The sequence below is a fragment of the Paraburkholderia sp. 35.1 genome (genome assembly GCF_050436525.1).
GTDB classification, from domain to species: domain Bacteria; phylum Pseudomonadota; class Gammaproteobacteria; order Burkholderiales; family Burkholderiaceae; genus Paraburkholderia; species Paraburkholderia tuberum.
The window spans coordinates 684149-914834 of record NZ_JBNDMJ010000001.1 but is presented as its reverse complement, the minus strand read 5'-3'; the positions used below and the strand labels follow the sequence as shown (position 1 = coordinate 914834).

The window sequence follows — 230686 nt, the reverse complement described above, 5'->3', positions numbered from 1 at the left end:
TGTTGGACTCCCTGTGAAAGCGCTGGCATGAACCGAAGCGGTGCCGTCGCGTGTCCGCGCCGACAGTGTGAAGCGCGCGCCGCCGCGCGGCTTGACGCAGGTCAATGGGTCTTTATCGGCTCGTTCCGTGATTACTTGATCAACTGCATGCCTGCGACTTTCGAAGCCGTCACGTCGAAAGTAGCCGTGTACTCGCACTCGGCTACATACCCCATCGCCAGCCATGCACTAGGAATATTCCTACAACACTACCCGAACTCCTAGCGCCGCTTAAATCCCCGCCGATATATTTCTGAGATGAGGTCGCCAATACTGGTCGGTATGGACACCGCCCCGCCAGCCACCTTATCGAGAGTCTTCCTCGTCGACGATGCGACCGAGGTCCGGCGCCGGCTTGCTTGCCTGATCGCGCTGATTCCCGGCATCGAAATCGCCGGCGAGTCCGCCGGCGTCGAGCACACGTTCGACGACATCGTCGCGAGTCGCGCCGATGTCGCGGTGCTGGACCCGTGCTTCTCGGGCAAGACCAATCTGCTGCTGCTCGCGGCGCTGTCGCGGGTGCGGCCGTCCATCGTCAGCATCGTGTTGACCAATCATTGCACGACGGCGTTTCGCCGAGCGTGCGAAGCGGCGGGCGCCGACTTCTGCTTCGACAAGACCTCGGAGTTCGAACTCGCCTGCCGTGCCATCGAAGCGATTGCCTATGCGCGTCGTGCGCATCCGGTCTGAGCGCCAGGAGCCGAGCATGCAAGTTGCCACAGTCTGTGAACCCCGCCACGACGCGCCCCGCACTTCGCACGTCGTACCGATCCACGTCGTGCCACGCACCGCGGCCACACGCTACGCCGTGACGCGCTGCTCCACCTGCGCGATGCGCGCGATCTGCATGCCGCCCGAGCTGACATCCGACGAACTGAGCCGACTCGACACGTTGATCTGCTCGACGCGCTCGATCAAACGCGGTGACGCGCTGTATCGCGCGGGCGACGCGTTTCAAAGCATCTACGCGATCCGCGCCGGATCGTTCAAGACCGTGGTCATGCATCGCGACGGCCGCGAGCACGTGACTGGCTTCCAGATCGCCGGCGACTCGCTCGGCCTCGACGGCATCGGCGAGGGCAAGCAGAATTGCGATGCGATCGCGCTCGAAGACAGCGTCGTGTGCATCATTCCGTTCGCGCAGCTCGAGGCGATCTGTCGCGAGATGAAGCCGATGCAGCATCACATCTACCAGATGATGAGCAGCGAGATCGTGCGCGAATCGAGCCAGATGATGCTGCTCGGCACGATGAGCGCCGAACAGCGCGTCGCGACGTTTCTGCTGAATCTGTCGAAGCGCTTCAAGGCGCGCGGCTTTTCCGCGGCGGAGTTTCATTTGCGCATGACCCGCGAGGAAATCGGCTGCTTTCTGGGCATGAAGCTCGAAACGGTGAGCCGGATGTTCTCGAAGTTCCAGCGCGAGCGCCTCGTCAAGGCGAACGGCAAAACGATCCGCATCGAAGACGCGGAAGGACTGGCTCGGGTTTGAACGCCGACGCGACGCTCGCCTCACGTTCGTTCGCGGGACATGCCGGGTGGAACAAGCGCTCCCGAACTGATATAACTCGGTGCATTGCGGTGCGCGACCTTGCGTGACCACCCGGAGGAGCGATGGGTCTGTCGAGCGGCGAGTCTTCCTGCTTCACCAGTGCGGCGTCCGTGTCGGATGGGCCCGTCGAGGATCGCTTTTTCATGTTGATCGATGCGGTTCAGGACTATGCGATCTTCATGCTCGACGTGTCCGGCCGCGTGACCAGCTGGAATCCCGGCGCACAGCGCATCAAGGGCTACACGCCCGAAGAAATCATCGGCCAGCATTTCTCGAAGTTCTATACCCCGGAAGACATCGCGGCCGGCAAGCCCGCCCGCGAACTGGAAATCGCCGCAGCCGTAGGCCGCACCGAGGACGAAGGCTGGCGCGTACGTCGCGACGGCTCGCGTTTCTGGGCCAACGTGGTCGTTTCCGCCGTGCACGACGCGTCGGGCGCGCTGCTCGGCTTCGCCAAGATCACGCGCGACCTGACCGAACGTATGCGCCTCGCGGAACTCGAACGCGCGGATCAGGTATCCACCCACGTGCAGATCGCCCGCGAAAACGAGCAGAAACGTATGGCGCGCGAACTGCACGACGATCTCGGCCAACGGCTGACCGCGCTGAAAATGAGCGTCGCGCTGCTCGAAGCGAAGCTGAAAAGCCAGGCCGACACCGAGCCGCTGGCCGCGCAGACGCATGAACTGCAAAAGCAGATCGACTGGATGGCCGCTTCGCTGCGGCGTATCGCCGCCGATCTGCGGCCCCCGCTGCTCGACGACCTCGGGCTCGCCGCCGCGCTCGACTGGCTGGCCGAAGACTTCACGAAACGCTACGACGTGCGCTCGAGCGTGCATCTCGAACCGGCCGAGCCGGTGTGCGGCGAATTCGCGGCGACGGCGCTGTTTCGCATCGTTCAGGAGGCGTTGACGAACGTCGCGCGGCACGCCAAGGCCAGCCGCGTACGCATCGACATGACCTGCGCGGACCCCATCGTATCGCTCGATATCGAGGATGACGGCGTGGGTGTCGCGCTGGATCGGTCGCAGGGAACAGATTCATTCGGTTTGCTCGGCATTCGCGAACGCGTGCGGCAATTGCGCGGCAACGTGTCGTTCACCAGCTCGCCGGGCCATGGCTTCAGGATCTCGATCCAGATACCGGCCGACGCGCTCGCGTAATGCTCACGCGCTGCCGCGCCCCGCTGTCGCGGGTTACTCTGCTGGCGCATCCTCGGTGCTTGGCTCGCGCATGAGCAGCACCGGACAGGTCGAGAAACGCAGCACCCGCTCCGCCACGCTGCCGATCACGAGGCGCCGCACGCCGCGTCGCCCATGCGTGCCCAGCACAAGCAGATCGGCGTGGATCTGCTCGCCGTGGCGCAGCACGATCGCGGCGACGTCGTCGGACAGGCTCTCCGACTCGATCATTTCAGGGCGGCAAGGCACATCGGCGCCGGCGCAGGCCTGTTCGGCCTCCTCCAGCACCAATTGGCCGTCCTGGCGCAAGGCTTCGACGAGCGTGAGCGGGTCGTAATAGCCGGCATAGGAAAAGAGCGGCGTCTTGTCGACCACATAAACCGGATGCACGACGCCCTTCGTCAACGCGGCGAGATTCACCGCTTCTTTCAGCGCGCGTTTCGAGAAAGTACTGCCGTCTAGCGCGACGAGGATATGTTGGTACATGCCGATTCTCCACCGAGGTTGGATTTGTCAACGCGCGTGGCGCGCCCCTGCTACAGATAAAAGGGGCCGCCCGGACTGCCCGGATACGGCTCCCGCCACTCGCCGTGCGGCACGTCGTCCGCCCGCAACGACGACGCGCCGCGCGGACACACGAGCACGGGACACGCCGCGTCGCGCAGCGCGCGCGACGTCACGTGCCCCGGCAACGGGTGCGGCGCGCCGCGCATGCCGTGCGAACCCATCACGATCAGGTCCGCGTGCCAGCGTTGCGCTTCGTCGAGAATCGCGCTCGACGCATCGCCGCAATCATCGTCGAACTCGAGCAACGCGGTTTCGGCCGCGCGCCGGCTTTGTTCGAGCATCGCCGCGCCGCGCCGCAAGACATCGATTCGATGCTGCGACACGACTTCGAACGGCAGCCATTCGCACCACGCGAAGCGGTCGTCGGCCGCGTAGACGACCTTGATGCGCGCGTCGGGCGGCGCTACCGCGAGCGCGGTGCGCAGCGCGTCGAGCGCGGTGTCGCTGCCATCGATCGCGACCAGCACGCGGCTCACCGCCGAGGCATCGCTCGCGTCGGTCGACCTCGCCGGCATGTACAGCACCGGACGCCCGATCGACGCGACCAGTTCCTCGGGATCGATACGGCTGTCCCAGCGATGTTCACGCGGATGCGCGGCCACCGCGACCAGATCCGCGTCCCATTGCGTCGCCGTGTGGGCGAGCGCTTCGGCCGCGCCCTGATGCAGCGCGGTGAGATCGACGATCTCGGCGTCGGTCGCCGCGACGACGCCGTGCAACGCGATCACCGCGTCGCGCAGCGCGGCCTGCGCGCCGTGCAGCATCGCGCGATGCGCCTCGCACCAGTCCGGATAGCTGAGCATCAGCGTCGGATAAAGCGCGGCAGGATTGCAAACGATATCGACGAGACGAAAGCGCGCATCCGCCGCGACCAACTGCCGGGCGACGCGCGTGCCGAGCGGCAGTCCGCTGCCGCCCGCGGACGCGATCATCACGCGGTGGAAGGTGTTGCGCCCGGCAGCAGTGTTCATCGGCTCTCCTCGGATCGTCGCACCGCGAGGCGGCGCGTCAACCGCGTCGCTTCACACCTCGGCCCGTGACGGGAACGCCAACGGTTCGCGCTTACATGATGAACGCCGACGCGCCGCGCGGCTTGATCTGTATCAAGCGCCAACGGCTCGCTAGCGGATCACGGGCGGACCGCGAGCACGGCCGCGCCGGTCAGGTTGCCGTTGCGCAGATCGTCGAGCGCGCGGTTCGCGTCGCGCAACGCGTAAGTCGTGGTCTCGATCGCGAGCTGCGTCTCGGCGGCGCTGCGCATGAACTGAAGCCCATCGTCGCGGGTCAGATTCGCGACCGACACCACGCGCCGCTCGCCCCACAGAAACGCGTACGGGAACGACGGAATGTCGCTCATATGAATGCCGCCGCACACCACCACGCCACCTTTCGCGACCGCCTGCAACGCCAGCGGCACCAGTGCGCCGACCGGCGCGAACAGCAGCGCGGCGTCGAGTTCGCCGGGCGGTGCCTCGTCGCTGCCGCCGGCCCATGCCGCGCCGAGGCGCAGCGCGAGTTGCTGGGCCGCGTGGTCGCCGGGACGCGTGAACGCATAGACGGTGCGCTGCTGGTGACGCGCCACCTGCGCGACGAGATGCGCGGCCGCGCCGAAACCGTAGATGCCGATCCGTTCGGCGTCGCCCGCCATGCTCAACGTGCGATAGCCGATCAGACCCGCGCACAGCAGCGGCGCGGCCTCGACATCGCTGTAGTGCGGCGGCAGATGAAAGCAGTAGCGGCTGTCGGCGACCGTGCGCTCGGCGTAGCCGCCGTCGATCGTGTAGCCGGTGAAGCCAGCGTCGTCGCAGAGATTTTCGCGGGCGGACAGACAGTAGCGGCAGTGGCCGCAGGTGCGCCCGACCCACGGCACGCCGACCCGCTCGCCCACCGTGAAACCGCTGACGCCCGCGCCCAATTCGGCCACCACGCCGACGATTTCGTGGCCGGGAATCACCGGCCGCTTTGGATGCTCGAGCTCGCGGTCGACCAGATGCAGGTCCGTGCGGCACACGCCGCACGCATGAACGTCGATCAGGATCTCCCCGGCACCGGGCCGCGGATCAGGCACTTCCCGCTCGGTCAGCGTCGCCGAGCTGCCGTCGAACACCATCGCTCGCATCGGGTTCTCCTTCAGATGCTTCGGCGGCGACAAGCTGCCGTCATGGCGGACAGCGAAGCGCGCGCCGTTCTCATCAGCGTAGGCGCGCCATTGTGTCGCGCGATCGGCCCGCGCCGTAGACCGTTTGATCGAAGTCAATAAGGGGCGTTTCGCCGCCCGTACACTGATCTTATTCCTGATACGGGAGTACGTGCCGTGATTGCGCGAATCCGAAACTGTCTGCTCGTGTGCTCGGCGTGCGCTTAGCCAATAAGGACTCGATGCGCACGCAGCGGGCCCGCTGCCGACGCGCGATGGCGCCGGCAATGCGAATCAGTTGTATACATTGCGGAGACATGTCATGCGTTTGACTGTTCATCTCGACACGTTCGATCGTGTCAACCCGATGGCCTTCGCCATTCTCTGGCTCGACAAGGACACGCGGCAATGGTCGCGCGAAGGTCATTTCGGGCTCGAGTTGCCCGAATGGGGCGCGTTGCATATGGATTGCGGCAATACGCTCGTGTGCGCGCCGCATAGCTCCGCGCCGGTCTGCGTGCTCGAGGGGCTCGATCTGAATCAGCTCGACGGGCCGTTCGAAGGCGAGGTCGGCCGCGTGCAGTGGTGCGCCGAGCACGGCCGCATCCTCGCGAGCGGCCACTGGCGCGTGCAATGCATCGACGTCGAACGGACGGCACCGGAAAACGGCGTATTCGCAACCGGCGAAGACGCCTGAATCGGCACAGCTCCGGCGTACCGCGTCGCCGATGCCATGACGCGCCGCCGGATATTTTCGTTAGTACGCTCGCAACGATGCGATCGCTGCGCCCCGCCGAATTCGAACACGTCGCGCTCGGCGAGATCGAGTGCCTGAGCAAGCGACTCGCGCAACATGCTGCGCGCGTTCCCGAGCGGCTGAAAGCGCCGTGGCTGCGCACGCAGATTCGCGCCGCGCACACTACATCGCGATCACCTTGCCAGGGTTCAGGAGATTGTGCGGATCGAGCGCGAGCTTGATCGCCTTCATCGCGGCGAGTTCGGCCGGCGAGCGTGACAGGCCGAGCACGCCCAGCTTCTCCTCGCCGATCCCATGCTCGGCCGATACCGAGCCGCCCATATCCCCCGTCAGTTTATAGACGACGCGCTTGACGTCGTCGATGGCCTCGTCGGTCCAGCCAGGTTCTTGCACCACTACGTGCAGATTGCCGTCGCCGAGATGCCCATAGACGAGGATCGTCGCTTGCGGCCAGCGCGCGCGCAACCGCTCGTCGCAGCGCTGCGCCGCGTCGCCCGCCTGCGCGACCGCGAAGCTGATGTCGAACGAGATGCGTCCCGGGATCAGGCGCGGATATTCGGCTGGCGCGTCGCGAATCGCCCAGAACGCCGCGGCGTCCGCGTCCGATTGCGCGATTGCGGCGTCGGCGATCACGCCGGCGTTCAACATGTCGGCGAGGAATTCCTCGAAAGCCGCCGACTGCCGTTCCGGGTCCGCGCCGCAAGTCTCGAGCAATACGTAGTAGGCGTGATCGCTCGCGAGCGGCACGCGCAGTTCGGGCAGGCGTTGCCGCACGAAGTCGCAATAGCTCGGCCACATGACCTCGAACGCGGACACGCCGGCCGGCAGCCGCTCCTGCGCGCGGCCGAGCAGCGTGGTCACCGCCGCGTAGTCCGTCATGCCGCACCATGCGGTCGAGATCGCGCGCGGCTTGGCCCGCAGGCGCAGCACCGCGCGCGTGATGACCGCGAGCGTGCCCTCGCTGCCCGTCAGCAGGTTGCGCAGGTCGTAGCCGGTATTGTTCTTGATCATCTTGCGCTCGCCGCCGATCACGCTGCCGTCGGCGAGCACCGCTTCGACGTCGAGCACCTGGTCGCGCATCATCCCGTAGCGGATCACGCGATTGCCGCCCGCATTGGTCGCGATGTTGCCGCCGATCGTGCAACTGCCGCGCGCGCCGAGGTCGAGCGCGAACATGAAGCCGGCGTGATCGGCCGCTTCCTGCACGACCTGCAGCGGTGTGCCCGCGAACACGGTCATCGTCGCGCTGACCGGATCGATGTCGATGACGCCGTTCATCCGATCGACGCTCAGCGCGACCTCCCCGCCAAGCACGCAGGCACCGCCCGCGTGCCCGGTCATGCCGCCTTGCGTGACGACCGGCTGCCGGAATTGATGGCAGATTCTGAGCGCGGTGGCGACCTCTTCGGTCGTGCGCGGGCGGATCAGCGCGATCGGATCGGTCGATGGCGTGCCGCTCCAGTCCGCGAACCGCCGCCCGCCAAATTCGGCCGGCAGGCTCACGATGTCAGCGCCGAGCGCCGCGCGCAGCGCGGCGACGGCTTCGTTACCGCGGGTCGCGGAGATCGGTTCCTGCTGCATCGGATATCTCCAGTTCGTCAGACGGGCAGAGCCGCTGCGCGCGCTTCACCTCGCGGCCTGAATGAAGGCGGCGTTCCAATTGCATCCTCCAACGCGTGATCCGTTCGGCTATTCGGTCGTGTCGCTGCAATGCACCCGCTCAGGTCACCACGCCGACCTGCCACGGCACGAACTCGCTTTGCCCATAGCCGTGCAGCTCGCTCTTCGTGCGCGTGCCGGACGCGCAGTCGAGCATCATGCGAAAGATCGCTTCGCCGAGTTCGTCGATGCTCGCGCTGCCGTCGACCACACCGCCGCAATTGATATCGATGTCGTCCTGCTGGCGCTCCCACAACGCGGTGTTGGTCGCCAGCTTCAATGACGGCGACGGCGCGCAGCCATAGGCGGAGCCGCGCCCGGTCGTGAAGCAGATCAGGTTCGCGCCCGAGGCGACCTGTCCCGTCGCCGACACCGGATCGTAGCCGGGCGAATCCATGAATACGAAGCCCTTCGCGGCGATCGGCTGCGCGTATTCGTAGACGTCGACCAGATTCGTCGTGCCGCCCTTCGCGACCGCGCCGAGCGATTTTTCGAGGATCGTCGTCAGGCCGCCCACCTTGTTGCCCGCCGATGGGTTGTTGTCCATCGCGCCGCCATTGCGCGCGCAATAGTCCTGCCACCATGCGATGCGCGCGAGCAGCTTGTCGCCGACCGCGGCGCTCACCGCACGCCGCGTCAGCAGATGCTCGGCGCCGTAGATTTCCGGCGTCTCCGACAGGATCGCGGTGCCGCCGTGCCGCACGAGCCGATCGACCGCGGCGCCGAGCGCCGGATTCGCGGAGATGCCAGAGTAGCCGTCCGAGCCGCCGCATTGCAGACCGACGCATAGATGCGAAGCCGGCACCGGCACGCGCTGCACGCGGTTCGCGTCGGCGAGCATCTCGCGCACCATCGCGATACCGAGTTCGATCGTCTTGCGCGTACCGCCGCTGTCCTGGATCGTGAAGCTGCGCAGCTTCGTCGTGCTGGCGTCGAGACCGCCCGCGGCGAGCACGCCGTCGATCTGATTCGTCTCGCAGCCTAGGCCGACGAACAGCGCCGACGCGAAGTTCGGATGCACCGCGTAACCGGCCAGCGTGCGACGCAGGATCGCAATGCCCTCGCCTTGCATGTCGATGCCGCAGCCGAGCCCGTGCGTCAAGGCGATCACGCCGTCGACGTTCGGATAGTCGGCGAGCGCGTCGGGACGCACGTCGCGCCGGAAATGATCGGCAATCGCGCGCGCGACCGTCGCCGAGCAGTTCACACTGGTCAGAATGCCGATGTAATTGCGCGTCGCGATGCGGCCGTCGTCGCGGCGAATGCCCATGAAATGCGCGGGTTCCTCGACGTAGACGGTCGGCTGCGCATCGACGCCGAACGCGTGCTCGCGCGCGAACTCCGACATGCCGAGATTGTGCGTGTGGACATGCTGGCCGCGCGCGATCGCCTCACGCGCGACGCCGATGATCTGGTTGTAGCGCTTGACCGGCTCGCCTTGCGCGATGTTGCGCGTCGCGATCTTGTGCCCCGGTGGAATCAGTCCGGCGACGACCAGTTGTTCCGCCTCGATGCGCGTGCCCGGCAGCAACTGCCGGGTCGCGATGATGACGTCGTCGCCGGGGTGCAGGCGGATGATCGCGGACGCGACGCTAGCTTGAGTCGACATGAAAAGCCTCGAAAACAGGGTTATCCGTATGCGTTGACACAGAATACGTCAGATCGTGGAGCCCGCGCCCTTCGGCAGATCGCGGCTTTCCGATTCCAGCGACAGCGGCTCGATGCGTCCCACGATGAAAAGATAGCTGAACGCGCCGAGAAAGCAGAAGCCGCCCGCGACGACGAGCGGGATCGTGAACGAGCCCTTCGTCATCGCGACCATCACGCCGGTGAACGTCGTGATCACGATCCCCGCCAGATTCGACGCAAAGTTCTGGATGCCGCCGATCGACGCGACATGGCGCGGTGTCGGCGCGACGTCGCAGGGCAGCGACCAGATGCTCGCCGCGGCGAACGCGAGGCTGCCATAGGCGATACCGAAGAACGCGAGCATCAGATAGGTGTTCTCCGTGAACGCCGACAGCGTGATCACTGACGACACCAGCATGCCACCGACCATGCAGGTCTTGCGCGCAGCCGTCAGGCTCCAGCCGCGCCGGAACAGCGCGTCGGACACATAGCCGCCGAGCCAGCCGCCTGGAATCGCGATCAGCGCCGGAATCATGCCGAGCGTGCCGAGCGATTTCAGCGAGAAGCCGCGCGTCTGCACGAGATAGCTCGGAAACCACGTAATGAAGAAGTAGATCACGAAGTTCAGGCAGAAGAAGCCGAGCATCATGCCCCACAGCGTGCGATGGCGAAACAGCGATGCCCACGTCACGTTGTCCTGGCCGCCTCTCGCTTGAGCCGCCGGCGCAGCGTTGCGCGCGGTCTCCATCGCGTCCTGCACGGGATTCCGATAGATCACGAACCAGCCGACGATCCACACCGCGCCGAGCAAGCCGGTGAGGACAAAGGCGGCCTTCCATCCGAGCGTGCCGATGATCAGCGCGACCACGGGAATCGACAGCGCGGAGCCGACCCGCGAGCCGCTATCGAAGATGCTGGTCGCGATCGCGCGCTCCTTGGGCTCGAACCATTGGCTGACGAGCTTCGTGCAGGACGGATACGCGCCCGCCTCGCCGACGCCGAGCAACAGGCGGCAGCCGAACATGCCCGCGACGCTGGTCGTGACCGCGGTGGCCGCGGTAAACACCGACCACCACCCGACCGCGAGCGGCAACGCGATGCGCGCGCCGACACGATCGACGAACCAGCCGAACGGCATCTGCATCAACGCGTAGGTCCAGAAGAATCCGCTCAGGATGAAGCCCATCTCGGCGGGGCCGATGCCGAGCGCCTTTTCGATTTGCGGCGCGGCGACCGCGAGATTCGCACGATCGACGTAGTTCACCGCGATCGCGAGAAAGCACAGAAAAATCACTACCCAACGCATCTTCTTCTTCATGAAACCGTCTCCTCCTGGGCTGGCATCTACTCTATTTGGATGAACCATGCGGCCTCGTGGCCGCCGGTGTGCTGCCGGGGTGTGCTGCCGGGGTGTGCTACGGATCTACTGCGGATTTGCGGCCCGCGTCGTTAGCCGTCGTGCGTGCACGCGGCAAGCGCCGCGCTTAGACGCGGTTGCTCGACACGCACGCCAAGCTCGCGCGCGAGTTCGATCACCGGCTTGAAACGCCGCTCTTTCTTTTGCTCGTGATTGCGCGCGATGTCGGCGAGGCGATGATCGAGGAACCGCCGGCCTCGCGCGTTCGGCGAGCGCGAGTTGGCCGGGTTGTTCGCAAATGACAGTCTTCATCGTCATGGAGAAATTGATCGGGTGTCGGGATGCGGAGCGACCAGCAGGGCTGCACGGCTGGCGTCTCCTCGGCGTCAATCTGGCCTTACCAATTTGCAAAAATAATGGCGAGTGCGATACTGGTCAAGCCAATTCGCACGGAGTTGGGGGAAAACCCCGAACGCTGTCGCCGAACACGCACGATTTGCGCGCCGGGCGCTTCGATCTACAATCGGCGCTCGCCTTATGGGGCTTGCACAAGCTACATCGCCGGGAATCGTTTCGTGACCACCAGACCTGCCGACACTCGCCGCCTCTATCTTCAGATCGCGGAAAAATTGCGCGAGCTGATCGCTCAGCCGGACTTCGCGCCGAACGGCCGCCTGCCGCCCGAGCGCGCGCTGGCGGAGACGCTCGGCGTGTCGCGGCCGTCGGTGCGTGAGGCACTGGTCGCGCTGGAACTGGAAGGGCTCGTCGAGATTCGTATGGGTTCGGGCGTCTACCTGTGCGCGACGCCGTCCGCGCAGAATGATGCGTCGCTGTCGCAGGCCGAACTCGGCGATAGCCTGCTCGACATCCTCGGCGCGCGCTGCCTGATCGAAGGCTCGATCATCGCGAGCGTCGCACCGTTCTGCAAACCGAAAGATCTGAAGATGCTGCGCGCCATCTACAACGAGATGGAGCGCGAAGTAAAAGCCGGCAGAATTCCGGTCGCGGCCGATCGCGCGTTCCATCTCGCGATCGCGCAAATGTCCGGCAATGAGGTGCTCGTGCGCACCGTCAGCTCGCTATTCGATGCGCGGCATAGTCCGCTGTCGGAAAAGCTGCGCGGCCACTTCGAGAACGAGACGACGTGGGGCGCCGTGCCCGACGAACATCTCGTGATTTTCGAAGCGCTGGAGGCGCATGATGCGATTCAGGCGCAAGCGGCGATGCAGCGTCACTTGAAGCTATCGTTGGAGCGGGTGATTGCGGGGGGGCAGAAGACGTCTTAGGTGCCGCTGCGGGAATACCGCTGATTCACCACTACGCGTCACCCTCACACGTCGGTATAAACCTGCATCGCAATCCGCTTGCTCTGCGGCTCACCCGCCGAGATCTGGATCAGCTCGCAAGCACGGCGCTCCGGCTGCGCCATGACTGGCGTCCACACCCAGTAGTGATTGCCCGGCAAGCCATTGACCGCCACCACGCAGTAATTGCCCGCGGCATCGATCGCATGGATCGTCACGCGGCTGATCAAGCCGCCCTTGAGCGCGCGCATATCGTCGACCGCTTCGGTGACCGCGCGCTCGACGCTCATGCCCATTTTCATGTAGAGCACCACCGCGCGCGCCGTACCGGCGCGGATCGTCATCTCGCCCGCGCCCGTGCATGCGCAGGCGCCGTAACGGCTATCGGCGTAGGAGCCCGCGCCGATCACGGGGCTGTCGCCGAGACGGCCCGGATATTTCCAGCCCCATCCCGATGTACTCGTGCCGCTCACGACATTGCGGGCGCTGTCGAGCGCAAGAAAAACAGTCGTGTCCTTGCCGATCTCCGGATCGACCGCGTCGTGGCAATAGCGTTCGAGCGGCACGTTCGGCCACGCGGCCCTGTCGGTCGCGCTGACTTCGCCGTCGAACCAGCGCGCGTAGGCCTTGCGCGAATGTTCGGCGAGCAGCTCGCAGCGCTCCGCACCCGTTTCGGCCGCATAGCGCGCGGCGCCCTCGCCGATCAGCAGCTCGTGCGGCAGCCGTTCCATCACGGCGCGCGCGACGCTGACCGGATGCCTGAACCCCTTCAGACCGCCCACCGCGCCAGTGCGCAGCGTCGAGCCATCCATCACCGACGCATCGAGCTCGACTTCGCCGAGCAGATTCGGCCAGCCGCCACGCCCGACCGTGCGCACCTCTTCGTCATCTTCGACGAGCCGGATGCCTGCCTCGACCGCGTCAAGCCCGGCACCGCCATTGCGCAGCAGTTCCGCGGTCAAGCCGATGCCGGATTTACCTTCGTTGTTGGTCAGAATAATCATGTGTTTGGATCTTGCAGGCAGAAATGTGCGGAGCCTCAGGGTCAAAGTCCAGCGCGGAAATCCTTGTTCCAGAAGTCGAGCATTTCCGTTTTGTGTTTCATCAGCATCGCGAAGTCGACCGGCACGATCCGCTCCAGCTCCTTGCCCGAGAAGCCCACCGCCTGTTGCAACGACGGCGGCAGGTTCGCGTTCGTGATCGTCGGCGCGTAGCCCATCGATTCGGCGAACGCGCGCTGGGAACGCGGATCGAGCATCGCATTCAGATAGGGAAACGCGCAGGCGGACGATTTACTGCCCGCGGTGACGGCGGCCTCGAACGTGGCCGGTAATGCGCCCTCCTTCGGGAACACGTAATCGACCGCGAGGCCCGCCTTTTTCCACTGCAGCGTGCGCGCCTTCCACGTGACGGTCACGACGATCTCGCCGCTCTTGAGCGCCGACGCCAGTGCATCGACCGACGGATACACTCGCGGCGATGCCTCGCGCAGTGCGCGCAAATACTTCTGCCCGAGCGCAAGATCGTTCGCTTGCCCACCCGAGGCAAGCGCGCCCGCGAGCGTCAGATAGTCATACTGATCATCGACCAGGCCGATTTTGCCCTTGAATTGAGGGTCCAGCAGCGCGGCGAGACCGTCCGGGCGCGTGCGCACCCTGTCGGTATCGTAGACGAGCGCGAGCGCGCTGAAGATGTGCGGGACCGCGTAGCTGCGACGAAACTGCGGAATCACGTTGGCAAGGTTCGGCAGCAGCGCGTCATCGAGTTTCGCGGTCGTGCCTTCGGAGTACATCTGGAACATGGCGGCAATCGGTCAGCTCGCTGCCGTCAAGCGCGTATTCACGGCCGCCAGCACTTCTTCGAGCGTCTCCTCCATCACCTTCGACAATTCGTCGAGATGCGGAGCCGGCGCGGCGCCATGCGGCGTGATCTTCAGCGTGTAGAAAGGCATTGCGTGCTCGAAGCGGCGCAAGATCAGATTCGAATCGAGAAAGTCGTACGCCGACACCGGATGCAGCAAACCGATGCCGAGGCCTTCCTTGACCATCGTCGCGATGTTGACCGAATACGGCGCGGTCGCCACCACCTGCGATTGCAGCTGACCGGTCGCGAACACCTGATCCATGCCCCAACGCACGAGGTCCGGCAGATCGTACGACACGATCGGCTGATTCCGCAGATCCGCCACCTTGATGACCTTGCGCTTGCCCAGCGGATGACCGGCCGGCAACGCGCAGATCGCGTCGAGCTGCGCGAAGGCGGTCGAATCGGTGCCGGTCACGTCGACGGTATTCGTGACGAGACCGAGCGCGAGTTGACGCGACACCACCTGATCGCGAATCAGCGACGATGCCCCGGTCGTCAACGCAATCTGCACGGCCGGATGCCGCCGATGAAAGTTCGCCACGACGCGCGCGAAGTAGCCGAGCCCGAACGATACGACCGAGCCCACGCGAATCACCGCGGTCGACGGATTGCGCAAGCTCAGCGCGAACTCGCGGATGTTGTCCAGGCCGGCATAGCGCCGCTCGACTTCCTCGAACAGCGCCAGGGCTTCGACGGTCGGTTCGAGCCGGCCGCGGCTGCGATCGAACAGCGTGAGACTGGTCGAGCGCTCCAGATCGGTAATCAGGCGGCTGATGCCCGACTGCGAAGTGCCGATGACCTGCGCGGCGCGAGTCGTCGTGCGCGTGAGCATCAGCGCCCTGAATGCGTCGATGTGCCGAAAGTCCATCCGTTCTCTCCGGATTGCACGGGCCGCCGGCGCTCCCCGCTGTCAACCTCGCTCGCAAGCGAGCGCTGCGCATGTCACGCCGGCAAATCAAAGGCATGGATTCTACCGCCCTTCATCACGACCGGAATGCGCTCGCCCTGCCCCAGCAGACAGTCGAGCGACGCAAGCGGATTGCCGTCGACGACGAGCATGTCGGCGTGCGCGCCTGCCGTGATCTGCCCGAGCTGCCCGACCTGGCCGAGCACCTGCGCGCCGACCACCGTTGCGCTGCGCAGGATTTCGAGCGGCGTCAGCACTTCGCTGCGCAAGCGGAATTCATCGCTTTGCAGACGCTGCGATTCGCCGAGCAGATCGCTACCGAAGCCCATCGGCACGCCCGCCGCGCGGAAGATTTCGAGCGAACGCAGGCCCGCCTGGCGCACGCTCCCGATCTTCGCGACGCTGTCGGCGGGCAGGCCGAGCGCTTCGCCTTCGTTCGCGAGCGCGTCGTAGGTGACGAGCGTCGGCACCGCGAACGCGCCGTGCTCGGCCATCACCCGCGCAGCCGCTTCGTCGACCAGATTGCCGTGCTCGATCGTGCGAACGCCGCAGCGTACCGCGCGCGCGATCGCCTCGGCCGTGTACGCGTGCGCGAGCACGTAGGTGCCGCGCGCCCGCGCCTCGTGGACGATCGCCCTGATCTCGTCTTCCGAATAACCCCATGCGCCGACCGGATCGGTGGGCGAGGCGACGCCGCCCGAGGCCATGATCTTGATCTGGTCGGCACCCATCTGCAGCTCTTCACGCACCGCGCGACGCACGGCATCGACGCCGTCGGCGACACGCGATATCGCGCCGACCCGCGCGCAACACGCGCATGGGCTATCGGTGCCGATGTAGTCGCTGCGGCCGCGCATGTCGCCGTGTCCGCCGGTCTGGCTGATCGCGCGGCCCGACACGAACAGGCGCGGACCTTCGGCGAGACCCTGTTCCAACGCCTGTTTGAGCGCGAAGCCCGCGCCGCCCGCATCGCGCACTGTCGTGAAGCCACGCCGAAGCATGCCTTGCAACAACGGCAACGACTTCAGCGTGACCAGCACGTTCGGCAAGTTCACCTGTGCCGCGAGATTGAGCTGCGTCGCATGCACGTGCACGTGCAAATCGATCAGGCCAGGCATCAGCGTCTTGCCGCGCAGGTCGATTTCGCGTGCGGACGCGCTGCGGATCGGCCGGTCCGAGACCTCCTGGATGCGTCCGTTTTCCACCAGCACCGCGTGGTCCTCACGCAATTCGCCGGCAGCCGGATCGAGCAGCGCGCAGTGCGAGAACAGAATCGACTCCATCAGGTCTCCTCCCGGTACAAGATCCGGGTCATCTGCAACGTTGAAGGGTGTCGCGCGCTGCGCGACTCAATCGATGGTCGCGTGCGCGAGCGTGCGAGGGGTCTTCGTGAGCAGCTCCGGCGTCGGGCCGGTCACGACCGAATCGTCGAGCCGGAAACCGCCGAGGCCGTACACATAGATGCCGGGCTCCGCCGAGTACACCTCGTTGTCCAGCAGCGCGCGGTGATTGAACGCCATGTCGTCCGGATACTCGTGACCGATGATGCCCATGCCATGCCCCGTGCGATGACGGATGTACTTCGCGCAGCCGGCCTGCTCGATCACCGCCTGCGCGGCCGCGTCGATACCCGAAACCGGCTGACCCGTGACGGCCGCCGCGACGGCCGCCTCGTTGGCCGCGCGCGCGACCTCATGAAAACGCGCCTGCTCGGCGCTCGGTTTGCCGCAGAACCAGGTGCGCTCGTTCTCGATCACGAGACCGTTCAAACGCGGAATCACGATATTGACCAGACCGTCGCCCGCCTTGATCTGCGCGCCGCACGACGCACCGTCGCCGTGCGGCGACGCCGATGCCGGTCCCGACAAGGTCCAGCAACGCATCACTTCGAGGTTCTCGCCAGGAAAGCGGCGCGCGCCTTCGGTCACCATCAGGGTGGCCATCTGATAGTCAAGTTCCTGAACGAGCCGTCCGGGCCGAATGTTCTCGCGATAGCGGTCCTGCACCCAATCGGCGAGGCTTGCGGCGGCCCGCATGATGGCAATCTCCTCCCGGTGCTTGACCCAGCGCAACGAGCGCAGCTCGGCGAGCATCGGCAGGAACTTCGCGTCCGGCAGCAGCGCCGCCGCGCGGCCGAGCGGACCGCCGGCGGCTTCGACGCCGATTCGCGATACGCCAAGCCCGGCGGCACGCAAACGCGCGGCGATCAGCTCCGGGACTTCCGCGAGTAGCGGCTGCCGCTCGACCACGCGCGGATGCTCGGAGTAGAACGAGATATCGTCGAGCCACAGATGTCCGCGCTCGCGCGCCATCATCACGTGATGCGTCGACAGCTCGTTCATGATCGCGAACGGCTCGCCCGACAGCGGCACGCACACGGTGATCGGCCGCTCCCAGGTCTGCACGTCGACGTGGAAATTGGTCGCCCACTGGAAGAAGTCGGCGGACGTGAAGATCAGCGCATCGACTCGCTGACGTTCCATCAGTTTTTGCATCAGGTCGTGACGGTAAGCGCGAGTCTTGTCGGTGAGGATTGGCATCTGTCGTTCCTTCAGGAAGAAGAATTAAGGAGAGGCGCATCCCACACACCAGCCCGCGGCGCGCCCTGTCAGTTCAGGTCATCATCGTCTTCGCGTAGCGCCGCTGGATGATCCAGTGCGACAACAGCGCCAGCGCAAACGTGACGACCATCGATACGATCGACAGCACGGCCCCGAACGGCCAGTTGTTCGCCTTGGCGATCTGGTCGTAGATTGCCGGCGTCATCATCGTGATGCCGGTGCCGCCGAGCAGCACCGGTGTCGCGTACGCGTTCATGCACAGAATGAACACGAGCATCGTGCCGGCCGCGACGCCGGGCGCCGCGATCGGCAGCACGACGCGCGCGAGCGTCTGAGCGAAGCTCGCGCCGAGATTGCGCGCGGCTTCCTCGATCGAGAAATCGAGGCCTTCGAGCACGCTCTGCAAGGTCAGGATCATGTACGGCAGAACCAGGGCGGTGGTGCCGGCCACCACCGCGAACGGCGTATACAGCAGCCGCACCGGTTGATCGACGAGGCCGAGCGCCATCAGCATCGCATTGACGAAACCCGCGTTGCCGAGCATGACCATCCAACCCGCCGCGCGCACGACGTTGCCGACCAGCAGCGGAAACACCAGCAGCATCACCAGTTGGCTCTTGAAGCGGCTCTGCGTTTTAGCAAGCACATAGGCGACCGGAAAACCGAGTACGAGCGACAGCGCCGTGCACAGCGCGGCCACCTTGATCGTGGTCCACAGCACCGCGTGGTAGTACGGATCGGTCAGAAACTGGACGTAGTTCTCGAGCGTGAACGCCGCCTGCATCATCTGGACCGAGTCGAAATGATTGAAGCTGTAGCGCACCAGTTGCACGCCCGGCAGCACGATCACGAATAGCACGACCAGTACGGCGGGCGAAGCGAGCAGGCCCCCGGCGAAGTCGCGGCGCCGCGGCGCGGCGTTCAGTGCGCTCGTCGTCATGGTTCAAAGTCCCGGCTTGAATTCCTTGTTCCAGAAGTCGAGCAGCGCCGGTTTTTCCGCGGTGAAACGCGCGTAGTCGACTTTGACGAGGCGATCGAGCTCGGCATTCGTGAAGCCGACGCTCTGTTGCAGCGTCGGCGGCAAGGCCGCATCGGTGACGGTCGGCGCATAGCCCATCGTCTCGGCAAAGCCGACCTGCGCGCGCGGATCGAGCATCGCGTTCAGATAGTTGAAGCCGCACGCACGCGTCGGCGCGTTCTTCGGCACGGCGGCCTCGAACGTGACCGGCACGCCGCCCTCTTTCGGGAACGCGTAGTCGACCGGCACGCCGCCTTTTTTCCACTGCAGCGCGCGCGCTTTCCACATGCAGGTCATCCAGATTTCGCCGCTTTTCAGCGCCGCCGCGACCGTTTCGTTCGACGGATAGACCTTCGGCTGCTGCTTGCGCACCTCGCGCAGAAACTGGATGCCGGCCGCCGTGTCGCCATTGTGCTGGCCCGCCGCGAGCGAAGACTGCAGCACGTTGAAGTTGTACAGAATGTCGGAAAAACCCACCCGTCCCTTCAGTTTCGGATCGAGCGCGACCGCGAGCGAATCGGGTTTTGCCTGAAACTTCTCCGGGTTGTAGACGATCACCATCGCACTGAAGATGTGCGGAATCGAATACGGGCGGCGCAGCGCTTCGATCGTGCGCGCCGAGTTCGGCACCAGTTTCGTGTCGAGCGGTTCGAGCACCCCGGAACGGTTGACGTCGAACATGTCGATGTCGGCGAGACAGGCGACGTCGAGCGAACCGTGACGCGACATCTTCTCCGCGCGCAGCTTCGTCATGCGGCCGATCTGATCCGCCGAGTCGTACGTGACGCGACCGCCAGCGGCCTCGATGATCGGCTTGCCGATGTTCTGTTCGAGCAGGTTCAGATAATCGCCGCCCCACGTGCCGACGACGACGTTGGGGCAAGCGTCGGCCGCCAGCGCCGTGCGCGGATCGAAACCGAGCGACGGAGCGACGAGCAGACCGGAAGCAGCTTTCAGAAACGTGCGGCGCGTGATGGGATAGCTCATTTTATGGTCCTTCAGGCGGAAAAAAGCAGGCAATCTTCGGTTCTGAAGCACGCGTGCAGCGTGTCGCCCGGCGACCATGCGCCGGCACCGGCATGCGCGGTGTTCGGCACGAGCGCGACGAGGCTCTGGCCGCGCTCGCTCGTGAGGCGCAATTCGACGGTCGCGCCGAGATAGATCCGGTCGGCCAGCCTGACCGGGATCGACACTTCGCTGTGCTCGGGCGCCGCGGCAAGACGCAGGCGCTCGGGTCGGATGCCGAGCGTGTTGGCATTGCGCGCGGCCGCGTTGACTGTGAACTTTTCGCCGTTCGCGGTGATGAACTGGCCGTTGTCGACGTGGCCCGCGAGGAAATTCATGCGGCCCAGGAAGCTCGCGACGAACGGATTGGCGGGCCGCTCGTACAACGCGTCCGCGCTGCCGATCTGCTGCACGCGTCCGTCGTGCATGACGGCCACGCGGTCCGCCATCGCAAGTGCTTCCTCCTGATCGTGCGTGACGAAGATCGTCGTGAGACCGAGACGCTGCTGGAGCGCGCGAATTTCTTCTCGAACCTCGACGCGCAGCTTCGCGTCGAGATTCGACAACGGCTCGTCGAGCAGAAATACGTCGGGCCGGATCGCGAGCGCGCGCGCAATCGCGACGCGCTGCTGCTGGCCGCCGGACAACTGCCGGGGATAGCGTTCGGCGAGCGAGCTCAGCCGCACCATGTCGAGCGCCTCGCGAATGCGCGTGTCGCGCTCCGCCTTCGGTACACGCCGCATTTCCAGACCGAACGCGACGTTCTGCGCGACGGTCATGTGCGGAAACAACGCATAGCGCTGAAACACCATGCCGGTATTGCGCTTGTCGGGTGCGAGCCGCGTGACCTCGGTGTTGCCGATCCAGATTTCGCCGTCGCTCGGCTCGACGAAGCCCGCGACCATGCGCAGCGTCGTCGTCTTGCCGCAGCCGCTCGGGCCGAGGAACGCGACCAGCTCGCCCTCGGCGATATCGAACGACACGTCGGCGACCGCGGTCGTCGCACCGTACTGCTTGCGCAGATTGCGCAGGGATACCTGAGCCATGATCAGATCACCTTGCCGAGCTTCACGAAACGATCGGTGATCAGCATTACGATGCCAAGCAGCACGATCTGCGCGGCCGATACCGCCGCAATGGTTGGGTCGAGATTGAATTCGAGGTACTGCATGATTGCGATCGGCAACGTCGTCTTGCCGGGGCCGACGAGCGGCAAGGTCATCTCGAGGTTCTCGAACGAGACGATGAAGCCGAACAGCGTGGAGGCGACGATCGCCGGCCGCAGCATCGGCAGCGTGACGCGCCACAGCGTGCGCCACGCACCGGCGCCGAGATTGCGCGCCGCCTCCTCGACGGTCGTGTCGAGCTGGCCCAGGCTCGCGGTGACGAGCCGGATCGTCCATGGGATCGTCAGGCAGATATGCGCGAGCAGCAGGCCGCCGAATGTGCCGACGATGTCGGTGTCGAGCGCATTCTCGGCGCGCAGATAGAACAGATAGGTCGCAATGCCGGCGACGATGCCAGGCACGACTAGTGGCAGCAGCAGCGTGTTGCTGACGAGACGCCGCCCAGCAAACCGGTAGCGCGCAAGCGCGAGCGAGGCAGCGACACCGAGCACCACGCCGCCGATCGCGGCGCCGGCCGCGAGCTTCAGCGACAGCACGAAACCATTCGCGAACGCGTCGTTACGCCATGCGTTGACGTACCACGACAGCGTGTAGCCGGACGGCGGGAACGTGATGATCGCGTCCTTGAAGAAGCTCAGCCAGATCACGAAGATCAGCGGGCTCAGCATGAACAGATAGATGAGCGCGACGCCCGCCCTGACGAACCATTTCGCCGGGGACAGACGTGGGTGGGACAAAGCGCGCGCGGAAACGATGTTGCTACCGTCGATCGGAACCTGCGTCACCGCGCTTTCTCCTTGGTCGGGATTACACGTTGGGGTGTGTCCGGCGGAGTGGCGACCTCAGGCCACCCCCGCTTCGCCTCGGCTGGTCGCAATGTAAATTTGCATAGCCTGACGAACTGCGATTCACAGTAGCATGAATAAAAAAAGGAGCAAAGCGGGTTCTGGCTAGACGCGCGCTGGGGTTTACGCGGGCGCTGGTCGCCCAGGGGAAAGGTGTTTGCGCCGGAATGGCAAACGCGTTGACCGTCGAGGAGGCTTGTATCAGCGCGCCACCGCTGCCCGTGCCCTGCCCGACTTCACGCGCCAGTTCGCGAGCGCGCCGAGCGCCATCAGCACGCTGGTGCCGAGAAACACCGCGCGCATGCCGACGTGTCCGCCGACGAAACCGCCCAGCAACGGGCCAGCCACCTGCCCCGCGTATTGCGACGACACCGAGTACCCAAGGATCGCGCCCGTCACGCTCGCCGGCACGCTATGGCGGATCACGCTCGCGATGCACGGCAGCAGGCCGCCCAGTGCCATCCCCATCAGAAAACGCAGCACGATCAGCTGCCAGCTCGCGGTGACGAACGCCTGCGGAACGAGCAACACCGCCGATACGGCGAGGCAGCCGACGATCACATTCCAGTGCCCGGCGCGATCGGCGAACTTGCCGAGACGCGACGACGAGATCACGCTGCCGAGCGCCGCGCCCGACATCACGAAGCCCGCGATCATCGTCACGCTTTGAGGCTTCGTGAGCTGGGCGACGTAGACGGTGATGATCGGCTCGATCGACATATTCGCGACCATCAGCAGCAGACCCGTGGCAAGCATCGCGATGGCCGGCCGCTTGTCGTCCACCGAGGCCCACGCGCCCTGCTTCGGCGCGCTGTCCGCGCGCTTGCGAACCGGCATTTCGCGAATCAGAAACGCCGTCGCGAGAAAGGCGACGAAGATCGCCGCGCCCGAGGCCCAAAAGGTCGCGCGGATGCCGATCAGCGGCGGCAGGAAGCCGCCGATCAGCGGGCCGACCAGATTGCCCGCCATGATCCCCGACGACAGCACGCCGAGCGCCCAGCCCGAACGCGCCTTCGGCGTCTGCGTCGCGACGAGGATCATCGAGCCCGACGCATAGCCGCCGAGCAACCCGGCGAGCAGCCGCAACGCGACCAGCTGCCACGCCGAGTGCGCCATGCCGATCAGCGACATCGCGACCGCCATGCCGAGGCTCGAGCGGATCAGCATCAGCTTGCGGCCGTAGAGGTCCGCGAGCTTGCCCCACAGGGGCGCGACGAGCGCGGCGCTGAAGAAGGTCGCGCCGAACGCGGCGCCGGACCACTGCACGATCGCCGCATGATCCTTTACGCCGAGCTGCTCGACATAGAGCGGCAGGAACGGCAGCAGCAGCGTCATCGCGACGATGGTCGTGAACGAGCCGAACACGCACACGCACAGATTGCGCTGCCAATGCGCGGCGGCTTCATCGCCGGCCGGCGGGGCGGCCTTGGCTGTCGCCGTGGCCTGCGCCTGCGGCGGCACCGGTTCGGCCGATGGTACGTCGAGCTTGCGATTCATCTTCGAGGCTTTCCAGGGTGACGAGGGTCTGTTCGAGCTATCCAAAGCATCGTAACGGGCTGCGCCGCCGCCAGGCAGTCAACCCATCATCCTGGTATCGCTACTACCTCTTCGGAACGCGCGGGCCTGGCTGCGCGCCTCTTTGCAACTAGTGGCCCGCGGGCGACGTGCTGTGCGACGTCTGCGGCGCGGCCGCCGCCGATGCCGCCGCATCCGACACCCCCACCGCACCGCCCGGCAGATCGGCCGGCTTCGTCGAACTCACCGCATCCGGATAGAGCTGCATCAGCACGCGCAGCACGCCATTGGTCCAGCCAAAGCCGTCCTGCAGCGGATACTCGCCGCCCCCCGCCGACTTGCCGCTCGCGTCGACGTCGTACTTCTCGACCAGCTTGCCGGTGCGCTGGTAGTACGCGACGTCGGTGCGGATCCAGCGTGTCGCGATATCGCGCGCGAGCTCCGGCTCGCTATAGCGGCGCAGCCCGATCACCGCGAGGTATTGCAGCGGCGCCCAGCCGTTCGGTTCGTCCCACTGCTGGCCGGTGTTGGTCCGCGTCGTCGCGAGACCGCCCGGACGCAGCAGATCGCGCCGGATCGTCTGCGCCACTTCGCGCGCGTCGTTGCGTGTCGCGACGCCGGCGTAAAGCGGGTACACCGTCGCGGCAGTAAGCCGGTGCGTGAGCGTGCGGTGCACGAAGTCGTAGTCGCCGAATGCGTGCAGTTGCGGATCCCACAGCACCCGGCGGATCGCATCGGCGCGCACCCGGGCACGTAGTTCGAGATTCTCGGCGTGGCCTGCATCGCCGGTCACACGGTAGGCTTTCGCGAGCGTGCGTTCGAGGTCCACCATCAGGCAGTTCAGGTCCACCGGCACCAGCGAGGTCACGTCGATGCTCGCGAGCGTCCTGCCGTCGGCGAACCAGCGCGAGCTGAAGTCCCAGCCGGTTTCGCCGCCCGCGCGCAGGTTGCGCCACAAATCCCGCGCATCGCGTTGCGGTATCCGTTGCGCCGTCATCACATCCTCGCGGTACGACTCGTCGCGCGGCGCCGCGCGCTCGTCCCAGTAGCGATTGAGCAGCGTGCCGTCGGCGAGGCGCACGAGATGGTGCGCCGCGTTGCCCGGCGCGAGATGGTCGCTGCCGGCCATCCAGTACGCGTATTCACGGCGCAGCTCGGGCAGATAGCGGGCGTAGACCTGATCGCCCTCCTTGCGCGCGACGAGCTGCACCATCTGCGCGAAGAACGGCGGCTGCGAACGGCTCAGGTAATACGTGCGATTGCCGTTGGGGATGTGGCCATAGCGGTCGATCAAGGTCGAGAAATTGTTCAGCTCGTCGTCGACGAGCGCGTGCTGGCCGCTCGCGTCGAGCCCCAGCAGGATGAAGTACGAATCCCAGTAGTAGATCTCGTCGAAGCGGTCGCCCGGCACGATGTACGGCGACGGCAGCGGCAACAGCGACGAGTACGGGCTCGCGCTCCCGTCCGGTTCGCGACGCAGCACGTTCCACAGCGTATCGATGTGCGCGGTGACGCTCTCGTCAGGATCGGACGCGTAGCGCTTCGGCGCGCGCGGGGGCAGCGTGAAGCGCTGTTCGACAAATTGTTTCAGGTCGAAGCGCGGCTGAGCACGCTGGCTGTCGTAGTCGGCGATGACCTGGGCCGGCGGCTCGCCTGGCGACATATCGGCAAACGTCTTGCTGTCCGGGTAAAGATGCGCGAGTTCGACGTCGCGATACAGCTCGCCGTACAGCTCGGACGGCGGCGTCGGCACGACCGGCGACGGCTGCGCGTGATCCGTGTTTTCGACGTGCCGGTCCGCGGCGCTGCTGGCGGTATTCGCGGCGGCGGCCGATGCGGGCAGCGTAACGGCCGGCGCGGCCGGCTGGGTCTGGGCGACCGTCGGCGCGGATTGCGCAATGACGCTGGTGCTTGCGGCGAGCGCCAGCGCGGCGGCCAGGTTGGCTACAACGCGGCGGTATGGCCGCTCGCGGGAATACCAAACGGGAAGATCGTAACGAAATGGCATCGGCGGACCCGTTGAGGACGACGCGGTGACGTCGACGTAGGCGGCCCGCCGCGCGCGCCGATGACATGCTGCACGCTACCGCGGGGCTTCGAGGCGGTCTCGCCAGCAAGTGCGGGGCCCACTTCGCAAAACGATGTCGCGCGCAAGCGTTTCTCACCAAACTGCGCTCAAGGCATGAGCCTTCATCAGGCCGTGCATCCCGCCGTGCGCGCTGGCATTCACAGTCCAGCGCGGCCCGGTCCGGCGCCGGCTTGCGGCCCGCTCATTTTAAGCGGAAACCCAGCTTAGCCTCCGGTCCGGAATCCTAGTGACGCCGCCTTCGCGCGCAGATCCGCGAAGCGGTCCGCCGTCGGGTTGATCGCCAGCTTTTGCGACTGATCGATCGCCGCTACGGAGCTTGAGGGCGAAGGTGCCGCCGCCCCTAGACAGATCCCGCCGAACGGCCCTTGGGCGACCGTGAACGCGGGAGCGTCGGTGCGCGGCGCGTCGTCGAGATCGAGCGCGTAGGCGAGATTGAACGTCGCCGGATCGCTGCCGCGCACGCCAAGCGGCTGTACGCCGAAGCGCCATTGCAGCAGCGCGTGAATCGAGCTGGGGTCGAACGGATAGCGGGTGATCGAGTTCGCGCGCACGCGCGGGCCAAGCAGCGCGAGCGGCACGCGAAAGCCGAGCTTGCCGTCGTTGCCGAGTGTGAGCTCGCTGTTGCTGATCGGCCTGGTGGGCGGCACCACGTGCTCGAGAAAGCCGCCCCATTCGTCGTAGACGACGATCATCAGCGTGCGGCTCCACGTCGGGCTCGTGCGCAGCGCCTCGTAGACCTGCGCGAGAAACGCCTCGCCGTCGCGGATGTCGGCATGCGGATGATCGTCGGCGGAAACGCCTTCCAGCTCGCCCGCGAAGGACGGATCGACCATGCAGAACGGCGGCAGCGTCCCGGCCGCGGCATTCACGAGGAAATCAGCAAACGGGCGCGAAATGCCCAGATAACGCGTGCCATAAAGCGCCGTGAACGGCACGTCATGGTAGTAGTAGTGACAGTCGATATTGCCGTCGCTCAGCTTGTCCCAGATCGTGGCGAGCGACGAAGTGTCGGTGCTGTCGTCGAGCCGATCCGTTGCGCCGCTATGCAGATAGACGCGATTGGGAAAGGTGCTGGTCAGAATGCCGCTGAAGTAGAAGTCGCCGATCGTATAACTGCTCGCCACGGCGTTGAAAAATTGAAGATCGGCTGACGTGTAGTAACCGATAGGCAGCAGGTCACCCGGGTTCAGGCTCGTGCCCGGCGTGAGCAGCCAGCCATTCATCGCACCCGATGCCAGTTGCGTGCGCGCCCCCGAGAAGCTGTGATTAGGGTCCTGGTAGGCGCACGCCTGATAGCCGTACGCGGCATTCGCCGCGAGGGAAAACGGCGTTTGCGTCGCGCCGAACGCGTCTTTGAAGTGCTGGTTCGCGGGCATGCCCTCGGCCCCCGGCACCCAGCCGAGGAAATGGTCGAAGGAACGATTTTCCATCGTGACCAGCACGATGAAGTCGATGCCCGAACTGGCCGGCGCGGGCAACGCCGGGCGCGGCAGGCTGTAGCGGTCAGCGGCGTTGGGCGATGGAATGTCGGTAATCGAGGACGCGGGTTCGCCGGCGCTCCCGCCGCCCGGTTGGCCGTCTCCGCCCAATCCACCGCCGCCTCCGCAACCCGATAGCGCAACGCTGCCGGCCACCGCGGCCACGCCCGCAAGAAAGCGGCGGCGGTCGTGTCCGTGATTCTGGTGAGTCTCGTCGCCCATGACACGTCTCCTGGTTGGATGCGGCGCGGGCGTCCGTCCATGCCAGCCTGCCGCGAAGCAAAACGCGCGCGCCGATTCGAGCGGCGGGTTGGTCGTGGGCAGCAAGTTTCGAACCCGAGGTATCCGAGGGCCGTTGCGAAGCGGCGCTCAACGGCAGCGTCGGACAAGGGCGATTCGCCTCCGCCTCGCGTGCTGACTACGCAGGCGCGGCGGTTACGGGGCCGAGGAGTATCGAAGCAGGCCGGCCGCTGCTCCATGCTTGCTGAACGGCGCGCTCTAGATCTCCACGCGCGCGCCGACTTCGATCACGCGATTGGCCGGTAGTTTGAAGAACGCCGCGATATTGCCCACGTTGTGCAGCATCACCGCGAAAAGCCGCTCGCGCCATAGCGCCATGCCATGGCCGCGTTTGGGCACCACGGCCGCGCGGCTCAGGAACCACGATGTGTCGTCCAGGTTGAAGGCCAGTTCCGGCGATTTGTAGGCGGCCAGCGTGCGCGGCAAGTCCACTTCGTCCTTGAATCCGTACTTCACCGTTGCGTGCCAGCAACCCGTGCACAGCGGCCTGATCTGCACGCGCTCGGTTTCGGCCACCCACGGCACGTTCTTCGTTATTACGCTCAGGAAAACCGTGCGCTCATGCAGCACACGGTTGTGCCGCAGGTTGTTGACGAGCGCGTGCGGCACCGCTTCGGCGTCCGGCGTCAGGAAGATCGCCGTGCCGCCCACGCGTGTCGGCGAACTTTCGAGCAGCGCAGCGAGGTACGGCTTGAGCGGCGTCTTTCCCGCCCGCACGCGCGCTTCGGCCAGCATCATTTCCCAGCCGCGTCCCCACGTCGCCATGACCGTGAACACGATCGCGCCGATCACGAGCGGGAACCAGCCGCCATCGACGATCTTGAGCAGATTCGCCGAGAAGAACAACGCGTCGATCACGAAGAAGAACGCGGTGGACAGCAGGCACAGCAGCCAGTTGTAGCGCCACGCGTAACGCACGACGAAGAACGTCAGGAACGTGGTGATGAGCATCGTGCCGGTCACGGCGATGCCATACGCGGACCCGAGCGCCGTGGACGAGCGAAAGCCCAACACCGCCGCAACCACGGCGATCAACAGGATCCAGTTGATGCCGGGCACGTAGATTTGCCCGATCTCGCGCTCCGACGTATGCACGACGTTCATGCGCGGCAGGAAGGAAAGCTGCATGGCCTGCATCGTCATCGAATAGGTACCCGAAATAACGGCCTGCGAGGCGATCACGGTGGCGATCGTCGCCAGCACGATCATCGGCACGATGGCCCACTGCGGGAACAGGCGGTAGAACGGGTTTTGCACCGCGCCGGGGTTCGCCAGCAGCAGCGCGCCCTGGCCCAGATAGTTGAGCGCGAGCGCGGGAAAAACGACGCCGAACCAGGTAAGGCGGATGGGTCGCTTGCCGAAATGGCCCATGTCGGCGTAGAGCGCCTCGGCGCCCGTCAGCGAGAGCACCACCGCGCCGAGCGCGACGAACGCGAGCCAGCGGTGATGCATGACGAAGCCGAGCCCTTCCAGCGGATTGAGCGCATACAGCACGACCGGCGCGGACATGATGTTCGCGACGCCCGCCACGCCGATCACGACGAACCAGAGCACCATCACGGGCCCGAACACGGCGCCGATGCCGCCCGTGCCGTGCTTTTGCGTGACGAACAGGATGATGAGCGCGGCGAGCGTCACTGGAATCACATAGGTCTTGAGCCCGGGCTCGACGACTTCGAGCCCTTCCACGGCGCTCAGCACGGAAATGGCCGGCGTGATCACGCTATCGCCGAAGAACAGCGCCGCGCCCATCACGCCCACCACGAGGAGGCCGCGACGCAAACGCGGCCGCGACGCGATCGACGACGCCGCGAGCGCGAGCAGCGCCATGATGCCGCCTTCGCCATGATTATTCGCCCGCAGGATCAAGACGACGTACTTGAGCGAAACGACGATCATCAGCGACCAGAAGATCAGCGAGACGATGCCGACGATATTGAAAGCATTGAGCGTGAGACCGTTGCTGGGATCGAACACGGTGGCGAGCGTATAGAGCGGGCTCGTGCCGATGTCGCCATAGACCACGCCGAGCGCGGCCAGCGCGAGCGCTGGCAGAGCCGGCGACGCTTCGCCGTGGCCTTCCTTCGCCGGCGCGGCGGATGCGGAATGTGCCATGTCTGCCTCCTCATACGAATCGCCGTGAGCCGTGATGGCCGCGCCGCGGGTTCGCTTCGATTCTTTCGTTTCGTTGATGTGAATTCGTTTGAGTCGTACGGGCTGGATCGTGCCGGGTGTGCGCTAGAGAAAGTATAGAAATTTCCGGCGAAAGTGCGCTTCGCGCGGGATGCCAACTGCCGTCCATTGTCAGCTTAACGTCAGGCGGAACGGCGAAAGCGAAGCTACCCAGGCAGTGACGTCGCGCGTTTCCTGACGCGCATCAACGAGAGAATAAAGGCCGCCCGCCGCCAGGGGTTTCCCCTCCTTCGCCATACCGGAAAATAACCTAGTATCAATGAGTTAAAACTAACTAACTCATCAATTAGTCTGGTGTCCATGCCGCAAGCCGCCCGTTCCCGAATGGGTCGCCGTCCTCATCCGCAGGACTTCGACGCACGCGAACATCTGCTCGATGTCGCGGTGGCGCTGTTCGCCGAGCGCGGTATCGCCAACACGACGGTTGCGCAGATCGCGGCGGCGAGCGGCGTGACGTCCGCGATGGTGCACTACTGGTTCCAGACGCGCGAAAAGCTGCTCGACGCATTGTTCGAGGAAAGGCTCGTCGCCGCGTTCGGCGCGATCTGGGACCCGGTCGATCCCGAACACGACGAACCGCTCGCGCTGACGCAAGGCATCGTCAAGCGCATGTTCGATGTCACCGAAACCATGCCGTGGCTGCCTTCGCTCTGGCTGCGCGAGATCGTCAACGAAGGCGGTTTGCTGCGCGAGCGCGCGTTTGCGCGCATCCCCGTGCAAAAGCTCGCCGCGTTCGGTCAGAACATCGCGCGCGGCTGCGCGTCGGGTCAGTTGAACGCCCAGCTCGAACCGTTGCTGCTGTTCAACTCGGTGCTCGCTCTGGTGATGCTGCCGCAGGCAACCGCGAGGATCTGGCAGCGCCTGAATCCGCGTACCTCGTTCGATCGCGCGACGCTCGAACGCCATGTCGTCGCGCTGCTCGCGCAGGGCATGAGCGCAACCACGGCGGTCGAGACCAACGCCAAGGCCGCAACCGGGGCGACGTCCACCGCACGCCGCGCGAAGGGCAAGCCGTCATGATCGGGTTCGCCAGCTCATCCCGACGTGCCGCGTTGCTCGCGCTGTGCATCGCGTGCGCAAGCTGTTCGCGACCACCGGCGAACACGTGGCAAGGCTATGTGGAAGGCGAGTTCCTGTACCTCGCGTCTTCGCAGGCGGGACAGTTGACCGAGCTCGCGGTCTCGCGCGGGCAGACCGTCGCGCAGAACACGCCGCTCTTCGCGCTCGAAGCGCAGAACGAAACCGACGCCGTCGCGCAGGCGGGCGAGCAACTGCGCTCGGCCCGCGCCCAGCTTGCCGACCTTGGAACCGGCAAGCGTCCGCCGGAAGTCGATGTGACGCGCGCGCAACTCGTGCAGGCCGAAGCCGATGCGGCGCGCGCCGCGACGCAGTTGCGCCGCGACCAACAGCAATTCGGTGCGGGCGGCATCGCGCAAAGCCAGCTCGACGACTCGCGCGCGAGCGCGTTGTCGAGCGCCGCGCACGTGCGTGAGTTGCAAAGCCAGCTGGCCGTCGCGCGTCTGCCTGGGCGGATCGAACAGATCCGCGCGCAGCAGGCGCAGGTCGACGCGGCGCAGGCCCAGCTCGGCCAGGCCCAATGGAAGCTCGATCAGAAAAGCGTGCACGCGCCGCACGCCGGCCTCGTGTTCGACACGATGTATCGCAGCGGCGAATGGGTGCCGGCCGGCAGCCCCGTCGTGCGCATGCTGCCGCCGGAGAACGTCAAGGTGCGCTTTTTCGTGCCCCAGGGAGTGGTCGGTTCGCTCGCGCCGGGCCGTCGCGTATCGATTCATTGCGACGGTTGCGCGGCCGATGTGCCGGCCGTGCTCAGCTTCATTTCGGACCAGGCGGAGTACACGCCGCCGGTGATCTTCAGCAACGAAAGCCGCGCGAAACTCGTGTTCATGGTCGAAGCCCGACCCCAGACCGCCGATGCGCCGAAGCTGCGGCCCGGCCAGCCCGTCACGGTCACGCTGCAATGAGTGCGCTCGCGCCCCCCGGCAATGCCAGCGACCCCGTGTACGCGATCGACGTGCAGGGGCTGAACAAACATTTCGGCACCAAGCACGTGGTCAACGATGTCACGATGCGCGTGCAGCGCGGTGAGATTTTCGGCTTTCTCGGCCCCAACGGCAGCGGCAAGACCACCTGCATCCGCATGATGTGCGGACTGCTGACGCCCGACTCCGGCAGCGGCACGTGTCTCGGCTACGACATCGTGCGGGACAGCGCGCAGATCAAGCGGCGCACCGGTTATATGACGCAGCGCTTCTCCTATTGGGAAGATCTGACGATCCGCGAAAACCTCGACTTCGTCGCGCGCATCTACGAGATGAAGAACCGCCGCGAGGCGGTCGATCGCGCGCTCGAACAGCTTGGCCTTCAAAGCCGTGCGAAGCAGTTGGCCGGCGCACTGTCGGGCGGATGGAAGCAGCGTCTCGCGCTGGCCGCGTGCATGCTCCATGAGCCGGCACTGCTGCTGCTCGACGAACCGACCGCAGGTGTCGACCCGAGCGCGCGCCGCGACTTCTGGGAAGAGTTGCATCGCCTCGCGGCGCGCGGCATCTCGGTGCTCGTCAGCACGCACTATATGGACGAAGCGGAACGCTGCCACAAGCTCGCTTATATCGCCTACGGCAAGCTGCTCGCGCAGGGCACGTCGAAACAGGTCATCGATTCGCAAGGGCTCGTGACGTGGGCCGTGTACGGCCAGAATCTCGTCGCGCTCGGCGACCGGCTGCGCCGCTCGCCCGGCGTCGAGCAGACGGTGGCGTTCGGTTCGTCGCTGCACGTGAGCGGTCCGGACACGCCCGAACTCCACGCCACGATCGACCAGCTGGCTCATTCGGACCCGGCGTTGCGGATCGAACCACAGGAAACCGGCCTCGAGGACGTGTTCATCTTCATGATGAACCGCTCGACCGACAATTACGCCACCCCTTCGGGCAAAGCATCGTGAATTCCGCGCGCCGACTTCCACGCTTTTCGCTGATGCGTTGGTGGAGCGTCGTCCGCAAGGAGTTTTTGCAACTGAAGCGCGACCGCATCACGTTTGCGATGATGATCGTGCTGCCGATCATGCAGATGGCGCTGTTCGGCTTCGCGATCAATACCGACCCCAAGCATCTGCCGACCGCCGTCATCGCCGCCGATCACAGCGAGTTCACGCGCAGTTTCCTGATGGCGATGCGCAACTCCGAATACTTCGACATCGTATCGACGCTGCCCGACGAAGAATCCGGTCGCCGCGCGCTCGCACAGGGCAAGGTGCTGTTCGTGCTGAATATCCCCGTCGGTTTCACGCGCGATCTGGCCAAGGGCGCGCGGCCATCGCTGCTCGTCGAAGCCGACGCGACGGACCCCACCGCGGTGGGCACCGCGCTCGGCGCGCTGCCGTCGATCGCGCAGTCGGTGTTGCAGAAGGACCTCACGGGTCCGCTGTCGACGCTCGCGGTCGGCCCGGCCGCTTTCGACGTTCAATTGCACCGGCTCTACAACCCCGAAAGCCTGACCCAGTACAACGTGGTGCCCGGCCTGATGGGCGTGATCCTGACGATGACGATGGTGATGATGACGGGCCTCGCGATCACCCGTGAACGCGAGCGCGGCACGATGGAAAATCTGCTCGCCACGCCGGTACTGCCGCTCGAAGTGATGACCGGCAAGATCGTGCCTTACGTGGCGATCGGTCTGGTGCAGGTCAGCATCATTCTCGCGGCGGCGCGCTTCGTGTTCAACGTGCCGTTCGAAGGCAGTCTGATCGCGCTGTATCTGTCCGCTCTATTGTTCGTTGCGGCCAATCTGACGATCGGCATTACGCTGTCGTCGCTCGCGCAGAACCAGTTGCAGGCCATGCAACTGACGATGTTCTATTTTCTGCCCAACATCCTGCTGTCGGGTTTCATGTTTCCGTTCGCGGGCATGCCGAAGTGGGCGCAGTACATCGGCAACCTGTTGCCGCTCACCTACTTCAACCGGCTGGTGCGCGGCATTCTGCTCAAGGGCGTCGGTTGGGCCGACATGTGGCCGCACGTATGGCCGCTGCTGATCTTTCTGTTCGTCGTCATGGGTATCGCCGTGAAGTTCTATCGGCGCACGCTCGATTGAGGAAGGCCTGCAATGTGTTCCGCTCCTGGCTTTCGTGACGCGGTTTTTCATCGCGCGGCTGGTTGGTCCCAGCGTTGCGCCATGCGCCGGCTGGCCGGCTTCTGCGCAAGCGCGGCATTGTGCGCGTGCAGCGTCGGCCCGGATTTCCATCGACCCGACGTGACCAGCGTGTCGAGCTATACCGCCGCGCCGCTTGCGGCGAGCACCGTCGCAGCCGATGGTCCCGGCGGCGCCGCGCAACACTTCGTGCCGACCGAGGTGCCCGGCGACGGCTGGTGGCGCGCTTTCGGCTCGCCGGCGCTGGACGCACTCGTGCAACAGGCGCTCGACGATAGCCCGACCCTCGCGCAAGCCCGCGCGAAACTCGACGAAGCGCAGCAGGACTATCGCGCGCAGGCGGGCGGCACGCTATGGCCGCAAGTCGATGCGAACCTGTCGACCACGCGCGAGAAAATCGATCCCGAGGCGCTCGGCTTCGGTCAGCTGACGCAGGGCCGCGCGTTTGCGCCGTTCACGCTGTACAGCGCACAGGTCACGGTGTCGTACACGCTCGATCTGTTCGGCGCGAATCGCCGCGCGCTCGAAGCGGTGGCCGCGCAGGTCGACTATCAGCAATACGAACTCGAAGCCGCGCGTTTGACGGTCGCGGGCAACGTCGTGACGGCCGCGATCCGGCGCGCGTCGCTCGCGCGGCAGATCGCCCTCACCGAAGCGCTGCTCGCCAACCAGATGCAGCAACTCGATATCGCCGAACGCCGCTATGGCGCGGGCGGCATCTCCGAGGTCGATCTGCTGAGCCAGCGCACGCTCGTGCAGCAAACCCGCGCGACGTTACCGCCATTGCGCACGCAGCTTGCGCAGACCGATCATCAACTCGCGATCTATCTGGGACGCGCGCCGGCGGAATTGGCCACCACCCACGATCTCGCCGCGCTCGACCTGGATACGCTCGTGCTACCGGCGGACCTGCCGCTGACCTTGCCGTCGACGCTCGCGCAGCAGCGGCCCGACATTCGCGCGTCCGAGGCGCTATTGCATCAGGCGAGCGCGAACATCGGCGTCGCGACCGCGAACCTGTATCCGCGCATCACGCTGTCGGGCAGCGCGGCGACCGAACGCGTCAACGTGTCCGATCTGCTGACGGGCTTCAACGTGTGGAATTTCGGTGCGGGTCTCACGCAGCCGCTGTTCCACGGCGGTGAACTGCTGGCGCGCAAGCGCTCGTCGGAGGCGGCCTGGCAAGCGGCGCTCGCCGTCTACAAGCAAACCGTGCTGCAGGGACTGCAACAGGTCGCCGACGCGCTGCGAGCGCTCGATCAGGACGCGATTGCATTGCAGGCACTCGACGCCGCGCAGCGCAGCGCACAACACAGCGCAGGGATCGCCAGCCAGCGGTATGCGGCGGGCGGCATCAGTCAATTGACACTGCTCGATACGCAGCGTCAGGAATTGCAGACCGGACTCGATCGCACCAAAGCCGCCGCGCAGCGTTATGCCGATACCGCCGCGCTCTATCAGGCGCTCGGGGCGCGGCCTTGAGTCGATCGGTTGGTCATCGGTTTGCCGCCGTCTCGCGCCGCACCTTGTTCAGCACGAGGTACGCGAACGCGCCGATCACGATGCCCCAGAACGCGGAGCCGAGCCCGAGGAACGTCATACCGGATGCGGTCGCGAGAAACGTGATGACGGAGGCCTCGCGATGGTCTTCGTCCTCGATCGCGCCCATCACGTTCGACGTGATCGCACCGATCAACGCGAGGCCCGCCAGAATCGCGACGAACTCCTTCGGCAGCATCGTGAACAGCGCGACGATCGCGCCGGCGAACGTGCCGCCGATCAGATAGAACACGCCGTTCGCCATGCCCGCGATATAGCGCTTGTCCGGGTCGTCGTGCGCATCCTTGCCCGTGCACAACGCCGCCGTGATCGCGGCGATCACGATCGTGATGCCACCGAAAAACGCCACGCCGATCGACGCGATGCTCGTCGCGGTGATGATCGGCCGGGCCGGCGTGTGATAGCCGGACACGCGCAGAATCGCCATCCCCGGCAGAAACTGCCCGGTCAGACTGACGACCACGAGCGGCAAGGCAAGACTCAGCGTCGAACTCAGCGTCCATTCGGGTTCGATGAAGATCGGCCGCGTGACTTGCAGCGGCAGCGCGCCCAGGTGCGCGGCGCCGAGCGCGATGGCGAGCACCGTGCCCGTCAACAGCACCAGCACGATGCAATAGCGCGGCAGCAGGCGCCTGAACACGATGTACGCGCCGATCATGCCGAACGCCAATGCGGGCATCGACGCCGCCGCCTTGAACGCATGCGTGCCGAACTGCAGCAGAATGCCGGCCATCATCCCGCAGGCGATGCCCTTCGGAATGCTGCGCACCATGCGGTCGAAATAGCCCGAGATACCGATCAGCAGAATGATCACGGCGGCGCTCAGATACGCGCCCACCGCCTGATGCAGCGTCAACGCGGGAAACAGTCCGACCAGCAGCGCGGTGCCGGGCGCCGACCACGCGGTCACGACCGGCACTTTCAGCTTCCAGCTCGCGAAGATGCCGGAGACGGCCGCGCCGATCGAGATGCCCCATACCCACGACGCGACCATCTCGTTGGGCATGTGGGCGGCTTGCGCCGCCTGGAAGAAGATCACGAGCGGGCCCGCGTACGAAATCAGCACGGCCAGAAAGCCGGCCACGACGGCGGACAGGGACCAGTCGGCCGCAACGGCGCGCGTGGTCGGCGCCTGGCTAGGGGTGGGATTCATCGTCGATGTGGGTCAGGGCCGCTCGCTAGCCCTGATCGCCGCCGCCGACCGGCAGCACGGTGCCGGTGATATACGACGCGTCATCGGAAGCGAGGAACAGGATCGCGCCGACCTGTTCGTCGATCGTGCCGTAGCGATGCATCAGGCTCGACGCGATCGTTTGATCGACGATGCCCTGATACCACGTCGCTTCCTGCTCGCTTTGCGGTGCCGTATTGCGCGGCACGCGGCGCGGCGGCGCTTCGGTGCCGCCGGTCGCGACCGCGTTGATGCGGATGCCGTGTTCGGCATGCTCGAACGCGAGGCTCGCGGTCAGCGCGTTGACGCCGCCTTTCGAGGCCGCATACGGCACGCGATAGATACTGCGCGTCGCAATCGACGACACATTGACGATTGCCCCGCTCGCGCGCTTCAGCATCGCGGGCAACACCGCGTGGCAGCACCACAGCGTCGGGAACAGCGAACGCCGCACCTCGGCCTCGATCTGCTCTGCGACATATTCCTCGTACGGCTTCGCCCAGATCGTGCCGCCGACGTTGTTGACGAGCGCGTCGATGCGGCCGAACGCCTCGATCGCGAAGGCCGTCATCGCGGCCGCGCCCGCATAGGTTTCGAGGTCGGCGATGAACGCGCGCGCATCGCCGCCTTCGCGTGCGATCTCTTCGGCCACCTCGTGCACGATCGGCGAACGGTCGACCAGCACCAAAGCCGCGCCCTCGCGCGCCGCGCGCAACGCGACGCCACGGCCGATGCCCTGGCCCGCGCCGGTCACGACGAGCACCTTGCCCTTGAAGCGATTGGTAAAGGTCGAAGTCATGCTACGTTGCTCGCCGAGAATTTTTCGTAGTAGAAGTTCGCGGGCTCGACGCTGCTGTCGCGCAGCCAGCCCTGCACCGCTTCGACCATCGCGACCGGGCCGCACAGGTAGACGTCGACGTCGCCGTCGTTCAGCCATTCGCTATCCACATGCGCGCTCACGTAGCCCTTGCGCTCTTGGCTGCTCGCGGAATCGACGACACAGGTGCGATAGCTGAAATTCGGCAGCGAGCGCTGCGCCTCTTCGATCTGTTCGAGCGCGACCAGATCGATGTCGTTGGTCACGCCGTACACGAGGCGCACCGGCTGCAGGTTGCCGCTCGCCTTCAGCACGTCGAGCATCGACAGAAACGGTGCGATGCCGGTGCCGCCCGCGAGGAACAGCACCGGACGCTGCGGATCGCGCAGATAGAAGCTGCCATACGGACCCGTGAAGCCGATCTGCTGACCAGGCTGCGCATCGTTGCTCAGAAAGCCGCTCATCTTGCCGTCCGGCACGTTGCGCACGACGAACGCCGCGCGCGTCGCGCCCGGCGCCGAGCTGAACGAGTACGACCGGCTCTCGCCGCTCGCGCCCGGAATCTCGACGTTCACGTATTGACCCGCGAGAAAGCTCGGCGCGCTCGCGCCATCGATATCGATCGAGAAATGGATCGTCGAATCCGACAGCCGTTCGACCGCCGCGAGCGTGCCTTCGAAACGCGACACCCCGGTCTTGCACGCCGCCGACGACGCCTGCACGCGAATCACCAGATCCGAGCGCGGCCGCGTCTGGCACGCGAGGATATAGCCCTGGCTCGCTTCCTCGGAGGTCAACGCATCTTCGACGTAGCTCGACTCGGGCATGTCGTAGGCACCCGATTCGCACAGCCCCCGACAGGTGCCGCACGCGCCTTCACGGCAATCGAGCGGAATGTTGATCTTCTGCCGGTAAGCGGCATCCGACAGCGTTTCGTTCTCACGGCAACTGATGAAGCGCGTGACGCCGTCTTCGAACTGAAGTGCAATAGTGTGTTCCATGACCTGTCTCCTGCAACCGCACCGGCTAGATGTGGTAGATGTCGATGACCTGATTGATGTAGTCGTTCTTCAGCACGACGTACTTGCTCAGGATTTGCGGCTGCGCGCCGTTGAAGTCGATTACGTAGCGCGACATGCCGAAGTAGCTGTAGTTCGTCCTGTAGCGATGGCTCAGCGTGTGCCAGTTGAAGCGCACCGTGTACACGCCGTTGTCCGCGCTCTCCACTTCGACGTTGGCCAGGTTGTGGCTCGTGCGCGTGTCGGGCATCGTCGCGCTCGAACGCTCGGTCTTGATGCGGAACACGCGGTCTTCGAGGCCCTGGCGGTTCGGATAGTAGATCAGCGAGATCTCGCGCTGCGGATCGGTGACGAGCTTGTCCTCGTCATCCCACGACGGCATCCAGAACGACGCGTCCGGGTGATAGCAGGCGAGCCACTCGTCCCATTGCTCGTCGTCGAGCAGGCGGCTTTCGCGAAACAGGAAAGCCTGAATATCGGTGATGGCGATGTTGCTCATGCACGGCTCCCCGGCGCATTCAGCGCCTTTTTCATCGTGTCGATCCAGTAGCGGTGCTGCACCGTGTAGAGGCCCTCGTCCTCGGTCTTCACACCGCTCATCACCGGGTTGAGGCCGATCTTTTGCGCGGCTTCGTCCGCGCCGTCGATCCAGTGCTTCGAACCGCGGCACATGTCGTTCCATTCGACCGCGCGGCCCGCATAGCCCAACTGGCAGGCGCGGAATTCCTCGAGGTCGTCGGGGGTGGCCATGCCGCTGACGTTGAAAAAGTCCTCGTATTGACGGATGCGGCGCGAGCGCGCTTCGTCGGACTCGCCCTTCGGCGCGATGCAGTAGATCGTCACCTCGGTCTTGTTGACCGACAGCGGCCGCAGCACGCGAATCTGCGAGCCGAACTGGTCCATCAGATACACGTTCGGGTAGAGGCACAGGTTGCGCGAGTTCTGGATCATCCAGTCCGCGCGCTCGGCGCCGCAGCGCGCGGCGAATTCCTCGCGGCGGCTGAAATTCGGACGGTCTTCGGGATTCGCCCAGCGCGTCCACAGCAGCATGTGACCGTGCTCGAACGCGTAGAAGCCGCCGCCCTGACGGCCCCAGCTGCCGGCATCCATCGCGCGGATCTTGTCTTCGCGCGCGTTCTCTTCCTTGCGATGATTGGTCGTTGCCGCATAGTTCCAGTGCACGGCCGACACGTGATAACCGTCCGCGCCGTTTTCGGCGGTCAGCTTCCAGTTGCCTTCGTACGTATAGGTCGACGAGCCGCGCAGCACTTCGAGACCGTCTTCCGACTGGTCGACGATCATGTCGATGATGCGCGCGGCCTCGCCGAGGAACGTTTCGAGCGGCGGCACGTCATCGCTCAAGCTGCCGAACAGGAAGCCGCGATAGTTGCCGAAGCGCGCGAGCTTCTTCAGGTCGTGCGAGCCTTCCTTGTTGAAGCAGTCGGGATAACCGGCGTCCGCGGGGTCCTTGACCTTCAGCAGCTTGCCGCTGTTGTTGAAGGTCCAGCCGTGAAACGGGCACGTATAGGTCGCCTTGTTGCCGCGCTTGTGGCGGCACAGCATCGCGCCGCGATGCGTGCACGAGTTGATGAACGCGTTCAGTTCGCCCTGACGATTGCGTGCGATCACGACCGGCTGACGGCCCATGTAGGTCGTGAAGTAATCGTTGTTGTTCGGGATCTGGCTTTCGTGGGCCAGGTAAATCCAGTTGCCCTCGAAAATGTGCTGCATTTCGAGTTCGAACAGACGCTCGTCGGTGAACGCGCTGCGATGCAGGCGGTAATCGCCGCGCTCGCGGTCTTCCACGAGAAAGTCGTCGATGTTCTTCAGTTGTGGAGTGTGATCCGGGTAGATCGGAATCATGCCTGTCTCCTGGTTCGGACTGTTGGTATGCGTGCGACGCACGCGTATAGGGAGCGGCCTGCCTGCCGGGAGGCCGGTGGCCGGTTGGTCTTTCACGTGGGGGAGCGGAGGCGGTGCGCCTCCGTATGGCGTCAGGCCGTGGCGCGCAAGCGCTCGACCTTCGGCACGGGAGGCGGGATCTGGTGCCTGAGGGAATCGGTGGACAACCCTTGCATCGGGGTTGCGATATCAGCATGTCTCATTGCTGCTCCTGAACTCTTTCTAGGTCTTGGATCCCATGCGCGAGGATTTGCCTGCGCCGTCTCCAGGGGCCGACCGACGCTTCAGACCGGGCCGAGTTATCGATGCTCGGGAGGTATAATTTTGTGGGGCGTCTACGGTAACTGAAGGATAGTTCCACGCCATTTGCATCGTCCAACACTGATTTGGTATCGCGACGATACTTAAAAGGTATTTCTATGGAACTGCGCCATCTGCGCTACTTCGTGGCCGTCGCCGAGGAATGCAATGTCACCAAGGCCGCCAAACGTCTGCATATTGCGCAGCCGCCGCTGAGCCGGCAGATCCAGCAGCTCGAAGACATCCTTGGCGTGCAGCTGTTCGAGCGCAACTCGCGGCCGCTGAAGCTGACCGAGGCTGGCCGCTTCTTCTATTCGCACGCCGTGCAACTGCTCGCGCAAACGACGGAAATCGAGGCGATGACGCGGCGCGTCGGCAAGATCGAGCGCAGTTTGTCGGTGGGCTTCGTCGGCTCGACGCTGTACGGCATGCTGCCGAAAATCATCCGGCGCTTTCGTACCGAGAACAGCACCGTCGAGCTGAGCCTGCACGAGATGTCGACGATGGATCAGATCAAGGCGCTCAAGGAAGGCCGCATCGACGTCGGCTTCGGCCGCATCCGTCACGAAGACCCGAGCATCCGGCGCGTCGTGCTGCGCGAAGAACGGATGATCGTCGCGCTGCCGCTCGGCCATCCGCTGATCGCCGCGAAGCCGGTGCTGTCGCTGCAGGACCTGACCGGCGAAACGCTGATCATTTTCCCGAAGGCGCCACGGCCCAGTTACGCGGACCAGGTGCTCGCCGCGTTTCACGATCGCGGTCTGAAGCCGCAGCGGCTCTACGAGACGCGCGAATTGCAGATCGCGCTCGGCCTCGTCGGCGCGGGCGAAGGCATCTCGATCGTGCCGGCGAGCGTGTACGGCTTGCAGCGCGGCGACGTCGCCTACAAGGACCTCGACGACCAGAACCTCGTGTCGCCGATCATCATGAGCATGCGCATGCTCGACGAATCCGCCGACATCAAGCGCATGCTCGAACTGATCTATGCGCTGTACGACGAAGAGCACATGACGTATCTGCCGCCTGCGCATTCGTAGAGCGGATTGCGCGGTTCCCGGCCCGACGCCCGGGCGGGCGTCGCCGCAACGAAGTTGTATGGACAAGATATCCGCCACGGTATAGACCGCGGGTATACGCGAAAATTCCGGCCGCGCCCGCAGCCCTTCAATTAGCCTTACAAGCTTGTCCACAAAGGCTTTCACGCCTATTCCCTGTCTCCTTCCCGGGTGCTCGTAAGCACTAACCCTGATTGCCGCTCATCGCTCGTACGGGATAATTTGTCTATACAACATCGCACCTCGCAGCATCCTCCCGGAGACTTTATGAAGAAACTCGCCTTGTCCCTCGCCCTCGCGCTCGCTGCCACCGGCGCCTTCGCCAAAGATTGGTCCACGGTTCGCTTCGGCGTGGATGCGAGCTACGCGCCGTTCGAATCGAAAGCGACCGATGGCAAGCTGGTCGGCTTCGACGTCGACCTCGGCACCGAAATCTGCCGCCGTTTGAACGCGAAGTGCGTGTGGGTCGAGCAGGACTTCGACAGCATGATTCCGGCACTGAAGGCAAAGAAGTTCGACGGCGTGCTGTCGTCGATGTCGATGACGCCGCAACGCGCCGAACAGATCGCCTTCTCGTCGAAGCTGTTCAACACGCCGACACGTCTCGTCGCGAAGCAGGGTTCGGGCATCCTGCCGACCGCCGACTCGCTGAAGGGCAAGACGGTGGGCGTCGAACAGGGCACGATCCAGGAAACCTACGCGAAGACCTATTGGGAGGCCAAGGGCGTGAAGGTCGTGCCGTATCAGAACCAGGACGCGGTCTATACCGACCTGCAGTCGGGCCGTCTGGACGCAGCGCTGCAGGACGCCGTGCAGGCTGACCAGGGTTTCCTGAAGACGCCGCGCGGCGCGGGCTTCGACTTCGTCGGCAAGACCATCGACGATCCGAAGATCCTCGGCAACGGCGCGGGCATCGGCATGCGCAAGGAAGACGCCGATCTGAAGACGAAGGTCGACAAGGCGATCGCCGACATGATCAAGGACGGCACCTACAAGAAGATCGAGCAGAAGTACTTCAACTTCGACGTGTACGGCAGTTGAGTCCGCCCCCCACAAGCCCGCTCCACCCGATCGCCAGGCCCCGCGCGCATGCGCGCGGCTCGCTCCATCAAGGACACTCCCATGCTGTTTCAAGGCTTCGGTCCGCTGCTCCTCGCGGGCACGTGGGTAACCATCAAGCTCGCGGTGCTGTCGCTCGCGGCGTCGTTTGCGCTGGGACTTCTCGGCGCCGCCGCGAAGCTGTCGACCAACCGTGCGATCTCGCGCATCGGCACGATGTACACGACGCTGATCCGCGCCGTGCCCGATCTCGTGCTGATGCTGTTGCTGTTCTACAGCATCCAGATCTGGCTCAATGATCTGACCGACATGTTCAGCATCGAGCAGATCGACATCGATCCGTTTCTCGCCGGTGTGATCACGCTCGGCTTCATTTACGGCGCGTACTTCACCGAAACCTTCCGCGGCGCGTTTCTCTCCGTGCCGCGCGGGCAGATCGAAGCGGGCTTCGCGTACGGCATGAGCGCGCGGCGCGTGTTCACGCGCATCCTGTTCCCGCAGATGATGCGCTTCGCGCTGCCCGGCATCGGCAACAACTGGCAGGTGCTCGTGAAGGCCACCGCGCTCGTGTCGATCATCGGTCTCGCAGACGTGGTCAAGGCATCGCAGGACGCCGGCAAGAGCACGCAGTCGTTCTTCTTCTTCACGCTGGCGACTGGGGCCATCTACCTCGCCATCACCACCATTTCGAATCTGCTATTGAACCGCCTCGAGAAGCGCTACTCGATCGGCGTACGGAGGGCCACGCTGTGATCGAACTGACTCGTCAATACTGGCAGAACTACCTGTTCACGGACGGCTTCAACTACACCGGCCTCGTCATCACGCTGTGGTTGCTGGTTGCGTCGATCGTGCTGGGTTTCGTGTTGGCCGTGCCGCTCGCGATCGCGCGCGCGTCGCGCAACCGCTACATCTCCGGACCCGTCTGGCTTTACACCTACATCTTCCGGGGCACGCCTTTATACGTTCAGTTGCTGTTGATCTACACGGGCCTCTACAGTCTGCATTTCGTCCATTCGCACCAGATGCTCGACAGCTTCTTTCGCAATGCGATGAACTGCACGCTGCTCGCGTTCGCGCTGAACGAATGCGCGTATGCCACCGAGATCTTCGCGGGTTCGATCCGGGAGACCTCGCACGGTGAAATCGAGGCGGCCCAGGCTTACGGCATGTCGAAGTTCAAGCTGTACACGCGCATCATCCTGCCTTCGGCGCTGCGCCGGGCACTGCCCTCGTACAGCAACGAGGTGATCCTGATGCTGCACGCGACGACACTCGCGTTCACGGCGACCGTCCCCGACATTCTGAAAGTGGCGCGCGACGTCAACTCCGCGACCTACGCGACGTTCCAGGCGTACGGCATCGCGGCGATCCTGTATGCGGCGATCGTGTTCGCGCTGATCTGGGGCTTCCGCAAGATGGAAATCCGATTGCTGGCTTATCTGAAACCGCAAGCGCATTAAACCCGGACGCATTCGCGTCATGATGGAGCATACGAGCATGTACAAGCTGACGGTCGACGACCTGCACAAGAAGTTCGGCGACAACGAGGTATTGAAGGGCGTCTCGCTGAAGGCGAAGGCGGGCGACGTGATTAGCCTCATCGGGTCGAGCGGCTCCGGGAAAAGCACCTTCCTGCGGTGCATCAACTTTCTCGAATCGCCGTGCTCCGGGCGCATCACGCTGAACGGAGAGGAAATCAACACGAGCAGGGATCGCAACGGCTCGCTACGCGTGACCCATCCGAAGCAGTTGCAAACGATGCGCACGCGTCTGTCGATGGTGTTCCAGCATTTCAATCTGTGGGCGCATATGACGGCGCTCGAGAACATCATCGAGGCGCCGATCAGCGTGCTGGGATTGAGCCGCGCGCAAGCCGAGGAACGCGCTCGGAAGTATCTGACCAAGGTCGGTTTGCCGGCCAGCACGGAGAAAAAATATCCGTCGCATCTGTCCGGTGGTCAGCAGCAGCGCGTCGCTATTGCTCGCGCGCTTGCGATGGAGCCGGAAGTGATGCTGTTCGACGAACCGACTTCGGCGCTCGATCCCGAACTCGTCGGCGAAGTGCTGCGTGTGATGCAGGCGCTCGCCGAAGAAGGCCGCACGATGATCGTCGTCACGCACGAAATGGGCTTCGCGCGCAACGTGTCGAATCATGTCGTATTCCTGCACAAGGGCAAGATCGAGGAGCAAGGGCATCCGCATCAGGTGCTGACGAATCCGCGCAGCGAGCGGTTGCAGCAGTTTTTGGCGGGGCGGTTGAAGTAGCGGCGGCGGGGTATGGCGCGTCGTTCAGCCTCGCGCCTTGCCCCGAATCATTTCCAGAACGACTGCGCCACTCACCCGATCGCACTGGTCTGCGCGCGGTTCACAGATACACCGTGTGTTCGCTCTCGCCCTCCGGCAGCACGAGGATCACGCCTGACAACAGCGCGCTGTGATGCGCGCACATCAACACCTGCGCGCGATAGCACAGCACATCGCCGGGCTCGAAATCGAGCGGCACCGAAATGTGCGCAACGGTTCGCGTAAGCCCACACCTGCTCGCCACGCCGCACGACCACGACGGGCACGCCGGCGGCCGTGGCATCGACGACCCGCGCGCCGCCGTCGGGCACGTCGGCAAGCGGGCACAGCGGTGTTTCGTTCATCGCTCAGACTCTCCGTTCCGGATTGCCGAGGCTCCAGTCCCACGGACGGATCTCGACGCAATCGAATAGCCCCGCCTGCATATACGGATCGTTGCTGACGAACTCCATCACATCGTCGATACGCTCCGCTTCGACGACCAGCAACGTGCCATTCATCGCATCGCATTGCGGCGCGAGCGTCGGACCGCCGAGGCGCACGAACACGCCACGATGCGGATTGCCGCGCAACCACGTCCGATGCACCGGACGCACCCGTTCGCGCACTTCGCGCATGCCGGGCTTGTCGGTCGCGAATACCGCGAAAAAACGTGCCATCGTCATTAACTCCGATCGAGGATGAAGTCGTAGCGCGCTTCGCGGAACGGTCCATCGAAACCGAAGCGGCGCGCGAGTTCGTGATCCGCGGAGCACTCGCGATAGTCCACCATCAGCGAGGGCTTCACGCCGAACACCGCGTCCGAATCCAGATACGGATCCTCGCGATCGAACACATGCGTGACCAGTGTCCGATGCCCAGGCGCATCTATCATGAAGTGCAGATGCGCGGGTCGCCACGGATGCCGTCCAGTCGCTTCGAGCATGCGGCCGACCGGGCCGTCGGTCGGAATCGGATAGCTGACCGGCACGATCGTCGAAATCGCGTAGCGGCCTTCGGCGTCGGTGCGAAAACGTCCACGCAGATTGCCGTGCGGCTGCTCGGTGTCCTGCCCCGAGTACATGCCGTTATCGGCGGTCTGCCAGACGTCTAGCACCGCGTTGGCAAGCGGCTCTCCGTCCGTCGACAGCACGCGCCCATGCACGAGTGCGGGCGTGCCCGGCGTGAACGCGATGTTCTCGCCATATGCGCGCTCGGGCATGCCGCGAATATAGAACGGACCGAATACGGTGGTGTCGGTCGCGCCCGTCGCGAGACGGTGATTGATCGCGTCGACGAGCATCGATACGCCGAGCGTATCCGACAACAGGATGAATTCCTGACGCACGAGGTCATCGCACATCTTGCCGGTGTCGGTCAGAAAGCGAATGGCCGACATCCATTCGGCCTCGGTCGGCTCGACTTCACGCACGAACGCATGCATGTGCCGCACGAGGCTTTGCATCAACGTGCGCAGCCGTTCGTCGGGCGTGCCCGCGAAGCTTGCTACCACCTGCTCGGTCAGGGCCTGCTCGGCTTCTTTGCTGTCTGTCGACATGTCTTCCTCCATCGATTGTTCTGGCGGCGCTGCGTTGGCCAATGCTCAGGCGGGTTCGGCGCCCTGCCACGCACGTTGCAGCGGCGCGCGGATCGCATCGCGCGCCACGGGACGCGGGTTCGCATACGGATTCTTGCACGCGAGATCGGCCGCTTCGTCGAGTCCCTGCTCGGGCATGCCGATCTGCGCGAGCGCCATCGGAATGCCGAGCGCGCGGTTCAGTTCGAACAGCAGCGGACCCGCGTCGGCCGCGCGCTTGCCGCCGAGCGCGCGTGCGACGCACGCAAGCGCATCGGGCGCGGCGCTGTGGGTGTAGTGTGCCGTATGCGGCAGGTTAAACGTACCGCCCAACGTATGACACAGCTTGTGATGGTAAGTGAATGCTGTTTCGCTGCTAATCGCTGAATCTGTCAATCGGTCACGCTGGATCGTGCAGGTACATGGCTAGCCTGAAAGGCCTGGTTTCGTATCAGCATGGCCCGTGCCGTCCGTGCATACTTTGCCGCGAGCGCCACGGCAGCGATGTTTTTGTGTCGACGTTTGAATGTACGAATGAACGGATTTGGATGTCATAACCGACATGCGAAACGCGCCATACATCAAAGGCCGGTTGCTGATCGTCGCGATGTTCGCGTTGCCCGCGTTCGTGTTCACCAACGGCTGTAAGTCGACGGCGACGGCGACGGCGACGCCGTCCGCGACCGCGCCGGGGGCAATCGCCACTGACGACGCTACGCTCGCCCGCCGGGTGAAGCAGGCGCTTGTCGCGGACCCCGCGCTACGATCGTTACCGATGAGCGTGGCAACGTATCGAGGCGTCGTGCAGTTGTCGGGATACGTGGATTCAGAGGCACAGATTCTGGAAGCACTTGCGGTGACCCACGGCGTGCCGGGGGTGCAATCCGTGAGCAACGATCTGCACCTCAAGCCGCAATGACATGCGTTCGCCGGTAGACGGATGACACGAGAGTAACGCGGCACAGCGCACTCAAGCGAGCGCGGTCTCACAGCCGAAAACTCGGCGCGAGACCCAGGGCCGCTTCTGGAGTTCTCCGGGCTTCGCTTTGGTCCGGTTCACAACGATAGCGGGCCGCGCAAGGTCATCTTCATATCCTGCTCCTCGTACCGATCAGCTTCTGCGTCACATCCAGTTCCACGATCGATCCTCCGTGGCTCGGTCATGCCTCGGTTTTCAATATATCGCATGTGATATTTCACCCAACAGGCCGGCTGCGAAACTGGTGTTCGACAATCGACAGGTATGTTGATTGCTCATGTTATGACGAGGCGGTTTGCGATTGACCGGTTCACCGTCACTTTGCCACCGTCTGATTGTGTCTCGAAAGGAGGTTTCGATCGTGTCGCTCTCTCGCCGTCATTTCATGATACTTGCCGCATCCGTTGCCTCAACGACGGTTCTCTCGACAAAGTCAAACGCGGACGCGCCTGTGCTGTCCGAAAACGATCCGACCGCACTGGCCCTCGGATACAAGATGGACGCATCGAAGGTCGACAAGGCGAAATTCCCTCGGTACCAGACAGGGCAGACCTGCGCCAATTGCCAACTGTATCAAGGCAAACCCGGTTCCACGATTGGGCCGTGTCCGACCTACGGGGGCAAGCTGGTCTACGCAAAAGGGTGGTGTAACGCCTACGTGAAAAAGGCGTAATTTACACGCCGTCGTTGTGCTTCATCGTAGCTCGCGCCGATAGCCGCGTTCCAGTGCGCCGTTATGACAAGGAATAACAAGCTAGCCTCCGTTCAGCACCATCTCACCTGGTCATATCCAACAGGATCGACGGTCTAGTCCGGCCACTTGCGGGTTTTGGGGCGAAGCCCGAGTGTGATGGCAGCATGGCGCCCGACCGTCAGTTGCGCATCCGGCAGGAAGACGTTCGGTCATCTGCGCCAACGTATCGGAGACCGCAGTTCGGCGCGAAGCGGACGAAGTTCGCCGCTCGGATGGCTTTGCACTTGTGTCTCGTCATCCCTTGCCGAGCGGCGGCCGACTCGGGAATCCCGCCATATTGCTTAGCTGGGCCAGTTCATTCGCCGCCTCGCGCAGCAGCATCGAGTACTCGTGAATCTTCTCGGTCGTCAGCCGCACCCGCGGACCGGCCAAACTGATGACGCCGACGCAACGCGAGCCGCTCACCACGGGCACCGCCACCGCTGACATGCGTGGGGCAAACACCTCGTCGATCATCGCGTAGCCACGCACGCGCGCAGCGTGCAGGAAGCCCAGCAGCGCCTTGAGCGTCGTCGGCGCATTGGGTCCAAACTCATTGGGCTGTCCAAAACCCTGCTTCAAAACCAGTGCCGCCGCCTGTTCGTCAGTCATTGTCATCAGCCATGCGTGTCCGGTCGACGTGCATGAAAGTCGTGCTGCCTGGCCCATGTCAGGATCGTAGCGAAAGCCGATGCGCTGTCCGTCCGCCTTCCCCACCCAGATGATTGCTTCGCCGTCCACCAACGACAGCCGCGCCAGTTCACCTGTCTGCGCAGCGACGCGTTCGATGATCGGCTGGGCGATATCCGCGATGCCCGTCAGGCTCAGGAATTCCAGCCCGTTCGACGTCATACGCATCGTCAGAATGTAGCGGCTGTGATCGACCAGTTGCCTGACATAGCCGCCTTCGATGAGCTCGGCGAGCACGCGGTGGCACGTGCTGCGGGGCAGGGACAAAGCGTCGGCAATCGCCAGAAGACCCGCGCCTTCGGCTTGCGTCGCCAGGAAATCAAGAATTCTCAGGCCGTTTTTGAGCGACATTTCGCGTGATTTTCATTATGTGCAATGCAGTTCCGGTGCGGAACGCCTCGCTTTCCGAGCGCAAACAATAGCACTTGTTCGTCGCCAGAAACGAACGGTTCGACATATGAGGAATTCAGGAGACAACATGTCATTTTTTGCTGATTCAGGCCTTGCCGCGGAACAACAGTCCGCGCAGGCTCACTTGATGGCGCGTCGGGCGGTGGCAGGCGCAACCGTCGGAACGGCGCTCGAATGGTTCGACTTCGCGCTGTATGGTGTGGTCGCGGCCACGATCTTTCCAAAGCTGTTTTTTCCATCGCTGGACCCGACCGCCTCGCTGCTCGCGTCGTTGGCTAGTTTCTGGGCAGGGCTGGCCGCACGCCCGCTAGGCGCGGTGATCTGCGGGATGCTCGGGGACCGTTGGGGACGCCGCAAACTGATGCTTATCACCGTGTCGGTAATGGGAGCTTCATCGTTCCTGATGGGGCTGTTGCCCACTTACCACCAGGTTGGCATCTTCGCGCCGACGTTGCTGGTGACACTGCGCATCATCCAGGGATTCGCGCTTGGCGGCGAGTCGACGGGCGCGCAACTGATGGCGGTCGAGCATGCGTCTGCTAACCGACGCGGTTGGTATTCGGGCCTGCTTGGCATCTGCTCGCCACTCAGCCAGATTCTCGCCAACTTCTCGCTCTTTACACTGGCCGCGTTGCTTTCATCGGACGACTTCGACTCCTGGGGATGGCGAGTCCCGTTCCTCGCAAGCTTTGTGCTGGTGCTGCTGGGCATCTACATCCGCAGGAAGGTTAGCGAGACACCGGCCTTCGAGGCGCTCAGGAAAAGTGGCTCGCCCACACGCGCCGCCAATCCGCTAGGCACCGTTTTCAAATATCACTGGCGCACCGCGCTTCGCCTGACGCTGTTCTTCTGTGGCCCGGCCGCACTGTTTTATCTGATCGTGGTTTTCTCGCTCAGCTATCTGACGAAACACCTCGGCGTACCAAAGCAGACCGGTTTCATGCTGCTGATGGTTGCGAATGTCTGTGCCATCGCGGGAGCGCTGGCGGGCGGTTATCTGAGCGATCGGATCGGACGCAAACGTGCGCTGATGATCGGCTCGTTCTGCACGCTGATCTGCTGCCTGATCTACTTTCCGATTCTCAACCAGAACTCGATCGCCATGACGATGGCCGTGATGGGCGCCTTCCTCGGCTTCACACAGTTCCAGAGCGGCATCCAGCCGGTGTGGTTCGCCGAGTCATTTCCGACCGATGCGCGCTACACGGGGTCCGCACTGTCGTACTCGGGAGCCAACCTGCTCACCGGCGGCCCGATGCCAATCGTCGCCGTGGCGCTGCTCAATGCCTTTAACGGTTCCCCTTGGGCCATCGTAGCGGTCTGCGGCTCGCTGAACCTGATCTCCTTCCTGATGATCGCAATATCCCGGGAAACCAAAGACACGGCCCTGGAACGCTCTTCTACACACTGACACCATGACTCGCAAACTCTACATCCTCAATGGCTCCAACCTGAACATGCTGGGCGCGCGGGAGCCTCATCTTTATGGCAGCACTACGCTGAAGGACATCGAACAGAACTGCCTCGCGCTGGCCGACGCCCTCGAGTTCGACTGCGTATTCCGACAAACGAACAGCGAAAGCGAGTTGATCGACTGGATCCAGGAAGCGTTCTTGCAGGACGCCGCGCTGATCATCAATCCAGCCGGCTTTTCATTCGGTCGGATTCCGGTGCTCGACGCAGTCAAGCTCATCCGCCGACCTGTAGTGGAATTGCATATCACCAACATCCACCGACGCTCGGAGGAATATCGTCACTCGACGATTTCGGTGGCGGCTACCGCGGTAATTTGCGGGGCTGGCGCAAACGGATACTTGCTGGCAATCCGCGCGATTGACGATCTGTGGGGCAACCAGACCTGAGCCGGCTCCTCTATTCATGAAGCACGCGGGCTCCTCGATGGAGCCCGCTTCGGCAAGAGAGCAGTCGACGCTTCCAGCACGGCTTCTGGCACATCGAGCCGCTCGTGCTCGTGTTCAACGGCAATTTGCTGTCGGTGCTGTGCTTTTATGCTTTCATCAACGCGGTCAAAGGCCTGCTCGACGGCGGCCACGAGCTCGAGTTCGGCTGGGGCGTCTTCTACGCAGTGGTGGTTGCCACGTTCGCCTTCGTCATGTTCTTGCGCGAGCGGCGCGTGAATCGCGCGATCGACTCCGAACTGATAGGGCTCGACATCAAGAGCTGGCTGATGTCGGCGTGCGTCAGCGCGGCGCTGTTGCTGGCGTTTTCGATTGCATGGCTGCTCGAACGAATCGGGCACGGCCACCTGACACCGTACATCGACCCCGGCGTGCTCGCACTACTGACGCTCGTCCTGATCCCGATGCCGATCGGAACCGTGATCGGCGCGGTCAAGGAAGTGTTGCTGATCACGCCGCCGGATCTGGAGCGCGGACTGCGCGACCTGATGCAACAACTGACCGCCTACTACGGCTTCGTCAAGCACTCGCACTACGCGACGCGCGTCGGCCGCGGCCTGTTCGTCGAGGTGCATATCGTGTTGCCCGAGGCGATGGAGCACGCCGGCGTCCGCCAGCTCGATCAGATCCGCGACAGGATCTCGCGCGCAATCGGCGAATCGGGCCCGGACCGCTGGCTGACGGTGGCGTTCACGCGCGAGCCGCGCTGGTTGTAACTTTCGCGACTAGTCCCCGAACGGGTTGTTGGTGTCCTTCACTTCGGTACTGAGGTTGTATTCTGCACGCATGGCCTTGAGTACGCCCTCGATGTCGCGCTCGAAGCCGATCGCGTTACCGAAGTGGGTCATATTCCAGTTGCAGCCTGTCTTGTCAGCCTCTTGCAATTGCGGCCGCGGCACGCGAATCTTCACGCCATCCTCGACGATTTCCTGCAGTCGATGGATTCGCCGACTGACCTCCTGCTGAAGCTGCGAGGCATTAAGCGTCTTGCGTATCATCCAGGTCTCCTCCCGGTTGCTCGAGCCAGTCTAACGCAAGTGATGCGTTTCGCGACCTGGCGCTGAAATGCGAAGCGCCAGAGAGAAAGCAGGCGTATTGGTTCGTGGGGGTGCGTCAGCCAGCGCCGACGCGCGCGAAAGTCTGGCGGCTTTAGACGACGTTGGTTGTGCGTCGCACCACACATTTGTTCGCTGTCTCTGTCGCCGCCTGATTGTTTCCCCGATAGCCAGACATACGGATTACGAGGAACATAGGCATGCGCTAAAGGTTGCCAACGTGTAAAACCGGTGGGGGTAAGCATGGGACAACTCGACTTCAGTACCTTCGAGCACGAAGGTTGGGAGCGGGTCGCGCAGGCCTATCATGAGTATTTTGGTGATTTGACCGCCCAGTCGAACCAGGCCATGCTCGAAACCCTCTGCATTCGGCGGGGAGCCCGTTTTCTCGACGTCGCCTGCGGCCCGGGCTATCTCGCGGCGGCCGCCGCGCGCAGCGGCGCGGATGTCGCCGGGGTGGATTTCTCGGTCGCGATGGTCGACAAGGCGAGACGCGTCTTTCCGGCACTTGAGTTCCGCGTCGGCGACGCGGAGGATTTGCCATTTCCCGACGCAAGCTTCTCGGCGGTGGGGATCAGCTTCGGAATGTTGCACTTTGCACACCCCGAGCGCGCACTCGCGGAGGCGTTTCGTGTACTGCAACCTAACGGCAGAATCGCCTTCACGGTATGGGCGACACCGAACAAGGCGGTTGGCTTCGGCATGGTGTTGAAGGCGATCGAGGAGCACGGGACGACCGACGTACCCGTCCCGCCGGGACCACCCTTCTTCCGATTCAGCGATTGGGAGGAATCGAAGCGCCTGTTACTCGATGCCGGGTTCGTCCAACCGGAGGTGCGGGAGTTGGACCTCACGCTCGTGCTTCGTGCTCCCACTACACCTTTTCATGCACTCCTGCGTGGTGGCGTGCGGGTTTCCGCGTTGCTACACGCGCAGACGCCGGCCGCGCTAGCGTCTATTGAACGGGCCGTCGCACACGAGGCGCAGGCGTATCGCAGCGATACTGGGGACCTCAGGCTTCCGATGAGCTGCGTTCTGGCTTCCGCACTCAAGCCTTAGGGCGAGCGGGTTGACTCAACTCAACTAGACCGTCGCGGCGAGCTTGAATTCATCGAACCTGGCTACTGGTGGCGATAGTTCCTGGACTTCCAGACGGTCCACCAGAGCTGCATGGGCACCGTCAACCAGCCAATCGCAGATTCGCTCGAGTTCTTCTGCGTGTCCTTGCAACACCGCCTCGACCGAACCGTCCATCCGATTGCGCACCCAACCCGTGATGCCTCGAGCCGTGGCCTCGTTGATGCAAGCCTGCCGGTAACCTACACCCTGCACGTGGCCATATACCCTGACCAGTCTGGTCCGTAAATCGGTATCGAACTGTGGCGTCATGATGCACGTAACTCCAGGCCGGATAAGACGCAGCGCAATTGCCTCTGGTCGCTGTCGCTGTCAGTCCGGAAGCAAAAGCTCTGCTCGACACGAATCGCGGGTTCGACAGTCAACCTCCGCGCACCTCGTCGCTTTCGCCTGCCGAGTCTGTCGCCTCCCAATCCGCCTTCGTCGTTGCTGCTGGCGTCACCGGCTTGATACGTGTCCACCACGCGGTATTTGCCGGTGCATGGAAGCGGAACTGCGTGCTCCATGCCGCCCAGAACTCCCGCTGTGCGGCCTGGGACGTCGGGAGAACAAAACCTAATTTCTCAGCGAGTGCCGGCAGATAAAGGTCAAACGCTGATTTGACAACGTCGCCCCAGCTTCTTGCCTCTAGAATCGCAAGCCGATACGCAATTGCCGCAATGGCGGCCGCAATCGCAGCGTTCTGAAAAAGATCCGCCAACAGGTAATTACCGGCCAGTCCGTCGGCAAGCCAGATGTCAATCGCTCGCACCATGGTAAAGATGGACGTAAAGGTACCCAGAACGACGAGTCCGACCAGAAAGTCGACTGGCGCTCTCGCATCGGCGATGATTGCCTGATAGTCCTTTGGGATGACTGCAAGAAGACGCGGCCATACGAATATGCTGTCAACCTTATAGACTTCGCTCGAGTAACCCTCGAATGCACGCAACGTGTTCCCAAAGGCCGTAGGAAGAACGAGATTTTCATGCCGGGGGAAATCACGGGCGTTCCGCTCCTGGTTGCGGTACAGCCTCGCCCTTACGGTGGCTCGGTTCGATTCAGCCTTTCTGTATTCCAACGATTCCTTTGAGGCTTTAAGCCGCTCGATTGTACTGTTCTCTGTAGCGAGTTCCGTACGGAGGCGTTCTATGAGGTCCAGCTGACGATTGCGGCGATTTCGCTCATCGCGCTTCCAGGCCTCGCGATTGAATGGCCATTTGTATCCTTCGAGGACCTGATAAAACCAGTTGTTCAATACCAACAGGATCAGCGATAGGACCCATACGATGATGAGGAAAGAGAACAGGCTTCCAACCTTGTCGCTGTCCGAGGTCGCTTTGAGTAGCAAATCGCAAAATGCCGGGATATCGGCGTTTGCCGCGAGAAAGCCTGTAAAGCCAAGCAGGGCCGGCAAAAAGAAGCCGAGGATAAATGCTTTGTCCAGCAGTTTCGATAGGCCCGAGAGCATCGGAGATTATCCCTTGGCAAGTTCAGCGACGCACTGGCGGCGGGTTGTCGTCATCTGGGTCCTGCTGCGACTGTCCCGGAAGACCTCCGAATTGAAGAGCCCGGTGAACCGCATTCAAATCGATGCTTGCCAGTTTGCTCGCAGGCGTTGCTGAGCCGGAGTCGTCTACAAGATGTTGATAGAGGAAATCGACAACCGCACTGAGCGCATTGAGGGCGCTCGCGTAATCTCGTGCAATCGCCAGGTCGTGGACTTCTACGGCCCGCCTCATCACCAATTCGCGTAGCGGTTCCGGTGCTGATTCGTATTGGCGAGCAAACGCGGCGTTCCGTTTGATCTCTTCAAGCCGGTCAATCGCTTTTGAGGCACTGCGGCGGCTCTGCCCCCTAGGTACATGCGTGGCGCTGCGCCCGACCACTTTTGTCAGCAGTTCGACGATTTCACGAGATGAGTTTTCTTTCATCCTGGCTCTCCAAGGGGAAAACACACTCGCCTCCCCAGCCCCGCCCGGTCGTCAATGCTCGAACCGTTACTCGATGTTAGTACAGCTGTTCGGTAGGAGGAAACAGTATATCGGTGCGCAGGCCGCAGAAGTGTCACGTGGACTTCGCAACAAGTGAACTATCGCCGGGTTCCTCGCTGCCTCGCACATACGGTTGGTCAAGCGAGCGGCACAGGACAATCCCTGAACGCTTGCCGGGCAATGTTCAGGAACATGCGGGCGCAATTCTCCGCAGCGAAATGTTGGTTTCCGACCGTCGCTGCCCGGTCAAAGTGTAGGGTGAGTCCCACCACCGAGTCCACGTCGCCACTGTCACGCGAGCATTCAACGCCTACGCAGCCCGTTAGCGGCACGCTTGCCTGACAGCCCCTCCGTCGGCACGGTCTTTGCGTCCAGAAAATGCGTCAACCGGAGATAGCCATGATGCGATGTTTTGCGGACTTCGCTCCCAAGCAAGCGCTGCGCGGCAGTGCAGCCGTACTTGCTGCCACCATACTCCTAACAGCATGCGGGACGGGAATGGCGGCATTCGCCGGACTGCTTCCGAAATCCGACGGGGTAGCGACCGCAGTGACCGCTACGCCGTTGGTCGAACTGCAGACCACGATGACGAATCTAATCGAATCCGGTTACGAGGACATTTCCGCAGCTACTGACTAAGCTCGCCCGCAAGCTCGGCGGTGCCGCGCCGCGCCACGTGATATCACTGTCGGAACCGACTTCACCGTTTATCAGGTGTTGAACACGGTTCGTCTTCAACTCTGTTCTCTGCCATTAGCTATGCTTCTCTCTGTGTCTTGCGCCCGCCGCGAAGCACGGCCACCAAACACCGGCACAGTCGCTTGCGCACGACCCAATGATCGGTCCGACAGGTACCGTTACGTCACCAGCGGGTAGGCACGGTCGCATTGATTGCGTTCGAGCAATGCCCAACACCTGGCGGACCACCGCGTACTGCACGAACATAGGAGCGAAACGTGGCAAATATTGACTTCGAGAACCTCCGGCAGTTGTTTCCAGTCACCGACGATATTCCCGATTCCGTCCGCCTCGCGGAGCCGATTCATCAGCGCGTCTCGCTCGTCGATGGAGAACTGAAGGCATGGGATGGCGCCTGCAAGAGCGTGCAGTCGCCAGTTTGCGTGCGACAAGCCTCCGGCGACGCTGAACAGGTCGTAATTGGCAGTTATCCGGTCATGGGCGAGGTCGAGAGCGATGCCGCGCTGAACGCGGCCGTGCGAGCCTACGATCACGGCCGCGGTGAGTGGCCAACGATGACAGTCGCGCAGCGCATCGGCTGCATGCAAGACTTCATTCGTCTCATGGCCGCCAGTCGCCATGAGATTGTGAATCTGATCATGTGGGAAATCGGCAAGAGCCTTGCCGATTCGCAGAAGGAGTTCGACCGCACCATCAGCTATATGCAAGACACTATCTCGGCGCTCAAGGAGCTAGACAATAGCAACTCGCGCTTTGTCATCGCCGAGGGCACCATCGGCCAGATTCGCCGCACCCCGCTGGGCGTCGTACTGTGCATGGGGCCTTACAACTATCCGCTGAACGAAACGTTCGCGACGCTCATTCCCGCATTGCTGATGGGCAACACCGTCGTGTTCAAGCCGCCCCAATATGGCACGCTGCTGTTCTTTCCACTGCTCGAGGCTTTCCGCTCTGCTTTCCCGAAAGGCGTCGTCAACACGATTTATGCACCGGGTGCGGTGGTGGTGCCACACATGCTCGCCTCAGGAAAGATCGACGTGCTTGCCCTCATCGGCTCAAGCAAGGTTGCAGACCACCTGAAAAAACAGCACCCAAAGTCGCATCGGCTACGCGCCGTTCTCGGCCTTGACGCCAAAAACGCCGCGATTGTGTTGGCTGACGCCGACATAGACCTCGCCGTGAAGGAATGTCTGCTCGGTACGTTGTCGTTCAATGGTCAACGGTGCACAGCGCTCAAGATATTGATGGTGCACCGCTCGATCGCCGATACGTTTCTTCAGCGCTTTAACGCAGCGCTCAAAAATCTCAAGGTCGGCATGCCGTGGGAACAGGGTGTGTCCATTACACCGCTGCCGGGCATGCATCGCACGGCCTACATGACTCAGGCAATTGACGATGCGAAAGCGAAAGGCGCGGCGGTCGTGAACGAAGGGGGTGGCGTGTTCTGCAAAACTCTTTTCTATCCGGCCGTGGTGTACCCCGTGAAGGAAGGGATGATGCTCTATCGTGAGGAGCAGTTCGGACCGATCATCCCAGTCGTGCCGTTCGATGACATTGATACACCACTCGAGTATGTCATCACTTCGGACCACGGTCAGCAGGTCAGCATTTTCGGCACCGACGCTGCCCAAATTGGATCGCTGGTCGACCCGCTCGTCAATCAGGTGTGCCGCGTCAATCTCAACAGCCAGTGCCAGCGAGGCCCAGACGTCTTTCCGTTTGCCGGCCGCAAGGATTCTGCGGAAGGTACGCTATCGGTCACCGATGCGTTGCGCGCGTTCTCGATTCGCTCCATGGTCGCGGCCAAGGAGACCGACCTGAACAAGACGCTGTTCGATACGATGGTCACGAATCATCACTCGAAGTTCGTGAATACCGGTTTTATCTTTTAGCGGCTCGATGGGTATCGAGCTCGAGTCCCGGTGCGGAGATTCAGCGCGCGACGCCGTAAAGGTCAGCGCATCGCGCGCATGGTTGAGTGAAAGGGAGCAAGCGGCTGTTATTGAATGTCAGTCCGCAATCTCCGGCTCGACCAGCTTCGCCAGTTGCGCGAGCGACTCCTGCCAGCCGAGGTAACACATCTCGACCGGAATCATCTCGGGGATGCCTTCCTGCACGATGTTCAGTTCGGTCCCGCACGACACCTGCCGCAACGAAACGGTCGTGTGCATCTGACCGGGCAGATTCGGGTCGTCGAAATGGTCCGAATAGCGGATCTTCTCGAACGGCACCAGTTCGATGTACTCGCCACCGAACGAGTGCCCCTTGCCCGAGCCGAAGTTATGAAACGACATCCTGTAGGTGCCGCCGACGCGCGCATCCATCTGATGCACGTCGCAGGTGAAGCCATACGGCGGTAGCCATTTCGCCATCGCGGCGGGTTCGAGGAACGCGCGATAGATACGCTCGGGCGTCGTGCGCAAAACACGGTGGAATTTGACGGTTCCGGTAGCCATGATGAGTGTGCCTTTCACTGGAGGGGTTGAACATACTGTCACGACGCGCCCGCGTTGCGGGAATCGACACGCATGAGACCAGGCAAAACCCGTAAACGGTTGACACTCGTTTAACAGGTATATCGCCCCATACGGACTGCGTTGCGGTCGAAGCGTCCCCGGTCGCCATAGCGTCCCCGTCCTTTTTTAGATGATCGATGATTGCAACGCATCAGGGACCGCCGGCCTACGCCGGCCATTGAAGTCCGGATGCATGGCTGCAATCGTTACCTCAATCCGTTGCAAACGAGAACTTGGCAAGCCGGGGGCGTCCATGCATGGTGTATAGGCAACTTGATGAGCGGGGACTTCAGGCGGCGAGTTTCTGCTGAACCGGTTGATCGTCTTTCACCGGTTCGCCATCCCTGAAGGCAATGCCTTCCAGCAACAGCTTGATCTTTTCGGGCCCTTGACGCGGCGCCAGGCTTTCTCGGCTTCCTCGATCAGCTTGAATGCCAGACCAAGGAAGGTGGGTCGCGACACACAGTTGCGCGTGCGCGTCGTACGGTGTCGCACCGTCGCGAACGTCGACTCGATCGCATTCGTGGTCCGCAAATGCTGCCAGTGCTCAGCCGGGAAGTCGTAAAACGCCAGCAGGCTTTCCCGGTCCTTCTTCAACGTTTCCGTTGCCTTCGATATTTCGACGCGTAGACCGTCACGAAACGATCAAACGCGCCTTCCATTCGCCATTCGAGGTCTTTGCCCCAACACTTGCTTCAGCAGCTCAACCTCAAGGCTCTAAACATTAAACCCGCCGTTGCGCTTCGACCTTGAAACCGCCGTTTACGTACGGCCATAAAACATAATTCGTATTACATATAGGCGATACCCGCTGAATGATGGCCGAAACTGACGGTGTGATGCGCCCCCGAGAGCACCCGTGTCCCACTATCCTCATAGCAGCGTTGTGCAGCACAGCATTCGAAGACCTCCACATCTCGAATCGGGGAAAAAGATGCAAACGTTCGATGTGTTGACTTATGTTGCTCATACCTTGCGTGCGGGAGAGCGCGTAGCTGTTGCCTCTATTCTCTGCGTCGCCGTCGAGATAATGCTGCCGTATGGCAAGGTGTCGTTTGCATCACGCGCACGCGGCATTCTGTTTCACATTTGTTATTTGTTTATAGGTGGGCTTTTCTTCGAACTTTATCATTCTGTGATCGTCGCACTGCATATCCGACCGCTTTTCTCGATATCGCTTGACGGCGTATTGGATTCGCCGCGGCCAGTCTGGCATGCCACCGGCATCGCCCTTGCTATCGCTGGGGCGATACTGATTGGTGATTTGCTGTACTACTGGTTCCATCGCGCGCAGCATACGTTCGGTTTCTTATGGCGGTTCCACCAGGTCCACCATTCGATTCGCGAGATGAATGTGTGGAACTGCAATATGCATGTATCGGAGGAGTTGCTCCGTCCCCTCGTTGTCACGCTTCCAATGGCACTACTGATCGACTTCCATCCTCCTTTCCTATGGTCGTTGATTGGCATGGTGATACTCATTCAGGGCACCTTCGAGCACGCCGATACACGCATCAGCTTTGGCCCGATTTCCTATCTGTTCCCAGACAATCGATTTCATCGAATTCATCATTCAGTCGAGTTGCGCCATTACAACCGAAATTTCGCTGCAGTCGTGACCTTATGGGACGTATTGTTTGGGACCGCACACTTCCCGAAGAAAGGCGAATGGCCCGAGGTCGGTCTTGACTACACTGATGAACCTGACGGTCTGGTTGATTATCTGCTGATGCCATTCACCGTCAGGCTACCCGCCACCGCTGTACAAGACCCATCCCCCCGGAGGACGGAATGATGTCCCCACTCGCAACGACACTCGGATCGCGGCTTGCCGATGCGAAAAACAGGCCATCGGGTTTCGACTACATGCGTCTCGTGCTCGCCGTCCTCGTGGTCGCGAGCCACACCATTAACGTCTGTTATGGTCACAAGTTCACTCAAGCAGTATGGTCCGGGCCTGCACGAGCACCGCTCGCGCTAATTTTGCCAATGTTCTTCGCTCTGAGCGGTTTCCTGGTTGCTGGCAGCTTCGAACGTTGCCGCACGATCGTTTCCTTCTGCGGGCTGCGGGTACTGCGGCTGCTACCCGCATTGGCGGTCGACACGCTGATCGCCGCATTGCTGATCGGGCCGTTCTTTACCACGCTTCCACTTCATCAATATTTCACTGATCCCGAGTTCCGGGCGTACTTCCTGAACATTCTCGGAGACGTCCATTTCGCGCTGCCAGGTATGTTCGCCAACAATCCTTGGCCGGATGCAATCAATCAGCAATTGTGGACGTTACCGTTCGAACTAGCCTGTTACGTCGCATTGACTATTGCGTCGTATGCCGGCATGGCACAACGACCGCATCTTTTACTCGCCGCATCGATTGGTGCGAACGTCTTACTCGTTGCGCTTGCGCACCGTTCCGGTTCGGCTGGTATAACCGTACACGGACCGATGCTCGTTCTCTGTTTCTTCTATGGCGTTTGCGCGTACCAGTTCCGCAACCGGATCGTCTGGAGTTCATGGCTCTGTGTGCTATCTGGCCTCGTCGCAGTGATTTGCCTATCCGTTCGCGGCGCGGATTACTTCGCGGCGCTGCCCGCCACCTATCTGACCGTCTTTCTCGGACTCACGCAACCAAGACGCCACCGCTTTGTCGCAAGCGGTGACTACTCATACGGCATCTTTCTTTACGGTTTCCCGATACAGCAAACTGTGGCCGCGATGCTTGCCCCGGCCGCCCTCACCTGGTACGTTCATTTTCCGATTTCCCTCGCCCTCACACTTCTCTTTGCAATGATGTCGTGGCATGGCGTCGAAAAGCGTGCCCTGAAACTGCGCGGCTTGCTGGACCGTATCGAAACCGGTGCGTTGCATATTGCCGCCGCCGTACCGGGGGGGCGATATCTCGTACCGGCGCCCGCGGTCCGAATCACGAAGTCGCCGACCCTCGAATGATCGTCAGAAGGCGGGGATAGGCAGCCGCAGAGATTCAATCTCGCGCAATTCGTAGCGGCGCTGCGGGGCGTCTTTGCTCATCAAGGTCAGATACGGAGCAGCGAAATACCACTCTTCATCCAATACATCCGTTGGGTAGGGCCTGCGTTTTTTCGAAGTTCATAACACGCATCTAAGATGGGTGGTTCCCGTCAGAGCCACAAAGGAAGGTCATGGGCATCGACTCGACACATCAAACCGCCATCAAAGCTTTCGTGTTCGATGTCTTCGGAACCGTGGTTGACTGGCGAAGCGGCGTCGCGCGCGAAGCGCAACCGTTTCTGCAGCGGCACGCGCCGAATCTCGACGCATCCGACTTCGCGGACGCATGGCGACGCGAGTATTCGCCCGCGATGGAAGAAGTGCGTAGCGGACGCAGACCGTATGTGCGTCTCGACGTGCTGCACCGGGAAAACCTCGTCAAAGTGCTGGCGCGTTTCGGCATCGCCAACGTTCCCGAACCGGAAATCGATGAGTTGAACCTGGCCTGGCATCGGCTGGACCCCTGGCCCGATGCCGTCGACGCATTGCGGCGCCTGAAGGCGCGCTTCATCATCGCACCGCTATCCAACGGCAACATTCGCCTGATGGTGGACATGGCAAAGCGTGCCGGTCTGCCTTGGGATGCCATTCTCGGTGCCGAAGTCGTCCGCGCTTATAAACCCTCGCCGCTGGTCTATAGCGAAACGGCGGAAATTCTCGGCATTGCGCCACGCGAATTATGCCTCGTGGCCGCACACAACAACGATCTCGCCGCTGCCCGGCGCGTCGGCTTGAGCACCGCGTTCGTCGTGCGACCCACCGAGCATGGCCCTCAACAGACGAGCGATCTGAAAGCGGACGAGGCGTGGGACTTCATCGTCGACGATCTGCACGAACTCGCGACGCAACTAGGCTGCGCGCGCTGACGCAAACCCACGCAAGGCGACGTGCTGCAACAGCATGATCGTCTTGCCGTCGACGATTTCCCCTGCGTCGACCGCTCGCAACGCGGCTTGCAACGGCATTTCGATCACCTCGAGATCTTCCCCTTCATCCTCGACGCCGCCGCCGTCGTTGACCCGCATCGACGCGTCGTACTCGCCGACATAGAAGTAGAGCTTTTCGGTTACGGATCCCGGGCTCATGTAGGCCTCGAAAATCTTGTGGACCTGACCCACGCGATACCCCGTTTCCTCCTCGACTTCGAGCCGGATGCGTTCTTCCGGCGAAGCGTTGTCGAGCAACCCGCCCGGCGCTTCGATCATCATGCCGTCGTGACCGTTCACGAACGCGGGCATGCGGAATTGTCGCGTGAGTATCACGTTGCCGGTGCGCGGACTGTGCAGCAGGATCGTCGCGCCGTTGCCGCGATCGTAGGTCTCGCGGTTCTGCCGCTGCCATGTGCCATCGCGACGCAGAAAGTCGAACGTCACCTTCTTCAGCGTGTACCAGTCGTCGGATAGCAAGGTCGTTCCGACGATGCGAACCCGGTCTTTCGTTGCGGTCATGGCGCCTCCTGTCGACCATGGACAATGATTCATGGTATCGTGCAACTTCGTGCACTTTCAAGATATTTCGTGCAATGCAATGTTGACGACCCAACGCAAGAAAGCGATCCTCGACGAACTCGCGCGCAACGGGCAGGTCCTGGCAGGCGAGCTGAGCGCGGCGTTTGGCGTGTCGGAAGACACGATCCGCCGCGATCTACGCGAACTGGCCGCGCAGGGGCGCTTGCAGCGGGTCCACGGCGGCGCGTTGCCCGCGTCGGCGGCGCTCGCGTCATTCGAGCAGCGTCAGGACATCGAGACGCTCGCCAAGCGGCGCATCGCTCGGCGAGCGGTCGAACTGATCGCGCCGGGGCAAACCGTGATCGTCGACGGCGGCACCACGTCGGCGCTATTGGTCCAGGCGCTGCCGTCCGATTTGCACGCGACCATCGTCACGCATAGTCCGAGCGTCGCCACGGCGCTTGCCGCGCATCCTTGTGTCGAGGTGATCCTGATTGGCGGCCGGCTTTACAAACATTCGATCGTGGCCGTCGGCGCCGCGGCGATGGAAGGCATTTCGCGCATCCATGCCGACCTGTACTTCATGGGGGTGACCGGCGTGCATCCCAGCGCTGGGCTGAGCACCGGTGACTTCGAGGAAGCCGCGATCAAGCGCGCGCTCGCCGCACGGGCGGCGGAAACGGTCGTGCTCGCGTCATCGTCGAAACTGAACGCCGCATCGCGGTTCGTGATCGGCGAGATCAAACTCGCGCAGACCATCGTGGTCGAGAAGAAGACCCGCGCGGAATTGACGAAGCCGATCGAAGCGGCTGGGGTGACTGTGGTGAGAGCGTAGGGGTGGCGCGCCCTGGATCACGCGTCCGTCGGGCGTACGCCGCCCGATCACTCCCGCGCCTGACGGATAGACATAGAAGGCGCCGGTCGGACGAGGACAATAGAGTCCATCGATCGCATTCAGTCTATCCACCACGAGATCGCGCCGCTGCGATTTTTCGAAGCCGGAGTTTCATCCGCGCGCGCCCGCTTCCGAACAAAGATAAAACAGGCGACTTCTGGAGTGCTAGGATGACGCGCGCAACCCGGCTTGTTCCACGAAGCGACACTGCCGGGTTGCCGACGCGATGGTGAAATCGTTGCGTTGCGCAGCCTGATACTCAAGTACAGAGGAGACACTCAATGAAACTTTCGAAGCTGCTTATAAACGCGTTGGCGCTCTCGGCTCTCAGCTTTACCGCGGTCGCGGCTCATGCCGAAGATCTGCTCGACTCGGTCAAACAGGCCGGAGTCCTGAAGATCGGTCTCGAAGGCACCTATCCGCCGTTCGACTCGCGCAACAAGGACGGCGAGCTCGAAGGCTTCGACGTCGATGTCGCGAAAGCCGTGGCGGCGAAACTCGGCGTAAAGCCGGTATTCATTCCGACCGAGTGGAGCGGCATTATCGCGGCGCTGCAGAGCGGCAAATTCGACGTGATCATCAATCAGGTCACCATTACCCCGCAACGCAAACAGGTTCTTGATTTCAGCCAGCCGTACACGTACTCGGCCGCGCAGCTGATCCAACGGGCGGACGACAAGCGTGAGTTCAAATCGCTCGACGAATTCAAGGGCGACAAGAAGATCGGCGTGACGCTCGGCACCAACTACGACCAGATGGCCCGCGCGGTACCTGGCATCAACGTGCAAACTTATCCGGGTGCACCCGAGAAACTGCGCGATCTCGCCGCCAGGCGTATCGATGCGACGATCGACGACCGGCTGATGCTGCCGTACATCATCAAGAACTCGCAGTTGCCGTTGCGTACGGGCGCGGTGCTAAAAGGCGCCGAGCAGGAAATGGGCATCCCGTTCCGCAAGGACAATCCGAAGTTCGCGAAAGCACTCGACGACGCGCTGACCCAAATGAAGCAGGACGGCACGCTCAAGAAGATCTCGATGCACTGGTTCGGCACGGACGTGACTCAGCCTATCGCGCAGTAATTTTCTCGTTGTTCTCGCGTACCCGCGCCGAGCTGCCGAATGGTCGACGCGGGTACGCCGCTTGCTCGCTGAGCGGTTTCTGCCGCGCAATCGCTCGCGATCAACGCTTCCATTGCTTCGAATCACGAAGCAAGCGCGGATACGCCATTACGCGCACCTTCTCCCTCGTTCATCACGTTTCATTCTTCGTGCTGAATGCATGCACGCTCTGCTGCGCCGCAGTTGCCTGATGCTTCGAAAGCGTGCGATGCTTTCGGAGCCATTGATCCGGCCACCTCGTGTCGGACTCGCATGTCGCCGGGAGACGACCTCGAATGGCACGCGATGAGACCAGTGAAATGCCCACAACCTTGGAGGCATCATGAGCATTCAATCACTGTCTCGCAGCCGCAACGCATCAACCGCCCATCTCTTCCCCAGCTCAAGTAAGTACTTCGTGCCGCGGCGTTCGCCGATCACGCTCGGCGTCGCCTGCATCGCCTCGCTCGTCTTCGCATCCGCGAGCTGTCTGGCCGATATCCAGGTGGGCGCTACGCTGCCGCCGGCGCCCGACATTCTGTACGGCGATCTGTTCGTCGCCGTGCAAACCGCGCAGATCTTCGCCGACCAGAAGACGTTCGTCGACGCGACGCCGAATGGCAATCCCGCCGCGATCGTCCAGCTATACGAAACGCAGAAGAACCAGCCCGGCTTTTCGCTGCAGAAATTCGTCAGCCAGTACTTCACGCCGCCGCCCGATCAGAGCATCACGCCGCCGCCGAACCAGAGTCTGCGCGAGCACATCGACTGGCTCTGGGACGGCCTCACGCGCACGACGACGAGCGCGCCCGACTACAGCTCGCTGATCCCGCTGCCCAAACCATACGTCGTGCCGGGCGGCCGCTTTCGCGAAGGCTACTACTGGGATACCTATTTCACGATGCTGGGGCTGCAGGAGTCCGGACGTGAAGATCTCGTCGACGATATGCTCGACAACTTCGCGTACATGATCGACACGTTCGGCCACATACCGAACGGCAATCGCACGTACTATCTGAGCCGCTCGCAGCCGCCGTTCTACTCGTATATGGTGGAGCTCGCGGCGCAAAAGGAAGGCAACAAGGTTTATCAGAAGTACCTGCCTGTGCTGCGCAAGGAGTACGCGTACTGGATGCAAGGCTCGTCCAGCACGCCGCCCGGCGGCGCTACGCACAATGTGGTCGTGCTCAACGATGGCACCGTGCTGAACCGCTACTGGGACGATCTGGACACGCCGCGCGACGAGTCGTACCTCGAGGACGTGCAGACCGCGCAGGCGAGCGGCCGGCCGGCCAACCAGGTCTACCGCGATCTGCGCGCGACCGCCGAAAGCGGCTGGGATTTCAGCTCACGCTGGTTCGGCGACAACCAGAGGCTCGCAACGGTGCGCACGACATCGATCATCCCGGTCGATCTGAACAGCCTGTTGTTCCATCTGGAGACGACGATCGCGCGCGGCTGCTCGGAGACACGCGACTTCCGTTGCGTCGCGCAGTTCATCGGCTACGCGGCGCGGCGCGCGCAAGGCATCAACCGCTATCTGTGGAATAGCAACGGCTACTACGGCGACTATGACTGGCAACTCGGCAAGTCGCGCGACAACCAGACACCGGCGATGCTGTATCCGCTGATGGCCGGCGTGGCGTGGCCCGATCGCGCGTGGAAGACCGCCCAGACCGTGCAGAATGTGCTGCTCAAGCAGGGCGGCCTCACGACGTCGACCTATAACACCACGCAGCAATGGGACGCGCCGAACGGCTGGGCGCCGTTGCACTGGATCGCGATTCAGGGCCTCAAGCGCTACGGACGCGCCGACCTCGCGCAGCCGATCGGCACGCGCTTTCTCGCGGACGTCGAGAACGTCTACAACACGCAGCACAAGCTCGTCGAGAAATACGTCGTGGAAGGCGCGGGCGAAGGCGGCGGCGGGGGTGGCGAGTATCCGCTGCAGGACGGCTTCGGGTGGACCAATGGCGTAACCTTGATGCTGCTCGATCTGTATGGCAATGGGCAGTGAGTCCCCGCGGCATCGTCAAGCGAGTGTCGTGCGGCTAGTCCCAATGGAAGCAGAATGATCTGGCTCGCCAATATTGTTCTCGTGCTGCACGCGCTGATCGTGGTGTTTATCGTCGGCGGACTATTCGCCATCTGGATCGCCCACGGTTTGGGACTCCCGTGGGCGCGCAATCGCACATTCCGGACGGTACATGTTCTCGCCATCGGTATCGTGGCGACCCTTGCGGTGCTCAATGTGCCGTGCCCGTTAACCGTTCTGGAGGATCGTCTGCGCACGGGAACGGTCGGTCCGCAAGGCTTCATACAGCGCTGGGTCAGCGCCTGGCTGTATTACGACTTTCCGGGCTGGGTGTTCGTAGTCGCCTATGTCGCGTTCTTGCTGGCAGTGATTGTTACGTGGTTCCGAATTCGGCCACGAGCGTGACGGGCGTACCGCCGCCCCGCTCGCCGAAGCGATCGACGCCGCCCGGACGGAAATTCCCCAGCCTGCTATTTTTTTTAATTCTATTGAGGACGCGTTTTCACCGGTTAAATTTACCATTCAGTTATATTTATCAAATGCAATTAATTCCGACGACATAGCCACGAAAATTCGCAGTTCGTCGTCGCCATTCAATGCAATTCGGATAAATCCGCCAGCGTTTTTCTGCCCCCATGCGGCGGCGACCGCGCCAACGCTCGATCTCAAAGCGCTACTCCTCCACAAAATCCGACTTTATTCTGAATCGCATAATTGCCGCTTGATCCTTGACAAGACCGCATTTCGCATCCTATTTTCACTCTTGCTGTAAGCAACGGAAAGATTCAATTTTAAATTTCTCTTGAAATGTCGAGATAAATCGACAGGGAATCCATTTATCCATTCAATTAGTAATTTCAGAAAGCGAATGGAAATATTGATGCAAGTATTTTGAATTAATGCATTGCGAAAAGCGGCCTTTGTGTAGCGGTATCACTCACCAGGGAACGAGATGAATCCAGACAGAGGAGTACCGACGATGGTCGCGTCCGTCGTCATGGCCGGCTCGCCGCGCTAAGCGCGCTGACACTCGGAATCGTTATGCTCGCCGGATGCGGCGGCAGCGACGGAGGTTCGTCGGCGTCGGCGGTACCGAGCGGCATGGCGCAGGTCGCCAATCAGGCGCAAGCGGCGTCGGCGCCGCAGACGCCATCCGCCAATCAGCCCTACACCGATCTCACCACCTATTCGACGAGTGCGACGTCCGGGATAGCCGCGTCGCTAGTCGCGGAGAAAGCGGCGATCATGCATTACCAATGGACGTCCGGCAGCACCACCGTCAATTACACGACGACCACCGGCCACCTGAGCGCGATGGATCTGACGAGCGGCGCACCCGAAGCGACGATGTCCTACGTGGCCTACACGGCGCCGAGCACGAATGGCAAACCGCGCCCCGTTACGTTCGTCTATAACGGCGGGCCGGGTTCTTCGTCGATCTGGCTGCGTCTCGGATCGTTCGCGCCGACGCGCGTCGCGACCACCGATCCGCTGCTGAACGGCACCAGCTGGCCGAACTATCCGCTTGTGAACAACACCGAGAGCCTGATCGACACGACCGATCTCGTGTTCATCGATCCGCCGGGCACGGGCCTCTCCGAAGCGATCCTGCCGAACACGAACCAGACCTACTGGAGCACCGATGCCGACGCGAACATCATGCGCGACTTCATCATCCGCTACCTGACGGTCAATTCACGCAGCAGCTCGCCGATCTATCTGTACGGCGAATCGTACGGCACGCCTCGCACCGACATCCTCGCGCTCGCGCTCGAATCGGCCGGCGTGCAACTGACGGGGATCACGCTGCAGTCTTCGATCCTGAACTACTTCGCGGATGCGATCGAGGCGGTGGCAATCACGGGTTCGCCCGACCAGCTCGCGCTCGAAACCGATACATTGAGCGGCTACATGCCTGGCTACGCCGAGGTCGCGGCGTACTACAACCAGGTATCGCCAGCGCCAGTGAGTCAGGCGACCTACGCGCTTCGCAGCGAGGCGTTCGTGACCGCCAACTACAACCTGTTCAAGAATTATTCGCTGTACTGGACCTTGAGCCAGCTCGGCGCGCCCACCTACGCGGGACCGCCGAACTTCCCGCCCACGTGGCTGGAGAAGTTCTGGGACGCCGAATCCGGTCTCACGTTGCAGGCGATGCAGGGCTACTTCAACGTCAATCCGTTCAACCTCACGCTGGTGCCAGGCTCGACGATAGGCCGCTACGATGGTCGGGTGTCGTTGCCCAACTCGGACTCGCGTCTGCAGAGCGACGGCGACCCGTCGGACATCCTGATCTCGCTGCCATTCACCAATGCGTTGGCGACACAGATGCCGGATTACCTCGGCTACACGGCGCCGAACGCGGCGTACATGCCGCTGAACGACGCGATCATCGAGGTGTGGGATTTCTCGCACGGCGGCCAGCCGCTGCCCGACACGATCCCCGATCTGCTCGGCGCGCTAAAGCTGAATCCGCAACTGAAGGTGCTGGCGGAAAACGGCTTCCACGATCTCGCCACGCCGTTCTTCAATACCGAGAAGCAGCTCGCGCGGCTCAAGACGGTCCAGGGTCTCAACCCGAATCTGCAGGTCAACTTCTTCCAGGGCGGACATATGATTTATCTGGATGACGAGGCGCGCCCGCAGATGAAGGCGGATCTCGCGGCCTTCTATGGCGGCACGCCGATAGCGGGCGCGCTGACGCTCGCGACGCTGCCTCAGCCGTGGGCCGACGAAGCGTCAGCCGCTACGCCGACGAGCGAGGCACTCGCCGCGGCCGCGCCCTGATCGGTGGTGGTTTCGCTTCGCGCGAAACCCTCTGACTACTTTTTATGGCGAAAGATCATGTCTTCACTCGATATCTTGCGACGTACTCTGGCATTGATTGTCCTCGGTGTGATCGTCGGCAGTGCGCATGCGTTGCCGCCCCAGCCGGTGGCGCCCGTGACGCTACCCAACGGCGAACACGGCGTGGACGGTCCGTTCTTTCCTCATAACCGTGCCAACGCGGTCGCGCCGACCACCGGCTCGACGCTGCAGCAGCAGGCTCAGCAGCGCGTGGAGAGCAGACTGGGCGCGAAATCGGTGCTCAGCAACGGCTCGTCGATCACCAAGGCCCAGGCGCAAAGCAATGGGCTTGGCTATATCGCCAGGCATTTTGACGAGATCGATACCGCGCATTCGGGCCGCGTGACGTTGAACGACGTTCGGCAGTATCTGCAGCAGCATCAGCAGTGAGAGTCCGATAGTCCAGTGATCCGGGATGACGGCGGGCGGTGCGTCGCGATCGTGCGACGCACCGCCCGCCGTATGCGGCTGCGCGCCGCGCCCGCGCGCGGCGGATCGCTCACGCTCACTTGCCTGTTGCCGCCTGGATCATCTTCCATCCATTGCCCGCCGGATCGCGAAAGCCCGCATCGACGCTGCCGAAACGATCCACCGGCTCCTGCGTGAATTCCACGCCGCGCGCCTTCAACTGCTCGTAGCTCGCGCGACAGTCGGCAACGGACAGCACCAATGGCGGCATCGCCCCCTTCGCGACCATCGCGCGCAGCGTTTGCGCGGTCGCTTCATCGTGGACCGGCGGCCCCGGCGCGAACAGTCCCAACTGGAAAGACGGCTGTTCCGGGTGCTGGACCGTGAGCCAGCGGTAAGCACCGTTGCTCACGTCGGTGTGGACGCGAAAGCCGAGTTTGTCGACGTAGAACGAAAGCGCCGCATCCTGATCGTCGACGTACAAACCGACCACATTGATACCCTGATTCATGACTCCTCCCTCGCTGGTTGAGGGTTCGACTGTATCGCTGGCCACGCGGCGGCGCTTCTCCAAAACTGCGATCGGCTGGTTCGGGCGTTTGCCCGGCCTTCGGCACGCCGGCGCGCCGGCTTCGGCGACGACTGCGCGAATCTCGTCCTCCGAGTAACCGAGCGCGCCGATCGGATCGGTCGGCAACGCGACGCCGCCGGAGGCCATGATCTTGATCTGGTCGGCGCCCATCTGCAGTTCTTCGCGCACGGCGCGGCGCAACGCGTCGACGCCATCGACGACCCGGCTCAATGCACCGATACCCTCATTCACGACGTCTCGCTGATAGGAGGCTCGGCAGTGTCGCCGACCACGCGGCGGCGCTTTTCCAGAACTGCGGTCGTCAGATCGGGGCGTTGCGCGGCCTTCAGCACGCAGGCGGGCACGCGATCGAGTTCAGCGGGATTGGCGCGTGCCTGCACGCGCATCTCGCTCGGGCTCAGGCCGGTAATGTCGCGAAAGACGCGGCCGAACGTGCCGAGGCTTTCCCAGCCGGTCGCGAACGCGATGTCGGTGATGCCGAGGTCGGTATCGCGCAGCAGTGTGGTGGCCTGCTCGATACGCCGCGTCAGCAGATAGCGGTGTGGCGGCACGCCGAAGGCCCGCTTGAACGAACGCGCGAAGTGCGCCTCCGACACGCCGCTGACTTCGGCCAGCCGCCGCACCGGCCAGGCTTCGTGCGAGGCGGCATCGATGCGGTCTTTCGCACGCAGCAGGCGACGCAGCAGAGCCGGGTCTTCGAGTGCGTCGGCGCCGCCCGAGACGGGGGTCGGCTGGACTGCAGGGTCGTGTGAGCCGGGCATATGTTCGCGTTAGAACCGATAGCCGATGCCCGGCCGCCGCCGCGCCGAGAACGATCGCGGCCATGAGGAGCGTCGAGGCAGGCTTTGTCATCGAGCGGCGGGCCTCGTGTTGATGGAAAGACGCACAAGCCGCGGCCCCTGGCCGCAACCCGAGGCCATTGTTGCACGGCTTTGCGTGAACCTCGCGTCAAAGGCCACTCGAAAATTTTTCGATTTATTTAAAGAGATGGCAATGGTGCTGTGGACGATACCGCGAAGAACACCGACGCGTTGACCCGGGTTCGGCGTCGAAGGCGGTCACGCAGGCGCTGGCGACCGGCAGCACCACGACTTCGTCGGCCGGCAAGATCGCGTTCGACGGCTACCTGAAGAACGTCGTGTTCGCCTACAACTACATCAGCACCGGCGACGACCGGCCAGACGTGGTCGGGTTCTTCACAGTAAGCAGCAAGCGTTAAACGCTGATGGCAACAGCGTGTGGCGGCGGTAAGCCGCACGCGTCGAGATAGACGTGTTTCATTCGACGGCCCGCGCGGACTATTCCGCCCGGGCCGTTTTCATTTCATGCGCCGGGTCGATCATATGTCCGCCATGGTGGGCGCTTCACGCGGTCTGTTCGGTCTTGCCGTAAGTGAGCCGGCCGTTTTTCGACAGCAGCACCGCAACCGGCCGCGTCATTTCGAACTCGGAGAAAATGATCGTCATGCTGGCGGTGATCGGCACCGCGAGAAAGGCGCCCGGCACGCCCCACAAAGCCGACCACACGGCCATGCTCGCGAGAATCGCGAACGGGCTCAGGTTCAGGGAGTTGCCCGTCAGATACGGATCGAGAATATTGCCGATCACGAAGTGAATCGCGGTCAGCGACACCAGCACGACCAGGATCGAATTCAGGTCGCCGAACTGCAGCACCGACATCAGCACCGGGAACACGATCGCGAGCACGGAGCCGATATAGGGCACGTAGTTCAGCAGCGCGGTCAGTATCGCCCACAGCCCGGCGAACTCGAGGCCGACGCTGCGCATCGCGAGCCAGCAGATCCCGCCTAGCAGCACGCCGAGGAACGTCTTCAGCGCGAGATAGGCGCCGATGCGCCGGTTGATGTCGGTGACCACGCCCCGGATACGCGCCGCGTTGGTCGAATTGGCGGTCATGTTCGTCAGCTTGTCGCCGAACGTCCGGCGCTCGACCAGCAGAAAACTCGCATACAGCACGATCACGAACAGGTCGATGATCACCGACGACAGCGACGCCAGCATGCCGGTCACCATCGCCTGAATATTCAACTGTGTGAGCATGTTCCGCCGCAGCGATTCCCACGTCGGCTCGCTTTCGAGGTGCAGCAGCGTCGAAATCTTGTGGATCATCAGCAGGACCGAGTCCTGGTAGCGCGGCGCGAGCGCGACGAGCGCGTCGTAGTTCTCGACGAGCATGTCGACCGCGAAGAAGATCGCGGCACCGATCAGGAACATCGAGAGTCCGTAGCGCAACTGGACCGGCAGCCGCGGGCCGAGCACCGGAATGCGTTGCAGCAGCCGCGTGAAGTCGACCACCACGTATACCGCGATCGCGCCGAACACGATCGGCACGAAAACCGCGCGCCCGATATACAGCACCCAGCCCACAATCAGCAGCAGCACCACTACATATACGGACGCTTGCAATCTGTCGGTCATTGGTCAGTGCTCCATGAATCCGCAAACAGGTGCGCCAGAGAGTCGCCCCAAGGTCACCCGAGGACGAAGGCGATGGCCGGGCACGCGCCCGCCGTGCGATCCCCTTACCAGCCGGTCGCGCGATGGACAGCACTGATCTTCGCACAGAACGATGACAGCTCACATAAAAAGCGCGCCAGATCGCTCCGCCGGCAAACTCCGGGCCGACACCTCGAAATGCGCCCGCAGAATGTCGCGAAACGTTGTGATGCGCCGGATTCGCTCGTGAAACCCATCTGCTACGCTGCCCTAATCGGTTTCAATCACCTGACGTGATCCGAAGCGAGCACCTGCGTCACGCGGTGGCAGCGCACGGCCGAATCCATGCAGTAAAGCCGCGCCGCGCGTGGGCGATTCGCGCCGCTATATGGGCGACTTGCGCAGTATCGAGCTGACGTCGTTGCGCGACATCACGCTGCAAATCGGTACGCCGCCGGTAAGCACGTTGGCGACGGATTCGTGGTACGAACCGCAGTGACGTCGGCCGGAGGCCGCGTCACTTCGCCATGGCGCGGCTTCAACGCGACGTACCCGAATGCCCGATACCGCCCGGCCCACGCGGCACGATGCCCGCGACGGAGCGCGGCGCCGCGTTCGCGACCAGAATCATCGCCGCGCCGGCGAGACCGCTCGCCACGTGCTTCAACGCATGGCCGGCGATCACGTGATGCGTCAGCTCCCAGATCTGCCAATCGAGGCTTTCGAAAATCTTCGCGACCCCGTAGAAGACGATCACGAGCGTCCACGCGATCACGCCGTCCACCTTGCGCGTGAGCGTCAGGCCGACGATCAGCATGAGCCCGCCGAACTGAAGAATCGCGTAAGGCCACAGGCTGTTGAACACGAGCCAGTAGCCGACGGTGGCGGGCGACACGACCACCATGATCAGCATCTGCGCCCAGCCGACGCGCTGTCCGCTCCACGACGTCCATAGCATGGCGAGGATGCCGGCGAACACGATGGTCATCGGCAGGCGGTCCCAGACGAGCGTCGCATCGTTCGGCGCCATGTGGTAGTAAGCCGAGCCGAACGCGGTGAAGAGCAGCCCGAGCGCGACGACGACCATGCCGGGAAATTGCGCCGGCTGGTCGGACGCATGGCGCCGGACCCAACGCAGACAGAGCACACCGGCGATCAGAATGACGACGTTCGACAGCACGTCCGCCGCATGGTGCAGCGGCCCCAGCGAGCGTTGATCGGCGAAGTGGTGATACGAGGCCGGCTGCGCGAGCGGCCATATCATCTGCAGCGCGGTGCCCACCACGAAAAGCAGCACGCTAGCAAGCAGCAAGCGGGAGATCTTCACGTTGCTCGACTCCATAGTGGGCGAAACGCTCGAAGGCGCCGTGAACCGGACCTTTTATGACCCTTTACGCTGACACGGAGCGGATCACGCTCGATAGCATGGAAACCATGCGGTCGATGCGCAGCCGGGTTGGCCCCCATTCGAATTCGCGCAGCCTGCTCGTATCATCGGACAAAGCGCTTTGCGCAACAAGAGCGTCGGGCGGCGCACCGATGGGCATGCGCTCACAGTATTCTTCTCAACCAATGCAAGTTGCGTGCAAGCATGCGCGCGAGACCGTCAGGACAGGCGGTCGAGCGAAGCTTTGTCGAGCAACGCCACGCGATGTTCCGATTCTGGAACCGGCCGGCTCGCGCGACCCAAACGAAGACCTGGACTCCATGCAAGCGCAGATACACCACCCGTCGTTCCCGCATCGCCGATGGAGAGGCGCGCTGTGCGCGCTGCTGTGCGCAAGCCTGCTGGCCGGCTGCGCGCCGTTACCGTCGCTCGAGGGTCGCCAGGCGTCGCATGCGTTGTCGCCCGCGGTGGCGGCCACCACGGATCTCGGTCGCGCGGTCGCGCCCGAGCTGGCCGCGCACGCGGGGCTGGCGGGCATTTATCCGCTGGCGGATGCGCATGTCGCGTTTGCCGCGCGCATGGACCTGATCCGTTCCGCGCAACGCACGCTCGACATCCAGTACTACATCTGGCGCGACGATCTGACCGGCACGCTGCTGCTCGAACAGATCCACGAAGCGGCGGACCGGGGCGTGCGGGTGCGTTTGCTGCTCGACGATCTCGGCATCGCCTCCGCGCTCGACCCGACACTGGCGGCGCTCGACGCGCATCCGAACATCGAGGTGCGCCTGTTCAACCCGTTCGTCGTGCGCAGCCCGAAAATCCTCGGCTTCGTGACCGACTTTTCGCGCGCCAATCGACGCATGCACAACAAGTCCCTGACCGCCGACGCCACCGCGACGATCCTCGGCGGCCGCAACATCGGCGACGAGTACTTCGATGCCACCGACGGCGTCGTCTTCGCCGACCTCGACGTACTCGCGGTCGGACCGGCCGCGACCGACGTCTCGCGCGATTTCGACCGCTACTGGGCAAGCGCGTCGGCGTATCCGGTCGGGAAGATCCTGCCGCACGAGAGCGTCGATGAGCTGGCCACGCTGGAGCGTAATGCGCAGGCGATCGAGCAGGATCCTGCCGCCGCTGAGTACAAGCAAGCGCTGCGCGGCCCGCGCGTCGTGCAGAACCTGCTCGACGACAAGCTGCCGCTCGACTGGGCCAAAACGAAGATGATCAGCGACGACCCCGCGAAAGGCCTGAACAACGCGCCGCCGGAAGCGCTGATTTCCCACCAGCTCCGCGAAGTGATGGGCCAGCCGACGAAGTCGCTCGACCTCGTCTCCCCGTACTTCGTGCCGGCAGACACGGGCACGCGGTATCTGAGCGGGCTCGCCGCCCAGGGCGTCGACGTGCGGGTGTTGACGAACGCGCTCGAAGCGACCGATGTCGTCGCCGTGCACTCGGGCTATATGAGGCGGCGCGTCGAGTTGCTGCAAAACGGCGTGCATCTGTATGAATTGCGGCGCGTGGCGGGCGCCACCTACAAGAAAGAACAGTCGCCGGGGCCGTTCGGCAGTTCCGGTTCGAGCTTGCATGCGAAGACTTTCGTCGTGGACTCCCAGCGGGTCTTCGTCGGTTCGTTCAACTTCGATCCGCGCTCCGCGCATCTGAATACCGAGCTTGGACTCGTCATCGACAGCACCGAGCTCGCGACGCGGGTCGATCGCAAGTTTCTCGCGCTGCTGCCGAGCGTCGCGTACGCGGTACATCTCGACAAAAACGGCAAGCTGTACTGGATCGAAACCAACGGCGACGTCGAAACCCGCCACGACACCGAACCGAATACGACGTGGTACGCACGGCTCGGTGTATGGATGCTGTCGATTATGCCAATTGAGTCGCTGCTATAGCTCACAGTTCAGAATCGTCGCAAATCGCGATCTCGCAGGGGATCGGGCGTGCGCTGCGTCTCGCGCAACACGCCGTTGGTGTCGAACGCGAAATTGAACAACATGTGGTGGATGTTGCTTTCGATATAACGGTATGACCAGACTTCGCGTTGCGAGAGCCGGAAGAACTGCGTTTGCACGGGGCGGCCGAAATTGACCAGCACATCGTCGCGCGTCCATTTGCCGATTTCCGCGCGATTGAATTCGCTCAACTGCAAGACCTGACGCACGTTCACGATCTTGCCTGAAGCGTCGATATCGGCGGCGACGGTGGTCGAGCCCATCGGCTGGGTCGGCCACATCAGTCGGCGGCCGCCCCCCGGCAGGTCATAGACTTCGCGCGGCGGACCCATGCGGGCGACGATCGCCGCTTGATCCTGACCCGCCTGGAATTGCTGCCACGGTTGCGCGCAAGCCGCGAGCATCAACGCCGTCGCGCACGTGAGCGCGGCGCGGCGCAATGCCAGCGGCGCGCGCGCGGTTCGCGCGGCAGCGTTCCGAACGCGGGCGAGGCGGGTAAGCAAGGGTTCCCCCGTTACGTTCGATCGCACGATCCCTCACCGCGCAAAAGCCGAGGCGACACGGGCTGCGCGCCCGCTCGCCCATGGCTGCAGTCAGGTAACCGACGCTTACTGCACGAGCTTCGCGCGCAGACGCGAGTGCTCTTCCTCGGAAATTGAACCGGACGCTTTCAGCTTGTCGAGCTTCTCGATTTCGTCGGCGACACTGAAGCCCACCACATTGCGCAGATCTTCGCGCACCTGCTTGACCCGCGCCTGATCGCGTTCCGCCATGCCGCGATGCTGCGTGAGCAGATACGCGAAGATGCCGATATACGGCAGGATGATGAGAAAAATCACCCACAGAACCTTGCCCCACCCGGACACGTCATGGCGGCGGAACAGGTCGCTCGACACCGTGATCAACAGCCAGAACCACAGGATAAAGATGAAGATGGAGAAAACGTCGGCCAGAAAATTCGGGAATGTGAAACCATCATTAAAGAAAAGCATTGTTGTTCTCCAGTCATTCCGGTTGCAATTGAAAGGCTTAACGGATTTCGACCTATGGTTGCCCCGCTATGGATGACGCTTACGATCAGCATGGCAGCGCCGACAACCTACCATGACCGCATGTCGATTCGCACGCGCATTCATACTGTATGAAAGACATGCATGAGTTTCAATGGCTCGTTTAAAGCCGCAAACCCCCTGTTCGTCACGTCTTTCATTTGTGCTCCTCACTTCGGGCGCCGCAAATGCATGATGCGGATCTTTTTGTCTTTATAGCTTATCCCGATCGTGTAACGCGAGCAATTTTTAAGGATTCCGTTCGATTGACGATTTCTGGTGGTGTGGCGATCATGCCGCGTGGCATTGAACATGCATATGTGAAAATGATGTCAAAAAACCAGCGCTTTTGCCCGGCAAAAAAATGCCAAAAGAGACGTTTGCGAAGCATCCATGCAGCCCCTGACCGGCCGGCTATGCGCCTCGTCACGCCGCGGCACGATCAACGCGACTCGTCATTCGCGATGCAGGTCACCGAGTGCGAAGCCGACTACACATGGCAGGACGACCGAACCACGAGCGCTTCAACAGGTGCCGCGGCCGGATCGGTCACCTCGATCGTCATATGCGTGAGCGCGCTTTTCGCTGCAAACGCATCGAGCCACTGCCGCGCGAGGCGCGGCAGCACGTGCTGTTCGATGAAGCCGATCAAAAGACGCGCACCGGTCTCCTGCACGAGGCAGCGCCCGACGATGTAGTCGACCACCTCCGCCGCATAACTCAGCGCGATGCGGTTGTTGTCCGCCATCCGCCGAACGACTCGATCGAGATGCAAACGCACGATCCGCGCGAGCGAATCCGAGCCCAGCGGACGATATGGCACCAGCGTCACGCGTCCGAGGAAGGCGGCCGGAAACGCCTTCAGCAATTCCGTCGAAAGCGCGGAACGCAGACCGTCAAAGTCCGGCGCAAGCATTTCGTCCGCGCATAGGCTCGCGCTCAGATCGGAGCCGACATTGCTGGTCATCAGGATGGTCGTATTGCGGAAATCGATATAGCGACCATCGCCGTCTTCCATGTAGCCCTTGTCCAGCACCTGGTAGAACATTTCGTGCACGTCGCCGTGCGCCTTTTCAATCTCGTCGAGCAACACGACCGAGTACGGACGTCGGCGCACCGCTTCGGTCAGCACGCCGCCATCGCCGTACCCGACGTAGCCAGGCGGCGCGCCCTTGAGTCCCGAGACCGTATGCGCCTCCTGGTACTCGCTCATATTGATCGTGATGAGGTTCTGCTCGCCGCCATAGAGCGCCTCCGCCAATGCGAGCGCGGTTTCCGTCTTGCCGACGCCGGACGGCCCCGCGAGCAGGAAGACGCCGAGTGGCTTGCGCGGGTCCGCGAGCCCGGCGCGCGCCGTCTGCACGCGCTCGCCGATCTGCTGCAACGCGTCGGGCTGGCCGATCACGCGCGCCGCCAGCGTGGCGGGCAGCACCTGAACGGCGCTGACCTCATCGGTGATCATGCGTCCGACTGGAATACCGGTCCAGTCAGAGACGATGTCGGCGACGATCGCTTCGCCGACTTCCGGGAACACGAATGGCGTATCCGCCTGCAGGTTCGATAACGTCCGCTCCAGCTCGCGCAACGTCTCCAGCGCGGTCGCCGCGCGATCGCGCACTTCGGCCTCAGGTCCGGCGGCGGCGCGCTCGCTTTCGACCTCGCGCGCGTGCGCCAGCGCCTTCGCCACATCGGACTGGGCCTGCCAGGCGTTTTCGACAACACGTTCCTCGAGCTCGAGCGTCGCGATGGTCGCCTTGACGTCGGCCAGCGCAGCCTCGCTGCCGAGCCCGATGCGCACCTCGTTACCGAGCAGCTCGGCTTCGACGCGCGCGGCTTGCAAGCGCTCGCGTATCCGCTGCAATTCGCGCGGCGGCGCATGCTGCGATAGCGCGACGCGCGCGCAGGCGGTGTCGAGCAGGCTGATCGCCTTGTCCGGCAACTGACGCGACGGGATGTAGCGATGCGACAGTGTCACGGCTGCGCGAATCGCTTCGTCGAGAACCACGACGCCATGATGGCTCGCGAGCGTGCGCGCGAGTCCGCGGACCATATCGATCGCGGACGGCTCCTCGGGCTCGGCGATCTGCAGCACCTGAAAGCGCCGCGTGAGCGCCGGGTCTTTCTCGATGTGCCGCTTGTACTCGGCCCACGTCGTCGCGCCGATCGTGCGCAACGTGCCGCGGGCGAGCGCCGGTTTCAGCAGGTTCGCCGCGTCGCCGGTGCCGGCCTGGCCGCCGGCGCCGACCAGCGTGTGAATCTCATCGACGAACAGCACGACCGGCGCCGACGACTTCGCCGCCTCCTCGAGTACCGACTTCAGCCTGGCCTCGAACTCGCCCTTCATGCTCGCGCCGGCGAGCAGCGCACCGACGTCGAGGCTCAACAGCCGCACGTCGGCAAGTTTCGGCGGGACTTCGCCGGCCGCGATCGCGCGCGCGAGGCCTTCGACCACCGCCGTCTTGCCAACCCCGGCGTCGCCGGTCAGCAACGGATTGTTCTGACGCCGGCGCAACAGCACGTCGATCATCGTGCGAATCTCGACTTCGCGCCCAACCACCGGATCGATTTCACCGGCGCGCGCGCGTGCGGTCAGATCCGCGCAAAACTGCGCGAGTGCCGCGCCCTTCACCGATGCAGCGAGCGCACCGGACGCCTCGCCCGGCACCGCCGACGAAAAATCACTCTGGTCGTACGGGGTGTCCTCCGCTTCGGGGGAGCCGGCAATCCACGCCGGCAACGCATCGTGAAGGCCGTCGACGGCAATCTTGCCGAACTCCGGCGAAATGGCCAGCAGCAAGCGCCGCAACTCAGGTGTCTCGACAAGCGCCGCCATCAGCCATGCGCCGCGGATCCGACCGTCGCCGAATGCCAGCGTCGCGACCACCCACGCGCGCTCGATTGCCGTCTCGACGTGAAGCGAAAAATCCGTGAGCGCGCTTGCGCCTGACGGCAGCGCGGCAAGCGCGGTCTGCAGGTCCCGCTCGAGCAGTTCGCGGCTGATGCCGCAGTGTCTGACGATGCGGTGCAGGTCGCTATCGGACTGCGCGAGCAACTGGTGCAGCCAGTGCGCGAGCTCGATATACGGGTTGCCGCGCAGCTTGGAAAACGCCGTTGCGGATTCGATGCTCCTGAAGAGCGTTGCGCCGAGCTTGCCGAACAACGCGTGGCGTGAAATGGACATGATGACGTTGCAGGTAAAGATGTTTGTAGCGGAAAGGCGTGGCCTCGCGTCGGCATCCCGCGCTCCGCGGGCAGCTATCCGAAAAAGCGCGCCGGCCAGACTGATCGAGCGACAAAGGATAGCCGGTCGATCGCTGCGTGTATTTGGGCCGTCGCCCATATTCCGCTCAAGGAGCGCGAAGTAGCATTCATATCTTCCACGCGCCAACCCGCATTTTCAGTTGGTGATCCTTTTATTTCTGCGGCGAGAGAGTTTTTACAAATGCGCGCTTTCCAGGCAAATCTCATTCGCCGTTGCATACGGGTCAGGCCATGACTGGATATCACGCTCGCTGGGACCATTCGCCCTTCGAAGCAAGCGCGCTCAGGACCTTCGCACGAACGATCCAGTCTTTCCGGTTCGCTCCAACCGTTTCGCGAATCGATCTGTCGGAAATGAGTGAGGCAAGCCAGCGGGCCGTCGTAGGCGAGAACAGTCACGCCGGCGTGGAGGGTTCGCCTCGCGCTAGGCCGAGCGCGCATACCGACCTTCAGCCTATGCCCGATTTATTACGGAACCCGCCTCTCGAAATAGCGAATGCGTCCGGAGACTTTGTCCAGGCACCACCGTCGAGCGTGAATTCTTCGGCGGACCGGATCGAGCCCGTGCTCATGCAGCCGGATGACTTCAGCGACCTGATCGCACTAGCCGACGAGGACGATAACGATCCGCTGCAGTTGCGGCGCGAACCGAATCCAGCGGAACCCGGCGCACACGACGGCATGGCAAAGCTTCTGGCAGCCGACATCGACGCAGCGGACCCGCTCGCCGCGCTCACGCTGGAATATCGTCACGCGCTGTTGAGCCAGGAGAGCGGCAACGCGCACGAGCCCAAGGCGTCGGCCGAAGATCACGGCGGGTCGATCATCGGCTTACCTCACGATCCGTTCGCCGAGCTTGTCGATCCGTCGCGTGCTGAAGCGTCGGTGTTCGACCTGCTGACGAAGGGGAAGAACATCGACACCCTGCTCGATCGCCTTGACTCGTTCAGTGCCGAGCAGATTTTCGAGGCGGACGAAACGCACGAGATCCTCGCGCTGCTCGCGCCGCGCGGAATTCCCGCGCACCGTGCGAGCAAAACCGCGCAGCTTGCGCGCGAAGAACATCACATGATCAGTATGGACAGCCACATCGCCATGCCTGAATCGATCGAATATGAAGAGCCTGAATTTTCAGATGAAAATAACCGCTGACCTGCCCAAGTCGGACACGCCAACACTTCGCAGCCTGCTCGACGGGCAGACTTACTGCGAACTCAAGGAGCAAACCATCGACAACGTGCGCAAGCATCCGTCGAACGTGCGCGAACGCTGGCTGTTGTTCGAGCTGTTATGCCTCGACGGCGAATGGAAACGCGCGTTACAGCAGCTGCGAACCTGGGCCACGCTAGAGCCGGAAGGCACATCGCGCGCCCAGATGTATCGCGGGCTGATTCGCAGCGAGATGTTCCGCGCCGAGGTGTTCGCGGGTCAGCGCGCGCCGGGCGAGATCAATCCGCTGCCCGAGTGGGTGAAATCGCTGCTGCAAGCCAACGTCAAGCTGGGCGAGGGCAACCTCGCCGCCGCCGACGAACTGCGCGGCGCCGCGTTGAACGCCGCGCCGGCCACGCGCGGCGACAGCACGCAGATCGGCGCATTCGAGTGGCTGACCGATAGCGATAGCCGGCTGGGCCCCGTGTGTGAGCTGACCGTAGCGGGCGGGTATCGCTGGGTGCCGTTCGACTCGATGAAATCGCTGACACTCGGTCCGGTCACCGCGCTGACCGACCTCGTCTGGCGCTCGGCCGTCGTGGGCCTACGCGACGCGACTATCCTGCGCGGCTACCTGCCGGTGCGCTATCCAGGCTCGGAAAGTGGTCCCGCCGCCGCCCGGCTCTCGCGCGAAACAACCTGGAAAGACGTAGGGGAAACCGGCGTGATCGCGCTCGGCCAGAAAACCTGGAGCACCGACAAGGGCGACGTCGGCCTGCTCGACATCGGCGAATGCCGGTTCAATCACGACGAGCACGTATGACCACCTCCGACGCGCGACACCGGCAAGCCTACATGCCGTCGCTGATCGACCGCCTGCTCGACGATGCGCCCGCGCGGCGCAGCGAGCGGCCGGAGGCCTATGCGCCCAACAGCGAAGGCATGCGCCGCATCATCCAGCGTGATCTCGGCCTGCTGCTCAACACGACGAACCTGGACGACGAAACGGACATCGCGCGCTACCCCATGCTAGCCGCGTCGGTCGTCAATTACGGCATTCCCGCGTTGTCCGGTAGCTACCTCACCAGTCGCAACTGGGAAACCGTCGAGAAGATGGTCCGCAACGCGATCGTTCGCTTCGAGCCGCGGCTGATTCCGGAGTCGCTGCGCATCCGGCCGCTCAATAGCAAGAACCCGGTACGCTACAACCAGCTCGAGTTCGAGATTCATGGCCTCATGCGCTGGTCGCCCTATCCACTGGAATTTCGCATCCAGAGTGCATTCGACATCGAAATGAATCACGTCACGTTCGAGCTGGGCTCCGGCAAGGGAAGTTGACATGGACCCACGATTTCTCGACTACTACAGCCGCGAACTGACCTACATGCGGGAAATGGCCGGCGAGTTCGCCGCCCAGCACCCGAAAATCGCGCGCCGCCTCGGCATGGAGGGCATCGACGTTGCCGACCCCTACGTGGAGCGGCTCATCGAGGCGTTTTGCTTCATGTCGGCGCGCACGCAGATCAAACTCGACGCCGAATTTCCGCGCTTTACGCAGCGCCTGCTCGAAGTGGTCTATCCGAACTATGTCGCGCCGACGCCGTCGATCGCCGTCGCGCAGTTGCGTCCGAGCCTGCGCGAAGGCGATTTCACGAGAGGGCTGAAGGTGCCCCGGCAAAGCATGCTGCGCTCGGCGATCCCGCCCGGCGAGCAAACCGCGTGCGAATTCCGCAGCAGCCAGGACGTCACGCTATGGCCTATCGAGATCGCTGAAGCCCGGCTCAGCGCCGTGCCGCCGGATATCCCCGACACCGATCGCCATCTGTTGCCGCACCTGCAATTGCGCGGCGCGTTACGGCTGCGCCTGCGCACAACAGGCGAAGTGAAGTTCAACCAGATGACAGACTTCGACCGGCTGCCCATTTACATCGGTGGCGACGAACGTATCGCTTCGCATCTGTTCGAGCTGATCCACGCCGGTAGCGTCGCCTCCGTCGTGCGCGCGTACGGCGCGTCGAGAGACGAAGGGCACGTGGTTGCGAAAACACCGGTCGAATTTGAAGGTCTGCAAGCGCAACAGGGTCTGCTGCCGCTCACGTGGAATACGTTTCACGGCCACAACCTCCTTCAGGAATACTTCGCATGCCGCCAGCGCTTCTATTTCTTTGCGCTGACGCAGCTCGCGGCGGGTCTCGCGCGCGTGGACAGCAAGGAGGCCGAGGTCGTGCTGCTGCTCGACCGCCTGCCGGAAGAGCTGGCCGCGCACGTCGACGCAGCGCGTTTCCTGCTGTTCTGTACGCCGGTCATCAACCTGTTTCGCAAGCGCACCGACCGCGTCGAAATCAATCGCGCGCAAACCGATTTTCATCTGCTCGCCGACCGCACCCGGCCGCTCGACTACGAGATTTTTTCGGTGTCGCGCGTATTCGGTCAGCGAGCGCAAACATCGCTCGAAGTCGAGTTCAATCCGCTTTATCAGACGCTGCATAGCGACGTGGGCAACCACGGCCGCTATTTTTCGGTGCGCCGTGAGCAGCGCGCGCTGTCGGCCAATGCACGCAAGTACGGCACCCGTACGCCGTATATCGGGACCGAGGTCTACGTGTCGCTCGTCGATCAGGCGGAGGCGCCGTACGCTGACGACATCCGCTACCTGTCGGTCGAAGCGTGGGTCACGAACCGTGACCTGCCGCGCCTGATCCCGCGTAACGGCAAAACCGACCTCACGATGTCGGACTCCGTGCCGATCGAGGGCGTGCGCCTCGTGCATGCACCGAGCGCGCCGCGCGCGCCGTACGCGAGCGGTGAAACGGCGTGGCGTCTGATCAGGCAGTTGAGCTTCAACTACATGCCGCTCGCCGAACTCGACCACGGCGACGGCGGCCAGGCGCTGCGCAACATGCTCGGCCTCTTCATCGCCCCAGGCGAGCGCGAACAGGCACGGCAGATCGAGGCACTCGTCGGCGCACGCACTGAACCGGTGGTCCGGCGTCTGCCGGGCGACGGACTACTCGTGTATGGGCGTGGCGTGCGCTGCGAACTGACGGTCGACGAAACCGGCTTCTCAGGCATCAGCCCGTATCTGCTCGGCCTCGTGCTCGAGCATTACCTCGCGCGCCACGTCTCGATCAACGTGTTCACCGAAACCGAACTTCGTTCGATGCAACGTGGCCTGATCACCCAATGGCGGCCACGCATGGGCGGACGCGGAGCGGTATGAGCATGGATGGGGCAATGGCGAGCGCCGTCGCGCCAACGCGATCATCGCTCGATCCGCAATCGCTCGACGCGTGGTTCGATCCGGACACGCCTTGGCAGTCCGGCTTCCTGAGCCTGCTGCGCGCTATCGCCGCGCGCGACCCGCTGATGCCGTTGCCGGGCACCGCGAGTCTGCCGCAAGAAGAGCCGTTCCGGATCGGTCAGCAACCCACTCTGGCGTTTGCGCCACGCGAAATCGCGTCGCTCGGCATGCGAGACGGTCGCCTCGACGTGCGGCTGTTCGGGCTCGGCCTGTGGGGGCCGCAGGGGCCGCTGCCGCTGCATATGACGGAGCTGGCTCACAGTCGTGTGGAAAGCCACCAGGATCATGCGCTCGTCGGGCTGGTCGATCTGTTCCATCACCGCGCGCTGTCGCAGTTTTATCGCGCGTGGGCATCGGGGCAAGCCACCGCGTCGCTCGACCGTGCCGGCGACGAAACGTTTTCGTTCTACGTCGCCAGTCTGATCGGCGTCGACCCGGCCGAGGCGGAGCAGTCCTGTCTGCCCACGCACTCGCGCTACAGCGCGGCCGCGCACCTCGTGCGCGAGGCGCGGACTCCGCACGGCATCGCGGCGACGCTCTCGCATTACTTCGGTGTTCCGATGACGATCGAAGAATTCGTGCCGCACTGGATCCATCTGTGCGCATCGGAACATACGAGGCTCGGGGTGCCGGGGCCCGCGGCGATCATCGGTGAATGCGCCCAACTCGGCGAGGCAATTCCCGACCGGCAACACAAGTTCCGGCTCGTCGTGGGTCCGCTCGACCTCGATCAGTATTTGCGCCTCACGCCGCACGGCGAGGACTTGCCGACGTTCGTCGAATGGGTGCGAGCCTTCGTCGGCCACGAATACGCGTGGGAGGTCAAGCTGCTCGTCAACCCCCGCGCGGCGCCACCCGCCTGCATCGGCACGTCGCAGAGACTCGGCTACTCGACGTGGCTCGGTGATTCCCTCGACGACCTGCCGGTCGTCGGCATGGTTTTCGAACCTGAACAGTACAACGACCGACCCCGGAGTTCCCTCGCATGAACGCCAACGCTCCCGCCGTCGTGCTGCGCTACGCCGATCTGCTCGAACCGGTCTCCGCACACGCGCCTTGCGGTCCCGATCTCGAATACGATCCGGCCTTCGTGATGCTGCAGGCGGCCGCGGCCCCACGCGCCGAAGCGCAGTACGGCGACTTCGTCGACGTGCCGCCAACGGCCAATTGGGCCGACATTGAACGCGACTGCCGCGCGCTGCTGCTGCGGACAAAAGACCTCCGCCTCGCGGTGATCCTGCTGCGTTGCCGAACCCGGCTCGACGGCGCGGCTGGCCTGCGCGACGGACTGGCACTGCTGATGGCGATGCTCGAATGCTATGGCGAAGCGCTCCACCCGCTGCCCGTGTTCGAAGGCGAGCGAGACCCGGCGATGTTCGCCAACGCGATCGGCGGACTCGTCGAACCGGATGGCACGCTGGCCGATGCGCGCGACATCCCGATGCCGAGGGCGGCGGGGCTTCAACTGCATTTGCGCGATATCGAAAAATCATTCGCGACGCCGCGCCAGAAGGACGCGCTCGCCCCTGAATCCGTCGCCCGGTTGCTCAAGGAATTGTGGGGCCGACGCGACGCGGCAATGGCCGCACTGGTCGAAGCGCAGTGTCTGACGCAGCGCATTGCCGCATGGTGCGATGAGATGCTCGACGCCGACGCGCCCGATCTCGGCGCGTTGTCCCGAGCGCTGGAGCCATTCGCGCAGCATCGGGTGGGCGGCGGCGGGTCCGCGCCAGCGCCCGCCCGAGCCGTCAACGAGCAGGACAACAAGCAGGACAACAAGCAGGACAACAAGCAGGACAACGACAGCGTGCGTGGACCGGCGTCAGCGATCGTGGCTGCGGCGACGCTACCGCAGTCCGACGCGCCGACCGATCTGCCAATCACTGCGCCGTCTCCAATGGATCGCTGGAGCGCGCTCGCAGCCATTCAGGAAACACGCATGTGGTTCGAGCAAAACGAACCGAGCAGTCCTGTCATTGTTTTGCTGCGCCAATCGGAACGAATGGTGGGCAAACGGTTTTCAGAACTCGCCCATATCATTCCCGCCGATTTACTCGCTAAATGGGACGTAGCCGACAGTTGAGGCGACGTGCGCGCATGTGCGACTTTCCCCGCTGTCAGCCCATTCAGTCCGCCGGTCAACCAACAACTTCCAATGAAAAGACTCATTCATTTTCTTATCCTGGTTTGCTTCGCGATACCCCATTTCGCGTTCGCCACCTGCATCCAGTTGAAGCCTTCGCAAATTTCCGAACTGCTGTCTCAAGGCTACATCGCGGGACAACCATTAGCGGTCAACATACCGTTCCGGGAAAGCTCGGTATCGATCGATCCGGCGTTACCGGTCGGCTCGGTGATCGCCACGGGCTTGTCGCCGGCGTACGCGACCTATGCGAACTTCGCGGACTGCACCAACGGGGGCACGGTATCAATACAGTATTCCAACGCAACGCCGTCCGTTGTATTGGGGGCTACCGTCTATAACACGAACGTCCCAGGCATCGGCTTTCGTTTGACCTATCTTCGTGCAACCGGCGTGAACTCGCCACTTCCGTTTACGCCTTCCTTTCCCGCCGGCGAACCCGATCAGGTTATGTATGGGCGCTTCGGCATTGGCTCGCAATTCGAGATCGAACTGGTCAAAACGGGCGACATCGCAAGCAACGTCAACGCGATACTCAACACCGTGGGAGCCGGCGTCGCCGAGGGTGACGGCAATCGGGTCGTGACCATCACGGGCGGCAGCATCAACGTCAAGGTTCTTCCAAGTTGCTCGGTCAATACCAGCACACTGAACATCGATTTCGGCACGTTCGGCCCGAGCGATGTGTCGACCACAAGCGGGCCAACCCAGCCAGTCGACTTTACGGTGCTCTGCACCGGGCCCACGCCACCGGCTTCGATTACTGCCGTACTTTCCGGAACCCCCGATACAGAAGATAGCAGCCTGTTGAAGAACACCGGCGCGACGCATCTCGCGATTCGTTTGCGGGATGTTTCAACCAACACAATCTTCAGGCCCAACGATCCGACGAGCACCCTCGTCCACACACCGCAGGGCGCGATGCAATCGCCGTTTGCACTCGAGGCGACGGTGCTGCGCGTCGGAACAGCAACGCCGAGCGCAGGCAGGATCCAGGCAACCGCAACAGTCACGATGACCATTCTTTGAATCGACTATTCAATGACGAAGGTCCACCAGAATCAACGCGCATGACCCAGTTATCCGTCACACCGCCGCACTCGATCTTCGTGCAAATCGCGAGTTATCGCGACCCGCAGTTGATCCCCACTCTGCTGGATTTGATCCAGAAAGCTAGAAAACCTGATCTACTACGGATCATCGTCTGCTGGCAGCATGCGCACGACGAGACGATGATCCAATTCTGGCAGCACGGCTTTGGCAATTGGCGAACCGAGCAGACCGACAGCTGGACCATCCAACATCTCAGTCATCGTGAAGCGAAAATCGAATTGATCGACGTGCCCCACATGATGACGCAGGGCGCATGCTGGGCTCGCAATCTGGTCCAACAGCGATACGGCGGCGAGCGCTACACGCTGCAACTCGATTCGCACCACCGCTTCGTCGACGCATGGGACACGCTCGCAATCGAGATGCAGGAGTCTTTACGCGATGCAAGTCCAAAGCCCGTGCTGACCGCCTACCTTCCGATGTACGACCCCGAGAACGACGACGCTCGATCCAGCAACGAGCCGAGCATATTGGCCTATGCAAGGTTTTCCAGGGAAGGGGTGGTCCTGTTTCGCTCGAAGACACTCTCCGACTGGAGAACGCGCATTCGCCCGGTCCGTTCGCGCTTCTTCAGCGCGCACTTCGCATTTGCCGACGGTCACTTTGCCCAGGCGGTCCAGCACGATCCTGACTATTTCTTTCACGGCGAGGAGATTTCGCTTGCCGTCCGTGCGTTCACGCACGGCTATGACCTGTACAGTCCGCACAGGCTGATCGGTTGGCACGAATATCTGCGCTCATACCGCGTCAAGATGTGGAACGACCACAATCACGAGGCCAAGGAACGGGGTGAAATCGACGAGCCCTGGCACGAGCGCAACGAGCGCTCGTTGCAGCGCAATCGTGCTCTGCTCGGTATCGACGGAGAAACGTTGGCTGACGTTGAGTTCGGCAAGTATGGACTCGGAGCGGAACGCACGCTCGCCGATTACGAGGCCTACGCGGGCATCGGCTTCAAGTGGCGCGGTGTCCAGCAGTCGGTATTGAATGATGTTCCACCAGTCGCGGGCACGCAACGTCCCGACGAAGCGACATGGAAAGCTTCTCTGCTACGCGCAAACGACGTCCGTGTGTGCGTACATCAGAATGGATTCGACAGGCATCTGGTCACGCCCGGCGTCGAGCACGCGCTGCGGGCCGCGACGTCAGCCACCGTCGTGATTTACGGCAACGACGAGACGGTACTGCGCCGCGAGACCGTCGACGGCAGCGGTCTTTCCCGATACCGGAAAAACGGCTGGCTCGACTTCCATGTGATTTTCGAATCAGAACTTGGCCAGCTCCCAGCCTGCTACGTCGTGGAGTTGTTCGACGACGCCGGCAAGGTATTGAGCCGGGTCCGGTGCGCCATCGATGCATGACGCATCCGCGACGACGACGCATGGAAACGCCTCCGGCGTCGCGCGGCCGACAGGACTGCACCACGTCAGCGGATTCGGCGCGTAGCGATACGGACTGGTTCCGCCTTCGCCGTTGCGATCGGGGCTGATGTAGCGGCCCGCGTGAGGATCATAAAAACGCGCACCGTTGTAGTACAGCGTGGTTTCATCGTCCGCGTATTGGCCGGCATAACGAAGCGGCTGCGCGAACGCGTCGCTGCTTGGCCACTCCGGCGTCGCGAGACTGCCCCACGCCCGGTAACGCCCGCGCCATGCCACCTGGCCGGTCTCATCCGTGAGCGCGACGGCCGTACCGGCGGCGTCAGTGTGATAGTGATAGACCTGCGTGTTCTTGATCGCGCCATCATCGGTGAGGGTCTGGTCCACGCAAGCGAGCGGCGCGAAGCCCGTTGAGCGGTCGGGCTCGGGTTGATACAGGTACGTGCGCAGTTCCATCGCGCGCTGCTGCTGGATCAGTCTGTGTCCTTGCCACAGATAGCGCGTGAGCTCGTCCTGTTCCGGCGTCGATGACTGCTGCGCGCGCCGTGACGAAGCGGGTTCGACACGCCTGCCGATACGCCGACCGATTGGGTCGTACTGATAGCGCACGGTATAGCCCTTGCGATGCGCGGCGATGACGTGCCCCTCCGCATCCCAATCGAGCGATAGCGTATGGTTGCGGCCACGCCTACGCACCAATTGCCCCCACACATCATAGTCATAACGATGTCCGCGGCACTCCCGTAACCGGTGGTCGGGATACACGGCCGGGAACCAGCTGCCGCCAGGCGTATCGAGCAGATTGCCAGCGGCGTCCCACGTGAAATACTCGATGTCCCCCTTCTCCGACACCGAGCGCAACAGACAGCCACGCCGGTCGTAGTCGTACCACGTCTGACCGTCGGTCTCGGCGCCCGTCCTGACGATCACGTCAGCGAGACTGTAATCGGCTTCGCGCCACAATCCGGCGACAGGTTCTGTCGCGCAGCCCGGCGTATCCACGTCGCGCCCCGTCACCGAACGCCACCACACCGGCAAGCCGAGCGGCGAATAGCCCGTATGCGTGCGCAAACGGCCTTGCGTGCGCGCAACCGGACGCCTCATCGCGTCATACCAGAAGCGCGCAATCTGTCGATCGTCCAGTTCGACGAACGCGACAGCGCCAGTTTCGAAGCGACGCATACGCAACTCCTGCCCCTGTGGCAGCTGAATCGCGACAAGGCGGCCAACGACGTCGTACGTGTAGCGCAGTGTGCCGTTTGCGCCGTGCTCGGCGATCAGACGGTCACCGGCGTCGTGTTCGAAGCGGATCTCATCCGCTCCGATTCCGAGTAGCTCGCCTTCTCGTGTTGGCTCGCGGCTCACGCAGTCGAGTAATCCGCGCGGCCCGTAGCGATACATATAGCGGTTGTGCGCGGTCTCACGCCGGATGAGACGGCCCGCGCGGTCGTAGTCGAACGTTTCGCGACGCTGTTGCCCGCCCGCCTGCCACGTGAGACAACGGACCTGCCCGGTATTCGCATAGTCGAAGTTGCGTTCCACGCCATCGGCATCCGTGATCGACAGGCAACTGCTCGCATTCCACCGAAGCAACTGCACCGCGCCGTTCGCGCTTTCGATTCGAGCCGGGCGCCCATGCGCATCGTATCGACGCACGATCACGTGCCCCTCTTCGTCGACCGCGCGTACGACATTGCCTTGCCGGTCTCGATACCAGTGCCGGCTTCGGCCACTCGGGCCGACGAACGACGTCCGCTGGCCAGCCGCATTCCACACATGACGCTCGGCCTGTCCGTCCGGACGCGTGATGGTCAACGGTCGGCCGAGGCCATCGCGCTCGATTCGCGTGACCGCGCCGAGCGCGTCGGTCACACTGACCACGTAACCATTGACGTCATACTCGTAGTTCGTCGTGCTTCCGCCAACTCCAGTGCGACGTGTCACCTGCCCCCACGCGTTATGCGCGAAGGTCGTGGCGACCCCCTGCGCATCCGTCGAGCACACGACATCGCCATCGTCACCATATTCGAAACGCGTGAATTCTCCAGACGGGGTTTGATAGTGCAACGGCTGCAAGCGATCGTTGCGTGCCCACATCCACACACGGCCATCGCTCAACGCAACTGACACGGGCTCGCGTGACGCAAACGCATACTGCGTCGAGCGGGTTGCGCCCTCGCGATCCGTCTCACACGCGACGCGTCCGAGCCCGTCGTATTCGACGTGAACCACCCGCTCGCCGGGCAGTTGCATGGTGAGCGGCGCGACGGCGTCGCCGTAGTCGAACCGGTAGTGCCGGTCGTCGAAGTCTGTGTGCGACAGCACGCGGCCCTGCTCGTCGTATTGCCAATGCGCCGTGTTGCCGAAGACGTCGCTGACCTCACTGGTCCGGCTATCGAAGTCGTAGGCGAAGCGCTCACGCGCGCCTTCTGACGTGACTCGTCGAATCACGCGCGCGGCGCCGCCGATCGTCTGCCACACATAGCGTGTCGCCATTCCGAGCGCGTCTGCTTCTTCGACGATCCGCCCATCGCGGTATGCAAAGCGACGCACGATTTCGCCGACCCGGTTGCGTACCTCGGTGAGTTCGCCGCGCTGGCTGTAGCCGTACTGGACCAGCGCGCCGGTGGGACCGCCGTCGACACACTCGACAACGCTCAGACGCGCGCCCATCCGCGCTTCGTAGTGCATGCGCAGCTCGTGGCCGCAGGTTCCACGCATGCGCAGCAAGCGCCCGCCGGGATCCCAGATCAGGCCGATCCGCTGCTGACGAAGATCCTCGACGTATTTGAGCCGTGCGATTCCGTTCGCGTCGAAGTCGCCGAACACGCGGTAATGCGGCGTCAGATCCGCGACGACGAGGCGTCCGTCGCTCAGATGCGCGATGTGCAACTGCGCAGCCGCCGCAATTACCTGCGACCCGCGCCCGGGAAACGGCACGCTGAGCGTGCTGCCGTATTCGTCGGTGTAGAGCAGTTGATCGTCCCGCTTGTGCAGCGTGACTTCCCAACTCGTGCGCCAACCGACGCCGAGCAGCCCGAGCGCGTGCTGCGCGCTCGAATAACAACGCGACCATACGAGCGGAAGACGGCCTCGCAGCCTGAAGTCGGTTTCGTCGGTAGGTAGGCAGACTTTGCTGCCGCTGATTACCTCGACCGAGCCGCACAGAATGCCCGACAGCGCGCGACGCATCCGAAAGCGGTCGACGACGTCGCCGAGCCGCTCACAGCGATCGAGCAACGGTCCGACACTGGCGAGGGGCAATACGACGCCGGGCAAGCCGACCAGCTCGCCGCCGATTCCCGCGACTCCCGTCGTCACATGGCCCCCATCGTCATCATGATCCGATGCGCACGTCTGGCGAGCCAGCGGAACACGGCGCGCCACACGAAACCTTGCCGCCAACCAATGCCGCCGGCACGTTGTTGATCAACACCGTACCCGAACCCGCGACCACAGCTTGCGAGCACGGGTGCAGCGCGCAAACGGCAGAGCTCATACCGACGAGCGCCGCAGGCAATCGATTGATGAAGACCGTCGGGGAACCCGAGACGATCGAACCGCCGTGTCCGATCGCATCGCCTTTGCGAGCCGCTGGAAACATGATCGATTTTCTCCTCATGGAAACTGAACGTCCGTGCAGGGCGATGCGCGAAGGCATTCGCCGTCTGCACGGTATTCCGAAATATGCTGTTACGCGTCTGAGCCGGTTGCGGGCGGTGTTTCGATCGGCGGCGGCGGTTCCTCCGAGGGCGGCGGCTCTTCCGACGGTGGCGGCTCCTCCGACGGTGGCGGCTCTTCCGACGGTGGCGGCTCTTCCGACGGTGGCGGCTCTTCCGATGGCGGCGGTTCCTCCGATGGCGGCGGTTCTTCCGATGGTGCCGGCTCTTCCGATGGTGCCGGCTCTTCCGAGGGCGGCGGCTCCTCCGACGGCGGCGGCTCTTCGGACGGCGGCGGCTCCTCCGACGGTGCCGGCTCTTCCGAGGGCGGCGGCTCCTCCGAGGGCGGCGGTTCCTCCGAGGGCGGCGGTTCTTCCGATGGCGCCGGCTCTTCCGAGGGCGGCGGCTCCTCCGACGGCGGCGGCTCTTCGGACGGCGGCGGCTCTTCGGACGGCGGCGGCTCTTCGGACGGCGGCGGTTCTTCCGACGGTGCCGGCTCTTCCGATGGCAGCGGTTCTTCGGATGGCAGCGGCTCTTCCGATGGCGGCGGCTCTTCCGACGGCAGTGGTTCTTCCGTCGGAAGCGGACATATCGTCGGAAGCGGCTCGTCCGATGGAGGTGGCGGAATAACTGGAACGTCCAGCGCATCGAGCACCACTACAGGAACTGGCACCGTCACTGAGCTGCCGCATTCCTTGTCACCGGGGTTAAGGTCCAGCGGCGTGCCTTGCACCACGACACGGGTGTCACCCTGGATGCGGATCGACTTACCGATGAGCTTGATCTCGCCATCCTTGTTCATGGTCAGCGAGGACTTGCCGCACACGATAGACAGCGCCTTCCCGGCCGACAGCGAATAGGCTCCGCCTACCGCGTGCGTCGACGCGCCACCAACCGTGACCGTACGTGCACCGCCCACCGTCAGAAGGGAGGCACCCCCAACCGCGGTCTCCTCCGCCCCGCCAATCGAGACAAAGTGTGCAAGACCCACGGAATAGAAGGCGACACCCTTCACCCTTACCGAGTACTTGCCGCCGACGATCGTGCTGGACGTCGCGCCGACGGTCATGCTGTGCGCCGCGGCCACGCCGATCTTGTAGTCGGCACCGACGACGTGTGACTCATTCAGCTTCGTCAGGCGGTTCATGTCCCGTTCCGCCTGCAAAGTGAATTCCTCGGCACCCGCCTTGTCCTCGAAGCGGATGCTGTTGTAGTTCTGCAGGCCCCCTTCCATCGACCGGCTCATGAAACCGCTCTGCGTCGCGTTGCCTGGCAAGTCATAAGGCGGACGCGTCGCCGCGTTGTACAGGCTCCCGGTGATCAGCGGACGATCCGGGTCGCCGTTCCAGAAGTCGACGATGACTTCCTGGCCGATGCGCGGAATGTAGATGCCACCGAAACCCTGACCGGCCCACGCCTGGCTCACACGGACCCAGCAGGAGTCGGTTTCGACGTTTTGGCCGTAACGGTCCCAGACGAAGCGGACCTTCACGCGGCCGAATTCGTCGGTCCACAGTTCCTTGCCCTCGGGACCCACGACGACAGCCGACTGCGGCCCGTTGACGACCGGCTTCGAGGTCTCCCGCGGCAGTCTGAACACTTCGCTTGTCGGTTGCACGTCGAACTTGTTGCTGCAGGTGTATTCGTAGCCGCTACCCGATTCGTCCGGCGTACCGGTCAGGTCGAGCTTCGTACCGATGACGAGGTATTCGCAGTTCGCGGCCGTATAGTCGTAGTTGGTCAACACGAACGTCTGCCCGCACGCGAGTCCCCGTACGTTACCTTCGCCTTGCGCCCGCGTACCCGGCGCGCGCAGTGCTTCCATGCGCGTACGCGCCAGCAGTTCACCGTGGCTGCTGTCGGTGTAGTCTCCCGGCCAGTCGTAGCGCTCGAGCAGGTTCCAACTGGTGTCGCGCGGTTGCTGATTGATCGCCCGCATGTCGGCGCGCGAACGCGTGAAGTCGAAGTCGCTCGTCACGTAGTGACCGGTGCACAAGACTTCGGCCGTCGAAAACGCGCTGATGTATTCGGTGTCGGTCTTGCCGCCCTGCGGTTGGAACGCCAGCGTCCGGTATGACGGGTTCGGCGAGTGGCGGTGCGCGCCAATGTGGTCGCACAGCACGAGCCGGTGCTTGCCGTCGGCATGCTCGAAAAACCAGTAGATGCCCCACTCTTCCATCAGGCGATGAATGAAGTCGTAATCGGTCTCGCCGTACTGGACCTGGAACGTGCGCGGTTCGTTGGTCGGACTCTCACCCTCGAGCGCATAGCGGCTCACGTCGAGGCGCTTTTCGACCGGGTACGGATAGTCCTTCAGCACCTCGTCGATGATCTCGATGACCGTCCTGTTCTGGAAAATCTTGTAGTCGGTCGTCAGGGTCGCCAGCCACAGCCACGGCTTCAGCACGACACGATAGACGTTGTAGCGGCCGTCCCGACGCAGGTATTGCGCGGCGACGACGAGTCCGGTGATTTCGCGCTGACATGCCTCGGTGTCGGCGCTCGGCTGGAGGTCGATCGCGACGGTCATTTCCTTGCCTAGCAGCGCCTTCAGGTCGAGGTTGGCACTGACGGCAAGCGGTACCGTGTAATCGTCAGGCGTGCGCAATAGCAGTTCGTACTCAAACAGCTTGCCGAGATGCTCGTCGCCGTTCAGTGACATGAACTCCAGCGCCGGCTGCGTCTGTCCGTCCGCGGTCTGACCCGGCCACCGCGGTATCGCCGCGCTGGATACGGTCACTGCGCGGCTTTGCACACTTATCGCGTTCAAGGGATTACTTGACATGCACTCCTCTAAATTCTCTATATCGAAAAGACGCTACAGCTCGTCGGCGAATGCGGAGCCTGACGACGCGTCCGCTCGCCTTCCCATCGCGTTTCCGCTACCGGGACAACGAAAATCGCGCAGCAACGCCGTGAGTTGCGGTCCTGACTGTCCGCCCGATGTCAGTTCGATGACCGCGTGCCGGTCGTCGAAATTGAAGTCCACCGCCGAGCGGCTCGACGACAACGTCGACGTCACGCGGCCCCGGTCGATCAGACGGAACAGCGCCCACGGACCTTCGGTCATGACGGTCGACGTGTCCGGACGCACGCGCGGATTCGCGGTGAGGCCGGCCATCGAACCGCCGCGCGGCCCCGGCCAGGTGATCGGGGACGTCGTGACCGGACCATGCGCATAGCGCAGGTTTTGCCCGTCGACGTCGATGAGCAGATCGGTAATCTCGGGGTCCAGCGACACGACCTTGAGGCCCGCGTTCCACGACATCCGGGTCGCGCCGGGATCGCGGAAAAATGTCTGACGGATCGCCGCGGCGCGCTCGAACGGTTCGAGGCCCGGTCCCTGCATGGGCGGCATGCCGGGGCTGACCGGCTTATAGCGCCATGGCCGCATGCTCGTATCGACGCGGCTGGCGAGCGTCTTGTGGAAAAAGTCGTCGAGCAGGCCGCCGGCCGCGAACACGCGATTGAAATCGTCGATGTCGACTTCCTGGGCGCTCGCGGCAAACGGATATTTGCCTTCGACAGCACGGCGGCATTGCGCGCCAACGCTCGATTCGACCTGCATCGTGAGCAGGGAGCCGACATTGCGGTCCACCTTGCGCATCGACTGCGACGCGAGGCCCGCGAGCACGGCCCGAAACGGCGGCGGAAGCTTCTGCGCCTCGAGCTGCAGCGTGGAGCCGAGGTCATCCGTGGGCGGCATGCTGTTGGTGGCGAGCACGTCGCCGGCCGTCATCAATCGCGTGTACTGCTCGTTGATCAGCCCGATGACGCCGCCCAGCTGCAGCACGCCGCTGCCGCCAGGCAGCGCGCTCCCGCTATCGGCCTGGCCGGTCACGACTTCGCGCAGCGCGGCAAAGCGTCTGTCGACCAGTTCACGTTCCATCTTCTGTTGCGCGAGCTGACCGATCGTGGCGGTTGCGGCCACGGCGCTCGCCGCGCGCGCCGCCTGCGAGCGACGCATGATCACGTTGATGGCACTACCGGCGGCCGACGGCTCGTCCGCGCCATCAACGATCGACAGCGACGTCTCGCGCGCGGCCGTTCGCGCGAGTCTCGCCAGCGGCGAATCCGGCGCAGCCAGCGTACGCAGCGTCTGCAGATCGGGCGCCAGGGTGCCTTCGCTGCCGGACACCGGTCTCACGTCGTCGAGAAACTGGCTCCAGTAATTGCCATAGTCGGTCAGGTATTGGCGACGGATATCGTCGGCGAGCCTGTCCTTGCGCGATGCGTTGCCGTTTGCCATCCGCCGCCACCGCGCCGATGCATCGGCCTCGCCCATCACCCAGGCGTCCTGTTTTCGCGCCTGCTCGAGAAAATCAGGGAGGCGCTTGTTAAAAACGGCGTGATAGCCGTCGTAGGTATAGAGACCGGGGATACCTCGCGCGAGCGTCGAACCGCCGGCCAGCATGAACACGGTAGTGGCCTGCGGACCTGCGGCGCTCAGCAGCGTGACGTTCTCGGGCGCCTCGGGAGCCATGGCGTTCATCGCACGTTCGTAGAGCCGTCCGGACGCCGGATTGCGGCCAAGGAACTCGCGCGCGCGGCGCACGAGCCGTGCATTCACCGGTCTTGCCGGCACCGCGGGCACCCCTTCCACGATCAGCGCATCGAGGTGACGCGCCATCACGTTGCGCTCGCCGAGCGATGCGACGCTGTTGGCGTGTTCCCAGTCGCCGAGCACCCATGCCTTGACCGCTTTCGCGTCGTAGTGCGAGCCATCGAACAGCATCAGGTAGACCATCAGCGTGCGATAAGCGCCGTCCGCGTCCTGTACGCCGATTTGCGTATCGAGCACCGTTTCGAGCCGGCCGACGACTTGCGGCAACAGCATCTGTTTCAGCAGATTGTTGTAAGTCTCGCCGGCCGCGCCGCGAATGGCGGGCGCCGTGTAGAGCCCGTAGTGCCATGCGACACCGGGACTGTCGAGGTCCATGCCGTCGAACTGAGGCAGGTCACGCGACGCCGACAGAAGCGTCCCCATCGTCCCGGGCTGCGGCGCCTTCCGTTGCGACAAGACCCGCGCGGCGAGCGCATTGGCCTTGCCATCGATCGCGGCGAGATACTCGCGGTTGTTGCCGAAGCTCACGACGAGCGCACCAATCAGCCACACCGCCACGACGATCGCGAGCAGGTGTCCGATAAGACGCAACGCGCGGAAGCGGACTTCCCAGTACAGGTTCGGCCGCACCAGATGCGCTTCGGCCAGGATCACGCGCTGAAACAGATTGCGCAAGAAATAGCCGCGATAGCCGGTAGGCGTAGCGTCGCCGGACGACGGCGAGACCGTATTCGGCGCGGCACCAAATAAACCCGCGAGCCCGCGACGCAGCCGCTGCAAGAGCGTGGAGCTGTCGGCGGACACGGCCTCGTGAGTTTGCGCCGCGCTCGTGAAATAGACGCCGCGCAGCGTGCTGTTCAACTGCGTGTCGTCGTATTTCGAATCGAGAAACACCAGCGCGAGCAATTCATTGAGTTCCGCGCACAGGCTACGAAATTCTGACGGCAGCGCATAAAGTTTCTTGCGCAGATCGACCTCGTACACCTCTTGCAGCCTCGTGTTGACGCCGTCTTCGAGTCCCTGCTCCAGCTCACGCATTTCGGCCGCGCAGTTCAGGCGCAGTGTGTCGCGGCCGTGTTCTTCCGCCGCTTCCTGATAAGGCAGTGTGAAGCCGAAAATCTGCGCGCGGCTTTCCGCCGTCAACGACTGGAAATACTCCCCGAAGCCGGGCAGCAGATCGAGCTTCGTGACGAGCACGTAGACGGGGAATCGAATCCCCAACTGCTGGCGCAACTCGCCGAGCCGAGCGCGCATCGACGCGGCGAGCGCCTTTCGTTCGGGCGCTGGGCGCGTCAACAACTCTTCGATTGAAACGACCAGCAACGCACCGTTGATCGGCGCGCGCGGGCGCCGCTTGCGAAGCAGCCCCAGAAGGCCGCGCCACTCGGCCTCGTTCACGCTCTGCAGGTCTTCCGGATCGACGTCAACCTTCGCGGCGTCTTGCGACGCTGCGTCCTGAACCGTATAGCGGCCAGCGGTGTCGATCAGCACCGCTTCGTTCGCGAACCACCAGTCGCAGTTCGCCGTTTCGACGCGGCTTCTCAGCGACGCCGCGACCATCTGATCCGCCTCCGGAAAATCCAGACCCGAGTTCAGGATCAACGTCGTCTTGCCGGCGCCTGGCGAGCCCACCACCATGTACCACGGGAGTTCGTACAGATAGCGCTGGCTTTCGAGCAGACGACGCAGCCCTGCCGGTCCGCCGCGCATGCGTTTGAGCTTGTCGATGGCCTTCGCGACGACCGCGTGAAGCGCGCGGATTTCGTCTCGTGCAACAGGGGTCGCGGCCGACTTCTTCGTGAACGGGTTCAGAACGCGCTGCAGCAGCACGTCATCGCTGCGCACTGCCCGCCACAGACGATACAGCCCATAGATCGCGTAGCAGGCAAGCAGCACCGAGATCAGCAGCACGCGGGACCATGTGGTGCCGAGTGGATGCGTTTCGCCGAACGCGAGTATCGGTCCGAAATACCAGAGCGCGAGACACAGCAACGCGACGCCGATGACGCCAGGCGACCAGCCGAGCAGCCAGAACAGCAGCAGCAATAACAGCACGACGATCGACAGCGTGCGCGAGAGCACGCTCTCGAGTGGGCGGTAGTCGCCAAATGCAATCAGAGGTCCCACGAACCAGACGGCCACAGCCGTCACGAGGATCGCGGCGAGCACCAGCGTCTGGCGCGTGAGCACAAGTTTCGATAAGCGGTTCAAATAAGACATCAAGGCTTTCCCGTTAATGCGTGACGAAGACTTCCACGCGTCGATTGCGGGAACGACCTTCCGCTGTACTGTTGTCCGCGACAGGTTGTGTATCGCCCTTGCCGACAGCCTCGATGCGATTGCCGGGCATGCCGTGCGCCTTCAATACGTCGGCGACGAACGCGGCGCGCCTTTCCGATAGCACCAGGTTGTCAGGAAACTCCGCCGTATGAATCGGCTGGTTGTCGGTGTGCCCGGTCACCGTGACATTGCCGCCGACCCGGACGACCTCCTGCGCGACCTTGGTCAACACCGGATCCAGTTCCGGTCGAATGCGGCTTTGCCCCGGCAGGAACACGTAGTCGCCACGGAACACGACCCGGCTGCTGCTCGCGGTCTCTTCGACGGAGAGCAGGCCGCGAGCGATCTCGTCTTTCAGCAAAATCGACAGGCGCAAGCGCTCGTGACCGACCGGAGCCGCGACCTTGACCGGCTCTCCGATCGCGAGAATCTTCGCTTCCAGCGCATTGCTTTGCGCCAGAAGCCGATACTTGTACCAGGCGAACAGCGAGAACACACATAGCGCAGCGACGCCCGCCGTCGCCCAGACCGGCACGCTTTTCAGCAGCCACATCCTGCCCGGCTCCTCGCCGCGCCAGTGCGGCGACAGTTCGAGCCGCATCGTGTCCCGCGTGCCGCTGATAAGCGTCAGCATTCGCTGCCGGATCTGCTCCAGATGACGTGGACCGTCCGCGGCAACGCTGTAGCGTCCTTCGAATCCAAGGCTGAGAATGCGATACAACACCTCGAGGACGTCGATGTACTCCTGGGGATCCGTTGCCATGCGGCCGATCAGCAGGAAGAACTTCTCGCCGCCGTCCACTTCTCCTTCGAACTTGAGCAGCAGCCCCCCCGCGGCCCAAATTCCACCGCTCCCCCAACGCGTGCGGTTGGCGGCTTCGTCGAGCGCGGTGCACAGCGCGTAACGGACAGCCGCCACGTGCTTCCACGGCAAACTCGCTTTGTCGCAGACCTTCTGGAATGCGGCGACCTCACGCACCAGCAGCGAGCGCAAGCTCGCGACCGCAGCCAACGAATCGAGCGAAGCCGGCATGTCCGCCAGCATGCGCAACAAAGGCTGCGCGGCTTCGCACAACGGATTGCGCGCAGCCTTCATGCGCTCCAGACGCGTCTGCACTTGTTCCGGCGGATCGAACGCGGCCGCATCGACCACCGGTTCCTGATTGGCGACACCCGCGGTTGTGGGACGCCCAGCGGAAATGGCAGACGGCTGGCTCCGGCCAGAAGCAGAGTTGTCGGGGTTCAACAGAAACTCGAACGCGTCGTCCCCGTATGCACCGGTACTCATTTTTGACGCACGCCCCACAACTCAAGCTTGAGTTCCGGGAAGTGCCCGGCGACATGCATGGCAAGCCCTCCGTGCCGCGCAATCTGTTCCCAGAACGGTCCGGTACGCGACAGTTCGAAATAGATAAAGCCCGAGTTGAACGGAATCTGGCGCGGAGGAACCGGCAGCGCCGCTACTGCCAGCCCCGGCAGGTGCGAACGGATCAATTCCGGCAAGCGCTGCGGATGACTGATCTTCGTTTGGGCAAGAAACTGCTGCTGCAGCAATTCGGAAGGCATCTGCGCGCCCACGGCGAGCACGAGGCTCGAATAGCCGGCCAATTCGTTCGGCAGCATGGCGGCCGTACGGATGCCATGCGCCTGCTCCGTAAGCGGAATGGGCTGCGCACCACGAATCAACACCTGGTTCAACAGATAGTGAACCTCCTCGACGAGGGGCCTGATACTGCGGTAGAGCTGCGCATGGTCATAGCCCGGCGCCGCCCGCGGACGCCGCGTTTGCGGACGCACGAAGGTCGAAAGCTCGCCCGCGAAAAGCGCGAGCTCGCGATACAGGGTCACCGGCGCGGTCTCCTCGAGTTGGCAAATATGCTCCAGCAGCGGCTCATAGCGATTGAGCACCTGGAGCAGCAGATAGTCGGCCACTTCGGCCGCCGCGCCCGTACGGCCATCAGCACCTGACAGACGGGCGGCGAGCGCGTCGGCGCGTAGTCGCGCGAGGCCGTGCAGTTGCATCGCCCATTCGCGCAGCAGTGGATTCGCGCCGTAACCGGTCACGGGCGGAATGTGGTCGGCGCTGTGCAGCGACACGGCGCCGTCGGCGTGCAGCGCCTTCACGCGCGTCAGCGCAAGCCCGATCCACGACTGCGTCAGCTCTTTCTCGGGCAACAGCCGCAAGCGCAGGTTCGAGAGTTGGACGGGCTTCGGACCTTGGCCGATCGCGTTGCTGTCGCGCAGTTCGGCGTCGTACGCATGGTAACGGGCCAGCGATCCGCTCTGCTCGGTGAAGGCGGTTTCCTCGGTGTTAGGCAAGCGAAGCGGGACCGCCAGGTAAATCACCTGCTCCTGATGTTCCGGTCCGATCGTCAGTGGGGGCGGGGGCAGCGTCAGGCCAGGCACCTCGAACGGTGTGCCGTCTGGAAATACCCCGAGCCCGCTCTTGAACACCAGCTTGCCGAACGCGAGCGATTCCTGATCGATTTCATAACGGCTGAAGCCCCAGAAAAACGGGCTCAGCGGCGCGCTCCGGCGATGCGCGAACGACTCGAAATACCGCTCCTGCTGCTGAAACAATTGCGGGCGCAGGAAGAGTCCTTCGCTCCAAACAACTTTGCTATACCAACTCATCGAAATTAGTCTGACTTTGAAATCGAAACAGTGCGCTGATCGAGCTGGATCGTCAGCTTCTGTTCCTTGTCTGGAAGAGCCATCCTGTACCATGCGGCGTCGGGCGCGATTGGCAACCGGTAAACCGCGCGCCAGACCGATTTCCCGAGATCCCGGTAGCCGGCCAGCACGCCAATTGCGGTAGTGGCGGGGTTCGACTTCCGGACGATCTCGCGTGTATCGCCGGGACGCAGAATAAATTCGTCAACGACCAGCACGTCGTCGCCAAGGATTTTTTTGTCGTCGCTTTGCAGCGTGAAAAAGTCGCCGGTTTGAAACGCCGTCGGCGACTTCAGTTCGTAGACCCGCACGAGGATCGGCGCCGCCGTTCCCCACTCGTTCGGATTGACGTTCTCGTTTGCCGCGATCTGAAGCCGGAGGGTCGTTCGCTCCTTGACAACGGGAACCGACGCGGTAGCGCACCCGGACAGCCATGCGCTCGCCCCGCTTAGGGCTAGCCAGCCTCCGATACGCAGCCATATCGCGAAGCGGGAAAAAAAGATCGAAACCATCTGACGGTATCAAGGTGATCTCGCACATCGCCCTGAATGAACCAGGATGCCTGCATCCAGCCGGGCATCCCGGTTAACAACCTCGACACGGCGTCCCGGACAAAAGGGTCGTCGTGCCAAGATTCAGGAAAATGTGCGATTTAGGCTGTGTTCTTCTTGATATCGAAGGTCGCCGTGATCGCACCACCGCTACCGCCTTGCGCGTTCTGCACCACATATTCCTGCTTCAGGCGAGCAAAGGACAGACGCACCGTTTCGCACGGACGCGATTCACTGTCGCTGACGCCGGACGGATGCACCGAGGTAACCAGCACGTCGTTCATCGTGAATTTGATGTATTCGAGCGGATTACCGCCAGCCTTGCGCACGACGAGTTTGGCTTCGTCGATGTGCTTACCGGTCAGGCAGTATTGCGTCAGGTTGGGCGTTGCACGATCGATGAAATGCTCGAACGTGAAGTCGTCGACCGTGGCTCGGCCAGCGCCACCACCGGAACCAACGTGCATATTCGATTGCTGCGTAACGCCCCACGCCCAGCTCAGAACATCGATTTCGTCCTTGTGGTTAGCGTCTGCCGACTCACCATCAATCCCGTTAATCTTGAGAAAGATGTCTTGCGCCATAAAAATACTCCTTGATACCGATTAGTTTTAGAGATGCTCAATGAAAGTCAGGCATATTTAGTGAGCGCCTGTCCGTCGCTCAATCACCGAATGAACGGTAGACGTCAGGTCAGGCTGCATCCTTCACGAGCGGCAGCTTCGCGACGAGACGCAAAGAAACCGTCAGACCTTCCAGTTGGAAATGCGGACGCAGGAAGAACTTCGCCTGGTAATATCCCGGATTTCCCTCGACGTCCTCGACGACCACTTCGGCCGCGGCCAGCGGTCGACGTGCCTTGGTTTCCTGCGACGAATTCGCGGGATCGGCGTCAACGTAGTTCATGACCCATTCGTTGAGCCATTGCTGCATTTCGTCCCGCTCCTTGAATGCGCCGATCTTGTCGCGCACGATGCACTTCAGGTAATGCGCAAAGCGCGAGCACGCGAACAGATACGGAAGACGGGCCGATAGATTCGCGTTCGCAGTTGCGTCGGGATCGTGGTACTCGATCGGCTTCTGCAACGATTGCGCGCCGATGAACGCCGCGTAGTCAGTGTTCTTGCGGTGAATGAGCGGTATGAAACCACTCTTCGACAATTCCGCTTCGCGGCGGTCGGAGATCGCAATTTCCGTCGGGCACTTCATGTCGATGCCACCGTCATCCGTCGGGAACGTGTGACACGGCAGGTTTTCAACTACCCCACCGCTTTCCACGCCGCGAATCAGCGTGCACCAACCGTAGTTCTTGAACGAACGGTTGATGTTCACCGCCATTGCGTAGGCCGCGTTCGACCATACATAGCGTTGATGATCCGCGCCGGCGGTCGCCTCTTCGAAATTGAATTCGTCGACCGGATTCGTCTTGACGCCATACGGCAGACGTGCAAGGAAACGCGGCATTGCAAGGCCGATGTAGCGCGCGTCTTCCGAACTACGCAGCGAGTTCCAAGGTGCGTACTCGAGGTTTTGCGTAAAAATCTTCGTCAGGTCGCGCGGGTTGGCGAGTTCCTGCCACGAGTCCATCTGCAGCACGGACGGTGCCGCGCCCGTAATGAACGGCGCATGCGACGCTGCGGCCACCTTTGCAATCGAGCCCAGTAGGTCGACGTCGGCGGGCGTGTGATCGAAGTAGTAGTCGGCGACGAGACAGCCGTACGGCTCGCCACCCAACTGCCCGTATTCTTCCTCGTAAATTTGCTTGAAGAACGGACTCTGGTCCCACGCAATCCCTTTATAGCGCTTCATCGTGCGACGCAGGTCGTCCTTCGACACATCCATAAAGCGGATCTTCAACTTCTCATCCGTTTCCGTGTTCGCGACGAGGTGATGAAGCCCACGCCATGCGCTTTCAAGACTCTGAAAATCTTCATGGTGGAGAATCAGGTTGATCTGTTCGGATAATTTGCGATCGATCTCCCCAATAATCGACTCTATGTTTTTGTACGCGTCGTCGGACACCGTTGCCGATGTAAGCAGTGCTTGTTGAGCAAGCGTCCGGACAGCCCCCTCGACAGCCTCGCGCGCGCGCTCCGTTTTGGGCTTGAATTCGCGCGATAGGAGTGCGTTGAAATCGGACTGATTGGTCACGCTCGCCGTTGCCTTGGCGCGCGTGTTCGCTTGAAGTTCGGCCATCATTTCCCCATTGTTTCAGGCTGTGCTTTCGTGCGGAAAGCAAAAATCATTCGTTGGTCACCGGTTCGCCGGTGGATGCCGTTTCCGGCTTTGGCGCCTTTGCGAGCGCTTCAAGTAACGCTGGGTCTCTCAACACCTTGCTGACCAGGTTTTCCGCGCCACTTTTGCCATCCATGTACGTTTGCAGATTGGCGAGTTGCGTACGCGCCTCGAGTAGCTGCGCAAGCGCGTCAACCTTCTTCGCGACGGCTGCGGGCGAGAAATCGTCCATGCTTTCGAACGTGATATCGACCATCAGATGACCTTCGTTCGTCAGCGTGTTGGGCACCGCGAACGCGACACGCGGTTTCATGGCCTTCATTCGCTCATCGAAGTTCTCGATGTCGATATCGAAGAACTTACGATCGCCGACGGCGGGCAACGGTTCGAGCGGCTTGCCCGACAAGTCGGCGAGGACGCCCATCACGAACGGGAGTTCGACTCTCTTTTCCGAACCGTAAATTTCGACGTCGTATTCAATCTGGACGCGGGGGGCACGATTACGTGCGATGAATTTTTGAGAACTGGTAAAAGCCGACATAGTGCTCTGAGGTTGTTCGCTCAAGTAAAAGAAGGAGCGGCGACACCGCTCGCTTTCGTATGAAATCCGCAAGCTGAAGATGTTATGTCTCGGAGCAGCGCGGCGATATGGGCGGTTGCCCAAAAGTCTGTCCCGTTCGCAAAAGCGAGGCCGGGTTGGCGTGCGCGAACGCAGGCTCCCAGAGGGCTACCCGCGACGAGTACTTTCAGTGCGTGCCTGAATCGGGAACAACGGTGATTTCGACACGACGATTCATTTCGCGCCCCTGACTAGTTTCGTTGCCGGCGATCGGCCGGGTATCGCCATACCCCTGAATTGCGAAACGTGTGACGGGCAACGTAGCCGTGTTGACGAACCAATCGCGGATGGCCCGCGCGCGTGCCTCGGAGAGCTTATGATTCGCGACGCTGGCACCCACGTTGTCAGTATGACCCGCGATGAGAATTCGCTTGTCGGGATTCGCGCGAATCAGATCGAGAACCGCGTGGAGCCTTGGCTCTGCACCTGACTTGAGCGTCGTCTTGCCGCTGTCGAATAACAAGAGGCTGTCGATCGTCACAGCAAGGGGCGGGGAATGCGCGGCGATCTTCGGGGAATGCGATGTCGCGGTCACGCGTTCAAGCGCGACTTGCAACTGCTTGCCCCGATACAGTCCCCAGCCGAGCCCGGTCGGCACACCGTTGCTCGCATAGCGAGCCAGCTCGGCGGATTGTCTGCGCAACGATTCGAATCGCTTACGCTTCGCATCCGCGCGGGCTGTGGGTATATGCGTGTAAGCCTCGAGATCGTCGGCGACTCGCGTGACCAACCTGCCGTTCGACCATGCGGAGACACCAATCGACACCATCAGGACGACCACCGACGCAGCCAACGCGTGCAAGCTTCCGAAATACGACCGGGCCCACTCGCTCTTCGAAACCCGGAATCTGTCGTTCCGCGCGATGGTGGTAAGTAAAGGCAGAGACAGCGGCTTCGGTTGAGCCTTCGGCCTCGTCAGCAGCGGCCGCAGCGCGGTCTTGCCGGTGAGCCATCGCGTCCATGCGCCTGGACGCATCGGTGGGTGTCCTATGTCGGCCAACAGCAAGCCGCGCAGCGAGAACGGCACGGTGTTCGCGAGCGATGAAAGTATCGATAGCAGCGCCTCATCTTCTAGCCAGTCGAACACTGCATGCCCCAGACCGGCACGCGACGCACGTTCCGGGTGGGCGACAGCGAGCCAAGCCTGATCCAGCTGTTGCCTGAGCGCTTGCACATGTTGCCGCGCGGTTGCGGTCGCGGGTTGCATCGTCGAGATATTCATGGCATCGCCGAACCAGACCGGTTCCACTGCGTGGTCGCTATTCGAGCCGAGGTACGCGTAGATCGCGATATAGCAGGGTAATACGAACGCCCGGGGACCGATGCAAGCGTCGATTTGATGCTTCCAGCGGGAAAATTCGCGGCGAATCACAGCATCGTCGCACTCACCGTCGGGAACAACGGGCATCAACACGGCATCCGGCGGACGTTGATGCGACTCCATCACCGTGGCCAACACGCTGGACAACTGCTGCGGGGACCGGACACGCAACCACAGCGCATCACCGTTACGTCGCAGTGCGGATGTCTGGCCATCGTGTGCAAACAACGCGCCGGCATGCGGCCCGACGACGAGAACGATCGATAACTGACCCACGTTCCCGAGCTGAAAATCCTGATCCTCGTGGGTCGGATGCGATCGCCCGTAAGCTGGCAAAACGGCGGCGCCCGCCCCCGTCAACAGAACAAGACTGAGCACAACGGGCCACGATGGTTGGAGAGCAAGCGGCAAGCATAGCCATATCAGTCCAACTACGGAGACAGCGATCCAGATCAGCGCCGCCCGGTAGCTGTTTCCGGAAATCATTGCGAACGCTCCGTCTGCATAGGACTACTCTGCGGCGGCGACGTTTGAGGTAGACCGCGTACCGCAACGTCCAGACTAAGGTCCATCGCCGTCCATAGTGACGCGATGGCAACCGCACCAGCAATCACCCCGCCGGCGATTCTGCGTGAATGTGAGATGCGTGACACGTCCGACGGCCGAAGCGAATTGGTCGGTGGCATGGCGTTATCCGGTGCGTCGGGTATGGAGAACGCCGCCTTATTACGCAGATGCCCGTTCAACGCCGATTTCGCACGCTCCAGGTATGCGTTGGCGTTTTCGCGTCCGCCGTCGAAGCCCAGCCCCAGCAACATGGTGTAGAACTCAAGTCCGGCGGGGTCCGGATCGCCGCCGTCCACCACCGCCGCGATCCGGTGCCATACCCATGCGGCGCCATCGCGCACGCCATGAAAACGCATCTGCAGCGGCTCACGCAACCATTCCTCGCGCTGGCTGGACGGCAATGCATGCAACGTCAGTTCATCTAGCAGAACGCATTGTGCGAGGCTGACTTCCCGGATGTCCGTTGCCGGAAAAGTTCGATCCAGCATTTGCTGCTGTAGCGTCTCGACCAACGTACTGCAACGCGCGCGCCAAAAAGGAATTGCCGGCAGCTCCGCGCCATCGGACAGCAGTGCTGCATGCAACGCAGTCGCTCGCATGAGCGCGACTGTTGAGTCAAACATAATAAGAAACGTATTCGCGCCGGCACCCTCAGGGCATTTCGACGACATAGGTGACGAATGTATTGACGGTGCCAGCCGTGGCTCGACCGGTTGCGTAGTAGCTGGCAATGAAATCCACCGGCGTCGGATCCGTGGACGTGATCGGAACGACTCTCATCGTAGACCGGTCGCCGACCTTGATCCGCGATCCGTCCGCATTGGCCAGCATGACCTGTACATTCGTTGCCGACGCCGCCCCGCTCGCATTCTGCAGGTCCAGATTCCCGGTGTTGGGATCGGTCGACGAACCGCTCTCGAAATACACGCGCGCCCCCGTTACACCGCTTGGACATTGAATCGTGATGGTAAAGAACTTTGAGCCATCTATAACTCCGGCCGTCGGCAGCGATCGCGTCGAAAGCGTTGGCAACGTGACCGTCATGTCGGGCGAACTCACCAACGCACACGTCTCCGCGTTATAGGTGCCACTAAAATTGAGCGTGACCGAAGGCGAGCCTTGCGCATGTACGCAAACCGACCCCAACAGCGCACCTGCGATCAATCCGGAAACTAGTCCGGCAATCCGAAAGTATCTACAAATATTTTTCATTTTCTGACCTCTACTGTCGGCGGAATCATCTAAGCCGCAGCGCTGGCGCTGACCGGGTATCGACCTTCGCACTTCAGCGAAGCGAACTCACAAGCGCCGCGCCCGCTGAACGTCGCGCTACGGACTTTGCCGGCGGAGACCAGACTAGCGCTGGATCACAGCTCAGCTTGATGCGCGCAACGATCCCCGCGCGCTGACCGCTGTCCGCCTTGTCGTCGTCCGGCACCGTGTAGGGCATCACGCACTGCTCCGCTGCGCGATTGCCCCAGCGCACCAGCAGCTTGCCTTCGTGCTCGAGGCCGCGCAGGTACGCGAGGCCACCCTGACCGACGATGCCCACCGATTTCTCGGACTCGTCGAATAGCTCGGTGCCCATCGGCATGGCTTTGCCTTCCCGATCCAAAACCTCGGCGAAAATCGGCGTGCCCTGCGTGGTCGCAATCTTCACCTTGACGAGCGAACTCGCGCGCGGCACGACTTCCTCACTCGTGTTGCCCAGTTCAACGTCGAGCGACACGTCGCTCGGATCCAGCGCGACCGTGTTGACCCGGTATGGCATCAGCGAAGACACCACCGCATAGCCGTTAGCGTCAATCCTTGCACCCTGGCCATTGATGATCCGGCCGCCTTCCGCGCCTTTCGCTTCGACGAGCGCGAACGCCTGCCCAAGCGGCGGGCTCAGCGTCATGCCGTCACTGTGAACGACGACCGCGCCGTCGGCGTTGAACGCGGCTTGACGGGTCTGATTGCTGATCGATGCATTGACGTTGTAAGTAGCGAACGGCGCGCGATACATTGCGTAACCACCCGCGGAAACGGTCCGATTGTCGCCGGCGACGATCCGTGACGCGTTGACACCGTAGGTGATCGGCGTGGCTCCGCTCGTGTTGCCCGACGCAGTGGCCTGAATTGTGCTATCCCCGTTCGAGCCGCGCGAAACGTTGGTGGTCAGATAGTCGAACATATGATGCTCGTTCGAGTCGACCTTGCCGAGCGGAATCGTCAGGTTCAAACCTACCTGCGTGCTGATCTTCGAGTTTTGCAGGCGCGTGCGTTGCGCATATAGCGAGTAGGACACCCGCTTGTACGCGCTGTTGAAACCAACCTGATATTGCAGATCGTAGCCCTTCGACGCGCCCCAGTAGTTCTGCGAACTGCCGGCGATATAAAAAGAACTCGACTCGCCGATTGGCTGGTTGATATTCAGCTGCAGACGGCTGCGCGTGCGGTAATCATACTGACCCGTGGTGTCTCGGGAGCCATATCGCGCGTACATCGCGTCATGCAGGCTATAGAAGCGTGAGGTCGAGTATCGGTAAGCCGCAACCGAAAAATTCGTGTTGGGCCCTGGAAGGAGCTTGCTGTAGCTGATCCGGGTACTGTAACCGGGACGACCACCAGACACGCCGGGAATATTCGTTCCCGCCGCCGTTACGTCAAACGCGAATGCGCCGAGCGGCGTATTGAGCGCGACACCCATCAGGCCAGCCCAGTAACCTTCCGCAAACTGTGCACCGGTGTAGGCGGTCAACAGGTTTGTCAGGCCGCGCTGATAAACCGCCTGCGCCACCCACGGATGGTTATTCAGCACGGTATCGCGATAGACACCGGTCGTCAGATTGAAACGTGCAACACCAGGCCGCAGCAACTGCGGGACGGACGCGAACGGCACCAGAAAAGTCCGCTGACGGCCGTCGGATTCTGTAATAGTGACCTGAAGGTCGCCGCCATAACCCGTAGCCGGCAGGTCGTTCAGTTCAAACGGCCCCGGCGGCACGCTGGTCTCGGCCACGATGATGTTGTTCTGACGCACGATGATGCGTGCATTGGTATCAGCCACGCCACGCACAACCGGCGCGTAGGAGCGCATGGAATCCGGCAACATGCGGTCGTCGCTCGAAAGCTGGACGCCACGCACGTTGAATGAGTCGAAGACGTCACCGCTCGTCGAGCTGTCGCCGATCGTCAGTTGGCTCTTAAGCGCCGTGACATCGTGTTGCGCAAACAGCGCGACACTTTGCCAATGCGTGCCGGAACCCCGGTTCTGCGAGCTTACCGTGGACCACTGGCGGAAACGCCAGCCGTTCACGTTGAATCCGCTTTGCAGACCGAGGTAGACACTGCTGAAGTCTCCGCTACCATTGTTCTGGTGGGTCGTATAGCCGGCGAGACTGTATTGCACGAAGCCTGCGTTGATCCCGTTGTCCCAACGGGACGGATCAACGTAACCGGCAGCCTCCTTGCGCAATTCGATCTGTGGAATCGACAGATCGAGTTGCAGATCGGCGGTGTTGAACGATGCAACCGATCCCGGTACGGCTTCAACCAGCGGGACGCATTGCACTGACGCATCCGTATCGTCGAAGTCGCCCTTTCCTGCTTCCTTCAACCGCTGGGCCACGCGCTCGGTATCTACGCCAGCGCGGTCGAGGCCAGGCATCGTGAAACAGGGCGTTGCGATATCCGAGCCCGGCACTGCCTGAAACAGGACATCGAAGCGTCCACGCTTCTTACCATTGACGAGCAGTTCGAGCGGATAAACACCGGGAGCAACAGGATTGCCTCGCGTATAGCGTGACAAATCGGCGACGTTGCCCGTAAAGAATGCTGGATTGAACTCGACTTCTTGCGGAACTTCCGCAGCGGGCGCATTTGATGTCGCCGTGGTAGATGACGCATCCGTACGCGCAGCTTCTCCGTCGACACCGGCTTCCTGTTGCGGCAACTCGGACGCCGAGCAGTCGCTGGATGGCGTCGCCGCTGAGTCCGGCGCGCACGCGGCGACCGCGGAATTTGAGCAAAAGACCCAGCCCGACGCTATGATTGCCGCCCAAGCCAGTGGATGAAACCGGAAAGGGACATTACTGAATACTCTTTCAACCGCCGTCTTACTATTCCGCACGCCCGACATCCCGTATTTCAATTATTGATTCTTTTGCGCTTCCGCGCTTTGAGCACCTGTCACTTCCGCCGAGTCCTTGATCGCTGTACCGAAGTCGTTCAGAACCGTATAGGAAACGGTGGCAGGAGCTTTGATATCCAGCTTTCCATCTTGTGGACGGAGATCGACGTGCCCGAACGGCGGTGCCATATCGGGCAAAAGAGCGACTTTCCTGCCTGCCGTTTCTACCTCTGCCGTGCCGAGGGAAATGTAGTAGGGCGATGGGTTGTCCAGACGAACGATGCTCTGACCTTTGTCATTTGCCTCGACATGCCACTTCAGCTGTGCCCGCCCCGCCGTTGGGTCATCGAGCAACGATACCGGCCGGTAGAACATCTTGATACGCGTTCGGAACGCAAGCTGAATCATGTTCCGGTCATCAGCGTCCTTAGGCTTCGGCGGAATTTCGAGAACGTTCAGCCAATAGACAGCCTCACGGTCCTTCGGCATGTCGCCGCCTGTGAACAGGATGCGCAAAGCCTGCCCTCTGTGAGGCTCGACCCGAAATACCGCCGGCAGTAACGTGAACGGCACCTTGATTTCATTCGGGGCAGCGGCCGCATCGCCGTCGTCCAGCCATGCCTGGACCAGGACCGGACGGCTGTCAACATTGTTCAAACGAACATTGACTTCGCGGTTTTGCGCCGGATAAATAACTCGGGTACCGGTAATGGTGATAGCAGCTTGTGCAGCAAACGAGGTCACACTTAAGGCGACAGCTGCGGCGAACAACATTGGAAACTTCATTGAAGACACTCGCTCCTCCACGCGACAGATAAGCGGAATGCCACTTCGGGTTGCCTTCGAACTAGAAGAGCAACCCGATGCCATTCGGCTTAGATTCGCTTACTGGTATGCCAATGTGTAGCGAACAACAGCCGTCACGTTACCGGCCGTGGCTCTGTCTGTTGCATAGTACTGGCCGGCGTAGTACATCGTTGCCGTACCGTCGTTCCCAACAGCAACGAACTCGCCCGTGCTGCCCAGCGGAAGCACCTGCGCCGCGCCATTCGTGAAATTGTGGTCAAGCAATTGCACTTCGACGTTCGCGGCCGGCGAGGTAGTTGCCTGGTTAATGGCATTACGCGTAACCGGGTCCATGTTCGTGGTCTCGAAATGCGCCGCGACATGGGTCAGCGTTGCCGGGCACTGCGACACCGAAATGTTGAACGGCGTGGACCCGCCGACTACGCCAGCCGCAGGCAACGTCTGCGAAGACACCCGAGGCAGCGTGACCGTTTGGTCCTCGTCACCCGAGTTGATCACACAGGTGTCGTCATACAGTTCTCCATTGAACGTTACCTGACCTGTGCCCGGTACAGCTTGAGCGAAAACCATCGGCGCGACGGACAGGCCCATCAGCGCGATCATGAGTTGCGTTACTTGTTTTTTCATGAGATTCCTCTTTGTTGCCATTTCAGAACTACAAACCCTTGTGAAGCCGGGACGTCCAGCGATCGTCAAGGCAGAGGAATGATCTCATTGAAGAAGATCGGTGTTAATGGGCCAATACCCAAAATGAAATACCAAATAGGTCAGTCGAGAAACGGCGTGTCGATTCCTCGAACTGAACAGGTCACAGGACCACCCTACGATAGGGAGAAGGCGCCACGAGAACGACAGAATCCGCCTGAGAATCGCGGCAATTGCTACGAGCAGGACCACTCGCGCACGATTGTGACGAGTTCTACGTCGTTTCTGGCACCGAGCTTCTTCATGCCAGCGTTCTTCTGATTGCTCACGGTCTTCGGACTGCGATTGAGCCGCTCGGCAATTGTTGCGATCGACATCCCGTCGCAGATCATTCGCACGACCGTCGATTCTTTTTCAGATAGCAAATTGAGAGAAGATCCGCCTTGCGCTGCGCGCCCCGTTGCGCGCAACATCTTGTCCGCAATGGAATCAGGCAGAAACACGCTTTTATTTTTGGCAACGCGGACGGCAGCGGTAAGGCTGACAAAGCCCTCGGGACCCTTACCGACGAAGCCGGCCGCCCCCGCGTTGAGCGCAGCTGAAATGATGTGCGTGGAAGAATGCGTACTCAAAAAAACTACTCGTATGGCTGGGGCGACACGCCGGATCCGGTCAAGAAGGTTGAGACCGTCGGCATACGGATCGCCTTCGAATTCGTAGTCGCACACAAGAACATCGACTGGCACTTCGACCAACCGCTGGAGAAGCAGGCCAATACTGTCGCTTTTGAAGCAGACCTGGATGTCAGGACAACGCTGAAGAAGATGCTCGACGCCGAGGAGAATAAATGGATGATCGTCGGCGATACCCACTCTTATTTTGTTCACTCACACTCCATACCACGCAGGTGAATACCTTTTCCTTGCCGAAACACCCTGCATGATTTGTCACCAAAGTACCATGTCATTTCACGCCGTTACATGATGAGAAAGGCGCAGGGCATCTCGTCCCATCCACTCGTCGACTTCCCTGATCCTGTGTGTCGCCACGGGACGCTGCGTTTGCGTGGGCCTAGCCGCACACCTCAGCAGCAAGATCGAGAGCCGCAACCTTCCTGCTTCTAATGAAGCGAACGACGTCGGGAACGCCTATCATCTAAGCGCACCAGGCGGTGCAGTCCAGATAGCCCATATCAAATTGTCTTGATCGTTCCACAAAAGCATTTTGGCACCACGCAAATAGAAGTTTTCGAACCAGTGTTTTTTAAAACGATGCAAAATCGGTGAGAAGTCGGTGTGCTTTGGTAAAGACAAAGCAATTTTTGGGCATGCAACCTGGCATGGATCAATCATGAAGATGGGATAGCGCAACGCACCCCAACTCGTCGGCGAGGAATTAAAACATCTTCGCCTTGCGCAGAGGCGGATTGTACAATGCGCTAACAAGAAAAAAGTCAGCAGAGTCCTATATGCGTCCTAGGTGCAAGAAGTGCTTTCAACATCCAGCCCAGTCGGCCCGTCGCAATGCCCCATCGCCGCCGGCGTCACGGCCGTGTTTCTTCTAGCGGACCGCGCGACAGCAGGTCCGCGGTCGCGGGCCCATTTGCTTCAGCCATTTCTGTGCGTTCATTTCGTTCTCCTGTTGTGTATGGCCGGATGACATCGACGGTGACTCCGGTCACTAATCGGTAATGCGCTCGTCGAATACGGTCAGCGCGGCGAGACTGACGAGACAGCACGCGCTCATGTACCAGGCCGGCGCATAGGCGCTGCCCGTCACGCCAATTAGCCACGTCACGACGAACGGCGCGAAACCGCCGAACAACGTCACGCCGACGCTATAGATGATCCCGAGCGATCGCCCGCGCATTTCGCGCGGGAATCCTTCGAGCAGCAGCAGAAAGCCAGCCGGATTGCCGAGCACCCACAGGCCGATTTCCGATATGGACGTAGTCTGGCCGCCGGCCAGGCAGCACGCCGGGTCGGCGAAACGCGAATTGGCGAAGGTCAGGCTGTAAGGTATTGCTCGACGAGCGTGGCCCAGTAGGCGGAGCCGATCGGCAGTGCCTGATCGTTGAAGATGAAAAAGCTGGGTTTCATTGAAACGTCGCGCACGGCGAGACTGCATCTGATGCAGCGCGAAGGCGCGATTCACACGCGCCCGGCCGACTATTTCATCCGCTGCATTCGCCAGGCCGCGATCATGTGAGCCGCGCGGCGCGCGAGCGGGAGCAGGAGCGGGAGCCTTAAGCCGCAAAATGATTGCGCACGAGATCGACGAACGCGACCAGCCCGGTAAGCAGAACCACGATGAACAGCCAGCGTTCGAGCAGCGCAAACACAGGCCGTTTCCCCTTGCGACGCTCGGCGATGTAAAACCACACGGTCGCCGCCGTATAAAGCACGGTCGACATCAACAGATAATGCAGGCCGCCCGCGTACACGAGAAAGAGCGCGTAGCCGCAGCCCAGCAGCGCGAGCATGAAATCGATGCGCCGTGACCACGGCTGCCCCGCATACGATTCGCCGCTCGCTGCGAGCTTCAACCCATAGCCGGCGACGAGCAGATACGGGATCAGGCTCATCGACGTCGTGAACTCCTTGGCCAGCGTGAACGCTTCTTTCGAAAACAGCGTCACGATCAGAAAGGCCTGAATCACGAGGCTCGTCATCCACAGTGCGGCGACCGGTACGTGGTTGCGGTTTTCTCGCCCGAGAAACGCGGGCATCGTGCGGCTCTTGCCCGCCGCGTGCAGAATTTCGGCGGCGAGCAACGTCCATGCAAGATAAGAACCGAGTACCGATATCAACAGGCCGAGCTTGACCGCGACCGCGCCCCAGGCGCCGACCGCGGCGCTCAGCACGCCAGCCATCGACGGATTTTTCAGCGTGCCCAACTGCTCGAGCGGCAACACGCCATACGACAACAACGTGACCATGACCATCAACGCAAGCACGCAGAGAAAGCCGAGTACGGTCGCGACCCCGACGTCGCGCCGTTCGCGTGCATGCCGTGAATAGACACTCGCGCCTTCGACGCCGAGAAACACGAATACCGTGCCCAACATCGTCTTGCGCACCTCGCCGAACAGACCGGTCGCCGACGGCTCGGGAACGGTCCACAGGTTCCCGAGGAACAACTGCCACTTGACACTCGATAGCACGAGCACCGCGAACAGTCCAAGCGCCAACAACTTGGCGGCCGTCATCGATGCATTCACTACCGACGAGCCCTTCACGCCGCGCAGTATCAGAAAGTGAAACACCCAGATCATCAGCGAGGAACTGACGATCGCGCTAAACGTATTGCCAGCGCCGAATGAAGGCGCGACGATCGCGAGCGCGGACTTGATCAGCACGAGATACGCCACGTTGCCGAGACAGCTGGCGCACCAGTAGCCGAACGCCGACAGAAATCCCGTGTAGCGTCCAAACCCGACGCGCGCATACGTGTAGACGCCAGCGTCGAGTTCCGGCTTGCGCCATGCGAGCCGTTGAAAGATCAGCGCGAGTATCAGCATGCCGGAGCCGGTGATGGTCCAGCTGATCAACGAACCGACTACGCCGGTATATTTGCCGAGCGCCTGCGGCAACGAAAAGACGCCCACCCCGACCATCGAGCCGATCACCATCGCCATCAGGCCCGGCGCTGAAAGTCTGACGCGCTTGTCCATTGCTGCGATCGCTCTCCCGCGAACACGTTCCGATCGAGCCGCGCTCGTGCGACTACGATGATCGACCGCTCAGATGACGATCGTGCCGGTGGCGAGGCCGATCAGCGCGCCAATCGCGCCGCAGGCCGCGACGGCCAAGATGACCCACTCGACTTTCGAAAACACCCGCTGCCCGCGCTCGCGTTTGGCCACCACATACAGCACCGTACCGGGCGCATAAAGCAGCGCCGATAGCATCAGGAACTTCAGGCCGCCCGCGAACAGCAGAAAGGCCGTATACAACGTCGCGAACATCGCGACGAAATACTCGGTGCGCAACGCGCCGCTCAAGGTGCCGCCATTCTGCCCACTATCGTCACGCGCGGCCTTGATGCCGTATGCGGCCACGAGAAAATAAGGAATCAGCACCATCGAGCTCGTGAGATTGAGCATCAGCGCAAACGCATCGGTCGACCAGTACGTGCTGATTACGAAACACTGCACCACGGTACTCGTGAGCCAGATCGCGGCGACCGGCAGCTTGCGCTCGTTTTGTCGCGCGAAGATACGCGGCATCGTCTCGAGACGCGCGGCGGCGAACAGCACCTCGGCACAGATCAGCGACCATGCGAGGTACGCGCCGAGAATCGAAATGATCAGACCGGCGCTGACGAACACGACACCGAATGGGCCGAGCAGCGCGCCGAGTACCGCGGCCATCGACGGCTGGCGCATCACCGCGATATCGGCGCGCGGCAAGGTCGCGTAAGGCAGCAGCGTCACCAGCACCAGCAGACACAGCACGGCGACGAAGCCGGTGATCGTCGCGGCGCCGACGTCCGAGCGCTTTTTCGCATAGCGCGAGTACACGCTCGCACCTTCGATACCGACGAACACGAAGACGGTGACGAGCATCGTCGCGCGAACCTGCGAGAACAAGCCCTTGCCGATCTGATCGCTGCGTTCCCACAGATTCGCGCGAAACATGTCGGCGCGAAACAACGCGATCAGCATCACGATGAACAGCACGATTGGAATCAACTTCGCGACCGTGACGATCGTGTTGATCATCGTGGCCTGCTGGACGCCGCGCAGCATCACCAGATGAAACAGCCAGATGCCCACCGACGACACGAGGATCGCGGTCGCCGTATTGCCGTTGCCGAAGGCCGGCACGAAAGCGCCAAGCGTCGATTTGATCAGCACCCAGTACGACACGTTGCCGAAGCAGCCGGCCATCCAGTAGCCGAATGCGGATAGAAAGCCCGCATAATCGCCGTAGCCCGCTCGCGCGTATGCGAACACGCCCGCATCGAGCTCGGGCCGTCGCTGCGCGAGCGCCTGAAAGACGCGCGCCAGCGCATACATGCCGATGCCCGCCACGCACCATGCAATGACCGCGCCGAACGGTCCGGTCGCGCGCGCGAAATTGCGCGGCAACGAGAAAATCCCTGCGCCCACCATTGAGCCGACGACCATCGCGGTCAATGCGGGCAACGACAGTTTCGTCTCGACCTGGGTTGCCATCGTCCACCCTTCAGAGAAGCTGATTTCCTCCAGAAATGGGCTTACGCGGAGCAGGTACGCGTGCATTGCGCATCTCCTGTCAGTTCTCGCGACTGAAGCCAACGGCCTTGCGAGTACCGGACCGCACTCCTCCTGGTCGTTCACTGTGAGGCCGGCGCCGGTGCCCTCGCGGTGGCGGGCGCGGCTTCCGTCGGCGCTCGTGTATTCGAGGCCACTGGCGGATTGGCCAACCAGCCGCCTCCCATCGCCCTGAACAGCGCGAACTGTGCCTGCAGTTCGCCGACCTCTTCCCTCGCCTGCGACGACTGGCTTTCGAGCAGCGCAACCCGCACCTGATCGATATCGACGCGGCCGGTATCGCCGAGTTCGTAGCGACGTCGCACCTGGCTCAACTGCGTGGTGCGACGCGTGACTTCTTCATTGCGTGCCTTGAACAACTCGTCCTGCCGGTTCAAACGCGCCAGTGCACGGTCGACGTCATAGAACGCGCCGAGCGCGGTCTTTTCGTAGTTCGACATGGCCTGCTGCGCCTGCGCATCCGACGACTCCACCTGCGAGCGCCGCGCGCCAAAGTCGATCAGCGGCAGCGCCATCGCCGCGCCGAATAGCCAGAACGTGCTGGCCCCGAGGCTTTGACCCGCGATCTCCCAACCATTGCGTGCAAGCAAACCGCTCAACGACATGGTCGGCCAGTAGTTGAGCCGCGCGACATCCGACTGCCTGAGCGCCGCATTCACGCGTGCCTGCGCCGCGATCAGATCCGGGCGCCGCATCAGCAGGTCGACCGGCTGGCCGGGCTCGATACGCGGCAGCGCGGTCATCAGCGTGTCGCTTTCATCGAGAATCCCCGCGAATTCCGCGGGCTGCACGCCGCATAGATTCTGCAAATTGAGTCGTGCCTGCGCGATGCCGTTCTCCACGTCCTGCAAACGCGCATCGACCTGCGCGCGGCCGGCGCGCGCTGCTTCGATGTCCGTACTCAGCACGAGACCCGCGTTAAAGCTCTTCTCGGCGATATTGACGAAGTCGTCCGCGATCGCGCGGCTCTGCAGCAAAATCGCGCGCTGACGCAGCAGCCCGCGATAGGTGACGTACAGATCCGCGACACCCGACACCACGCTCAGGCGTACCGCCTCCGCGTCGCCCGCGGCCGCGCGTGCCTGTTCGCGTGCCGCCGAGAGCCTTGCGCGTCCCTGACCGAACAGGTCGATCTCCCATTGCGCCTGCAAGCCGACACGCCAGAACTGCGCATCGGTATTGTTGATGCCGAGCACTTCCTCGAACTCGAGCTGCGTCTCGCCGCCGTGATACTTCGCGGCGCTCACGCCAGCACCGACCGACGGCAGCAGTTGCGAGCGAGCCAGCCGGATCCCGGCCTGCACCTGATCGACGCGTGCGTAAGCGGTCGCGATGTCGAAGTTGTGCGCGAGCGCGAGATCGATCAGTTTATTCAGCGTCGGGTCGTTGTACTGGGTCCACCATGCCGCGAGCTGCTGCCCGGACATCGGTGTCGCCACGCCCGGTTGCGCCTCCGAATACTGCGGCGGAAACGCGGCGGGCTTTTGCAGCTGCAATGAACCCGTACAGCCGGCTTCGAGCAGCAGGGCCGCGACGGCGAGAAGATAAGGGCGCGCGCGGATCATTTTGCTTCCGGGTGTCGACCCGGCTCCCATTCCGCCTGCCTGATCGAGAACAGCATCGCATACAGCGCCGGCACGGCGACCAACGTCAGCACGGTGGCAAAAACGAGGCCCGCCATAATCGTGATCGCCATGTCCTTGAAGAAAGGATCCCACAACAACGGCGCCATGCCGAGCGCCGTCGTACCGCCCCCCAGTATCACCGGCCGCAGACGGTTCATCGCGCCGTGGGTCACCGCCTGCATGCGCGGCACGCCCGCGGCGATCTGCGAATCCATCTCTTCGACGAGCACCACGCCGTTCTTGATCAGCATGCCGATCAGACTCAATAGACCGAGCAACGCCATGAAGCCGAACGCGCCGCGAAATAGCAGCAGACCGAGCGTGACGCCGACGATCGACATCGGCACGACGAGCAGCACGACGAGCGCCGGCTTCAGGCGTCCGAACATCATCAGCACGAGCAGCGCCATGCCGATGAAGCCGAGCGGCAGTTGACGGAACAGGCTCTGCTGCGCGCGCGTCGACGATTCGTGCTCGCCGCCCCATTCGAAGCTATAGCCCGGTGGCAGCTTGATGTTCTCGATGCTGGAGCGTATGCGGTTGAACGCGTCGACACTGTTCTGCCCATAGATCGGGTTGGCCGAAACCGTCAGCGTGCGAATCCGGTTTTCGCGCGCGATCTGGCCTTCCTCGGTACCGACCGCGAAGCCGTTGACCACGTCGCCGAGCGGCACGTAACGGCGCAGCCCCGCGCTGAACACCTGCAGGTCCTGCAGACCCGCGACGCCACGCGTGTAGTCGGGCGAACGCAGCACGATCGGCAGTAGCTGATCGCCTTCGCGATAGATGCCCACCCGCAGGCCTTCGCTTGCATAAGCCATCATGTCGCTAACCTGACGGCGCGTCACACCGAGCGAGCGCGCCCGCGATTCGTCGAATTCCGGCCGCACGATGCTGATCGGGTCCTCCCAGTCGTCGCGAATCGCGATGATGCGGCCGTCCGCCTTCAGCACATTCTGTGCTTCTTGAGACAAGCGGCGCAGCACGGCCGGATCGGGTCCGGAGAAGCGTGCCTGAATGGCCGCGCCACCGCCGGGACCGAACTTCGGCCGCGTGACCGTCCATTGCTGTTCTGGGAAGCGCCTCTTCAGGTCCGCTTCGATGTCCGGAATCATGTCGTCGATCAGGCTCTGGTCCTTCGCGCCGACGATGAACTGCGCGTACGACGGATTGCGCGTTTCCGGATCGTAGACGAGGGAGAAGCGCGTCGCGCCCGAGCCAATATACGTCTGCACGTTGGTGACGTCCGCATGCTTGAGCAGCACCTTCTCCACCGCGCGGCTCTTTTCGACCACCGCGCGAATATCGGCGCCGCGCGGCAAACGCATGTCGACATAGAAGATCGGCGTGGTCGACGCGGGGAAGAAGCTCCGCTCGACGAAACGGAACGCCCACCCGGCCAGCACGGTCAGCGCGACGAGGCCGATGACCACGAGCACGCGCTGTCGGGTGACCCATGACAACAGCTCGCCGTAACGCTTGTACAGCTTCGACTTGAACGGGTCGTCATCGATGATGTCCGCGGGCTTGAAAAGATACGTGCCGAACAGCGGTGTCAGGGCAATGGCGATCACCCAGCTGAATAGCAGCGAAATCGCAGCGACGGCGAACAACGACGCACAGAATTCGCCGACCGAATCCGGCGACAGGCCGATGCCCGAGAAAGCCAGAATCCCCACAATGGTCGACGCGAGCAGAAGCCATTGGCTTTGTTTGAGAATCTCGGTCGCCGCCTGGAGATGCGACATGCCTCGTTGAACCTTCACGAGCATCCCCTCGACCACCACGATGCTGTTGTCGGTCAGCATGCCCATCACGATGATCAGCGCGCCGAGTGAGATACGCTGCAGTTCGATGCCTGCCGCGTACATCACCAGCAGCGTGCCGAGGATCGACAGGAACAGCTCGACGCCCAGCACGACGCCCGCGCGCCAGCCGAGCGCAATGCCCAGCGCGACACCGACGATCGCCACGGACAGGAACACGTCGAAGATAAAGCCGCGCACGCTCTCGTCGACGACCTGCGGCTGATCGTAAAGCGAGTGCAGCTTGATGCCGATCGGGAGGTCACGCTCGAGTTCGGCGAGCCTCGCCTTGAGCTCCTCGCCGACCCTCACCACATTGACGCGCGGCCGCGCGCTGATACCGATCGTAACCGCGGGCTGGCCGTTATAGTGAATGACCTGGTTCGGAATCGTCGCGTAGCCGTGGCTTACCCGCGCGATGTCGCCGAGCAGCAGCGGGGCGGGCGTATTGTTGACAGGCAACGAACGAATGGCCTGCAACGAATCGAGCGAGCCGGACGGCGCAATCCGCAACGACAGGTCGCCGACACGTTCGCGTCCCGCGGGCCGAACCTCGTTCTGCACGAACAGCGTCTGCGCAAGATCGTCGGTGGACAGATCGTTGGCGATCAGTTGCGACTGGTCGACGTCGACCGAGATCTGCTCCTGCTGCTCACCGGCGATCACGATGTCGGACACGTCGCCGAGTGTCAGCAGTTGGCGGCGCAGTTCGCGCGCGTACTCATACAGTTGCGCCTGCGTGTAGCCCTCGCCGGTCAGCGCGTAGAACATCCCGTAGACGTCGCCGAAACGGTCGAGCACGAGTGACGGTCCCGCGCCCGGCGGAAGCCGGGGCTGTGCATCCGATACCGACTTGCGCAGCTCGTCCCACACCTGCGGCAATTGCGCCGACGTGTACTGGTCGCGAATCTCGACGCGGACTTCAGAGTAGCCCGGTGTCGAACGCGAGGTCAGCTTCTCGACCTGCGGCATCTGCTGGATCGCGCTTTCGAGCCGGTCCGTCACTTCCTGCTCGACCTCGTGCGCACTCGCGCCCGGATACAGCGTCACGACGACCGCGGTCTTGATCGTGAACTTCGGGTCTTCGAGCCGCCCGATGTTGTAGTACGCGAAGATGCCGCCCAACAGCGAGATGAGCGTCACAACCCACGCGATCAGCGGCTTTTCGATAAGGGGGCGCGCGAGATTCATTGAGGCGCATCCATTGGACGGACCGCCATTCCCTCTTTCATGAACTGCGAGCCGCCGGCCACCACGCGGTCGCCCGCCGCAACCGCCCCCGCGACGACCACATCGTCATTGCGAATTTCGCGCACGCTGACCGGCACCGCATGCACACGGCCGGACGCGGCGTCGTAGCGCCACAGACTGCGCTGACCGTCCGCGCCAATCGACACCGCGGCGATCGGAATCGCGAAGTACCCTATGTTGCCGTTTTGCGCGACCTGACGCGCCGTTTCGGAAATCTGTACGCGCATCGCCATGCCGGGGAACAGCATCGCGCTTTGCGGTCCTTCGATGGAGAACACGAGCCGGTAGGCCGCCGAAGTCGGCGAGGTCTGCGTGGTCCGTTCGCGGAACACGAGCGGGAAGCGGTTCTGCGGCCGCCCGGGCAGCCACGCCTCGGCTCTCAGCGTCTTGTCGACGAATAGCCGTTCGGCAATGCTCTGAGGCAGATCGACGCCGACATCGGCACGGCCGATGTTTTCCAGATTGAACGCGGGCGCCCCAGCCTGCACGACCTGCTGGATCTCGATGTTGCGGCGAGCGATCCGGCCGTCGAATGGCGCGACGAGCTGGGTATTGCGCAGGTCGCGGCTCGCCAGGTCGCGTGCCGCGCGTGCGGCATCGGTGGAAGCCGACAACTGCTCATAGGCAGCCTGAGACAGAATGCCGTCCTTGCGCAGCACCGCCTGGCGCTTCAGGTTGTCGCTCAGCTGCTGATACTGCGCGTTCGCGCGTTGCAGTTGCAGCTTGTAGGGTTCCTCGTCGATCCGCGCGATCAGTTGCCCGCGTTTCACCGACGCGCCTTCGAGCACCGCGATCTGCACGACGCGGCCCGATACTTCGAAGGCGAGCGGCGAGATGCTGGTCTGCTCGACCCGCCCGGTAAAAATGCGAATGGCGGAAGCGTCGGCCGGTTCGACCCTGGTGAGCTGCACGGCTGGCCTCGTATCGCCACTCTGTGTTTCGGTCTGCCGTTGGCAGCCCGACAGTAAAACGACAAGCGCGCAGGTCAACGCGCACGACAATGCGCCGGTCAGTGCGATTCCGCCTGATCGGCGAGGCCGCGGTGCATCGGAGCGGTTTGCATTCATGACGTTCTCGGCTGACTGCTGGCGCAACCCGTGTCGTAAGCCCAGCGGCAACGTAGCTCACGGGCCGGCGAATACGAGACCCTACAGGTTGCTCAGCAATTCATAGGGGCCCATGACAGTGGACCGATGGGTGCATCCGCTTCGACTTCCACGGCCAGGTCAGACTCGAGGAACAGCGGCATCCCTTCTGTCGGACCGGCAACGTCGTTCAAACCAGTCTATCGGCGACAACGGTGTTGTGGCCGTCAGGACTACAGCCGCGACCCATGTGTCGTCATTCCGGCTCCGTTCATCAGGCATCCTGTCGAACTGCCAAACTGCTTCGCCATGCCGAAGCAAGACTGAGGAAATTGACGAATCCGCCCTGTATGGAATGCACGACGATTCCGCAAAACCTGAAGACGAATGAATATGCGGGCGGATTGCAGCGTTGAATCAGATCCCTTCGATTGAACCTTGCTGCAAAATTATTAAAGTTCCCAAACAATTCGCTGTCAAGAGCCTCACAGGCGCAGCACGATCGTATCGATTGCTTACCTTAAGCGGTATATCAAAGCCGTCATAGGCGTTCATGACTTCGCGCAGTTCACTGGTGGTTTGCCCGTGTCATGCGTGCGTCATTGGCCCCTTTCAGTTCGTCACAGGCATCATGGCCGAACAATGCGCAAGCCGTCAATCGATTCGCGACTTGCTACGGTCATACCGACTCGTTCTATGGTTGCTTCGGCTTCTGTTGATGAAATATACGCATGGCTATTCTGCTGTACTGGTGACGAAATGCCATGGGGAAAAAACGCTATAGGTTTCAAGGAATTTTTGTTTCGCCGATGGGTGACGCAACTCTGCGTGAAAAGAAAGTTGGCAATTGCAACGTCGCGGGCCGCCGCCAGCGTTCATCGCTTGCATCGGCGTAGCGCGGCTGCCCTCTCGCACGAACCGGTTCGACGCATCATGACGCGCTCGCTCGCATCGTGGACATCGCGGTGCGCGGCACTCGCGCTGCTCACTGGCGGTCTTCTGTGCGGTTGCGCGATGGTCACCGTCAGCTCACAAGGCCCGGAGCAGTACATCGCGATGCGCCGCGGCGACATTCTATCGACCGGCCGTCTGAGCGCCGCGACGCGAGACACCCTGCACATCGCGCCACTCGATGGGAACGCCTGCCAACGTGAGCCGCTCGATTGCATCAATACGATCTCGACCGTCGGCGGAATCAATACCGACCGGCGATTGTCGAGCCTCGCCGAACTGTCGTTGCAGATGGCCATCACCAACACGCCCGGCCAACGCCAGCGATTGGAGCGACGCGCAATTCGATCTGTGGCTTAGGGCCGCGCGATTCGCGTATGCATTTCTGTTCCTCGGTGAACGCACTGCTGGCGAACGTGCATTCGAAGATCGTCAGACCCAGGTCCGTGACTACTACAACTACGCGGTGCAGGAACTTGCCCACGCGCTGCTTCTGCGTGGCGCGCTCGCTGCCGATGCCGGCAACGGCGTGCCGGGCACGCAGTACATCGCAGGCTGGTCCATTCATCTCGACCTGAGCCGAACCCGACTACCCGAAGGCGTGCGCGAACCGCGCGAAGTCATCCCGGCGTCGCGGCTGTCGTTCGCGGGGATACGTAGCATTTATCGACGCGATGGTTTGGGGGCGAAAGGCCGGCGTCGCGCTTTTTCCGCGAGATGCCGTCGCCGAACGTGACCGCGTCGATCTGGTTCAGCCAGGGCATGCTCGAACAGGTGCTTGCCTCGCATGAGGTCGTGCTGTCCGTCTCTATGATCCGTATCGCGAAGACAGTGTCGAGCGACACGGCCAGACTGTGCCACTTTCGGCCAACCTCAGCGCGGGCTACGGCATCTGGCTCGCGCGCTCGGGCTTCGCCGGGCAATCGTTGCGCACGCTGTTTGGACGCGCACACGGTATCGATACGCCCCGCATCTACATGATGCAACCGTTCGATCCCAATCGACGGATCATTCTGATGCTGCACGGCCTCGCGAGCAGCCCCGAGACATGGGTCAACGTCGCCGACGATATTCAGGGCGATGAAGTGCTTCGCCAGCATTTCCACGTGTGGCAGGTCTACTACCCGACCAACGTGCCGATTCTGGTCAACCTCGCGCGCATCCGCCGCGCCACGCAACAGACGCTCGCGCACTTCGATCCAGACGGTACGGTGCCGGCGTCGCATGGCATGGCGTTGATTGGTCATAGCATGGGCGGCGTTCTGGCGCGGCTGCTCGTGTCGACTTCCGGCGACGCGCTTTGGGCGACGTTCGAGGACAAGTACGTGCCCGAGGGCACCGATATCGATCGCGAGGACGAGCGGCGCGATCGGCTACTGAACTTCACGCCGATGCCGCAAATCGAGCGCGCCATATTTATCGCGGCCCCCCAATCGAGGCACGCCGTTCGCGAGCAACCGGCTGTCGCGCTGGGCGGCCAACCTCGTGCGTCTGCCGCTTGCCCTGCTGAACGAGATCGAGGAAGTGATGCAGACGGCGACGAACATCGAACCGCAGGGACGGACCTTCCATGTGCCTAACAGCATTGAACAGCTGCGCGAAAACGGGCCGCTCGAAGATTCCGATGATGGCGTGGTCCCTTATCGCAGCGCGCATCTCGTGGGCGCGCTGTCGGAGAAGGTGATTGTTGCTGGACACAGTGTGCAGGAGACGCCGCGGGCGATCCTCGAGATTCGGCGGATCTTGCATGAGGATATTGCGCAGATCGATCAGCGCGGGGAGGTTTGCGGGGAGGCTCGGATAGCGAAGTGATGGCGGCGGGGCCAGCTGTCTTTCGCGGCGGCTCGGACTTGGGCTCGGGGTTGACGAGCTTGCTGTTGCTGGGCTCTGTTCGAATCACTGGTACAGCGTTCCGAATCAAGCCAGCGTGATCGAGGCAGGCGCGGAAGATTGGTTTGAATGAGCGGTCAGGTCAGCGGAACGCTCGAAAGATCGCGACGGCCGCCGGAAATTCTTTCGCTACAAATTACGTATTGAACGTTACGGATTGGCGGGGGCACGTGTGTTCATTCTTGCGCGTTGTCGGCGCTTGGCGGGAGTGATGGGGTATCGTGCACCAATTTGACTGATTGGCGTGAAACAATGGCGTGCATTGGTGAAAAAAGTCTTTTAAAACAACAGGTTGACACGCAGAGAAGACGTTTCGCAATGTTTCACGCCGTGTCGGTTGGCGAGATTGGCCGAAGAATCGAAAATTCTCGCTCGTATTGGCTAAGAGTCACTCATTTTTCGATATTTAGTTCGCGAAAGTTGGCGGTATGTTCAGTCCCCGTATATTGTTAGGTCGCCGATGCGCGACCGCTGCATCTGCTGAAGTTTCAAGTTGGCCACACGCGTGGCGACTGACAGTCGCTCGCATTGCCGATGCGCGATCGTCTTTATCACAGGGCGGGCCGGGAGAGACTCTTTACGTTCGCGAGATTTCCGCGCTTGCCCTCACCTATCCTGCCGTCCATCGTCCGACAGATTTCTTGCGGATGATCTGGGAGCAGCGATGTTGATTTCGCGCTGAACGAGTGGTCTGACGCAGGCCCATCCGGGTGGCGTGACATACGATCGGACGGAGATCATTCGTTGCGGTCGAGTCACTCACTACTCCGATGCTTGCCCAAAAATGATCGGCGCGGTCGCGATGCATATCTTCGAGTACGTCTACCTGGGTGTCTCCCCGGCGGGTGGGTAGATCGGTAGGCGTGACGACCGACATCAACTATCTTTAGAGTGCCCTCTCTTGACGACGGTGGGATGTTGGTTCAACGCGATTACGGCCAATTCATCGCGGCCGGCAGGCGTTCGCGATTGACTTCCAGGTCGTCGATCGAACACCCGTTTGCAGAACGGCGATGCATGGTTTGAGAGAACGCGCGATACATGATTCGGGGTCCCTTGACGCGACGTTCCAGTAATAACTGGCTCCCGCCGGATCTTGACGCATGTCGTCTGTTCGCTGAGGCAAGCCCCATTCACAGCCCTTCCTTTGCGCGTTTGTTCGTGCCGCTTTCATTGCTAATCGTACGGAACAGCTTTTCCGGCAGAACGACTGCCGACTTTGCGGTCGATAAGCGGTGGCCTCAACGCTGCGCGCGTTCATTGCCTGAGGTACACCGGGAGAGTGAAGCATTCTTGCGGGACGTCGACGATCTTCGCCGAGGTTTGCTGCGGCCGACAGCGCCATCATGAACACAGCTGTTCATGGACAACCATGTGCAATGCACGTCGCGCACTAAGGGCCGCGGCCTTTCTCATTGAGAAGATTGGAACCGACGATAGCGGAGTCGAGTCGTCTCGGGGAAACGCGTGATGCGGCGTTGGGTTGAGAATGACCGTGGATGGCCTGCCGGAATAGAGTTTCCGTTTATAGGACAGAGGGCAGGCGCTCCATCCCGTCCGTCATATGTCGCCCGTGCGATTTTGTATGTGCTCCGGGTAATGCGACCGTCAACGAAGCAGCCGAACCCGGCTCAATGGATGCATCAGAAATCCCCAGTCATTGGCTGTCTCGCTCATGGCGAGCGGCTGACCCGCCGCAGGTGCCTGCGAGATCGCTGCGAACGCAATACTGCGTGAATCGCTCCACGGGTCGTGCAAGGCACGAAGGATGTGCGTTCGCGCGGACGCGGCACGCTTTCATCGGCATCGGGGGTGCCTTGTCAAGACTGTCTAGAGTCTAGACACCCGATGGCGCAAAGGTAGGGCTGCGGAGTGAGTGTCTAGACTCTAGACACGCTTCGAGGTGGACCGATTTGATTGACCATCGGGTAGGAGGCGGGGTTGCCCCCGCCGTCCTCCCACAACACCGGACGTACGGATCACGTATCCGGCGTTTCCTGACGACTGGATTGCTCCAGCGAGCTTCGTTTCGTTCGTCGTGTCGCCTGTCGTTCAATGGACACCCCAACCTCTCTCAGGCTTCCGGCCGTCAAGTTTGATCGCAGGCTCCCGGCTGTGCCGAGACTTGTGCCCAAACGCTCAGAGAGCACGCGTGACTATCCACTCTCGTCAGGTTCGGCCCTTCACTGCTCCGGTTCCGAGCCGCTACTATGGCCTCTGCTGACTCCCGCCAGCCCATCCCGGCACCTTGCGATGCCAGTAGCACAAGGCAGACTGACGGGGCTCCCAGGGTAATGCGCGCGACCTTCCTGCTTATGCCTGTCGGATCTACGTCGTGGCGTTCCGTGCAAGTATTGGGCTTTACAGATCTTGGACTGCTCACCCCGCCACACCGCCTGATATCCGCTTCCTGTTCGTCAGGCCAGCATTTTGCCTGCGGCTTCCTTCAGATTCCGCCTTACGACGGACACCCTTGCCGTTCAGCTAGCACTTCCCCTTGCCGGGTGTGCAGAGGACTTTCACCCCCAAGTCATCCGGCTCGCCACCACAGCGGGTCGGACAGCGCCAGTCACGGCGCTACGCGCCATGCCTGGCGCACCAAAAAAAGGCCCGCACTAAGCGGGCCTTTTAACACTACAACCGAACCACCGATTAGCTCGTCTTCGGCTGCGATTGGAACATCTGTCCGATCAACTGTCGTATCTGAACTTCTTGCGCCTCGGTGATCACTCCGGTCTTGATCTTGATCGTGAAGTTACTCACATCCTTGGTGATGCTCCCAGCGTGCTCTCGTCCCGCGAAAAATTTCTCGATGCTGCGTCCGCTGGTACCACCCGACGTCGTCTGCCGGGTCGCCAGGGCGGTGATTCCCGCCGCGACCTTGCCCTGATCCATTTCGCCTCTCACCAACAGAGGCCAAATTTCGCGAGCGGCTTTAACGCCATCCTCGCCATGCTTTTTGATAGCCGCTGCAATTGCTTGCGCCGCAGTCCCGCCCAATAGTCGCGGTTGAATATCGAGATCTTTCTTGATGAAGTCCGGCAGATTGTCGAACGACAAGAACTGATACAGACCTGCCCGCGACAATCCCATCGCTTCCGCCAGTCGCTTGCGATTCGGGAACTCTGTTTCCGATCGACGAATCGCCACGCCGATTTCATAGTCAGCAAGGTCGTCGCGGCTAATGTTTTCGACCATTGCGAGCACGGCCATATCCGAGTCGGAGCAATCCGCAACCACGGCCTTGATCGTGTCCAGCCCCAACATTTTGTGCGCACGCCAGCGTCGTTCGCCGGCGACGATCTGATAGTCGTCCGCGACACGACGGACCACGATCGGCTGCATCAGTCCAACTTCGCGGATCGATTCCGCGAGCTCGGCTAATTTTGCTTCGTTGAACACGCGACGCGGCTGCCAAGGATTCGGCAAGATGCCAGCAACCGCCAGTTGCGATGCGACGCCAGTCGATTCCAGTTCCTGCACGCGAAGTTGCGCAACGGCCAGCGCGCCGGCAAGGCCGGGCGCCGTTTGCGTGCGGTTGCTGCGCTTCACCTCGTCCTCGTTGATCGACGAAGTTTTGCGAATGCCCGACGTCTTGGCCAGCAACTGTTCTCGCATATTGCTCATTGCGCGTTCCTCCATTTTTCCGAATAGATCTCGTCGATCCAGCGACAGTAGTCGACGAGAGGTTGCCGCACGCGTTGCAACGACTTGGCCGCGCTGTGATTGCTGCTGATGTCGAAGACGGTCGAGAACGCCAACGCCCCGGTGCTCATCACCGAGCTCGCCGGTACCTCGATCGAGTGCAGCCAGTTTTCGTACGCGCTTTGCGCCCACGCGCGCACGATCGGCGCCGACGAGTTCCGCCCATAATCGACCCGCGACAACACCAGCGACACGAAGTCGTACTTCTTGTCCGTCTCGAATTTGATAAAGCTTTTGGACACGTCCGAGAAAAGTCGCCAGAACGACAGCGAGCTGATGAAGTCCAGGTTTTCCGGCACCATCGGCATCACCATGGCATCCGCGGCCATCAGCGCGTTCAGATTGAGGTACGACAGCGACGGCGACGTGTCCATGAGAATGTAGTCGTACTTCTTGCGCAGCGGCTCGAGCCCTTGACGAAGCACGGTCCAGAAGCGAAAACCCGGTCGCATCTTTTGCATCGCCGGCAGATGGAACTCTGCTCCAATCAGTTCCGTGTGCGCAGGAATCACGTCGATGCCATCCCAGTACGTCGACTGGACCCGCCCCTCGAGGCCACCTTCGATGTCCTGGTCGTAGACGTACGGCAATACTGTGTCTTCAGGCGTCACGTCTTTTTCCGCGTACAGTCCGCACAGTTCCGAAAGCGACGCCTGCGGGTCGAGATCAACCACCAACACTTTGCGTCCCCGCAGCGACAGCCCCTGGGCGAGGCACATCGTCGTCGTCGTTTTGGCGGAGCCACCTTTGAGCTGCGCGGTGATAATGATCTTCCCGTCTGGCTCCTTCAGGCGCGTGACCAGTGGAGTCTGGTAGATGTCGGAAATCTTTTGTACCCAGATCCGCGCCTCCTCCAGCGTGAAGGTCCGGGTACGGCCCGTGCCTGCCGCCGTGCCCGAAGGCAGTTCTCCGTCGCCTTTTGTCGCGAGATACTGAACCTGCGAGTGTGAGACGTTGCACATCTCGGCAATCTCGCCGGTCTTGAAAACGGGAGCCGTTTTTCGAGGACGCGGAGCCAGAATCGTGTCACGCAGCTCATTAGTGAAAATGGTGACTTTTTCTGCGAACTCACTGATCTGCTCAAAGTGAACGGTTCGGTCTACGGCAGGAAGTTGGCTCGTTCTGACCATTCTGAGGTTTTCCCATAAAATTCCAGAAACCTCAGAATACAGGAAATACTTGAAAATAGCTTTTTAAATTACTGTTTTTATGCGGATTTTCTGCAAATTTCTGTATTTCCAGACCGTTTTCGGTTGCGGAATCGCCGTGGAAACTAAACGAGCCTCGAAACACTGCGTCCTCGAAGGCACAAATGACCTCACCTTTCTTCGCAATCTGGGTAGCGGAGTCGGCACTCCTGCTCGAGACTTAGGCACTTGGTGAGGTCATTTGTGCACTTTCTCATTTCCTGAAAGACCGGTCCGGCGAACTTTTGCACAATCGACCTCACCATTGTTAGATTTTCGCCACCTCCCTGCGAGAGTTCCCCGCACTTAGAACGCAAATGCACAATCAACCTCACCCACAGAAGCGGCGATACACGGGCGCCAGGCCGTCAGCCAGAGGTTCAGCTCATCACTAGGGGTTGCCAATCACAGTCGCAGCACAACCAACCTCACCTTGGCAACAGCTCTTCCGACCCCGCTCAACGTTTCGCACAATCAACCTCACCATGCTGCATCGCGCAATCTTCAGCCGCATTTGTGTGTGCCGGGTTGGTAGGTTTTTTTAAAACCGAGAACAAACCCACAAACTAACGCAACCAAGCACTATTCAATCCGTTCAAGCACTTAGGTTCCAAAAGGTGAGGTGCGTTGTGTCGAAGGTGAGGTTCGCTGTGCTCAGAGGTGCGGTTGGTTGTGCAGCAAGGTGAGACTGATTCCCCACCAAGGTGCGGTTCGATGTGTTTGCCACTGCGTCAAATCGCGAAGGTGAGGTGGGTTGTGCAGCTACTGGGAACGAGGTTGAAAGGGCCGTCGCACAAGGCCTTGCCGCGCGAACGCCCGCCCGCAAGGTGAGGTTCTTTGTGAACATGGTGAGGTTCTGTGTGCCGAAACGCGGAAGGGACACCGAAACGGCCTCCGCCGCGGTCGTTTGATGGTGAGGTTCTGTGTGTTGACAGCTCACCACCGCATGCTTACAGTCCCGGGAGCGAAAAAGTGGATGAAGAACATGGCCGCGGACAATCCGGAAGAGGGCAGGTCGAAAGCGACGTCACGCCAGATGGCGCTCGCGCTGTTCGAAGACATGTTCGATCAGGGATTGCGCATCAACGAGGCCAATCGCGAGATCGGTTATCAGCGCAACGATTTCTTCACCGAAATCGTCAATATGGGGCTGCCGGCGCGGCGCTTTCTCGATGCCGCGTACTTCATCGTCGCGCAGGAGCCCGAGCAGCGCGATCAGTACGACGTCGAACTCAACTACTTCAAGTGGCTGATGCGTTACGACAGCCGCAACCTGAAGCACTTGCGCACGATCGCCGACGAAGCTCAGAACGCGAAAGTTCGCGTGACGAATACGCCCGCGGACCGCGATCCCAACGAAAACGATCTGTGGGTGCAGGTTCAGTTGATCGGTATGGTCGGTTTTCATCGCGGACGTATGCGTTTTGACGTCCATCCGCGGCTGGTGCCGCATATCCGCGATCCGCAGAAATCGCATTGGCTGAGCTTGCGCATTTCCACCGCGTTCACGCGCAGTCTAGCGCGCGCGATCTACGACAAAGTTTTGCCCAACGTGCCCGCGGGACGCACCGACTGGATCCAGCTCGAGGAAATGCGCAACTGGCCCGGCAAAATGGGCGCGAATGCCGCCATCTTCAAATACTTCAAGCGCGATTGGCTCGAGCCGGCGGTGCGCGAGATCAACGAAGTGTCGGACGTCGAGATGTCCTATGAGACGCGGACTGCATCCACGACGTCGAAGAAAATCGACCGCATCCGTTTCCTGCTCAAGCGCAAGGACACAGCCGACGCGGTACTCGCGAGCCTCGCCGACGCGAGCCATCTGTACAAGATTCTCACCGACGAATTCGGGCTCTCGACCAAGCAGTTCAGCGAGATTTCGGAGAACCGCGAACTCTGGACCGACGAACGTATCCAGCAGGCCGTCGAATACACGCGCTTCAGGGTCAAGCGCGGCCAGGTCAAGAAGAGCCCCGCGGGCTACCTGATGCGCGCGCTACGCGACAACTGGAAGATCTCCGACGCCGAGCGCACGATGGTCGACGTACAGGCCAAACTGCTCGCCGACGAAACGCAGGAACAGGCGGTCAAGACCGAAACGAGAAAGACCGTGGCGCACAGCATCGCGACGCGCGAAGAAGAAGTGCGCGCGCGCATGAACGAGGATTCGCGCAAGGGCCGCGACCATTTCAACGCCGCCGATGCGAAGACGCGCAAGGAACTGATGCATGCGTGGACGGCGTCGCGCGAAGGCAAGCTGATGCTGCGTCGGATGAAGCTCGAACCGTCGACGGTCACCGAAGATGCAATTTTCGCGAATACCGAGCTGGTCTGGTATCTGGGGCAGTTCGTATTCGGCCGGATGAATGCGGCGCGCGCGGCGGCGTGAAGTGAGCCGGAAATCGGCTGCAAAGCAGCCCAAACTGAGCCGACCGGCAAATAGAAAGGGGTCTTGCACTGACGGATAGCAACGTCAGTGCAAGACCCTTTGCTACTTCAGACGCTCAGAACGACCCGAACAGCGAGCCCAGCACGATCACCACCACCAGCGCGAGTAACGCGCCGAGAATCCCGACGATCACGATGTCGCGATAGCTTTCGCGGTGGTTCGACCCACACACGGCAAGCAGCGTCACGACCGCGCCGTTATGCGGCAGGCTGTCGAGTGTGCCTGAGGAAATCACGGCGACCCGATGCAGCAGCGCCGGGTCGATGCCGTATTGCGCAGCCAGTTGCAGATAGGTGCTGCCGAGCGCGTCGAGCGCAATGGTGAGACCGCCCGAGGCCGAGCCGGTCAGCGCCGCGAGCAGATTGGTGGCGACCGCGAGCGATACGAGCGGACCACCGCCGATACCCAGCACCCATTCGCGCACGAGCGCGAACGCTGGCAGCGCGGCGATCACCGCGCCATAGCCGACCAGACTGCCGACGCTGAGCACCGGCAGCACCGATGCATTCGCGCCCGCATCGATCGTCTCGCGCAGTGCCGGCAGGCGATGCCGATTGAGCAGCACGAGCACGACGATCGCGACGGTGAGCGCCACGCACACGCCCCACACACCGCCGACCGCCGCAAGCGACGTCTCGCCCCAACGGACCTCGGCCAGATAGTCGGCGTCGATGCGCGGCAGCACGATCACGTTCATCACGAAGTTCGTCAGCACGACGAGCACGAGCGGCGTGAGCGCGACGCCGAACGAGGGCAGACTCTCGCTGACATGCCCGCGCTTCGCTTCCTCCGGATCGAAACTCTGCGATACGCTTGCGCGCTCGCGCACGAGGTTGTCGCTGGCCGGCGCCCCGGTGGATTTCACCGCCGCCTCGAGTCCGTCGAATCCTTCATTGGCCGCCTTCGCGCGCGATTGCTGCAAGGACAACCACCAGAGCCCGAACACCACCATTACGATACTCGCGATGATGCCAAGCCCAGGCGCCGCAAACGGCGTCGTACCAAAGAACGGCATCGGGATCGCGTTCTGGATAGCCGGTGTGCCGGGCAGCGCGGACATCGTGAACGTCGACGTGCCGAGCGCGATCGCGGCCGGCATCAGACGGCGCGGAATATTGGCGGCCTGGAAGAGGGCGGTGGCCATCGGCGCGAGCACGAAGAACGCCACGAAGAGGCTGACGCCGCCATAGGTGACGAGTGCGCCACCGATCACGACCGCGAGAATCGCCCGATGCGCGCCAAGCTTCTCCGTCATGTAACTGGCGATCGCCTTCACGGAGCCGCTGTCTTCCATCAGCTTGCCGAACAGCGCGCCGAGCAGGAACAACGGAAAGAACTGCGCGAGAAAGCGCGCGGCGCTGAGCATGAAGGTCTGGGTCCAATGCGCGAGGATCGGTTCGCCCGAAATCGCGGCGGCCAGCATCGCGGCGAACGGCGCGAGCAGCAGCACGGTCCAGCCGCGGTACGCGAAGCCGATCAGCAGCGCGAGACTCGCGAGCATGCCGAAAAGCCCTAGACCGATCGCGAGCGGTGACAGGGTGATGACTTCCATGGTCAGACTCCGTCGAGCAACGCGTCGAGATCCAGCGAGGAGCGCACGCCGATCGAATCGCCGTGCTCGGCGAGGAACGCTTCGGCGGCACGCCGGCCTTCGTCGCGCAGCATCGTCAGAAAGCTCCACTCGGCGTTCAGCTTCGACGAGTAGCCGAGTTCGGTCATCAGCTCGCTCGCGATCCGATGGATGCGCATCGCCGCCCAATGGCGGCCTTCGTCGCTGCCGGGGTCCGCCGCGCGGCGCAGCAGCGCGATCATGCGCAGCTCTTTTAGCAGCGGCGCGTTGAAGGCAACTTCGTTCAGGCGACTGATGATGTCGCGCGCGGTGCGCGGGGTTTCGTCCCGCACGACGGGATTGACCTGGATCAGCAGCGTGTCGCTCGACGTGCATTCGCGTACCAGCGGCGTCATGGTCGGATTACCGGCATAGCCGCCGTCCCAGTAGTCTTCACCGTCGATCTGCACGGCCTGAAACAGCGTGGGCAGGCAGCCGGAGGCGAGCAGCACGTCAGGCGTCAGGTCGCCATTGCGAAACACACGCGCCTGGCCCGTGCGCACGCGCGTCGCGGTGATGAACAGTTTGATCGGCGCGTCGCGCAGATGCGCGAAATCGATCGAGTCCTGCAGAATCTTCGCCAGCGGATGTACGCCGCGCGGGTTCAGGTCGTATGGAGAAAACACGCGCGCCGCGAGGTCCATCGCGATGAAGAGCGGCGAGTAGTCGAGCGTCCAGCGGCCCATCAACACGTCGAACGGGGTACGGCGAAACGGGCTGTACACCGATGCTTCGAATACTCGCCGCCAGAAGGCTTCGAGCGCGGCGCGCGCGCCGGCCGCGCCGTCTGCCTGATAGCCGCTCACCAGCACCGCGGCGTTCATCGCGCCAGCCGACGTACCCGATATTCCTTCGATCCGCAGCCACGACTCTTCGAGCAAACGGTCGAGGACGCCCCATGTAAAAGCACCGTGCGATCCGCCGCCTTGCAATGCGAGATCGATAAGGGCGGGTTCGCGGTGGGTGGGTTGGTTTTTTGTTGCAGCCAAGACGACTCCGGTAGTGAGGAGTGCTCCATTTCGCGAGCTGACGCCGCATGCACGGCGGACGAATGAACTGCTGGCCAATGCTGTGAACTACCGAACGAGGTGAGGCGTGTTTCAAAGGCGAAACATCGCACTGCACCATTGGTATTGGAAGTGGCCGGTGACTAAAAGTCAAGCGTATTCAACTTGATTCACAGAGCTTGCGAGCAACCGGCTCGTGGCCGTCATCGCCCGCTTGCTGGTCACGCGCGATTGTGCCTGGCAATGCCGGCCATTCAAGCGGAATATAGAAAAGCCGATTGGTCACGCCGAGGTCAAAAACAGCGTGTAAGGAGGCCGGCCGGCGCGCCCCGTCGTGCCGCTTAAATGCTAACTCGCGTGTATATCTTCGCTGTTTCGCCTTGCGCTAATCGCCGCGGCGTATTGCAATGTAATGTATCGTCTCGGCCGCCGGATACATTACGACAGGCATCGTCAAATCACGGAGAGCATCATGAACGCCGGGTTGCTGCAAGGGTCCTGCCACTGCGGGGCCGTCAAGTTCGAAGTTCGCACCGAAATCGTTCCGGCTGGTCGTTGCAACTGCAGCCTGTGCCGCCGCAAGGGCGCGCTGATGACGCCGCTCTTTCCCGCCAGTCAGTTGAAGATTCTGAGTGGCGAGGATTCGCTGACGCTATACCAGTTCAACACGAAGGTCGCGAAACACTACTTCTGCAAGCATTGCGGCATCTATCCTTTTCATCAGACGCGCAAGGATCCGCAGCAATGGCGCGTCAATATTGGCTGCCTCGACGGGGTCGATCCTTACGCGCTCGAAGCCGGCGTGGCCGATGGCGCGAGTCTTTCCGTGCTGGAGGACGCATGAAACGCCTGTTTGCCATCGCTGTGTTCGTCGCGGGCGGCTTCGCGGCCGAACTCGCGCATCCGTTGCAGTGTTCATTGATCCAGTCGAGCGGCGTGCAACTCAAACGCCGCAGCAGATAATCCGTCGATGGAAACCTCCGACCACGTACTGATCGTCGATGACGATCGCGGTATCCGTGAACTGCTCGCGGGATACCTCGAGAAAAACGGCGTGCGTGTCTCGCTCGCGGCCAATGGCCGCCAGATGCGCGCCGCGCTCGAGAACGGCGCGCCCGACCTGATCGTGCTCGACCTGATGCTGCCCGGCGAAGACGGCCTCCTGCTGTGCCGTGAGTTGCGCGCGGGCAAGTTCCGCACTGTGCCGATCCTGATGCTGACGGCGCGCAGCGAGGAAGCGGACCGGATCGTCGGCCTCGAAATGGGCGCCGACGATTACCTGACCAAACCGTTCGCCGCACGCGAGTTGCTCGCGCGAATCCGTTCGGTGCTGCGCCGCGCGCGCATGCTGCCGCCCGGCATGGAGGTGACGGAGTCGGCGCCGATGCTGTGCTTCGGCGACTGGCGGCTCGACACGACCGCGCGCCATCTGCTCGACGCGGACGGAACCGAGGTGGCGTTGAGCGGCGCGGAGTACCGTCTGTTGCGTGTGTTTCTCGATCATCCGCAGCGCGTGCTCACGCGCGATCAGTTGCTGAACCTCACCCAGGGACGCCAGGCCGATCCGTTCGACCGCTCGATCGATCTGATGGTGAGCCGCCTGCGTCAACGCCTGCGGGACGGCGCGCGCGAGCCGCGCTACATCAAGACGCTGCGCAGCGAGGGCTATGTGTTTTCAGCGGCCGTGACCGCGATCGGAGATCCGCAATGAGCGCATCTCCATCACCGTCGTTGCTGCGCTGGCCGCATTGGCCGCGCACGCTGTTCGCGCGGCTCGCGGTGATTTTGTTCGTCGGGCTCGCGCTCGCGCAGGCGCTGTCGTTCTGGCTCACGATGACCGAGCGCGACCAGACGATGACCAACATCATGATGGGCTACATCGAGCGCGAGGTGGCGAGCTCGGTCGCGCTGCTCGATCATCTGCCGCCCGACGAGCGCGCCCAGTGGCTGCCGCGGCTCGCGCGGCGCAGCTATGAGTTCGTGCTCGGCCCGGGCGTGCCAGGCACCCCGGTCGACGCGAGCCTGTCGGCGCGCGTCGCGCAGTCGATCGGCGATGGCATCGGCACGCGTTATCCGTTGACCGTCAACGCAGTGCCGGGCGATCGCGAGCGTCTGCAGGTGCACCTGAAACTGAGCGACGGCACGCCGCTCACCATCGACCTGCGGCCGATGCCCGGCGCCCCGTTGTCGCGCTGGCTGCCGCTCGTGCTGACGCTGCAGCTGCTCGTGCTCGCGGCCTGCTGCTGGCTGGCGGTACGGCTCGCGACGCGTCCGCTCAATCAGCTCGCAGTCGCGGCCGACACGCTCGGCCCCGACCTGAAGGCCGCGCGTCTGCGCGAAGCCGGTCCGTCCGAAGTGGCGCGCGCCGCGCGCGCGTTCAACGCGATGCAGGACCGGATCGCCACGTACATGACCGAGCGCATGCAGATTCTCGCGGCGATTTCGCATGATTTGCAGACGCCGATCACGCGCATGCGTCTGCGTGTCGACACGATGGACAACGACAGCGAGGCCGCAAAGCTGCGCCAGGATCTGCAGGAAATGGAGGCGCTGGTCAAGGAAGGGGTCACCTATGCGCGCACGATGCATGGCACGACCGAGGTGCCGCGCCGCATCGATCCCGATGCACTGTTCGACAGCCTGGTGTGCGATTACGTCGACGCGGGTCAGCAAGTGTCACTGCAGGGCCACTTCGGCCAGTCGCTGACGATGCGTCCGCAGGCGTTGAAGCGAATCGTTGGCAATCTGGTCGATAACGCGCTGAGGTACGGCGGCGCCGCGCAAATCGATATCGGGGCGTTGCACGATGGCGAGGCTACCGTGTCGGTGCTCGATCGCGGTCCCGGCATTCCGGTCGAGTCGCTGGAGACGGTGTTCGAGCCGTTCGTGCGGCTCGAAGGGTCGCGCAATCGTCAAACGGGCGGCACGGGGCTGGGGCTCGCGATCGCGCGGCAACTCGCGCTCGCGATGGATGCGACGCTCACGCTGCACAACCGCGTCGGCGGCGGTCTCGAAGCGCGGCTGACGTTGAGGAAGTTGCGCGAGTCATAGTTGGACCTCTTGCGGCGCGGACACGCGGACGATTCCGTCAGAAAAATTCACAAAGCCCGCCATTATGAAATCGTCATTGGGTTTGGACTCTTAATGACCCCCGCGCGCCATTTCGAGCTGTGGCTCTGGTGCTTCTCAGTAGTTCTGAACGACCACCGGTTCAGCTCGCTTCTGCGATTCCCCATCATTTGAGAAAACCGCGACGGTGATGCGGCAGGTCGCATCATTGTTAAATCATCGATATTCAAAGCGGCTTATCGATGCGAGCGATTCAGATGCGTGGTGAATGGTTAATTCGCAAATTCAACCAGATTCGGCAACGCAGCATCGATGGATTCGCTCGCATAGCGAGCCACAGTCCGTTACCTTGTCTTCGATAAATTGACAAACGCCAATGGACAGACCAGTCTTTTCGTGTGGTGGTTGCAGAGTAGCGCGGCTGATCAACAGCAAGATTGGCCGAGAGACACGTTTCGTTCGAATCTGATTAAAGATCCTTGTTAAAAAGGTAACTAAAAGGAATCCGAATGGCGTCCACTCCACAAAAGATGTCAAAAATGCAACTCACCGGGATGGTGGTGGGCGGCATGGTCGGAGCCGGGATCTTTTCCCTGCCGCGCACTTTTGCCAATGCCACCGGTCCGGTGGGCGCCGTGATTGCCTGGCTGATTGCGGGCACGGGCATGTATATGCTGGCGCGCGTGTTTCAGGCGCTGGCGGAACGCAAGCCCGAACTGGACGCCGGCGTGTTTGCGTATGCGAAAGCGGGCTTTGGCGACTATCCGGGCTTTCTCTCCGCATTTGGCTATTGGATCGGTAGCTGTATCGGCAACGTTTCTTACTGGGTGCTGATCAAGTCGACACTCGGCGCGTTTTTTCCCGTGTTCGGCGACGGCAATACGGTCGTCGCGATCGTCGTTGCATCGATCGGCATCTGGCTATTTCATTTCATGATCCTGCAGGGCGTGCAGCAGGCGGCCTTCATCAACAGTATCGTCACGGTCGCCAAGATCATTCCGATTCTGGTGTTCATCGTGATCCTGATCTTCGGCTTCCGGTTGGACCTGTTCCAGGCCAACCTCTACGGCGGAGGACTCGAAGGCAATATCCTCGAGCAGGTGCGGGCCACGATGCTGGTCACGGTGTTCGTGTTCATCGGTATCGAAGGGGCGAGCGTTTATTCCCGTTATGCGAAGAAGCGCTCCGATGTCGGCCAGTCGACGATTCTCGGCTTCGTCGTCGTGACCTCGCTGATGGTGCTCGTGACGATGCTGCCTTACGCAGTGCTTCAGCGCGCCGACATCGCGGCCATGCGGCAGCCGTCGATGGCGGCGGTGCTCGAAGCGGTGGTCGGTCATTGGGGCGCGGTTTTCGTCAGCATAGGTTTGCTGATTTCGGTACTGGGCGCTTATCTCGCCTGGTCGCTGATCTGCGCCGAAGTGTTGTTCACGGCGGCAAAGACCGAAGACATGCCCGCCGTATTCGCGAGGGAAAACGCCAACAAGGTGCCTGCCAATGCATTGTGGCTGACCAACATCGTGGTGCAGTTGCTCGTCATCAGCACCTACTTCTCGCGCGATGCGTTCGCGCTGATGCTGAATCTGACGAGCGCGATGTCGTTGATTCCGTACCTCTTCGTTGCGGCGTTCGGCTGCATGAACGCGAATCGCGGCGACGGTTACGACGTGCGCGCCGACGAGCGCCGGCGTGACTTCATCATGGCCGCAATCGCCTCGATCTATACGGTCTTCATGATCTGGGCGGGTGGCCTGAAATTCATTCTGCTTTCCGCCGTGCTGTATGCGCCAGGAACGGCGCTTTATATCTGGGCTCGGCGCGAGCAGAACAAGAATGTCTTCATCGTTTCCGACTGGATCATTTTTATCGTTGCGATCATTGGCGCGATCATCGGCATCTATGGCCTCGTAACCGGAAGGATCGCGATTTAGCTTTAATGAAATCCGATTGAACAGAGCGGGCCAACATTGGCATTCAGGAGATCATCATGGCGAACACGGACGCGAAAGCGGGTGAATTGGGTGTCTACTCGGAAGTCGGGCAGCTGCGCAAAGTGATGGTCTGCACACCGGGGCTCGCGCATCAGCGTCTTACCCCGAGCAATTGCGATGAACTGCTGTTCGACGACGTACTGTGGGTCGAGAACGCGAAGCGCGACCACTTCGACTTCGTCACGAAGCTGCGCGACCGCGGCGTCGAAGTGGTGGAGATGCACAATCTGCTCGCCGAAACGGTCGCGGTGCCCGAAGGCAAGAAGTGGATTCTCGACAACCAGGTGGTGCCGAATCAGGTCGGCCTCGGCTTTATCGATGAATTGAGAAGCTATCTGGAAGGGCTCGACAATCGCAAGCTGGCCGAAACGCTGATTGGCGGGCTATCCACTCACGACTTCCCGGAAGCGCATGGCGGCAAGGCGCTGGAGGTCGCGAAAGAAGCGGCGGGCGGCACCGAATATCTGCTGCCGCCGCTGCCGAACACGCTGTACACGCGCGACACGACGTGCTGGATCTATGGCGGCGTCACGCTGAATGCGCTGTACTGGCCGGCCCGCCACGAGGAGACGATCCTGACTACGGCGATCTACAAGTTCCACCCCGATTTCGCGGGCAAGGTCAACGTGTGGTGGGGCGACCCGACTCAGGACCACGGTCTCGCCACGCTGGAAGGCGGCGATGTGATGCCGATCGGCAAGGGCGTCGTGCTGATCGGCATGAGCGAGCGCACCTCGCGGCAGGCCATCAGTCAACTGGCTGCAATGCTGTTCAAGAAGGGCGCGGCCGAGCGCGTGATCGTCGCGGCGATGCCGAAGATTCGCGCGGCAATGCACCTCGATACCGTGTTCACGTTCGCCGATCGCGATTGCGTACTGGTCGCCCCGGACTTCATGGCGAAGACGCGCACCTATTCGTATCGGCCGAGCAGCCATCCGAGCGGCGTCGAGTTGCACGCCGAAAACAAGCCGTTCACCGACGTCGTCGCCGAGGCGCTCGGGCTGAAGCATCTGCGCGTGGTCGAGGCGGGCGGCAGCGACTATCAACGCGAGCGCACGCAGTGGGATAGCGGTGCGAACCTCGTGTGCGCGGCCCCGGGCGTCGTCTATGCATACGACCGCAACACGTACACGAACACGCTGTTGCGCAAGCAGGGCATCGAGGTGATTACGATCGTCGGTGCGGAGCTGGGCCGTGGACGTGGCGGCGGTCACTGCATGACCTGCCCGATCATCCGCGATGCGGTCGACTATTGATCAGTCAAGCGAATCAATCTGGCCGGTGACTGGCAAAGTGTCGCCCGCTCGCTGAAGTGGCGAGCGGGCGACAGCGCCGCGCGCGCGTCCGCCGCCGCCAGGAACGGCGCGATCCGTCCAGACGATCGACGCGACGAATCGAATCGCCCCGCTAATCGCCGGGTTGACGCACGCGGTAGTGGTGGGCAGGTCCGGCTTGAAGTCGAACTTCCTTTTACTATACTTTTTAACGACTTCGCGCCTGAATTATCGAATTTGATATCTCGCGATTTGCAAGGATTACATTCGATAGACCAGCGATCGCTGCAATGAAGTTCGAGTTAATGAATCTGCGAGTAGCTGGACGATCACTTTTCACGTCAATCGCGTGAATGCTCGGAGCTTTCATCCACCGCACGGAGGTTCGAATATGAATAATCGCTTTGTTGCGCAACTCGTCGCCTTGTCGTTTGCCGGTATGTCCGCGCTCGCGATTGCGGCTGGGCCCATGAAGGACCAGGGCGGCGGCCAGATGGCCGGTACGGGCCGTCAGCAGGTGATGCCGACGATTCCGCACCGTGACTGGCATAAAGGTCAACGTGTGCCGGCCGAATACCGTAACTACAACTTCATGATGGACGACTGGCGCGGACATGGCCTCAATGCGCCGCCGCGCGGGCACAAATGGCTGGGTATCAATGGCGACTATGTGCTCGTAACGACGAACAACTGGACCATTTCAGACATTGTCGCCGGAACCCAGTAATGCTTCCTCGTGGGGCCCGGGCTATCCGGCGACCAGTTTTAGCGCCGGAACCTGGGCCATTCATCGACACGACATGATTTCGTCATTTTCGCGTCGATTTAATGCTGCGTGTCGTATAGCCGGTCGGGAACGAACAATGCAGTCACGCCGCTCAAAAAGAACACCGCGCCGACCACGAGAAAGCCAAGTCCGATCGAGAACTGCGTCGCGATAAAACCGATGACGATCGGCGCCGCCCCCGAACAGAAGCGCCCGAGATTATACGAGCCGCCCACCGCGGTGCCGCGCACCGACGTCGCAAAACTCTCCGACATGAATGTGCCGATCGTGCCGAGTGGCACGCCGTACAGAAAGCCGAAGACAAGCATCAGCGTGGAAATGTTGTCGTGGGTGTGCCAGAAAATGATCACGGGCAGAAAGAGTGCCGCACCGATACAGCCGAGCACGTACACGCCGCGCCGGCTCCAGCGGTCACCGAGCCAGCCCGCGAAGATCTTGCCGATGAAGGCGACCACGTATGTGCCGATCATATAGCCGGTCAGCGAGCTGAACTTGATGTGCAATTCCTTCTCGAGATACGTCGGCAGCCAGTTGTTCAGGCCGTAAAAGCCGGACAGCACGAAGGTCGACGCGAAGGTCCACAGGATGAACATCGTGCGCGCCTGGCGGTCGCGGAAAATCTGCGCGTAGCGATTGTCGACGAGCCGCGTTTTGCTCGCATGGTCGGCAGCCCGGCTCGCGAGCCATGCCGCCGGTTCGGGCACCGCGAACTTGATCACGAATGCGAGCAGCACCGGCACGGCAGACACGTAGTACAGCGTGCGCCAGCCGTACTGCGGCAGGATCCAGTTGCTGAGTGCGATCACGACGATATAGCCGGCCGAAATGCCGGTTTGCAGCATGCCGAGTACCAGCGAGCGCCGTTCTGTCGGCACATATTCGGCTACGAGCGTGGTGACCAGCACCATGCAGCCAATGCCGAGCGAACTGATAAAGCGCACCGCCGCGAATTCGACGAAGCTGTGCGTGAACCCGAGCATCCCCGCGCCGAGCGAGAACAGCGCGAGCGCCCATGCGATGACCCGCACGCGGCCGAGACGATCGCTCGCCCAGCCGCCGACAATGCCGCCGATCGCCATGCCGAGCAAGGTCAGACTGCCGAGCGCGCCCGCTTCGACATTGGTCAGCCCGAAGTCGTCCTTGATGCGCGACAGGGTGAGGCCGTACATCATCACGTCGGCGCCATCGGCGATCAGCGCGAGGTAGGCGAGCACGAAGACCAGCACCCAGCGGCCTTGCGAGACGGCGGAATGGGTCACCGCTCGATAGTTTTGCAGGTCGGATGGTGTTTTCATGAACGGGCGGCGCAAGCGGGGGATGCCGTATTCTGCTTGAGCAGAGCGGGGACGAGGAAGGCGCCGATCAGGAGGCCTATGCTTTCATGACGGCTGGTGTACCAGCCTTCCTTGTGGGTCAGGTTCATCGTACCGATGCACACGCCATCATAGGCGATCGGAATGTTGAGGATCGAGCCGAGACCGATACCTGTCATCACCGCATGATCGTCGAAGGCCTCGCGAATGCCTTGCGACGTGGCGGCACGAAACGGCTTCAGATCCTGAAGTATCTGTCGCGACCACGCGGTGCCTTGCTTCTTTTTGCGGCCGCCCAGTGGATAGATGTCCGGCAGGTTCGTGTAGACCCGTTCGACCTCGTGACGCCGCGCATCGTAGGACATGATCGTGAACAGGCTTAGGCCTATCGCCTTTGCCGCCACCGCGTGAACCGCGCGGAACAGCTCGAGCGGTTGGTTCTTCAGGCGCATCGCCAGCGCGAGACGCTCGAGGTCTGCGATATCCAGCATCTGCGTATCGTGCGGTGCGGGTTCGGTCAGGTTGCCTTGCATCATTTGCATCGCGTTTGCATCGGAAAGTGTGAAAAGTCGCAGTGCGTTTAGCCGTGCATGCGGGTGGAGTTCAACTGGGCTCGCGCGTCGCGAGCCGGTTCGAGTTCGCTCGCCTCGATATCTTCGAGCGAGCGGTTGCGCGTTTCGATGCCGAAGAAGAACACCACGCATGCGCCGATCACCAGCACCGTCGTGGTCATCGCGAATACACCGAGGAAACCGGACAGCGGATAAACGAGGCCGACGAGGATCGGCGCGCTGACCGAGCCGATGCGGCCGAACGATGACGACGAGCCCGTGCCAGTCGTACGTACCGCGGTGGGAAACACTTCCGGCGTGTAAGCGTAGACGCCGGCGAATGCGCCGTTCATGAAGAACGACAGCGCGATGCCCGCGGTCATGATCTGTATGCCGGTGTGAGAAAACGCGAGCGTGATCGCGGCGATGCCGCCGAACAGCATGTAGGAAGCGACCACCGCCTTGCGGCCGATCTTTTCGTTGAGCCACGCCGCCGAGAAGTAACCGGGAATCTGCGCGCCATAGATTGCAATCGAATAGCCGAAGCTCTTCGTCATCGTCAGCCCTTCCTTGACGAGCAGGCTCGGGATCCACGCGAAGAACGAGTAGTACGCGAACGCGACCGAGAACCACATCAGCCAGCTGACCGCGGTCGTGCGCGCGAGTCGCGGCGACCACAGCGTGAGCACGTTGCGCCACGCGTTGCCGCGCGCCGGCGTCGAGGCCGGCGTGGGCAGCGCGTGAAGCGCGTGGTTCGCAGTCACGGGCGCAAGCGCAATGCCGCGCTCGACGAACGCCGCTTCGATGCGGCCGACGATGCCGTTCGCTTCGGCCGCGCGGCCCTGGCTTTCGAGCCAGCGCGGCGATTCCGGCAGCGTCCGGCGCCACCACAGCAGCATCACGACGGGCAGCGACGTGATCACGGCCAGATAGCGCCAGCCGTCGACGAAGTTGCGCACCACCGCGAAGCCGAGAATCGACGAGGTCAGATAGCCGAACGACATGAAGCCGACCAGCGCGCCGCAGAAAATTCCGCGATAGCGGCGCGGCACGAATTCGGCGAGAAACGGCGCGATCACGACCGTCTCCGCGCCCGAACCGAAGCCCGCGACGACGCGCAGCGCGAAGAACGTGTGCCAGTCGTGCGCGGTCGCGCTCGCGAGAGACGCGACGCAATAGATGGCGAGCGCGCTCATCATGATGCGGCGCCGGCCGATCACGTCGGCGAGCACACCCGACAGGAACGCGCCGAAAAAGTAGCCGATATAGGTGCTGCTCGCGACGAGCCCGGTCTCAGCGCTCGTCAATTGCCACAGCTTGCTGACGACCGGCAGCAGGAACGCGAGCGACGACGAATCGAGCCCGTCGAACATGTACCCGAGCCCGCCGATCAGCAGCAGTCTGCGGTGAAAGCTCGACAGGGGAAGTCTTTCAAGACGGGCGGCGACGGCGGACACGGCAGCTTCTCCTGAAGGAAATGGCGCGGCGAGGCCGCGCGTTCTGCGCTGATGGATGCTTCGGGCCGCTTATCGGCCGATTGCATAGGCCTGCATCTGACGCGGTGTAGCGGCGCCTCGCATCAAACCGTTGCGGATCGCGACCGCGCAGACCCGGCCGAGCGCCCACGGTTCCGCGACGGTGAGGTCGTGGCCCCGCGCGTGCAGTTCGCCGAGCGTGCTGTCCGGAAAGCGCGACTCGGCCGACATCTTGCCGAGCTGCATCGCGCGCGGATAGAACGAGCCGGGGAAGTGCGCGGTCTGGAACGAGGGCGCATCGGCGGCGGCCTGGAAGTTCATGCCGCCATGCACGTGCTTGAGGAACAGCTGCAGCGACCACTGATCCTGCTGGTCGCCACCTGGCGTGCCGAAGGCCGCGTACGGTTTGCCGTCGCGCGTGACGAGCGTCGGCGACAGCGTGGTGCGCGGCCGGCGGCCCGGGCCGAGTGACGAAGGCAGGCCTTCTTCCATCCAGAACATCTGCGCGCGCGTGGTGACGTTGAAGCCAAGCCCCGGCACCGCCGGCGACGCCTGCAGCCAGCCGCCCGACGGCGTAGCCGACACCATGTTGCCCCAGCGGTCGACCACGTCGAGATGCACGGTATCGCCGCGCAATTCGGGCAGCGGCGCGAACGTCGGCTCACTTTGGCCAAAGCCGCCGGCCTGCTCGCGCCCGGCATTCGCGACGATGCGCGCGGCGCGCTGCTCGCTGTCGCCGAGCAGCCCGGGGCGGAATTCGAACGACGCGCGGCGCGGATCGATGAGGCGGCGCCGGTCGTCGTTGTACGCGTCGCTGAGCAGCACGTCCATCGGCACATGCGAAAACGCCGGGTCGCCGTAGAACACTTCGCGATCGGCGAATGCGAGCTTCGAGCACTCGATCACCGTGTGCACGAAATCGGGCCCGAGGGGGTCCATCGCGCCGAGATCGAAACCCTTCAGCAGCGCGAGCTGTTGCAGGAACATCGGGCCCTGGCCCCACGGGCCGGTTTTGTGCACGCGCATGCCCGCGTAGTCGTAAGACACCGGGTCTTCGTAGGTTGGCTCCCAGCGCGCGAGATCGCCCGCATCGAGCAGACCGCTATTGCGCAGGCCCGAGGTGTCGAGCACGGCGGTCGAACGGAAGTACTGGTCGATCGCGTCGGCGACGAAGCCGCGATAGAAGACATCACGCGCGCGTTCGCACTGCTCGGCGCGATCGCTGCGCGTATTCGCCTCGCGCAGGATGCGCTTGTAGGTTTCGGCGATCGCGGGATTCGCGAACAACTGGTTCGGCATCGGCGCCTCGCCGTTGCGCAGCCATTGCTCGGCCGAGGTCGTCCATTCGGTGCGGAAGAAGTCCTGAATCGCGAGAATCGACGATGCCATGCGTGGCAGCACCGGATAGCCGTTTTCCGCGTAGCCGATCGCATAGCTCAGCACTTCTTCGAGCGGCAACTGGCCATAGTCGCGCAGCAGCGCCATCCACGCGCCGAATGCGCCCGGCACGACCGCGGGCAGCAGGCCCGTGCCCGGCACCACGTCGAGCCCGATCTTGCGCATCCGCTCGATCGTCATGCGCGCGGGCGTCACGCCTTGTCCGCACAGCACGCGCACGCGTTCTTCGCGCGCGCTGTAGAACACCACCGGCAGCTCGCCACCCGGCCCGTTCAGATGCGGCTCGACGATCTGCAGGACGAAGCCGGCCGCGGCGGCGGCGTCGAACGCATTGCCGCCTTTTTCGAGGACCGCCATCGCCGATGCGCTCGCGAGCCAGTGCGTCGAGGCCACCATGCCGAAGGTGCCGATCAGTTCTGGACGGGTTGTAAACGACATGCGCGACTCCTTGGCGACGACGGTCCGAATCGAAGAACCAATATTGAATGGTTCAATTGGAGAAAATGAAAGCGTAAAACTAACGAAGCCGGGTTGCACCCGGTGTTAACCATCAACATGCGACCAGTATAGCGAATCAAAAATCACCGGGTGCTGGTATGTCATGCCGCCGCGATTCTGGTATCGTTTGGACCAATACAAATTGGTTCAGTGGACAACATGGACAAACCGGTACTGGATGCGCTGCTCGACTACATCGCCGATCATCAGTTGAAGGACGGCGACGCGCTGCCGCCCGAACGAAAGCTCGCCGAGGAACTGGACGTGAGCCGCCGCGAGCTGCGCGCGGCGCTCGCTTCGCTCGAGGCGTCGGGGCGCGTGTGGCGCGGCGTCGGCCGCGGCACCTATCTGGGCGCGCGGCCGCTGAAGTTTGCGCCGACGCTGCGCGGCTTGCGCGCCGGCACCAGTCCCGCGGATATCGCCGAAATGCGGCTGCTGTTCGAGCCGGCGCTGGCCGCGCTGGCCGCGACGAAAGCGAGTGGCGACGATCTGCAGGAGCTGGAGAAATGCGCACGCAAAAATGCCGCCGCGAAAAACGACGACGAGTGGCAGCAATGGGATCATCGCTTTCATTTGCTGATCGGACATGCCACGCGTAATCCCGCGTTGATTGCGTTGATGGAGGTGATCAACGGTATGCGGGTGAAGCCGGAGGTGCGCGAGAAAACGTCCGCGCAGGAGACGCGGCAGTTTTTCGCGCAACAGCATCAGGCGATCGTCAATGCGCTGAAAGCGCGCGATGCGGATGCGGCCGCGCAATGCATGCGCGAGCATCTGCTGAGCGTGCAGTGGCGTGCGTCGGCGAAGACCGATGGTGCGGCGGCGCGGCGTGCGTGAGGCTGCCGTGGTGCCGCGCGTCGATCAGGATGGCGGCGCTTTACTGCGCAAGCTTCCGGTTCAGCCGGCGCATACCGTCGAAGACCGCATCGGCCACGTCCAGCGGAAAGTCGGCGGGCAGTTGCGACGAGACTGTGTCGATCACCGTCTCCGTTTGCGCGGTCAACTGATCGATCAGCGTATCGACGTCCGCGGCGGAAAAACCGACGCGCTGTCCTTCGGCCACCCAATGCCGGCGCTGGATCTGATTGAGCAGGTAGTGGACGTTCTTGCCGCGAACCGCCATCGCCAGTTTCACTTTTTGCGCCGCGAGGCGCCCCGCGCCGCTGCCGATGATCGGATGTGCGGACAGCACGTCATAAAGCGGCGTGGATTCGTAGCGATTGCCGGGCAGATGCGCAATGCTGAAGTTCTTCGCGTGGCCATCGGTCGCGGCGAGCAGCCAGAAAACCAGCTGCGTCGCGAAGAAGTTGCGCCGGTCCGTCGTCGCGCGTGTGGACCGCGCGAGTATCTCCATGATCGCCTCGATGCCCGGACCGCCGTCGGACTCGTACTTGTGCAGCGCCGACGTGCCAGTGGCCTGGCACATGTCCTCTTGCGGCAGACGCACGATCCACGTGGCGTCGCTCGACAAGCGGCGATCGAAGCGCTCGACGATCAATACCTTCTGCTCATCGAATCGCGCGATTTCGCAACGCGCGACGGGGAGCCCGTAGGCCGCGACGATCTGCGAGCACAGCCATTCGTTTTCCACCGACGTGCGCATATCGGCGCGCATGTTGCCGACGAGCCCGAGCGGCAGCTTGAAGATGTGCGTGGTCGGCGTGCTGCCTTCGGGCAGCAGCCAGCGATTGCGATGACGGAGCAGCGCGGTTTTTTCCTGCGCGCCGGCGATCGACAGACGCAGGTCTTCGAGCGGATCGTGCTGCCCGAGCGGCGCCGCCGTCGTCGTGCCGCGTAGCAACGCCGCGATGTCGCTGTCGCTGAGTTCGCGACCGTGGATGCTCGTCAGATCGCTCGGCTCTTCGTCCGGCGACAGCAGTTGCAATGCGCCGACGCAGTCGCGGCCGAGCGCGGTGAGCAACGCAAACGGCGCGGCGCTGCCGGTCCGGTAGCGCGCGGCGATGCGGCGCCGGATCGGTTCGCTGTCGGGCAGCAGGTTGTCGAAATAGTCGGCGACGATCTGGCCGCGATACGCCTGATTGCCCGGTGTGAACGGCAGCGACAGCGATAGCGGACGTCCTTGCGGATCGTCGATCCATTCGTCGGCATAGCTCAGACGTTCGCCGCTGCGTGTCGTTTCCCAGGCGCCGACCCGCAGGCCGTTCATCCACAGATTCAGACGGTTCGGTGTGCTGCGCGCCATGCTTACCAGTCCTCCCGTTTCTTGCTGGTGCTGGCCGCTTTGGTTGCCTTGGCGGGTTTGACCGCTTTGGGCTTTTGCGCCCACGGTCCCGGTTTGAGCGGCACGCGCGTGGCGCGTTTAGCGTTGCTTTTTGCGTCGACCGGCGTTCCGGCGACCGGCGCTCCGGCGGCCGGCGTTCCGCTCCCGGCGCGGCGGGAGCGGTTCGGCGCCGGCGCGGCGTCTTCCACGGCCACGCTTTGCGTCGATCCGCTCTGCGCGAGCTTCAGATCGACCTGCAAGACCCGCAACACCCTGAAGAGCCGTTCGACGCTGACGGTCGCCGGATTCGCTTCGAGTTGCGCGTAGGTCTGTTGCGTGACCCCGAGATGCGCGGCCATCGCGGCCTGAGTGAGGCCGGCGGCCTTCCTGAAGCCCTGCAGGATCGGTCTGAGCTGGCTCAGTGTCTTGATGGCGTAGTCCACGGTCGATCTCCGGTTCGGCTGCGGCGGCGTAACAGCCCAAAACCTGTAAATAACAGATACAGTCTATACTCTGTATTTAGCAAATACAAGCTAGAGACTGTTAATGACGAGCACGGACGCATTGGAAACGGCGTCCCGTCACGCTACTCTCACGCAACTAACGGTCAACCGCGCACCGCCACCCCCTTCGCTGCTGCGCAGCCCCTGCGCCGCAGGCAACATGTGATCCACCGAAAATAAAGATGATGGACAAACGCAACCATAAAATCGCATCTGTTTCACTGCTGGTTGGTGCTGCCATCAGAAGAAGCAACGCCTCGACCGGAAATAGAGAAATCCGAATCGTTTTCGATTGACGATCTAATCAGGAGGCCGAACATTCAGGCAAAACAAAAGCTGTTTTCGCATCGCGTGGCTAGAACACTGAATGGCCGTCGATAACGAATCGCTAGCAATATCACGGGCGCTCAAATCGAGCGCAGGATAACTGACGAGTGTTGACGCGCATTGCATCGTATCCTTTCGCTCGCTGAATGAAATTTGACACAAATGTCACGCGCCGCGCATCGAGCCGAAACGGGCTTGGAAATTACAGAAAAGGCTGTAGACTCTATAGCGTGTATTACGCGGCGACGCCAACACGAGTCCAATCGTTGCGCGCCTACAGCATCTGTGCAAATCACTCCAATCCGCCATGAGATTTTCTGCCATCAAGGTGTCTATTCGCTGATACGACCCAACGCCAATAGAAGCCGAACCGGCGAACCACGCCGACCGGTGAACCTGAAAGGAGATTCGACGAGACACACAGACCATTTTTCCAAATAACGCGATCGACGCCGCCGGATGCGGTCGCCGGCGGGCCGCTGGAGAACATAACTTCTTTGGAGTATGTGATGGCAAGCAAACCACAATGGCGAACGCTGTTATCTCTGACTTTTCTATCGCTGGCAATGATGGGCAACGTGGCGCGTGCGGAGAGCATTCCAATTGTCACAGGCCAGCAATGGATGCAGTCGACCGATGAGCAGAAGAAAGCGTATCTGGTCGGCATCTCGAATTTGATCGACGTCGAGCGCGCCTATGCCGGCAACATGGCGAACAGCAATGACATCGCACAGCGCTTCGGCAAGGGCATGCAAGGCCAGACACTGGACAGCGTGCGTCAAGGCCTCGACGGCTACTACGCCGCCAATCCCACGATGATCCAACACCCGGTGATCGAGACCCTCTGGTTTCAGATGGTCATGCCCGGCCTGAAGAAAAATCAGTAAGGAGAACGATCATGAAACGACTTGGGTGGATCGTCAGTATTGGCGCACTGGCTGCGATGATCGGTTGCACGGACATGAGCCCGCAGACGCAGGGAACGGTGAGCGGCGCGGCACTTGGCGCGGGCGCCGGTGCGGGCATCGCGGCGATCTCCGGCGGCGATGCGTGGACCGGCGCGATCATCGGCGGCGCGGCGGGCGGCGTGGCCGGCAATATCCGCGGCCGTCAGTAATTACCGGCGAGCAGGCAAGGCTGGGGCGCGACCTGGGTCACGTCCCGGTTTCGTTACTGAAGCACACGGCCCGATCAGGCCTTGATCAGGCATTCCACGGCCGTCGAGTGAAGCGATTTCCGAGGCGTCGCTGAAGGACCGTTCTTCCATGGGGCACCTCTCCCTTCTCCGCGATGCCGTATGCATTCCGTGCCATTTTCCTCACGTCGAACGTCAAGTAGCGAAGCGAATGGGGCGAATTCATTCGCGCTCGCGACATCGCGCATCCCCAGTTCGTCATGAAAATCATCCGTTCATACTCGAGCCGCTGTCGACGTCGCGTTGCCCTCCCGGCCGACAAAGTTTGAACCGGTGATTAAAAGCCCTTAGGATATCCACATCGGAAGCCGCCGCGATGGCGGCATGCGCACACCACGCAGAGAGCAGTCTGCGCGCGGTGCAACCTTCATCTCATCAAGAGAACACGAATGCTGCGCACGTCACTGAAGGTGATAAAGATAAGTGCATGGGTTTTGGTGCTGCTGGCGGTGCTCGCATTGGGGCTACGCGCGTGGTATTCGCAGCGCGGGCCGGAGCTGTCGGTATGGCACACCTATGTGCCGCGCGAAATGACCGTCGAGGAAATGGACACCGCCGACTGGAACGCATACATCAAAGCGGAAAATCGGATTTTCGACGACGTGCGCGTCAATGTCGTTGAAAAGCTGCGGCCGTCCGAGCGCATTCCGGCGAACCGCTATTACGAGGGCTCGCCGATTTTTCCGTGGCATTTCGCCGAAAACTGGAATCACTCGTACATTCTCGAGCCGTCGGGGCCACCCGTCGGCGCGGTCGTGCTGCTGCACGGCATGACGGATGCGCCGTACAGCATGCGGCATATCGCGCGTCGATATCGTGATCGCGGTTTCGTCGCGATCGGCATCCGCTTACCCGGACATGGCACGGTGCCGGCGGGGCTCGTCGACGTGCACTGGCAGGACTGGACCGCGGCCACTCGGCTCGCGGTGCGTGAAGCGCGCCGTCGCGTGGGGCCGGACAAGCCGATCGAGCTGGTCGGGTTTTCGAACGGCGGCGCGCTCGCACTGCAATATGCGCTCGACGCGATCGAGAATCCCGCGCTCGCGCGTCCGACGCGCGTCGTGCTGATCTCGCCGATGATCGGCGTCACGCGTTACGCACGCTTTGCCGGTCTCGCCGGATTACCCGCGGTGCTGCCGGCCTTCGCGCGCGCCGCTTGGCTCGGCATCGTGCCGGAGTTCAACCCGTTCAAGTACAACTCGTTTCCGGTGAATGGCGCGCGACAGTCCTTTCTCCTCACGAGCGTGATTCAGGATCAGATTGCGCGGCTCGAGCGCGAGAACCGGCTCGATAAGTTGCCGCCTATCCTCACGTTCCAATCGGTGACGGATTTCACGGTCAGCACGCCAGCGGTGATGTCGGCGCTCTACGACAAGCTGCCGGAGAACGGCAGCGAAATCGTGCTGTTCGACGTGAACCGCAGCGTGCGCTTCAGGACCTTCCTGCGCTCCGCGTCGTACACGGCGCTCTCGCGCCTACTGCGCATCGGTCCGCAGAACTATCGCACGACGGTGATCACCAACGTGTCGCCGGATTCAGCGCATACTGTCGAGCGCAGCGTTTATGCGGGCGAAGTGCAAACGCGTGTCAAGCCGCTGGATATCGACTATCCGCAGGATATTTTCTCGTTGTCGCACGTCGCGATTCCATTCCCGATCACCGACGCGCTGTACGGCATCGCGCCGGACGATTCGGAGAACTTCAACGAGCACCTCGGCACGCTCGCGCCGCGCGGCGAACGCGGCACACTGATTTTGACGCTCGATTCGATGTTCCGCATCGCGTCGAATCCGTTCTTCCCGTATCTGCTGCAGCGTATCGACGAAGGCATCGGCAAGATGCCGCCGCCGGTCGTCAAGTCACCGCCGCGCACGCATGAAACCGCCGACGGTCCGCCCGACGATTTCCCCGAAAATCTGAATGCGCTCGAGCAGGTCGGCTCGGACGAGCCTTGAAATCTCGATGCTTTGAATCAAGCTGACGGCAATTGCACTGCCACCCTCGCGAGATGTGACCAGACGGCCCGCACCTACCGCGGGCCGCCTGCTTTTCGGCTCGAAGATCGACGTTACGGCTGATACGACGAATCGACGATCGTCCACAGCGCCGCTTTCGGCTGCAGGTTCGCATCGAACGGCAGCGGCAGGTTGTTGCGCGGCACCGGCGTCGACGTCAGCCACGTGTGCTTGTCCGAATAGCCCCAGAACGTGACCGCCTTGATGCTCGGCTCCTGCTCGAACAGAGCGAACACGGCGCGATAACGCTCGGCCTGCGCGCGCATGATGTCGTTCGGCACTGGATGCCCGAGGTCCGGCAGACATGCATGCGGATCGCTCCAGCATTCACCGGGATCGGCATAGAGACTCACGTCGAGCTCGGTCACCTGGTTTTCGAGGCCGAGCGCGGCGACGTCGTCGAACGCCTGCTTGATGTTCGGCAGAGGTGGCCAATTTACGCTGATATGCATCTGATGCCCGACACCGTCGATCGGCACGCCCTGCGCGCGCAAATCGCGAATCACCGCGAGCAGCTTTGCGCGCTTGCGCGGATCGTCGGTGTTGTACTCGTTGATATAGAGCTTCACGTTCGGGTCCGCCGCGCGCGCCGCGCGGAAGGCGATCGCGATGTAGTCCTTGCCGAGCGTCCGATACCACGGACTGTCTTCGCGATACACCTGATGCGGATCGTCGCTGATCACTTCGTTGACTACGTCCCACGCGTAGACCTTGCCTCGGAAGTGTGTGACGACGTCGGTTACATATCGATCGAGCCGCTTCGCGACGATGTCGTGATAGAGCGGATCTTTCGGATCGCCGGCGAAGAACCAGTCCGGCGCCTCGGTCCAGTCGCCGGCCTTGAAGTGCCACAAGAGCGTGTGCCCGCGCACCGCAATGCCGTGCGCTTGCGCGAACGCGACGATCCTGTCGGCCGGTTCGAAGTTGTACTTGCCTTCCGCGACGCCGATCGTGCCCGGCTTCATCTTGTTCTCGGCGGTCAGGCTCGAGAACTGGGCGGCAACGAGCGCCGCGTCGGCGGGACTGTCGATTGAATCAGGTTCAATCGCCGCGCCGACCTTGAAGTGCGCGGCCATCACACTGCGCAATGGCGGCAGCGCCTCAGCGGGCGCCGCGGCGAGCGGCCGGCCGTCATGAGCGACGGCGGCCTGGTTGTGCGCGCAGCCTGCGGTTGCGAGCGCGCAAACGGCGACGGCTGCGCAGAGCATGCGCATTGAAGTCCTCAAAGGACGCACTCCTGGTCTCCTTGTGACGCAATGCCGGTTCGGATGTCTTCTCTAACTATGTTTACCGTTACCGGTAACAGCGAAGATGTTAAGCAGCCTCTGTCAGCCCCGCTATGAGGGATTTACCTGACATATCGACGAGACATGGATGGTGAATCAGCGTCGAGTCGACCGGCTTGACACGGCGTGGGTTGAAAGCGCTTTCAGATGGGGATTGCACGAAACCGCCGCGCGGCTAACGGCGCGAAACAGGGCGCCAGTCACTGAATCCCAACTGGCGAGACAGAAAAACCGAATCCGTTCAACGCGCGGGTTTGCTTCAATCGTCGTCCGCGCCGCGATTCAGTTTGATTTCAATGCCCGTTCAGCGAGCCAGCGTCGGGCGAGAGCCGGTTGTCCACCGAGGTGACACCCGGTACCGACATCGCACTCTGCTCGGCACGCGCGACATGGTCCCGCTCTGGCACCCATCCGACCAGCGTGATCCGCCCCGAGTGGGCAAAGACGAACACATGTGACATCCCGACTCCGCTGTGCGCCTCCGCGACCCGCACGCTATGGGCGAGTTGTTGGTCGGTGGCTTGCGAATCCTGGGCATGGGCCGCCGGCGCTATTGCGCTTGAAATCAGCAGCGCGAGTGTAGAAACAAAGGCTGTTTTCACGATACCTCCTTAGAGTGCCAAGGTGTGCCGGCAAAATCCGCCGGCGAATCTTCCGGTTCGACTCGATGCGAGGCGTCGGAAGTGCACTGGACAAAATCCTCTTTCCACTGCATGCGTCGCGGTTATCGCGGTTGCGCGCCGAGGTTTTGCCAGTCGGGGCGATGGGCGGTCGTGCCTTCGCCCGCAGAAAAGTTGCAAGGGCAGCGTGTTCGAACGGGACGTCGCATGTGCGGCGCGGCGGGGGAACAGCGAGAGCCGAGGGATGGGAACTGGCTGGAGCGGTCGTGATGGAGCGCGAGAGCCAGACGGATGCGCCGACAATCCTGCACTCAGCCTGCTACGCGGCTGAGCCCGGCTCGTTGCCCGGCATCGTATGCATTGATGATAGTCGCTAATGTCCACCACTGCTGGCGGCTCCTGCGCCAGTTCGTCAAGCCCAAACCGGCAATGCAAGCGAGGCGGCTCGTTGCATCTTCGCAACATCAAGCGCGAAATTTTGCTTGCATTCGAGCGCGTCTTCCTCGTTAAGCAAGCGCTGAGCGACGCGCGAGACGGATTCGCCCATCGTTTCGGTGCATGAGTTCAAACGGATTTCCGACGCTTGTGACCATCACGTAATGGTCACAAAGCAGGGCGCTACTGCGGGATCGTCCGGCGCGCAACTGTTATCGATAACAGCGTTTTCCCTGAGCAGTTAGTTTGATGCGCGGCGCAAGGCCATCCCTATAATCGCCTCGAAATGTGAAGCGAATAAGTAGCGAACATTTCGGCAAGAGGGAAAACGTGTGAGAACGCGTGCGTCCTGTGCGGCTTGGAGACGCCAAAATATATATATAAGGATATCTAAATGAAGAAGAAGCTTATTGCTGTGTCGGTGATGGCAGCCGCGACGACGGTGGCCCATGCGCAGAGCAGTGTCACGTTGTACGGCCGTATCGACAACGGCATCCAGTTTGAAACCGGCCTCCCGGGCGGCCACGCATGGTCAGCCCAAAGCGGCGACTGGGGTTGCTCGTGGTTCGGCCTGCAGGGCGCCGAAGATATCGGCGGCGGCACGAAGACGGTCTTCCAGCTCGAAGGACAGCTCAACACGATGACCGGTGCATCCGCGGGCAATCTGTTCGGCCGTCACGCAACGGTGGGGCTGACGAACGACCACTGGGGTTTGTTCAAGATCGGTAACCTCGGCGCCGGCGAACTTTCGCAGGACAGCTGGGGCACCGACCCGCAGGTGATGCAGCGCTACGCGATCTCGACACTGGTGCGCGGTCGCAACTGGGCGAGCACCAGCAACGGCGCGGAGTACAACTCGCCGGTGCTGTTCGGCGGCCTCGTGCTGAAGGGCCAGTATTCGCTGACCAACAACACGAGCTGGAACTCGGCGCCTGTCAACTCGGCTGGCGTGCCGACCGGCCAGGGTCGTACGAACGCGGTCGAAGGTGTGTACACGTGGGGCAACGGCGACGTCCGCGTGATCTATGACGAAGTGCGCGGCGCCAACGGCTCGTTCAACAACGTCTACTCTGCTTCGCGGATGGCCCTTGTCGGCGGCACGTACGTGCTAGGTCCGGTCAAGCTGTACGCGGGCTACCAGCACCTGAGCGCGCCTGACGCGACCAACGCGAGCGTGGGCGTAACCGATGCGTCGCAGCCTCTCGGCGTGAGCGCGCCGACCAGTGTGAACCACGAATGGGTCGGCGCTGCATGGCAGGTCACGTCGCCCACGCTGTTGACGGCTGCGGTCTACCACGCCAACGCGAACAACGGCAACGGCAATGGAACGCTGTTCACGCTCGCCGCGACGTACGCGCTGTCGAAGCGCACGTTCCTGTACACGGAAGCCGGCTACGTGCACAACAGCTCGACGTCGAACCTGAACCTCGGCAACGGGCCGTACGGCAACAACAACTTCGATGCGGTGACGGGCACGTCGTCGAACAGCAACCCGAACTATGGTCATAGCCAGACCGGCGTGTTCGCCGGGATCATGACCTCGTTCTGAGTTGAGGTTGCCTGATCAGCAATCGCAGTGATCTCTTTGTTTCAAGGACTGTTTATTTCTCTTTCATAGAGAGGCCGGTGCGACGCCTCCTCCACCCTCGTCGCATCGGCTGCTTTTTCTTTCTTTCGAATTCATCACCGGACGTAGTGCGCCTCTTCATATCTGAAAGCGCTTTCATCACGGGATTCAGGCAGAACTCATGACCCACGACGGCTCCAACGATAAACCCGGCGCGCCCAAGGTATCCGACGTACCCGCTGCGCCCAACGTGACGCTCGAAGCGATCGCGCGCGCGGCCGGTGTTTCTCCGAGCACCGTATCGCGGATCCTGAACGGTTCTGCGCGCGTGCTTCCCGCCAAGCAGCAGGCGGTGGAAGCGGCGATCGCGCGTTTCAACTATCGGCCGAACGTGCTCGCGCGCAGTCTCGCGAGCGGGCGGACCGAAACGATCGGCGTATTGACGCAGGCGGTGTCGAGCCCGTTTTACGCCGAGTGGCTGCGCGGCATCGAGGAGTCGTTGTACGAACCGGGCTTTACGCCGATCTTCGTGAGCAGCCGCTGGAACATCGACGACGAAAAGGCGCGCCTCGAGCAGTTCATCGCGCGGCGCGTCGATGGAATCATCTTGCTGCACGCGCAACTCGATGAGTCGACGTTGACCGACTACTCGCGGTACGCGCCAATGCTCGTACTCGGCCGCTCGGTACACAACAGCGCGACGCTCGCTGGCCTGCCGATCGACAACATGCAGGGCGCACGCGACGCGACCCATCATCTGATCGAGCAAGGCCATCGGGAGATCGCCTTCATCGCCGGGCCGGCAAGTCACGAGGATGCGATCGAGCGCCTCGTCGGCTACCGGACCGCGCTCGAGGAAGCGGGCATCGGCTTCGATGCCGATCTCGTCGAGCAGGGCGATTACCTCGAAACGGGCGGCGTCGCCGCGATGGAGCGCCTGATGGCGCGCCATCCATCGTTCAGCGCGGTGTTCTGCGCAAACGATCAAACCGCGTACGGCGCGCGCCTCGCGATGTTCCGCCGCGGCGTGCGGGTGCCGGACGACGTGTCGCTGGTCGGCTTCGACGATTTGCCGACATCGTCGTACATGACGCCGCCTTTGACGACGGTCCGCCAGCCGACTTACGAAATCGGCCGCCTCGCCGCACAGGGCATCGTGCAGATGATCCGCAAGCAGTCGATCGCGCTAAGCCCGATTCCGCTCACGCTCGTGACGCGTGAAACCACGCGGCGAATCACGCCACCGGTAAAACGGGGGGATACGCGTACGTAGCGGTTGTTTTTTCGCCTCAACGTGAAAGCGCTTTCAGGTATCGGCAGTCAAGCAGAAATTCAGCGGCGCATTCAGCGCCAGGCAAAGCAGCACCAAGCAAAGCAGCAACAAAGACAACAGGGGAAGTAGGTCGCAGCAACCGGGTATTCATCGAATGCAATTCAAACAGGGTTCTTCAGGAGACGAGTAATGAAATTCCGCTTTTCAGGCTCTGCCACCGCCGTTCTGCTCAGCCTGGCCGCAGTCGGCGCGCACGCCAACACCACGTTGACGGTCGCGGTCTTTCCGAAGCTGGATCAGGAAATCAAGGACGCGCTTCCGGCGTGGAAGAAGCTGCATCCGGACGTCGACATCAGGGTCTCGTCGCTCGCGATCGCCGATCACCACAACGCAATGACCACCGCACTCGCGACGAGCTCCAATCTGCCCGACGTGATGGCGGTGGAGGTCGGCTTTATCGGCCGCTTCGCCTCGGGCGGCGGTCTCGAAGATCTGTCGAAGGCGCCGTATAACGCGGGCCAGTACAAGAGCCAGTTCATCAACTACACGTTCGCGCAGGCGACCACGCAGGACGGCACGATCGTCGGCATGCCGGCCGATATCGGTCCGGGCACGCTGTTCTATCGCAAGGACCTTCTCGACAAGGCGGGCGTGACCGAAGCCGACCTGACGAAGTCGTGGGACTCGTACCTGGCGGCCGGCGTGAAGATCAAGAAGGCGACGGGTGCGTACCTGATGGCATCGTCGCGCGATATCGAGGATATCTACATTCGCGCCGACCTGAAGGAAGGCGATGGCGTGTACTTCGACAAGGCCGGCAATCCGGTCGTCACGTCGCCGCGTTTCGTGAAGGCGTTCGAGCTCGCGAAGAAAGCACGCGACCTCGGTCTCGACGCGAAGATCACGCCCTGGTCGAACGAATGGGCCGAAAGCTTCAAGCGCGAGACCGTCTCGACGCAGATGATGGGCGCGTGGCTCGGCGGCCACCTGTCGTCGTGGATCGCCCCGGACACGAAGGGTCTGTGGCGCGCGGCCAATCTGCCGAACAACGCGTACGCATCGTTCGGCGGCACGTTCTACTCGATCCCGGCGAAGGCGACGCAAAAGCCGATGTCGTGGGAATTCATCAAGTTCCTGACGACGCGCCAGGACACGCAGCTCGCATCGTTCCGTTCGATCGACGCATTCCCCGCGCTGCTTGCCGCGCAGAACGACACGTTTTTCGCGGAGCCGGTCGCATTCCTCGGCAACGAGAAAGCGCGTCTGATCTGGCGTGACGCAGCCTCGCACATCCCGGCGATCCAGCGTAGCAAGTACGACCAGGTCGCCGAGGAAGCGGTGCATTCGGCGCTCGACAAGGTCGTCGACGACGGTGCAGACGTGCATACGGCGCTCCAGGAAGCGCAGGACCAGATCGCGCATCGGGTCCGCCGTTAAGCGGTATCGATGCAAGGTCGCGGCACGCTGCGTGCCGCGACCGAAGTGTGTCGCAGTGCGCTGCAAGTCTGCTGCAAACAGCGTGACCGGTCATCGATCCCGGCTACGCCCGACTGGACGGAACTATTGATGAACACCCCGCTGCCCACGACCCCAGAGGTCGCCCGCGATGCGCGTGCGAGCGACGTGCCGAGCTCGCCCGCGCCGTTCGCCGCGCCGCGCAGAACTTCGCGGCTCGATCCGGTGAAAGTCGCACCCTACCTGTTTCTCGGTCCATTTTTCCTGCTGTTCGCGCTATTCATGGCGTTCCCGCTGCTGTTTTCGCTGTACCTGTCGTTCCAGAGCTGGGACGCGACGGCGGGGCTCGCGAGCATGAAGTGGGTGGGTCTGTCGAACTTCACGTTCACGCTGACCGACCCGTGGTACTGGAAGTCGCTGTACAACACCGCGTCGATGGCGATCATGTCCGGCGTGCCGCAGCATCTGGTGGCGCTGCCGCTGGCATTCTTTCTGCAAACCGCGTTTCGCCGCTGGCGCAACCTGGTGGTCGGCCTGTACTTCCTGCCGTTCATCACGTCGAGCGTCGCGATCGCGCTGATCTTCTCGTCGCTGTATTCGACCGACTTCGGCATGATCAACCTCGCGATCGCCGAGCTCGGCAGGCTGCCCGGCCTGCACTGGATCGTCCCTGCGCATCCGATCGAGTGGCTGTATAACCCGAAGAACGTCAAGCCGGCGGTGTCGGTGGTGATCTTCTGGCGCTATGTCGGCTGGAACACGGTGCTGTATCTGTCGGCGCTGCAAACCATTCCGAAGGACCTTTACGAGGCCGCGCGCATCGACGGCGCGAACGGCTGGCAACAGTTCACCCGCATCACGATTCCGCTGATCAAGCCGATGATTTTCTTCGCGGTCGCGCTGTCGATCATCGGTGGGCTGCAACTGTTCGAAGAGCCGTTCATCCTGCTGCCGAACGAAGGCATGGGTACCAGCCAGTCCGGTCTGACGACGGCCGTCTATATGTATCGCACCGCCTTCCACGACGGCGATTTCGGCACCGCGAGTTCGATCGCATGGCTGCTGTTCATTTCGATCGGCGCGTTGATGTGGTTGAACACGCGGATCTTTCACCGCAGCGGCATGAACGAGGAGACACAGCGATGAAATCGTCGAGCAACAAGGGCCGTTATATCGGCTACGCGATCGTGGTGGTCGGTGCGCTGCTGATGTTCTCGCCGTTCTACTTCATGTTCGTGTTCGCGACGCACACGAGTTCCGAGATTTTCTCGATGCCGCCCCCGCTGTGGTTCGGCAGCGCGTTTCTCGACAACATGGCCTCGCTGATGCGGCACATTCCGTTCTGGCGCAATCTCGGCTGGAGCTTCTATACGGCCACGATGCAAACCATGCTGACGCTGCTCGTCACGTCGATGGCCGGCTACGCGTTCGCGATGTACGAATTCCGCTTCAAGAAGACGCTGTTCGCGATCGCGCTGACCGCGATGCTGGTGCCGCCGTTCCTCGGCATGATTCCGACCTTCATGACGATGAACCTGCTCGGCTGGATCGATCAGCCGCGCGCGCTGTACGTACCTGGCGCGGCCGCCGCGCTCGGCGTGTTCCTGATGCGCCAGTACGTCGCGGCGGCGATTCCGTCCGAGCTGATCGAGGCGGCGCGCATCGACGGCTGCAGTGAATTCCGCATCTACTGCAGCATCGTGATGCCGCTGCTGGGACCGGCGCTGGGTACGCTTGGACTGATCAGCTTCATTCAGGCGTGGAACAACTTTCTGTCGGCGCTCGTCGTGCTGCGTTCGCCGTCGATGTACACGCTGCCGCTCGCTCTGCGCATTCTGCAAAGTCCGACCAATTCGGATTGGGGCGCGGTGATGGCGGGCTCCGCGGTCGCGGTGCTGCCGTTGCTGGTGCTGTTCGCATTCACCTCGCGGCGTCTGATCGACGGTCTGACGACCGGCGCGGTCAAGGCTTGAGATTCTTTGTTTCATTTTTCACGCCCTCGCGGGCGTGACATTCAGAACAACATCATCTATGTCGACGTATCGATTCAACGAAGACTTCGTCTGGGGCGTCGCCACCAGTTCCTACCAGATCGAAGGCGCAGCGCATGAGGACGGCCGCGGCCCGTCGATCTGGGACGCGTTCTGCAACGTGCCGGGCAAGGTCGTGAACGGCGAGAACGGCGATGTCGCATGCGATCACTATCACCTGGTCGAGGAAGACCTCGACCTGATGGCCGAACTCGGGGTCAAGGCTTATCGCCTTTCGATCGCCTGGCCGCGCGTGCAGCCAACTGGCCGCGGCGCATTCAACGACAAGGGCCTCGCGTTTTACGAGCGCCTCGTCGACGGTTTGCTCGAGCGCGACATCCAGCCGTTCGCAACGCTGTATCACTGGGACCTGCCGTTGTCGCTGCAGCATACGCAAAACGGCTGGGAAAGCCGCGATACCGCTTATCGCTTCGCGGACTACGCGCGCAAGATCGGCAGCGTGCTCGGCGATCGCGTTGCATCGATCGCGACGCACAACGAACCGTGGTGCACCGCGTGGCTCGGCAACGCAACCGGCTATTTCGCGCCGGGCAACGCCGATCTGAAGAAGGCCGCGCATGTCGCGCACCATCTGCTGCTGTCGCACGGTCTCGCGTTGCAGGCACTGCGCGCCGATGGCGTGAAGGCGCCGCTCGGCATCGTGCTGAACCAGTCGCCGGCGCATGGCGCGACGGATGCGCCCGAAGATCAGGCCGCCGCGTCGCTCGAATACGCGAAGTTCGTGCGCTGGTACATGGACCCGCTGTTCAAGGGCGAGTATCCGGCCGAGGCGCTGGAATGGTATGGCGCGAACGGTCCGCAAGACGTGATCCGGAGCGGCGATTTCGACGTGATCGGCACGCCGATGGACTTCCTCGGCGTCAACTACTACACGCGGATCTTCGCGAGCGCATCGGGCGAGAAGCGTCCGCCGGGCGAGCTCGGCTTCACCGACATGGATTGGGAAGTCTATCCGCAAGGTCTCACCGAATTGCTGACGCGCATCAACGCCGACTACAAGCTGCCGCCGATCTACATCACCGAGAACGGCTGCGCGGCGAAAGACGTGCTCGATAACGGCCGCGTGGACGACGCCGAGCGCGTGCGCTTCTACGACCTGCATCTCGCCGCCTTGTCGGACGCGGTGAAACAGGGCGTCGACGTGGCGGGCTATTTCGCCTGGAGCCTGATGGACAACTTCGAATGGGCGTCGGGCTACGACAAGCGCTTCGGCATGGTCTACGTCGACTACGCGAGCCAGGAGCGCACGCTGAAGGACAGCGCGTTGTGGTATCGCGGCGTGATCGAGCAACACGCCGGCGTCGCGGCCGTGCGCTGAGGCGCACGCCCGGCGACGGGCGCATCGAACCTCGCGTGGCGCGACAGTAGTGCGGCAGTGGGATAGCGTCACGCGGGGTCTGCAAGTACAAGGATTGAGGAGGAGGCATCAAATGGGCGAACTCGTATTGCGCAACGTCACGAAGACGTATGGCGAAGGACCGCAGGTGATCCAGGGCATCGACCTGCGCATCCCGGACGGCCAGTTCACGGTGTTCGTGGGACCGTCGGGCTGCGGCAAGTCGACGATGCTGCGCATGATCGCGGGGCTCGAGTCGGTGACGGGCGGCGACATTCTGATCGACGGCGTACGCGTCAACGATCTGCAGCCCACGGACCGCGGCATCTCGATGGTGTTCCAGAGCTACGCGCTCTACCCGCACATGACGGTTGCGGAAAACATGGGCTTTTCGCTGAAGCTGTCGGGCAAGTCGAAAAAGGAAGTGCGCGAGGCGGTGGAACGTGCCGCCGAGATCCTGCAGATCACACATCTGCTGGAGCGCAAACCGAAGGCGCTGTCGGGCGGCCAGCGCCAGCGCGTCGCGATCGGGCGGGCGATCGTGCGCAAGCCGCGCGTGTTCCTGTTCGACGAACCGCTGTCGAATCTCGACGCTGCGCTGCGCGTGCAGATGCGTATCGAGCTCGCGAAGCTGCATCGCGAACTCGGCACGACGATGATCTACGTCACGCACGATCAGGTCGAGGCGATGACGCTGGGCCAGCAGATCGTCGTGTTCAACAAAGGCCGCATCGAGCAGACCGGCGCGCCGCTCGACCTGTATGAGCGGCCGTCGAACCGCTTCGTTGGCGGCTTCATCGGCTCGCCGCAGATGAACATGCTGACCGCGACGCTGGTGTCGCGAAGCGATGCGCAAACCGTCGTGGCGCTTGCCGGCGCGAGCCAGCGCATCGTGCTGCCCGGACGGCTGGCGCAGCCGGTCAGTGGCGAGTTGACGCTCGGGGTGCGCGCCGAGCATCTGGGCATCGGCCCGCTCGACGAAGGTCTCGCCGCGCGCGTCGAACTGGTCGAGCATCTCGGCGACGTCTCGATCCTGCATGCTCGACTCGATGGCATGGCGCACGCGATCGCGCTGAAGCTCGACAAGAAGGACGCGCAGCACGCGGTCGGCGCGCGTGTCGGGATCAAGGTGGCGTCGTCGTCGGTCACGCTGTTCGATGCGAATGGCGCCGCGGTGAGCCTCGCGCGACCCGAAGTCGGCGAGGACGTCGGCGCGGTGGTTTGACAGGCCGATGTCGGCGAGTGAGCAACGGTAAAGCCGCGCGAATCGTTGCATGCGTGGATCGTGCATTTCGATGCGGAGCCTTCATCAGGGCTCCCTGCATCGAACGACGAAGACTGACGCAAGCAGCGATGACGTTAGCCAGTTCGCATTAAATATTACGTAGTACTTTCGACGCCTTGCATCGAGCTTTCTCCTTGCCGGGCTTGATTTAGAGGGTCCAGTCGAGGGGTCGGATAGTGGTTCGGAGCTTAGGTAAACTCCGCATGGCGGCCGCGAACCTGCGCCATTAACATCCGCTAACGTTAAGGGTAACGTTAAGCAAGTTTGCATCTATTCGAAGATCTATAACACGGGGCAAAACATTGCAAGCCAAGACGCGCCGCGCCGCTATCCGGCACGACCCGGTATGGCCAGAGCGGTCTGTGTAAAACCAATTGATTAGGTGAAAGTGCAGCGGTTGCGCGCAGGAATTGGCGCGACCGTTGCAGGCTGTGTCGCGGTTACGCTAGTTGTCGCCGCGAATTGGATTGGAGCTCGAGGGAGCTCCTGGCAGTAGGCTGGGAAGCAACGACTGAGAGCAAGGTTGATAAAGAATGTCGGGCACGCATCGCGGGTGTTCGCCTGCGGGCGCACCGGCCCGATACAAAAAATACCGTTGGATTTTTGCTGGGTGGAGAGCGTCATGGAAAAGCGAGTATCTAAAGCCATTTTCAAGTCCCGGGCCTGCGAGCTGTTCCGTCAGGTCGAGGCATTGGGCGAAACCGTGGTCGTCACCGACCGCGGGCAACCCACCATCGAAATCCGGCCGTATCGCAGCAAGCAGGAAAACCCGCTCGAGCTGCTGCGCGCGTCGATTACGCATTTCAACCTGAAGCACGCGTTGCAGCCTGTCACTGCCGAGCAGGACGAGTAATGATCACGCTCGACACGCTTGCCCTCGTGTGCTGGCTCGGCAGGCAAAAAGCGCTGAGCCAGGCCGCGCACGATGCGATCGATCGGGAGCTCGCCGGCGGCGAGATCCTGATTTCGGCAATCAGTGCGTTCGAAATCGCGGAGTTCGTGAAGGTCGGCAGTCTCGGACTGTCGATGGACGCGCGCAGCTGGATGTCGACGTTTCTGTCGCTCGACGGCGTGCGGATGATTCCGGTCGACACCGAGATCGCGTTTCGCGCGGCCACGCTGCCGCCCACGCTCGCCTTGCATCAACGCCTGATCGTCGCGACCGCGCGCACGCATGGCGGCGCGCTCGTGACTTCGGATGCGAAGGTGCGCGCGTCGACTTACGTCGAAACGATCTGGTGACGGCCGCGGCGCTGCCTGGTGCGGACTGGGCCGGTGGAATCGCGCACCACCAGTTCCGCCGGCAGCGTGATGCGTTGCGAAGCGGCGTCGATCCCGGCGATCTGCGCGAGCAGCGTGTTGACCGCCGAGCGCGCCATTTGCTGGAACGGCTGGCGGATCGTGGTGAGCGCCGGGTGAAACTGCTCGGACATCGGGATGTCGTCGAAGCCGATCACCGAGATGTCGTCCGGCACGCGCAGACCCGCTTCGCGGATCGCGGCGATCACGCCGAACGCGCTCTGGTCGTTGGCCGTGAAGATCGCGGTGGGCGGCTCGGCGAGGTTCAGCAGGTCGAACGTGACGTCGAACGCCATCATTTGCGACAGGTCGCCCGCGGCGACCAGCGAGTCTTCGCGTGGCAGGCCGAGGCGAGCCAGCGTGTCGTGATAGCCGCGTTGCCGGTCGCGCACGCCTTCGATCGTTTCGTCGCCGGCCAGAAACGCGATGCGCTTGTGACCGAGCTCGGCGAGGTGCTCGACCGCGAGACAGGCGCCGCCGTAGTTGTCGACCGACACCGACGGGAAGCCCGTCAGCGTGCCGCGCTGATCGACGACGACGACCGGTACCTTCGCGGTGGCGAGCGCCTCGAGGCACAGCGACTCGCGCGGAAGAATGGCGAGGATACCGTCGGAGAATTGCTGGATGAGCCCAAGCAGGTCGTGATGCGTATGACGATCTTCGTCGAACACCGTGTAGACCAGCATCTCGCAGCCCGCGCCACGCGCCGCGCGGCCCGCGCCGAGAATCAGTTCGCTGGAGAATTGCGTGTCGAGTGTCGGCGTGATGATGCCGATGATGCCGTTGCGGCCGCCCGACAGTTTCTGCGCGGTGCGGTTGACGACGTAACCGATGTCCGACGCGATTCTCAGGACTTCGTCGCGGGTTTCGCGCGACACGCCGGGACGGCCGTTGAGAGCGCGCGACGCGGTCATCTGGGACACCCCGGCAAGCTTGGCAACGTGCTCAAGCGTTGGGGTCTGTCTTGCCATGCGGGTCGAAGGTGTGCGAGAGGTCATTGGATGGGTCGACTCGCTAATCGCGTTAGCGATAACGTTTATGTAGTCGTTATTCTAGCAGAACCCTTTATATTTCAGCTTTCCCACAATCGGTCCATCTTATCCGGCAGTTGCGTCGCAGCGCGCCGGGACCAGGTAAAATCCCGCATAGCCTTACTTCACGCATCGACCTAACATTCACTAACGTTAAGGCTAACGTTAATGTTTCGGTGATTTCTTATAAATCCAGAAGAGGGGACACACCCATGGCGTACCCGGCTTTGTTTAAAGCGCGGTCCATCAACGGCGCGACGGCGCTGCTGTTTTCGTTGTCTGCAGTTGTTTCGAACGCCGTAGCGGCGGACTCCAAGACGATCACGGTATGGGACCAGCAGACCAATGCGTCGTCGAGCAAGATCATTCGCGACGCGTCGGATCGATTCGAAAAGGCGGTTCCGGGCTACAAGGTCGAGAATTCGCACGTCCTGAACGAGGCGTACAAGACTAAGCTGAAGGTCGCTTTCGGCGCGAACCAGCCGCCGTGCGTGTTCGAGAACTGGGGCGGCGGCGGGCTGCACGAGTACGTGAAATCCGGCCAGATCGCCGACCTCACGCCGTACCTGGAGAAGGATCCGGCGTACCGCAGCCGCTTCATGCAGGCGTCGTGGAATGTCACGACGTTCGACGGCAAGACCTACGGTGTTGCCGCCGAAAACGCGGCGGCCGCGGTGATCTTCTACAACAAGGAAGTCTTCAAGAAGTACGGCATCACGCCGCCGAAGACGTGGGATGAACTGATGCACGTCGTTGAAGTGCTGAAGTCGCACAACGTCGCAGCGTTCTCGCTCGCGAACAAGAACAAGTGGACCGGTTCGATGTACTACATGTACCTCGTCGACCGTATCGGCGGTCCGCAAGTCGTGAAGGACGCGATCGAAGGCAAGGGCAAAGGCTTCGAAGATCCGGCGTTCATCGAAGCCGGCAAGCGCATTCAGGAACTCGTGAAGGCTGGCGCGTTCGCACCGGGCATCAACGGTCTCGATTACGACTCGGGCGCCTCGCGCCGCCTGCTGTACACGGGCAAGGCTGCCATGGAGCTGATGGGCGCGTGGGAAGCTTCGACGATCGCGAACGAAAATCCGACGTTCTCGAAGGACCTCGACTTCTTCGCGTTCCCGAGCGTGCCGGGTGGCAAGGGTGATCCGCGCGACCTGATCGGCACGGTCGGCGACGGCTTCCTCAGCATCTCGACCGAGTGCAAGACGCCGGACGCAGCGTTCAAGCTGATCCAGGCACTGACCGACGAGCAGGCGATGCAGGCTCGCGCGTCGGATGACCACAAGCTCCCGCCGGTCAATCACGTCAGGATCGACGATCCGTTCACGCAGCGTCTGCAGCAAATGCTTGCCGCCGCTCCGAGCGTGCAGCTCTGGTACGACCAGGCACTGCCGCCGGCCCTCGGTGAACTGCACAAGGACACGACGCAAGCACTGTTCGGTCTGTCGCTGACGCCTGAGGCTGCTGCGCAGCAAATGGAAGCCGCTTCGAAGAAGGGCGGCTGATCTCCAGTCCTAAAGAAAAGTCCGACCGGCACCGCGAGGTGCCGGTCGGCATACAAGCCCGTGAATATCGCACTTTCCGCTACACCCGAACGCCGGCTGAGATTTTCATCGCAAACGCTCGTCACGGTTGTGTTTCTTGCGCCGTCGCTGCTGCTGCTGGCCGTGTTCCTGCTTTATCCGCTCGTCTCCAGCCTGCGGCTGTCGCTGCTCGACTGGAACGGCCTCGGCAACACTGCCCGTTATATCGGGCTCGCGAACTGGGCGCGGCTCGCGCACGACATGGTGTTCTGGCAATCGCTGAAGAACAACGTGATTCTTGCTGTCGCGTCGATCGTCGTCCAGCTTCCGATCGCGCTCGCGCTCGCCGTGCTGCTGGAGAAGGCCGGTCGTGGCTCGCGCTTGCTCAAGGTGCTCTATTTCCTGCCGCTGCTGATGTCGAGCGTGGCGATCGGTGTGCTGTTCAAGCAAATCTACGATCCGAATTTCGGTCCGATCAACGTCGCGCTGCAGGCATTCGGGCTTGATGGCCTCGCGAAGGACTGGCTGGGCGATCCGCATTTTTCGCTGGCTGCGACCATCGCCGTGATCATCTGGCAGAACGCGCCTTTCTACATGATTCTGTTTCTCGCCGGTCTCTCGTCGATGCCGGCCGAGGTCAATGAAGCTGCGCTCCTCGACGGCGCATCCGGGTGGACCATTTTCTGGCGCATCAAGCTGCCGCACCTGCAAGGCACGGTGCGCACCGCTGTGCTGCTGTCCGTGCTCGGGTCGCTGCGTTACTTCGATCTCGTCTTCGTCATGACCGGTGGCGGCCCCGAAGGCTCGTCCGAGGTGATGGCCACCTACATGTATCGCACGGTGTTCAGTTCGTTCCAACTCGGCTACGGCAGCACCATCGGCTCGGCGATGTTCCTTATCGTCATCACGGTGGCGGCGGTGTCGATGTACTTCACCCGCCGTTATGCAACCGAGGTCTGAACCATGAACAAGAAACTACGCTTCCCCCGCGTGGGGGTTCCTCTGCTGGCACTGATCTGGCTGGCCGTCACGACGATTCCGTTTCTCTTCATGGTCGCATCGAGCTTCAAGAGCCAGGAAGAGACCTTCGCGACGTCAGTGTGGGCGCCGCCGAGCCACCTGTATTGGGGTAACTACGCGGCTGTGCTGCAGGGGCCGTTTTTCACTTATTTCCGTAACAGCGTGTTCACGGTGGGCGTGTCGGTGCTGCTGATCGTCATCATCAGTGCGATGGCGGCCTACGTGTTTGCGCGCTTGCGCTTCTCGCTGAACAAGACGCTGTTCGGTCTGGTGGTCGCCGGCATGATCGTGCCGCTGCATGCGACGCTCGTGCCGATCTATCTGCTCACGCGCAACCTCGGCCTTTACGACACCGCGTTCGCGCTGCTCGGCCCTTATGTGGCCCTCAGTCTGCCGGTGTCGATCTTCATCCTGACCGAGTTCATGCGCCAGATTCCGCGCGAGCTCGAAGAAGCGGCGCAGCTCGACGGCTGCAGTCCGTTCCGCATCTTCTGGCGTATTTTCTTCCCGCTTTCGGCACCGGGGCTCGCCACCGTGACGATCTTCAACGGCATTGGTCTGTGGAACGAGTTCATCTTCGCGTACATGCTCACGTCGACGGCCGAGCACCGTACGCTGCCGCTCGCGATTTGGGACTTCATGGGGCAATACGCGTCGAACATACCCTCGATGCTGTCTGTCCTCGTGCTCACGTCGTTGCCGCTGATTGTTGCCTACGCGTTCGGTCAGGAGCGCGTGATCAAGGGGATGATGGCCGGCTCGCTCAAGGGCTGATCCGCATCGCACACCACCTCGAATCGTGCGGGCCAAAGTGGCCCGCACACCGAACTTCGCATAAACGATATGGCAAGCATCTCTCTCACTAACGTACAGAAGTCCTATACGAGCGGTAACTCGGTGATCCGCGACGCCAACCTCGAAGTCGGCAGGGACGAATTCTGCGTGTTCCTCGGGCCGTCGGGCTGCGGCAAGTCCACGCTGCTGCGCATGATCGCCGGTCTCGAATCGATCACCGACGGCGAACTGCGCATCGACGGTCAACTGATGAACAACGTCGAACCCGCGAAACGCCAGGTTGCGATGGTGTTCCAGAACTACGCGCTCTATCCGCATATGAGCGTGTACGAGAACATGGCATTCGGCCTGCGTCAGGCGAAGGTCGATAAGGCCATCATCGACAAGAAGGTACGCAGCGCCGCTGCCGCGCTGCAACTCGACAGCTACCTCGAACGCCGCCCCGCTGCGCTGTCCGGCGGCCAGCGCCAACGCGTGGCGATCGGGCGCGCCATCGTGCGCGAGCCGGGCGTGTTCCTGTTCGACGAGCCGCTGTCGAATCTCGACGCCGCGCTGCGCGTGCAGACGCGTACCGAAATCGCCCGTTTGCATCGCGAGTTCAACCGCGCGAGCGCGGTGTACGTTACGCACGACCAGATCGAAGCGATGGCGCTCGCCGACAAGATCGTGCTGCTGCACGCCGGCGCGGACATGGAAAAGCACGGCAGCATCGCGCAGATCGGCGCGCCGCTCGATCTGTACCACCGGCCGAAGAGCCGCTTCGTCGCTGGCTTCATCGGTTCGCCGAAGATGAACTTCATGCCGGCCACGGTGCTCGCGGTCGACGACAAGGGCATTCAGGTCGAGCTGACCACGGGCGAGCGCGTGCGCGCCGAGGTCGACGGCCGCAGGCAAAGCGTCGGTTCGCAGGTCACGCTCGGCATCCGGCCGGAGCACCTCGCCCTGCCATCGGCGCAGGCCGGCGTGCAGACAATCCGCTGCGCCGTGCGCCTGGTCGAACGGTTGGGCGAGCACAGCTACGTGCATGTGGACGGTGGCGTGCGCGACGGCAACACGATGATCGCCAAGCTGCCCGGCGACGGTGGCGTGACGCACGACGAATGCGTCGAACTGGCGTTCGCACCGCACGCGTGCCACGTGTTCGACGACAAGGATTTCGCGCTGCCGCGTCTGCACTGATCCGCTTGCGATCGCGCTGCTTGCACGACGCGAGCAAGCGCGGTCCCATTGCATCGCGTCGCTAGACGCAACGAACGACCCGTAGCCGATCAAACACGGCGAATTCGAGTCGCGGCCGCGTTCGATCGATTAGCAGGACTGCGAAGTCTGGAAAGGTATCTGAAATAGAAGGGATGGCATCCGGGCTGAAGCAACGCCATGCCGCACGCTTGTCAGAAACAACGGATTTGTCGGCGCCTCATGCGCTTCGTACACCACGATAAAAAAAAGGAGTTTTCGATGTTGCTTCGCCAAAGTGAGGTCCCGCTCTACCGCAATCCAGTGGCAGCCGTGGAAGAGCGCGTGGCCGATCTGCTCGCGCGCATGACACTCGACGAAAAGATTGCGCAGCTTCACGCCGCGTGGCTGAAGCTGTCGGCCGACGGCAATCACAAGGCGCGTAGCATCGATTTCGCGCAGAGCGCCAACCAGATCACGGTCGACGAGATCCTGCAGCATGGCCTCGGTCAGATCACGCGTCCGCTCGGCACGCATACGGTCGATCCGAAAGAAGGCGTACGCGCGCTCAACGAGCTGCAGCGCAAGATGGTCGAAGACACGCGCCTCGGCATTCCGGTGATGTCACACGAGGAATGCCTCGTCGGGCTCATGATCAAGGACGCGACGCTGTTCCCGTCGCCGTTGAACTATGCGGCGACGTGGAATCCGCAACTGGTCGGCGAAGTGGGCACGATCATCGGCGAGCAGGCACGCTCGATCGGCTGTCATCAGGGGCTCGCGCCGGTGCTCGACGTGTCGCGCGACCCGCGTTGGGGCCGCACCGAGGAGACGCTCGGCGAAGATCCGTATCTGGTTGGCGTGCTCGCGTGTCATTACGTGAAGGGCCTGCAGGGCGAACAGCGCGATCTGCTCGCGACGCTCAAGCATTTCGTCGGTCATTCCGCGAGCGAAGGCGGCCGCAATCATGCGCCGGTGCATGTCGGTCCGCGTGAGCTCAACGACGTGTTCATGCTGCCTTTCGAAATGGCCGTGAAGCTCGCGAACGCGGGCTCGGTGATGCCCGCCTATCACGACGTCGACGGCGTACCCTGTCATGGCGATCGTGCGCTGCTGCACGACACGCTGCGAGAGAAATGGGGCTTCGACGGTCTCGTCGTCGCCGATTACGCGGGCGTCGACCTGCTGTTCAGTCATCATGCGGTGGCGCGCGACAGCGCGTCGGCCGCAGCCCTCGCGTTCAACTCCGGCCTCGACGTCGAGCTGCCGGGTCACGAGTGCGCGGTGCACCTGAAGGAAGCGCTCGAGCGCAACGAGATCAGCGAAGCGACGATCGACACCGCCGTCTCGCGCGTGCTGCGCGTGAAATTCCAGCTCGGCCTGTTCGAGAATCCGTACGTCGATCCCGAACGCGTCGACGTGAAAAGCGCGACCGCGGGCGATACCGCGTATCAGGTTGCGCTCGAATCGGCGGTGCTGCTGCGCAATCAAGGCGACGTGCTGCCCCTCGACGCGCACGGCCCGGACAAGATCGCGGTGATCGGCCCGACCGCCGACGATCCGCTCGCGCTGCTCGCCGGCTACAGCTTCCCGGTGCACCTGATCAACAGTGGCGAGCAGTCCACTGCTTCGATCGCGACGCCGCTGCGTTCGCTGCGCGCGTTGCTCGGCGACGAGCGCGTCATTCACGCGCAGGGTTGCGACATCATCAAGGAGCGCCGCGCGGGCGCGCCGGTGTTTCCGGGCGACGTGTCGCTCGATCTGACCGGCGACGCGCATTGCGACGAGCTGATCAGCAAGGACACCGACGGCATCGTGTCCGCGGTCGAAGCCGCGCGGCAAGCGGGCGTCGCACTGGTGTTCGTCGGCGATCTGGCGGGCCTGTTCCAGTCCGGCACGGTCGGCGAAGGGTCCGATACCGACAGCCTCGACCTGCCGGGTGTGCAGCAGGCGTTGCTGCAGGCAGTGGTCGATAGCGGCACGCCGACGGTCGTCGTGATGACGGGCGGCCGTCCGTACAATCTCGGCGGCCTCGAAGACCGCATCGCCGCGCAGATCATGGCGTTCGCGCCGGGCGAGCGCGGCGCCGAGGCGCTGGCCGATCTGCTGGTGGGCCGCGCCAATTTCAGCGGCCGTCTGCCGCTGTCGGTGCCGAAGAGCGCGGGCGCCGTGCCGTACGTGTATAACCATCGTCTGAAGAGCGCGGGAACGCCGATTGCATACCATTTCGGCTGCCGCTATCCGTTCGGTTTCGGTCTCGGCTATACGCAGTTCCGTTACGGCGATCTCGCGCTCGCGCACAGCGAAGTGCCGATCGAAAGCGGTACGATCGAGTTGAGCTTCACGGTCGACAACATCGGCGCGCGCGACGGCACCGAGATCGTGCAGATCTACGTGCGCGACCGGCACGCGTCGGTCGCGCGGCCGGTCCGCGAGCTGAAGGCGTTTGCGCGCGTGCCGCTCGCGGCCGGTGCGTCGGCGCGTGTGCGCGTGAAACTGCCGGTGGACATGCTGAACTTCACCGACGCGTGCGGCGAGCGTATCGTCGAGCCTGGTGACTTCGATCTGCTGGTCGGCAGCTCGAGCCGCGACATTCATCTGAGCGGCACGGTCGCCGTCGCGGGCTCCGCGACGAGAACGCTCGAACGCAACTGGCGCATGCTGAGCGAGGTCGAGATCGTGGCCTGAGCGGCGGGTCAGGGCGGCGAGCGCCGTCCTGTATGTGGTCCTACTCGTAACAAGTGGAAAATCTGATGTCGTACGCAACCTATCCAAGTCTGTCGGACAAAACCATCGTCGTGACCGGCGGCGGCGGCGGGATCGGCGCCGCGATCGTCGAGGCCTTCGCGCAGCAAGGCGCGCGCGTGTTCTTCCTCGACGTCGCCGAGCACGATTCGCTCGCGCTGCAGGAAACGCTTCGCCACGCGAAGCATCCGCCGCTGTTCCGCCGCTGCGACCTGAAAAATGTCGACGCGATCGAAAACACGTTCGCCGACATCGTCGATGCGGTGGGCCCGATCGACGTGCTCGTCAACAACGCCGGCAACGACGATCGGCACGAAATCGGCGAGCTCACCGCGAGCTACTGGGACGACCGTATCGCGGTGAATCTGCGCCACCAGTTCTTCTGCGCGCAGGCCGCCGCGAACGGTATGCGTCGCGCGGGGCGCGGCGTGATCCTGAATCTGGGCTCGGTGTCGTGGCATGTCGCGCTGCCGAACCTCGCGATCTATATGACCGCCAAGGCCGGCATCGAAGGGCTCACGCGTGGTCTCGCGCGTGATCTCGGCAGCGCGGGCATCCGCGTGAATTGCATCATCCCCGGGGCGGTGAAGACGCCGCGGCAGATGCAGTTGTGGCAATCGGCTGAGAGCGAAGCGAAGGTCGTCGCGAGTCAGTGTCTGCAACTGCGCATCGAGCCCGAGCACGTCGCGCGTATGGCGCTGTTCCTCGCGTCCGACGACGCATCACGCTGCTCCGGCCGCGATTACTTCGTCGACGCAGGGTGGTACGGAGAATGAGCATGCCGGTCCCAGTATGCGTATGGGCGCTCGGCGCCGAGCTGGCCGAAGGGCCGCTATGGCAGGCCGCCGAAAACGCGGTGTATTTCGTCGATATCAAGGGGCGCCGGATTCATCGGCTGTCCGTCGCGACCGGCGAGCAGCAAACGTGGCAGGCGCCCGACCAGCCCGGTTTTCTGGCGCCGCTCGTGGACGGCACGTTCGTATGCGGGCTGCCATCCGGCTTGCATCGCTTCGATCCGGCGAGCGGCGAGTTCAGCAAGCTCGCCGAGGTCGAACCGCATCTGCCGGGCAACCGCCTCAACGACGGTTTCGTCGATGCACGGGGACGCCTGTGGTTCGGCTCGATGGACGATGCGGAAGAGGCGCCGAGCGGCACGCTGTATCGGGTGAACGAGCAAGCCGCGGCAATCGCGCAGGACGACGACTACGTGATCACGAACGGCCCGGCGATGAGCCCGGACGGCCGCACGCTGTATCACAACGACACGATGCGGCGCGTGGTTTATGCCTTCGACGTCGCCGCGGACGGCACGCTGTCGGGCAAGCGCATCTTCGCCGCCATCTCCGGCGACGGCCATCCCGACGGCATGGCCGTCGATGCCGACGGCTTCGTGTGGATCGCGCTGTTCGGCGGCTGGCGGATCGAGCGTTACTCGCCGGCGGGCGAGCTGGTCGATCAGGTGCCGTTGCCGTGCGCGAACGTGACGAAGCTCGCGTTCGGCGGCGACGATCTGCAAACCGTCTATGTGTCCACCGCATGGAAGGGACTGACGGCGGTCGAGCGCCGGCATCAACCGCAGGCGGGCGGGCTGTTCTCGTTCCGCGCGCCGGCGGCGGGGCAGGCTCAGGCGCGCTGCACGGTGGGCTTCGAGCGCTAGACGACAAAAACACAGCGACAGGACAAGCCGCAAAACGCAACCCTGACGTTGCCTGGTCGCTCCGCAAGGAGCGGCCCGCTATCATGTGCGTTCCATGACTTTCGCGCATTCGCCCCGATACCTATCATGACGTCCAGGCCGCCAGTCCCGCCCCGCATGTCCGATGTTGCCGAACGCGCGGGCGTCTCGAAGATGACCGTGTCGCGCGTGCTCGCCGGCCGCAACGTGTCGCAGGCGACTCGCGAACGCGTGCAGAAGGTCATCGACGAACTCGGCTACGTCGCCGATGCGGCGGCGGGCGCGCTGTCGTCGGGACGCTCGGCGTTCGTCGCGGTGCTGGTGCCGTCGCTGTCCAGTTCGAACTTCTCCGACACCGTGCGCGGACTGAATGCCGCGCTGGGCCCGCACGGTCTGCAACTGCTGCTCGGCGACACGGACTACCGTCTGGAACAGGAAGAACTGCTGGTGCGCTCGATGCTGCGCCACCAACCGCGCTGCGTCGCGTTGACGGGCGGCCGGCACACCGAGGCGACGCGCATGCTGTTGCAGCGCGCCGGCATTCCGGTCGTCGAAATGTGGGATCTGCCCAGCGATCCAATCGATACGGTTGTCGGCTTTTCGAACTCGGCGGCGGCGCGCGCGATGGTCCGGCATCTGCACGAGCGCGGTTATCGGCGGATCGGCTTCATCGCGGGTGCCAGCGAGCGCGACCGGCGCGGGCACGACCGGATGCGTGGCTACGTTGCCGAAATCAAGGCGCTCGGTCTCGGCGAGCCGCGCGTGATCCGGCTCGGCGATTCGCCGATCACGATGAGCCACGGCGCACCGGCGATCGGCGCATTGCTCGACACGTGGCCCGATACCGAGGCCGTGATGTGCGTGAGCGACATGTCGGCGTTCGGCGCGATCATGGAGTGTCACCGGCGCGGGCTGTCGGTGCCGGGCGACATCGCGGTCGCCGGGTTCGGCAACTTCGAGGTGTCGTGGTGCTGTCAGCCGAGCATCACGACGGTGTCGGTCGACGCGTACGGCATCGGCCTGCGCGCTGGCGAAACGCTGCTCGCGGGGCTCGCCGATCGCGAAGCGGGTGAGGTGCAGCGCAGGAAAGCGGTGAAGATCGATTTCACGGTGATTGCACGCGATAGCGCGTAGATGGCGCACTAGCACTCCCCTTAATTAAACAGATCAGGGATATCCCTCGGTTGTCCGGCTGGTAAGCCGGGCGTAACATCCACAGCTAGAAATGTTACCGGTAACTTAACGGCGGTGCCAAATCGCACGAGCCGCGAGGCAACGGCATTTCCGACCAAAAATACGCTGATGGAGATACGAATGACCGCTGTACCGCCCGCCATCGTCGCGCCCGCCGCGCGCGTCGACGAATTCGAGGAAAGGACCTATCGCAAGGTCGTGCGCCGGCTGCTGCCGGTACTGTTGCTGTGCTATGTGGTTGCGTATCTGGATCGCGTGAACGTCGGCTTCGCGAAGCTGCAGATGCTCGACGATCTCGGCCTGTCCGACACGATGTACGCGATCGGCGCGAGCGTGTTCTTCTGGGGCTATTTCATCTTCGAAGTGCCCAGCAACGTGTTCCTGCATCGCTACGGTGCGCGCTTCTGGATCGCGCGGATCATGTTCACGTGGGGGCTCGTGTCGATGGCGCTCGCGTTCGTCGCGCCGCTCGCGCGCGTCGCGCACGTCGAAACCGCGACGATGTTCTACATCCTGCGCTTTCTGCTCGGGCTCTGCGAGGCCGGCTTCTTCCCCGGCGTGATTCTGTACCTGAACTTCTGGTTTCCGTCGCAGCGCCAAAGTCGCGTGATGTCAGGCTTTCTGATCGCAATGCCGGTCAGCCTGATGCTCGGCGGCATCGTGTCGGGCTGGCTGATGGACCATACGGCCGGCCTGCTCGGCTATCAGGGCTGGCAATGGATGCTGCTGATCGAAGGCGTGCCGTCGCTGCTGACCGCGTTCGTGGTGTACTTCTCGCTCGACGACGGCATTGACCGCGCGCGCTGGCTCACGCCGCAGGAGAAGAGCCTGCTCGCGGCGAATCTGCAGCGCGAAAGCGCGCACAAGACAGCGCGCTTCGGCTCGGCGGTGCGCGATCCGCGCGTCTGGCTGCTGGTCGCGATTTTGCTCACGTTCAATACCGGCTTCTACGGCCTCGCGTTCTGGCTGCCGTCGATCATCAAGGCGACCGGCGTGCAGGATCCGCTGCATATCGGCCTGCTGACCGCGATCCCGTACGGCGTGGCCATCATTGCGACGCTCGCGAACGCCGCGCATTCGAAGAAAACCGGCGAGCGGCGCCTGCATGCGGCGATTCCGGCGCTGATCGGCGGAATCGCTCTGATCATGAGTGCGGCTTTGGCGCATCATGTGGTGTGGGCGATCACGTTTCTGACGATCGCCACTGCCGGCATCCTTGCGCTGATGCCGATTTACTGGACGTTCCCGGGACAGCTGCTGTCGGGCGCCGCCGCGGCGGCCGGCATCGCGATGATCAACGCGATCGGCAATCTGTCCGGCTTTACCGGTTCGATGATCACCGCCGTGGCGAAAGATTTGACCGGCGACATCAACAACGGCACTTACGCACTCGGTGCGTGTCTGCTGGTCAGTTGCGTGCTGATCCTGCTCGTGCCGCGCACGATGCTGACGCGGGCCGCCTCGAATGAAGGCAGCGGCCCCGGCCGCGAGACAGCGCGGGCACAGAAACACGCAGAGCACGCATAAGAAACCCTTACCCAGACAGAGAGACAAGCATCATGTCAGCATCCACCCCGCGCCGGCTGCGCAGCCAGGAATGGTTCGACGATCCCTCGCACGCGGATATGACGGCGCTGTACGTCGAGCGTTTCATGAACTACGGTCTGACGCGCGAAGAGCTGCAGTCGGGCCGGCCGATCATCGGCATCGCGCAGACCGGCAGCGATCTCGCGCCGTGCAACCGGCATCACATCGAGCTCGCGGCGCGCACGAAGGCCGGTATTCGCGACGCGGGCGGCATTCCAATGGAGTTTCCGGTGCATCCGCTCGCCGAGCAGAGCCGCCGGCCGACCGCCGCGCTCGATCGCAATCTCGCGTATCTGGGCCTCGTCGAAATCCTGCACGGCTTCCCGCTCGACGGCGTCGTGCTGACCACCGGCTGCGACAAGACCACGCCCGCGTGCCTGATGGCGGCGGCCACCGTCGATATGCCGGCGATCGTGCTGTCCGGCGGTCCCATGCTCGACGGCTGGCACGACGGCAAGCGCGTCGGGTCGGGCACCGTGATCTGGCATGCACGCAATCTGCTGGCGGCCGGCGAGATCGACTACGAAGGCTTCATGGAGCTGACTACCGCGTCGTCGCCGTCGATCGGTCACTGCAACACGATGGGCACCGCGCTGTCGATGAACAGCCTCGCCGAAGCGCTCGGCATGTCGCTGCCCGGCTGCGCGAGCATTCCGGCCGCTTACCGCGAGCGCGGCCAGATGGCCTACGCGAGCGGCAAGCGCATCGTCGACCTCGTGCGCGAGGACCTGCGGCCGTCGAAGATCATGACGAAAGAAGCGTTCGAAAACGCGATCGTCGTCGCATCGGCGCTCGGCGCGTCGACCAACTGCCCGCCACATCTGATCGCGATTGCGCGGCACATGGGCGTCGAGCTGAGTCTCGAAGACTGGCAGCGCGTCGGCGAGCAGGTGCCGCTGATCGTCAACTGCATGCCCGCCGGCGAATATCTCGGCGAGAGCTTCCATCGCGCGGGTGGCGTACCGGCCGTGATGCGCGAGCTCGCGAAAGGCGGCCTCGTGCACGAGGATTGCCTGACCGTGTCGGGCCGCACGATGGGCGAAATCGCGGCCGCCGCACCCGCGCCGGATCGCGAGGTCATCAAGACGACCGACGATCCGCTGAAGCACGGCGCGGGCTTCATGGTGCTGTCCGGCAACTTCTTCGACAGCGCGATCATGAAGATGTCGGTGGTCGGCGATGCGTTCCGCAAGACCTACCTGAGCGAGCCAGGCGCAGAAAACAGCTTCGAAGCGCGCGCCATCGTGTTCGACGGCCCCGAGGATTATCACGCGCGCATCAACGACCCGTCGCTTGAAATCGACGAGCATTGCATCCTCGTGATTCGCGGCACGGGTACGGTCGGCTATCCGGGCAGCGCCGAGGTCGTCAACATGGCGCCGCCGGCGGCGCTCGTGCGCCAGGGCATCACGTCGCTGCCGACGCTCGGCGACGGCCGTCAGAGCGGCACGTCGGCGAGCCCGTCGATTCTGAACATGTCGCCGGAAGCGGCGGTGGGCGGCGGCCTTGCGCTGTTGCGCACGAACGACCGCATCCGCGTCGATCTGAACTCGCGTAGCGTCAAAGTGCTGGTCGACGAAGCAGAACTCGCGCGACGTCGCGAAACCGTGCACTTCGAGATTCCGCCCGCGCAAACGCCGTGGCAGGAGCTGTATCGCAAGACGGTCGGCCAGCTTTCGACCGGCGGCTGCCTCGAACCGGCGACGCTGTATCTGAAAGTGATTGCCGAGCGCGGCAACCCACGGCATTCGCATTGACCCGCGGGTGACAAGGCCGGGCTTCGCACGCAACGCGACGCCCGGCCTTGCCCGTTTTCCCATTTATCCGAAAGAGCCCATCCCATGTCCGCAATTTCCCCCTCCAGCTTTCTTCCCGGCGATCTGAACGACGCACTGCTGATCGGCCGCGTGTGGCGCAAGACCGAGCAGCATGAAGGACCGTGCGTGGTCGTCGTGCGCGGCGGCGAGGTGTTCGACATCAGCGCGGCCGTGCCGACTACCGCCGACCTGTTCGAGCGCGACGATGCCGCGCAATTTGCGCGCAGCGCGCCGGGCGTGCCGCTCGGGCCGGTCGCGCAGCTGATCGAGGCGAATCTGCCGGGCGCGAGCGCGCCGGCCGTGCGCGTGCTCGCGCCGTGCGACGTGCAAGCGATCAAGGCCTGCGGCGTCACGTTCGCGGTGAGCCTGATCGAGCGCGTGATCGAGGAGCAGGCCGGCGGCGATCCGGCGAAGGCGAAGGAAGTGCGCGAGACGATCGCGTCGACGATCGGCACCGATCTGTCGAAGATCAAGCCGGGATCGGAAGCGGCGATGAAGCTGAAGGCCGAGCTCGAACGTCGCGATGCGTGGTCGCAATATATGGAAGTCGGCATCGGTCCGGACGCCGAAGTATTTTCGAAATCGCAGCCGATGTCGGCAGTCGGCTTCGGCGCGGACGTCGGTCTGCTCGCCGCGTCGGTGTGGAACAACCCGGAGCCGGAGATCGTGCTCGCGGTGAATAGCCGCGGCGGCATCGTCGGCGCGACGCTCGGCAACGACGTGAACCTGCGCGACATCGAAGGCCGCTCGGCGCTGTTGCTCGGCAAGTGCAAGGACAACAACGGCTCATGCGCGATCGGTCCGTTCGTGCGTCTGTTCGACGACACCTTCTCGCTCGACTCGGTGCGCGCCGCAAGCGTGTCGCTGCGCGTCGAAGGCGCCGACGACGACTTCGTGCTCGACGGCGTGAGCCACATGAGCGAGATCAGCCGCGACCCGGCCGACCTCGTCGCGCAGACCTGCGGCCGCCACCACCAGTACCCGGACGGCTTCATGCTGTTCCTCGGCACGATGTTCTCGCCGATCAAGGACCGCGACGCGCCCGGCGGCGGCTTCACCCACCACCTCGGCGATCGCGTGACGATTTCGACGCCGCAGCTCGGCGCGCTGACCAACACGGTGCGCCTGTCCACCGAAATCGAGCCGTGGACGTTCGGCGTGCGCGCGCTGTATCGCAATCTCGCGGCCCGTGGCCTGCTCGTTGCTGAATAACCGGATTGTCGCTGCAATTTTCGAAAGGAGAATCAGGCATGAGTCAGTTCGCAAACTACATCGACGGACAGTGGGTCGACGGCGCGAGCGTGTCGCGCAACGTCAATCCGTCGAATCTCGACGACGTGATCGGCGAATTCGCGCAAGCCGACGCCGAGCAGACGCATCGCGCGATCAGCGCCGCGCGCAAGGCCTTCGCGCAGTGGTCGTTGTCCACGCCGCAGCAGCGCTTCGACGTGCTCGACCAGGCGGGCAGCGCGATCCTCGCGCGCAAGGCGGAGCTCGGCAAGGTGCTCGCGCGTGAAGAGGGCAAAACCCTGCCCGAGGCGATCGGCGAAGTGGGCCGCGCCGGGCAGATCTTCAAGTTCTTCGCGGGCGAAGCGCTGCGCGTCGGCGGCGAAGTGATGCCGTCGGTGCGGCCGGGCATGACGGTCGAAATGACGCGTGAGCCGGTTGGCGTGGTCGGCCTGATTACGCCGTGGAATTTTCCGATTGCGATTCCGGCGTGGAAGATCGCGCCGGCGCTTGCATACGGCAACACGGTCGTGATCAAGCCGGCCGATCTGGTGCCGGGCAGCACGTGGGAGCTGGTCACGATCATCGCCGAGGCGGGCGCGCCGGCGGGGGTGATCAACCTCGTGATGGGGCGCGGTTCGGTGGTTGGCGAGGCGCTCGTGTCGTCGCCGGATGTCGATGCGATCAGCTTCACCGGTTCCGTTTCGGCGGGCCGCGCGATCGGCGCGAAGTGCTTCGATTCGGGCAAGAAATTTCAGCTGGAAATGGGCGGCAAGAACCCGATGGTCGTGCTCGACGACGCCGATCTCAATGTCGCGATCGAAGCGTGCATCAACGGCGCGTTCTACTCGACGGGCCAGCGTTGCACGGCATCGAGCCGGCTGATCGTGACCGCGGGGATCTATGACCGGTTCATCGACGGCATGAAGGCGCGCATGCGCGCGCTGAAGGTCGGCGATGCGCTCGCGGACGGCACGCACATCGGCCCGGTCGTCGACGACAAGCAGTTGGCACAGGACGAGCGCTATCTGGCGATCGCGCGCGAAGAGGGCGGCACGGTGTTCGGCGGCGAGCGCGTCGAAGGCTCGACGCGCGGCTATTTCCTCGCGCCGGCGCTGGTCACGGAGACGACCCCGGCTATGCGCATCAACCGTGAAGAGGTATTCGGGCCGGTGGCGTCGGTCATCAAGGTCAAGGACTACCAGGAAGCGCTCGCGGTTGCCAACGGCACCGAGTTCGGGTTGTCGGCCGGCATCTGCACGACATCGCTGAAGTACGCGAGTCATTTCCGCCGCCATGTGCAGGCCGGCATGGTGATGGTCAACACCGCGACGGCGGGGGTCGATTATCACGTGCCGTTTGGCGGGCGGAAGGGGTCGAGCTACGGTCCGCGCGAGCAGGGTGCCTACGCCCGCGAGTTCTATACGTCGGTGAAGACCGCGTATATCAACCCGGGCGCGGTCTGACGCAGAACTGACAGAGCTCCCCAAAACGGAACTGGCCCGGCATCGCATTCAATCGCGATGGCGGGCCAGTAGGGGAAGCTGCGAGAGCGCTAAGCCGAGCGCTCCGGCAGGTACAGCTACATCAACAGCAACTTGCCAACCTGCAACGCCTTACTGCGCTGCGTGACCTTGCTGCGATGAACCGCTGGTCACGCCGCCGACCGCGGCGTTTTGTGCCGCGACGCGGGCTTCGGCAGCCTGAATGTTCGACGGATATTCGTTCGGGTTCGAACGTGCCGGGTTGTAGCCGGCCTTTTCGATCTGAGCCAGCTCTTCACGGACTTGCGCGCGGGTCAGCGGCTGGTTCGATTGAGCGAAAACGGCAACCGGAGCAGCGAGGGTAGCGGCGATAACGACAGCTTGAACGAGCGATTTCATTTTTACTACCTCCAGGTTTTGTCTTGTTAGGCTGCGAAATCATTTGTTTGCAGCAGTGATGACAGTCTAGAGGGAGCGGAAATTAGGGTAAATACCTAATTTCTGAACTCACTGTTTCCGAAACCAAAACAATAATGAGACAGCAAGGCCGTCGAGCGTCGATTTGCGAAGCGATCCCCGACAACTGGCGCGCATGAGTCAGCCGGCCGATAGGGCCTGGATGAGCAGCAAGCCCGCGCCGGCGACGGCTATGGCGCCGCTCGCCCAGGCGACGAGTGCGCCGTCCGGCGCAAGTCGCTCGGCCGTAATGGCGGCCGTCACGGCGGCCATCAAGCGCAAATCCGTCATGCCGACGACCAGCAGAATTGCCGTGAGACCCCCGCAGCAACCGGCGCAATCGATGCCGATGCGCAGACCGTATCTCCACGCGCTCGGCGCATCGGCGGGAAGGCTGGGTGTCGTGCGGCTGCAGGCGAGGCGGCGGGCTTTCCATGTGCTGAACTGCAACGCGCCCGCGAGCAATACGACCACGCTGACCGCCAGCGGCGTCGAACGCGCGAGCGCTGGCCACCGCAACTCGAGCGCCGCGAACGACGCGCCCAGTGCAAACACGGCCATGCCGAGCACCGTCCATACGACCGCATACGCGCCACTCACGAGCATCGTCAGCAGGGCCAGTCGCTGCGCACTTGCGCGCGAGCCGATCGCGTCGCGATAGCGCAGCAGCGTCGGCATCAACGACGGCAGCATCATCGCCGCCATCATCACGATCCACATGCCGATGAACGATGCCGCGGCGCGGGCCCACGTGCGCCCGCAGGTCGGCATCCACAGCGTCGACATCGACCAGCCGCCGGGCATCGGCAATGCGCCCATCGCCGCCATCGACGCGCCGTGGGCCAATGTCGCCGCGACGCTCGCGGCGAACATCAGCACGCAGACGCCGACGAACACGCGCTGCGATGAGCGCGTCGCGCGCCGTGTGGCAAGGCGCTGCCCGCTCGTGCAGACAGCGCGCACGAGCGGGCTCATGACGGCTCGTACTCGTCGTGACGGCGCCACCAGATGCCCGTCTCGTTGCGCCCCTTCGGCGCGCGATCGAGCCACTGGTACATGCCCCACAGCGCATCGACACCGCGCGCGTAAGTCGAGTACGTGTGATAGACGACGCCGTCTTCGAGCACGAACGCGCTCATGCCTGGCCGGTCGCGCGAATAGGTGGCCGCGTCGGTGCCGCAGGTCGCCGCGAACTGCGCGACCGGTTCGGGCGCGGGACTCACGTCCATCGCGTGACTGTTGCGTGCGTAGTTGTACTCGATATCGCCATCGCGCTGCTGTGTCTCGGTGAACGAGACGTTGAAGTCGAAATTGAAATCGCCGCCGGCCGACGACGCCCATGGAAACGTCCAGCCCATGCGCTGCTTGTACGTCTGCAGCTTGTCGAGCGGCGCGCGCGACACCGCCGTCAGCATCACGTCGTGATGCGCGAGATGCACGGCGAAGCCGGCGAAGCCGTCCGCGATCGACGAGCATGACGGGCAGCCCGCCTTGTAGTCGGGGCCGAACATGAAGTGGTAGACGAGCAGCTGCGAACGTCCTTTGAACAGATCGGCGAGCGACGCGCTGCCTTGGTCGGTATCGAAGCGGTAGGCCTTGTCGACCCTGACCCACGGCAGCGCCTGGCGTTGCCGCGCGAGCTCGTCGCCTTGTCGCGTGTGGGCTTTTTCCGCGTCGAGCAGCGCGCGTCGCGCGGCGAGCCACTGTTCGCGTGTTCCGATCGGATGCGTAGTCATCGTGGGTACCTCCGTGAGTCGTGCCGCGCCGCGCGAGCCCTTGCCCGACGGCGTCGGTGACGGTTGATGGTCGTGCTAGATTAGGGCCGGGCATCGATCGGGTGGGAGTGACAAGTGTGGCGGGATTCGCTTGATGCATTGACGTGCTACGCGCGGACTCGCACGCCGTGGACGCGCTGATTTCGGCGGCGGGGCGCGCGCTCGCGGCCGGCGATCCGCTTGGCGCGCTCGACCACGTCGCGTTACGCGACGACGCGCCGGCGCTCGCGCTGCGCGGCATCGCGATGGCGCAGCTCGGCGATTTCGGGCGCGCAAAGGCGCTGGTGCGCGACGCCGCGCGCGCGTTCGGCGCGCAGCATGCGGTGGCGCGCGCGAGATGCGTGGTCGCCGAAGCGGAGATCGCGCTCGCGTCGCGCGATCTCGGGTGGCCCGCCAAGACACTCGACGCCGCGACCGCCACGCTCGACGCGTACGGCGATCGCGTCAATGCCGCGCATGCGCGGTATCTCGCGGCGCGGCGTCTGCTGCTGATCGGCCGTCTCGACGAAGCGGAGCGCAAGCTTGCCGCGCTCGATCCCCGGCCGTTTCCGCCCGCACTGCGTGCCGCGCATGAACTGGTGGTCGCGGGAGTCGCGCTGCGGCGTTTGCGCAGTGGCGCCGCCCGTGCCGCGCTGGCGCGGGCCGGACGCGCGGCACGCGAGGCCGGCATTCCGGCGTTGATCGCGGAAGTCGAAAGCGCGTCGGTGGCACTGGGCAAACCGGCGGCGCGCATGATCGCGCATGGCGAAGAAGAACCGATCCTGCTCGATGAAGTCGAGAAGCTGTTGACCTCGAATCGCGCTGGCGGCGCGTTGATCGTCGACGCTTGCCGCTACGCGATCCGCGATGCGAACGCGGCGGTTGCGCTCGCGAGCCGACCGGTGCTGTTTGCGCTCGCCCGCATGCTCGGCGAGGCATGGCCCGACGACGTGCCGCGCGACGCGCTCGTCGCCCGGGCGTTCCGCGCCAAACGCGCCGACGAATCGCATCGCGCGCGGCTGCGCGTCGAGATCGGCCGGCTGCGCACGGCGCTCGGCACGCTCGCGAGCGTCAGCGCGACGACGCGCGGCTTCGCGCTCGCGCCGCGTCACGCCCGCGAGGTCGTCGTGCTGGCGCCGCCGGTCGAAGGCGAGCATGCGGCGCTGCTCGCGTTTCTGTCGGATGGCCAAGCGTGGTCGAGTTCCGCGCTTGCCCTCGTGCTCGGCGCGAGTCAGCGCACCGTGCAGCGCTCACTCGACTCGCTCGCCGCGGCCGGCAAGGTGCAGCCAGTGGGCGAGGGGCGCGCGCGCCGCTGGATGACGCCGCCGCTGGCCGGATTCGCGACGGCTTTGTTACTCCCTTCCCCGTTCCCTTCATGATTAGGATGGCCACCATGAACCGCTCTGCCGCCAGAATCGTCCGTGAATATGGGCCCTTTACGGGCGTCGATAAAGTGCATGGCGTCACCTACGACGGCCGACAGGTGTGGATCGCGACCGGCGAACGGCTCGACGCGTTCGATCCGGCGAGCGGCGAGACGCTGCGCTCGATCGCGGTGGCCGCCGACGCGGGCACGGCCTTCGACGGCGAACACCTGTTCCAGATCGCGCACGGCCGCATCCAGAAGATCGACCCGCAGAGCGGCCGCGTGCTGTCGACGATCGCGGCGCCCGGCGACGGCGGCCAGTCGGGGCTGACATGGGCCGAAGGTTCGCTATGGGTCGGTCAGTATCCCGAACGAAAAATCTATCAGGTCGATCCGGACACTGGCGCGGTGCTGCGCACGATCGAATCGAATCGCTTCGTGACCGGGATCACGTGGGTCGACGGCGAGCTATGGCATGGCACGTGGGAAGGTGACGAGAGCGAGCTGCGGCATCTCGATCCGCGCAGCGGCGAGGTGCTCGAGCGCGTCGAGATGCCGGCCGGCGAGGGCATTTCCGGACTCGAATCGAACGGCGCGGATCTGTTCTTCTGCGGAGGCGGCGGCAGCGGGCTCGTTCGCGCCGTGCAGCGTCCCTTGCGAGAGAGCGACTCGCAATTGCCGGTCGATTCGACGAACGAGTGATTCGTCATGCAAGCAGCGCGTTCTCGTTATCGGCGCTGGTATTTGGCTTACTTGTACTCGCCGATAACGTAAGTCATCGTTGGTAAACGAAGTATTCCATTGCGTTACTCTTATCGCGAGACTACTCCCCATACGCGGCCCGCCTGCAGCGACTTCTAGCAGGCCGGGGCAAAGCACTCAGGCACCGCCGGATAGCGGTCCCGTCATCTCGCTTCTTCAGCCTCGCCCCACCAGTGCTCGCATCAGACCCACCGACGCGGCGCATGCGCCACCACCCGGTACTCGAAAGTCCAAACCGCAACACACTCGGATGCTGCACCGCACACGCGAAGCATTCCGAGTGTTTTTCAATAGTAGCGGGGAATTGAGAGCATTTTCGCTGCACCTGCAACAACTACGACGGTTGGTTCTCAGCTTTATTTTCGTCTTCGTTGCTTGCCCGTGCATGGCGGCTTTTCGAAAAGATGTGATCAGAACCAAGCCAGGTTCTCACTCCAATCCTTACCGTTAGCAGACATATGTTTTACACAAACCCTTCATATTATTTCGCTTGTTTTACTAAGTCTTGCCCCACACAAGCGGTTGCCGATACAACTAACAAAGGGTCCCCACATGTCATCGCATCACAAAATGCGCCCAGCGCTTTGTCTAACGTCCGTTGCCGCTGCCTGCGTGCTCGCAGCTTGCGGCGGAAATTTGGATAGCCCCTCTGCCAGCAACAACAACGGTGGCACGACCGCCGGCACGACTTACTCGGGCGTGGTCGCCGCAACTGCCTTCGTCCCGGGCAGCTCGAGCGGCAACCCGACCTTGAAGGCCGGCTACTACTCTGGCGCCACCGTGTTCGTCGATGCCAATGGCAACGGCGTGCTCGACAGCGGCGAAGCCTCCGCGAAGACCGACAGCAGCGGCCATTTCTCGTTGACCACGACCGCCACGGGTCCGCTCGTCGCTGACATCACGACCTCGGCCACCAACACGGCATCGGCCGCCAAGGTCGCCAGCCACCTGATCCTGCGCGCTTCGGCCGACCAGATCGCCGACCAGGGCGCCACCAAAGTCGTGATCAGCCCGATGTCGAGCGAAGTGCAGCGCCTCGTCGAAGCCAACGGCACCAAGTACGCGACCGAGAAGGCTAATCTGTCGACCCGTCTGTCCGGCCCGGCATTCAACAACGCCTCCGTGACGGTTCCCGCCGGCGACGTCCTGGCCGACGCCAGTACCCTGTCCGGCGCCGAGCAGTACGCGGTGCTGTTCGAAGAAAACGCACTGACGAACCGCTACACGTACGCCACCACGAAGCTCGATCGTGGCGACAAGTACCCCGATGCGCTGGCCGTTGCCGGTGGCGACCCCACCCTGACCGGCGTTTCCGGCATCACCGCCGGCGAAACCATTCCGACGGATACGCGTAAGGCGATCACCTTCGCACAAGCCCAGCAGGCTGCGTTCAACGTCGAAGCGATTCCGCGTTACGACAACGTCTTCGTGATCATGCTGGAGAACAGCAGCACGAATCGCGTCAAGGGTTCGGCGTACATGCCGGCGGTCAACTCGATGATCACCAACGGCAACTACTTCTCGACCTACTTCGCGACCGGCAGCCCGTCCGAGCCGAACTACACCGCCCTGGGCGGCGCCGACGACTTCGGTATCGGCGACGACAACTGGTGGGGTTGCGCCGCGACCGGCGCCAACGCCCCGACGGACAAGGCTTTCGCCGGCGGCACGGCTTCCGACGGCCAGCCCCTGCCGTCCCACGTCGCGCTGACGCCGAACGACCCGATCATCGGTACCACCGCCGGCGGCGCCACCGCGGCCGTTGGATCGCTGCTGTCCAATTACACGGCGGCCGCCAACAAGGCGTGCTCGACGGACGGCACCGGTTCCGTCGCCAACCACAACATCATGAACGCGCCGAACCTGTTCACGCGGATTTCGAGCGCGGGCCTGACGTGGCGTACCTACAGCGAATCCATGAACCCGGGTCAGGATCCGCGCGCCGACAGCCTCGGTGACACGGGTGTATCGCAGGCCTACAACCAGACGGACGGTAGCATCACCGTGACGGGCACGCCGTTCGCCATGCCCGGTTCGCTCTACAAGACCAAGCACCATCCGGGCATGGCCTATCAGAACGTGCGTAACCAGCCGGAGTTCTTCGCGAACAACCGCACGATCTTCGGTACCCAGTACTACACGAACGCGGCCGACCTGACCAACACCACGCTCTACAAGGTTCCGACCGGCTACAACGTCGACCAGTTCAGCACCGACCTGGCCAAGGGCGACGTCGGCACCCTGAACTTCATCATGCCTGACCAGTGTGATGACCTGCACGGCACCGGCAGCGACGGCACCTGTAAGGACAGCGCGACCGCCTCGGGTACCGTTCCGGCTCACGCGCTGCTGACCCGCGCCGACTACTACACCAACGCCGTGGTGCAGAAGATCAAGGCCTCGCCGCTGTGGCAGAACAAGCAGCGCAACGTTGCCATCGTGGTCATGTTCGACGAAGGCAATGGCACGTCCAACGGTGCCGGCAGCTCGTGCTGCGGCTGGGACGTGGGTGGCAAGGCTACGCAGATGCAGAACGCGGACGGCAGCTGGACTCCGGTTCAGGCGAAGTACGGCAACGGCAACAAGGGCCATGGCAACTCGATCTTCGTCCTGATGACCAACCAGCAAGACGTGGGCTCCGCGCCGAAGGGCGTCGCCGACAGCGATACGTACAGCCACTTCTCGTTCGTGCGCACGGTGCAGGACATGTTCCAGCTGGCCGACCCGGCTGTTCCGACCTCGTACGCCAACCGTTCGAAGTACACGGAGTCGTACATTGCGCAGAACATCGCCAACCTGCCTGAGTACGCTGGCAGCGCCGACACGCACTACGATGCGGTTCGTCCGATGAACCACGCCTACGTGATTCCGGCCGGCTACACGCAGAAGTTCCAGACGGGTGACGTGAGCGATCCGGCGCAAGTTGGTCCGGACGCGACCCAGAAGAACCTGTGGGCGACGAAGTAATAAAAAGCACTAAACGGTAAGCACGCGCAAGCGTGCCATTCATCAGGCAGTAGCCTGCGTGGGGGAGCGGTTCGGCCGCTCCCCCGCGAGCTGTTTTATCGAACAAAGCGGGGGAGTAGCGATGCGCAAGGTTTATGCGGGGGCGCTGTATGTCATCTTGTCGACACTGGCCGCTTGCGGGGGCGGGGGCTCGTCACAGTCTGCTTCGACGGACGCAGGCACGGGCTCCACGGGCTCCTCGGGCTCCTCGGGCTCCACGGGCTCCACGGGGTCGGCGCCCACGAGCAAGCTGAGCGCTGCGGCCCAGATCGGTCAGCAAATGTTCTTCGACAAGAACCTGTCCGGCGGCAAGAACCAGGCATGCGCGAGCTGCCACGATCCGGCGTATGCCTACGGCCCGCCCAACAGCCTGGCGGTGCAGCTGGGTTCCGATGGCGTATCGGAAGGCCAGCGCGCGGTTCCCTCGCTGCGCTACAAGGCCATGACGCCCGCCTACGACGACAACGCCTCGAACCCCGACGGCATCACGGCGAACGCGCCGGGCGGCGGATTCATGTGGGACGGCCGCGGCAAGACGCTGGCCGACCAGGTGGCGCTGCCCCTGCTCAATCCCATCGAGATGAACAACGCCTCCAAGGACGCGGTGGTGCAGGCGGTAAAGAGCTCCTCGTATGCCGCACAGTTCACGGCGGTGTACGGCCCGGCCGTGTTCGGCGATACGGACACGGCGTTCCAGGACATCGGACTCGCGCTGCAGGCCTACCAGAATGAGGACCCGAGCTTTGCGCCGTATTCCAGCAAGTTCGACCTGTATGCGAACAACAAGATCGGCGGCACGTTGACGCCGGCCGAATTGCGCGGGATGAACCTGTTCAACGATACCGATCACGGGGCCGGCTGCGTGGCCTGCCATTTCATGGGCGCCAACTTCAACGGCTCGAACGCGCTGGGGACCGACTTCACCTATCAGGCGATCGGTGCGCCGCGCAACGACACGTCGATCCCGGACAATCCGAACCCCATCGCGGCCAACCTGAACGCGAGCTACTACGACATGGGGCTGTGCGGCCCGATCAATAACGGCAGCTATGACAGCCACACGCCGCTTTCGGCCACCAGCGGCGCCGGCCCGGACCCCTTTACGGGCGTGAACAACCCGGATCCGTATTGCGGCCGCTTCAAGGTGCCGACGCTGCGCAACGTCGCCGCGCGCAGCGCCTTCTTCCACAACGGCGTGTTCCACTCGCTGGAGCAGGTGGTGCGCTTCTACAACACGCGCGACACCAACCCCGAGTACTGGTATCCGTCCACGGGTGGCGATTCGACCAAGCTGACCAGCAACCCGGGCTATGCGCTGCAACCCACCTATGCAGCGGGCGCGACGGTGAACATGTTCAACGATCTGCCGGCCGCCTACCAGGGCAATATCGACGAGGAACTGCCGCTGGGGCAGGGCCAGACCGACGCGGGCGGCACCACCGCGTTGAACGGTGCGCAGCCGCGTGCCGTCCATTCGGCGCCGCAACTGTCGGATCAGGACGTGCAGGACGTGATCTGCTTCCTGAATACTTTGAGCGACGGCTACCAGCCTCCCGCGACCCAGCCCACGAGCGGTAGCTGCGTGAATTGATCTCTTTGAATACTTGAACTATCCACGATGATGCATTTTTCGAATCCGGTGCGCGGCACTGCCATTGCGGTTTCCCTGACGGCGTCGTTCCTGCTGGGCGGTTGCCAGAACAAGGCCGAGCCTACCGCGGAGAACTTTACCAACACCATCACGCACTACCTTGCCGATCGCGGCCACCTGTGCGTGGCGAAATACGATTGGCCCATCCACGTGGCCGATCAGGACATCGTGGTCACGCATTCCCGCGATGCGCTGCAATTGCCGGTGATGGAAAAGCTGGGCCTCGTCAAGAGCACCGTCATGACGGTCGAGCGCACTGGCGAGGACGGGGCCAGGATCGAGGCGCCGGGACGCGAGTATGCGCTGACCGACGAAGGCAAGCAGTTCTACCTGCACAAGCCGGTGGTGGTGGCGACGCCCGGCAAGACGGTCACGCACGACGCCGATTTTTGCGTGGCCACGCTGACCCTGGACAAGGTGGTGGGCTGGGAGCCGCCCCAGACTCACGACGGCGAGACCAGGACCTCGGTGCTCTACACCTATAAGATCGACCCGGCGCCTTTTGCCAGGACTCCCGAGTTCCAGCGAGTGTTTCCCATGGTGGCGCGCGTGATCGAAGGCGCGGGCACCATGCAACTGCGCGAAGGCGTGCGCTTGACCAAGGACGGCTGGGTAGCGGAAGAATATCTCGTTCGATGATCGTTGAGTTCGCCGACGCCTTGCTCCAAGGCGATCGTTCCCGCACGTGGGCCGGTCCATGCCGCGGCTCCAGGACCCCAGGTGCACCCTTACGGCGTCCTCGCTGGACTCAGCCCCGTGCTCGCAAAATAGATCGCGAGAAAATACAGCAGCACATAGAGCGCGTAGGTCTGCCCGTTGCCGGTATAGACGCGGCGTATCCGAGCCGCCGCCACGAGCGCGAAGTGCGATATGCCGCGCCAGAACATCTGCGCGACCGGCGGCACCGTGCGGCTCAGGATCGGCCGGTAGAAGTGGTAAAAATCCGGGGCGTTGCGCGCATTGCCGCGGCGGCTGCGGTAGTACAGCACACCGAGCCCGAACACGATCGCCGTGACGATCAGCACGACGATCACGACCGGCGTCGGATTCCAGAACCCGTAGATGCTTTCGAGCGACATGCCGCCCCACACCAGTGTCGCCGCGAACTGCGGATCGATCGCGGCCGATACCGGTTCGAGCAACACCTTCGGAAAGAACGACAGGACCACGATACCGACCACGAACAGCAACTGCGGCACCAGCAGCATCACAGGCGCTTCGCGCACCTGCGGCCGCTGCGGCGGGCGCGGTTTGAGGAAGACGCCGTTCAGCAGGCGCAGCATGTACAGAAAGCCGGCGCAGGTCGCGATCAGCCCGCACACGGCGAGCCCGTACCAACCCTTGTCGGTCATTGCGCTCAGCAGCAGCCATTTGCCGCCGAAGCCCATCAGCGGCGGCAGGCCCGACATCGACACCAGCGCGATCACGACCATCGCGAACGTGAGCGGCATCTCGCGCGCGAGGCCGCCCACATCGGCGAAGTTGCGCGTGCCGGTGCGCGAGATCACGCCTGCGAGCGCGAGGAACAGGATGCCCTTCACAAACATGTGATTGGCGACCAGATACAGCGCGGTGACCCAGCCGAGATGGCTCATCAGGCCGATCGCGGCGACGATATAGCCGGTCTGGCTCATGCTCGACAGCGCAAGCATCCGTTTGAAGTCGTTCTGCCGCAACGCCATCAGCGCGCCGAACAGGGCCGTCAGCATGCCTATCCAGGTCATCGCGTGCGCGAGTTCGAGGCCGACCTCGGAGCGTATCGTCAGATAGGTGCCGATCAACAGGCCGAACATCGCGACCTTGCTGACCACCGCCGACAGCATCGCGGTCACGTCGTCTTCCGCTTCGGTGTAGGCGCCCGGTAGCCATACGTGCACGCCGATCGCGCCGGCCTTGATCAGGAAGCCCGCCGCGAGCAGCACGAACGCGCGGTTCGCCTCCGGTCCCGAATGGATCAGCGCCGACAGCGCGATGCTGTCGTCGATCGCCGCGACGTTGGCGAAGCCCGCCAGCAGGAAGAACGCAGCCAGCAGCGAAAACAGCAGGAAGGTCAGCACGTGCGGTCCCGCGCGCCGGCACTTCGCGATCAGGAAGCACGACGACAGCGTGATGATTTCCCAGCTATAGAAGAACTCGAGCGAGGTGGATGAGCGCAGCAGCGCCGGAATCGACAGCGATAGCACGACGAGCATCGGATAGAAGCCGGCGCGCACGTCGTCGCGATAGAGACTCGCCGCTGCGATCACGAGGCTGCCCGCGAGCAGCAGCCAGGCGAACAGTCCGGCGATACCGCGCGAGCCCTCGCAGAGCAGACTGCCGATCAATCCAATCGCGATCACCGCGAGCACGCCTTTCACGCGCCCCGGCAGACGATCGGCCGCATAGAACAGCGCACCCGCCGCGAGCGGCGAGAAGATCCACGCCGACACGACGCCCGAGAACACGGCTGCCATATAGGCCGCCGCGATCAGCAGCACGGCGACGCCGAACAGCGGCAACAGCGCGGCGATGTTCGGCCGGGCTTTGGCCTCGAGCTCGGACGGAGCCAGCGCGCGCACGAACCAGTGGAACATATAACCCGCTTCGAGCAGCGAGCCGGTCAGGATCAATACGATCCAGTACGGCTTGCCGGCGGCGGTCAGGCGCATCACGAGTTCCCACTTCGCCCAGAAGCCGGGGAATGGCGGCAGTCCCGCAATCGCGACCAGGAAGAGGCCGAGCAGGCCGATCAGCAACGGGCTGCGCGACAGGATCGCGCGTGCATCGTCGCCGTGCCGCCGCAGCACGCCGATCAGCCAGAACAGCCCCGCCTTCGCGAACAGATGGTTGATGAAGAGCCCGCCGACGACGAGCGGGATCGATGCGTCCGCGCCGATCTGGCGCAACAACGCGAGCGACAGCATCAACAGCGCCATCTGCCCGATCGACGAATAGCCGAGCAAGCGTTGCGGCTTCGTCTGCTTGATCGCGAGCAGGTTCGAGAACAGGAACGTGACGCCGCCCGAGACGGCGAGCAGCGTCAGCAGGCCGTCGAACAGCGGCAGCAATTTCAGCAGCGCGAAAAACACGCCCGCCGATACGCCGACCGATACCATCGCGCCGACGCCGCTCGGCGCGGTCTCGTAGACGTCGAGCCCCCAGCCGTTGGCCGGAAACGGCTTCAGCTCGATCACGAGACTCGCGAACACGAGCAGGATCGCGGTCGTGCCGATCGGGCCGCCGAGCTGGTCGCGCAGCGACAGCAGTTCGTCGATGTTCAGCGTGCCGCTCACGTAGTAGAGCAGCACCGCGCCGAGCAGAAAGAGCGTCGACGCGATCACGGTCGCAAAGATGTACTTGAACGCGGCGGCGAGCGCGGCGGGCGTGCGCTCGAGCCCGAACAGGCCGTACGTCGCGATCGACACGATCTCGAGAAACACGAACAGGTTGAACAGGTCGCGAGTCATCACCATGCCGTCGATGCCCATCACCAGAATCAGGTACAGCAGCAACGCCGCGTAGTTGCCGCGCAGACGGTCCCACAGATGCCATGCGCCGAGCAGCGCGACCACATTGACGCTGAACGTGAAGAAGCCTTCCCACAAGCCGAAGCGCAGATTGATCGACACCGGCGGCAGCGCGCCCGCGGTCAGCACCTCGATCGTGTCGCCGCCGTCGAGCAGGCCGTAGAACGACACGCCGGAGACGAGCACGATGCCGCACAGCGCGATGAAAAAGCCGAGCGTGAGCCATGGCTTGCCGAGCCGGTACAGCAGCGGAATGGCGAAGCCGCCGCCGAGCCCGAGAATGAAGATGTGCAGCGGATGAAACAGCGCGGCTACCATTTCGACTCGGTGAAGGCGTCGATGGAAAGCGTCTTTCTGGCGGCATGAAGACGGATCGCGAACGACAGCATGATGGCGGTGACCGATAGCCCGATCACGATCGCCGTGACGACGAGTGCCGATGGAATCGGATCGATCGCGCGGTGCGCGGCGGCGGATTTGCTGAGCGCCGCGTCGATGATCGGCGCGGTGCCGCCCGTGACGTAACCGGTCGCGACCATCACGATGTGCAGGCCCGTGTCGATCACCGCGAAGCCGATGATGATGCGCAGGATGTTGCGGTGGGTCAGCATGCCCCACAGGCCGATCAAGGAAAGGCAGAAGCCCGTGATCAGCAGGATCTTCGAAACCGGGATGCCCGTGCTCATGCGCTCTCCTTCTCGTTCAGCTTCTGAACCGGTCGATGACGACACTCAGCTCCGCGCCGACCTTGACGCCGAGCAGCGTGGAAATCAGCGGGATCGCGCCGGCGCTGAAGAACGCGCCGAACTCGCCGCGCGGCAGAAAGCGCGGGTCGAGAAAACCGCCCGCGAGCACGAGGCCGAGAATGCCGATGCACACGTAGATCACGCCCGCGAGTGACTCGACGACGCTCAGCAGCGCGACGTTCAGCGTCGAGCGGGGCCTCGCGAGCAGCATCAGCATCACGGCGGACGCGACGATCGCGCCGCCCTGGAAACCGCCGCCCGCCGACAGATGGCCGTTGACGATCACGTAGCCGCCGAAGGTGAGGATCATCGGCAGCAGCACCTGCTTGCCGGTATGTACGATCTCGCCGGCTGGGCGGCGCGCGGGCGCGGATTCGTCTGCCGCAGCGGCGGAAGTCGCGTTGCTTTCCTCTTTCAGCAGCACCCCGACGCTCGCCGCGACCATGAACAGCACCGCGACTTCGCCGAGCGTGTCGAAGCCGCGAAAGGTGATCAGAATGCCGGTCACGATGTTCGGCGCGCCGAGTTCGAGCGGCCCTCTGACGACGTAGTACCAGGCGAGCGGGCGCAGCGCCTGCAGTTCGGTGTAGCCGCCGACTAGCCGCCAGAACACGACCGCGAACAGCAGCACCGTCAGCAGCGCAAACGCGCGACGCATCATGATTCGGCCTCCCCGGCGGTGCGCCCGCCTTCGTCGGCGAGTGCGTCGGTGATCGTGGACGAGGTCATCGGCGTGCGGATCAGCCAGGCGGCGCGCGATAGCGCATGCGAGGACACCGGGTTGGTCACGAGCACGAAGTAGATCAGCAGGATCAGACGGAAGGTCCAGTTCGGGTGATAGAACGCGAGGCCGATCAGCACGAGCATGTTGCCGAGCGTCGACGCCTTGGTGCCGGCCTGAATGCGCGTATACGCATCCGGCATGCGCAGCAGCCCGAGGCCGGCGGAGAACAGAAAGACGGCGCCCACCAGGATGAACACGCTGCCGATCAGTTCGAACATGCGCTAGCCCTTCTGATAACCGGTTTTGCGGATCGCGTACAGAAAGATGAAGGTCGCGAGTCCGGAACCGATCGCGGCTTCGGCCATCGCGACGTCGGGCGCGGCGAGCAGCAGGAAGGCTATCGCGGCGAACAGGCTCGCGAGCCCCGAGCTCACCATCGCGGCCAGCAGATTCCTCAGGCAGACGGCCAGTACGCCGCTCACGAGGATGCTCGCGCACATCAGCAGCAGGAGCAGTTCGAGCATGGCTCACAGCCCTCTTTCGAGAAAGCGCGCAATCGCGAGCACCGCGAGAAAGCTCAGCAGTGCATAGACAAGTGCGACGTCGATATAGACGAAACGACCGGAGACTTGCGCGTACAGCGCGATCAGCGACAGCGAGACGACCGTCAGCATGTCGATCGCGACGATGCGGTCGACGAGGGTCTTGCCGATCACGAGACGGATCACGCCGAACAGGATCGCGAAGAAGATCAGCACGGCGGCGATCCGGAGCATGATCTCAGCCAAAGACTTTCTCCAGATGCTTTTCGAACGGTGCGACGAGTGCCTCGGTCGCTTCATCGATATCGGTCGTCTTCACGTCGAGCCAGTGAATGAATAGTATGTCGTCCCGAATATCCACGACGAGCGAGCCCGGCGTGAGCGCAATCGAATTGGCGAGCGCGAGACGGCCAAGCGGTGTTTGGAGGCGCGTGCGAACCTTGACGATGCCGGGCTTGATGTCGATACGCGGCGAGTACACCAGCGCCATCACGTTCAGATTGGCGCGTACGAGCTCGACGACGAAGGTCGCGCTATACGCGGCGAAGTGATACGGTGCGCCTGGCGTTAGACGTAGGCGCTGCCATGCTTCGCTCGACGATACGAAGACACGCGCGATGACGAAGGTAATGACGAGACCGACGAGTGCGGGTTCGACGGCGAGCGATGCATTGGCGATCATCCAGATGACGAACAGGACGACCCAGAGGCCAGGCATTCCCCGAGGAACGAACGACGACACCGGTTTTCCGTTGTTCGCAGCCATGTCATCGGTTCCTCAGGAGGCCTTGCGGAAAATTCTAAGTGACAACTTATGGCAAAGCAACCGGCGCACGGTTGTCCGCTGGTGGTCGTTTTGTGTGCGTCAATCCGCGCGGCGCTTATCGGCTGCTCATCGAGTGAATTACTGTCATTGCGATCCGTTCAATAAAATGGCGCGCGAAAAGCCGACGCCGATCCGCGCGCATTTATTTTGAAACAGACTGCGTTGCCGCGATAAGACGCGACGTTGAATCTCTAAGCGGCGCCGTACCGTTTTTTAATCACCTGTGACTGATCGGAATCTGGAAGTCTTGTCACCAATCTATGCGCGCGCTGCATAAATTGATTTTTTTAATGAATTTGCGCCGGCGACCAGATCCCGGTCGAATGTCGGGTTTCGCGCGGTTTGAATTCTTCAAATGACCAATAAGGAGCAACCATGAAAGCCATGCTGGCAACCCTGACGATTGCGCTGCTGGCCGTCTCGTCCGGAAGCGCAATCGCCAAGGATTGGTCGACCGTGCGGTTCGGGGTCGACGCGAGCTACCCACCGTTCGAATCGAAAGCGGCCGACGGCAAGCTCGTCGGCTTCGATATCGATCTCGGCAATGAGATTTGCCGCCGGCTCAACGCGAAATGCGTGTGGATCGAGAATTCGTTCGACGGCATGATTCCCGCGCTGAAAGGCCGCAAATTCGACGGCGTGCTGTCGACGATGTCGATGACGCCCGCGCGCCAGGCGCAGATCGCGTTCTCGTCGAAGGTGTTCCGCATTCCGACGCGTCTGGTCGCGAAGAAGGGCTCGCCGATCGAGCCGACGCCGGAGGCGCTGAAGGGCAAGCGCATCGGCGTCGAGCAGGGCTCGATTCAGGAAACCTACGCGAAGACGTATTGGGAGCCGGCCGGCGCCGCGATCGTGCCGTATCAGGATCAGGATCTGGTGTATTCGGATCTGCTTGCCGGCCGTATCGACGCGTCACTGCAAAACGCGGTGCAAGCCGATATCGGCTTTTTGCGCACCGCGCGCGGCAAGGACTTCGGATTTGCCGGCAATCCGCTTTACGACGCGAAAACGCTCGGCAGCGGCACAGCGATTGGTTTGCGTAAAGAAGATACCGATCTGCAGGAAAAGATCGACAAAGCCATTGCCGAGATCCGCGCCGATGGCACTTACGACCGCATTGCGAAAAAGTATTTCGATTTCGACGTGTACGGTCAGTGAGCCGAGGGCGCGCCGCACGTGACCAGTTTCGACCTGGCACTCGCGCGGCCCGACACCTAAACTTGTGTCATGACCGTCCTGAGCCGTGCTGCGGCAAGCCGGGATGCCCGAATCGGTTGCAACCGGCGCCTCACGCGGCGCTGCAGGTTTCCGCTTACAAAAGTAAGCGGGCAGGGGACGGCGCAATGCGGCCACCGGCTCGCGTGCGGATCGCCTTGCGCACACGGCGCGATCCGCATTGGGGGGCACCGACATGCACGGCTTTCAGATCACGTTCTTCACCCAGCAGGGGCGCAGCCATCATGGCAAGCCGCTTGCCGACTGGCTCGTGCGTCTCGCGAGCGAACTCGGCCTGCGCGGCGCGACCCTGATCCCGGCTAGCGAAGGCATCGGCCATCATCATCGCATTCACTCCGCGCACTTCTTCGAGCTTGCCGATCAGCCATTGTCCGTCGTGATGGCGGTGACGAGCGACGAAGCCGATCGGCTGTTCGATCGACTGCGCGCGGAAGGTTTGCATCTGTTCTACGTGAAGACGACCGCCGAGTTCGGCGTCGTCGGCGAGGCCGACGGGGCTTGAACGACCGGGCCTCGATGGCAAGCTCCACGCCTCGCTCGTCCAGGCGACGAAGTCGGCCGCCATGTCGGAGTCGGTGCGTGCTTCCAGCTTGCCGCTGCGGCACGCGTGGCGGAACACCTCGTAGTCCTGCTCGACCTGGTCCGCGTACGCGCGCGAGTAGACGCGCGCCCGGTGTGGCTATTGGGCATGGCGCATGCTTCGCTGCAAGAGCCGAGTCATCCCAGGGAGAGCGAATCATGCGGCAGGTTTCGGCAAACATGCTGATCGCGCTGTCGGCCGTTGCGTTGCTGGCGGGCGCATCCGGCTGCAAGCGGACGGCCGAGAATGGCGGTATCTCGACGGGCCAGGCGAGCAGCGGTGTCATGAGCAATTCGGCGAGCCCGCGCGGCACACCGGGCGATAGCGACGCGGCAAATCGTGCGAACGCCGAGGCGGGCGCGGCGGCGAGCGCAGCGCCCGCCGCGAGCGACGCCGCGTCGGTCCACAGCACGCCGGCGAGCACGGCGTCCGCGACGCAGTAAGCGTCGGTTAGGCGCGGCGGCGCATTGGTCGCCGTTCCATGCGCGCAGGCTTGCTCTCGGTCCCGCGCATGGCGACGCCGCGCGCAGCGTGTGATATGGAACGCCGGCCCGCTTCAATGCTATGCCGTGGGCTCCTCGTGCCGCACATTGACCATCCACGGCACGCCGAAGCGGTCGATTAACGTGCCGAAGCCGCTGGTCCAGAAGGTCTGCTGGAATGGCATCGTGATCTGTCCGCCGTCCGCCAGCGCGTTGAAGTATTTTTCGCCGGACGCCTGGTCGTCGGCGGTGACCGACAGGCTGAAGCCCGCATGCACGGCATTGCCGCCGCGGCAATCGCCATCCGACAGCAGCACGTGCGTGTTACCGATGACGAGCGTCGCGTGCAGGATCTTGTCGGCGTGTTCGGGCGCCACCGGGCGAGCGGGATCGGGCGGCGCGTCTTTCGCGCGCAGCTTCAGCAACTCCTGCGCGCCGAGCGCCGAACGATAGAACTCAATGGCTTGCTCACAACGGCCATTGAAGAACAGATAGGGCTGGATTTCCATGCTGATTTCCTGAGACGGGCGAGGGTCGGGCGGACGATTCTATCAGCGTGATCTCGCGGATGGACGGCTGTCGAACCTGGGATGCATCGATCGGCCCCACGATGAAGCCACACACCTGATGCTCTACAGCGTATCCGCGCATCAGGCCTTCCCGGCATGACTCCCGCCATTGGCCGGATAAGCCTCCTGCAACGCGATCGAGCCTGTCTCCAGCAGCGATTTGAGGTTGGACATGATCTTCGGCCAGCCACCCGACACCGCCTCGATGAATTTCGATGGATCGCGCTCGATCGTATGCGTGAGCGTCAACTTGACCGCCGTTCCGCTCGGTTCGAGCGCCATCGTGCAGCGCGAATCGCCTTCGGCCTGCAACTCGGGACGAATCTGGTGCTGCCAGCGGATCACCAGACGCCGCGGCGGATCGGCCTCGACGATCTCGCCCGCGTCGAAGATCTGGCCGCCGCTCGACACGAGTTTCCACGACGAGCCCGCTGTCCATTCGCTTTCGCAGTGCATGCCGAACCAGTACTGCTTGATGAACTCCGCGTCGGTGAGCGCCGACCACAACTGTTCCGGCGTAGTGCGGATATAGGTCACATAGACGAACGTCGATCTAGTCATTGCCTTTCTCCAGGCGTCGTTTCAGGGTCGAGAGCGCCTTCAGGCGCGGCTTTTCGAACTTGGCAATCCAGCGCTCGTAGATCTGCTGCAGCGGCACCGGATTGAGGAAGTGCAACTTTTCGCGCCCGCTGCGTACGGTAACGACGAGGTTAGCCGCTTCCAGCAGGCCCAGATGCTGGGTCACGCCTTGCCGCGTCATGTCGAGGTGGTCGCACAGGTCGTTCAGAGTCTGGCCGTCGTGCGCGTGCAGCACATCCAGCAGCTTGCGCCGGCTCGGATCGGCGAGGGCTTTGAATAGCAGGTCGGTGTCGTCGGGGCGCTCGGCCATGAACGGCTACAGGCAAGTAATTTGTTGCATTTACTATAGGCAAGAAATTGCTTGCATGTCAAGGCGACGTGAGGGACATGCCGCAGGTTCGACACAAGCGCCGACTATCGTTTAGGAGGCGCGCAAGTACGTTTCGGCATGTTGCCGCCATGCAAAGGACCGAACAGCCGCGCACAGAGCATGCCCATCGCCAGGATACCGAGGCCGAATGGCACGGCATCACCCGTTGCCTCGATCCGAAAGTCGCCAACACGAAAAACCAGAAGATAGCCGACGACCATATTGAAGAAGCCCCACAGTACATTGACGGTCGATGACGACAGCCCTTTTCCGGACGGCTTCGCGAACGGGCTCTGAAACGGCTCGCCCATCACACCGCTGACGAAATGCGGCACGGCATTCGCGAACAGCACACCGCCGAAAAAATAAGAGACGACATGCGGCCAATCCATTTCAGTTGCTCCTTGAATCGAGTAAATCGATGAGGTAGCGGGCTGTGCCCGTTTCGACGCCGGTTCGGATGAAGTACCTGCAAACGTTCAGGAGTCAGCGAGCCGCTGCAGCAGTTCCACCGCGGCGGCGAGCGTGGCCTGTTCTCGCGGCGATAGCTGCGCTTGCAAGGCACCGATCAGCCAGTCCTCTTTGGCCGCCCGACTTGCCTTGAGCGTTCGTCTGAACGTGGGGGTGAGATGGATAAGAGTTTTGCGTCCGTCGGTTGGATCCGCTTCGCCTTTGACGACGCCCAGCGTCTCCAGACCGGCAACGGTAATGCGCATGGACTGGGGCTTTACGCGCTGCGCTCGCGCTAGCGCGGAAACTGTGGCTGGGCCGTCGCGCTCCAGATGAAACAGCACCGACTTCTGCGCCGACGTAAAGTCGCTCGATTGCGAATGTTCTCGCGCGCGGCGAACCAGTTTGCTCACGGCAATGCGCAGTTCGCCCGCAAGGGCGGCTAGATCGGTAGATTGGGAAGACGGTGATTGTCGTGACATGCCGAAAACATAGCATATGTACAGTTTAACTGTACATATAAACTGAATATATTTTCGCCGTCGAGTCCGCACGAACCCAGCATAAACAAGCGCCTGTGAGATACTTCCTCATTCACGCATAATCCCCGAGTCCACCGCGTCTCAACCGGCCCAGGCATGCAAGTCCATCCCCTCCGACTCGCGCCCGGCGACGACCTTCGCGTCGCCGTCGAAGACGCGTTTCGTCAACGCGACCTGCAAGCGGCCTTCGTCGTCCAGGGCATCGGCAGCCTCCACGTTGCGGCATTGAGGTTCGCTGGCGCGCAAGCGCCGACGGAAATTCGCGGCGACCTCGAAATATTGACCCTCGCAGGCTCCGTCTCGCCCGATGGCGCTCATCTGCACATGTCGATCGCGGATGCGCGCGGGCAGGTATTCGGCGGTCATGTGGCGCGCGGCTGCACGGTACGCACGACCGTCGAGTTGTTGCTCGTGTCGGTTCCGGGCTATTCGTTCGCGCGGGAGGCTGATCCGCAGACGGGTTTTATGGAACTCGTGATTCGCGGCGGCGGCGCTCCGCAGTCCGGCTCCGCCTGATCACGCAAAGGCGCTATCGCTTCGCGCGCCGGTAGTCGCTGAACGCCCCGCCAACATCCGCCCGCCGACCCCCACCAACAGCACACCCGCTGCCGTATCCAGCCCGGCCTTGCGCCGAACCGACGGATGCGAGGCGAGCAACGCCATCGCGCAGTACCACGCGCACGAAATGCCGATCGACAGCGCCACGACCGCGATATCGAGCCACAACGGCGCATGCGCGGGCACCATCAACGCAAAGATGCTGCCGTAGAACGCGATCGACTTCGGGTTCGTCATGCTGACGAAATAGCCTTTCTTCGTCGCAGCCCAGCCGGACGCGGTGCTGCCGACGTCCGCGGACAACGGCCGCCGCGCGGTCACGATCATCTTGATGCCGAGCCAGATCGACGATCAGAAAGTTGGGTCCCGGGCTCGCGACGCTTAGCAACAGGACGCCCGCAAGCGCAAGCAGGAACTTGACGGAATGCAAGATGAATCCTCCGTGGCGGGCCGAGGTGTTAAGGTCTTTTTAGGGTTGGGGTGATCCATTCGACGCGCATGCGCTGTGAACCTGATTCGATTCCGCGCGTGATTTTTCGCGAGTCGTCAAGCATAAAAAACGGCACGGGCTATCGCAGCCCCTGCCGTTTCGCCGGTCGGTAGTCGAATACCACCAGGCGTCATCCCAGTGAATGAATCAAGGTCTGATCCGTCACCTGCACCGGCCTGACCTTGATCGATTGACTATAAAGCGGCGGCAGCGTCGTCAGCAGCTTGCTGCATAGCCGCGCGTGACTTCGAGAAAGGCGCGCAGAATTTTCGACAGCCCCTCGACACCCGGCAGACACAGCAGCAGATAGCCGCGGTTGTCGAGCATCGCGACCGCGTGCCCCGTGCCGCCGTTCTTCAGGTCTTCGGCCACCGCTTCCTTCAGAAATGGCGCGAGCCCCGTTATCATCGACCAGCACGCCGCCAACGCTGAACGAGCCGGCGCAGTTCGCCGTCATCGCCTGGAGCACGGCCAGTGCCATCGCGGATTGCGTCGATGTAACTTTTTCAGCCATGTTGATTCATCTCTGTGGCGCGGATTGAATACCGACTGCAAAGAGAATGAGCGGAACCGGCGGTCGGATGCGCACCCATCTGGGTGGTTGGCGCCGGCATGAAAGCCGAGTGAGGGAGCAGGCGTGACGGTAGATTCTGTTACTTCGAACGCGAGAGGGAAACCCGCTCGGATTGATAGCTTGCGTGGCGCGAGCAGCGGCCGCCGCGCGGCGGCGGCGCCGTCCGTGCCGCTCGCGCCATGCCGGTCGCCGCGATCGCCGCGCCCGCACGCGGCGACGCGCGCGCGTTCGCCTAGTGCGCGGCCGGCTCCTGCGTGATGGAATCCACGCGGTCGGGATAGAACGCAAGGTGCTCGCGGATCGGCGCGACAGCGTCGTATGGGTGCTCGTAGGTCCACACCGCGTTGGTGCCGCGCTCGCCGGCCGAAGGAATCGAGAAGTATGCGCATTCGCCCTTGTACGGACAATAAGTGGCGTGCGCCGTGCGTTCGAGCCGGCTCATGTCGACGTCCTTGCGCGGGATGTACAGCACGGCCAGATAGCGGGCTTCGAGCAGCGTCAATGCGTCGTGCGTATCGGCAATCACGTGACCGCCTGCCATGACGATCACGCGCGCGTGGTGGTGCTCGATCATGATTGGATGATCCGGGCCGGGGATCTTGACGGGTTTGTCGTTCGGGACCGAATGAGTGGACATAACGAGGCTCCCTGCGAAAGTGGGGCTGCGAGGTTTCGTGCGTCGACGGCGATGTTCGTCGCCGAACGCCACGCAAGCGACTGAAGATCGCCCGTATTGCCGTACTACTTCCTTTCAGGTATTTCTATCACATACTAACGCAGACCTTCCAGGTGCTGTGAGCGGCGCAATGCCCGTCGGAATTGCATCAGTTGCGTGCGCGTGCTTTTGTGCAACGGGATGGCGACTTCGCGGAAGACGAACACGATCAGCCGACTGACAGGAGCGCGTCATGCTCGTTGGATATGCCGTGTATGACCCTGCAAATGAGCCTGCAATCTCGTCGACAAATGGCGAGGTTGTTTGACTATGCCGGCGCTTCGGAAGTGTTGGTCACTTCGCGCATTTGGGGCGTGTGCCGCTCTAACCTTGAACCTATTGTCCTGCCCTTCGCACGCACAGGTCGCGCCGAGGCAATTGTCGAGCAATACCGTGATTGGCGGCAATGTAAAGCAGCACGCAGACGCTGTGCTCGCGATCATGACTTACACGACAGTCCCGGACGTGACGACCAGTAACCTGTCGGTCAACAACGGCCTGACGGGTAATCCCGGCTTCGGGCAGACGCAATTTGGCGGCGGCTTCACCCTCAGCAGGTCGTTTCCGTTGTACATGGAGGGCACGCTCGCCTACAGCCGCTACGATCCGATCTTCATTGCCACGGATGGCGCCCAGCAGCGTGCGGTGCCGACGAAGTGGAACACCTTCAGTGGCACGGTCGGCCTGGGGTGGGATTTCCGCATCACGGACGAACTGGTGTTCCGTCCGATCTTGAACGGCACGATTGGGCGTGTCTCGAGTGACCTGAAGGTGGGGCAGACCCTCTTCAATCATGTCACCGACAGCAACCTGCAGTTCCTCGAAAACGGCTCGCTGAACGCCTACGGCTATGGCGGCTCCCTGATGCTCGACTACGAACACTACCGCGAAAACTACGAAATCGACGCCGAATTGCGGGCAACCGATATTTACCTGCGCAGCTTCGGCGGTTCGTCGGAGGCCGTTCAGGGCTCGGCCATGGCTCAGCAGGTGAGCCTATGGACGCGCTGGCGCGCGCCCACCGGCTGGCACGCGCTGGACCGGCCGGTCCGCTACGTGCTGGAAGCCGCTTACTCGCATTATTTCGGCGACAGTGCCGGCGTGCTGGGTTTCAACGACCTCACGTCGCTGGGAGTCGGCCTCGAACTCGACAGCAGCAGGTATCCCGTCATCGTCACCCGTACGCGGGCGATGGTGCGCTATGTGTTCGGTCGCAACGTGCACGGGGTGTCGTTCGGATTCGCGATGAGTTTCTAGCCAGGCCAGCTTGCCGGTCCAGCAACGAGGCTCGAACCCATGCGCGCGATCCAATGTTTCTGGTTCTCGCGCGGCCATGCGGTATAGCGCTTGCTCGGCCCAGACATGAATCGATCAAGGGAGCCGTGATGAACGACGAACCGAAACAGCCCGATGCCGGCAGGCAATCTGCCGGGCACGTTGTAGCAGAACCAGGCCCTGAACGAAGGGCCAAAACGAAGGACCTCGTGCCATGCGTACACTCGGACAGAGCCGGTCGACGAAGCGGATCGACAGCGAGCCGGACATGCGCCTGCAGAAGATAGAGATTGCCGACTTCCTCGTAAGCTGGACCGTCGTCCGGGATTCGGAAGGCGCTTTCCAGTGGGTCGTGGTCGTGACGGAGCGTGGCGGCGAGCATCACACGATCTTCGAGCGACGCGGGACGTGCGGCCACGTGTCATGGGGCGACGCGCTCGACATCGCGGCCGAAACTGCGCGCCGCGTCGCGGCCGGGCTCGTCGAGCCGGGTGAACCGGCGAAGACGAAACAGCGGCGCGGGCGCACGCCGGGTGCATCGCGCCCGAATCGTTGATGCGCGATCGCGGGCGGCGCCCCGTGGGGTCAGTAGAATGTGCTAGTTCCATTGACGCCGCGTCTGTGCCGCGCGCCGCGACCTCGGCAGCCAATGCCGCAACGCGAGCAATACAGTCGATCCCAGCAGCAGCGTGGCGATCGGAAACGTGCCCGCGGCATTCACCGCAATGTCCATCGGGCGCTCTCCGAGCAACTGCATCCGGCGGCGCGTCATCGCGGCGCCGAGCGACTGCAGTTCGTTCTTCAGCACGCGCTCGGCGTCGGGCAGCAGGATGGTTTCCTCGTCGGCGACATGATGAGCGACTTCGCGGATCAGTTGATAAAAGAGCCCGTCGTAGGCGGCGTTTTCGGGGCCCATCCCGCGCAGCTTCGCGATCGTTGCGCGCATCTCGTCGTGCTCGGGACGGCTTTTTCTCAGTGCCTCGTCGTTGCCGAGCGCGCGGCCGAGCGCCGGGTAGAAAATTTCCTCCTCGAGCTGCGCGTGGATATCGAGCGCGTCGCACACGCCGTTGACGATCGCGCGTTTGCGCCACCACGGCGTGGACGCGTGGTATCGGTGCGAAGCGGCGAGCACGTGCATATGGTCGAGGCGGATCATCGACGTAATCGACGGCGACAGCGATGAGGCGTCATTGGACATGGCGTTTCTCCAGGGAAAGGGTGCCGGCGGATACCGCATGCGCCATTCCCGCTGCCCAGCAATCGATCAACGCGGTGTCGGCTGCCGCGAGCGGAGTGCGTTGCTGCTCGTGAGGGCGCTCAACGCGGAGTCCGCGGCATCCGCCGCACGGGCGAACAGGTCGTCGACGATTCGCCGCGCCGCGCTATATCCGCCCATCAACGCATCGGCCTCGGTGTCGAACGGCCGGCTGCCTCCAATGTCGACGCGCAGCGGCGAGAACGTTGCGACCGCAGCGCCCGCCTGATAGATGTGAACCACCGCCGCGTAGCGTGTGCGTACCGCCGCGCGCCCGGCGGGGCGCAACGTGAAATCCGCCTCGACGGTCACCTCGATCGTGAACCCGTGGTATTCGTAGGTCCGCATCATCATCATGTCCTTCGTCGCGTGAGTGTGTGATCGTGCCGGTGCGCGATGATCATGCGCGACGGGCGCGGCGTTAATTGCCGCCCTGCGCGCTCGAGCGGCGCTGGCTCCGTGCTTCGAGCGTAGCGAGCCGCGCTTGCGGCTGCAGCGCCGGCGGCAGTTCGGCGTTGGCCTCGATGCGCGCGCGCCAGTAAGCCAGCCTCGCAATTCCCGTGCCCTGCCAGTCGACGCGGTCGGATTGAACGAGTTGTTCGAGGCGCTGGACAATCGCGCTGATATGCGTCAATTTCCTTGTGACGTCGTTGTGATTACGCGCGGCTTTCACAGGTTCTCTCCCCGTTTTGTTATCTCCAGCTTACTCGTCGTTCACAGTAAGTCATACCGGCTTGATGACATGTCGAAAACGCCGGATTCAGCATGCTCGCATTTGCAAAAAAAAAAGTACATCGCAGTGAGTTGTCGGAGACAGCCGCATTGTGGACAGCCCCGTCCACTCTCGCGCCGCAGTTTGCGGGACCCACATTCGACGAACCGACGCGCCGGATTGCTTCTACGCTCGACTGTTGGTGTGACGTCGTGATGACAGCGTGTGCAAATGAAGTTCGCGCCGTCGTCGGTTAGTCGGTCGACTTCTGATCTGGATCAAAATAGCAAAAGGCGGTGTGGTGATCGCGTCAGCGCTCGGGTACCCTCGTTGGAAATCCCTTTGTGCTTGGCACGATGAACGTGGTGACTATCGCGAGGGAGGGCGAAATGCCTGATGTCGGACAAGGCTCGTGCGCTACCGATGCACGCAAGCGCGGCGCATCCGCGCGTTGCGATGGTGATCGCAACGCGACTCACGCAGCGAAGAATCGGCGCGCGGCAGCGCTGCGCGGAACGCTCGTGATGACATTTGCCGTCGCCATGATGGGTGGGTGCGCGACGTCGGCCGAGCGCACCAATGTGCAGCCTTCGGGTCAACAGACGTGCAATGTGGCCGGCAAATTCTGCAACACGTTTTTCGGACCTTGACGGAAATGCTCCCAGCGCGTGTGGGCGCGCACGGCACGTTTCCTGACCGGCCCGCGTTCGTCTGCAATCGGACGACCGATGTTGGACGTGTCGCGGCGCGCGCGTTTGCTCGGGCGTGTCCATGGCCTTCAGCTTGTGGACAGCGAGCATCGGTTGGAGGAGCATGGTCGCCTGGATACGCTTGAAGGGGTATGCGCGGTCGGACAATTCCACCCCACCATTTACGCGCACGAGCGAGGCAACCAGTCGTCCTATTGCAGGAGGAAAGAAATGCTCACGCAGAAAACCAAGGACATCGTCAAGGCCACGGCCCCGGTTCTGGCCGCGCACGGCTATACGATCATTCAACGTTTCTGCAGACGGCACTTCGAGGCGCCAACACGCACGCGAGCCTCGACGTGAAGGCGGAGCACTATCCGATCGTCGGCGAATATTTACCGAAGGACGAACAGCCGGTCGCGAACTTCGAGCCGGGCCAGTACATCGGCATTGCCGTCGATGTGCCCGCGCCCGGCCTGCAGCAGATCCGGCAATACAGCTTGTCCGACGTGCCGAACGGCCATAGCTATCGAATTTCGGTCAAGCGCGAGAGCGGCGAGGCCGGGCGGCCGCCGGGCTATGTGTCGTCGCTGCTGCACGATCACGTCGAGGTGTTCGGACCGGATCTGTTCGCTGAATGACGCATACGGTCGTGCCGCGCGACGGCTGCCCCGGAAGCGACAAGCAGGAATGCAGTCACCGTGACCGGGAGTGCGGCATGAAAGTGCACCATCTGAACTGCATTTCGACTTGCCCGCTGTGCGGCAAGCTGTTCAACGGCCACCCCGATTCGTTGATCCGCCGCGGGCATCTGACCTGCCATTGTCTGCTCGTCGAAAGTCCGGCGGGGCTCGTGCTCGTCGATACCGGTTTCGGTTTGCGCGATGTCGCCGATCCCTATTCGCGCCTCGGCAAATTCTTCCTGAGGCTGCTGAAGCCTGAGTTCCGAAATGAAATGACGGCGATCAGGCAGATCGAGCGGCTCGGTTTCGACCCGGCCGACGTGCGCCACATCGTGATGACGCACCTCGATTCCGACCATGCGGGCGGGCTCGACGACTTTCCGCACGCGACGGTGCACATGCTCGCGAGCGAGCGCCAATACGCGGCGCAGCAGAAGACGTGGCTGGACCGGCAGCGCTTCAGGCCGCAGCAGTGGTCGTATCAGAACATGTGGCGCGTGCATTCGCCGCAGTACACCGAGCGTTGGGAGGGCTTCGCCAAGGTCCATCCGATCGAAGAACTCGCGAGCGAGATCGCGCTCGTGCCGTTGCGAGGCCATACCTATGGTCACGCGGGCGTCGCGGTACACGGTGATGGCGGCTGGTTGCTGCTCGCGGGCGACGCCTATTTCGACAACGGCGAGCTCGACCCGGTGCGCCCGCATTGCGCACCCGGTTTGCGCTTCTATCAGTGGATGCTCGAAAAGGATCGCGCGGCGCGACTGTACAACCAGCGCCGCCTGCGTGATCTGGCGAAGCGGGCGAGCCCCGCGTTGACGATTTTTTGCAGCCACGACGTCGACGAGTTCGAGCGGCTCGCGGGCCGTTCGGTGGCGGTGCCGGCGGAGCAGATGGCGTGATGCTCGCAGGCTTGCGAGCGCGCCCGGTGCTTCGCGGATCGCTCACGTCTTGCGCCTGGCCGAGGCACCGTGCGCGGCGGGGCGCGTTTCCTATACTGCCTTTGTCCTCCGTTCGGACTCCAGGGGACATCGTTCTCAAATGCGCTTGCGGCGACCATGCCGGTTGAAGGCTGGTGGCTCTTTTTTGCGCGAGCGCATTTCATCGAACCGGCCGCCGCAGCAGCGCGGCCGCGAGCAGGCCCGCGCCGAGCGCCACGTAGACGTTCCCGAGCGAGCGGCGCGACAGGTGCGCCTCGAATCCAGGGGTCAGCCTGTTGGGCACCACCTTGTAGTCGACCACATACGCGCTCGCCACGGTCGCGGCCGCGGCCACCGCGGTCGCGCCGGGCCGTCGTGACGGGTCGGGGCCGGCCATCCGGTCAACCAGTTGCTCGAACATCATTGCCCAGAAGATCGCGGCTGCCTGATGGATCGCGAAGCCGGTCACCGTATGCCGGATGCTGAAGCCGCGTTCACGCAGCGCGCGTTGCGGCCACAGGCAGTGGGTGACGGCATTGATCGGCGCGAGCGGGCTGCCCGATGCGTCCGTGGATGCCGCCGCGGCTGTCGCCGCCGACACGCAGCCGGCCAACAGCCCCGATGGGACGGCTCGGCGTAGCGTCGCACGGGTGGCCTGATACCACGGAGAACCGATTTTGTACTCGAGCGTTTTCATGGCAGGGCTCCGGTTCGGGCGCGCAAACGCACGCCCCATGATCGCGGACAGCGGTACGCGCGAGGAGCGGCATGGTGCGTTCCGCGCGGACGATGCGCAGGAATGCCGGCCGAAAATCGTGGCCCCACTGCGATACGCAGTGCGCTTCATCGACGACGACGAGTTCGATGCGTTGCCGAGAACGCGCCCGCAATGACGCTGCGGATGATGCCCCGTTGGCCGGGGCGCAGCCGGCTGATCCCGAACACTTCGCGCAACGTCCTGCGCATCGCGTTCAGACGGGCGGACGTGTCGCGCGGGATGGAGGTCTCGGTCATGAAGTTGACGGTTGGCTTGCGGCACGGCGAGTCAGCCTGCGGATAGCAAACATCGTACCGCGACCGGGCGCCGCAGCGGGAACGCCGTGTGCTGGTACGTCATGACGTGATATTTACGGCCAAACGGGTGGACTCATGAACAAGGAAGACAAAAGCGACGCGTATCCCTACGCATCGGGCGGATGGGGGTCGGTCAAGGCGGTGGCGACGATCCTGCTGCAGGAAAAAGCACCGCTGAAGGATAGCCAGGTTCTGATGCATCAGAACAAGCCCGACGGTTTCATGTGTGTCAGCTGCTCGTGGGCGAAGCCGGCCGATCCGCATACGTTCGAGTTTTGCGAAAGCGGTGCGAAAGCGACCGCGTGGGATCTGACGGCCAAACGCGTAACGCCCGATTTCTTCGAGGTCCACACGGTCAGCGAGCTCGCCAAATGGCACGACCACGATCTCGAGGAAGCGGGGCGGTTGACCGAGCCGCTGCGCTACGACCCGGCTACCGACCGCTACGTGCCGGTGCCGTGGCAGCAAGCATTCGATGCGATCGGCGCCGAGCTGCGCACGCTGGACCCGGCCAGCGTGGTGTTCTACACCTCGGGCCGCGCTTCACTGGAAACCTCGTACATGCTGCAGCTTTTCGCGCGCATGTACGGCACCAACAATCTGCCCGACAGCTCGAACATGTGCCACGAAAGCACCAGCGTCGGCCTCAAGGAAGCGATTGGCGTGGGCGTCGGTACAGTCTCGCTCGACGACTTCGAGAAGACCGACCTGATGTTCTTCTTCGGCCAGAACGTCGGCACCAATAGCCCGCGCATGCTGCATCAGTTGCAGGACGCGCGCAAACGCGGCGTGCCGATCATCACGTTCAATCCGCTACGCGAGCCGGGGCTGCTGCATTTCGCAAACCCGCAGTCAGCGTTGGAGATGCTCACACCCACCGATACGCAGATCAGCACGCAATACCACCAGGTGAAGACGGGTGGCGATACCGCCGCGATCCTCGGCATCTGCAAGCTCGTCATCGAAGCGGACGATCGCGCGGTGAGCACGGGCGACGCGCGCGTCGTCGACGTCGATTTCATCCGCGAGCATACGAACGGCTATGAGCAATTCGCTCAGTACGCGCGCGACGCGAACTGGGACGACATCGAGCGAGTGAGCGGATTGCCGCGCGACGCGCTCCAGGCAGCCGCCGACGAGTACATGAAGGCGAACGCGGTGATCATCCATTACGGCATGGGTCTCACGCAGCATCGGATGGGCGTGCAGAACGTGCGCATGCTGTGCAATCTGCTGCTGCTGCGCGGCAATATCGGCAAGCCGGGCGCCGGGCCGTCGCCGGTGCGCGGGCATTCGAACGTGCAGGGGCAGCGCACGGTCGGCATTACCGAAAAGCCGGAGCTCGCGCCGCTCGATCAACTGGCCAGCCAGTTTTCGTTCGAGCCGCCGCGCGAGAAAGGCATGAACATCGTCGAGGCCTTCGAGGCGATGCTCGACGGCAAGGTCAACGCGATGATCAACCTCGGCGGCAACCTCGTGCGCTCGGTGCCCGACCGGGTGCGCACCGAACCGGCGTGGGCCGCGCTCGGGTTGACCGTCAACGTGGCGACCAAGCTCAATCGCAGCCACCTGGTGCACGGCCAGCGCTCGTATCTGCTGCCGTGTCTGAGCCGCATCGAGATCGACCGGCAGGCGGGCGGCGCGCAGGCGGTGTCGATGGAAGACAGCACGGCGCACTTTCATGGCTCGCGTGGCATGGCCGAACCGGCCGCGCCGACGATCCGCTCGGAGCCGTTCATCGTCGCGGGCATCGCGAAGGCGACGCTCGGCGAGCGCTCGAGCGTCGACTGGGATGCATGGCGCGACGACTATTCGCGCGTGCGTCTGGAGATGTCGAAGACATGGCCCGAGATGTTCGGTGATTTCGAGGCGCGCATGTGGACACCCGGCGGCGTGATCCGGCCGCTGCCGGCGCGGGAGCGCAAGTGGAAGACCAAAAGCGGCAAGGCCGAATTCATGGTGCCGACTGCGATCGGCGAAGATCCGGACATGCCCGCGCGTGAGCCCGATTCGCTGCGGTTGATGACCTTGCGCAGTGACAGCCAGTTCAACACGACCATCTATGGCCTCGACGACCGCTTCAGAGGCATCAAGGGTTCGCGCATGGTGATTCTGATGAATCGGGCCGACATGGAGAAGCGCGGACTCGCGCACGGCGACCGCATCTGCCTCGAGACGATCGCGGACGACGGCGTCGAGCGGCACGTCGACGGACTGACCGTCGTGCCGTTCGACGTGCCGCAGGGATGCATCGGCGGCTATTACCCGGAATGCAATCCGCTGCTGCCGCTATGGCACTACGCGAAAGAGAGCAAGGTGCCGGGCGCGAAGTCGATTCCGGTGCGCGTACTGGCGGCCACGCGGTGATCAGTGCTTCGTAGATACAAAGAGGCCGGCATCGTTACCGGTGCCGGCCGCTGAATTACACCCGGGCAGCGCGTGAAGGGCATGATAAGCGCGTGCCCATCTCCATCATAGTCGGGCCAGCGGCCCGCAACGCGTGATGTCCGTTACCCGGCATTGAAGGACAGCGCACGACGCCACATAGTGTTCGGATACTGCGACGTCCCCTACAGATTCGGGGACAGCGTTTCTCCAGAAGCGCTCATGGCATTCCATCGCTGCCTCCGGGCTGCGGTTCGATTTGCCGGCAACCCGGCATCGTCCGTTTCATCGCGTCGGCAGCCCCCGCACGCGACACGCAGTCCATGCGCGATGTCCGCGACCTGTGCGCGCGCCTCATCGAATTGCTGAGGAAGGGTTGAGAGCAGTCCATTGCTCAACCAACCACGGTCTCGCGGCCAGCGATCTGCCGGCGTCATGAACGAATCGCCGGCAAACGCCGTCGTGCATCACATGCGCCTACGGTGATGAACAGAATCCGGGTAGCCGCGACAATCGCCGGTCTCCCAGGGATGGCTGCGCGGGTTGCGCAGCCATACGGGGTTATTTCGAAAGCTGGGTCGGATGTTGCGTCGACGCTTGTGTCGGAAGTTGCGGAATCTGCGGAAGCTGTGGAGGTTGCGGAAGCTGCGGCCCACCCTGTGAAAGCTGCTTCGTGGACGATTGCCCGGCGGACGCTGGCTGCTGCGACGGCAATTGCTGCGGCAGATTGCTTTGCGCAAGCACGGATGTGCTGGTAAGGAAGGCGAACAGTACAAGGAAGATCTTTTTCATTTCAATTCTCTACAGTTGATTGTCTTGATTTTGATGCGATTAGCAGCCGCGAGCCGTATCAACGCGCGGCCAAGATTGCCTTGTAACGCCAGGACGCTGTTGCGGTACTGAAGTCGACGGGGCTACCCGACGCTACGTTGTCTGACGGGAGGAAAGCCGACGAACTAGTCACCCCGCCGTAGTTGTTGAACGCTTGCCGCTGGGCTTCCACGCGGGCTAACACCGCCTGAAAGTCCATTGCATGTTGTGTATTGGCGTCCGTGTGGTCATGGTAGCTGACCGTTTGACGCTGAACCGGTTGCACAGCCGCTTGCTCCCAGGTTTGGGGACCGCTGCTGCTAGCGAATGCGGCGGTCGAGAAGGACAAGATCGACGCGACAACAGGGACGGGGATGAAGGTCTTCGACTTTGGCATGATCAGACTCAATATCGAGCGTCGGATTCAGGAGACGCGGTGTTTGGGGAACAACGGTCTGGCGAGGCATGAGTGCTGTTTGCCAGTTCGTTGGTGCCAGTCTAGTCATTTACGGTCGGCTTACAAGCATCTACGGGGCAACGGATAGTTGCCGTCGCTGCAAGGTTGTAGCCGATTGCGCTGAAGCAGTGTGTGCTTCTTTAGTGTGTCCGGAGGCAAGGGCGGTGCGGACTGTCTGAATGACACGCAGCAATTCGCTTCGACTGTATCCGCTGGTCGTTATACAAACGAGATCAGCCGTCGAGCATGCGCGCTTCCATCGCCGTTCGTCGACAAGACGCTACGTGGGTATCGGAATACGTCCGCAAACCGTGTATTGAAGATCTCGCAACTCATAATTGCGCGCGTCGAATGGCGGCGCGCTTTGCTTATACTGCGTCCACACGAAACAGGCTTCGTTTTTACGCAGGAATACTTATGGCACACCAACTTACGCTCCACGCCGGTTCATCGAACACGGACGTCATTCACGACATCGTTCAGCACGCGTTGCGCAGCGCTGCTACGGCCTCCACCACGAATGGAGCTATCGATGTGCTTGGTCAGGCGCTACTCGAGGTCGAGCGCCTCGCCGCGCACCCGAGCGTCCTGACGCACTGAGCCCGCTGCGCGTCTGCGAACTGGTCGGGAGTCGGACCGGCAGCGCAGCGCACGGCGTACCGCCGATGGCGGATGCAGTGCGGCTCGATCTTTAAAATCAATATTGACCGATCGCGCGAATGTGATAATATTATCACATAGTGGCCCGTCCGCGAAGTTGCTGTAGGCGAGTCGCCGCAATGCCAGCGCACGCTGAATCAACCGTGGAGATGTCACCCATGACTGCTCAACCAGACCTGAACGATTCGCTGCATCGGCGGCAGGAATGACGCGCCGACGGCGCTTCTTTTTCGCCTTGCTGTGCTCGTTCCCGCTTGTTGCGACGGTCTGCGGTTGTTCCACGACCGTGACGCCCACGCCGCGCGTCATCGCGATTGTCGTTCCCGCGGTGCCAGCACCAGCAATGATGTCGCCGCCCGATCCGATGGTGCGTCCATTGTGGATCGAAGTCACCGGGCAACCCGGTGGCCAATCGCAGACAGGCACCAGCAAACCGGCGACGCCGCAAGACCCGTCGCGCCAGCACGGTGACGACAGGCGTACCCACAGCGCGGCTAGCGGCGCGACGCCGATCTGACGGATGCGCCGCGCGGCGACCCGGCATCGCCGGCTCCTGCGGTTAAGACGGACACTTCCGCCGATGCTTCGGCTCAACGACGAAAGCCACTCGATCACTCGCCCAGTGGGGGCGCTTATGACTGTATACCATCGTCAATCTCTGTTTTGGGGCGCCGTTGCGTTAGCGGCCGGCGTGTTGCTATGGAACCTGCGTGCCGTTCTCACGCCGTTTCTGCTCGGTGCGCTCGTCGCATACATTTTGCAGCCGGGCGTGGAGTGGCTGGTACGCCATCGCATTCCGCGCGGCCTTGCGGCGCTGGTGATGATGTCTTTGTTTGCTCTGTCCGTCGCACTCGTCATGCTGCTCATGTGCGTAGTTGTCCAGAAGGAAGGGCCGGAACTCATCAGGCAAATTCCATTTATCGTCGCAAAACTCGATGGATGGCTGAAGCCGCGTCTGGCTTTTCTGGGACTGGATTATTCGCTCGATGTGACGAATATCCGCGAGGTGCTGGCGGCCCGTCTCAAAGCGGACGGGCAGGGCGCGATGCTTGCCGTATGGCAGTACCTGCGCACCAGCAGCAACGTGATGATCAATGTCGTGAGCAATGCGGTGCTGATGCCACTCGTCCTGTTCTATCTGCTCTACGACAGGCACGAGGCGTTCGAGCGCATGGCGAGCTTCGTGCCGCGGCGCTGGCTCGGCAAGACACGGGAATTCGTCGGAGAGATCGATTGCATGATGTCGCAGTACCTGCGCGGGCAACTGCTGGTGATTGCAGTGCTCGCGGTGTTCTACCCGACTGTGCTGACGATTGCAGGGTTGGATCTGGCGGTGCCCGTCGGCCTGTTTAGCGCGCTTGCCGTATTCGTTCCCTACATCGGCTTTGCGACCGGCCTCGCGTTCGCGCTCCTCGCGGCGCTGCTGCAATTCGGTGACTGGTATGGCCTCGCCGTGGTGGTCGCGGTGTATGGCGTCGGCCAGATTCTTGAAAGCTTTGTGCTGACGCCGAGACTGGTTGGCGAGCGCATCGGCCTTCATCCGCTCGCGGTCATCTTTGCGCTGCTGGCGTTTGGGCGGCTGTTCGGATTCTTCGGCGTGCTGCTCGCGTTGCCGGTCAGCGCCATCCTCGCATCGGCATTGCGGGAACTGCGCCACCGCTATCTCGCGAGTGCGCTTTACCAGGGCTGACCGGCATCGCGATCGCCCGATTTGATGTCCGGGCACCTGCCCCGCCTACCCACCAACCCGACACTGCACCGGGCGGCCGCACCTGCGATGGCGCGGAAACGCCGCGCTAGTTGCACTGTCACGGCAAGGTCGGAGCATCGGGAACGGTGGGCAGTGGACGTCGCGCGATCCGCTCGGCCTCTACACGTGTGAGACCGAACGCCTGCAACACAATGGCGGCGGTTCGCTGGGCAAACTTCTCCTCCTTCGAGCGAAGCACCTTTCGCGCACGAACGGTCCGCTTCGACGAGATGGCCAGTTGCAGTTCGGCGGCAATTCCCGCGAGCACCGTGCCAATCACGGTGATAACGGACATGAACCGGTCCGCGATCACAAAACGCCTTTCTGAAATGCCCTTCTCGCTATCGCGCAGCAGGCGCAGGCCGAGACCCCTGCTGAGCAGGCGCGGCGACAAACCTTCGCGAATGAGAAGTTGCCCCCAAACTGGCTCGCGGTAGGCCCGCAGGAGCGTGTGACGGACTGAGACGGCGATCACTTCCGCTGGATCGGACAACCCCGCGGCGAGGCGATCGAGCGTATCCGCAAATTCCTCGAACAGCCATTCGATGAGCGCCGTGAAGATGCCTTCCTTGGATTCGAAGTGGTTATAGAAGGAGCCGAACCCGACGTCGGCTGCCTCGGTGATTTCGTTAATCGTGACGGAGCTCAAACCCTTGGCCGCCACCAGTTTCAGCGCAGCGTCGAGCAGGCGCGCGCGCGTCTCGCGTTTGCGACGGGCACCGCGCGGATAGCTTCGATTGATCGCGTCGCGGGACGCACTTGGCGCCTTGAGAGAGCGTCCGCGGCTCGCGCGCGGTTTGGGGGCTTGTGGCATGTCGGCTCCGTAGTCGTGGTTATTCGAAGTCTGGATTCTAGATTTGTATGTCATAGTTGACAATATACTCAGTAATGGGTCTAATGTCACCCGCGCCGCCGACAACCGGACGTACGAAGGACCCAACGATGCCGACGGAGCGAAAAAATTCCGTTAGCGGTCGATCGCAAGTCCTCGGCCAGAACTGACAGACCAGACAGACCAGCAGATCACCGGGCGGTAGGCATGAACGGGCGCTGCCCCACGTACTGGTTGCGTGGAGGCACATCGAGCTGGCAAGTACCGACATGCACGTCGATAAGTAGGACTAACGTATCAACGAAGCTTGTTTTATGCGTCCGCGCTGATAGCGAACCGTGCTTGCTGGCACTCGGGTTTGCACGGCATCGGGAAACTTTCTTACCAGGGTTATCACCCGTCTTGTGAACATCGTGAAACATTCCGGCCCTATCGCGCAGGCGCCTGCGCGTCGCTTCTTACCTTCCCTCGTCCAATCTCCGCAGTGCGCACGCATGGTGCTTGCGGCTTGCTGCGCGGTCATGCTCGCGGCATGCCACCAGCGCGAAGCCGCCGCTCCAGAGCCAAAGCCCGTGGTCGCCCTGGCCGTCCACGCTGACGGGCGCACGGCAAGTGCGTCGCTGCCGGCTCAGGTGCAGGCGCGCTACTCCACGGCGCTTTCGTTCAGAGTGGGCGGCAAGATCATCGAACGGCGCGTTCGCCTCGGCGACGCCGTCAAGGCGGGACAGGTTGTTGCGCTGCTCGACCCGACCGATCTGCGCAGTAACCTGGCCAACGCGCGAGCGCAGCTCGATGCCGCCCAACACCGGTTCGTCTACGCGAAGCAACAGCTCGATCGCGATCAGGCGCAGGCGCAGGCAAACCTGATTGCACCGGCGCAGCTCGAACAGACGCAGGACGCGTACGCATCCGCTGTTGCGCAGCGCGACTCGGCGCTCGCCCAGATGGCGCTCGCCTCGGACAATCTGCGCTATGCGACGCTGACTGCGGACCACGACGGCGTGATTACCTCGGAGGACGCCGACACGGGCCAGAACGTTCAGGCAACCCAATCGATCTATCACCTCGACTGGACGGGCGACGTAGACATCGTCTGCGACGCGCCCGAGCGCACGCTGAGCTCGCTGACAGTCGGCAGCATGGCGCGCGTAACGCTGCCGGCGCTACCCGGCAAGACCTTCGAGGCCCGCGTGCGCGAGGTGTCGCCTAGCGCTGATCCGCAAAGCCGCACCTGGCGCGTCAAGCTCACCCTGAACGCGCCCAGCCCTGCAGTGCGCCTCGGCATGACGGCCACCGTTGCGTTCGATGTCGTCGGTGACGCGTCGGGCGCACAGCCGTTCACTGTGCCGGTGACGGCGCTCTTTCATCAGGGCGAGAACCCTGCTGTCTGGGTGGTGCGTACCGGCACCGACACACTCGAGCTGCGTCCTGTGACGGTGCAGCGGTACGACGAGCGCACGGTCGCCATCGCATCGGGCCTCCGCGACGGCGACCGCGTCGTGGTGCAGGGCGTACACGCCGTTAGCACGGGCCAGCACGTGCAGGTGGTGGCGCCCCTGCATCGGGAGGATTTCCCGTCATGAACTCCCGTGACCAAGAACCCGTGCGCGAGAGCGCGCCTGTCCCGTCTTCTGGGGCAGACAAATCTGGCGAAGGCAGCTTCAATCTTTCCGCCTGGGCGCTGCGTCATCAGCAGCTCGTGATCTTTCTGATCGGGCTCGCCACGCTTTTCGGCGTGATCGGCTATACGCAACTCGCGCAGTCGGAGGACCCGCCGTTCACCTTCCGCACGATGGTGATCAAGACCTATTGGCCCGGTGCGAGTGCGCGCGAGGTGCAGGAACAGATCACGGACCGGATCGGCCGCCAGCTACAGGCCGCGCCGAACATCGACTACATCAAGAGCTACTCGCGCCCCGGCGAGTCGATGATCTTCTTCGCCATGAAGGACTCCGCGCCCGTCAAGGAAGTGCCGGAAACCTGGTATCAGGTGCGCAAGAAGGTCGGCGACATTGCCGCGACGCTGCCGAAGGGCACCGTCGGCCCGTTTTTCAACGATGAATTCGGTGACGTCTACACCAACATCTATGCGCTTGAAGGCGACGGCTTTTCGCCGGCGCAACTGCACGACTACGCTGACAAGCTGCGCACAGTCCTGCTGCGCATACCCGGTGTGGCGAAGGTCGACTATTTTGGCGACCCCGATCAGCACATCTTCGTCGAGATATCGAATGCGCAGCTCACGCGGCTTTCGATCACGCCGCAACAGCTCGCTCAGGCGATCGACGCACAGAATGCCGTGGCGCCCGTCGGCACCATCACGACCGCGGACGACCGCGTGTTCGTGCGTCCGAGCGGCGCGTTCAAGGACGTGCAGGCACTCGCGGACATGATGATCACCATCAACAAGCGCACGTTCCGGCTGGGCGACATCGCGAAGATCACACGCGGTTATGACGATCCACCGGTGACCCAGATGCGCGTCGGCGGCCAGGCGGTGCTCGGCATCGGCGTGACGATGCAAAAGGGCGGCGACGTGATCGACCTCGGCAAGGCGCTCGACGCAAAAGCCGCCGAACTGCAGGCCACGCTGCCGGCGGGTCTGAAACTCGCGGCGGTTTCGAGCATGCCGCACGCGGTCAAGCACTCGGTGGATGAGTTCGTGAGATCGGTTGGCGAAGCGGTGGCGATCGTGCTGGTCGTGAGCCTCGTCTCGCTCGGCTTGCGCACCGGTATGGTCGTCGTGATCACGATTCCGATCGTGCTGGCGGTGACGGCGCTTTGCATGCACATGTTCAATATCGGGTTGGACAAGGTTTCGCTCGGTACGCTCGTGCTCGCGCTGGGCCTGCTCGTCGACGACGCGATCATCGCCGTCGAAATGATGGCGGTGAAGCTGGAGCAAGGCTGGAGCCGGGCGCGCTCGGCAGCGTTCGCGTATACCAGCACGGCATTCCCGATGCTCACAGGCACGCTCGTCACCGTATGCGGCTTCCTGCCGATTGCGCTCGCCAAATCGAGCACGGGCGAATACACGCGTTCGATCTTCGAAGTGTCGGCCATCGCGCTGATCGTTTCGTGGTTCGCGGCCGTCGTGCTGGTGCCGTTGCTGGGTTATCACCTGCTGCCGGAACGCAAGCCTCAACCCGGCGGTGCACACCATGATCCGCATGAAATCGGCAACACCGGCTTCTACCGGCGCCTGTCGGGATGGGTTGCGTGGTGCGTCGAGCGTCGATGGGTCGTGCTCGGCGTCACCGTCGTGCTTTTCGCGATTTCCATGCTGGCCTTCACGCGCGTGCCGCAGCAGTTCTTCCCGAACTCGGAACGGCCGGAACTGCTGGTCGATCTGCGATTGCCGGAAGGCGCCTCGTTCGAGGCGACGCTGCGTGAAGCGAAGCGCCTGGAAAAGGTGCTCGACGGCAAAGCCGAGATCGACCACTTCGTCGACTTCGTCGGCACCGGCGCGCCGCGTTTTTACCTGACGCTCGACCAGCAGCTTCAACAGCCGAATTTCGCGCAGTTCGTGATTACCGCAAAAAGCGTGGAAAACCGCGAGGAACTGATGCGTTGGCTCGACGGCAAGCTCGAGAAGGATTTCTCCGGCGTGCGAGCGCGCGTCTCCCGGCTCGAGAATGGTCCGCCGGTCGGCTTCCCGATCAAGTTCCGCGTGAGCGGCGACGATATCGCGACCGTCCGATCGATTGCGCAGACGGTGTCGGACAAGGTCCGCGCCGATCCCCGCACGCGCAACGTCCAGTTCGACTGGGACGAGCCGGCGGAGCGCTCGATCTCGTTCGAGATCGATCAGAACCGCGCGCGCCAGCTTGGCGTCACGTCGGAAGACGTGTCGAACTTCCTCGCGATGACGCTATCGGGCTACACGGTGACGCAGTACCGCGAGCGCGACAAGCTGATCAACGTCGATCTGCGCGCGCCCAAGAGCGAACGTGTCAATCCGGCGCAGCTGACCAGTCTCGCGATTCCGACGCCCCACGGCCCGGTGCCGCTCGGTTCGCTCGGACACGTGCGCAATACGCTCGAGTACGGCGTCATCTGGCAACGCGACCGTCAGCCGACCATCACGGTGCAGGCGGACGTGCGCGGCGACGCGCAGGGCATCGACGTGACCCACGACATCGAACGTGCGCTCGCGGCGGAAACCGCCAGGCTGCCGGTCGGCTATCGCATTCAGGTGGGCGGCGCGGTCGAAGAAAGCGTGAAGGGCCAGACGTCGATCAATGCCGAAATGCCGTTGATGATCATCGCCGTGCTGCTGTTGCTGATGATCCAGCTCAAGAACTTCGCGCGGACCTTCATCGTCGTGCTGACCGCGCCGCTCGGCCTGATTGGCGTCGTGGCCGCGCTGCTGCTGTTCGGCAAGCCCTTCGGCTTCGTCGCGCTGCTGGGCGTGATTGCGATGTTCGGCATCATCATGCGCAACTCCGTGATTCTGGTCGACCAGATCGATCAGGATATCGCGGCAGGCCAGCCGCGCTTCGACGCGATTATCGGCGCAACCATAAGGCGTTTCAGGCCGATCATGCTGACCGCCGCCGCCGCCGTCCTCGCGCTGATTCCGCTGCTGCGCTCGGGCTTCTTCGGTCCGATGGCGACCGCACTGATGGGCGGTATCACGATCGCCACGGTACTGACCGTGTTCTTCCTGCCCGCGCTGTACGCGGCGTGCTTCAGGGTCCGGCACGACGAGCGCGGAATGCAACCGGTCGTCGCCGAGCATTCGGAGGTTTGATGATGAGCTTCGACTACAAGACATCCGTGATGGCCGTGGCTGTGGCCATCGCACTGACGGCCTGCACGTTCGGCCCGAACGGCGCGCCCCCGGCGATGCCTTCGCCTGCGCACTACGGTGCCGAGGCACAGCCGGCGAAGACCGTCGCAGCGGGCGGCGTGGCGCAGCAGTTCGATATCGGCGCAGTGGGCGTTCCGCAATGGTGGCAGCTTTACCGGTCGGACGCGCTGAGTGCACTGGTCGAGGAAGGCTTGCGCAACAGCCCCACGCTCGGGGCTGCGCAGCGGACGCTCGCAGCCGCGCAGCAGGAGCTGCGCGCCCAGGTCGGCGCATCGACGCTGCCTTCAATCGATGCTGCCGCACAAGTCGATCGCGGGCGTACACCGCTTGTGCCCGGCATTGGCCCCAGCGAGGTTCGCTATAACTTTTTTGCCGGACAGTTTCTCGCGTCCTACACCTTTGACCTGTTCGGTGCGACGCGTTCGGCGAATGCGGCCAGCGCCGCTCGCGTAGACGTGCAGGCGTATCAACTGGAGGCGGCGCGGCGCGCGCTGGCGGCAAACATCGTCGGTACGACGATCAGCGTGGCGGCACTCGATCGCCAGATCGCGCTCACCGAACGGCTCGTCGCCGTGGCCAGGACGGCCGCGGACGAGGACCAGCACCGCTACACACTCGGCTCGGTCTCGCGTGCGCAGGCGCTCGCATCGACGCAGGATGCGGCTTCGGCTGCGGCGAGTCTTCCCGCGTTACGCCAGCAGCGCGCCACAGCCATCCATGCGCTCGCGGTGCTGATGGGCCGCACGCCGGACAACGCCCCGGCCGTTCCCGATCTCGACAGCCTGACGTTGCCCGAACACGTGCCCGTCGTGGTGCCGTCGGACCTGCTGCGTTCGCGCCCCGACATTCAGGCAGCCGACGCCGCCGTGAAGGCCGCTGCCGCCGATGTCGGCGCTGCGACCGCGCAGCTCTTTCCGAGCCTGTCGCTGACGGCCTCGATGGGCCGCGGCGGCTTTAGCTGGCCGGCGGTGCTCTCAGGAGCGGGCGGACTCTGGGCCATTGGTGCGAGCCTGTCGCAACCGATCTTCCATGGCGGCGCGCTGTTCGCGCACCGCAAGGCGTCGATCGATGCTTACGATGCGGCGGTGCTGAACTACAAGTCCACCGTTCTGTCGGCGTTCCAGAATGTCGCGGATTCGCTTGCCGCGCTGGATAACGACGCACAGACACTCGCGTCGACTGAAGCAGCGGCACAGGCAGCGCAGGCGGGATTCGACGATACCGCGTCGCGCCGCCGCATGGGTTCGCTGCCGTCAACGGCAGAGCATGCCAGCGAGCAGCGCTTTCTCAACGCACAGATCGGCGCCGTGCGCGCGGCAAGCCAGCGCATGAACGATACCGTCGCACTGTTCCAGGCGATGGGCGAACTGCCGCCGGGCCAGCCGCAAACAGCGTCGTCGCAATGATCGCGTGTCGATGAAGACGGGAAGAGCGACCTGCCGATCAGGCCGCTCTTCCTCGACTGTACCGGCGGGTATCGGAGCAGTCGTTTTCTATCCGAAATCAGAATGCGCCCACGCACGGGAAGGTCAAGCCGGACTTCACGTGCATCGAACGCGCCAGAACCTCAGGTTGTCCAGTTCCCTGTATGGAATATAAGAAACTGATCGCCTGTCACGAGTGCGATCTGCTGTTTCGCAAGCCTCTGCTGCGGGGCGGGCAGACGGCGAGCTGCTCGCGCTGCCGTGCGGGCCTGGAAGGAACGCAGGGAGCGGGCGTGCCGCTCGACCGGATTGGTGCGCTCACCGTTGCAGCTTTGATCACATTCTGTATTGCGCAGGCTTTCCCGGTCATACAACTGCAGACCAACGGTATGACGTCGGCGGCGACGCTATTCGGCGCGGTGCGCTCGTTGTGGACGGGCCACATGCGCATCGTCGCAACGATGGTCTTTTGCTCGGCGATCCTGTTTCCGCTGATCGAACTCCTCGCCCTTCTCTATGTGCTCGTTCCTCTGCGCCTTGGCAAGGTAGTACGTCATTTCAATCGAATGCTTCGCGTCGTGCAGCTCATCCGTCCATGGGGCATGATCGAAGTGTTCATGCTCGGCGTGGTCATCACGATCGTGAAAATGGTCAGCATGGCGCAGGTGATCCCTGGGCCAGGACTGTTTGCATTCGGTGCACTCACGTTGATGTTGGCGTTTCTCGCCACTTTCGACCCGCGCGTGCTCTGGTCGACGCGGGACGAAATAAAGTTTCGACAACCCGCTGAGATCCGCTGGACCAGAGTGAAGCGCAGGTGCGCCCCGCGAGCCCCGACGTTCTTCGGCCTGAAGCCCGCGCCGGCGGCGCATATGACGGCGCGCAGCGCCGGGCTCATAGCCTGTCATACCTGTGGACTGGTGCAGAAGCACATCGCGGCGTCGTCAGAGCAGCGCTGCTCGCGGTGCGAATCGGTGCTGCACACGCGCCATCCCGATAGCGTGACGCGCACGTCGAGTCTGGTTCTTGCCGCCGCGCTCGCCTACATACCCGCGAATCTGTTGCCGATCATGCACGCGTCATCCCTCGGCCACTCGGAGGACGACACGATCCTCGGCGGCGTGGCGTACTTCTGGACTTCAGGCGACTGGCCACTCGCCGTCGTCGTGTTCGTAGCCAGCGTCGTGGTGCCGATGCTCAAACTCGCCATTCTCACGCTGCAAATCGTAGCGGCCCGTCGCAGTCCGGACTGGCAGCAGCTCGAACGCGCGAGGCTGCATCGGCTCGTCGAGTGCGTGGGCCGGTGGTCGATGCTCGATATCTTCGTTGTCGCCCTGACGGTCGCGCTGGTGCATTTCGGTTCGTTTGCGGTTGTCACTGCCGGTCCGGGCGCGCTGGCTTTCGGCGCGGTGGTGATTCTCACCATGCTCGCGTCGCATCAATTCGATCCGCGGCTGATCTGGGACAACGTCCGCTGCGGGCCAGCGCGTGGTTCACGGCGATGAACGAATACCGTGCTAGCGGCGTCCGCACTCCTAAATAACCTCATATTTGCGAACTACTCTCCGAGCGATGCATCTTCCAACGCCACCCAGACCTGACATCAAGCCGCGGAAACGCTGGATTCCCTCCCTCATCTGGTTAGTGCCGCTCATCTGTGCGCTGATCGGTGTGGCGCTGGTAGTCAAATCCGTCACCGACAAGGGACCGACAGTGACGGTCACGTTCAGCAACGCTGAGGGTATGGAGGCGGGCAAAACGAAGGTCAAATACAAGGACGTGGAGATCGGTTCGGTACAGGCGGTCGCGCTGTCAAAGGACCTGCAGCACGTCATCGTCACGATCGAGCTGACCAAACAGGCAGAAAAGTTCGCGAGCCGAGGCACGCGCTTCTGGGTGGTTCGCCCGCGCGTGGGCGCTAATGGCATCTCGGGCCTCGGTACGCTGCTCTCCGGCGCGTATATCGGTGTCGATGTCAGTCGTTCTTCGGAAAGGCAAACCGCGTTTGTCGGGCTCGAAAGTCCTCCGATCGTCACGTCCGGGCAGCCGGGACATCAATACACGCTAAGAGGCGACTCATTGGGGTCCGTCGATATCGGCGCGCCGATTTTCTACCATCGCATCCAGGTAGGCCAGGTGGTCGGCTTCTCGCTGGATCCGCATGGCACCGGCGTCATCGTCAATGTTTTCGTCAATGCGCCGTTTGACCAGTATGTCGGCACCAATACACGGTGGTGGCACGCAAGCGGTGTCGACCTCCGTCTGGATTCGAACGGATTGAAGCTCAATACACAATCTCTGGCGACGGTGGTCGTCGGAGGCCTGGCGTTCCAGTCGCCGCCGGGTCAGGACGCCGGACAACCGGCCGCTGACAAGGCGGCGTTCCGACTCGCATCGGACGAGTCGGACGCGATGCGCGAGCCCGACGGCGCGCCGCTCAATGTC

General features: G+C 62.8%; 199 protein-coding genes and 11 pseudogenes (2 of these 210 cut by a window edge). 99 read left to right on the top strand and 111 right to left on the bottom strand.

Annotated features, from left to right (window positions below):
* Position 1: a 1-nt sliver of a universal stress protein gene (locus OKW27_RS04420; protein ID WP_429332668.1), read on the bottom strand. 461 nt of this gene lie to the left of the window's left edge; only 1 of the gene's 462 nt is visible here; only part of the start codon is in view: it crosses the left edge, with 1 base visible at position 1; its stop codon lies off the left edge, out of view.
* 320 nt (positions 2-321) lie between these two features.
* Between OKW27_RS04420 and OKW27_RS04415 the strand changes: the two genes are divergently transcribed.
* The 4 genes and pseudogenes from OKW27_RS04415 to OKW27_RS04400 form a co-directional block, all read left to right on the top strand.
* Entirely contained in the window at positions 322-729 is a 408-nt protein-coding gene (locus OKW27_RS04415; protein ID WP_429332667.1) for a two-component system response regulator, read from the top strand.
* A gap of 16 nt (positions 730-745) precedes the next feature.
* Positions 746-1528 carry a fumarate/nitrate reduction transcriptional regulator Fnr gene (fnr, locus tag OKW27_RS04410; protein WP_429332666.1) on the top strand — a complete coding sequence of 261 codons (783 nt, stop codon included), beginning with the start codon at positions 746-748 and terminating at the stop codon, positions 1526-1528.
* A gap of 122 nt (positions 1529-1650) precedes the next feature.
* Positions 1651-2751 (top strand): PAS domain-containing sensor histidine kinase, encoded by a 1101-nt coding sequence (locus tag OKW27_RS04405; protein ID WP_429332665.1) that lies wholly within the window; start codon positions 1651-1653, stop codon positions 2749-2751.
* Positions 2685-2825 (top strand): annotated as a pseudogene (locus OKW27_RS04400) (hypothetical protein); the annotation flags it as partial. The gene OKW27_RS04405 and the pseudogene OKW27_RS04400, both read left to right, overlap by 67 nt.
* Here the strand turns inward: OKW27_RS04400 and OKW27_RS04395 are convergent.
* The 3 genes from OKW27_RS04395 to OKW27_RS04385 all read right to left on the bottom strand — a co-directional run bounded on the left by OKW27_RS04395 (position 2785) and on the right by OKW27_RS04385 (position 5455).
* Positions 2785-3255, bottom strand: coding sequence for a universal stress protein (locus OKW27_RS04395; protein WP_429332664.1), 471 nt, complete (start codon positions 3253-3255; stop codon positions 2785-2787). The pseudogene OKW27_RS04400 and the gene OKW27_RS04395 overlap by 41 nt on opposite strands.
* A gap of 50 nt (positions 3256-3305) precedes the next feature.
* The gene (locus OKW27_RS04390) at positions 3306-4307 is read right to left on the bottom strand and encodes a universal stress protein (RefSeq protein WP_429332663.1); all 1002 of its coding nucleotides are present in this window, start codon (positions 4305-4307) and stop codon (positions 3306-3308) included.
* 158 nt (positions 4308-4465) lie between these two features.
* Positions 4466-5455 carry a zinc-dependent alcohol dehydrogenase family protein gene (locus OKW27_RS04385; RefSeq protein WP_429332662.1) on the bottom strand — a complete coding sequence of 330 codons (990 nt, stop codon included), beginning with the start codon at positions 5453-5455 and terminating at the stop codon, positions 4466-4468.
* 340 nt (positions 5456-5795) lie between these two features.
* On the opposite strand from OKW27_RS04385, the gene OKW27_RS04380 reads away from it, so the two are divergent.
* Complete coding sequence (locus tag OKW27_RS04380; protein WP_090810855.1) at positions 5796-6170, top strand: DUF3564 domain-containing protein; 375 nt, start codon at positions 5796-5798, stop codon at positions 6168-6170.
* Between the two features lie 52 nt (positions 6171-6222).
* On the opposite strand, the pseudogene OKW27_RS04375 reads toward OKW27_RS04380, so the two are convergent.
* From OKW27_RS04375 to OKW27_RS04355, 5 genes and pseudogenes are all read right to left on the bottom strand, one after another.
* Positions 6223-6337 (bottom strand): annotated as a pseudogene (locus OKW27_RS04375) (RNA polymerase sigma factor); the annotation flags it as partial.
* Positions 6338-6392: 55 nt separating this feature from the next.
* Complete coding sequence (locus tag OKW27_RS04370) at positions 6393-7811, bottom strand: FAD-binding oxidoreductase (RefSeq protein ID WP_429332661.1); 1419 nt, start codon at positions 7809-7811, stop codon at positions 6393-6395.
* Positions 7812-7950: 139 nt separating this feature from the next.
* Entirely contained in the window at positions 7951-9498 is a 1548-nt protein-coding gene (locus OKW27_RS04365; protein ID WP_429332660.1) for a UxaA family hydrolase, read from the bottom strand.
* Between the two features lie 48 nt (positions 9499-9546).
* Positions 9547-10836: an MFS transporter gene (locus OKW27_RS04360; protein ID WP_429332659.1), complete on the bottom strand. Its 1290-nt coding sequence runs from the start codon at positions 10834-10836 to the stop codon at positions 9547-9549.
* A gap of 131 nt (positions 10837-10967) precedes the next feature.
* A pseudogene (locus OKW27_RS04355) lies at positions 10968-11123 on the bottom strand (mannitol dehydrogenase family protein); the annotation flags it as partial.
* Between the two features lie 327 nt (positions 11124-11450).
* On the opposite strand from OKW27_RS04355, the gene OKW27_RS04350 reads away from it, so the two are divergent.
* Entirely contained in the window at positions 11451-12161 is a 711-nt protein-coding gene (locus OKW27_RS04350) for a FadR/GntR family transcriptional regulator (RefSeq protein ID WP_429332658.1), read from the top strand.
* Between the two features lie 44 nt (positions 12162-12205).
* On the opposite strand, the gene OKW27_RS04345 is transcribed toward OKW27_RS04350, so the two are convergent.
* From OKW27_RS04345 to OKW27_RS04285, 13 genes are all read right to left on the bottom strand, one after another.
* The gene (locus OKW27_RS04345) at positions 12206-13183 is read right to left on the bottom strand and encodes a N(4)-(beta-N-acetylglucosaminyl)-L-asparaginase (RefSeq protein ID WP_429332657.1); all 978 of its coding nucleotides are present in this window, start codon (positions 13181-13183) and stop codon (positions 12206-12208) included.
* Positions 13184-13224: 41 nt separating this feature from the next.
* Complete coding sequence (locus OKW27_RS04340; RefSeq protein ID WP_429332656.1) at positions 13225-13980, bottom strand: ABC transporter substrate-binding protein; 756 nt, start codon at positions 13978-13980, stop codon at positions 13225-13227.
* Between the two features lie 12 nt (positions 13981-13992).
* Positions 13993-14913 (bottom strand): LysR substrate-binding domain-containing protein, encoded by a 921-nt coding sequence (locus tag OKW27_RS04335; RefSeq protein WP_090810843.1) that lies wholly within the window; start codon positions 14911-14913, stop codon positions 13993-13995.
* Positions 14914-14987: 74 nt separating this feature from the next.
* Entirely contained in the window at positions 14988-16235 is a 1248-nt protein-coding gene (locus tag OKW27_RS04330) for an amidohydrolase family protein (protein ID WP_429332655.1), read from the bottom strand.
* Positions 16236-16301: 66 nt separating this feature from the next.
* The gene (locus OKW27_RS04325; RefSeq protein WP_429332654.1) at positions 16302-17492 is read right to left on the bottom strand and encodes a M24 family metallopeptidase; all 1191 of its coding nucleotides are present in this window, start codon (positions 17490-17492) and stop codon (positions 16302-16304) included.
* Between the two features lie 73 nt (positions 17493-17565).
* Positions 17566-18453: an ABC transporter permease gene (locus OKW27_RS04320; RefSeq protein ID WP_429332653.1), complete on the bottom strand. Its 888-nt coding sequence runs from the start codon at positions 18451-18453 to the stop codon at positions 17566-17568.
* A 3-nt stretch (positions 18454-18456) separates the two neighbouring features.
* The gene (locus tag OKW27_RS04315) at positions 18457-19518 is read right to left on the bottom strand and encodes an extracellular solute-binding protein (protein ID WP_090810835.1); all 1062 of its coding nucleotides are present in this window, start codon (positions 19516-19518) and stop codon (positions 18457-18459) included.
* Positions 19519-19529: 11 nt separating this feature from the next.
* Positions 19530-20582, bottom strand: coding sequence for an ABC transporter ATP-binding protein (locus tag OKW27_RS04310; protein ID WP_090810833.1), 1053 nt, complete (start codon positions 20580-20582; stop codon positions 19530-19532).
* A 2-nt stretch (positions 20583-20584) separates the two neighbouring features.
* Positions 20585-21448: an ABC transporter permease gene (locus tag OKW27_RS04305; protein ID WP_429332652.1), complete on the bottom strand. Its 864-nt coding sequence runs from the start codon at positions 21446-21448 to the stop codon at positions 20585-20587.
* A 261-nt stretch (positions 21449-21709) separates the two neighbouring features.
* Positions 21710-23005, bottom strand: a complete 1296-nt coding sequence (locus tag OKW27_RS04300; protein ID WP_429332651.1) for an MFS transporter — start codon at positions 23003-23005, stop codon at positions 21710-21712.
* Between the two features lie 148 nt (positions 23006-23153).
* Entirely contained in the window at positions 23154-25031 is a 1878-nt protein-coding gene (gene treA / locus OKW27_RS04295; protein WP_429332650.1) for an alpha,alpha-trehalase TreA, read from the bottom strand.
* Between the two features lie 284 nt (positions 25032-25315).
* On the bottom strand, positions 25316-26812 hold the full coding sequence (locus OKW27_RS04290) for an alkaline phosphatase family protein (protein ID WP_429332649.1): 1497 nt from the start codon (positions 26810-26812) through the stop codon (positions 25316-25318).
* Between the two features lie 276 nt (positions 26813-27088).
* Entirely contained in the window at positions 27089-29005 is a 1917-nt protein-coding gene (locus OKW27_RS04285) for a potassium transporter Kup (protein WP_429332648.1), read from the bottom strand.
* Between the two features lie 402 nt (positions 29006-29407).
* Between OKW27_RS04285 and OKW27_RS04280 the strand changes: the two genes are divergently transcribed.
* The 5 genes from OKW27_RS04280 to OKW27_RS04260 all read left to right on the top strand — a co-directional run bounded on the left by OKW27_RS04280 (position 29408) and on the right by OKW27_RS04260 (position 34729).
* Positions 29408-30103 carry a TetR/AcrR family transcriptional regulator gene (locus OKW27_RS04280; protein ID WP_090810826.1) on the top strand — a complete coding sequence of 232 codons (696 nt, stop codon included), beginning with the start codon at positions 29408-29410 and terminating at the stop codon, positions 30101-30103.
* A complete protein-coding gene (locus OKW27_RS04275) occupies positions 30100-31065 on the top strand; it encodes an HlyD family secretion protein (RefSeq protein WP_429332647.1) in 966 nt (321 codons plus the stop codon). The genes OKW27_RS04280 and OKW27_RS04275 overlap by 4 nt, the downstream gene beginning before the upstream one ends.
* Positions 31062-32042 (top strand): ABC transporter ATP-binding protein, encoded by a 981-nt coding sequence (locus OKW27_RS04270; RefSeq protein ID WP_429332646.1) that lies wholly within the window; start codon positions 31062-31064, stop codon positions 32040-32042. Before OKW27_RS04275 ends, OKW27_RS04270 begins: the two co-directional genes overlap by 4 nt.
* A gap of 32 nt (positions 32043-32074) precedes the next feature.
* Positions 32075-33190 carry an ABC transporter permease gene (locus tag OKW27_RS04265; protein ID WP_090810822.1) on the top strand — a complete coding sequence of 372 codons (1116 nt, stop codon included), beginning with the start codon at positions 32075-32077 and terminating at the stop codon, positions 33188-33190.
* 81 nt (positions 33191-33271) lie between these two features.
* Entirely contained in the window at positions 33272-34729 is a 1458-nt protein-coding gene (locus OKW27_RS04260) for an efflux transporter outer membrane subunit (RefSeq protein WP_429332645.1), read from the top strand.
* Positions 34730-34742: 13 nt separating this feature from the next.
* Here the strand turns inward: OKW27_RS04260 and OKW27_RS04255 are convergent, their stop codons facing one another.
* From OKW27_RS04255 to benA, 5 genes are read right to left on the bottom strand one after another with little or no spacing between them, the layout of a single operon-like run.
* The gene (locus tag OKW27_RS04255) at positions 34743-35960 is read right to left on the bottom strand and encodes a benzoate/H(+) symporter BenE family transporter (protein WP_429332644.1); all 1218 of its coding nucleotides are present in this window, start codon (positions 35958-35960) and stop codon (positions 34743-34745) included.
* A gap of 25 nt (positions 35961-35985) precedes the next feature.
* The gene (locus OKW27_RS04250) at positions 35986-36777 is read right to left on the bottom strand and encodes a 1,6-dihydroxycyclohexa-2,4-diene-1-carboxylate dehydrogenase (RefSeq protein ID WP_429332643.1); all 792 of its coding nucleotides are present in this window, start codon (positions 36775-36777) and stop codon (positions 35986-35988) included.
* Positions 36774-37796, bottom strand: a complete 1023-nt coding sequence (benC, locus tag OKW27_RS04245; protein WP_429332642.1) for a benzoate 1,2-dioxygenase electron transfer component BenC — start codon at positions 37794-37796, stop codon at positions 36774-36776. The genes OKW27_RS04250 and benC overlap by 4 nt, the downstream gene beginning before the upstream one ends.
* Positions 37797-37821: 25 nt before the next feature.
* On the bottom strand, positions 37822-38313 hold the full coding sequence (gene benB, locus OKW27_RS04240; RefSeq protein ID WP_090810812.1) for a benzoate 1,2-dioxygenase small subunit: 492 nt from the start codon (positions 38311-38313) through the stop codon (positions 37822-37824).
* Positions 38310-39677, bottom strand: a complete 1368-nt coding sequence (benA, locus tag OKW27_RS04235) for a benzoate 1,2-dioxygenase large subunit (protein ID WP_429332641.1) — start codon at positions 39675-39677, stop codon at positions 38310-38312. Before benA ends, benB begins: the two co-directional genes overlap by 4 nt.
* Before the next feature lie 458 nt (positions 39678-40135).
* On the opposite strand from benA, the gene OKW27_RS04230 reads away from it, so the two are divergent.
* The 5 genes from OKW27_RS04230 (at position 40136) to OKW27_RS04210 (ending at position 44398) form a co-directional block, all read left to right on the top strand.
* Positions 40136-41053 (top strand): LysR family transcriptional regulator, encoded by a 918-nt coding sequence (locus OKW27_RS04230; protein ID WP_429332640.1) that lies wholly within the window; start codon positions 40136-40138, stop codon positions 41051-41053.
* Between the two features lie 285 nt (positions 41054-41338).
* On the top strand, positions 41339-42112 hold the full coding sequence (locus OKW27_RS04225) for an ABC transporter substrate-binding protein (protein WP_184069458.1): 774 nt from the start codon (positions 41339-41341) through the stop codon (positions 42110-42112).
* A gap of 81 nt (positions 42113-42193) precedes the next feature.
* On the top strand, positions 42194-42883 hold the full coding sequence (locus OKW27_RS04220; protein ID WP_090810805.1) for an ABC transporter permease: 690 nt from the start codon (positions 42194-42196) through the stop codon (positions 42881-42883).
* Positions 42880-43593, top strand: a complete 714-nt coding sequence (locus OKW27_RS04215; protein ID WP_090810803.1) for an ABC transporter permease — start codon at positions 42880-42882, stop codon at positions 43591-43593. The genes OKW27_RS04220 and OKW27_RS04215 overlap by 4 nt, the downstream gene beginning before the upstream one ends.
* 37 nt (positions 43594-43630) lie before the next feature.
* A complete protein-coding gene (locus OKW27_RS04210) occupies positions 43631-44398 on the top strand; it encodes an ABC transporter ATP-binding protein (protein WP_429332639.1) in 768 nt (255 codons plus the stop codon).
* A gap of 160 nt (positions 44399-44558) precedes the next feature.
* On the opposite strand, the pseudogene OKW27_RS04205 reads toward OKW27_RS04210, so the two are convergent.
* The 4 genes and pseudogenes from OKW27_RS04205 to OKW27_RS04190 form a co-directional block, all read right to left on the bottom strand.
* Positions 44559-44781, bottom strand: a pseudogene (locus tag OKW27_RS04205) (Rieske (2Fe-2S) protein); the annotation flags it as partial.
* A 3-nt stretch (positions 44782-44784) separates the two neighbouring features.
* Positions 44785-45096: a YciI family protein gene (locus OKW27_RS04200; RefSeq protein WP_429332638.1), complete on the bottom strand. Its 312-nt coding sequence runs from the start codon at positions 45094-45096 to the stop codon at positions 44785-44787.
* A gap of 5 nt (positions 45097-45101) precedes the next feature.
* Positions 45102-45974 carry an intradiol ring-cleavage dioxygenase gene (locus tag OKW27_RS04195; protein WP_090810797.1) on the bottom strand — a complete coding sequence of 291 codons (873 nt, stop codon included), beginning with the start codon at positions 45972-45974 and terminating at the stop codon, positions 45102-45104.
* A gap of 45 nt (positions 45975-46019) precedes the next feature.
* A pseudogene (locus tag OKW27_RS04190) lies at positions 46020-46346 on the bottom strand (maleylacetate reductase); the annotation flags it as partial.
* Between the two features lie 208 nt (positions 46347-46554).
* On the opposite strand from OKW27_RS04190, the gene OKW27_RS04185 reads away from it, so the two are divergent.
* Together OKW27_RS04185 and OKW27_RS04180 are read left to right on the top strand one after the other, a co-directional pair.
* Positions 46555-46911: a BON domain-containing protein gene (locus OKW27_RS04185; protein WP_429332637.1), complete on the top strand. Its 357-nt coding sequence runs from the start codon at positions 46555-46557 to the stop codon at positions 46909-46911.
* A gap of 445 nt (positions 46912-47356) precedes the next feature.
* Entirely contained in the window at positions 47357-47644 is a 288-nt protein-coding gene (locus OKW27_RS04180; protein ID WP_090810793.1) for a high-potential iron-sulfur protein, read from the top strand.
* 315 nt (positions 47645-47959) lie between these two features.
* Here OKW27_RS04180 and OKW27_RS04175 read toward each other — a convergent pair whose 3' ends face one another.
* On the bottom strand, positions 47960-48745 hold the full coding sequence (locus OKW27_RS04175) for an IclR family transcriptional regulator (RefSeq protein WP_018422624.1): 786 nt from the start codon (positions 48743-48745) through the stop codon (positions 47960-47962).
* 187 nt (positions 48746-48932) lie between these two features.
* On the opposite strand from OKW27_RS04175, the gene OKW27_RS04170 reads away from it, so the two are divergent.
* The 3 genes and pseudogenes from OKW27_RS04170 to OKW27_RS04160 form a co-directional block, all read left to right on the top strand.
* Positions 48933-50216 (top strand): MFS transporter, encoded by a 1284-nt coding sequence (locus tag OKW27_RS04170; RefSeq protein ID WP_090811841.1) that lies wholly within the window; start codon positions 48933-48935, stop codon positions 50214-50216.
* Between the two features lie 4 nt (positions 50217-50220).
* Positions 50221-50667 carry a type II 3-dehydroquinate dehydratase gene (locus tag OKW27_RS04165; RefSeq protein WP_090810774.1) on the top strand — a complete coding sequence of 149 codons (447 nt, stop codon included), beginning with the start codon at positions 50221-50223 and terminating at the stop codon, positions 50665-50667.
* 62 nt (positions 50668-50729) lie between these two features.
* Positions 50730-51440: pseudogene (locus OKW27_RS04160) on the top strand (cation diffusion facilitator family transporter); the annotation flags it as partial.
* 9 nt (positions 51441-51449) lie between these two features.
* Here the strand turns inward: OKW27_RS04160 and OKW27_RS04155 are convergent.
* Positions 51450-51722 carry a hypothetical protein gene (locus tag OKW27_RS04155; RefSeq protein ID WP_184045046.1) on the bottom strand — a complete coding sequence of 91 codons (273 nt, stop codon included), beginning with the start codon at positions 51720-51722 and terminating at the stop codon, positions 51450-51452.
* A 300-nt stretch (positions 51723-52022) separates the two neighbouring features.
* Between OKW27_RS04155 and OKW27_RS04150 the strand changes: the two genes are divergently transcribed.
* On the top strand, positions 52023-52838 hold the full coding sequence (locus OKW27_RS04150; RefSeq protein WP_429332636.1) for a class I SAM-dependent methyltransferase: 816 nt from the start codon (positions 52023-52025) through the stop codon (positions 52836-52838).
* 24 nt (positions 52839-52862) lie between these two features.
* Here the strand turns inward: OKW27_RS04150 and OKW27_RS04145 are convergent, their stop codons facing one another.
* The 3 genes from OKW27_RS04145 to OKW27_RS04135 all read right to left on the bottom strand — a co-directional run bounded on the left by OKW27_RS04145 (position 52863) and on the right by OKW27_RS04135 (position 54829).
* Entirely contained in the window at positions 52863-53168 is a 306-nt protein-coding gene (locus tag OKW27_RS04145; RefSeq protein WP_090810768.1) for an acylphosphatase, read from the bottom strand.
* Between the two features lie 109 nt (positions 53169-53277).
* Complete coding sequence (locus OKW27_RS04140; protein WP_429332635.1) at positions 53278-54366, bottom strand: hypothetical protein; 1089 nt, start codon at positions 54364-54366, stop codon at positions 53278-53280.
* 22 nt (positions 54367-54388) lie between these two features.
* Positions 54389-54829, bottom strand: a complete 441-nt coding sequence (locus OKW27_RS04135) for a hypothetical protein (protein WP_429332634.1) — start codon at positions 54827-54829, stop codon at positions 54389-54391.
* 1016 nt (positions 54830-55845) lie between these two features.
* On the opposite strand from OKW27_RS04135, the gene OKW27_RS04130 reads away from it, so the two are divergent.
* Positions 55846-57480 (top strand): NADP-dependent glyceraldehyde-3-phosphate dehydrogenase, encoded by a 1635-nt coding sequence (locus tag OKW27_RS04130; protein ID WP_429332633.1) that lies wholly within the window; start codon positions 55846-55848, stop codon positions 57478-57480.
* A gap of 117 nt (positions 57481-57597) precedes the next feature.
* Here the strand turns inward: OKW27_RS04130 and OKW27_RS04125 are convergent, their stop codons facing one another.
* Positions 57598-58044 carry an SRPBCC family protein gene (locus OKW27_RS04125; protein WP_018422638.1) on the bottom strand — a complete coding sequence of 149 codons (447 nt, stop codon included), beginning with the start codon at positions 58042-58044 and terminating at the stop codon, positions 57598-57600.
* A 349-nt stretch (positions 58045-58393) separates the two neighbouring features.
* A pseudogene (locus tag OKW27_RS04120) lies at positions 58394-58757 on the bottom strand (transposase); the annotation flags it as partial.
* Positions 58758-59038: 281 nt separating this feature from the next.
* Between OKW27_RS04120 and OKW27_RS04115 the strand changes: the two are divergent.
* Together OKW27_RS04115 and OKW27_RS04110 are read left to right on the top strand one after the other, a co-directional pair.
* Positions 59039-59899: a sterol desaturase family protein gene (locus OKW27_RS04115; RefSeq protein ID WP_184074457.1), complete on the top strand. Its 861-nt coding sequence runs from the start codon at positions 59039-59041 to the stop codon at positions 59897-59899.
* Positions 59896-61053: an acyltransferase family protein gene (locus OKW27_RS04110; RefSeq protein WP_429332632.1), complete on the top strand. Its 1158-nt coding sequence runs from the start codon at positions 59896-59898 to the stop codon at positions 61051-61053. The genes OKW27_RS04115 and OKW27_RS04110 overlap by 4 nt, the downstream gene beginning before the upstream one ends.
* A 36-nt stretch (positions 61054-61089) precedes the next feature.
* On the opposite strand, the pseudogene OKW27_RS04105 reads toward OKW27_RS04110, so the two are convergent.
* Positions 61090-61176: pseudogene (locus OKW27_RS04105) on the bottom strand (IS5/IS1182 family transposase); the annotation flags it as partial.
* A gap of 89 nt (positions 61177-61265) precedes the next feature.
* Here OKW27_RS04105 and OKW27_RS04100 point away from each other — a divergent pair.
* A complete protein-coding gene (locus OKW27_RS04100) occupies positions 61266-62000 on the top strand; it encodes a haloacid dehalogenase type II (protein WP_187612316.1) in 735 nt (244 codons plus the stop codon).
* Here the strand turns inward: OKW27_RS04100 and OKW27_RS04095 are convergent.
* Positions 61983-62582, bottom strand: a complete 600-nt coding sequence (locus OKW27_RS04095) for an NUDIX domain-containing protein (protein WP_429332631.1) — start codon at positions 62580-62582, stop codon at positions 61983-61985. The two genes, OKW27_RS04100 and OKW27_RS04095, sit on opposite strands and share 18 nt — an antisense overlap.
* Positions 62583-62661: 79 nt before the next feature.
* Between OKW27_RS04095 and OKW27_RS04090 the strand changes: the two genes are divergently transcribed.
* The 6 genes from OKW27_RS04090 (at position 62662) to OKW27_RS04065 (ending at position 69849) form a co-directional block, all read left to right on the top strand.
* Positions 62662-63417 carry a DeoR/GlpR family DNA-binding transcription regulator gene (locus OKW27_RS04090; protein ID WP_184045063.1) on the top strand — a complete coding sequence of 252 codons (756 nt, stop codon included), beginning with the start codon at positions 62662-62664 and terminating at the stop codon, positions 63415-63417.
* Positions 63418-63758: 341 nt separating this feature from the next.
* Positions 63759-64559 (top strand): transporter substrate-binding domain-containing protein, encoded by an 801-nt coding sequence (locus OKW27_RS04085; RefSeq protein ID WP_018422645.1) that lies wholly within the window; start codon positions 63759-63761, stop codon positions 64557-64559.
* Between the two features lie 361 nt (positions 64560-64920).
* Entirely contained in the window at positions 64921-66594 is a 1674-nt protein-coding gene (treA, locus tag OKW27_RS04080) for an alpha,alpha-trehalase TreA (RefSeq protein WP_429332630.1), read from the top strand.
* A gap of 54 nt (positions 66595-66648) precedes the next feature.
* Entirely contained in the window at positions 66649-67017 is a 369-nt protein-coding gene (locus OKW27_RS04075) for a DUF2784 domain-containing protein (protein ID WP_090810742.1), read from the top strand.
* A gap of 636 nt (positions 67018-67653) precedes the next feature.
* Positions 67654-69399 (top strand): S10 family serine carboxypeptidase-like protein, encoded by a 1746-nt coding sequence (locus OKW27_RS04070; RefSeq protein WP_429332629.1) that lies wholly within the window; start codon positions 67654-67656, stop codon positions 69397-69399.
* 57 nt (positions 69400-69456) lie between these two features.
* The gene (locus OKW27_RS04065; protein ID WP_429332628.1) at positions 69457-69849 is read left to right on the top strand and encodes a 2-oxoglutarate dehydrogenase; all 393 of its coding nucleotides are present in this window, start codon (positions 69457-69459) and stop codon (positions 69847-69849) included.
* Between the two features lie 115 nt (positions 69850-69964).
* On the opposite strand, the gene OKW27_RS04060 is transcribed toward OKW27_RS04065, so the two are convergent.
* The 4 genes and pseudogenes from OKW27_RS04060 to OKW27_RS04045 all read right to left on the bottom strand — a co-directional run bounded on the left by OKW27_RS04060 (position 69965) and on the right by OKW27_RS04045 (position 72897).
* Complete coding sequence (locus OKW27_RS04060; RefSeq protein WP_429332845.1) at positions 69965-70378, bottom strand: VOC family protein; 414 nt, start codon at positions 70376-70378, stop codon at positions 69965-69967.
* Between the two features lie 111 nt (positions 70379-70489).
* A pseudogene (locus OKW27_RS04055) lies at positions 70490-70678 on the bottom strand (amidohydrolase family protein); the annotation flags it as partial.
* An 8-nt stretch (positions 70679-70686) separates the two neighbouring features.
* Complete coding sequence (locus tag OKW27_RS04050) at positions 70687-71220, bottom strand: helix-turn-helix transcriptional regulator (RefSeq protein ID WP_429332627.1); 534 nt, start codon at positions 71218-71220, stop codon at positions 70687-70689.
* A gap of 603 nt (positions 71221-71823) precedes the next feature.
* A complete protein-coding gene (locus OKW27_RS04045; protein ID WP_429332626.1) occupies positions 71824-72897 on the bottom strand; it encodes an AI-2E family transporter in 1074 nt (357 codons plus the stop codon).
* 385 nt (positions 72898-73282) lie between these two features.
* On the opposite strand from OKW27_RS04045, the gene OKW27_RS04040 reads away from it, so the two are divergent.
* On the top strand, positions 73283-73414 hold the full coding sequence (locus tag OKW27_RS04040) for a hypothetical protein (RefSeq protein WP_279613266.1): 132 nt from the start codon (positions 73283-73285) through the stop codon (positions 73412-73414).
* Positions 73415-73453: 39 nt separating this feature from the next.
* On the opposite strand, the gene OKW27_RS04035 is transcribed toward OKW27_RS04040, so the two are convergent.
* Complete coding sequence (locus tag OKW27_RS04035; RefSeq protein ID WP_429332625.1) at positions 73454-74242, bottom strand: hypothetical protein; 789 nt, start codon at positions 74240-74242, stop codon at positions 73454-73456.
* Between the two features lie 380 nt (positions 74243-74622).
* Here OKW27_RS04035 and OKW27_RS04030 point away from each other — a divergent pair, with 380 nt between their 5' ends.
* Positions 74623-76209 carry a phospholipase D family protein gene (locus tag OKW27_RS04030; RefSeq protein ID WP_429332624.1) on the top strand — a complete coding sequence of 529 codons (1587 nt, stop codon included), beginning with the start codon at positions 74623-74625 and terminating at the stop codon, positions 76207-76209.
* Positions 76210-76217: 8 nt separating this feature from the next.
* Here OKW27_RS04030 and OKW27_RS04025 read toward each other — a convergent pair whose 3' ends face one another.
* The 3 genes from OKW27_RS04025 to tssH all read right to left on the bottom strand — a co-directional run bounded on the left by OKW27_RS04025 (position 76218) and on the right by tssH (position 80499).
* A complete protein-coding gene (locus tag OKW27_RS04025; protein ID WP_090810730.1) occupies positions 76218-76772 on the bottom strand; it encodes a hypothetical protein in 555 nt (184 codons plus the stop codon).
* 105 nt (positions 76773-76877) lie between these two features.
* On the bottom strand, positions 76878-77261 hold the full coding sequence (locus OKW27_RS04020) for an SHOCT domain-containing protein (protein ID WP_090810728.1): 384 nt from the start codon (positions 77259-77261) through the stop codon (positions 76878-76880).
* Positions 77262-77808: 547 nt separating this feature from the next.
* Positions 77809-80499: a type VI secretion system ATPase TssH gene (gene tssH, locus OKW27_RS04015; protein ID WP_429332623.1), complete on the bottom strand. Its 2691-nt coding sequence runs from the start codon at positions 80497-80499 to the stop codon at positions 77809-77811.
* A 650-nt stretch (positions 80500-81149) separates the two neighbouring features.
* Between tssH and OKW27_RS04010 the strand changes: the two genes are divergently transcribed.
* The 8 genes from OKW27_RS04010 to OKW27_RS03975 all read left to right on the top strand — a co-directional run bounded on the left by OKW27_RS04010 (position 81150) and on the right by OKW27_RS03975 (position 89646).
* Positions 81150-81731 (top strand): TagK domain-containing protein, encoded by a 582-nt coding sequence (locus tag OKW27_RS04010; protein WP_429332622.1) that lies wholly within the window; start codon positions 81150-81152, stop codon positions 81729-81731.
* Positions 81715-82551: a type VI secretion system accessory protein TagJ gene (locus OKW27_RS04005; RefSeq protein WP_429332621.1), complete on the top strand. Its 837-nt coding sequence runs from the start codon at positions 81715-81717 to the stop codon at positions 82549-82551. Before OKW27_RS04010 ends, OKW27_RS04005 begins: the two co-directional genes overlap by 17 nt.
* Positions 82548-83066, top strand: coding sequence for a type VI secretion system baseplate subunit TssE (gene tssE, locus OKW27_RS04000; RefSeq protein ID WP_429332620.1), 519 nt, complete (start codon positions 82548-82550; stop codon positions 83064-83066). Before OKW27_RS04005 ends, tssE begins: the two co-directional genes overlap by 4 nt.
* A gap of 1 nt (position 83067) precedes the next feature.
* Positions 83068-84948 carry a type VI secretion system baseplate subunit TssF gene (tssF, locus tag OKW27_RS03995; RefSeq protein ID WP_090810718.1) on the top strand — a complete coding sequence of 627 codons (1881 nt, stop codon included), beginning with the start codon at positions 83068-83070 and terminating at the stop codon, positions 84946-84948.
* 2 nt (positions 84949-84950) lie between these two features.
* Complete coding sequence (gene tssG / locus OKW27_RS03990) at positions 84951-86018, top strand: type VI secretion system baseplate subunit TssG (protein WP_090811834.1); 1068 nt, start codon at positions 84951-84953, stop codon at positions 86016-86018.
* Positions 86015-87112 carry an ImpA family type VI secretion system protein gene (locus OKW27_RS03985; RefSeq protein ID WP_429332619.1) on the top strand — a complete coding sequence of 366 codons (1098 nt, stop codon included), beginning with the start codon at positions 86015-86017 and terminating at the stop codon, positions 87110-87112. Before tssG ends, OKW27_RS03985 begins: the two co-directional genes overlap by 4 nt.
* 72 nt (positions 87113-87184) lie before the next feature.
* A complete protein-coding gene (locus tag OKW27_RS03980) occupies positions 87185-88201 on the top strand; it encodes a fimbrial protein (protein ID WP_429332618.1) in 1017 nt (338 codons plus the stop codon).
* A 41-nt stretch (positions 88202-88242) separates the two neighbouring features.
* On the top strand, positions 88243-89646 hold the full coding sequence (locus OKW27_RS03975; RefSeq protein ID WP_429332617.1) for a GlcNAc-transferase family protein: 1404 nt from the start codon (positions 88243-88245) through the stop codon (positions 89644-89646).
* On the opposite strand, the gene OKW27_RS03970 is transcribed toward OKW27_RS03975, so the two are convergent.
* From OKW27_RS03970 to OKW27_RS03885, 18 genes are all read right to left on the bottom strand, one after another.
* Positions 89551-92985 carry an RHS repeat-associated core domain-containing protein gene (locus OKW27_RS03970; RefSeq protein ID WP_429332616.1) on the bottom strand — a complete coding sequence of 1145 codons (3435 nt, stop codon included), beginning with the start codon at positions 92983-92985 and terminating at the stop codon, positions 89551-89553. The two genes, OKW27_RS03975 and OKW27_RS03970, sit on opposite strands and share 96 nt — an antisense overlap.
* 16 nt (positions 92986-93001) lie before the next feature.
* The gene (locus OKW27_RS03965; RefSeq protein WP_090810707.1) at positions 93002-93268 is read right to left on the bottom strand and encodes a PAAR domain-containing protein; all 267 of its coding nucleotides are present in this window, start codon (positions 93266-93268) and stop codon (positions 93002-93004) included.
* An 89-nt stretch (positions 93269-93357) separates the two neighbouring features.
* Positions 93358-96108: a type VI secretion system Vgr family protein gene (locus tag OKW27_RS03960; RefSeq protein ID WP_429332615.1), complete on the bottom strand. Its 2751-nt coding sequence runs from the start codon at positions 96106-96108 to the stop codon at positions 93358-93360.
* A 33-nt stretch (positions 96109-96141) separates the two neighbouring features.
* Complete coding sequence (tssM, locus tag OKW27_RS03955) at positions 96142-100107, bottom strand: type VI secretion system membrane subunit TssM (protein ID WP_429332614.1); 3966 nt, start codon at positions 100105-100107, stop codon at positions 96142-96144.
* A gap of 13 nt (positions 100108-100120) precedes the next feature.
* On the bottom strand, positions 100121-101455 hold the full coding sequence (gene tssL / locus OKW27_RS03950) for a type VI secretion system protein TssL, long form (RefSeq protein ID WP_429332613.1): 1335 nt from the start codon (positions 101453-101455) through the stop codon (positions 100121-100123).
* Positions 101452-102801, bottom strand: coding sequence for a type VI secretion system baseplate subunit TssK (gene tssK / locus OKW27_RS03945; protein WP_184023673.1), 1350 nt, complete (start codon positions 102799-102801; stop codon positions 101452-101454). The genes tssL and tssK overlap by 4 nt, the downstream gene beginning before the upstream one ends.
* Positions 102802-102806: 5 nt before the next feature.
* The gene (gene tssJ / locus OKW27_RS03940; RefSeq protein WP_429332612.1) at positions 102807-103352 is read right to left on the bottom strand and encodes a type VI secretion system lipoprotein TssJ; all 546 of its coding nucleotides are present in this window, start codon (positions 103350-103352) and stop codon (positions 102807-102809) included.
* Between the two features lie 140 nt (positions 103353-103492).
* Positions 103493-103975: an Hcp family type VI secretion system effector gene (locus OKW27_RS03935; RefSeq protein ID WP_184023663.1), complete on the bottom strand. Its 483-nt coding sequence runs from the start codon at positions 103973-103975 to the stop codon at positions 103493-103495.
* A 109-nt stretch (positions 103976-104084) separates the two neighbouring features.
* Positions 104085-105587, bottom strand: a complete 1503-nt coding sequence (gene tssC / locus OKW27_RS03930) for a type VI secretion system contractile sheath large subunit (protein ID WP_187612293.1) — start codon at positions 105585-105587, stop codon at positions 104085-104087.
* A gap of 46 nt (positions 105588-105633) precedes the next feature.
* The gene (gene tssB / locus OKW27_RS03925; RefSeq protein WP_429332844.1) at positions 105634-106167 is read right to left on the bottom strand and encodes a type VI secretion system contractile sheath small subunit; all 534 of its coding nucleotides are present in this window, start codon (positions 106165-106167) and stop codon (positions 105634-105636) included.
* 205 nt (positions 106168-106372) lie between these two features.
* Positions 106373-108052 carry an OmpA family protein gene (locus tag OKW27_RS03920; protein WP_429332611.1) on the bottom strand — a complete coding sequence of 560 codons (1680 nt, stop codon included), beginning with the start codon at positions 108050-108052 and terminating at the stop codon, positions 106373-106375.
* Entirely contained in the window at positions 108049-108732 is a 684-nt protein-coding gene (locus OKW27_RS03915) for a DotU family type IV/VI secretion system protein (protein ID WP_429332610.1), read from the bottom strand. Before OKW27_RS03915 ends, OKW27_RS03920 begins: the two co-directional genes overlap by 4 nt.
* Before the next feature lie 52 nt (positions 108733-108784).
* On the bottom strand, positions 108785-109345 hold the full coding sequence (locus tag OKW27_RS03910) for a fimbrial protein (RefSeq protein WP_260330355.1): 561 nt from the start codon (positions 109343-109345) through the stop codon (positions 108785-108787).
* 73 nt (positions 109346-109418) lie between these two features.
* Positions 109419-112256 carry a fimbria/pilus outer membrane usher protein gene (locus tag OKW27_RS03905; protein ID WP_429332843.1) on the bottom strand — a complete coding sequence of 946 codons (2838 nt, stop codon included), beginning with the start codon at positions 112254-112256 and terminating at the stop codon, positions 109419-109421.
* 12 nt (positions 112257-112268) lie between these two features.
* Positions 112269-113033, bottom strand: a complete 765-nt coding sequence (locus tag OKW27_RS03900) for a fimbria/pilus periplasmic chaperone (protein WP_429332609.1) — start codon at positions 113031-113033, stop codon at positions 112269-112271.
* 99 nt (positions 113034-113132) lie between these two features.
* The gene (locus OKW27_RS03895) at positions 113133-113681 is read right to left on the bottom strand and encodes a fimbrial protein (RefSeq protein ID WP_090811826.1); all 549 of its coding nucleotides are present in this window, start codon (positions 113679-113681) and stop codon (positions 113133-113135) included.
* 254 nt (positions 113682-113935) lie between these two features.
* On the bottom strand, positions 113936-114586 hold the full coding sequence (locus OKW27_RS03890; RefSeq protein WP_090810686.1) for a response regulator transcription factor: 651 nt from the start codon (positions 114584-114586) through the stop codon (positions 113936-113938).
* A gap of 793 nt (positions 114587-115379) precedes the next feature.
* Positions 115380-115622: a hypothetical protein gene (locus OKW27_RS03885; RefSeq protein WP_090810684.1), complete on the bottom strand. Its 243-nt coding sequence runs from the start codon at positions 115620-115622 to the stop codon at positions 115380-115382.
* A gap of 156 nt (positions 115623-115778) precedes the next feature.
* On the opposite strand from OKW27_RS03885, the gene OKW27_RS03880 reads away from it, so the two are divergent.
* On the top strand, positions 115779-115907 hold the full coding sequence (locus OKW27_RS03880) for a hypothetical protein (RefSeq protein WP_279613262.1): 129 nt from the start codon (positions 115779-115781) through the stop codon (positions 115905-115907).
* 37 nt (positions 115908-115944) lie between these two features.
* On the opposite strand, the gene OKW27_RS03875 is transcribed toward OKW27_RS03880, so the two are convergent.
* From OKW27_RS03875 to OKW27_RS03855, 5 genes are all read right to left on the bottom strand, one after another.
* Positions 115945-117372 (bottom strand): basic amino acid/polyamine antiporter, encoded by a 1428-nt coding sequence (locus OKW27_RS03875; protein WP_429332608.1) that lies wholly within the window; start codon positions 117370-117372, stop codon positions 115945-115947.
* A 69-nt stretch (positions 117373-117441) separates the two neighbouring features.
* Positions 117442-118878 (bottom strand): basic amino acid/polyamine antiporter, encoded by a 1437-nt coding sequence (locus tag OKW27_RS03870; RefSeq protein ID WP_429332842.1) that lies wholly within the window; start codon positions 118876-118878, stop codon positions 117442-117444.
* A gap of 140 nt (positions 118879-119018) precedes the next feature.
* Complete coding sequence (locus OKW27_RS03865; RefSeq protein ID WP_429332607.1) at positions 119019-120521, bottom strand: efflux transporter outer membrane subunit; 1503 nt, start codon at positions 120519-120521, stop codon at positions 119019-119021.
* Positions 120518-123577 (bottom strand): efflux RND transporter permease subunit, encoded by a 3060-nt coding sequence (locus OKW27_RS03860; protein WP_429332606.1) that lies wholly within the window; start codon positions 123575-123577, stop codon positions 120518-120520. The genes OKW27_RS03865 and OKW27_RS03860 overlap by 4 nt, the downstream gene beginning before the upstream one ends.
* A complete protein-coding gene (locus tag OKW27_RS03855) occupies positions 123574-124548 on the bottom strand; it encodes an efflux RND transporter periplasmic adaptor subunit (RefSeq protein WP_429332605.1) in 975 nt (324 codons plus the stop codon). Before OKW27_RS03855 ends, OKW27_RS03860 begins: the two co-directional genes overlap by 4 nt.
* 870 nt (positions 124549-125418) lie before the next feature.
* Between OKW27_RS03855 and OKW27_RS03850 the strand changes: the two genes are divergently transcribed.
* The 3 genes from OKW27_RS03850 (at position 125419) to OKW27_RS03840 (ending at position 127485) form a co-directional block, all read left to right on the top strand.
* Positions 125419-126033 carry a hypothetical protein gene (locus OKW27_RS03850; RefSeq protein WP_429332604.1) on the top strand — a complete coding sequence of 205 codons (615 nt, stop codon included), beginning with the start codon at positions 125419-125421 and terminating at the stop codon, positions 126031-126033.
* Positions 126034-126527: 494 nt separating this feature from the next.
* A complete protein-coding gene (locus tag OKW27_RS03845) occupies positions 126528-127253 on the top strand; it encodes an esterase/lipase family protein (protein ID WP_429332603.1) in 726 nt (241 codons plus the stop codon).
* Entirely contained in the window at positions 127246-127485 is a 240-nt protein-coding gene (locus OKW27_RS03840) for a hypothetical protein (protein WP_429332602.1), read from the top strand. The genes OKW27_RS03845 and OKW27_RS03840 overlap by 8 nt, the downstream gene beginning before the upstream one ends.
* Before the next feature lie 2730 nt (positions 127486-130215).
* Here the strand turns inward: OKW27_RS03840 and OKW27_RS03835 are convergent.
* The gene (locus tag OKW27_RS03835) at positions 130216-131190 is read right to left on the bottom strand and encodes a ParB/RepB/Spo0J family partition protein (protein WP_184023618.1); all 975 of its coding nucleotides are present in this window, start codon (positions 131188-131190) and stop codon (positions 130216-130218) included.
* Complete coding sequence (locus OKW27_RS03830; RefSeq protein ID WP_167368785.1) at positions 131187-132398, bottom strand: ParA family protein; 1212 nt, start codon at positions 132396-132398, stop codon at positions 131187-131189. The genes OKW27_RS03835 and OKW27_RS03830 overlap by 4 nt, the downstream gene beginning before the upstream one ends.
* Before the next feature lie 1042 nt (positions 132399-133440).
* Between OKW27_RS03830 and OKW27_RS03825 the strand changes: the two genes are divergently transcribed.
* Entirely contained in the window at positions 133441-134844 is a 1404-nt protein-coding gene (locus OKW27_RS03825) for a replication initiation protein (RefSeq protein ID WP_429332841.1), read from the top strand.
* Between the two features lie 115 nt (positions 134845-134959).
* Here OKW27_RS03825 and OKW27_RS03820 read toward each other — a convergent pair whose 3' ends face one another.
* Together OKW27_RS03820 and OKW27_RS03815 are read right to left on the bottom strand one after the other, a co-directional pair.
* On the bottom strand, positions 134960-136456 hold the full coding sequence (locus OKW27_RS03820) for a GntP family permease (protein WP_090810670.1): 1497 nt from the start codon (positions 136454-136456) through the stop codon (positions 134960-134962).
* 2 nt (positions 136457-136458) lie between these two features.
* Entirely contained in the window at positions 136459-137502 is a 1044-nt protein-coding gene (locus OKW27_RS03815) for a patatin-like phospholipase family protein (protein WP_184061761.1), read from the bottom strand.
* Positions 137503-137992: 490 nt separating this feature from the next.
* On the opposite strand from OKW27_RS03815, the gene OKW27_RS03810 reads away from it, so the two are divergent.
* The 7 genes from OKW27_RS03810 (at position 137993) to OKW27_RS03780 (ending at position 144581) form a co-directional block, all read left to right on the top strand.
* Entirely contained in the window at positions 137993-138364 is a 372-nt protein-coding gene (locus tag OKW27_RS03810; protein WP_090810665.1) for a GFA family protein, read from the top strand.
* Positions 138361-138483, top strand: a complete 123-nt coding sequence (locus OKW27_RS03805) for a hypothetical protein (RefSeq protein ID WP_260332763.1) — start codon at positions 138361-138363, stop codon at positions 138481-138483. Before OKW27_RS03810 ends, OKW27_RS03805 begins: the two co-directional genes overlap by 4 nt.
* A gap of 7 nt (positions 138484-138490) precedes the next feature.
* Positions 138491-139231, top strand: a complete 741-nt coding sequence (locus tag OKW27_RS03800) for a response regulator (RefSeq protein WP_429332601.1) — start codon at positions 138491-138493, stop codon at positions 139229-139231.
* Complete coding sequence (locus OKW27_RS03795; RefSeq protein WP_090810663.1) at positions 139228-140571, top strand: ATP-binding protein; 1344 nt, start codon at positions 139228-139230, stop codon at positions 140569-140571. The genes OKW27_RS03800 and OKW27_RS03795 overlap by 4 nt, the downstream gene beginning before the upstream one ends.
* A gap of 527 nt (positions 140572-141098) precedes the next feature.
* A complete protein-coding gene (locus tag OKW27_RS03790) occupies positions 141099-142520 on the top strand; it encodes a basic amino acid/polyamine antiporter (protein ID WP_429332600.1) in 1422 nt (473 codons plus the stop codon).
* 56 nt (positions 142521-142576) lie between these two features.
* Positions 142577-143836 carry an arginine deiminase gene (arcA, locus tag OKW27_RS03785; protein ID WP_429332599.1) on the top strand — a complete coding sequence of 420 codons (1260 nt, stop codon included), beginning with the start codon at positions 142577-142579 and terminating at the stop codon, positions 143834-143836.
* A gap of 409 nt (positions 143837-144245) precedes the next feature.
* A complete protein-coding gene (locus OKW27_RS03780) occupies positions 144246-144581 on the top strand; it encodes an RcnB family protein (RefSeq protein WP_090810661.1) in 336 nt (111 codons plus the stop codon).
* 98 nt (positions 144582-144679) lie between these two features.
* On the opposite strand, the gene OKW27_RS03775 is transcribed toward OKW27_RS03780, so the two are convergent.
* The 4 genes from OKW27_RS03775 to OKW27_RS03760 form a co-directional block, all read right to left on the bottom strand.
* Positions 144680-145936 (bottom strand): MFS transporter, encoded by a 1257-nt coding sequence (locus OKW27_RS03775; RefSeq protein ID WP_429332598.1) that lies wholly within the window; start codon positions 145934-145936, stop codon positions 144680-144682.
* Positions 145933-146496 (bottom strand): GAF domain-containing protein, encoded by a 564-nt coding sequence (locus OKW27_RS03770; RefSeq protein WP_429332597.1) that lies wholly within the window; start codon positions 146494-146496, stop codon positions 145933-145935. The genes OKW27_RS03775 and OKW27_RS03770 overlap by 4 nt, the downstream gene beginning before the upstream one ends.
* Positions 146497-146534: 38 nt before the next feature.
* Positions 146535-147962: an MFS transporter gene (locus tag OKW27_RS03765; protein WP_429332596.1), complete on the bottom strand. Its 1428-nt coding sequence runs from the start codon at positions 147960-147962 to the stop codon at positions 146535-146537.
* A gap of 69 nt (positions 147963-148031) precedes the next feature.
* Positions 148032-149816 (bottom strand): gamma-glutamyltransferase family protein, encoded by a 1785-nt coding sequence (locus tag OKW27_RS03760; protein WP_429332595.1) that lies wholly within the window; start codon positions 149814-149816, stop codon positions 148032-148034.
* A 219-nt stretch (positions 149817-150035) separates the two neighbouring features.
* On the opposite strand from OKW27_RS03760, the gene OKW27_RS03755 reads away from it, so the two are divergent.
* Positions 150036-150713: a FadR/GntR family transcriptional regulator gene (locus OKW27_RS03755; RefSeq protein WP_184045149.1), complete on the top strand. Its 678-nt coding sequence runs from the start codon at positions 150036-150038 to the stop codon at positions 150711-150713.
* A gap of 40 nt (positions 150714-150753) precedes the next feature.
* Here the strand turns inward: OKW27_RS03755 and OKW27_RS03750 are convergent, their stop codons facing one another.
* Both OKW27_RS03750 and OKW27_RS03745 read right to left on the bottom strand, forming a co-directional pair.
* Positions 150754-152079 (bottom strand): type II toxin-antitoxin system HipA family toxin, encoded by a 1326-nt coding sequence (locus OKW27_RS03750; RefSeq protein ID WP_429332594.1) that lies wholly within the window; start codon positions 152077-152079, stop codon positions 150754-150756.
* Between the two features lie 2 nt (positions 152080-152081).
* Positions 152082-152540 carry a helix-turn-helix transcriptional regulator gene (locus tag OKW27_RS03745; RefSeq protein WP_429332593.1) on the bottom strand — a complete coding sequence of 153 codons (459 nt, stop codon included), beginning with the start codon at positions 152538-152540 and terminating at the stop codon, positions 152082-152084.
* An 896-nt stretch (positions 152541-153436) separates the two neighbouring features.
* Between OKW27_RS03745 and OKW27_RS03740 the strand changes: the two genes are divergently transcribed.
* From OKW27_RS03740 to OKW27_RS03730, 3 genes are all read left to right on the top strand, one after another.
* The gene (locus tag OKW27_RS03740; RefSeq protein WP_090810644.1) at positions 153437-153814 is read left to right on the top strand and encodes a hypothetical protein; all 378 of its coding nucleotides are present in this window, start codon (positions 153437-153439) and stop codon (positions 153812-153814) included.
* Between the two features lie 11 nt (positions 153815-153825).
* Positions 153826-154044 (top strand): YMGG-like glycine zipper-containing protein, encoded by a 219-nt coding sequence (locus OKW27_RS03735; RefSeq protein WP_018422694.1) that lies wholly within the window; start codon positions 153826-153828, stop codon positions 154042-154044.
* A gap of 467 nt (positions 154045-154511) precedes the next feature.
* Positions 154512-156077 carry an alpha/beta hydrolase gene (locus OKW27_RS03730; RefSeq protein ID WP_429332592.1) on the top strand — a complete coding sequence of 522 codons (1566 nt, stop codon included), beginning with the start codon at positions 154512-154514 and terminating at the stop codon, positions 156075-156077.
* Positions 156078-156190: 113 nt separating this feature from the next.
* On the opposite strand, the gene OKW27_RS03725 is transcribed toward OKW27_RS03730, so the two are convergent.
* The 3 genes from OKW27_RS03725 to OKW27_RS03715 all read right to left on the bottom strand — a co-directional run bounded on the left by OKW27_RS03725 (position 156191) and on the right by OKW27_RS03715 (position 158590).
* The gene (locus tag OKW27_RS03725; RefSeq protein WP_429332591.1) at positions 156191-157351 is read right to left on the bottom strand and encodes an endo-1,4-beta-xylanase; all 1161 of its coding nucleotides are present in this window, start codon (positions 157349-157351) and stop codon (positions 156191-156193) included.
* A 365-nt stretch (positions 157352-157716) separates the two neighbouring features.
* Positions 157717-158025 carry a BON domain-containing protein gene (locus OKW27_RS03720; protein ID WP_429332590.1) on the bottom strand — a complete coding sequence of 103 codons (309 nt, stop codon included), beginning with the start codon at positions 158023-158025 and terminating at the stop codon, positions 157717-157719.
* Positions 158026-158455: 430 nt separating this feature from the next.
* Positions 158456-158590 (bottom strand): hypothetical protein, encoded by a 135-nt coding sequence (locus OKW27_RS03715; protein ID WP_429332589.1) that lies wholly within the window; start codon positions 158588-158590, stop codon positions 158456-158458.
* Positions 158591-158872: 282 nt separating this feature from the next.
* Between OKW27_RS03715 and OKW27_RS03710 the strand changes: the two genes are divergently transcribed.
* The 9 genes from OKW27_RS03710 to OKW27_RS03670 all read left to right on the top strand — a co-directional run bounded on the left by OKW27_RS03710 (position 158873) and on the right by OKW27_RS03670 (position 168687).
* Positions 158873-160027, top strand: coding sequence for a porin (locus OKW27_RS03710; RefSeq protein WP_090810635.1), 1155 nt, complete (start codon positions 158873-158875; stop codon positions 160025-160027).
* A 199-nt stretch (positions 160028-160226) separates the two neighbouring features.
* Positions 160227-161318: a LacI family DNA-binding transcriptional regulator gene (locus tag OKW27_RS03705; protein ID WP_429332588.1), complete on the top strand. Its 1092-nt coding sequence runs from the start codon at positions 160227-160229 to the stop codon at positions 161316-161318.
* A 189-nt stretch (positions 161319-161507) separates the two neighbouring features.
* The gene (locus OKW27_RS03700) at positions 161508-162755 is read left to right on the top strand and encodes an ABC transporter substrate-binding protein (protein ID WP_429332587.1); all 1248 of its coding nucleotides are present in this window, start codon (positions 161508-161510) and stop codon (positions 162753-162755) included.
* A gap of 129 nt (positions 162756-162884) precedes the next feature.
* The gene (locus OKW27_RS03695; protein ID WP_429332586.1) at positions 162885-163919 is read left to right on the top strand and encodes a carbohydrate ABC transporter permease; all 1035 of its coding nucleotides are present in this window, start codon (positions 162885-162887) and stop codon (positions 163917-163919) included.
* The gene (locus OKW27_RS03690) at positions 163916-164746 is read left to right on the top strand and encodes a carbohydrate ABC transporter permease (protein WP_429332585.1); all 831 of its coding nucleotides are present in this window, start codon (positions 163916-163918) and stop codon (positions 164744-164746) included. The genes OKW27_RS03695 and OKW27_RS03690 overlap by 4 nt, the downstream gene beginning before the upstream one ends.
* 58 nt (positions 164747-164804) lie before the next feature.
* On the top strand, positions 164805-166142 hold the full coding sequence (locus OKW27_RS03685; protein ID WP_429332584.1) for a GH1 family beta-glucosidase: 1338 nt from the start codon (positions 164805-164807) through the stop codon (positions 166140-166142).
* A gap of 112 nt (positions 166143-166254) precedes the next feature.
* Positions 166255-167385, top strand: coding sequence for an ABC transporter ATP-binding protein (locus OKW27_RS03680; protein WP_429332583.1), 1131 nt, complete (start codon positions 166255-166257; stop codon positions 167383-167385).
* A 583-nt stretch (positions 167386-167968) separates the two neighbouring features.
* Entirely contained in the window at positions 167969-168298 is a 330-nt protein-coding gene (locus tag OKW27_RS03675; RefSeq protein WP_409259442.1) for a type II toxin-antitoxin system Phd/YefM family antitoxin, read from the top strand.
* Positions 168298-168687 carry a type II toxin-antitoxin system VapC family toxin gene (locus OKW27_RS03670; protein ID WP_090810623.1) on the top strand — a complete coding sequence of 130 codons (390 nt, stop codon included), beginning with the start codon at positions 168298-168300 and terminating at the stop codon, positions 168685-168687. The genes OKW27_RS03675 and OKW27_RS03670 overlap by 1 nt, the downstream gene beginning before the upstream one ends.
* Here OKW27_RS03670 and OKW27_RS03665 read toward each other — a convergent pair.
* Positions 168666-169715 carry a LacI family DNA-binding transcriptional regulator gene (locus tag OKW27_RS03665; RefSeq protein ID WP_429332582.1) on the bottom strand — a complete coding sequence of 350 codons (1050 nt, stop codon included), beginning with the start codon at positions 169713-169715 and terminating at the stop codon, positions 168666-168668. The two genes, OKW27_RS03670 and OKW27_RS03665, sit on opposite strands and share 22 nt — an antisense overlap.
* A 272-nt stretch (positions 169716-169987) precedes the next feature.
* Here OKW27_RS03665 and OKW27_RS03660 point away from each other — a divergent pair, with 272 nt between their 5' ends.
* The 12 genes from OKW27_RS03660 to OKW27_RS03605 all read left to right on the top strand — a co-directional run bounded on the left by OKW27_RS03660 (position 169988) and on the right by OKW27_RS03605 (position 186003).
* Positions 169988-171283 (top strand): extracellular solute-binding protein, encoded by a 1296-nt coding sequence (locus OKW27_RS03660; protein ID WP_429332581.1) that lies wholly within the window; start codon positions 169988-169990, stop codon positions 171281-171283.
* 60 nt (positions 171284-171343) lie between these two features.
* Positions 171344-172261, top strand: coding sequence for a carbohydrate ABC transporter permease (locus OKW27_RS03655; RefSeq protein WP_429332580.1), 918 nt, complete (start codon positions 171344-171346; stop codon positions 172259-172261).
* A gap of 3 nt (positions 172262-172264) precedes the next feature.
* A complete protein-coding gene (locus tag OKW27_RS03650) occupies positions 172265-173095 on the top strand; it encodes a carbohydrate ABC transporter permease (protein WP_184023548.1) in 831 nt (276 codons plus the stop codon).
* A gap of 69 nt (positions 173096-173164) precedes the next feature.
* Positions 173165-174295 (top strand): ABC transporter ATP-binding protein, encoded by a 1131-nt coding sequence (locus OKW27_RS03645; protein ID WP_429332579.1) that lies wholly within the window; start codon positions 173165-173167, stop codon positions 174293-174295.
* Positions 174296-174574: 279 nt separating this feature from the next.
* Positions 174575-176980: a glycoside hydrolase family 3 N-terminal domain-containing protein gene (locus OKW27_RS03640; protein WP_429332578.1), complete on the top strand. Its 2406-nt coding sequence runs from the start codon at positions 174575-174577 to the stop codon at positions 176978-176980.
* 65 nt (positions 176981-177045) lie between these two features.
* Positions 177046-177813 carry an SDR family NAD(P)-dependent oxidoreductase gene (locus OKW27_RS03635; protein ID WP_429332577.1) on the top strand — a complete coding sequence of 256 codons (768 nt, stop codon included), beginning with the start codon at positions 177046-177048 and terminating at the stop codon, positions 177811-177813.
* Positions 177810-178694, top strand: coding sequence for an SMP-30/gluconolactonase/LRE family protein (locus OKW27_RS03630; protein WP_429332576.1), 885 nt, complete (start codon positions 177810-177812; stop codon positions 178692-178694). The genes OKW27_RS03635 and OKW27_RS03630 overlap by 4 nt, the downstream gene beginning before the upstream one ends.
* Positions 178695-178850: 156 nt before the next feature.
* Positions 178851-179846, top strand: coding sequence for a LacI family DNA-binding transcriptional regulator (locus OKW27_RS03625; protein ID WP_090810612.1), 996 nt, complete (start codon positions 178851-178853; stop codon positions 179844-179846).
* Positions 179847-180026: 180 nt separating this feature from the next.
* Positions 180027-181433, top strand: a complete 1407-nt coding sequence (locus OKW27_RS03620; RefSeq protein ID WP_429332575.1) for an MFS transporter — start codon at positions 180027-180029, stop codon at positions 181431-181433.
* A 32-nt stretch (positions 181434-181465) separates the two neighbouring features.
* Positions 181466-183250 (top strand): IlvD/Edd family dehydratase, encoded by a 1785-nt coding sequence (locus OKW27_RS03615; protein ID WP_429332574.1) that lies wholly within the window; start codon positions 181466-181468, stop codon positions 183248-183250.
* Positions 183251-183334: 84 nt separating this feature from the next.
* Positions 183335-184522 (top strand): fumarylacetoacetate hydrolase family protein, encoded by a 1188-nt coding sequence (locus OKW27_RS03610; RefSeq protein WP_429332573.1) that lies wholly within the window; start codon positions 183335-183337, stop codon positions 184520-184522.
* A gap of 38 nt (positions 184523-184560) precedes the next feature.
* On the top strand, positions 184561-186003 hold the full coding sequence (locus OKW27_RS03605; RefSeq protein WP_429332572.1) for an aldehyde dehydrogenase family protein: 1443 nt from the start codon (positions 184561-184563) through the stop codon (positions 186001-186003).
* A gap of 150 nt (positions 186004-186153) precedes the next feature.
* Here OKW27_RS03605 and OKW27_RS03600 read toward each other — a convergent pair whose 3' ends face one another.
* The 3 genes from OKW27_RS03600 to OKW27_RS03590 all read right to left on the bottom strand — a co-directional run bounded on the left by OKW27_RS03600 (position 186154) and on the right by OKW27_RS03590 (position 188213).
* A complete protein-coding gene (locus OKW27_RS03600; RefSeq protein WP_090810603.1) occupies positions 186154-186420 on the bottom strand; it encodes a DUF4148 domain-containing protein in 267 nt (88 codons plus the stop codon).
* 198 nt (positions 186421-186618) lie between these two features.
* Positions 186619-187452 carry a DUF2182 domain-containing protein gene (locus OKW27_RS03595; RefSeq protein ID WP_429332571.1) on the bottom strand — a complete coding sequence of 278 codons (834 nt, stop codon included), beginning with the start codon at positions 187450-187452 and terminating at the stop codon, positions 186619-186621.
* Positions 187449-188213, bottom strand: a complete 765-nt coding sequence (locus OKW27_RS03590; protein ID WP_429332570.1) for a DUF899 domain-containing protein — start codon at positions 188211-188213, stop codon at positions 187449-187451. The genes OKW27_RS03595 and OKW27_RS03590 overlap by 4 nt, the downstream gene beginning before the upstream one ends.
* A 167-nt stretch (positions 188214-188380) precedes the next feature.
* Between OKW27_RS03590 and OKW27_RS03585 the strand changes: the two genes are divergently transcribed.
* From OKW27_RS03585 to OKW27_RS03565, 5 genes are all read left to right on the top strand, one after another.
* Positions 188381-189610 (top strand): helix-turn-helix domain-containing protein, encoded by a 1230-nt coding sequence (locus OKW27_RS03585; protein WP_429332569.1) that lies wholly within the window; start codon positions 188381-188383, stop codon positions 189608-189610.
* A gap of 14 nt (positions 189611-189624) precedes the next feature.
* Positions 189625-190299 carry a glutamine cyclotransferase gene (locus tag OKW27_RS03580; RefSeq protein WP_429332568.1) on the top strand — a complete coding sequence of 225 codons (675 nt, stop codon included), beginning with the start codon at positions 189625-189627 and terminating at the stop codon, positions 190297-190299.
* A 612-nt stretch (positions 190300-190911) separates the two neighbouring features.
* The gene (locus tag OKW27_RS03575) at positions 190912-193326 is read left to right on the top strand and encodes an alkaline phosphatase family protein (protein ID WP_429332567.1); all 2415 of its coding nucleotides are present in this window, start codon (positions 190912-190914) and stop codon (positions 193324-193326) included.
* Positions 193327-193447: 121 nt separating this feature from the next.
* Entirely contained in the window at positions 193448-194956 is a 1509-nt protein-coding gene (locus tag OKW27_RS03570) for a cytochrome-c peroxidase (RefSeq protein ID WP_429332566.1), read from the top strand.
* Between the two features lie 27 nt (positions 194957-194983).
* Positions 194984-195655: a hypothetical protein gene (locus tag OKW27_RS03565; RefSeq protein WP_429332565.1), complete on the top strand. Its 672-nt coding sequence runs from the start codon at positions 194984-194986 to the stop codon at positions 195653-195655.
* A gap of 89 nt (positions 195656-195744) precedes the next feature.
* Here OKW27_RS03565 and OKW27_RS03560 read toward each other — a convergent pair whose 3' ends face one another.
* Genes OKW27_RS03560 through OKW27_RS03530 form a run of 7 tightly spaced genes read right to left on the bottom strand, consistent with a single transcriptional unit; the run spans position 195745 to position 201300 of the window.
* Positions 195745-198840, bottom strand: a complete 3096-nt coding sequence (locus OKW27_RS03560; protein WP_429332564.1) for a complex I subunit 5 family protein — start codon at positions 198838-198840, stop codon at positions 195745-195747.
* Positions 198834-199208 carry a sodium:proton antiporter gene (locus OKW27_RS03555; protein WP_090810587.1) on the bottom strand — a complete coding sequence of 125 codons (375 nt, stop codon included), beginning with the start codon at positions 199206-199208 and terminating at the stop codon, positions 198834-198836. Before OKW27_RS03555 ends, OKW27_RS03560 begins: the two co-directional genes overlap by 7 nt.
* Positions 199209-199224: 16 nt before the next feature.
* Positions 199225-199929 carry a Na(+)/H(+) antiporter subunit B gene (locus OKW27_RS03550; RefSeq protein WP_429332563.1) on the bottom strand — a complete coding sequence of 235 codons (705 nt, stop codon included), beginning with the start codon at positions 199927-199929 and terminating at the stop codon, positions 199225-199227.
* Complete coding sequence (gene mnhG, locus OKW27_RS03545; RefSeq protein ID WP_090810583.1) at positions 199926-200270, bottom strand: monovalent cation/H(+) antiporter subunit G; 345 nt, start codon at positions 200268-200270, stop codon at positions 199926-199928. Before mnhG ends, OKW27_RS03550 begins: the two co-directional genes overlap by 4 nt.
* Before the next feature lie 3 nt (positions 200271-200273).
* The gene (locus OKW27_RS03540; protein WP_429332562.1) at positions 200274-200516 is read right to left on the bottom strand and encodes a hydrogenase subunit MbhD domain-containing protein; all 243 of its coding nucleotides are present in this window, start codon (positions 200514-200516) and stop codon (positions 200274-200276) included.
* Positions 200517-200519: 3 nt separating this feature from the next.
* Positions 200520-200780, bottom strand: coding sequence for a monovalent cation/H+ antiporter complex subunit F (locus tag OKW27_RS03535; RefSeq protein ID WP_018422733.1), 261 nt, complete (start codon positions 200778-200780; stop codon positions 200520-200522).
* Positions 200773-201300: a Na+/H+ antiporter subunit E gene (locus OKW27_RS03530; RefSeq protein WP_429332561.1), complete on the bottom strand. Its 528-nt coding sequence runs from the start codon at positions 201298-201300 to the stop codon at positions 200773-200775. The genes OKW27_RS03535 and OKW27_RS03530 overlap by 8 nt, the downstream gene beginning before the upstream one ends.
* Positions 201301-201735: 435 nt before the next feature.
* Here OKW27_RS03530 and OKW27_RS03525 point away from each other — a divergent pair, with 435 nt between their 5' ends.
* From OKW27_RS03525 to OKW27_RS03515, 3 genes are all read left to right on the top strand, one after another.
* A complete protein-coding gene (locus OKW27_RS03525) occupies positions 201736-202518 on the top strand; it encodes an ABC transporter substrate-binding protein (protein WP_184023501.1) in 783 nt (260 codons plus the stop codon).
* A 253-nt stretch (positions 202519-202771) separates the two neighbouring features.
* The gene (locus OKW27_RS03520) at positions 202772-203098 is read left to right on the top strand and encodes a DUF190 domain-containing protein (RefSeq protein ID WP_090811812.1); all 327 of its coding nucleotides are present in this window, start codon (positions 202772-202774) and stop codon (positions 203096-203098) included.
* A 236-nt stretch (positions 203099-203334) separates the two neighbouring features.
* Positions 203335-203619 carry a hypothetical protein gene (locus tag OKW27_RS03515; RefSeq protein WP_090810575.1) on the top strand — a complete coding sequence of 95 codons (285 nt, stop codon included), beginning with the start codon at positions 203335-203337 and terminating at the stop codon, positions 203617-203619.
* Positions 203620-203738: 119 nt separating this feature from the next.
* Here the strand turns inward: OKW27_RS03515 and OKW27_RS03510 are convergent, their stop codons facing one another.
* The 5 genes from OKW27_RS03510 to OKW27_RS03490 form a co-directional block, all read right to left on the bottom strand.
* A complete protein-coding gene (locus OKW27_RS03510) occupies positions 203739-204167 on the bottom strand; it encodes a VOC family protein (RefSeq protein ID WP_429332560.1) in 429 nt (142 codons plus the stop codon).
* 141 nt (positions 204168-204308) lie between these two features.
* The gene (locus OKW27_RS03505; RefSeq protein ID WP_429332559.1) at positions 204309-204788 is read right to left on the bottom strand and encodes an SRPBCC family protein; all 480 of its coding nucleotides are present in this window, start codon (positions 204786-204788) and stop codon (positions 204309-204311) included.
* Complete coding sequence (locus tag OKW27_RS03500) at positions 204781-205116, bottom strand: ArsR/SmtB family transcription factor (RefSeq protein WP_429332558.1); 336 nt, start codon at positions 205114-205116, stop codon at positions 204781-204783. Before OKW27_RS03500 ends, OKW27_RS03505 begins: the two co-directional genes overlap by 8 nt.
* A 104-nt stretch (positions 205117-205220) precedes the next feature.
* Positions 205221-205568 (bottom strand): hypothetical protein, encoded by a 348-nt coding sequence (locus OKW27_RS03495; RefSeq protein ID WP_429332557.1) that lies wholly within the window; start codon positions 205566-205568, stop codon positions 205221-205223.
* An 87-nt stretch (positions 205569-205655) separates the two neighbouring features.
* Positions 205656-206108, bottom strand: coding sequence for a MarR family winged helix-turn-helix transcriptional regulator (locus tag OKW27_RS03490; RefSeq protein ID WP_090810567.1), 453 nt, complete (start codon positions 206106-206108; stop codon positions 205656-205658).
* Between the two features lie 156 nt (positions 206109-206264).
* Between OKW27_RS03490 and OKW27_RS03485 the strand changes: the two genes are divergently transcribed.
* Complete coding sequence (locus tag OKW27_RS03485) at positions 206265-206684, top strand: PPC domain-containing DNA-binding protein (protein ID WP_429332556.1); 420 nt, start codon at positions 206265-206267, stop codon at positions 206682-206684.
* Here the strand turns inward: OKW27_RS03485 and OKW27_RS03480 are convergent.
* The 3 genes and pseudogenes from OKW27_RS03480 to OKW27_RS03470 form a co-directional block, all read right to left on the bottom strand.
* A pseudogene (locus OKW27_RS03480) lies at positions 206685-207159 on the bottom strand (LysE family translocator).
* A 273-nt stretch (positions 207160-207432) separates the two neighbouring features.
* Positions 207433-207624 carry a hypothetical protein gene (locus OKW27_RS03475; RefSeq protein WP_429332555.1) on the bottom strand — a complete coding sequence of 64 codons (192 nt, stop codon included), beginning with the start codon at positions 207622-207624 and terminating at the stop codon, positions 207433-207435.
* 398 nt (positions 207625-208022) lie between these two features.
* On the bottom strand, positions 208023-208427 hold the full coding sequence (locus OKW27_RS03470) for a DUF427 domain-containing protein (protein ID WP_090810561.1): 405 nt from the start codon (positions 208425-208427) through the stop codon (positions 208023-208025).
* A gap of 348 nt (positions 208428-208775) precedes the next feature.
* On the opposite strand from OKW27_RS03470, the gene OKW27_RS03465 reads away from it, so the two are divergent.
* Both OKW27_RS03465 and OKW27_RS03460 read left to right on the top strand, forming a co-directional pair.
* Entirely contained in the window at positions 208776-209762 is a 987-nt protein-coding gene (locus tag OKW27_RS03465) for a hypothetical protein (protein WP_090810559.1), read from the top strand.
* Between the two features lie 232 nt (positions 209763-209994).
* Positions 209995-210336: a hypothetical protein gene (locus tag OKW27_RS03460; RefSeq protein ID WP_429332554.1), complete on the top strand. Its 342-nt coding sequence runs from the start codon at positions 209995-209997 to the stop codon at positions 210334-210336.
* 42 nt (positions 210337-210378) lie between these two features.
* Here the strand turns inward: OKW27_RS03460 and OKW27_RS03455 are convergent, their stop codons facing one another.
* From OKW27_RS03455 to OKW27_RS03445, 3 genes are all read right to left on the bottom strand, one after another.
* A complete protein-coding gene (locus OKW27_RS03455; protein WP_090810555.1) occupies positions 210379-210978 on the bottom strand; it encodes a hemerythrin domain-containing protein in 600 nt (199 codons plus the stop codon).
* Positions 210979-211044: 66 nt separating this feature from the next.
* The gene (locus tag OKW27_RS03450) at positions 211045-211392 is read right to left on the bottom strand and encodes a hypothetical protein (protein ID WP_429332553.1); all 348 of its coding nucleotides are present in this window, start codon (positions 211390-211392) and stop codon (positions 211045-211047) included.
* A gap of 64 nt (positions 211393-211456) precedes the next feature.
* Entirely contained in the window at positions 211457-211708 is a 252-nt protein-coding gene (locus OKW27_RS03445) for a hypothetical protein (RefSeq protein ID WP_429332552.1), read from the bottom strand.
* Between the two features lie 959 nt (positions 211709-212667).
* Here OKW27_RS03445 and OKW27_RS03440 point away from each other — a divergent pair.
* Both OKW27_RS03440 and OKW27_RS03435 read left to right on the top strand, forming a co-directional pair.
* A pseudogene (locus OKW27_RS03440) lies at positions 212668-213050 on the top strand (hypothetical protein); the annotation flags it as partial.
* A 104-nt stretch (positions 213051-213154) separates the two neighbouring features.
* Positions 213155-214018 carry an MBL fold metallo-hydrolase gene (locus OKW27_RS03435; protein WP_184059149.1) on the top strand — a complete coding sequence of 288 codons (864 nt, stop codon included), beginning with the start codon at positions 213155-213157 and terminating at the stop codon, positions 214016-214018.
* Between the two features lie 199 nt (positions 214019-214217).
* Here OKW27_RS03435 and OKW27_RS03430 read toward each other — a convergent pair whose 3' ends face one another.
* Both OKW27_RS03430 and OKW27_RS03425 read right to left on the bottom strand, forming a co-directional pair.
* Positions 214218-214733: a hypothetical protein gene (locus OKW27_RS03430; RefSeq protein ID WP_429332551.1), complete on the bottom strand. Its 516-nt coding sequence runs from the start codon at positions 214731-214733 to the stop codon at positions 214218-214220.
* A 146-nt stretch (positions 214734-214879) separates the two neighbouring features.
* Positions 214880-215050 (bottom strand): hypothetical protein, encoded by a 171-nt coding sequence (locus OKW27_RS03425; RefSeq protein ID WP_429332550.1) that lies wholly within the window; start codon positions 215048-215050, stop codon positions 214880-214882.
* 135 nt (positions 215051-215185) lie between these two features.
* Here OKW27_RS03425 and OKW27_RS03420 point away from each other — a divergent pair, with 135 nt between their 5' ends.
* On the top strand, positions 215186-217477 hold the full coding sequence (locus OKW27_RS03420; RefSeq protein WP_429332549.1) for an FdhF/YdeP family oxidoreductase: 2292 nt from the start codon (positions 215186-215188) through the stop codon (positions 217475-217477).
* 579 nt (positions 217478-218056) lie between these two features.
* On the opposite strand, the gene OKW27_RS03415 is transcribed toward OKW27_RS03420, so the two are convergent.
* Together OKW27_RS03415 and OKW27_RS03410 are read right to left on the bottom strand one after the other, a co-directional pair.
* Positions 218057-218287: a hypothetical protein gene (locus OKW27_RS03415; protein WP_429332548.1), complete on the bottom strand. Its 231-nt coding sequence runs from the start codon at positions 218285-218287 to the stop codon at positions 218057-218059.
* Between the two features lie 1024 nt (positions 218288-219311).
* Entirely contained in the window at positions 219312-219815 is a 504-nt protein-coding gene (locus OKW27_RS03410; RefSeq protein ID WP_429332547.1) for a hypothetical protein, read from the bottom strand.
* A 241-nt stretch (positions 219816-220056) separates the two neighbouring features.
* Between OKW27_RS03410 and OKW27_RS03405 the strand changes: the two genes are divergently transcribed.
* Entirely contained in the window at positions 220057-221112 is a 1056-nt protein-coding gene (locus OKW27_RS03405; RefSeq protein WP_429332840.1) for an AI-2E family transporter, read from the top strand.
* Between the two features lie 118 nt (positions 221113-221230).
* Here OKW27_RS03405 and OKW27_RS03400 read toward each other — a convergent pair whose 3' ends face one another.
* Positions 221231-221986, bottom strand: a complete 756-nt coding sequence (locus tag OKW27_RS03400) for a TetR/AcrR family transcriptional regulator (protein ID WP_429332546.1) — start codon at positions 221984-221986, stop codon at positions 221231-221233.
* 512 nt (positions 221987-222498) lie between these two features.
* Here OKW27_RS03400 and OKW27_RS03395 point away from each other — a divergent pair.
* The 5 genes from OKW27_RS03395 to OKW27_RS03375 form a co-directional block, all read left to right on the top strand.
* Positions 222499-223587, top strand: a complete 1089-nt coding sequence (locus tag OKW27_RS03395) for an efflux RND transporter periplasmic adaptor subunit (RefSeq protein ID WP_176078824.1) — start codon at positions 222499-222501, stop codon at positions 223585-223587.
* The gene (locus OKW27_RS03390; protein ID WP_429332545.1) at positions 223584-226757 is read left to right on the top strand and encodes an efflux RND transporter permease subunit; all 3174 of its coding nucleotides are present in this window, start codon (positions 223584-223586) and stop codon (positions 226755-226757) included. The genes OKW27_RS03395 and OKW27_RS03390 overlap by 4 nt, the downstream gene beginning before the upstream one ends.
* 2 nt (positions 226758-226759) lie before the next feature.
* Positions 226760-228223, top strand: coding sequence for an efflux transporter outer membrane subunit (locus tag OKW27_RS03385; RefSeq protein WP_429332839.1), 1464 nt, complete (start codon positions 226760-226762; stop codon positions 228221-228223).
* A 182-nt stretch (positions 228224-228405) separates the two neighbouring features.
* A complete protein-coding gene (locus tag OKW27_RS03380; protein ID WP_429332544.1) occupies positions 228406-229746 on the top strand; it encodes a paraquat-inducible protein A in 1341 nt (446 codons plus the stop codon).
* A 67-nt stretch (positions 229747-229813) separates the two neighbouring features.
* Positions 229814-230686 carry the 5' portion of an intermembrane transport protein PqiB gene (locus OKW27_RS03375; RefSeq protein ID WP_429332543.1) on the top strand. The gene runs 723 nt beyond the window's last position, so only the first 873 of its 1596 coding nucleotides appear in the window; it begins with the start codon at positions 229814-229816; its stop codon lies beyond the right edge, outside the window.

Coding starts and splice junctions, on each gene's coding strand:
- OKW27_RS04415 (WP_429332667.1), top strand. CDS start 322: ATGGACACCGCCCCGCCAGCCACCTTATCGAGAGTCTTCCTCGTCGAC.
- fnr (WP_429332666.1), top strand. CDS start 746: ATGCAAGTTGCCACAGTCTGTGAACCCCGCCACGACGCGCCCCGCACT.
- OKW27_RS04405 (WP_429332665.1), top strand. CDS start 1,651: ATGGGTCTGTCGAGCGGCGAGTCTTCCTGCTTCACCAGTGCGGCGTCC.
- OKW27_RS04395 (WP_429332664.1), bottom strand. CDS start 3,255: ATGTACCAACATATCCTCGTCGCGCTAGACGGCAGTACTTTCTCGAAA.
- OKW27_RS04390 (WP_429332663.1), bottom strand. CDS start 4,307: ATGAACACTGCTGCCGGGCGCAACACCTTCCACCGCGTGATGATCGCG.
- OKW27_RS04385 (WP_429332662.1), bottom strand. CDS start 5,455: ATGCGAGCGATGGTGTTCGACGGCAGCTCGGCGACGCTGACCGAGCGG.
- OKW27_RS04380 (WP_090810855.1), top strand. CDS start 5,796: ATGCGTTTGACTGTTCATCTCGACACGTTCGATCGTGTCAACCCGATG.
- OKW27_RS04370 (WP_429332661.1), bottom strand. CDS start 7,811: ATGCAGCAGGAACCGATCTCCGCGACCCGCGGTAACGAAGCCGTCGCC.
- OKW27_RS04365 (WP_429332660.1), bottom strand. CDS start 9,498: ATGTCGACTCAAGCTAGCGTCGCGTCCGCGATCATCCGCCTGCACCCC.
- OKW27_RS04360 (WP_429332659.1), bottom strand. CDS start 10,836: ATGAAGAAGAAGATGCGTTGGGTAGTGATTTTTCTGTGCTTTCTCGCG.
- OKW27_RS04345 (WP_429332657.1), bottom strand. CDS start 13,183: ATGATTATTCTGACCAACAACGAAGGTAAATCCGGCATCGGCTTGACC.
- OKW27_RS04340 (WP_429332656.1), bottom strand. CDS start 13,980: ATGTTCCAGATGTACTCCGAAGGCACGACCGCGAAACTCGATGACGCG.
- OKW27_RS04335 (WP_090810843.1), bottom strand. CDS start 14,913: ATGGACTTTCGGCACATCGACGCATTCAGGGCGCTGATGCTCACGCGC.
- OKW27_RS04330 (WP_429332655.1), bottom strand. CDS start 16,235: ATGGAGTCGATTCTGTTCTCGCACTGCGCGCTGCTCGATCCGGCTGCC.
- OKW27_RS04325 (WP_429332654.1), bottom strand. CDS start 17,492: ATGCCAATCCTCACCGACAAGACTCGCGCTTACCGTCACGACCTGATG.
- OKW27_RS04320 (WP_429332653.1), bottom strand. CDS start 18,453: ATGACGACGAGCGCACTGAACGCCGCGCCGCGGCGCCGCGACTTCGCC.
- OKW27_RS04315 (WP_090810835.1), bottom strand. CDS start 19,518: ATGAGCTATCCCATCACGCGCCGCACGTTTCTGAAAGCTGCTTCCGGT.
- OKW27_RS04310 (WP_090810833.1), bottom strand. CDS start 20,582: ATGGCTCAGGTATCCCTGCGCAATCTGCGCAAGCAGTACGGTGCGACG.
- OKW27_RS04300 (WP_429332651.1), bottom strand. CDS start 23,005: ATGAATCGCAAGCTCGACGTACCATCGGCCGAACCGGTGCCGCCGCAG.
- treA (WP_429332650.1), bottom strand. CDS start 25,031: ATGCCATTTCGTTACGATCTTCCCGTTTGGTATTCCCGCGAGCGGCCA.
- OKW27_RS04290 (WP_429332649.1), bottom strand. CDS start 26,812: ATGGGCGACGAGACTCACCAGAATCACGGACACGACCGCCGCCGCTTT.
- OKW27_RS04285 (WP_429332648.1), bottom strand. CDS start 29,005: ATGGCACATTCCGCATCCGCCGCGCCGGCGAAGGAAGGCCACGGCGAA.
- OKW27_RS04280 (WP_090810826.1), top strand. CDS start 29,408: ATGGGTCGCCGTCCTCATCCGCAGGACTTCGACGCACGCGAACATCTG.
- OKW27_RS04275 (WP_429332647.1), top strand. CDS start 30,100: ATGATCGGGTTCGCCAGCTCATCCCGACGTGCCGCGTTGCTCGCGCTG.
- OKW27_RS04270 (WP_429332646.1), top strand. CDS start 31,062: ATGAGTGCGCTCGCGCCCCCCGGCAATGCCAGCGACCCCGTGTACGCG.
- OKW27_RS04265 (WP_090810822.1), top strand. CDS start 32,075: ATGCGTTGGTGGAGCGTCGTCCGCAAGGAGTTTTTGCAACTGAAGCGC.
- OKW27_RS04260 (WP_429332645.1), top strand. CDS start 33,272: ATGCGCCGGCTGGCCGGCTTCTGCGCAAGCGCGGCATTGTGCGCGTGC.
- OKW27_RS04255 (WP_429332644.1), bottom strand. CDS start 35,960: ATGAATCCCACCCCTAGCCAGGCGCCGACCACGCGCGCCGTTGCGGCC.
- OKW27_RS04250 (WP_429332643.1), bottom strand. CDS start 36,777: ATGACTTCGACCTTTACCAATCGCTTCAAGGGCAAGGTGCTCGTCGTG.
- benC (WP_429332642.1), bottom strand. CDS start 37,796: ATGGAACACACTATTGCACTTCAGTTCGAAGACGGCGTCACGCGCTTC.
- benB (WP_090810812.1), bottom strand. CDS start 38,313: ATGAGCAACATCGCCATCACCGATATTCAGGCTTTCCTGTTTCGCGAA.
- benA (WP_429332641.1), bottom strand. CDS start 39,677: ATGATTCCGATCTACCCGGATCACACTCCACAACTGAAGAACATCGAC.
- OKW27_RS04230 (WP_429332640.1), top strand. CDS start 40,136: ATGGAACTGCGCCATCTGCGCTACTTCGTGGCCGTCGCCGAGGAATGC.
- OKW27_RS04225 (WP_184069458.1), top strand. CDS start 41,339: ATGAAGAAACTCGCCTTGTCCCTCGCCCTCGCGCTCGCTGCCACCGGC.
- OKW27_RS04220 (WP_090810805.1), top strand. CDS start 42,194: ATGCTGTTTCAAGGCTTCGGTCCGCTGCTCCTCGCGGGCACGTGGGTA.
- OKW27_RS04210 (WP_429332639.1), top strand. CDS start 43,631: ATGTACAAGCTGACGGTCGACGACCTGCACAAGAAGTTCGGCGACAAC.
- OKW27_RS04200 (WP_429332638.1), bottom strand. CDS start 45,096: ATGGCACGTTTTTTCGCGGTATTCGCGACCGACAAGCCCGGCATGCGC.
- OKW27_RS04195 (WP_090810797.1), bottom strand. CDS start 45,974: ATGTCGACAGACAGCAAAGAAGCCGAGCAGGCCCTGACCGAGCAGGTG.
- OKW27_RS04185 (WP_429332637.1), top strand. CDS start 46,555: ATGCGAAACGCGCCATACATCAAAGGCCGGTTGCTGATCGTCGCGATG.
- OKW27_RS04180 (WP_090810793.1), top strand. CDS start 47,357: ATGATACTTGCCGCATCCGTTGCCTCAACGACGGTTCTCTCGACAAAG.
- OKW27_RS04175 (WP_018422624.1), bottom strand. CDS start 48,745: ATGTCGCTCAAAAACGGCCTGAGAATTCTTGATTTCCTGGCGACGCAA.
- OKW27_RS04170 (WP_090811841.1), top strand. CDS start 48,933: ATGGCGCGTCGGGCGGTGGCAGGCGCAACCGTCGGAACGGCGCTCGAA.
- OKW27_RS04165 (WP_090810774.1), top strand. CDS start 50,221: ATGACTCGCAAACTCTACATCCTCAATGGCTCCAACCTGAACATGCTG.
- OKW27_RS04155 (WP_184045046.1), bottom strand. CDS start 51,722: ATGATACGCAAGACGCTTAATGCCTCGCAGCTTCAGCAGGAGGTCAGT.
- OKW27_RS04150 (WP_429332636.1), top strand. CDS start 52,023: ATGGGACAACTCGACTTCAGTACCTTCGAGCACGAAGGTTGGGAGCGG.
- OKW27_RS04145 (WP_090810768.1), bottom strand. CDS start 53,168: ATGACGCCACAGTTCGATACCGATTTACGGACCAGACTGGTCAGGGTA.
- OKW27_RS04140 (WP_429332635.1), bottom strand. CDS start 54,366: ATGCTCTCGGGCCTATCGAAACTGCTGGACAAAGCATTTATCCTCGGC.
- OKW27_RS04135 (WP_429332634.1), bottom strand. CDS start 54,829: ATGAAAGAAAACTCATCTCGTGAAATCGTCGAACTGCTGACAAAAGTG.
- OKW27_RS04125 (WP_018422638.1), bottom strand. CDS start 58,044: ATGGCTACCGGAACCGTCAAATTCCACCGTGTTTTGCGCACGACGCCC.
- OKW27_RS04115 (WP_184074457.1), top strand. CDS start 59,039: ATGCAAACGTTCGATGTGTTGACTTATGTTGCTCATACCTTGCGTGCG.
- OKW27_RS04110 (WP_429332632.1), top strand. CDS start 59,896: ATGATGTCCCCACTCGCAACGACACTCGGATCGCGGCTTGCCGATGCG.
- OKW27_RS04100 (WP_187612316.1), top strand. CDS start 61,266: ATGGGCATCGACTCGACACATCAAACCGCCATCAAAGCTTTCGTGTTC.
- OKW27_RS04095 (WP_429332631.1), bottom strand. CDS start 62,582: ATGACCGCAACGAAAGACCGGGTTCGCATCGTCGGAACGACCTTGCTA.
- OKW27_RS04090 (WP_184045063.1), top strand. CDS start 62,662: ATGTTGACGACCCAACGCAAGAAAGCGATCCTCGACGAACTCGCGCGC.
- OKW27_RS04085 (WP_018422645.1), top strand. CDS start 63,759: ATGAAACTTTCGAAGCTGCTTATAAACGCGTTGGCGCTCTCGGCTCTC.
- treA (WP_429332630.1), top strand. CDS start 64,921: ATGAGCATTCAATCACTGTCTCGCAGCCGCAACGCATCAACCGCCCAT.
- OKW27_RS04075 (WP_090810742.1), top strand. CDS start 66,649: ATGATCTGGCTCGCCAATATTGTTCTCGTGCTGCACGCGCTGATCGTG.
- OKW27_RS04070 (WP_429332629.1), top strand. CDS start 67,654: ATGCTCGCCGGATGCGGCGGCAGCGACGGAGGTTCGTCGGCGTCGGCG.
- OKW27_RS04065 (WP_429332628.1), top strand. CDS start 69,457: ATGTCTTCACTCGATATCTTGCGACGTACTCTGGCATTGATTGTCCTC.
- OKW27_RS04060 (WP_429332845.1), bottom strand. CDS start 70,378: ATGAATCAGGGTATCAATGTGGTCGGTTTGTACGTCGACGATCAGGAT.
- OKW27_RS04050 (WP_429332627.1), bottom strand. CDS start 71,220: ATGCCCGGCTCACACGACCCTGCAGTCCAGCCGACCCCCGTCTCGGGC.
- OKW27_RS04045 (WP_429332626.1), bottom strand. CDS start 72,897: ATGACCGACAGATTGCAAGCGTCCGTATATGTAGTGGTGCTGCTGCTG.
- OKW27_RS04030 (WP_429332624.1), top strand. CDS start 74,623: ATGCAAGCGCAGATACACCACCCGTCGTTCCCGCATCGCCGATGGAGA.
- OKW27_RS04020 (WP_090810728.1), bottom strand. CDS start 77,261: ATGCTTTTCTTTAATGATGGTTTCACATTCCCGAATTTTCTGGCCGAC.
- tssH (WP_429332623.1), bottom strand. CDS start 80,499: ATGTCCATTTCACGCCACGCGTTGTTCGGCAAGCTCGGCGCAACGCTC.
- OKW27_RS04010 (WP_429332622.1), top strand. CDS start 81,150: ATGCAGCCGGATGACTTCAGCGACCTGATCGCACTAGCCGACGAGGAC.
- OKW27_RS04005 (WP_429332621.1), top strand. CDS start 81,715: ATGAAAATAACCGCTGACCTGCCCAAGTCGGACACGCCAACACTTCGC.
- tssE (WP_429332620.1), top strand. CDS start 82,548: ATGACCACCTCCGACGCGCGACACCGGCAAGCCTACATGCCGTCGCTG.
- tssF (WP_090810718.1), top strand. CDS start 83,068: ATGGACCCACGATTTCTCGACTACTACAGCCGCGAACTGACCTACATG.
- tssG (WP_090811834.1), top strand. CDS start 84,951: ATGGATGGGGCAATGGCGAGCGCCGTCGCGCCAACGCGATCATCGCTC.
- OKW27_RS03985 (WP_429332619.1), top strand. CDS start 86,015: ATGAACGCCAACGCTCCCGCCGTCGTGCTGCGCTACGCCGATCTGCTC.
- OKW27_RS03980 (WP_429332618.1), top strand. CDS start 87,185: ATGAAAAGACTCATTCATTTTCTTATCCTGGTTTGCTTCGCGATACCC.
- OKW27_RS03975 (WP_429332617.1), top strand. CDS start 88,243: ATGACCCAGTTATCCGTCACACCGCCGCACTCGATCTTCGTGCAAATC.
- OKW27_RS03965 (WP_090810707.1), bottom strand. CDS start 93,268: ATGTTTCCAGCGGCTCGCAAAGGCGATGCGATCGGACACGGCGGTTCG.
- OKW27_RS03960 (WP_429332615.1), bottom strand. CDS start 96,108: ATGTCAAGTAATCCCTTGAACGCGATAAGTGTGCAAAGCCGCGCAGTG.
- tssM (WP_429332614.1), bottom strand. CDS start 100,107: ATGTCTTATTTGAACCGCTTATCGAAACTTGTGCTCACGCGCCAGACG.
- tssL (WP_429332613.1), bottom strand. CDS start 101,455: ATGAGTACCGGTGCATACGGGGACGACGCGTTCGAGTTTCTGTTGAAC.
- tssK (WP_184023673.1), bottom strand. CDS start 102,801: ATGAGTTGGTATAGCAAAGTTGTTTGGAGCGAAGGACTCTTCCTGCGC.
- tssJ (WP_429332612.1), bottom strand. CDS start 103,352: ATGGTTTCGATCTTTTTTTCCCGCTTCGCGATATGGCTGCGTATCGGA.
- OKW27_RS03935 (WP_184023663.1), bottom strand. CDS start 103,975: ATGGCGCAAGACATCTTTCTCAAGATTAACGGGATTGATGGTGAGTCG.
- tssC (WP_187612293.1), bottom strand. CDS start 105,587: ATGGCCGAACTTCAAGCGAACACGCGCGCCAAGGCAACGGCGAGCGTG.
- tssB (WP_429332844.1), bottom strand. CDS start 106,167: ATGTCGGCTTTTACCAGTTCTCAAAAATTCATCGCACGTAATCGTGCC.
- OKW27_RS03920 (WP_429332611.1), bottom strand. CDS start 108,052: ATGATTTCCGGAAACAGCTACCGGGCGGCGCTGATCTGGATCGCTGTC.
- OKW27_RS03915 (WP_429332610.1), bottom strand. CDS start 108,732: ATGCGAGCGACTGCGTTGCATGCAGCACTGCTGTCCGATGGCGCGGAG.
- OKW27_RS03910 (WP_260330355.1), bottom strand. CDS start 109,345: ATGAAAAATATTTGTAGATACTTTCGGATTGCCGGACTAGTTTCCGGA.
- OKW27_RS03905 (WP_429332843.1), bottom strand. CDS start 112,256: ATGTCGGGCGTGCGGAATAGTAAGACGGCGGTTGAAAGAGTATTCAGT.
- OKW27_RS03900 (WP_429332609.1), bottom strand. CDS start 113,033: ATGAAGTTTCCAATGTTGTTCGCCGCAGCTGTCGCCTTAAGTGTGACC.
- OKW27_RS03895 (WP_090811826.1), bottom strand. CDS start 113,681: ATGAAAAAACAAGTAACGCAACTCATGATCGCGCTGATGGGCCTGTCC.
- OKW27_RS03880 (WP_279613262.1), top strand. CDS start 115,779: ATGAAAAAGCTGGGTTTCATTGAAACGTCGCGCACGGCGAGACTGCAT.
- OKW27_RS03875 (WP_429332608.1), bottom strand. CDS start 117,372: ATGGACAAGCGCGTCAGACTTTCAGCGCCGGGCCTGATGGCGATGGTG.
- OKW27_RS03870 (WP_429332842.1), bottom strand. CDS start 118,878: ATGGCAACCCAGGTCGAGACGAAACTGTCGTTGCCCGCATTGACCGCG.
- OKW27_RS03865 (WP_429332607.1), bottom strand. CDS start 120,521: ATGATCCGCGCGCGCCCTTATCTTCTCGCCGTCGCGGCCCTGCTGCTC.
- OKW27_RS03860 (WP_429332606.1), bottom strand. CDS start 123,577: ATGAATCTCGCGCGCCCCCTTATCGAAAAGCCGCTGATCGCGTGGGTT.
- OKW27_RS03850 (WP_429332604.1), top strand. CDS start 125,419: ATGGTTGCTTCGGCTTCTGTTGATGAAATATACGCATGGCTATTCTGC.
- OKW27_RS03835 (WP_184023618.1), bottom strand. CDS start 131,190: ATGAGCAATATGCGAGAACAGTTGCTGGCCAAGACGTCGGGCATTCGC.
- OKW27_RS03830 (WP_167368785.1), bottom strand. CDS start 132,398: ATGGTCAGAACGAGCCAACTTCCTGCCGTAGACCGAACCGTTCACTTT.
- OKW27_RS03825 (WP_429332841.1), top strand. CDS start 133,441: ATGGCCGCGGACAATCCGGAAGAGGGCAGGTCGAAAGCGACGTCACGC.
- OKW27_RS03820 (WP_090810670.1), bottom strand. CDS start 136,456: ATGGAAGTCATCACCCTGTCACCGCTCGCGATCGGTCTAGGGCTTTTC.
- OKW27_RS03810 (WP_090810665.1), top strand. CDS start 137,993: ATGAACGCCGGGTTGCTGCAAGGGTCCTGCCACTGCGGGGCCGTCAAG.
- OKW27_RS03805 (WP_260332763.1), top strand. CDS start 138,361: ATGAAACGCCTGTTTGCCATCGCTGTGTTCGTCGCGGGCGGCTTCGCG.
- OKW27_RS03800 (WP_429332601.1), top strand. CDS start 138,491: ATGGAAACCTCCGACCACGTACTGATCGTCGATGACGATCGCGGTATC.
- OKW27_RS03795 (WP_090810663.1), top strand. CDS start 139,228: ATGAGCGCATCTCCATCACCGTCGTTGCTGCGCTGGCCGCATTGGCCG.
- OKW27_RS03790 (WP_429332600.1), top strand. CDS start 141,099: ATGGCGTCCACTCCACAAAAGATGTCAAAAATGCAACTCACCGGGATG.
- arcA (WP_429332599.1), top strand. CDS start 142,577: ATGGCGAACACGGACGCGAAAGCGGGTGAATTGGGTGTCTACTCGGAA.
- OKW27_RS03780 (WP_090810661.1), top strand. CDS start 144,246: ATGAATAATCGCTTTGTTGCGCAACTCGTCGCCTTGTCGTTTGCCGGT.
- OKW27_RS03775 (WP_429332598.1), bottom strand. CDS start 145,936: ATGAAAACACCATCCGACCTGCAAAACTATCGAGCGGTGACCCATTCC.
- OKW27_RS03770 (WP_429332597.1), bottom strand. CDS start 146,496: ATGCAAATGATGCAAGGCAACCTGACCGAACCCGCACCGCACGATACG.
- OKW27_RS03760 (WP_429332595.1), bottom strand. CDS start 149,816: ATGTCGTTTACAACCCGTCCAGAACTGATCGGCACCTTCGGCATGGTG.
- OKW27_RS03755 (WP_184045149.1), top strand. CDS start 150,036: ATGGACAAACCGGTACTGGATGCGCTGCTCGACTACATCGCCGATCAT.
- OKW27_RS03750 (WP_429332594.1), bottom strand. CDS start 152,079: ATGGCGCGCAGCACACCGAACCGTCTGAATCTGTGGATGAACGGCCTG.
- OKW27_RS03740 (WP_090810644.1), top strand. CDS start 153,437: ATGGCAAGCAAACCACAATGGCGAACGCTGTTATCTCTGACTTTTCTA.
- OKW27_RS03735 (WP_018422694.1), top strand. CDS start 153,826: ATGAAACGACTTGGGTGGATCGTCAGTATTGGCGCACTGGCTGCGATG.
- OKW27_RS03730 (WP_429332592.1), top strand. CDS start 154,512: ATGCTGCGCACGTCACTGAAGGTGATAAAGATAAGTGCATGGGTTTTG.
- OKW27_RS03725 (WP_429332591.1), bottom strand. CDS start 157,351: ATGCGCATGCTCTGCGCAGCCGTCGCCGTTTGCGCGCTCGCAACCGCA.
- OKW27_RS03715 (WP_429332589.1), bottom strand. CDS start 158,590: ATGGGCGAATCCGTCTCGCGCGTCGCTCAGCGCTTGCTTAACGAGGAA.
- OKW27_RS03710 (WP_090810635.1), top strand. CDS start 158,873: ATGAAGAAGAAGCTTATTGCTGTGTCGGTGATGGCAGCCGCGACGACG.
- OKW27_RS03705 (WP_429332588.1), top strand. CDS start 160,227: ATGACCCACGACGGCTCCAACGATAAACCCGGCGCGCCCAAGGTATCC.
- OKW27_RS03700 (WP_429332587.1), top strand. CDS start 161,508: ATGAAATTCCGCTTTTCAGGCTCTGCCACCGCCGTTCTGCTCAGCCTG.
- OKW27_RS03695 (WP_429332586.1), top strand. CDS start 162,885: ATGAACACCCCGCTGCCCACGACCCCAGAGGTCGCCCGCGATGCGCGT.
- OKW27_RS03690 (WP_429332585.1), top strand. CDS start 163,916: ATGAAATCGTCGAGCAACAAGGGCCGTTATATCGGCTACGCGATCGTG.
- OKW27_RS03685 (WP_429332584.1), top strand. CDS start 164,805: ATGTCGACGTATCGATTCAACGAAGACTTCGTCTGGGGCGTCGCCACC.
- OKW27_RS03680 (WP_429332583.1), top strand. CDS start 166,255: ATGGGCGAACTCGTATTGCGCAACGTCACGAAGACGTATGGCGAAGGA.
- OKW27_RS03670 (WP_090810623.1), top strand. CDS start 168,298: ATGATCACGCTCGACACGCTTGCCCTCGTGTGCTGGCTCGGCAGGCAA.
- OKW27_RS03665 (WP_429332582.1), bottom strand. CDS start 169,715: ATGGCAAGACAGACCCCAACGCTTGAGCACGTTGCCAAGCTTGCCGGG.
- OKW27_RS03660 (WP_429332581.1), top strand. CDS start 169,988: ATGGCGTACCCGGCTTTGTTTAAAGCGCGGTCCATCAACGGCGCGACG.
- OKW27_RS03650 (WP_184023548.1), top strand. CDS start 172,265: ATGAACAAGAAACTACGCTTCCCCCGCGTGGGGGTTCCTCTGCTGGCA.
- OKW27_RS03645 (WP_429332579.1), top strand. CDS start 173,165: ATGGCAAGCATCTCTCTCACTAACGTACAGAAGTCCTATACGAGCGGT.
- OKW27_RS03640 (WP_429332578.1), top strand. CDS start 174,575: ATGTTGCTTCGCCAAAGTGAGGTCCCGCTCTACCGCAATCCAGTGGCA.
- OKW27_RS03635 (WP_429332577.1), top strand. CDS start 177,046: ATGTCGTACGCAACCTATCCAAGTCTGTCGGACAAAACCATCGTCGTG.
- OKW27_RS03630 (WP_429332576.1), top strand. CDS start 177,810: ATGAGCATGCCGGTCCCAGTATGCGTATGGGCGCTCGGCGCCGAGCTG.
- OKW27_RS03625 (WP_090810612.1), top strand. CDS start 178,851: ATGTCCGATGTTGCCGAACGCGCGGGCGTCTCGAAGATGACCGTGTCG.
- OKW27_RS03620 (WP_429332575.1), top strand. CDS start 180,027: ATGACCGCTGTACCGCCCGCCATCGTCGCGCCCGCCGCGCGCGTCGAC.
- OKW27_RS03615 (WP_429332574.1), top strand. CDS start 181,466: ATGTCAGCATCCACCCCGCGCCGGCTGCGCAGCCAGGAATGGTTCGAC.
- OKW27_RS03610 (WP_429332573.1), top strand. CDS start 183,335: ATGTCCGCAATTTCCCCCTCCAGCTTTCTTCCCGGCGATCTGAACGAC.
- OKW27_RS03605 (WP_429332572.1), top strand. CDS start 184,561: ATGAGTCAGTTCGCAAACTACATCGACGGACAGTGGGTCGACGGCGCG.
- OKW27_RS03600 (WP_090810603.1), bottom strand. CDS start 186,420: ATGAAATCGCTCGTTCAAGCTGTCGTTATCGCCGCTACCCTCGCTGCT.
- OKW27_RS03595 (WP_429332571.1), bottom strand. CDS start 187,452: ATGAGCCCGCTCGTGCGCGCTGTCTGCACGAGCGGGCAGCGCCTTGCC.
- OKW27_RS03590 (WP_429332570.1), bottom strand. CDS start 188,213: ATGACTACGCATCCGATCGGAACACGCGAACAGTGGCTCGCCGCGCGA.
- OKW27_RS03580 (WP_429332568.1), top strand. CDS start 189,625: ATGAACCGCTCTGCCGCCAGAATCGTCCGTGAATATGGGCCCTTTACG.
- OKW27_RS03575 (WP_429332567.1), top strand. CDS start 190,912: ATGTCATCGCATCACAAAATGCGCCCAGCGCTTTGTCTAACGTCCGTT.
- OKW27_RS03570 (WP_429332566.1), top strand. CDS start 193,448: ATGCGCAAGGTTTATGCGGGGGCGCTGTATGTCATCTTGTCGACACTG.
- OKW27_RS03565 (WP_429332565.1), top strand. CDS start 194,984: ATGATGCATTTTTCGAATCCGGTGCGCGGCACTGCCATTGCGGTTTCC.
- OKW27_RS03560 (WP_429332564.1), bottom strand. CDS start 198,840: ATGGTAGCCGCGCTGTTTCATCCGCTGCACATCTTCATTCTCGGGCTC.
- OKW27_RS03555 (WP_090810587.1), bottom strand. CDS start 199,208: ATGAGCACGGGCATCCCGGTTTCGAAGATCCTGCTGATCACGGGCTTC.
- OKW27_RS03550 (WP_429332563.1), bottom strand. CDS start 199,929: ATGATGCGTCGCGCGTTTGCGCTGCTGACGGTGCTGCTGTTCGCGGTC.
- mnhG (WP_090810583.1), bottom strand. CDS start 200,270: ATGTTCGAACTGATCGGCAGCGTGTTCATCCTGGTGGGCGCCGTCTTT.
- OKW27_RS03540 (WP_429332562.1), bottom strand. CDS start 200,516: ATGCTCGAACTGCTCCTGCTGCTGATGTGCGCGAGCATCCTCGTGAGC.
- OKW27_RS03530 (WP_429332561.1), bottom strand. CDS start 201,300: ATGGCTGCGAACAACGGAAAACCGGTGTCGTCGTTCGTTCCTCGGGGA.
- OKW27_RS03525 (WP_184023501.1), top strand. CDS start 201,736: ATGAAAGCCATGCTGGCAACCCTGACGATTGCGCTGCTGGCCGTCTCG.
- OKW27_RS03520 (WP_090811812.1), top strand. CDS start 202,772: ATGCACGGCTTTCAGATCACGTTCTTCACCCAGCAGGGGCGCAGCCAT.
- OKW27_RS03515 (WP_090810575.1), top strand. CDS start 203,335: ATGCGGCAGGTTTCGGCAAACATGCTGATCGCGCTGTCGGCCGTTGCG.
- OKW27_RS03510 (WP_429332560.1), bottom strand. CDS start 204,167: ATGGAAATCCAGCCCTATCTGTTCTTCAATGGCCGTTGTGAGCAAGCC.
- OKW27_RS03505 (WP_429332559.1), bottom strand. CDS start 204,788: ATGACTAGATCGACGTTCGTCTATGTGACCTATATCCGCACTACGCCG.
- OKW27_RS03500 (WP_429332558.1), bottom strand. CDS start 205,116: ATGGCCGAGCGCCCCGACGACACCGACCTGCTATTCAAAGCCCTCGCC.
- OKW27_RS03495 (WP_429332557.1), bottom strand. CDS start 205,568: ATGGATTGGCCGCATGTCGTCTCTTATTTTTTCGGCGGTGTGCTGTTC.
- OKW27_RS03490 (WP_090810567.1), bottom strand. CDS start 206,108: ATGTCACGACAATCACCGTCTTCCCAATCTACCGATCTAGCCGCCCTT.
- OKW27_RS03485 (WP_429332556.1), top strand. CDS start 206,265: ATGCAAGTCCATCCCCTCCGACTCGCGCCCGGCGACGACCTTCGCGTC.
- OKW27_RS03475 (WP_429332555.1), bottom strand. CDS start 207,624: ATGATAACGGGGCTCGCGCCATTTCTGAAGGAAGCGGTGGCCGAAGAC.
- OKW27_RS03470 (WP_090810561.1), bottom strand. CDS start 208,427: ATGTCCACTCATTCGGTCCCGAACGACAAACCCGTCAAGATCCCCGGC.
- OKW27_RS03465 (WP_090810559.1), top strand. CDS start 208,776: ATGCCGGCGCTTCGGAAGTGTTGGTCACTTCGCGCATTTGGGGCGTGT.
- OKW27_RS03460 (WP_429332554.1), top strand. CDS start 209,995: ATGCGTACACTCGGACAGAGCCGGTCGACGAAGCGGATCGACAGCGAG.
- OKW27_RS03455 (WP_090810555.1), bottom strand. CDS start 210,978: ATGTCCAATGACGCCTCATCGCTGTCGCCGTCGATTACGTCGATGATC.
- OKW27_RS03450 (WP_429332553.1), bottom strand. CDS start 211,392: ATGATGATGATGCGGACCTACGAATACCACGGGTTCACGATCGAGGTG.
- OKW27_RS03435 (WP_184059149.1), top strand. CDS start 213,155: ATGAAAGTGCACCATCTGAACTGCATTTCGACTTGCCCGCTGTGCGGC.
- OKW27_RS03430 (WP_429332551.1), bottom strand. CDS start 214,733: ATGAAAACGCTCGAGTACAAAATCGGTTCTCCGTGGTATCAGGCCACC.
- OKW27_RS03425 (WP_429332550.1), bottom strand. CDS start 215,050: ATGACCGAGACCTCCATCCCGCGCGACACGTCCGCCCGTCTGAACGCG.
- OKW27_RS03420 (WP_429332549.1), top strand. CDS start 215,186: ATGAACAAGGAAGACAAAAGCGACGCGTATCCCTACGCATCGGGCGGA.
- OKW27_RS03415 (WP_429332548.1), bottom strand. CDS start 218,287: ATGAAAAAGATCTTCCTTGTACTGTTCGCCTTCCTTACCAGCACATCC.
- OKW27_RS03405 (WP_429332840.1), top strand. CDS start 220,057: ATGACTGTATACCATCGTCAATCTCTGTTTTGGGGCGCCGTTGCGTTA.
- OKW27_RS03400 (WP_429332546.1), bottom strand. CDS start 221,986: ATGCCACAAGCCCCCAAACCGCGCGCGAGCCGCGGACGCTCTCTCAAG.
- OKW27_RS03395 (WP_176078824.1), top strand. CDS start 222,499: ATGGTGCTTGCGGCTTGCTGCGCGGTCATGCTCGCGGCATGCCACCAG.
- OKW27_RS03390 (WP_429332545.1), top strand. CDS start 223,584: ATGAACTCCCGTGACCAAGAACCCGTGCGCGAGAGCGCGCCTGTCCCG.
- OKW27_RS03385 (WP_429332839.1), top strand. CDS start 226,760: ATGAGCTTCGACTACAAGACATCCGTGATGGCCGTGGCTGTGGCCATC.
- OKW27_RS03380 (WP_429332544.1), top strand. CDS start 228,406: ATGGAATATAAGAAACTGATCGCCTGTCACGAGTGCGATCTGCTGTTT.